Genomic DNA, 164863 nt, shown 5'->3' with positions numbered 1-164863 from the left:
CGCCGAGTACCGCCAACTCGGCTCAGCCGCAGGCTACTTCGACGACTTCCAGGACGGCCGCGACCCGGCCGGCATCTCCACCCAGGACGAGGAACTCGCCGTCCGCTGTCTGTACCGAAGGGTGCGGAGGGAGCCCTCGATGTGGTCGCCTCGTGGCCCGGTCCGGGGCGCAAGGGGTGGCAGGATGACGCGGTGTCCGACTCTCTGCGTGAACTCTGGCTGCGCGGCGTCGCCTTCAATCCGGCGGCGCCCTCCGACGTACTGATACGCCTGCTGGATCAAGCGGCCGGCGAGGTCGGCCTGCTGATGTGCAAGGATCGCGACCTGCCCGACGCCGTCATCGACGCAGCCCTGTGCCACCCGGAGTGGCGGATCCGCGGCGCGCTCGCCCGCAACCAGCACGTAGACCCTTCGCGACTCGCCCCCTTGGCAACGGACACCTCGGGACTCGTCCGCGCGCGGCTCGCCAACCCCCACCTCCGCCCCTGGCCCCTCTGGGTCCGACCGCTGCCGGACGACATCCTCCTCACCTTCCTGACCGCCCAGGACGGGGGCGAGGACGGCAAGGTCACCGCGCACGAGATCATCTCGGAGCTCGACTCGTCCCGGCAGATCCCGCTGTCCTTCTTCCGCTCCATGGCCGGGCACGAGGACCCCGCACTCCGCATACAGGCCACTTGGCGGTGGGAGTCGCTCACCCTGGCGCAGCGGGCGGGGCTGCTCGACGATCCGGACCCCGCGGTCCGTGAAGCGGCGAAGGACAGGAACTGGGAGCTGGACCCGGAACGGGTGGAGGCCAAGCTGCCGTCCATCCGTCCGCGCAGCAGGCCGTTCGTGCTCGGCAGATGCGCCCTGTCGCCCGCGCTCGTCGAGCAGTGCTTCGCGGACGACACGGTGCACCCCCTGGCCCGGAACCCCCACACTCCGGCCGACGCCGTCGCCCGGCTCGCCCGGCATCCCGAGGCGAAGGTCCGCGAGATGGTCGCCGCCCGGCCCGGCCTGGGACCGGACCTGGTGGCGGAGCTGAGGGAGGACTTGGACGAGGACGTGCGGATGCGCGCACGCCTCCACTCCTTCCCCCGCACCTGGGCCGAGTACGACGTGATCGACCGGGTCATCGCGCACGGTCCTGGCTGCATCTGCCCGATCACCGAGCCGGACCCCGACCCGGCCACCGTGCCGTCACCCGACTGGTTCGCCGCCTGCGCGGTGTCCGGGGAACCGGTGCTCCGACGGGTTGCGGCGAGCTGGACCCGCCTGCCCGCCGCACTTGTCGGGGCACTCGCGCATGACGACGACGAGGAGGTCCGGATCCGGCTGGCGTGCCGCCACCCGCTGGCTCCGCCGCACCTCCTCCTGGACGTCTTCGTCACCCGCCCGGACCACCGTTCGCACCTGCTGACGCTGCCCGGCTTCCCGCGCACCGGCCGGACCCACCTCATCGGTCACTCGGATCCCGAGGTACGCGCCCTGGCCGCAGCCGATCCCACCCTGCCCGAACCCCCGATCGAAGACCCCGACGAGGCGGTGCGCCGGGCAGCCGCCGCCAACCCGATCCTGACGCCCGAAGTCCTGGAGGCCCTCCTCGCGGACCCCCGCACCGCGGAGGGAGCCGCGGCCAACCCGTCCCTCGCCGTCCCCCGCATGCACGCGCTCCTCGATCGCTGCCTGAACGGCGCCGCCACCCCACCACCGACCAGCCGACGCCGAGAGACGGGGACTGCTGCATGAACTGGTGACAGCGGGGTTTATGCAGCCAGAGCCGCAGGTGGGGTCGTGATGGTCTCGTACCCGACGGGGGTCAATTGCTTGACCGCGTGTCTGGCCTGTTCCGCGACGCCTTACGCCGAGCTCCTCGCTCTTTGCGCGTTCGCACAATCGGTGCCCCGAAAAGCGCCTAGGGATGGTGCGTGAGCGGCTGCCCCGTGTGTGGCGACTGTGCAGCGATCCGGGTCAGCCGGTCACCGTGTTCGTTCGCACCGTCCTCCGGATCATGGCAGGGGTGTGCAACTGCATCGCCGGAGTAGTCGTTCCCCTGGACGTTCACGGCTACCCCACTCTGAACCGGACGAAGCGGCTTGCCGTTGCTTTGCCCACTCTCATGTTTGGCGCATGTCGCCGCTCAAGGGCACACCGGGCGATGCGCGCCACCGCGTACCAGCTGATCCCAGGGCCGTGCGCCTGATGATCTGCTTGGCGTCCCCGGTCACATACACCGCAGGGGGGCGCCTCACGGAGACCAGCGCGCCGATCGCCGCGTCCACCACCCCGCCGCGTTCGCATCCAAGCCGGTCCGCTCAGTTCCATGCGCGGGAGGGCGGTCGGACGGTGCCGAACGAACAGCTTCCGAAGGTTGTCACCACTACTGACGGATGGGATGTGCCCAGCTTGCTCACCGATCAGCGCAGGCGGTAGGGGCAAGTCCAATCGCCTGCGGCCGCTGCATCCGGAGGCGTATGGGCTTGGGCTTGCCAGCCGCTTTCACAGGCTCGACAGGGTGCGGTGACGTACGGGGTGGGTAGGAAGGCCGGGTGAGCCGGCGGACCATAAGAGTGATGAAGGTCCACGTAATGTGGGCCTCGCTATGGGAGATGAGCCGCTCGTAGTCGCGGACGTTTCTCCGGGCTCTCATAATCCACGAGATCGCCCGCTTGACACGCCACCGCTTGGCCAGCAGGGCGAATCCGTCCTGGTCCTTGCGGCAGGGCATCGTTTTGAGGGTGATGCCGAGGAAGAAGTGGGACCGGCCCACGAGGGTTCAGCCGTAGGCGGAGTCAGCCCGGCGACGGCGAGTTCGGGATGCGTCAGGCGCAGGCGGAACAGCTGGTCACGGGCGGGGATGCTGTCGTGCGGCGAGGCCTTGGTGACCATGACGTCCAGAGCCATCCCGCGCATGGCCGCGGCCAGGTGCCGCTTACGGCCGTTGATCAGCCTCCCGCCGTCGATTCCGCGGGTGGCTTGGCGCACGGTCTCGGCACCTTTGACGGACCGGGAGTCCTGGATCACCGCGACGATGCGGGGATCCAGGCCGTCGTGGACGCGGACTCGTTCGTGCAGCTCGGCATGGATGCGGGCCAGGTCCGCGCTCGCCCGCCATCGCTGGAAGAACCCGTAGACAGTGCGCCAAGGGATCCCGAAGTCGACAGGAACAGCCCTCCACTTGCACCCATTGTCGTTGACGTAGCGGTGGCATCGACGACGTTGCGGCGCGGGTGAGGACTTCCAGGGTGGCCTTGACGCCGCCGAGCTGGTCCAGGACCAGGCGGATCCATTAATCGCTGGCGGCCCTCTTGGCGTGCGGGGCGATGATCCCGGTGATGAAGTTGGTGACCCGGTGCAGCTCCGCCTGGAAAATCGCCCGCTCGGAGGAGATCCAGAACTCGCTCTCCTCCGACATCTGAAAGCCGTCCCGCCTGCTCTAGGTCACCGGCGACAGTCCCTCCTTGACCGCGACCTTCCGCAGGAACCTCAGGCCCGCCCGGACCTGCGACGGCGTGCGCTTGGTCGCCCGGCACAACTGCACGAGCGTCAGCCCCGCCGGCTTCGCTTCCTGCATACCGTCTGGCCGCGGACACGGGCGGGCAGACCCGCCCCCATGGCTACTGGCCCCGCAGCAGCTGGGCGAGCTGTTCATCAAGGTCGACCTGCCCGGTCGCGGCCGCGGTCGCGATCCAGTCGGCCGTCGCGCGGATCTTCTCCAAGTGGTTCTCCAACACCTTCGTCTGAGTGTCGGTGAACTCATGCCCGCGCAGCTTCGAGGCCCGCTTCCGGACGCACGAGCTGGCCGAGATCGTGGCCAGCATGCCCGGCATCGATCCGCCGCTGGGTGCCGGGTTCATCGCCGCGGTGGGCAACGACCTGGCGGACTCCACCAGCCCGGACGGGCTCGCAGCGTTCGCCAATCTGGCCCCGGTACCGCACGATTTCGGGAACCGGAACGGCAACCTGCACGGCCACACCACTGTCATCGGGGTCTCCAGCGCGTCCTCTCCATGTCCGCCCTGACGAGCGTGCGCCACGACCCCAACTCCATGACGTTTTACGACCGCAAGCGCGCCGAGGGCACACGGCATACCCAGGCCGTGACCGCCCTCGCCCGACGCAGACTCAACATCCCGTGGGCACTGATCCGCAGCGGCCGATTCCACGAGGTCGCACCACCCCGGCCCACCGGTTACTGATCATTTCGGGTTGTTGTCGGGTGCTGATCCCTGCGGTAGGCCGGTGGTATGCGGTACGCGCAGGGCGGCGGGTTGACCGCCGAGCGGCGACAGTTTCGTGAGCGGCTCCGATACGAGGCAGGCGAACGGTTCACACGCGGCGAGAGGACCGCGGTGATTGCGAGGGATCTGCGGGTGAGTGAGCGGTCGGTGGAACGCTAGCGGCGTGCCCGGCGGGAAGGCGGGATGGATGCCCTTGCCACCGCAGGGCCGCCGAAACTGCCCAAGCTGTCCGACGACCAGTTCGCAGAGTTGGAGAAGGAGTTGGCCCTCGGGCCCGCCGAGCACGCCTGGGAGGACCAGCGGTGGACCCTGGCACGGATCAGAGTCCTGATCGCCTTCAGGTTCCGGATCGACTGTTCGATGGCGGCGGTATGGCGGCTGCTGCACCGCCACGGCTGGTCCTGGCAGTCTCCCGCGCGCCGGGCCATGGAACGCGACGAGCATGCGGTCGAACTGTGGAAGAAGGATGTGTGGCCGCAGGCGGAATGACTGCGGCGGCGCTCGGGGCCCTTGTCGTCTTCGAGGACGAGGCCGGGTTCTCGACGACTCCGCCACGGGCCCGCACCTGGGGCCGGCGTGGGCATACGCCCGTGGTGCGGGTGCGGGTGCGGGTGCGGGGCCGGTCCTGGCGCCGCTGGTCGATCGCCGCCATGTGCTGTTACCGGCAGGGCGACGCGTCCCGGCTGATCTACCGGCCGTGCCGTCGCCGCAAGTACAAGGGAACCGGACGCGACAGCTTCGCCTGGCGCGACTACCGCGACCTGGTCGTCCGCGCCCACATCCAACTCGGCGCGCCCATCGTCTTGATCTGAGACAATCTCAATGTCCACCCGGCCGTCGGGATGCGTGAGTACGCGGCCGCGCATGACTGGCTCACCATCGTGCAACTACCCTCCTATGCACCGGACTTGCATCCGGTGGAGGGCATCTCATCGCTGTTACGGCGCGGCCCGCTGGCCAACACGGCCTTCACCGACGACGAGCATCTTGAACGCACTCTGCGCCGGGGCCTGCGTCATATCCAGCTCCGGCCCGACCTCATCTACGGCTGCCTTGTCGGCACCGGACTCACCCTCACCCAGCACCGGACAACAATCCGACGAGCTCAGTAGCTCCTGTGCCCCTCTCCTGTGCCCCGCACTCGTCCTCGCGATGCTCAAGAACATGGCCCGTGCGGAGGCACTTGGTCTGCCTCGCGAGAGGGAGCCGAGAGGGGCCGGCTACTCCCGGAGGAGGAGACCGACCCCTACGTCGAGCGGACGGGATCAGCTCAGGCCGAGGTCGGCCAGTGCGGTCGTCCAGTCGGTGACGATCGCGTCCTGGGCGTCGGCGAGGGTGACGGTGCCGGCGCAGACTGCCTTCTTGAGTTTGTTCTCGACGGTGTCCTTGTTGGCAGCGGTCTTGGTGCCGTACTCCGGCTCGGGCCAGAGGTTGAGTTCGCTCTTGGGGGCACCGCCGAGTTCGAGGGGGACGAAGTGGTCCTCCTCGTAGTCCGAGGTGCTGGTGTCGGTGTAGCCGTACTCGACGATCTGCGTCTTCTTCAGCGCGGTGGTGTACGAGCTGGAGGGCCGGACGGTCGCGGTCCACCCGGAGACGCAGATCGTGGAGTCGATGGTGGACTGGGTGACGTCCGGGTTGAAGGCACCGGGCTGGCAGGTGGGGTCGGGGAGGGGGAGGTAGTCCTGGCTGCAGCTCTGCGCGTGGGCGGTGCCGACTGCGACGGTGAGGCCGGCGCCAGCGAGGGCGAGGGAGGAGAGGGCGGTGACCAGGGAGCGGGATATTCGGGGCATGGGGGGATCTCCCGGAGCGGTGCCCGGCAGGAATTCCGGGCGGTCGTGAGCATGACAGCACCGGGATCATCTATGCGGGTAGAACCTTTGCCGGTCGCGAAGATCCCTTTGTTGAATGTTTCAGTAGGACAGGACCGACGGAGGGGAAGTCATGGCCCGGGCTTGGTTGGCGGCACCGCGCGCCGGGCCCGGTGACGGCCCCGGCCTAACGTGAGGCCCATGACCACGTTGGCGCTTCTGCATCCCGGCGCCACGGGCGCGAAAGTCGGCGGCCAGGCGCCCCGTTAGGGAGCCCGGGCGTTGTACGTCCCCACCGGCCGCGGCCACGCCAGCCTCCAACGGGCCCAGGAGGCAGACCTGGAGGCCGCCGGGCCCCTCGAATCCGCCCTGGCCGCAAGCGACTTCGTCCTGTCAGTCCGCCCGCCGCACGCGGCGGAGGACGTGGCGCACGAAGTCCTCACGCACCCCTTCCGAGGCGCGCACGTCGAGGTCAACGCATCGGCCCGGACCCGGCGCATCGCCGCCGCCTACGCCGAGCGTGACGTACTCATGCTCGTACCGCAACCACCGGCCTACCGCGGGGATCAGTACCCGACAACAGCCCGAAAAGATCAGTAGGCGTAGCCGGGGACGGGTCGGAATTTGTGTGGGACACACACGGAGGACGATCCGGCGCGGTCAGCGGTTGCCCCGGCGGCCGCGATCGGGGCCGCCAACTGGAACAACTTCCCGACTTCCTCGGAACTGCACATGGACCAGACGCACGCTGGCTGAACGACGGCCGCCATCCCGGAGGCTGCGCCCTGTGCTTGTGATCAGCTCAGGCAGCAGTACGACCCAACAGTGGGCGACGACCTGCGTGCCCAGATGCCACAGGTCCAGAGGACTCATAGGCTGATCGTGCTCGGGGTAGTCACGGAGGTCGTGCCATGCCCCGAACTATCTGGTCAGGTGCCATCAGCTTGGTTTGGTGACTTCTCTGAACTAGTCCCGGACTTCGCAGGTCACCGTTTCAGGTCTTGTGACTCAGCGCTTCATTCGCCCAACTCGTTCAAGACTACGAGCGAGTACTGGGACCCGACCACCCTCAAACCCTCAGCAGCCGCGAGAACCTCACCTACTGGCAAACTGTGAGCCCTGTCGAACGCGCCGCCCGGAGAACTCACCGACGCTGGTGGCAACGGAGCTGAGAGACGGTCGGCAAAGCCAGCCTCGGCTACGACGCCGCGAAGAATATCAACGCCCGCAAGCGCCACATCGTCGTCGACACCTGCGGCCTGGTCGTCGAGGAGGGCGTACCCGACCATCCGGCCATCGCGCGCGTAGAGAGGGGGTTGGTGTTGCGGCGCCCTGTCTTGCCGAGGGCCTGGCGGACCTAGTCGAGGTGTTCGGGGTCTTCCAGCCACACGACGTGTTCTTCGTGGGTGAGATCGCCCTCGGTCAGTAGTGATGTCACGGCCGTAGCCCCTCCTTCGTCTGCGGGGCCTGATGAGGGCCCGCCTTGTGGTGTAGTGAGCCGCCCGCTGCCGGATGTGGCCCTGCGACCCCATGGCAAGTCGGGCGGATGCGGGTGGGTAGGCACTGCCGCGCCCCTGGTGGCCTGACCGATGTGCGACAGTTCGCCGCAGTAGCACGGGAGTTGGGTCATGACGGGGCATCCAGCAGGGCGAGGTTGGGGTAGTACTTGCGGCCGTTCGATTTGATCACCTCGGCGGGTGACGCGAGGCCGACTTCCTGCCGGACGCCAGTCGTGAAAGCTCGGGTACGGGCCCTCGCCGGTGCTGCACCAGGACGCGTAGGCGGCGTGGAGCAGGCCCTGCTCGACGCGGAGGTCGACCTCGGCCCCTGCACCGAGACCCACACCATGGACAAGATCCTCAACATGCGCGAGGCACAGCGCGAACTCGCCGACCGCGGACGCACCACAGTGATCATGCGGCTGACAGAACACACCCGGCCGTACGCCACCTCGGAACCCAACAGCCGCAGTAAGCACCGGCGGCGGCCACAGCAGGAGGGGACCCGCGCGCCGGGCCGGCCCTCTTCCCGCTCGACCGTCGTCAGCTCTCCCGGCGCCGTCGAACTGCTGCCGGCCACCGGAACAGGCCGGCATCCGCAGGCACCAGTGGAGCGGGACGGCAGAACCGAACCCCGCAGTCTCAGTCCCATAGCGGATGGCCTACCCTCCCACTCCAAGACCACAGGGGGGGCATCATGCGGTTGAATCGCGGAAGTAGACGGCTGACAGCAGCCGTACTGACAGGCATACTCGGTGCGGCACTGGTGAGCTGCGGGTCCCGGCACCCGGTCGCCGCGCCCGACAGCGGGCAACCAACGGCGGCCAAGGCCGACTACCCCGGGCTGGGCGACGTGCCCGAGCAGGTGGAATCGGACGGCACCGGCATTCTGGTGGGCGACCCCCAGGCGCGGGTGACCGTGCACCTCTACGAAGACCCGCGCTGCCCGTACTGCGGGGAATTCGAGACCACGGGCGGCGGCCCGGTCCTGACCAAATGGGTCCTGCGGCACAAGGTCAAGGTCGAGTACACGATGGCATCATTCCTGGACCCGCGGCTGGGCGGAAACGGGTCGAAGAAGGCGGTCAACGCCCTGCGCGCGGCACTGGCGAGCGGGAAGTTCGCCGAGTACCACACCGTCCTCTACCAGAACCAGCCCTCCGAAGAGGTGGACGGCTTCACCACCGCGCGCCTGCTGCAACTGGCCAGCAAGGTGAAAGGGCTGCGGAACCCCTCCTTCGACAGCGCCGTGAAGTCCATGAAGTACCAGGCCTTCGTCGACTCCGCCGAAAAAGTATTCGCCGCCGCCGGGCACTACAACGGGCACGCCGGACCCGGCACACCCACCGCCGAAGTCAACGGATACCGGATCCCCGTCAAATACAGCGGACTCCTCTACAAGGCAGACCTCTTCGACCAGTACCTCGCAAAGGTGATCGACGCAGCGACGTGAGGGGCGATCTGCCGGAGCCTTCGGGTTCCGACCGAGCAGGCAAGGCGATAGACCGGCTGCCATGAGGGGGGCTGTCTTGAGTCGCGGTGGCGACGCCGACCTCCTTGGGAGCCTGTTCGATGGTGAGGGGTCTCCGCGTGCTGCCGCTGCTCGCCGGCAAGGGCGAACGAGATAGGACATCAAGAGCAGGTGATCAGGGGGCTGATGGGTCGAGCCTGATCAAGCTGTCGGGTACGGGAAGGTGCATCCAACCCTCCACGGCGGCGGCCCGGTCCTCACGTTCGCCCTGGGGCCCAGAGGTCAGACCCAGGGCTGCGGCCCGGGCCACAAGGGCGGCGATCAGCGCATCGAAGGCGTGTTTGTTCTTCTCGTATACCTGCCGGGCACCGGGTTCGAACCGCAGCCATGGCGCTGCCTCGAGCAGTGCCTCTGTGGAGCGCGTACCCCCCAGGCGCCATACGGCCCGGGCGCCGGCCGGATACACCTCTACCACCGGTCCTGCGCCGGTCCGGTCAACGGGGCGGCCTCCAAGGGCAAGTTGGTCGGCGAGGTAGGCCCAGCGCGCTGCGGTCGCCCCCAGTTTGTCCATCGACACGGAGAGCGGAACGCGCCCGACCAGGGGCCGGACCACCGCATCCGCGACCCGGTCAGTCGTCCGCAGCCGCAGCCGGGCGTAGTGCTCTGCCCGACCCGTCCGCCCCGGCCACGGCTGGTGACCCGCGTGCGCCGCCACGGCTTCGACAAACGCCGCCGGCCAGCCAAACGGGCAGTCAACCCCCGCGCGCTCGCCCGGCACGAGACCTGAAAACAGCTCCAGCAGATCCTCGTCCCCGCACCCGACCGTCGGAGTCATCGCTTCTGCCCCGTCCGGGCTCCAGCGGATCTCCGCAGTCGCTGTGGACCGCGCCCCCACCGCCAGATCGACACCGATGGTGCGCTCCACCTGTTCTTCCCCCTGTAGGCGCTGCAGATCCCTCGCCGAAGACATCCAGACTATGCCTGCAATAGACGCCCGCCTCGCCCGCCTCCCTCCGGCCGCACCCTCCGCCCCGCACACAGCGCAGATCTGCCCCAGCCACCCGGTACCCCTCGTCCACGGCAGAACAGCCAGTCGACGACAGACGTCGTCGGCGACGGCTGAAAAGTGGCTCTGTCCGCAGTTCCGTGAAGCTCAGTCGTTGGAGGCCATGAGGCCGGTTCGCTGCGCGTAGTTTTCCAGCGGCTCTCCTGAGTTCCACCAGGACCTGTAGTAGTCCCTGAAGGAATTGACGGCTTCAGCCGTCTCCAGGCTGGTCCGCTCATGAACGATCCGTCCGCGGTTAGCAACAGCAGAACCGCTGCGTCGTCGATGATCGCCATATTCACCGCGTCGACGCCGCTGTTGGTCGTCACCACGCGGGCGTGATAGTTGGCCAGGCCGTGCATCTCTTCATAGTGCTCTCGTAGCCACAGGCGCATGGCACTCATGCCGGGCTCCTGGGCCGGTACACCGATGATGCGGTGGAACGACGCGCCGGGGTTACGCCGTGTCCAATCGGCCGCGGTCCTGAAGTACTGCTGCGCCGCCGGGGATTGGAAGCTCGGCGGCGGTGTATTGCGCACGTAGCTTGTGTAGATATGGCGCTCAGCCGTGCGCACGAGACGTGCGAACGACAAGAAGAACTCGTCGCTGGTGCGGTAGTGCGTGGACACCGAAGGTGCCTGCCGATCGCGGATCTCAACAGCGATCGATAGCAGAACATAGAGGACCGCGTAGATGAGCGGTATCTGCCACTTCACGTCCCATGCAAAGAGGTTTGCGACGATCGACCCGCCAGTAACGAACAAGAGAGCGAGTAGCAGTAACTTCTGCTCAACGGTTCGCAGATTGACCACGCGCCGCATCCTCCACCCCCGTTGCGCTTGTGCACCGCGCCTGCGGTCAGGCAGGTGACATGCGCTTCGTGTCTACCCCTCAAGCTGAGTGAGGATGCGGGCCCGGAGGAGTTCGAACGAAGCTCGGCCGTACATTGCTCTCTTGGGTGTTTTCACCCGGTTCACGTGGCCTTCTACGCCGCCGGAGCTCCAGGGGAGGGTGAGGCCAGCGGTGACGGCGACGAGGTTTTGGCGGAGGGAGCCGGCGAAGCCCTTCGTGGGCTTCGGCGCGTCCTGTTCAGCCTGTCCCGCAAGCACCTCGCCGCCCTTCGCGCAGGCACAGCCGAACCGTCCGGGCCGATATTCCCAGCCCGCGCAAGATCACCTCCTGGATCATGCGGCCCCGCGAATCGGCTTCGTGGAGGAGTCCCTCGGAGAGTCCGGCGGCCCGATCGACGTGCATGGCGACAGTCCATCGGCGTTCTGCGGGAACATGCTCGTGCTTGCTGGAGCACCATCCGGTGTTGCAGCAGTCGGCGCGCCAGGCCACCGTGTCCGGCAGAAGGCGCAGCAGGATTTCCGCGTCTCCGATGCTGAGGGTGTGAAGGTCACGGCTGACCTCGCACCGCCTCCCGTCGGGCGCGAAACCTTCGGCTGGTTTTGGGCCGGGTCTCCAAGATCGATCTTTTGGATACCGACCCCATGGAAGAGTTCTCGCTTCCCGAGGACATCACCGCCCTCAACGACGAAGAGCTGGACGCCCTCCTTGACGGTGCGATCAACGCCTTCGACGCGATGTCGCGCAGTAGCACCGTCGCCACCGATGACCTGATCCAGCTCCGCGAGCTGGCCACCGGGGTCGAGAACCTCCGCGCCGAGAAGGTGAGGGCGCACAAGCCCGGGAACGCCTCCCACTCGCCGATCGTCTACAGTGCGACGAACGTCTACACCCTTGTAGTCACCCGTATTGGCCCGTTCACCTACGTCAGGTGGTCCAAGGGAAAGGGGCGCCGTCAGCAGATGGGCGCTCCCCCTGGGGCACGGCACCACGGTGACTCTGGCGCGCTCCACCCGGAGCGATGCCGCTGCGACTCGTCGCCGGCCGCCTCGCGGCGTGTCCGTCGGCCATGGCCCACTGGCCGCCCGAATCACTCATCTCGGACACGATCCGCCCGGCCGGAGCACCTAAGGGAGACCATGCGTCACAAGATATTGGTCGTTGAGGACGATCACGTGCTGCTGGACTTGCTGCGCCGTGGGCTGTACGAGGAGGGCTTCGAGCCCGTCCTCGCCGCCGACGGTGCCACCGCCCTGCGGCTGGCCACCGGCGACATCGCGGCGGTTGTCCTGGACATCGGGCTGCCCGACGCGGACGGTCGGGACGTATGCCAGGCGCTGCGCACCAACGGCTTCCTGGCCCCGGCCATCTTCCTGACCGCCCGGCAACAGCTCGCGGACCGGCTGTCGGGGTTCTCGGCAGGCGGTGACGACTACCTGGCCAAGCCCTTCCGTCTGGCCGAACTCACCGCCCGGCTGCGCGCGTCGGTGAAGCGGGTTACGCCGGCCGCGGCGATCGCGGTCGGGGACCTGACTCTGGACGCGGTCGGCCACCGCGTCACCGTGCACGGCACGGCCGTCGCCCTGTCCCCCACGGAGTTCCGGCTGCTGGCCGCACTCGTGGCCGCGGGCGGGAGCGTCGTTCGGCGCCGCGAACTGGTCGCGGCGGGCTGACCGGAGGATACCCAGGTCAGTGACAACACACTGGACCAGTACCTGACCCGGCTGCGGCGGAAGCTGCGTTAGGCCGACAGCGCGCTGACCATCGGCACGGCGCGCGGATCGGACACCGCCTTTCATGAAGCGCCTTGTCCTCGATCAGCTTGGAGGAACAGCGGGCGGCCGAAGCCGTTGAGACGCCGGCTTCGACCGCCCACGTGAGTCCGCGGACATGCCCGGGCTGACACAGGCAGCCGCCTGCACTGACCACAGCTCGGCGGCGGGTGCCGAGGCGGCGCGGTTCTCTGCGCGGCCCCGCACACTCGGCACGTCGCCGGGCCCAGGGGGTCTGTCAGCCCATGTCCGTCAGGAGGGCGTTCAGTTCCTTCTCCTGCTGCGCAGGCGGCATCGGCGGATTCGAGTGGTCGATGCCGAAGGTCCCCAGCACCTTGTCCATCTGGGCGTCGATGGAGGTCCAGCCGGTGTCATCCAGCGGCTGCAGCGATGCCTGGTCGGCGTCCCACAGGTCACGCAGCGACTGGGCGGCCGCGTGCGCTCCCTTCGCGTTCCCCGAGCGTGCGTCCTTGAGCGAGGTGGAGGCGAGGTTCTTCAGCGCGGCGACCTTGGCGGGCGGGAACTTCTTCACCGCCTGACCGGGAGCCATCTGGACGGCGGAGGTGTTGTCGGCCTCCGGCGCCGGGCCGGTGTGCGGCTGGCTGTGGGCCCAGATCAGCAGGCCCATGGTGGCGACGGCGAGCAGTCCGAAGCCGGCCAGACCGACGCGCTCCTTTCGCAGGTCGCCGGTGGCGTGGGTGGCATGGGCGGCCTCGTAGGTCTCGGTCACGTCCGAGCGTGTCACCGTCAGGTAGGCCACGGTGGCCAGGATCAGGCCGAGGAAGATCAGGCTGGTGGTGAAGGTGCCCAACGCGAGACCCGTCGGCTCGCCAGGCTGAGCGACCTTCGGGGAGGCGAGCCAGTCGCCGATGTTCGCGCCCAGCGGGCGGGTCAGGATGTAGGCGAGCCAGAAGGACAGCACCGGGTTCGCGCCGAACTTCCACAGCAGCGTGATCGCCGCGATGAGGCCGAGCGGCAGCATCACCGAGGCGCCCGGGCTCCAGCCGGTGAGCTCCAGGGTCCAGTCCCCGGTCGCGGTGCCGAGCGCGAAGGTGACGAGAACCGCGAGCCAGTAGAACGACTCACGCGGAAGCGTCGTGACCGAGTGGATCGAGAGGGTGCGCTCCCGCAGCCACCACACGCCGAAGACCACGGCGAGCAGAACCGAGAACACGGCGGAGCTGATCCACAGCGGCACATTGAGCTGGTCGGTGAGGATGTCGGTGTACAGGGTGCCCGTGACACTGACAACGACCACGGTCAGCCAGTACGGGAACGGCACATACCGCTTGAGCCGCATCTGGACGGCCAGGACCACGACGAACACCGCGGTGAAGATCCAGGCCGTGTTCACCAGGCCGACGCCCAGCTTCATGTTGATCCAGTCGGCGAAGCTCTCACCCACGGTGGTGCACAGGATCTTGATCACCCAGAACCAGACGGTGACCTCGGGGACCTTGTTGAGCATGAGGCGCCCGCTGCGTGGGCGTGCTTCCGTTGTCGTTGTCATGCAGGGAGCCTTACGGAGGGAACCTGCAAGCAACCTGACTACGTCGCCGCCTTCGCGGCCGGGAGTGTCACCTGGACGTGACCGCGGCCGTCCGCGATCGCCCGGACCTCCACACCGGCCGAGGCAGCGATACGCCGGACCACCGGCAGCCCCAGCCCGTACCCGCCGCCGCCGGTCACGCCCGCTTCGAAGACCCGGTCGACCTCAGCGGGATCGAACCCTGGGCCGTCGTCCAGGACATCTACCACGATGGCCTCGCCCTGGCTGCGCGCGGTGATCCACACACGGGACTTCGCATGCCGCAGGCTGTTCTCCAGCAGGGGTGACAGCAGCGACACAGCGACGTCGGGCGCCAAAGCCACCTCGACCTTCGCCGGGAAGGCGACCTCGACCGCGCGGCCGCCGATCGCCTGCCGCGTGGCGGAGCGCAGATCACACCGGGTCCCCTCGTCCGTCCGTGCGCGCGCTGCGCGCAAGAGCGTCGTGATCGCCGCATTGAGGCGGTCGACCTCGCTCAGCACCACCTCCGGCACCACCTGCTCGCCGGACAGCTGCGCCAGCTGCGCCTCGCCTCGCAGGACCGTGAGCGGTGTCCGCAGCTCGTGGGCGATCTCGTCGGTGAGCCGGCGCTCGTCCGCCAGCGCGTTGTCAACCCGCTCCAGGAGGCGATCCAGGGTCTGTCCCAGTTCCCCGAACTCGTCACGGGGGGCTCCGAGGTTGAAACGGCGCCCGGGCTCGTGATGGCCCCAGTCGTCGGCGAGGGCGGCCATCTCGTGCACGACGCGCAGCGCGCGGTGCACCACGAGGTGCGCGACACCGCCGGCGAGGAGGATCGTCAGGCCGCCAAGAATCAGCGACAACGTCAGGCTGCGCTGCTCGGACGTCTCGTAGGGCGTGAGGTCCACCCGGACGATCACCATGACGTGGTGGCCGCCGGTCGGAACCGGCCGCGCGAACAGGAGGTAGTCGCCGACGGTCGCGGTCTGCGATCGCCCCGAGTCCGCCAGCTCCTCGACGCGCCCGACCAGGCTCGGCGGCACGTCCCCGTCGACAAGACGGCCATCGGCATACACCCAGGCGACCTCGTCCAGCGCCTCGCTGCCGTTCTCCGTGAGCACGACACGGCCGCCCTTGACGCCGACGTTCGCCGCGACCGCCTCGGCGCGCGTACGGGCCAGATCATGCGCGTCGGCATCCGTCACCCTGCTCAGCAGCACGTGCGAAACCACCACCAGGATCGCGACCACGGCGGTGGCGATCAGCACGGTGAGCGCGACGACCCTTTGGCGAAATCCCGTCACTGCCATCGGTAGCCCACGCCGCGGACGGTCGCCAGACGCTCGGCCACACCCAGCGGACCGAGCTTGGTCCGCAGCCGGCGCACATAGGAGTCGAGGGTGTTGTCGCTGACCTGGGCCCCGTGCGGCCAGCCGGCGGCGACGAGGGCGTGGCGGCGTACCGCATCGCCCTGCGAGGCGATCAGGCGGCCCAGTAGCCGGAACTCGGTCGGGGTCAGGCTCATGCTCACCGCATCGTAGGTCACCACGTGCTTCGCCGGATCGAGGACGACCTCGTGCGGTGCGGACGCCACGGTGGCCCGGCGCAGCAGCGCCCTGACACGGACCAGCAGTTCCGGGATGTCGAAGGGTTTGGTCATGTAGTCGTCGGCGCCGGCCTCGAAGCCGCCCACCTTGTGATGCAGTCCGTCCAAGGCGGTGAGCATCAACACCGGCACGTCGACGCCGCGAGCCCGCAGGGCCAGGCAGACATCGCGACCGTCGGCGTCCGGCAACCCGAGATCCAGGACGACCAGCTGGGGCGCCGGTGCGAGCTGCCGCAGCAGGCTGTCGGCCGTGGCGGCGACGGAGACGGTGTGGCCGTCGTGCTCCAGGGCGCGCTTGAGGATGCCGCGGACCGCCGCGTCGTCTTCGCACACCATGATGAAAGCCACGTGCTGACCCTAGTGCCCATGGCGGGCACCAGGTCGGGACGGCGGATACGCGACCGAGCCGCCTGCGGCATGGCCGCTGCCGCATTCGCCGCCGTGGTGCTGCCCCTGGCCTCCGTCCTGTGGCTGGTGGTCGGGCACGGGGCCAAGCGCTTCGACAGCGTGTTCCTGAACAGAGGAAGGGCGTCGGCACGTCCGCGATCGACCTGGCCACCACGGACGGCGCCACGGCGGCGATGGGCGGCGCCTATCCCGCCGCCAGCGTGCTCGCCCGCACCGACTGGGTGAACGCGCACAAGGCCACGGTGCAGAAGGTCGTCGACGCACTCGTCGCCACCGTGCACTGGACCAGCACGCACAGCGCGGCCGACATCGCGAACAAGCTCCCGGGGTCGTTCGTGTCCAACCAGCTGGTGACCAAGGCCGACTGCATCACGGCCCTGAACGAGGGCAGGGGCCAGTTCCTCCCGGACGGTCTCATGCCGGCCGACGGCCCGAAGACCTCTCCGGCGACGGAGAAGCCGGTCGGCAACGTGAAGGGGACAGCGAACCTCAGCAGGACGTTCACCAACGACTTCGCCATCCAGGCCAACAAGACCGAGGGCTTCAAGACGACCACGACTCGGGCCGGACCGAACGGCTGAGCCCGCTCCATGCCCGAGGCCGCCCAGCTGATTGCCAGTTGGACGGCCATCCGGCTTTCCCGACCGAACGACTCAGCGGACCGGCAGTACCGCGGTGTGTTCCTCGCGTACGGCCTGCAGGGAGCGGGGGTCAAGACCGAGCAGGCTCAGGATCGTCGGTGCGATCTGCTTGGTCTGCACGCTCGCGGAGTCGCGCACGCCGTCCGGGACAGAGGCGCCGGACACGACGAGGGGAACGGCGAGGTCGTCGGAGTGGCCGCCGCCGTGCTCGGCGATCTTCTTGGTGCCGCCGGTGTAGACGACGCCGTACTGCGCGACTCCGAAGAGGTCAGGGACCCGGGCGTCGCCGGGCTTGACATGGAAGTAGTCGGCCGCGGCCTTGCCGGCGTAGACCTTGCTGAGCCCGCTGTGGGTGTAGTCCGTGGGCGCCTTGTTGATGTCGGTGCCGGTGCCGTTCTGCGCGAGCAGGTACTTCTTGGCGAACGCGGTGGCGGCCGCGGAGCGGTCGGAGAGCCACAGCAGCATGGCGTCGTCGTCCACGGCGTGTGTAACCAGGTCGGCGGCGCCGGGGTGGAGCTTCTTCCAGGCGGCGTTGAGGCCGTCAAGGAGCGGGCCGTCGTCGACGCGGGTGAGCGCGGCGGGGTCGGTGGGCGACTGGCCGTGCTTGGCGGAGAGGATGACGGTGGTGCTGCCGGAGAGGTGCCGCCTGGCGATCTCGGCGGTCAGGGCGCCGATCTCCGTGTTGACGAAGTCGAGGTTCTTCACCAGCAGCGGGCCCGGGACGTTCTTGGATGTGTAGCCGCCGGTGAGGCCGTCCGAGGCGGGCAGCTTCTGCGCGGTGGAGACCGACTGGAAGTTGAGGCCGAAGATCGCCGGGGTGCCGACCTTGTGGGTGCCGCTGTGGTCGTAGCCGTCGATCTCGTTGAGGACGGCCTTCACCTTGTAGCCGTCGTACTGCTCGGTGGCCTTGTTGTCCGTGGTCCAGTCGTTGCCGGCGGCGTAGCCGAGGGCGTCGCTGTTGATCTCCGGGGTGAACAGGTCCTGAACGCCGGTGCCGGAGGGGCCGTTGAGGATCTCGTAGGCGGCGTGCTTGTCCGACCATGCGGTGCGCAGACCGGCCTGGCGGGCCACCTCGAAGATCGTGTTCACCTTGAGGTAGGAGTGCGGGTAGACCGGCTTGCAGGTCTTCGGGTCGACGGGCAGCTTCGACGCGTTGATCAGGCTCTGCGGGTGGCCCGTCATCGACAGGATGCTGTCCGGCAACCCCGCGAGGCCCTGGCCGGCGTCGATGGAGGTCTGGTTCTTGTCGAGGTCCTCGGTGAGGTCCACCTCGACTCCGGGCTTGACGCCCTTGCAGCTGGTGGTGCCCGCCGGGAGGAGCGCGGCGTTGTAGGTGTCGTCGTAGTAGACGCCCGTGGTGCCGGGGCTGCCGCCGGTCGCCTGGGCGACCATGCCGGGGAAGGAGTCGGACGGCGTGGTGGTGCGGGCGTGGGTGTACTCCACGCCGCCGCCGACCAGCCGGGCCAGGGCGGAGTTCGGGTGCCGGGCGATGTACCAGACCAGGTCCGACTGGTGCAGCCCGTCGACGGAGACCAGCAGGACGTGTCGGGTGGCGGCCGGGTGGTGGGAGGCGGCGAACGCGGCGGGCTGGGCGGCGGTCACCCCGGTGAGAACTCCGGTCGCGGCGAGGAGGGCTGCGGGCCTGACATAGCGTCTGGACATCTGGTTTCTCCCGGGTGTTCGGGGCGGGCTACGGGTGCCGGGCTCATCAGAGGCCCGCCTTGTGTACCGGAAACGGCACATGTGTGAACACGCCCGGAATGAGCGGTCGGGTCTTCACCAAGCAGGCATGGGTTTCCCCAAGACGGAGAAACGCTCGCGGACCGGGAGAGCAAGCCCGGGTGGCGCAACGAAGCCCCTGAAGATCAAATCCGTGAGCGGGCCGGCACCCCTGAACACCGGACCAATTTCTTATGGCCCTCTCACCTCATCCGGACGAATTCAGAGCGCCAATCTTCCTTCTACATGATGTAGTAGATCAGTATGGAGAAGGTGGACATGGCCGCCCATACCGTCGACACCGGAGGCTGGCGGCGCTACGCACGCCCACCCGCCGCAGGCCGACCGCGGGCTTCCGACGGCGCGGACAGCCCCCAGCAGTGGCATCGGGGCATGGCGCTGATCGGCACGATCAGCCTGTTCATCGGCACCCGCTCGGCCTGGACCCAGGCGATGCTCTCCGATCCGCCCGTCGCCGCGGTCATCTCCGTCTGTTACGCCGGGATCCTCGTGTGCGGGGTACTCGCACTCGCCGTACGAGGCCGGCGCGCCCTGGTCCGGGTGGACGCCGGAGTTCTCGTCCTCGCGGTGGTCCTGGTGGTCTGCGGTTACTGGCTGAACCACGCCGGTACCGACGAGGGCGTACTGACCGCGCAGGCCGCGAACCAGATCGCGCACGGCCGCCCCGTCTACGGACAGCCCTGGCCATGGCTGTTCGGCACGTCCCATTCCGGCCTGACCAAGACGATGTCCGGCTCGGCCGACTACACCTACGGCTATCCACCGCTGACCGCCCTGCTCGCCGCACCGGTCCACGCCCTGCTGCACACCTCGGCAGCCGCCACCCTGGTCACCACGGGGGCGCTGATCGCCGGAACGGTCACCCTGTGGCTACTGCTGCCCGCCCCCTGGCGATCGGCGGCCACCGCCGTGTGCCTCGGCTTCGGCATCCTCCCCGGCTACGCCCGCTCCGGCTACCCGGCGATCGTCGCCCTGGCCCTGCTGATCCCGGTGACGGTCTACTGGCCGACCACCGGAGCAGGCGGACGCCTGGAACGGAGCGGGGTGCTGCGGGCCGTGTGCCTGGGTGCCGCCTGCGCCGCCCAGCAACTGGCCTGGTTCTTCGCCCCGTTCCTCCTGATCGGTCTCTACGCGGTACGGCGCGGCGAACTCGGGGCCCGTCCGACAGCTGCCGTGGTGGCCCGTTTCGCCGGAGTAGCGGCGCTGACGTGGGCAGGCGTCAACGCCTACTTCGCCGCCCAGGGCTTCTCCGCCTGGCTGCACGGACTGCTGCTGCCCCTCACCCAGAAGGCGATCCTGCACGGCCAGGGCCTGATGGGCATCTCCTACTACTTCACCGACGGCAGCAGCCGCCTCGACTACTACTCCTACGCCAGCGAACTGCTCCTCGTCGGCCTGCTCGCCGCGACCCTGCTGTTCGCCCGCCGTCTGGGAACGGCGCTGACCGTGCTGCCCTGGCTGTCCTTCTACCTCGCCACCCGTTCCCAGGACGGCTACTTCCTGATGATGACCCCGCTGTGGCTGGCCGCCGCCGCGACGGTCCCCTCCTCGGCCCTGGCCCATGCGTGGCAGCCCCGTATCCCCCGCCTCACCGGCCGCCCCGCGAAGGCCGCCGTCGCGATGGTGCTGGTGACCCCGGCACTGCTGTGCGCCTGCATCGCCGCCGCCAGCCCGCCGCCCCTGCGCATGACCCTCACCCCTCACCTCACCGGCCGGTCCCACCCCTCCGTCACCTCCGTCACGGTACGCGCGGCCAACACCACCGGCACCGCCCTCACCCCGCACTTCGCCAGCCGCCTCGGCCAGGGCGCCTCCAACTGGTGGACCATCACCTCGGGCCCCACCACCCTCGCCCCGCACAGCACGGCCGTGTACGTCGTACGACCGGCCGGCGGCCACCGCGCACTGCCAGGCGGACAGCGGCGCATATACCTCATCGCCGTGACCGGAACACCCATGACGATCAGCACCGCACGCATCGAGGCCACCACGAAGGCCGTCAACCGGTGAGGGGCAGCCGAACGGGAAACGCGGCTCCTGCCGGGGAAGCAGCGATCCGCAGACGGCTGCCGTGGGCGTTGACCGTGCGCACGATCGGCCCGCATGAGGGGCCGAAGACACGGTCGTCTCGCCCAACGTCTTAACAGACCTGACCCAGGTCCGGGACCGGCTCCGAGCCTTCGAAGACCGCTACAGCGCCACGGCACAGCCGTTCCAGTGGAAGTTCACCACCACCACCGACCTGGACGATCTGCTGGCCCGGCTCGGCCGAAACACGCAGATGATCCGGTCTGCGGCCGACTTCGAAATTCCGAACAGCGGAGCCGGCTGTCGCATCGTCAAGTTCGTGCGCCAGTACGCCGTCACCAGCAGAACACGGTCCTCCAGCGGCAGACTCCAGGGACGCCCGCGCCGTTGATCCGCAGCCTGCTCGCGTCGAACCTCGGCTACCAGCTTGGCGAAGCAGCGCGGGGTCAGACCCGTGAAGGGCTCTGTCCATGACGGCACCGACGCCGTGATCACATCAGCCACGCAGTGATGGCTGCATCTCCCAACGGCCGCCAAGAGGGTAGCCATAGAGTGAGGCGCCATGCGAAGCCTGGACCATCTGCCGAAGGCCCACCTCCATCTGCATCTCGAAGGTGCGATGCGTCCCGCCACGCTCGCGGAGCTGGCAGGCGCGCGTGGCGAACGACCGCCAGATGCAGGCGGCTTCACCTCGTTCGAGGACTTCGGTGCCTTGTACGGCGCCGCTGCCGGGATGGTGCGCGAGGGCCCGCGCAGGAATCTTCTGCGGCTGGTACGCGAGGTGGTCGAGGACGCCGCCGCGGACGGAGCGGTATGGATCGAGCCGCACCTGAACCCCCTGACCTATGAGGACGATCCGGACGCCGCGCTCGACGTCCTGGACGCGGTGATCGACGAGGGCCGCCGCGCGGGCGCGCAGCTGGGCGTCGGCTTCGGCATCCTGGTGTTCGCCCGGCGCAACGCGGACCCGTCGGAAGCGGTCGAGGCCGCCCGCCTGGCGGCTAGACGATCAGACAATGGGGTGGTCGGCTTCGGCCTGGCCGGAGATGAGGCCCGCCACCCCCCTGAGCCGTTCGCTGAGGCGTTCGCCATCGCCCGCGATGCCGGGCTGATTCCCGCCCCGCACGCAGGGGAATTCGCCGGTCCGGCCGGCGTGCGCGCCGCACTCGACGTCCTCGGCGCCCGACGGATCGCCCACGGCGTACGGGCAGTCGAAGACCCGGCACTTCTTGCCCGCCTGGCCGCGGAAGGCACAGTCCTCGACGTCTGCCCCACCTCCAACGTCGCCCTCGGGGTCGTCACATCCCTGGCTGCGCATCCCCTGGCGCGGCTCCTGCAAGCAGGCGTCCGGTGCACCCTCAACGCCGACGACCCTCTCCTGTTCGGTCCGGGTCTGCTGCAGGAGTACGAAACAGCCCGCACGGCGCTCGCCCTCACCGACCCCCAACTCGCCGCCGTGGCCCGTACCTCGCTCGAAGCCTCCGGCGCCCCGCGCGCCACCGTGGAAGACGCAGTCACCCGCATCGGCGCATGGCTGGACATCCCGGGCCAGGCAACTACGCCTCCCAACCCAACAAGCATGTCGGCCGCCGCACCATAAGGCGCCGTCTGGAACAACCAGCCAGAGATTGCGGGACAACCGTTACTGACCTTCAAAGCGTGGTGTCGTGAGGGCTGACAGCTGGTGTTCCCGGCGGTATGCCGTCTTCATGAGGTACGCGCAGGGTGGCGGGCTGACCGCTGAGCGTCGGGCGTTTCGGGAGCGGCTTCGGGCAGAGGCGGCCGAGCGATTCGCGTGCGGTGACGACACCGCCGTTGTCGCTCATGATCTGCGGGTCACTGTCCGCTCGGTGCAGCGCTGGCGCAGAGCGTGAGCCGAGGGTGGGACGCGGGCTCTCGCGTCGAAGGGGCCGGCGTCCCTGCCGCTGCTGAGCGATGAGCTGTTCGCGGTTCTGGAGCGGGAGTCGGACAAGGGCCCCCTCGCGCACGGCTGGCCCGACCAGACCTGGACTCTGGCACGGATCAAGACCCTGATCGGGCGACGGTTCCACAGGAGTTACACGGTCCAGGGCGTCGCGGCCCTGCTCAAACGGCACGGCTGGACCTGCCAGATTCCCGCCCGCCGGGCCCTGGAACGCGATGAGACAGCGGTGGCCGGCTGGGTGAAGGAGACCTGGCCGCACGTGGAATGACAGCGGCGGCGCTCGACGCCTGGCTGGTCTTCGAGGACGAGGCCGGCTTCTCGATGACGCCGCCGACCGCCCGCACCTGGTCCCGCCGCGGCCGCACTCCCGTCGTGCGCGTGCGGGGCCGCTCCCGCCGACGCTTATCCGTCGCCGCCCTGGCCTGCTACAAACCCGGCGAACGCTCCCGGCTGATCTACCGGCCCTGCCCGGACGCCCGCCCCGACGGACGCAAAAGCTTCTCCTGGCAGGACTACCGCGACCTGATCCAGACCGCGCACCAGCAGCTCGGCGGCCCGATCGTGCTGGTCTGGGACAACCTGAACACCCACCTGACGGCCGGGATGCGCCACTACATCGCCGAACGGGACTGGCTCACCGTCTACCAACTCCCGCCCTACGCACCCGACCTCAACCCGGTCGAGGGCATCTGGTCGGTACTGCGGCGCACCACCACGGCCAACCGCGCCTTCGCCGACCCGCACAACCTGATCAGCGCCGTCCGGCGCGGCTTACGCCAGCTCCAATACCGCCACGACGTCCTCGACGGCTGCCTCACCGGCACCGGACTGGCACCCGCCTCACCATGACGACATCACGCATTCAAGGTCAGTAGGCGCCGTGGGCAGCGTCAACGAGACTGCGCAACGATCGACGATCCAGCCCGGCGCCCTGAGGTACCGGCTCCCCCGCGCCCGGGAGCTGTTCAGCCTGGCCCCACCCGGACGACCCGCTGTCAGCCGGCTTCAACTCCGGCTTGGACGACTGCCGTTGGAGCCAGTCACCAGAACAGGTAAGCCGATCGCGGCCCCGAAGCGTTCAGGGGGTGTGAAGCAGCTGGAGTTCAGCGAGTTCTACGAGGCCAATCGGGACGTCTGCCTGCGGGCGGTGCTGGCCGGGGTGGGTGATCGGCAGTTGGCCGAGGACCTGGTCGCCGAGGCGTTCACCCGTGCCTGGACGTCGTGGCACGTGGTGCGCCGGCACCCCGCGCCCCGTGCCTGGGTGGTCCGGACCGCGTTCAACACCCGGGTGTCGTGGTGGCGCCGACGGCGGCGCGAGGTCGCCATCGACGTCGTCCCCGACACCCCGGAGGTCGCGGCCGGTGACCGCGGTCCGGACACAGGGCTGGACCCCGACCTGCTCGCCGCGCTGCGCGGCCTGCCGGAGCGGCAGCGCGAGGTGATCGCGTTCCGGGTCTTCCTCGACCTCGACACCAAGGCCACGGCCGCGGCTCTGGGGATAGCACCCGGCACGGTCACCGCCCATCTGGCCCGGGCCGTCGCGACCCTGCGCGGCCACTTCGTGAGCACGGACAATCTGGAGGTCAGGCCATGAGCCTGCACAGCATGAACGACGACACCACCGAGGCCGAGCAGGTGCTGGGCGCCCTGCGGCAGTCCATGGACGGCGTCACCATGGACGCCCCGGTCGAGCGGATCACCGCGGCAGGCCGGGCCCGGTCCCGGCGGCAGCGCCTCGCCAAGGTCTCCGTCGTCGCCGCGGCGGCGGCCGGGCTGGCGCTCGGCGTCAACAGCTACGGCAATCCGGCGACCGCGCCGCCCGCTGCCGGGAACAGCACCGGGGCGGGTTCCGTGCACATCCACACCGCCGCGTTCAGCGTGGACACCAAGACTGACGGCACGGTCCACGTCAGCTGGGACAAGGCGAAGTACTTCAGCGACCACGCCGGCCTCCAGGCGGCCCTGGCCAAGGCCGGGCTCCCGGTGATCATCAAGGTCGGCGAGTTCTGCCTGGGGCCCGGCGACGACGCCAGCCTGGACCACGGCCAGGGCCCCGGAGTCGCGCAGGTCGTGAAAGGCGAACGCAAGAGCAACGGCAGGGTGGACCTGGTGTTCACCCCCTCGGCGATGCCACAGGGCAAGCAGCTCTTCATCGGCTACCTCAACGCCGCCCAGCTGGCGGCCAGCGGGGGCCGACCCGGCTCCGTCGAGCGCCTGGTCCCGACCGGCGTCACCCTGAACTGCACCACCCAGGCGCCGACGCACGACTGACGACCGCACCCGCAAGTGATCTGTGGGTACGCGGGCCTGGTGGTTCGGCTGGTGGATGGTCAGCCGGACGTCTCGCGGGCGAGCACGAGTCCGGTGCTCGCCCGTGGCAGGTGGGTGGGTGGCTTGGCGGCGCGGTCAGAGATCAGGCCCGCGATTGCCCGGTGGGTCTGCGTGCAGGTCTCGCGACGTCCGGCGAATCTGCGGCCCGTGTCCCTTGCGGTGTCCTAGGCACGTCCGGCGAATCATGTGGCCGTGATGGCACCGAGTTAGTTCTCGGGGGCCGGACTGCGCACGGTTGCGAGGCGTTTCCGCCCCTCGGACATGGGCAGGACTGCCAGTGCGGTGTCTGCAATGTTCCGCAGCGTCTCCGGGGCCAGACCGGCCTTGCCTACCGCCTCGATACCGCGGACCACCGTCAACAGCAGTGCCGCCAGCCGCTCCGGATCCGCAGCGCTGTCGATGTCGCCGTGGCGCTGGGCGGCGCTGATCTCCGTCCGCAGCAGGGTCAGCAGTGCCGTCATGGTCTCGGCCGACCGTCCGGCGACCGTCGGATCGTGCTGGGCCAGTTCCGCCGCGCCCTTGGCCATCAGGCACCCGCGGCGCTCGGTGTCTGAGGCGGTGTTCTCCGCCATTAGGTGCACGTATCCCGACAGCCGGGCCAGGGCCTCTGCGTCCGGGCCACCTGCCAGCCGCTCTTCGGCCACCTCAACGACTGCGGTGCACCAATCACCAAACACACGGTGGAACAGCTTGCCCTTGTCGCCGAATGCGCCGTACAGGCTGCCCTTGCCCAGGCCGGTCGCCTGGGCGATGTCGTCCATCCGGGTTCCTGCATAGCCGGTCGCCCAGAACTGTTCCCGGGCCCGCTCCAGGACTTGGCGTTCGTCGAATGCGCGTGGTCTCGGCATGATCTCACCCTAACCATTCTTGACTCGATCGTCCATTACTGCCTACGTTATGGACGATCCATTCCACAACTGAAGGGGTTCGACATGCCAGGCGTGCTGCACGAGAAGGTGGCCGTGATCACCGGAGGGACCAGCGGGATCGGGCTGGCCATCGCCCACCGCTTCGTCCGGGAGGGCGCACGGGTCTTCGTGACCGGCCGGGACATCGCCCGCCTCGAAGCGGCAGTCAAGGAGATGGGCCCCGCGGCCACCGGCGTACGATCCGACGTCTCGGTCCTGGCCGACCTGGACGCGCTCTACGCGCGAGTCCGCGAGGAGACCGGACGCATCGACGTTCTGGTGGCCAACGCGGGAATCGTCGCGGACGCCGCGCTCGGCGCCCACACCGAGGCGAACGTCGATCTGACACTCGCCGTCAACGTCAAGGGCCCACTCTTCACCGTCCAGAAGGCGCTTCCGCTACTGGCGGAGAACGCCTCCATCCTGGTCATCGGCTCAAGCAACAGCATGCGCCCCAATGAGCATCTCGAGGTCTACAGCGCCTCGAAGGCAGCGTTGAGCAACCTCGTGCACAACTGGGCCCGGCAATCGCGAGAGCGTCGATTCCGGGTCAACGTCCTCAGCCCGGGACCCACGCGGACCCCTGCCCTGCTGCGCGCCGCGGGGCCGGACGCCGACCGGTTCGCCGAGGCCGTCGTGCCACTGGGGCGGCTGGCCGACGCCGAGGAAATTGCCCAGGCCGCCCTCTTCCTGGCTTCGGACGCCTCATCGTTCGTCACCGGCGCCGAACTCTTCGCCGACGGCGGCTACACCCGGGCCTGAACGCCGGGCGGTGGTGCGCAACGGGTCCCCTCGAAGCGACAGGGCCCACTCCCAGCCGCGCGCGTGCGTCGTACGAGGCCCAGTGCGCTCGAAGCAACGAGATCGTGGCCGCGGGCTCTTTGGCTGACGTCGGCCGCCACCCCGACTGCCGGTCCGGTAACGCCGACCTCCGCTGAATGCTCATCCATCTCGTCGAGGAGACCGGACGGCACGCAGGGCACACGGAGATCATGAGGGAGCTGCTTGACGGGGCGAAGGGGTACTACTAGGTCTCACCAGTGGGTCACGACCGGAGCCGAAGTCGGATCGAGGCAACGGTGACGGTGCCGTAGAAGACATAGGCGCGTTTGTCGAACCTCGTCGCGAAAGCCCGGAAGCCGGAAGCTCTTGAGGGCATTGATCGTCGGCTCCACCTCGGTCCTGCGTTTGTGGATCGTCCTGTCGAAGCCAGCGGGCCTACCGCCCTTGCTGCCTTTGTGCTGTCGGTTGGTCCGCTGGTTCTTCGGTTCGGGGATCGTATGTTTGATCTGGAGTCGCCGCAGGTGGCGGCGGTTACGGCGGGATGAGTAAGCCTCGTCTCCGCCGAGGTGGCCAGGCCGAGTCCGCGGTCGCCCGCCATCCCGGCGGGCGACACGGACACGCTCCATGACCGGGACGGGCTGCCGAGCGTCGCCCCACTGCCCCCGGGGTGATCAGCAAGGCGAGTGGGCGGCGTCCGCCCCCACCGGCAAGGTGGATCTTGCAGGTCAGGCCGCCTCGTGAGCGTCCCAGGCCCTCATCGGGGCGGTGCTGGAGGGGAGTGATCTTTTCCCGGAAGTCGCGGGGGGTCTTACGTGCTCCCGCAGCGTGTTGGTGGGCCCGGCAGGAGGTGGAGTCCACGCTCACCATGGACCAGTCGATTCGGCCTTCCGCGTCAGCATCGGCGAGGACAGCCGCGAAGAGCTTGCCCGCTGTGCCATCCGCTGACCAGTGCCGATGCCGCTCGTAGCAGGGCGTGCCCGTTCGGCTTTGCGGCCGGAAGACCTGCCCGCGGTCGAGCCGCCTCACAAGCCGTGGGTCACCGGGGCCGGTTCTGCCCCGGAGGCGGCGGAACGCCCGCGGCGCCGGAGGGCGGGCAGCGGTGGCGGGGTGAGGAATCCCTCGGCGCGGGCGCTGGCCAGGCCGATGCGGGGGATGTCGGCGCTCTTGGCGAACAGCAGGAAGCGGGGTTCCCACACGGGCCGGTACTTGGCGTTGGCGCGGTAGAGCGACTCGATCTGCCACCAGCGGGAGAAGAAGGTGAGCATCGAGCGCCACAGCCGCAGTACCGGGCCCGCGCCGAGGCGCGCGCCGCGTTCGAAGACCGAGCGGAACATGGCGAAGTTCAGCGACACCCTCGGTACGCCCAACTCCTCGGCACGCAGCAGCAGTTCAACGACCATGAACTCCATCAGGCCGTTCTCGCAGGCGCGTTCCCGGCGCATCAGGTCCAGGGAGAGTCCGTGCTCACCCCAGGGAACGAAGCTGAGCAGGGCACGCGGTTCACCGTCGGCGTCGCGGCATTCCAACATCACGCAGCGGCCGTCGCCGGGGTCGCCGAGCCGTCCCAGCGCCATGGAGAAGCCGCGTTCGGTCGGTCCGTCGCGCCAGTGGTCGGCCTTGTCGATCAGCAGCGCCATCTCGTCGTCCGCGATGTCCTCGTGGCGTCGGACGCGCACCGTGTATCCGGCCCGGCGCACCCGGTTGTGGGCCTGCCGCACCACTCGCATGGCGCGTCCTTCGAGGGTGAAGTCGGCGATCTCCACGATGGCCTCGTCGCCCAGTTCCAGGGCGTCCAGCCCATGCCGGGCGTAGATGGTGCCGGCCTCCTCGCTCGCGCCCATCACCGCCGGGGTCCAGGCGTGACGGCGGGCCTCCTCCAGCCACGCGTCGATGGCACCGGGCCATGCCTCGGGGTCGCCGATGGGGTCGCCGGAGGCCAGACTGACGCCGCCGACCACCCGGTAGGTGACAGCCGCCTTGCCGCTGGGCGAGAAGATGGCGGCCTTGTCGCGGCGCAGGGCGAAGTAGCCGAGGGAGTCCCGCTCACCGTGCCGGGCCAGCAGGTCACGCAGCCGCTGTTCGTCGTCCTCACCGAGCAGGGCGCGACCGCGCGGGGCACGGAAGCAGGCGTACAGGACGAGCAGGAAGGTCGCGGCGATCAGGATGTTGATGAGGACGTCGACCCAGCGCGGCGCGTGCACGGCGTCGACGCGGTCGGCGAGCGGGCCGACGCTGATGCCGCGCAGCAGGGTGTAGGCGATCTCGTCGGTCAGCGTGGCGCCGGGCAGCTTGTTGGTGGCGGCGACCAGCAGCGTGCCGATCGTGCCGCTGACGAGGAGACCGCCCGCTCCCGCGGCGAGGGCCAGCTTCGGGTTGGAGCGGTCCCCCACAGCCGTGAACTCCCCGCGCCCGAGGAGCAGCGCGGCCACGAACAGGCCGGTGAGCAGCAGGGAGCCCCAGTTGGTGATGTGCTCGCGGTAGGCATCCTGGGTCATGGCCAGCGTGTAGAGCGCGAAGAGCCCGCCGGCCAGCAGCAGGTTGAAGATCCACGCGGCCCGTTTGCGGCGCCGCATCACCATGGCGAGGAAGAGTGCCAGCGCCGCCGAGACGAGCCCGGCGGTGGCCAGATACGGGGTGAAGTACTCACCGACGTTGTGCTCTTGGACCTCGTCGCGGAACGACAGCGAGACCACCGCCGCCAGGTTGAGCACGGCGAGCAGCCGCAGGTACCAGACCGTGGCCGAGGCCGCGCCCCCGCGCAGCCGTGTACGTGGGCGCGGTGTCCCGGTCGGGGAGGGAACGCGGTCCGTGGGCGTGTGCTCTCGGAGGTTCGAGGGCGAGAGGTGTGCGGGCACCTTGGGAGTTCACCTCGGAAGGGTGGCCGGGGTCACCGGCGTGGACGGGGACGAAAGGGAAGCTGGGCCGGCGGGTTCGCGTACGCGGATCTGATGCATGACCTGGGTTCTTCACTCGGCGGCGCATCGTACGGCTTCCCGCGCGGCGAGGTCGTCTCCGATGGGCTGGACGGACCCAACCCGCGACGTCGCCGGAGGACGGCCCGCGGCAGGTCGACGGGGACACCGCCGCTGCGCACTCCTGGATATCGACCGGCGCCAGGCCCTGCCGGTGGCCCGCGGTGCGTCGAGGCAGTCGCGCTCAAGCCGTCCCGTTCGCCGAAGAGGCGTCACGCCGGACGGAGTCGCGGGCGCTGGAGCGGACACCGCAGCGGATCTCACCGCTTCTCCTCCCGCACACAGGCGATCGACACGTTGTCCGAGACCGTGCAGTACAGCTGCACCCGCATCCCGGCCGCATGCTGCGCCGGGCAGAGGAAGACGTTCCTCTCACCGTTGACGCCGTCCGGATGCCTGCCCAGCCGCAGCGGCGCTCCCTCCGTCCCCGCGTCCAGGTAGAGGTCCCAGACCCATTCCCGAGCGGTGCACGCGGTGGCGAGGGCGTCCAGCGGAAGCCGTACCTGGAACCGGCCGCCGCAACTCTCTGCGGGCAGCCACATCTCGGCTCGGCCTCCGTCGCGGGCCCGGAGCACGAGGGTGGCCTGGTCGGCGACAACTCCGACCAGGGACAGCCGCAGCACGATCCGTCCCAGGCGCGGCCGGACCTCGTCGACCTTCGCGGTGCGCTCCGAGGACGTGCGAGCTAGTTTGACCATGTTTAACCCGGCCCCTGCAGGTGACCCTACAGCCTGTAGGGTCATGACCACCCTACACACTGTCAGGGGCAAGGGACGGACGATGACCAGACCCGTGCACACCGTGACACTCGACCGCATCGGCGGCCGGGAGCCGCCGCTCGGCCCGGCCACGGGCTGGAGCCGCAGGGGCCAGTGGTGGCTGGCGGCGGTGGCGGGCGCCTTCGTCCTGGCCCAGTTGGTGGTCGTACGACCGGGGATGGGGCTGGGCTGGGACGAGTCGGTGTACGTCAGCCAGGTCAGCTCCCACGCCCCGGCATCGTTCTTCAGCGCCCCGCGCGCCCGCGGCATCTCGCTGCTGGTGGCACCGGTCGCCGCGTGGTCGTCGTCCACCCCGCTCCTGCGCGTCTACCTGGCACTGCTGGCGGGTCTCGGGCTGTTCCTGGCGCTGCGCGCCTGGCGCGGCCTGTTCCCGGTCCGGGTACTCGCGCTGGGCGGCGCCCTGTTCGCGAGCCTGTGGGTGACCGTCTTCTACGGCCCCCAGGCCATGCCCAACTACTGGGTGGCGGTCGGCGCCCTGGCAGGTGTCGGCTGCTTCCTCCAGGCCCAGACCCATCTCACCCGACGTGGTCCGGTGTGGGGGCTGGCGGCAAGTGCCCTGCTGATGGCGTGGATGCGGCCCACGGACGCGGTGTGGGTGACCTTGCCGCTGCTCTTCGCCCTGGTGGTTCTTCGCCGCTGGCGGCACCGGCGGCTGCTCATCGCTCTGGCGGCCGGCCTGGCGGCCGGGGCGGCCGAATGGGTGATCGAGGCGTACGTCCGCTTCGGGGGCCTCGGTCAGCGGCTGTCCGAGGGATCCGACATCCAGGGCGGTCTGGGCTGGCACGTGGCCATCGGTGACCAACTGCGCAGTCTGAGCGGGCGTTCGCTGTGCCGCCCGTGCACCGGCGCGATGCCGAACCCCGCGGTGACGGCCTGGTGGTTCGCCCTGCCGGTGCTGGCAGCCGTCGGGCTGGCAGTCGCTGTCCGGGGCCGGCGCACGCCGCCCACCGCACTGCCGTTGGCCTGCGCGGTGACGGCGACGATCCCCTATCTGTTCCTCATCGGATACGCCGCGCCCCGCTTCCTGCTGCCCACCTACGCGCTGCTGGCCATCCCGGTCGCCGACGCGCTCGTCCGGCTGGTCACCGCGCCGGGCAGAGCCTGGCGCCCGGTCACCGTGACGCTGGTGGCGATGGGCCTGGCCGGGCATCTGGCGGTGCAGTACGCGGTGCTGGCCCACACCGTTCAGCGCACCACGGCCGCCCACAAGGGCTGGGAGCGCACCGCCGCCGCGCTGCGCCGGGTCGGCGTACGCCCACCGTGTCTGCTCACCGGGCCGTCGACCCTCCCGATCGCCTTCTACGCCGGGTGCGGCTCCGCCAGTACCAGCGGCCCCAACGCCAACGCCGACGCCGCGACCATCACCCAGGCGGCCCAGCGGATGCCGGTCGCCGTCCTCACCACCGGCGCGACCCGTCCGCCGTCCTACGCCCGCGGTTGGAGGCTCGTCCGGCTGGAGGGTGCCGTGTACGCCTACATCGCCCCCGCCTCATGACCGCTCCTCGCAGGCGTCCGCCGCACGGGGCCGCTCTCAGCGCCGTACCCGGAACACCCAGGTGCGGTAGGACCAGAAGCGGAAAAGGGTCCCGCACACGATCCCCAGGACCTTGAAAAGGTTGCTCTGAAGGGCCGAGTCCCAGCCGAAGTCGTACGTCGCGACGTACAGCACTCCATTCTCGATGATCAGACCGACGACGCTGAAAAAACAGAAGAGAGCGAACTCCGCGGCACGGCCCTGCGGGTCACGGTGCCGATAGGCGAAGTACCGGAAACCCAGGTAGTTGAAGACTATGGCCACGATCGTCGCAATGACGCTGCATCGCACCACGGGCAGGGACGTCACCGCTCGGCTGAGGTTGAACACCGCGAGATTCACCCCGACGCCCAGCCCACCGACGGCACCGAACCTGGCGACCTCCCGAAGCAGCGCGGAACGATCCGTACGCTTCGTGTCCGATCCATCCATGGTTTTCAACGGACGCGCAGACCTCCAGACGTTCGGGCTTCGAAATCGCGTGCGGCATTCACTATAAATATCACCGATTCTCACGAAGTAAGAGATTTCCCGGACTTGGAACCCGGCCTCCCGTTCGCCCCCTCCTACAGGGCGGGAAAAGGAGGTCGAAATCGGTGACAGTCCCGTGAAGACGATCGGCGCGTTCACGCGGCGGTTCACGCCGATTCCCGATCCACGGCCCCAGCGGCGGGGGTGGCGTTCCGAGCTGGCGAAGGCATTGCCGGCACTGACGTCGTTCGCCGCCGTGCGGCTGACCGGCGTGGTCATGGCGACCTTGTGGTCACTGCACCTCGGAAGACACCCGCGCACCGTGTTCGGCCTGGAATGGGACGGCCGCTGGTACTGGCACATCTCCCAGTACGGCTACGGCCTGATCGTCCACGGCAAAGGGGGCCACAGCGTCTACAACGACCTGGCGTTCTTCCCCCTCTTCCCGGGTCTGATCCGCGCGGTGAGCACGGTGCTCCCGATCGGCCCGGTCAACGTCGCGCTGCTCATCGCATGGAGTGCCGCTCTGGTCGCGGCCTGGGGCGTCTACGCGATCGGCGAGCTGCTGCACGGACGACGCGTCGGCATCATCCTCGTGACGCTGTGGGCGCTGCTGCCGCACGCGATCATCCTGACGATGGCGTACACGGAACCCCTGATGACCGCCTTCGCCGCGTGGTCGCTCCACGCCGTGCTGACCCGCCGCTGGCTGACCGCAGGGACACTGGCGGCGTTGGCCGGGCTGTGCCGTCCCAACGGCCTCGCCGCGGCGGCCGCCGTCGTCACCGGCGCCGTCGCTCACCTCTGGCAGCTGCGCCGCACGGATGAGCCCACCGCTCCGCGCGCCTGGGCGGCTGCCGTCATGGCTCCTCTCGGATGGCTGGGCTACCTCGGCTGGGTGGGCCTCAGGACCCACAACCCGGCCGGCTACTTCCACGTGCAGAGCCTCTGGGGTTCACGCTTCGACTTCGGCCACTACACGGCCCACATGTTCAGGCATCTGATCGTCGGGCACGACACCCTCGTCGTCTACGCGACCGCCGCGATCATCCTGGGTTCCCTGCTGCTGTTCGTCTTCTGCGCACTGAACGGGCAGCCCCTTGCACTGCTCGCGTACTGCGCCGTCCTCATCGTGATGGCCGTGGGCGGTGCCCACTTCTTCACGAGCAAGCCGAGGTTCCTGCTACCGGCCTTCCCTCTGCTGCTCCCGCTCGCCGTGCATCTGGCGCGCAGCCACCTGCGCACCATCGTCGTCCTGCTCACCGCCTCGGCCGGCGTCTCCCTCTTCTACGGCACCTACCTGCTCACCGTCTCCCATCGGGCCCTGTGACAGGAGGCCCGCCCCCGTTCTCGTCCTGACGGACCGGTACCAGCACGGTGAAGGTGGTGGGGTGCCGGCCGGTCAGGGAGAGTCTGCCGCCGAGCGTGACGGTGAGGTCCCGGGCCAGCGCGAGGCCGATGCCCTCTCCCTCTCCGTCCCCGGTGTGTCCGCGTTCGAAGGGCCGGGGCGTCCCGATGGCGCCCTCGTCGGCGACGTCGAAGGCGAGGGCGTCGCCGAGGTCCCGGACCGTGAGGCGGACGGTGCCGCGGCCGTGCACGCGCGCGTTGTCCAGCAGGATGCCCAGGATCTCGGCGACCGGGGCACCAGGGACGCGGGCGTCGTCCGGCGTGTCACCCGACGTGCACAGCAGCCGCCTGCCGTCGCGGGCGAAAAGCCCATGCCAGTGCTCCTCGGTCTCCGCCAGCAGGCGTGCGACCGTCACGGAGGGGGCCCGAGTTCCGGGCAGGCCGGGGGAACGGGACAGCCGCAGCACCTCCTCCACCGTGCCGTGCAGACGGCGGGTGGTGGCCAGCGCCTCCTCCAGCGCCGGGCGCAGCAGGGCGTCGTCGTCCTGGGCGAGGCCCCCCTCCAGGGTGAGTTGCAGCCCGGTCAGCGGGGTGCGCAGCTGATGGGAGGCGTTGTCGGTGAAGTCCCGTTCATGGCGCAGGAGTTCGGTGAGGCTGTACAGCATCTCGTTGTGGCTGCGGGCGACCTGGTCGATCTCGGCGATGCTGCTGGGCGTGGCACGTGCGCTCAGGTCGCCGGCGGTGACGGCCCGGCTGTGTCGGGAGAGGTCCTCCAACGGGGCGGCCAGCACCCGCGCCTGACGGCGGGCGACCAGGACCGCCACGGTCAGAGCGAGGGCACAGGCGCAGGCGAGGACGGCCCACACGGCGAGGACCCGGTCGCGTACGGCGTCGGTGGGCGAGGAGGCGCGCACGACGCCGATGACCTGCTCGGCGTGCGACACCGGCACGGTGACGGTGAGGTCACCGCCCGAGTGACCACGCACCACCGTCGCCCCGAAGGCCCGCCGCACCGCCGCGTCACCGGTCCCGGGACCGCTGCCCGCCCGCAGGCGCAGGTGGGTGTCGTACAGGCCGAGGCGCCCCCCGGCCGGCGGTGCGGGCAGTTCGACGGGATCGCCGGTCGTGTAGTCCGGGCTGACCCGCACGGCACCGGACAGGGCCGCGCGCTCCAGGGTGTCGCGCTGGTCGGCGTACAGGGACGACCTGATGGCCAGGGCCAGCGGCACGGCGAGGAGGACCACGGCGACCAGAGCGGCGGTGAGGGCCACACGCACGACACGCTGTCTCATGCCCTCATCCTGCGGGTCGCCGGCCTGCCCGGAGCTGGTGCGCCACGCGCTTTTGCCGTCGTCTAACCCTGGGCGTTCCGGGCGTTAACCGGCTGCCTCCTAGCGTCGGTGCCATGACCGATCGCCGGTCGCAGGCTTCCGGGAGGGCAGTGGCCATGGCTCCTGTACGCACATCCGCCGCCGTAGGACTGGCGCTGGTCACGGCGGTGATCACCGGGTGTTCGGGCTCCGGCTCGCAGTCGGGGTCCGGCTCGCAGTCGGGGTCCGCTACGTCCGCTGCCCCGGCCGGCGCGGGCAACGCCGGGGCGACCCCCGCGCCCACCGAGTCGAATCCGCCCGGCGACATCCCCGACAACCAGGTGTACGTGGCCTACCGGCCCGCCGCCGGCTTCACCGGCTTCACCGTCAAGGTGCCCGAGGGCTGGGCCCGCACCGGGCAGGGCGCCACGACCGTGTTCACGGACAAGCTGAACACCGTCCGCGTCACGACGGCCACCGCCTCCGCCGCGCCCACGGTCGGATCCGTCACCAACACCGTCGTGCCCCAACTCAAGGCGCGGGTAGCGAAGTTCGCGGCACCGAAGGCAACCGCGGTGACCCGGCACACCGGCCCTGTCGTCCGGCTGACCTACCAGGGCGACTCCGCCAAGGACCCGGTCACCGGCAAGGTGGTACGGGACGCGTTCGAGCGGTACGCCTTCTACCGGCAGGGCCACGAGGTCGACCTGACGTTGTCCGGGCCGGTCAACGCCGACAACGTCGACCCCTGGCGGATCGTCAGCGACTCCTTCGCGTGGCGGTGACCGTCATGCCCACCCCGTCGTACGACGACGCGCTCACCGCCCGCGAGCTGTACCGCTTCTACCGCGCGGGCGAGGAGGAGACCCTGGCCCTGCGCGGGGTGTCGCTGACGGTGCGGCGCGGCGAGACGGTCGCCGTCGTCGGCCCCTCCGGAGCGGGCAAGTCCACCCTGCTGGCGTGCCTGGCCGGACTCGACGAGCCTTCCGGCGGTGACGTCCATGTGGACGGTGTCCGCATCAGCCACCGGCCGGAGACCGAGCGGGCCCGGCTGCGCGCCCGCCACATCGGCGTCCTGCTCCAGAGCCGCAACCTGCTGCCGCACCTGACCGTGCGGGACAACATCCGCCTGGCCCAGCAGGCCGTACGCGGCCGTCCCGCTGTCACGGCCGAGGCACTGCTGGAGCAGGTGGGACTCGGCCGGCGAACCCGCGCCCTGCCGCGGCAGCTGTCCGGCGGTGAACTGGCGCGCGCCGGGCTGGCCGTCGCCCTCGCCAACTCCCCCGCCGCGCTGCTGGCCGACGAACCGACCGGCGAACTCGACGGCGGTACTGAGCAGTTGGTGCTGCGGATGGTACGGGAGCGGGCCGCCGACGGCTGTGCGGTGCTGATCGTCACGCACAGCTCGGAGGCGGTCCGGATCGCCGACCGGGTGATCACCCTGGAAGACGGGCAGGCCCGGGAAACTCGGGAGGCGAGCGATGTCCGGCACTGACGTACTCATCGCCTGCCAAGACGGGGAACTGGACTTCGGACGCGGCACGACGGCGACGGCGGTCATCGTCGGGACCGACCAGCTCATCGCCCCGACCGACGGGCGAACGCGGGAGACACCGGAGGTGAGCGATGTCCGGCACTGACATCCTCGCCCTCTGCGAGGACGCGGCACTGACCTTCGGACACGGCGCGACGGCGGTGGTGGCCGTGCACGGGACCGACCTGAGCGTCCGGGTCGGCGACCGGCTGGCGATCGTAGGCCCGTCCGGGTCGGGCAAGTCGTCCCTGCTTCACCTGCTGGCCGGGCTCGAACGCCCCACCAGCGGCGCCGTCTCTTGGCCCGGGCTCGGCGGGGGCGCCGACATCGGGCTGGTGTTCCAGGCCGACAGCCTCGTCCCCGCGCTGGACGTCTCGGAGAACACCGCGCTTCCTCTCGTTCTCGCCGGGCGGTCGGAGGAGTGGACGCGTCGTCCGGTCGCCGAGGCCCTCGGTCTGGTCGGGGCGGCCGACCTCGCCGACCGGCTGCCCGAGGAGATCTCCGGCGGCCAGGCCCAGCGGGTCGCCGTGGCCCGTGTTCTGGCCCAGGAACCACGGCTGGTCCTCGCCGACGAGCCCACCGGCCGCCTCGACCACGCCACCGGCGCCCGCGTCCTGGACGCCCTGCTGGCGGCGGCGGACCGCACGGGCGCCGCCCTCGTCGTCACCACCCACGACCCCGCCGTCGCCGCCCGACTCACCGTCCGGCGGGCCATGCGCGACGGACGGCTGCTCGCACCGGAGGACACGCCATGATCACCTCGTGGACAAGGAGTCTGGCCCGCCATCGAGCCGGACGGCTGCTGGCGGCCATGACCGGCATCGCGCTCGCCGTCGCCCTGGTCGCCGCCCTCGGTTCCTTCCTCACCGCATCGAAGGCGACCATGACCCAGCGCGCCGTCCGCTCCGTCGCCGTGGACTGGCAGGTCGAGGTGCAACCCGGCGCGGACCCCAACTCCGTTCTGCGGCAGGTCCGCAGCGACCCCGGCACCCGGGCCGCCCTCCCTGTCGGATACGCCCGCACCACCGGCTTCACCGCCCAGGTGCAGGGCAGCACCCAGACCACGGGCCCGGGCATCGTCCTCGGCCTGCCACCCGGCTACCGGCACCTGTTCCCCGACGCAATCCGCACCCTCTCCGGCTCACCCACCGGCGTCCTGCTCGCCCAGCAGACCGCCGCCAACCTGCACGCCGCCCCCGGCGACACCGTCACCATCCAACTGCCGGGCACCGGACCGCACCCGGTGCGCGTGGACGGCGTCGTCGACCTGCCCCAGGCCGACTCCCTGTTCCAGAAGGTCGGCGCCCCCACCCAGTCCCAGCCGACCGCACCCCCCGACAACGTCATCCTCCTGCCCGCCGCCCGGTTCACCTCCCTCACCCACGGCGCCACCACCCTCACCACCCAGATCCACGTCGCCCGCGACGCCGGCCTGCCCGCCGACCCCGCCGCCGCCTTCAGCACCGTCACCGGCGCCGCCCACCACCTCGAAGCCAAGACCGCGGGCGGCGCCCTCGTCGGCGACAACCTCGGCGCCGCCCTCGACTCCGCCCGCCAGGACGCCCTCTACGCCCAGATCCTCTTCCTCTTCCTCGGCGTACCCGGCGCCGTCCTGGCCGCCGCACTGACCGCCGCGGTCACCTCGGCAGGCGGCCAACGCCGCCGCCAGGAACAGGGGTTGCTGCGGCTGCGCGGCCTGCGCCCCCGTCAGATCACCACGCTCGCGGGCCTCGAAGCCGCACTCGTGGGCGGCGTGGGCGGAGCCGCCGGTCTGGGCATCGCCGCACTGACCGGACGCCTCGCCTTCGGCGCCGCCTCCTTCGGCGCGAGCGCGGCCAGTTGGGTCATCTGGTACGGCATCGCCTTCGTCCTCGGCGCCGCCGTGGCCGCCTGCGCCGTCCTCGTCCCCGCCTTGCGCGACCTGCGCTCGGTGACCGTCACCGACACCCGCAAGGAGAACGCCGTCCGCGCCACCCGCTCCCCCTGGTGGATGCGCTACGGCCTCGACTTCGCGCTCCTCATCGGCTCCTGGCTCGTCTTCCGCGCCTCCTCCGGCAACCAGTACGCCCTCGTCCTGGCCCCCGAGGGCGTGCCCACCCTCTCCGTCTCCTACTGGGCCTTCCTCGGCCCGGCCCAGCTGTGGATCGGCGCCGCCCTGCTGCTGTGGCGCCTGACCCTGCTCGCCCTCACCCACGGCCGCCCGGCCCTGGCACGCCTCGCGCGCCCGCTGACCGCCACCCTCGCCGGCACCACGGCCGCCGTACTGTCCCGGCGCCGCCGCCCGCTGGCCCGCTCCGTGGTGCTGCTCGCCCTGGCGGTGTCCTTCGCCCTCTCCACCGCCGTCTTCAACGCCACTTACCACCAGCAGGCCGAGGCCGACGCCCGGCTCACCAACGGCGCCGACGTCACGGTCACCGAACCGCCCGGCGCCCGTGTCCCGCCCGGCGCCGCGAGCACGCTGAAGGTCTCCGGCGTACGACACGTCGAGCCCGTCCAGCACCGCTTCGCCTACGTCGGCTCCGACCTCCAGGACCTCTACGGCGTCCGCCCCGACACCATCGCCGGTGCCACCTCGCTCCAGGACGCCTACTTCTCCGGCGGCACCGCCCACCAACTCATGCGGCGTCTCGCCGGGCGCCCCGACAACCTCCTGGTCAGCGTGGAGACCGTCCACGACTTCCAGCTCTCCCCCGGCGACACCGTCAACCTCCGCATCCAGGACGCCCACACCAAGACGCTGCGCACCGTCCCCTTCCACTACGCGGGAATCGTCAAGGAGTTCCCCACCGCCCCCAAGGACAGCTTCTTCGTCGCCAACGCCGCCTACGTGGCCAAGGCAACCGGCAGCGACGCGGTCGGCGCGTTCCTGCTCGACACCGGCGGCAGCCACCAGCAGCAGATCGCCGCCCACCTGCGGACACAGCTCGGCACCAGCGCCACCGTCACCGACCTCACCCAGACCCGCGGCACCGTCGGCACCAGCCTCACCTCCGTCGACCTGGCCGGCCTGACCCGCATCGAACTCGCCTTCGCCGTCCTCCTGTCGGCGGGAGCGGGCGGACTCGTCCTCGCCCTCGGCCTGGCCGAACGCCGCCGCACCTTCGCCATCGCCACCGTGCTCGGCGCGAAACCCCGCCAACTGCGCGGCATGGTCCTCACCGAGGCCCTGCTGCTGACCTCCGGCGGACTGGCGGGCGGCGCGCTCATCGGCTGGACGCTGTCGGAGATGCTGGTGAAGGTCCTCACAGGCGTCTTCGACCCACCCCCGGCCAGCCTCTCCGTGCCCTCCGGCTACCTGCTCCTGACCGCGGGCGCCGCAGTGGCCGCCGTACTGGCCGCCGCCCTCAACGGCATCCGCAGCGCCGGACGCCCAGCCGTCGAGGAACTGCGCGACCTGTGACCGCGCCCTACCGGACCGGCGAGCCGCCCGCTTCTAGGCTGTCGCCCATGCGCATGCCCGCCACCGCCGACCACGGCCGACCGCGCGTCCTGGTCGTCGAGGACGACGACACCATCGGCCGCCACCTCCACACCGGCCTGCGCGGCAACGGCTACGCACCCACCTGGAACCGCACCGGCTCCGGCGCCCTGGCCGAGGCCGCGCGGTCCTCGTACGACGTCCTGCTCCTCGACCTGGGCCTGCCCGACATGGACGGCCTCGACATCGCCCGCGACCTACGCGCCCGCCGCCCCGACCTGCTGATCATCGTCCTCACCGCGCGCACCGACGACATCGACGTCATCGCCGGGCTGGACGCCGGAGCCGACGACTACCTCGTCAAACCCTTCAGCCTCTCCGTGCTGCTCGCCCGCCTCCGCGCCCACCTGCGCCGCCGCGCCGTCGCCTCGCCTCCACCGGAACCCGTCCGTCTGGCCGACCTCGTCCTCGACGTCTCCGCCCGCCGCTGCACCCTCCACGACGAGGAAGTCCCGCTCCGCCCCAAGGAGTTCGACCTGCTCGCCGTCCTCTCCCAGCACCCGGGCGAGGCCGTCTCCCGGGAGACCCTGATGGCCGAGGTCTGGGACGAGAACTGGTTCGGCTCCACCAAGACCCTCGACGTCACCATGGCCGGCCTGCGCCGCCACCTCACCGAGGCCGCCGATGCCTCGGCCAACTCCAGCAGCCTGCCCCGCATCACCACCCTGCGAGGGCACGGCTACCGCCTGGAGCTCTGACGGGCCCCGGTCGAGCGACGACCGGCGGGTCCCCGTCAACTGCGCGCGAAGGGCGGCTGATTGGCCGACCGCGGCGGCCCGCTCGGTGCTAAGCCGGGGCGGCAGAACTCCGGATCGGTCGCCGTCATGGGCGACGGTGTCGCGCATCTCCCTGGCGATACGGGCAAGTTCGGCCGCTACGGACCTACCCCTTTCGACTGCGAGTCAGGCCCGGCTTCGTTAAGCGTCTACAGATCTGTAGACTACGTGTGGCCGTACTGCTGTTCGTGGGCACCGTTGCTTGCGTGACGACGGTCATGCCGCTTTCAAGGCGCAGACAGGAGGACGCGGGGTCAGGGACGCTTCCGGACCGCACCACACCTCAGAACGAGGGCCGGAGCATCACCTTCTGAGCAGCTCTCCCGTGCAGCCGACTCAGCCCGAGCACGGTCGCAGCCAGGGCCCGACCCTTCCACGGTGATGCCATTGCTGACAGCCTCGGCCGCTCTGCTCCCGGTCAACGCGACTCTCGCCTGGGTCCTGGCCGTCCTTCTCGCCGCCGCCGTCGCCGTGGCCGCCCTCGCCAAGCTGACGCCCGATCAGGGCACCAGCCGGGCCAGGGAGATAGTGACCGCCGGCCTGCGCGCGGCCGTCCAGCTCGTGCTGGTCTCCGTGGTCATCGGCTGGGTCGCCCACTCCCCCACCGGGCTGCCCGTGTTCCTGGCGTTGATGTTCACGGTCGCCGTGCGTACGGCCGGCCGCCGCATCACCTCCGACAGCACATGGTGGTGGACGGCCGTGCCGATCGCGGCCGGAGTGGTCCCCGCTGTCTCACTGCTGCTGTCCACCGGCCTCGTGCCGCTGACCGGTATCACGATGATCCCGGTCACCGGCATCCTGATCGGCGGCGCGATGACGGCCACGGTCCTGGCCGGACGGCAGAGCCTGGCAGTGCTGCGGCTGCGTCACGGCGAGGTCGAAGCCGCGCTCGCACTGGGCATGATCGATCGCGACGCCCGGGTGGAGATCGCCCGTTCGGCCGCTTCAGAGGCGCTCGTGCCAGGACTCGACCAGACCCGAACGGTCGGGCTGGTCACACTGCCCGGCGCGTTCGTCGGCATGCTGCTCGGCGGAGCCGACCCCGTCACCGCAGGCGCGGTGCAGTTGTTCGTTCTCGTCGCTCTGATGGCCGTTCAGGCGGTCGCCGTCGCCACCACCTTGGAGCTGATCGCACGCGCCCGCATCACCGATCTGCCCCGCCAAGGGAAAGCACCCGACCCACGTCCCTCGCGGATCCCGTGGCTCACTCCTCGGCGGCGGACCGGACCCGAGCAGCCTGGCCGGACGCAAGCGCCATGAGAAGCGCCGCTCCCGGCGCAGGGGGCGCCTGGCCCAGTCGGCCGCGCCACGCGCACACCGGCAGAATGCAATCGCACTTGGAGAACGGCGTGTACGGAGCAGGAGAGGCCGGCGCCGAGACGGACCCAGCGGTCATGGCAGTCAGGGTCGTAGCGTGGCTGAGCACCCGCGACCAGGTCGAACTCGGCCTGGTCACCAGCCTCACGGCAACACCCGCGTGAACAGCGGCGGGCCGGTGAACACCGACGACCTGGCCGCCGTATCGGGAGAAGCTCCAGTCCCACAGCGTGAAATGCGCAGCACGAAAAGGAGCGCGCCGGTCGGTCGCCGGGCCGGACCGGTCATGGGCCCTCCTCGCCCTGGGCTATCTCCACCTGGTGATGAAAGGCGACTACGCCGGTTGTTCCGGCAGCGACGGACAGGACCGTGCAGGCCACGAGGAGGAACGCGGTCCAGCGTGTGGGGCGCGAGCGCCCCTCGGAGGATTCGAGGAGTGCGGTGACGCGTTGCGGAACCGGGCCGGTCGTCGCCGCAGGCGCGAAGTCCGGGCGGGCGGACTGCGCGGCGTGGCTGGCCAGAGCGGCGCGGGCGATGGCCGTGGCGATCAGGCGCCGGTCGCCGATGGCGCCGGCCGCGGCCTCGTCGGCGTCCCGCTCGGCGGCGAGCCGAATGGTGTCGCGGACGGCGCGCAGCGCGGGGTGACAGTGGGCGGAGAGTTCGGCGGCGGCCAGGAAGTAGTGGTGGCCGGCCCGGTTGTGGGCGCGTTCATGGGCGAAGAGGGCTTCGCGCTCGGCGGGTCCCAGGCTGCGCAGCATCGCGGTGGTGACGACGATCCGGTGGGGTCGCCCGGGCAACGCGTACGCGTCCGGATGTGGCGAATCGACGACGCACAGGTCGCCGGCGGCAGGGCGGCGGTCGGCCTGCGTTCGAGCGGTACGGAAGGCACGAGTCTGAAGGAAGGCCGAGCGCACAAGGGTCCATGCGCCGAGGGTGAGCACCCCGGTGGCCGCCGCGGCGGCGGGAAGGACGAGGTAGTCCGAGGGGGTGCGCAGGGGGTGAACGAGTTCACCGAGGGCGGCGAAAGCGGGGAACTTAAGCAGTCCCGTCAGAACCAGGGCCCCGAGAGCGGCGACGCAGGTTGCCGCCAGCGCCAAGGCCGAGGCGGTGAGGACCCACAGCGCGGTGGCGGGGGCCAGACGGTCGAAGGTTCGGCGGGCCAGTATCGGCGCGAGGAAGGGCAGCACCAACGGTACGAGCAGCAGAGCCGTCATCGCTCGTCACCCTCCAGAAGCCGGCGCAGGAACTCCTCGTCGCCGGGGTTGAGCTGGGCGACGAATCGGGCCAGGACCGTCTCCCGGTCGGCGTCCCGGTCGAGAACGGTGTGCATGCGCCGCGCGGTCAGACCGGGAGCGTCCTGCACGGGAGAGTAGGCGTATCCCCGGCCCTGCCGTTCACGGCTGACGACGCCTTTCTCATGCAGCCGGGTCAATATCGTCGTCACCGTCGTGCGGGCCAGTCCGAAGCCGAGCCCGGTCTGCACCCGCCCCGGCGTGAGCGGGGCACCGGCGGTCAACAGCACAGCCATGACGGCGGCTTCGAGCTCACCGGCCGGCCGCCTCTCGTCGGTCATGGGGACCAACCTCACCTCCGTCAACGTCTGCCGTTCAGCAGACCGTCTACAAAATTGTAGTCGTTACCTGGCGCCACCTATGGATGGGACGCGTGTCGGGCGGTGCGGGCCATCCCGCCCCGCCATCCTCGACGCATCCGGGCACAGCCCGTTGCTGGAGCAAGGAAGGCACACGCAGTCGCCGGTTGCGGCGGATCCGCGAGATCCCACCGTCACCATGGCCACCGGTTCAAGGATCGCGACGCACTCGACGTGGCGAGTCATCGAAGAGGTCAGAATGATGGCGGTTCACAAACCCGCGCCGCGACGGCGCGGGCGGCCGCAGCGCAAGGGGATCGGTCGATAGACGGCGGGCAGCGCAGCTCTCACGATGACCATCACCCTCCTGAGCATGACGAGTTCGGTGGCGGCCCCGCCCCTGGGAACTGCGGAGGCTCCGAAGAAGGCGACGGCGACGCAGGCGGCCGACATACCCTCGGCCCATGTCGCGGCCAAGTTTGTAGAAACTCATCGTCCATGTCTTACGGCGCGCTTGTGACCTGCGACTTCGCACGGTGTCTCACTGAGTGTCAACAGAGAGCCGTCCCATCGCGATGTCAATTCCTCGGGGATCCACCATCTCGAAAGTCAGCCGCGACCGACAGGGGGTGCGCCTCGCTCATCAGGCATTGTCTGTCAGTTTCCCTTCACTCGTCGCTGTTGCATTTGAGTTGTGCGTCGATCTATGTGGCGGTTCTGGCACCGTTGCGGGTCCAGTACTGCCCATCGGGTATATGTGCCGCCTTGGCCTTGGGGACGTTGAACACATTTCCGGTGCCTTCTTCGACCCCGGCGAAGATGACGGAGACGTCGAGGTTCGCCGGCAAGTTCGTCGGCTGGGTTCTTGGACTCGCCTTGTGGAAATCGTCTGGCTTCCACAAAGTGACCGAACCTCGTTTCCCCGCAGGGGTCTTCGGGCCGCTTGCCCGCCACAGCAGTTTCGCGGAATCGCTGTTGTACACCTCGACTGTTCCCACCGTGTCCGTTTGGCAGGTAGGCATCTTGACCGAGATGCGGGAGTCGTCGATCCGGATCCCGGCCAGGATGGTCGTGGTCGGGTCGGACCGTACACCCATGTGCCCACGGCCGCGAGGACAGCGAGTACGAGTACCGAGCCCCCCACCGCGAAGGGCCACACGGGTACTCTCCGGAGTTGGCTCAGCATGGCTGGCCGCCGTCCGTCCAGTTCGCGCGAGGCTCCCACTTGTTGTGGCATGGGTTGCCGCCAGCTCTGAGGTACATGTAGGCGAAGCGCCATCCGTACTTCATCCATTGCCTTTTGTGGGGGTTTTCGTGCCGGATCCGGACTCTGGAGGTGAAGGTGCTGTTGTTCCAGGTGAAGTACGTCGTACCGAGCGTGGCTCCGCCGCGGGCGTGGAGACCGTAGCCGCCGGTGCATACGCGCATACCGTAGCGGTACCGGCAGCGGGACCCGGCGTACGCGAAGCCGACGCCGACGATGCAGGTCTGCTGGCGGTTGTTCCACCGGTTGGCGGCACGGTAGAGGCGCTTTCCGGCCATGTCTGCGGTCGCGGATCGGATCGCCCAGGCCGTCGGCGACGCCCGGGCCCGGGCGGCTCGTCTGCTGGCCGAGACCGAGGCCACCGGCCAGTCCTGCACGCTCACCCCCGCTGAACTCGGCCTGGGCCAACCGCACTTCCCCGAGCCGTCCGTCGTCGGCGCCCACCGGCGAGCCCGGTTCGGCGATGCAGCTGCTGCGGCAATGGTGCGAAGCCGGAATCGTCCCTACCGCCGTACGGACCGGCAAAGTCGGAGGCGGCCACCGGCCCGTCCGGATCTCAGGGTTTCCAGGTACGCAGGAAGGAGGCGATCCGGTCGGCGGTACAGCGCGGGTTGTTCAACTCATGGGCGAGCGCGGTGAGTTGCTCGCGGGTGGGGTTGACGGGGATGTTGCTGGCTTCGAGGTACATGACGGCGACGGCGCAGGCGACTGTCAGGTTGGAGCGCTCCAGCCAGCGGCAGCGGCCCAGGGTGTGTACCAGGGCGGCGGCGCGGGCGTAAGGGCCGTCGTAGACGGGGGTGTCGAGGAGTTCCCCGTGGTGGCGGGCAACGGCGGCGATGGGCACGCCGTAGTCGTCAGGGGCAGGGTCACGGTGCCCGGTCCGTTCCGCCACTTCGAGGATCCAGGATTCGTCGACGTGCAGGATCACGCGGCAGCGCCCGACTGCGGATCGGCGTACGGCGCGTCGAACTGCTCTTCCAGATCATCGAGGAAGCCACCGTGCTCATCAATGAGCCGTTGGGCAGCCGTCATACCGGCAGCGCGGGCGCCGGTAGTGTCCTCGACGATGAGCCGCTCCACGTACTTGTTGAAGTCCAGGCGGCGGGCGCGCGCGGCTGCCTTGCCGGCCTCCAGCACGTTCCCATCCAGCCTGACCTGCGTCTGCTTCTTCTCGGAAGTCACACGCGAATGGTAGCAGGGTGGTAGCAGCAGGTGCTGGCGCCACACCTCGAAACCGGGATCCACAGCACGGCTTACTTCTCTTGAGGAATGCCCTCCTCGCGGGAGCGGCCCCGCCGAGCGTCAGCGGGGGCAGCGGAGGGTGCGCCCGGGGCAGTGGCGTTGACGGGCCTGCTGCTTTCCTACACCGGCTATATCGAGGAGTACATCGATGGCTGACGCTCTGTGGCTGCTGGCTGTACTGGGCCTGCTGGGCGGCTTCGACGCCGTCTGCTTTCACGAGATCCGCGGCCGACCGCCGACGCACCTGCCCGGCCTGCAACCGGAACTGAAACTGCACGCGGGACGCAGCTTCATCTACGTCGCGGTGTTCGGCACCCTGCCGTGGATCGCGTGGCGGGACGCATGGGCGATCGTCCTCGCCGCGCTGCTCCTCTGCGAGATCTCGATCGCCCTGGCCGACTTCATCATCAAGGACCAGGTGCGCAAACCGATGGGCGGACTACTGCCCGGCGAGCGCGTCACCCACACGATCATGGCGATCGTCTACGGAACGATGCTGGCCCATCTCATCCCGGTGATCCTGCACTGGCGGCACCTGCCCAGCAGGCTGGCCATCGACTTGGCCCCGGTGCCGTTGTGGTTGCGACTGGGCCTGTCGGCACTCGCTGTGGGTACCTTCGCCTCCGTGACACGCGACGCGTACGCCATCATCGGATTTCCGCGCCCGCTGGCGCGCTGGCCGTGGCAGGCGCCCGGGGTCGGCGCACGCCGGCCCGGGCCGCCGCAGAGCGGGGCCGCCGAGTGAAGTCCGTACGGCTGCACCGGACGACCTTCGTCGCGGCGGGGATATACAACATCGCATGGGGCTGCTACGCCGTGTACAACCCTCAGTGGTTTTTCCACCTGACCGGCATGGCCGCATCGAACACCCCGCAGATCTTCGCGACGCTGGGCATGGTCCTGGGACTGTACGGAATCCTGTATCTGGAGGTGGCCCGCGTTCCGGCCCGCGGCTGGCTCATCGCGGCGGTCGGGATGACCGGCAAGATCCTCGGCCCCGTCGGCCTGCTCTGGCTGATCGTCACGGGAAAGTGGCCGGTGGACTCGGTCGTCCTCGTATCGACCAACGACCTGATCTGGTGGATACCCTTCGGCCTCTACCTCAAAGACGCCTGGCCGTGGTTCCTCCGCGATCTCCAGACACCTGAGCGGGATTCCCCAGCAGCGTGACCCGCGTGGGCGGGATCGAACGTACGGGAAGGGGATCATTCTGGTAACGGGCTCGGTCGCTGCGGACGTATCGCGGGCCGCGGCCTGGGCCCGTCGACGACGGCGGTCCAGGCACCTACCGAAATCCTCGGAAGAGACACCCGCGTAACTCCCAAAAGATATCGATCGTTATCCGAGCGCACACCACCAACCTGGCCAGAAACAAGGGGACTTGTTCAATGCCGCACGGCAGCGCACTGCGCAGCGCGATCGCCACCGCCCGCACCACACCTTTGATCGGCGTGTACGACATGTACTCGGCATCGATCGCGGCCCAGCACTATGCCGGCTTTTTCGTCTCGGGATTCGGGTTCGCGGCGTCCCACTACGGTCTGCCGGACATCGGCTTCATCGCATGGCCGGACATCGTGGCCTTCACGGAACGGCTCCGCTGGGCCTTCCCCCGACACCACCTGCTGGTGGACATCGACGACGGCTACGGCGACCCGGAGGTGGCCTGTCACGTCGTACGACGTCTGGAACAGGCCGGTGCCTCGGGGGTGATCCTGGAGGACCAGAAGCGCCCCCGCCGGTGCGGCCACGTGGCGGGAAAGCAGCTCCTGCCGCTCGACGAGTACGTCGACAAACTCGAACGGGTGCTGGACTCGAGGACCGAGCTGACAGTGGTCGCACGGACCGACGCCACCGACGACGCCGAGATCCTCACGCGCGCCAAAGCACTCGCCGCCACCGACGCCGATGTCGTGCTGGTGGACGGCGTGCGTGACATCGAGGCGATCCGCCGGATCCGCGACACCATCGGCGACAAGCCCCTGCTGTTCAACCAGATCGCCGGCGGCCGCTCCCCCAGGTTGTCACTGAGCGAGTTGGCGGAACTCGGTGTGGACGTGGCGATCTACAGCACCCCCTGTCTCTTCGCCGCGCACGAGGCGATGGACAAGGCTCTGACCGACCTCAAGGCGACGGACGGACGGCTCCCGGCCGGAGGGGACGACGCGGTCGGCGTCCCCCAGTCCGTCGAACTGCTCACCCGAAACCTCCGGGGGACGCTGGGCACCCACCACGGCTGACATCACGGAGGCTCGGAGACGGGCCGGTGGTGATCCGGCTCGGCAACGCGACACGAGGTCGCGGTCATACCGATTCCCGGGAGGGAGAACCGAGGCTGCCGGCGCCGCATCGGCCACGTCGCCGGGGTGTTGGGCTCGTTCAGGGGGCGGGGGCTGTGTTCATGCGGTGGTGGTAGTGGCCGAGGACGCGTCCGCCCGGTCTCGGCTCGCCGATGTGCAGCGCGCAGCAGCGCTGCACCAGGCGGTCAAAGACGACCTCGTCCGCAATCCGTGGGTGGTGACAGCCAGCGGATGGCGGTCCTCGCGGTCAGGAAGAAGCGCCAGGAACTGGTCGCGAACCGGCTTTGAGCAGGCATGCTGGAACAGCAGGCACGGACACCCCGAAAGATCATGAAACGTAAGAACTCCGTGATCGGGAACCGTGCCTGCACCGCGTCACCCGTGTGCTGGCGGACGCCCCGACATGGAGGTTCAGGGGCGCCCGGCATGGGAGCGCGTCAGCTACGTGCTCGACCGGCATGCCGCCGGCAGACGGCTTCTACGTGTGGGGCTCATCAAGACCGACGACGTGACTCGGTCCGTCACTTGGCGGCAGGGGTGCAAGATCGAAGGGATGTGTCACCCGGCGCCGTGCGATGCGCCAAATCCCTTCCTCGCGGCGGTATTCGTCTTCGTAGGTGCCTCCTCCAAGACTCCACCGGTGGTCGGGAAGCTGGGCCATGACCACGACATCCGATCGCCCCGTCGCGCTGTCACCGTCGATGTCCACTGTGTGGTTGGCGGTGGCATGTTGCATGACCGGGAAGGTCCGCCACTGCTGCTCCACGGCGGCGCAGATAGCGTCGAATCCGATGAATATCCGGTCAGGGCCGGTTTCCCACACAGCGTCCGGTGCCCAGATCGCCTCCCAGCGGACACGGTCTCGATGATCGGCACCCACGCAGTAGTCGTGGGCCAGGCGGCGCAGTGCGAACTCGGCCTCGACCCGATCGAGGCGAGCCGTGAAATTGCCCAGCATCGTCATGCCGGGCAGGCTACTGAGAATCGATGGCCCGCGAGACTACAGCCAATCACTGCGACGCAGACTCCGGCGAACTCCGACACAGCACCGAACGACGGAAAGCCCAGATCGAGTTCTTCATCGCCCTGGCCTGGGTATTCGTCACCGTCCGCTACCTGTGCCACCCGGCCCGAACCCTCTACCGACGGGGCACACGACCCCGCACCCCGGCATCTGACAGATACTCATCTCTTTCACCCCGCCTTCGGCTATCCTCCGAGGGATTCGCCAGGGCTGTGCAACGCCCGCCGCAGCCGGCTTCGCCCCAGGGCCGGGCGGCAACTCGCCGGGCGGAGTCCCGTGTTCTCCTCGCTGTCCCCCGAAGTGCCCGACGGCCTTCCCGGATTCTCGAAGGAGCATGAAGTGCGTGTGAAGGTGCGTGTTCGACAGCGCCCGCAACTGACGGGGTTTCGCGCAGTAGCAACAGTCGCGGTGTCCGCGGCCCTCCTCTTGCCCCTCGCTGCGACCCCGTCGAGTGCCAACACGGTCCGCGAGAGTGCGGCCGTCGGCCAGCGGACGCTCTCGGCGGTCCGGCAGGACAGCACTGTGGAGACTCGCGCTCATCTGCGGGAGTTGGCGCGGAAGCTGGTGGAAGAAGGAGTGCCCGGGGTGACCGTGCGGGTGGACGACGGTCACGGCAGGCCCATCAAGATCTCCGAGCAGGCCGCCTGGACGAAGAAGGACCATCGGCTCACGGCGGACGACGAGGTGCGAGAAGCGTCCAACACCAAGACCGTGATGGCCACCCTCCTCCTGCAACTGGTCGCTGAGCACAGACTCGCCCTCACCGACCCGGTCGACAAGTGGCTGCCCGGCCAGGTGCGCAACGGCAGAGCGATCACCCTGCGCATGCTGCTCAACCACACCAGTGGGCTGTTCGACTACACCGACGACCCTGCCCTCGCACCGGCCCTCACCGGGCGGGACTCCCACGTATGGACGTCGACGGAAATCCTGAGCCTGGTGAGCAGACACCCGGCGCTGTTCGAGCCCGGCACCGCATGGTCGTACAGCAACACCAACTACATCGCGATCGGCGCTGTCCTGGAGAAGGCCACCGGCAAGAACCTGGCGGCACTGGTCCGCGACCGGATCACCGGACCCCTGGGGCTCCGGCACACCTTCTACGCCACCGGCTCCGCCTGGCACGACCGGCACGCTCACGGCTACGAACCCGACGCCGCCCACATGCCACCGGACGTCCCCGACGAGTTCAGGAACTACGCCGGACCGCAGCATGACGACCACGTGGACGTCACCGGCGACTACGTCACGGCCGACGGAGCGGATGCCGCGATCGTGTCCACCGCCGGTGACTGGTCCCGTTTCTACGGCGCGCTGATGTCCGGCCGCCTGCTGCCCGCCGCCCAACTGACAGAGATGCGCACCACCGTGCCGGAGAACGGGCCGGGAGACCCGGACGAACTCGGCTACGGGCTGGGCATCGAAACGGCGAAGACCGACTGCGGCACGGTCTGGGACCACGTCGGCATCGTCCCGGGCTACGCGACCTACAACGTCACCGACTCCACCGGCCAACGAACCGCCGCCTTCTTCTTCGCCACGTCCACTCTCACCAAACAGGCGCACCAGACCGGCGCGGCCGTGATGGACGCGGTCAACTGCGCCATCTTCGACTGACCAGCGCGTTTCCGTGGGAGCCGCTCCGAATCACGATGTGAAAGGCTTGACTGAGCGGTTTCAACTTGAGTGATCGGGCGGCGAGTTGGCGTGCGGGTGGTGTCCGTGAACAGGCGAAGCTCCTGGTAGACGGGTTGTCGACCAAGGTCAACCTGTCCGCCTGGATGTGGTCACCAGCGGCGGACGGATCGTACTGTCGTCTGCGGACCTGCGCGGTCTGGGACCCAGGCGTTCGAGGCTCTGTGCGTGATCGACCGTGAGCAAGGCTGCGCCGATGCCCTCGTCGCCGAGGGCATCGGACTGTTGTCGCTGCTGACGGCCGGAGATTTGCCGGCTGCTGCAACCTGACCGGCGGGTGGTCAGTCCGGAGCGTGGGTTTCGGTGATGGCGAGGCCGGCTGCTGCTCGATCCGAGACAGGGGCGCTGCGGCATCGTGGGAGTCGCGCGCCGCCTTCCAGGATCCGACAGCGGCAACAGCAGCGACCATCGCCACGGCCAGAGCCAAGGCCGCGATCGTGTCGGTGGTGGTCATCAAGCAGGACGGTATCCGTACCCCGACCATGCAGCTGGCTGCTCGCGGCGCCAGCCGCACGCCGGGCCCTGTTGTCGGCGTACACCCGTATCTGGCCAGGACCCCTTCGACGTGTACGCCGACACCTGTGGCCATTGCCGTCGCCGGCAACGAAGAAGTGCCGCCGTGCACCCCGAAGAAGGCAGGCGCACTCCGTGGACATGAGCGGAAACAGACCCGCAGGTCCGCCTCCGGGACCGACGTCGGACCACACGCCGTCCCCTGCCGTCCGTGCCTCATCCCTCCGCGGATGGATCAGTCACACCGCGGTCGCTCTCGGTGGACTGCTGATGGGAGTCCTGATCGGCATCGTCGGATCTGGAGGGGGCAAGGACTCTCCTTCCGCAACGGTGACCGTGACGGCCACCGCGACGGGCGCAGCCGTACAGGCGGGTTCCGCTTCCCCCAGCGCCACTGCCGGGCCGCAGCAGGAGGCCACGCCCAAGGGAGGGATTCCCGGCGATGGAACCTTCCTAGTGGGCAAAGACATCCGGGCCGGCACCTACCGCAGCGAGGGCAAGAACACTACGGCTGCTACTGGGCACGCTTGAGTGACACGACCGGCGAGGGCAGCGCCATCATCGCCAACGGCAACGCCCAGGGCCCAGCCATCGTCAAGATCGCCGCCTCGGTCAGCGGCGGCCGGTGGCCAAGATGACGAGGAACTGGCCGCCGCCCGCCTCGATGTCGGCGGTCACCGGCAGCCCCGGTACAAGTCGGGAGAACCGGTCCACGAGCCAATCCGCCGCCTCTTGGGCGTCCCGCCTGGTCGGGCAACGGCCGACCATCTCGCGGCCCCCCTTACGCTCCAGCCTCCCCGCAACGGTGATCAGCGGCGCGGGTTCGACCACGTACAGGCGGTCCGGCCAGGCGATGACCACCTTGACCGCGCCCTTACGGGTGTTGCACCCACGGTGCGCGAGCCGCTCGGCGACCTTGGCCTTCCGGTCGGCGGTCCGGCTGTCGACGCTGGGCCCCCGCGGGTCGTTCACCGACTCGTCAGGGTCGACCGCTTCGTCACACACCCAGCAGCGCCAGCCGTCACGCTCGGCCACATCATCAAGGAGACTCACCCGAGCAAACTAGCCTGCCCGGTCACCACCTCGCACACCAGGTGCTCAAGGAACAGGGCAACCTGCCGGCACCCGGCACCGGTACCACGCCCAGATCTCTCGGCTGCCCACTCCACGGCCCGGCCACCGACACGCCAACGCGGGCGGCCGGGCCGAGGCGGCCGTCGGCCCGTGGCTGCGCAGGAACCCCGGAACGCTCGGCGTGACCACCCAGATCGGTCACGACACCACCGGCCAGGACATGCCGCTCAGCCACCAGAACGTGCATGACCATGTACGGGCCTCGCTGGACAACCTCGGCGTCGAGGTCATCGACCTCCCGCTGTACCACTGCGACGATCCGGCCCGGCCCGTCACCGAACTCGCCGACACCCTCGTGAGCCTCGTCGAGGCCGCACACGTCCGCGGCGTCGGCGTCTCCAACTGGCGGGCGGAGCACCTGACTTCACTCGCGCACGAGCTGGCCGAACGGGGTCACACCCTCGTGGGCACCTACCAGTTCAGCCTGGCGGAACCCGATCCGGCGCTGCTGGAGGGCAGTCTCCACGCCGACGCCACCGTCCTCGGTGTCGTCCGCGAACACCGCCTGCCCCTGCTCGGCTGGTCCGCACAGGCCCGCGGGTTCTTCGCACGCACCGGGACGCAACGGGTCAACGGCCAGCCCGACCCGTACGACACCGCCGACGGGACTGTGCGCGCAGGCGCGACAGACACTGAGTTCGACCTGCCGCCGCGGCACCAACGCCCCGGCCGGCAGGGCGTCCGCGCCTCGAACGGCCCCCGCGCGGCCCTGGCCTCATCGGCACTACCTGCGAGCCTTGCATGCCCCTCGCCGCGCTCGTCGGCAACAGGCAGTTCACCGGGACGACCCGAGAGCGGACGGACATCCACGGCAGACACTCGCCTCAGCCGCCGGCGGGGGATGGCTCATGCGCGAACAGTGCCCCGTCTCCGTTCCTCAGACCGAGGTCGCGTCCTCCAGTTGTCGGCCCTTGGTCTCCTTGACCACCCTCAGCACGAACACCCCGGACACCAGCGCGAAGGCGGCGTAACAGGCGTACGTGGCCGACAGGTTCCAGTCCGCCATGCGCGGGAAGCTCTCCGTGACGGCCCAGTTGGCGAGCCAGTTGAAGGCCGTGGCCACGGACATGGCGGCGGCGCGGATGGGGAAGGGGAACATCTCGCCGACCATGACCCACAGGATGACGCCCCAGGAGACGGCGAAGAAGAAGACGAAGGTGTGGGCGGCGACGAGGGCCACCGTGCCCTGTGTGTCGGGGATGGAGATGCTGTCGCCCGAGCCGGTCTTGTACGAGAACGCCCAGGACGCCAGAGCCAACGACACGGCCATGCCCACCGAACCGATCAGTGCGAGGGGCCTGCGTCCGACGCGGTCGATGAACAGCATCGCCACCACCGTGCCGATGATGTTGACGATCGACGTGGAGAGACTGATCAAGAGTGAGCCGGACTGGTCGATGCCGACCGACTGCCACAGGATCGACGAGTAGTAGAAGATGACGTTGATGCCGACGAGTTGCTGGAAGACGGCGAGCCCGATGCCCGCCCAGACGATCGGCAGCAGACCGAAGGAACCCCCGAACAGGTCGCGTACGCGCGGCTTGTGGGCGTTGCGCAGGGCGTGCTCGATCTCGACGAGACGGGTGTCGGCGTCCGCTTCGGTGCCCTGGACCTCGGCCACCGCCTGCCGGGCCTCGTCGATACGGCCGCGGGCCACGAGGTAGTGCGGCGACTCCGGGATGCGGGACGTGAGCACGTAGTACAACACCGCCGGTACTACGGCGGCCAGCAGCATCCACTGCCAGGCGTCGAGCAGGCCGAGGGAGTTCTCGCTCCGGCCCCCAGCGCCTTTGGCTATGCCCCAGTTGACGAGTTGGGAGGCGGTGATGCCTAGGACGATGGCGCCCTGCTGGAACGAGGCGAGACGGCCCCGGTACGCGGCCGGTGCGATCTCGGCGATGTAGGTCGGGCCGATGACCGAGGACAGGCCGATGGCTATGCCGCCCAGCAACCGCCAGGCGCCCAGCTCCCAGACAGAGTGCGCGAGCGAGGAACCGACGGAACTGACCGCGAAGAGGGCGGCCGCCGTGTGCATCACCCGTAGTCGACCGAGGCGGTCGGCGAGCCGGCCCGCCATGGCGGCGCCCGCGGCGGAGCCGAGCAGTGCCGTGGCCACGACCGTGCCCGTCTCGGTGGAGGAGACGTCGAAGTGGTGCTGGATACCGATCACCGCGCCGTTGATGACGGCGCTGTCGTAGCCGAAGAGGAAGCCGCCGATGGCGGCCACCGCGGCGATGAAGACGCTGCGCCCGAGTTTGCCGGGTGCGGGGGCGGCCGGGTCGGCGGTCCGGTCTCGGTTCGTTCTGGTGCTCATGCTGGTGGCATTCCGTTCAGAGGACGATGCGGCAACCGTGCGGTGGGGCAAGCGCGTTGAGCAGGCTTCGAGCAGGCGACACCGAACCCCGCAGTCACGACGTTCGGTGCGCGGAGGGTGAACGATCAGCCCGCCGCGCGGGCAAGCGTCTTCTTGAGGTCCTCGACCGTGTCCAGGACGACATGCTCATCGGCGATCGAGGGGGTACGCGCAACGGCGACCGCCGCTTCGCCGACCTGGTCGGCGGTGAGCCAGTTCGGGTCGCCGCCCGGGCGGCTGCGGTTGATGACCGGGCCGAGGATCAGGTCGTTGATGCGCCGCTGCCCCTTCAGTTCGGCGCTGAACGCCTCGCGCATCATCAGCTGCGCGGCGCCCTGCATGCTGACGATCCCCGCGGCCGGGTAGGGCTTCTGCCCGGAGAAGCCGGCGATGCCGGTGTAGCTGCCGTCCTCCGCGAGCCGGGGGACGAAGGAGCGGGCCAGCGCCATGTGCGAGGTGGCGACGTCGACGAAGACCTTCTGCCAGTCCTCCTCGCTGATCTGCCAGAGGGCCTTGCCCATCCACCAGCCGCCCACGGCGGAGACCACGTGGTCGATGTGGCCAAGCTCCTCGACGAGCTTCGTGGCCAGCGCGTCCGTGTCGTCGAAGGTGCCGTAGCCGGCCTCGATGGTCTTGAGATTGCCGGTGAGTTCGGGGCCGATCAGCTTGGCCAGCGCGTCCAGACGGGACTGGCTGCGGCTGGGGACGACGACCGTGGCGCCCGCCGTGAGGAAGGCTCGGACGATGCCCTCGCCCACGTTGCCGGTGCCGCCGGGGACGACAACTACCTTGCCGTCAAGGGGTGTTGCAGTCGGAGTGCTCATGGTGCTGTTCCTTAGGGGGAGTTACTTGGCAGGCGGAAGCTGGTCGTCGGGGATGTCAGTCGCCGAGCATCGCCCGGGCCTCGGCCGGGCTCAGGTGGGACACCCGGGTGGTGTTGCGGGACGGGCCTTGGAGGAAATTCACGAAGACGGTGACGAACGCTTCCGGCAGGCCGGTCTCGTGGGCCGATTCGGTCATCAGCCGGATCCAGCGCAGCCGTTGCTCCTCGGTGATGCGCAGCCCCACGTGCTGTTTGAGCAGGAAGCGCAGGTCGCCGCGCTCGCGCAGGTAGTCGTCGGGACCGCCGAAGGTCATCACGAAGAAGTCCGCGATGTGCCCGGCGTGGTCGTCCAGTCCGGCGAACATCGCGCCGAGCAGGTCGTCGGCCTGGGCCTTGGCGAGGAAGGTCTTGGTCATCCGGTGGAAGGCCTCGCTGCCACCGGCCAGTTCGTGGAGGTTCATGGTGTCCGCGGTCCCGTTCAGCCGAGGTCGCCGGACCGCGCGGCACCGGTCAGCGTCCGGCGTACCTGGTCGGGGGTGCGCAGATGGATGGTCCGGCCGTGCACATGCGCCGCCTCCGGACCGGCGAGCCAGGCCAGGAACGCGCCGACCTCCTCGCCCTGCAGCGGCGAGCCGGGGCGGGTGCCGTTCGGGCCCAAGTAGGCCCACATCACCATGTCGTTGACGCGCAGGTCGCCGCCCGTCTCGTCGGCCATCGCGAGGACGAGACGGTTCTGGGCGGCGGTCGCCGCGGCGATCGGTCCGGTGGATGAGTGGACGGCCTCGGTGAAACCGACGGGACCATTGACGGTCGTGTACGAGCCGCCGGACTTCAGCACCGGCACCAGCGCCTCGGCGATCACGAAGTGCGGGTAGACCGTGGACTCGATCACCTCGCGGAACGCGTCGTAGCCACCGGCCAGAACGGGCGGCCCCGGGTGCCAACTGGCGACCGTGGACACCACGGCGTCCAGACCACCGAAGGTGCGGGCGCTCGCCTGCTCGGCGATCTCCTTGGCGCCTTCCGGGGTGCCGATGTCACCGGGCAGTCCGATCAGCCGGTCGCGGAGTTCCGGGTCGAGGCGAGAGCGCAACCGGTCGAACTTGGCGTTGCTGCGCGTCGGGACCAGCACGTCGGCGCCCGCGCGCAGCAGCGCGTCCACGGCGAAGAACCCGACGTTTCCGGTGCCGCCGGCGACGAGCGCGGTGGCCCCGTCGAGGGCCGGGAGCGGGAGCGGGGTGGTCATGACTGCACCTTCCTTGGAGGGTTCAGGTTACTAAATACAACCTGATTACTCCAGACAACCAGGGAAGCCAGGATTCTGTTCCCACCCCGCCACGCCCCGCCTTCCGATCAGTCGGCCAGCGCCGCCCGCACCCCCGGCACGACCTCCAGCGCGAACACGGTCAGCTGGCGCAGATGGTCGGCGTCAGGCCAGTAGACGAACCCGTTCATCCCGAACTCGCGCACGAGGGAGGCAAGTTGGTCGACCCACTGCCGCACGGTTCCCTGGAACGGCACGCTGGACTCGGCGGGACTGATCAGCCCGTTGAGGTTGTAGATCTTGCGCAGCGACGCCGGGTCGCGCCCGGCCTCCGCCGCACCCCCGTCGAGCCGCGCGACGGCCTCCCCCAGCCGGTCAAGACCGAGGAAGCCGTACGACGGCATCCAGCCGTCCGCCTTGCGGCCCGCGAGCGCCAGCATGCGGGGACCGTAGGCACCGAGCCAGATCCCGAGGCCCGGCGACGGAGCGGGGCCTGGGTGGACACCGGCGAGTGAGTAGTGCTCACCCTTGAAGCGCACGGAGCGTTCGCCGCTCCACATCAGCCGGGTGACCTCGATGGCCTCGTCGAGCGCGGCCACGGCCTCCTTGGGCTCCCTCCGCTGCCCGCCCATGGCCTCGATCGCATCCCAGAACGCCCCTGCGCCGAGGCCGAGTTGGATCCGCCCAGGGGCGAGCACGTCGAGGCTGGCCGCGGACTTCGCGAGCATCGCGGGCGGCCGCAGCGGGAGGTTGGCGACCGTGGGTACGAAGGTGACCTTCTCGGTGGCGCCCGCGAGGTAGCTGATCAGCGTCCAGGCGTCGTAGAACCTGGGCTGGTACGGATGGTCCTGGACCGTGACGAGGTCGAGGCCGGCCCGCTCCACCTGCCGGGTGACCCGCAGGGGCTCCCCCGGGTCCTCCCAGACGGGGTCGACGTTCGCTCCGAACAGCACGGGAAGGGACATGGGGGCTCCGCTCACTCGGTCATCACGGCCTACTCCTTACTCCGAAAGAGTATCCACTTACGGCTCATCACTCGACGTGGCGGCACCTGGTCGCCGCCACTTTCGCCCATTGGACACGCAAAGTGCATCCAGGACGAGACCTTCCTGCGCGACCCGGCCGTACGGCCGACGCCCCCGCGTCAGGGCTGAGCCGGAGCCGTGCCGAACAGTTCGCCGAAGCGGCCCGTCAGCAGGTCCGCGCCCTTGTACTGGGCGGCGATGTCGGCGCCGAGCACACCCTGGCCGGGGAGTTGGGCCGCTCCCCCGTTCGGTCCGAGCGGCAGCAGGATGGCGGCGGGGCCCGGGCGGTAGACGGCGAGTTCGCCGGACCCCTCGATGAGCGCCTTGACGTTGTCGGCGACGACCTGCGCGTGCCGTGACGCCGAGCCGGCGCGCTTGGACTCGCCGATGTCGGTGATGTCGCCGAGCGCGAACACCCGCTCCTGGCCCTTGACTTGGAGCGTGTCGGTGACGGCGACCTCGCCGTTCGCCAGCCGCACGTCCGCGAGGGCACCGGCGAGGTAGGCGGTGTGCGGGACGACGCCGAAGCAGCGGAACCAGATGTCGGAGGTGATGTCGATGTCGGCGGTGGTGCTGACGTGGAAGGTGCCGCGCTCGCCGGGCGCGGTGGCCGGGTTCTCCTTCAGGGGTGTGCCCAGGACGAGTTGGACGTCGAGTGCGGCGAGCTGGCGGCGGATCTCCTCGCGCAGGCCGGGCTCGTACTCGCTGAGGATGTCGGCCACCGGGTCGACAATGACGACCTTCTTCTCGGGCCATACGGCCTTGATCTCACCGGCGAACTCAAGACCGACCGGCCCGGCACCCAGCAGCAGTACATGCTCGGCCGCCAGCAGGTCGTCGTGTGCCTCCCGGTACTTGCGCTGAGCCTCGGCCGTGTCGTCGATGTCGACCTTGGCGGGGAAGGGGTAGCCGGAGCCGGACGCCAACACGATGTAATCGGCGGCGAGTTCGGCACCGGAGGCGAGGGTGACGCGGCCGGGCTCGACCCGTACCGCGCGGTCGCGCACCACGCGGCCGTTGGTGAGCAGCTTGTCGTAGGGGAAGAAGACCTTCGGCAGGAACTCCGGATCCACCACGGCACGCAGGGCGCCGACGGCGTGGAAGAACGCGTCCTTGGGGTCGACGAGGACGACGTCGGCGACGCCGTCGAGGGCCTTGGCCGCAGCGCTTCCGCCGTAACCGCCGCCGATGACCACTACGGTCGGGGACATGGGTGCTCCTTCAAATCGGGGGTGTGGCTGAGGTGTTGGCGTCACGGTGCGGTGAGCAGTCCGTGCATCTCGCCGGACTGGTAGCGCTCGACGGCCTCGGTGACGCGATCGCGGCTGGAGAGGCAGAAGCCGCCGTACATGTAGGCGGGGGTGCGCAGCGGTTTGCCCGCGCCGAACAGGAACTGGGCGCCTTGCTCCCCCGCCGCCAATTCCACTGCTCCTACGCCAGGTTCGAAGACAGCGAGGCCGACCGGGCCCAACTCGCCCCGACCGGCGGGGGTGGCGATCCGGCCGTCGCCCTCGACCGTCATCACGAAGCCCCGGAACTCGGGGTCGACGGGGATCTCGACGCGGGCGCCGGGCGCCAACACCAGGTCGTAGACATGGGAGTTGGCCGCCTCGCGCACCGGAGAGCGCATGCCGAACGCCTCGCCCGCGACCACGCGGATGCTGACGCCCTCGGCGAGTTCGCCGGAGGGCAACTCCTGTGGGGTGAAGTGCATGCCGTAGGGGTCGTTCTGCTCGGCGGTCTCCGGCAGGCGTACGAAGATCTGCGCGCCGTGGCCGATCCGGCCGATCTCCTCCACCACCTCGTCGTGCACGATGCCCGAGCCCGCGACCGTCCAGTGCAGCCCACCCGGTTCGATATGGCTCTTGTCGCCGAGGCTGTCGCGGTTGTGGAAGCGGGTGGTGGAGTCGTCGAAGAGGTAGGTGACGGCGGAGAAGCCGGCGTGCGGGTGCGGGGCGAAGACCGGTCCGGTCATCCGGAAGAGGTCCGTGTTGAGGAACGGGTCGAGGTCGACGGCGAAGCGGGCGCCGCGGGCGGAGAACAGGGTTCCCTGTTCGTGGGTGTCGAGTTCCGTGACGGTGGACAGGACGCGGGGTCCGGGTCCGTTCATGCGGTGTGCTCCTGCTTCTTCGCGTTGATGGCGAACAGGGTGATCAGCAGGCCTCCCACGAACAGGAAGCCCGCGACGGTGAAGGCCGTGGTGTAGCCGTGGGTCAGGGCCTCGCCCGCCTTGGCAACCGTGGTGAAGTCCTTCATGCCGATGGCCCGGTAGAAGGTGGCCGCCGCTTCCGGGACGCGGTCGTTCGCCGCCGACGTCGAGATCGTGGCGAGGACCGCCAGGCCGAGCGCGCCGCCGATCTGCTGGGCGGTGTTGAGGAGTGCGGAGGCGATGCCGGAGTCCTGGTCGCGCACTCCGCTGACCGCGCCGAGCGTCATCGGTACGAAGCTCATGCCGAGGCCGAGCGCGGTGACGAACATGGCGGGCATCAGGTGCGTGAAGTACGAGGAGCCGTGTTCCAGGGTGCTGAACCAGAACATCCCGCCCGCGCCGATGACCAGGCCGGGACCGGCGATCCGGCGGGGCGCCAGGCGGGCGACCAGCTTGGAGCTGATGCCGGCGGCGATGCCCATGCCGAAGCTGAACGGCAGATAGGCGAAGCCGGTCCTGACCGGGCTGTAGCCGAGGATCTGCTGCATGTAGAGCGTCAGGAAGTAGAAGGTGGCGAACATGCCCGCGCCCAGGAACAGCATGGTCGCGTATGCCCCCGCGCGGTTGCGGTCCCGGAACAGGCGCAGCGGCAACATCGGGTGTGTGGTGCGGAGTTGGAGGACGAGGAAGAGCGCCAGCAGGACGGCGGCCACGCCGAAAAACGTGAGGGTCAGGGGGTCGGTCCAGCCGTCCTGTCCGCCGCGCGTGATGCCGTAGACGAGGGAGATCAGGCCGCCGGTGCCGGTGATCGCACCGGGGACGTCGAGGCGTCCGGTGTTGCGCTCGCCCTCGGCGAGGATCCTCGTGCCGGCGAGGACGGCGATGCCGATCGGGATGTTGACGAAGAACACCCAGCGCCAGTCGAGGTAGTCGGTCAGGACGCCGCCGAGGAGGAGGCCGACCGTGGAGCCGAGGCCGGCCATGGCCGCGTAGACGCCCATCGCCTTGTTGCGGGGCTTGCCCTCGGGGAAGTTGGTGGCGATCAGGGAGAGCGCGGTGGGTGCGGAGATCGAGGCGCCGATGCCCTGGAGGACGCGGGCGCCGATGAGGAGTTCCTCGTTCGGGGCGAGGCCGCCGAGGATCGAGGCGAGGGTGAAGACCGTGATGCCGATACGGAACATCCGGCGGCGGCCGAAGAGGTCGCCGGCCCGGCCGCCTAGGAGGAGCAGTCCGCCGAAGGCGAGGGCGTAGGCGTTCACGATCCAGGAGAGGTTCGACGCCGAGACCTTGAGGTCGGTCTGGATGCTCGGCAGCGCGATGTTCGTGATCGTGCCGTCGAGCACGACCATCAGCTGCGCGGCGGCGATGACGACGAGGGCGAGGCCGAGGTGGCGGCCGGGCGGCACCTCACCCGGTTCTCCCGATGGGGCGGACTCCGGGTCCGCGGGGGTGGTCGTGCTGTCGGTGGGCATGACGGGACTCCTGGTTCGGCGATGGGCCGGAAGCGGCCGGACGCGGCATCTCAAAAAATATACAAGCGTTGAGATTTATTCCGCACCGGCCCCGACCCACCTGCCGTCAGGGATTCAGGAGGGCTTTTCCTCCTGGTTGAGGATGAAGTCGGCCGGGATCTCCGGACTCCAGACGGCCGGCGGACAGTCCCAGTCCCCCGCCGTCCAGTTGTCCGTGATGCAGTCCATGTCGCTGGAGTACTCGATCCAGCTGCCCCACGGGTCCTGGATGTAGTGGAAGAAGTTGGAGCCGAGCGTGTGGCGGCCGAGGCCCCAGCCGTGGCTGTGTCCGGCGGCGGACATGGTCCGCGCGCCCATCGCGATCTGGTCGATGTCGGCGACCTCCCAGCTGGAGTGGTGCAGGCCGGGGTGGGTGGCGGGCAGGAAACCGAAGACGTGGTGGTCGCCGGGCCCGGAGTTCATGAAGACCGCCATGCCCCGGATGCGGTCCGACAGGCGCAGGCCCAGGGTGCGGGCGTAGTACGCCTCGGACGCGTCCAGGTCGGTGCTGAAGATCAGCATGTGACCCAGGCGCCGGGGGCGGGGCTTCTCATCGGCGGTGAGCCAGCGGGCCTGGTCGACGCGGCGGACGCGGTCGCCGAAGTTGACCTCGTGGGCGTCCGTGGTGCCGAAGTCCCGCCAGGCGCCGAGCTGTTCGTCGCGCAGGTTCAGCAGGTTGCCCTCGTGGTCACGGAACCACAGGCCGCCGGGGAGCTGGGCGGGCGCATCGAGCAGCCGTACGCCGAGGCCTTCCAGGTGGTGCTGCCAGTCGGGCAGGGAGTCCGGTTCCACGGCGAACGCCACGTGGTGCAGTCGCTTGACCGGCCCTTCCAGCAGGATCGTCTGGTCCTGCTCGCGGCCGTCGCAGCGGACCACGAGGGCGTTGTCCCGCTCGGCCGTCCGCAGTCCGAAGGTGTCGTAGAAACTCTGGCCCGTGTCCAGGGAGGGGACCTGAAGTCCGTAGTGCAGCAGGCCTTTGACACGCAGCATCGCTCTCTCCTCACAGTTCCGGTGCGCCGCGTCCCGACGGCACGCACCTCTTCTAAGTGTGTACACCTTTTTCGGCGGGAGTCCAGCTCTCCCAGGAAGACGTGCCGAGATCCTCACCGCAGACCATGAGGGTCGCGTGGCCGACGTCGGGGGCGTCACGGCCGGGCGCGAGGTCGTCGATCACCCGGCGGGCGGTGCGCGCGAGGTGTCTCGTGATCAGCTGCGTGGCCCGCTCCGGAGCGCCCGCCATGACGGCCGCGAACAGGTCGTAGTGCTCCTGCCGGCGCTGCGGGAACACCCCGGGGTGGCGGTCCTGGAGCGCGCGGAGATAGCGCTCGCTGCGTTCGGCGTACGACGTGATCGTGCGCAGGACCGTGGGGGTGCAGCGGCAGACCAGCACTCGATGGAAGGCCCGGTGCGCCTCGTGCCACGCCGTCGCGTCGGCGGCCTCCTCGGCGCGGTCCATGTCGTGCAGGTGCGCCGACGCCTCCTGCACCTCCTGGCGGGTCAGGCGCCCGGCGGTGACCCGAACTCCCATGGCCTCCAGGGAGATCCGGGCCGCGTAGAGGCAGTCCAGGTCGGCCACGTCCAGGCCGGTGACCCGGCCCCGGTGGTTGATGTCGGCGTCGATCAGCCCCTCTTCCTGGAGCATCCGGAACGCCTCGCGCAGCGGGGTGCGGCTGACGTCGAAGACCCGGGCCAGCTCGGCCTGCTTCAGCTCGGTGCCGGGCGGCAGGAGGCCGTCCAGGATCAGCCATCTCAGGTGGTCGTGGATCTCGACGCTGGTGCGCCGGGGGTGGGAGATCACCGGCCGCGGCAGCCCGCCGAACAGCCCGAGCAGATCGCCTGCCGTCTCCGCCGCATCCGTCCGCGTCACCCGCACCGACCGCCTCTCCACTGCATCCGGCTGCCCGGGGCCTGGTCACCACATCTCCCGCAGCCTACCCTTTCCGGCGTAATGTGTATGCACTATGGTCTGTGCTCGCCCCCTGAGCAGACCCGCAGAGCCGCCGCTGGAGGAAGAGCCATGCAGTCACCCGACTGGTCGCTGGTGCAGTACCGCGCCGGAGACTCCGAGAAGACCGTCGTCGGTGTCCTGATCGACGGCGAGGTGGTGGAGGGGCCTCCGGAGACGGGCGGTCTGACGCTCCTGGAGGTGCTGCGCCGATGGGACGCGATCGAGCCCGGGCTGCGCACCTGGACGCCGTCCGCGTCCGCCGTCGTCACCGGCGCCCGGCTCGCCCCGCCCCTGACCTACCCGGGCAAGGTGCTGTGCGCCGGCGCCAACTACTGGGACCACATAGCCGAGATGGGCATCGAACGGCCCGACGCGCTGGGCGAGCCGTTCTTCTTCCTCAAGCCTCCGACCACGACGGTGACCGGCCCGGGCGATCCGGTGCCGCTGCCCGCCTACCCCGGCGCGCGCGTCGACTGGGAGGCCGAACTCGCCGTCGTCATCGGCCGCCCCGGCCGCAACCTCTCCCCCGACCAGGCCCTCGACCACGTGGCCGGCTACCTCGCAGCCAACGACATCTCCGCCCGGGACCGCCTCAAGTCCGCGCTGCCCGTGGCCGAGCCCTTCACCTTCGACTGGCTCGGGCACAAGGGCCAGGACGGCTTCTGCCCGCTCGGCCCCGGGCTCGTCCCCGGCTGGCAGGTGCCCGACCCGCAGAACCTGCGGATCCGGCTCAGCGTCAACGGCGTGGTCAAGCAGGACTCCTCCACCGCCCAGATGATGGTGCCCGTCCACGAGATCGTCGCCGCAGCCAGCCGCCTCACCCGCCTGGAGGCCGGGGACGTCATCCTCACCGGCACCCCGGCCGGCTGCGGCATCCCGCGCGGTGAGTTCCTCGCCGCAGGGGACGAGGTCGTCGTCGAGATCGAACGGGTCGGACGCCTGCACAACACGGTGGTGGCCACGGCGGTGCCATCATGAACGGCAGAACGACGCCCACGGCGGTGACCTCATGAACAGCACACTCTCCCGTACGGCCACGGACTGGCCCGAGCCGCTCCCCGTGCCCGAGTCCATGCGGGCCGTCGTCTTCCGCCGCTTCGGGCCGCCCCACGTGCTGGAACAGGCGGTGCTCGACACCCCCCGCCCCGGCCCCGGTGAGGTCCTGGTCCAGGTCGCCGCGGTGAGCATCGGCCGCCTGCTCGACCTCACAGCCCGCGCGGGCCGCCACCCGTACGCGGAGTTCCGGCTGCCGCACGTCCTGGGTGCCGACCACGCCGGGGTCGTCGCCGCGACCGGGGACGGCGTGGAGTCGTTCCAGGTGGGCGACCGGGTCGCCGTCTTCCCGGTGGTCACCTGCGGCACCTGCGCGAGCTGCGCGGAGGGCCGCGAGGAGGCCTGCACCTCCCTGTCGCTGATCGGTACGCACCGGCCGGGGGCGTACGCGCAGTACTGCGTGGCGCCCGCGCGCAACGTGCACCGGGTCCCGGACGGCATCACGCCCGGAGTGGCCGCGTCCCTCGCGCTGAACGGTGCGGTCGCCGCCAACCAGCTCACCCAGGCGGGACTGCGCCCCGGCGACTGGGTGCTCGTACAGGGCGCGGCCTCGGCGCTCGGGTCGGCCACGGCCGCGCTCGCCCGGCATCTTGGCGCGCGGATCATCGCCACCTCCCGTTCGCCGGAGAAACGCGGGGCCATGGCGGCGGCGGGCGCCGAGGTCGTCCTCGACGCCACCGCACCGGACTTCGCGGCACAGGTCCGGGAGGCGACGGGCGATCACGGCGCCGACATCGTCGTGGACAACCTCGGCGATCCCGCGGTGTGGGACGCGACGATGGACGCGCTCGCCCGCGGCGGCACGGTGGTCACCTCCGGCGCCTTCCTCGGCGGCACGGTGCAGCTGGACCTGCTGCGCCTCTACTCGAACTGCCAGCGCGTCATCGGCGTACGCACCGGGAACCCGGCCTCCGTCGACGCGCTGTGGTCGCATATCGGGCACGGGTTCCGGGCGGTCCTGGACCGGACGTTCCCCATCGCCCGGGCCGCCGAAGCGCATCGCTACCTGGAGGACGACAGCAATGTGGGGCGCGTCGCGCTGACCGTGGGACCGGAGGACTGGGAGGCCTGACCGGCGTTCATCAGCCCTGCGGCTCGGCCTTCTCGGGGTCGATGAGGCCGCGAAGCACCGGCACGACGAGGCGCAGGACGTCCTCGGTGTCGGCGGCGGCCAGGTCCGGCATGCGCAGCAGATAGCGCTGGCTGGCGACGCCCATCATCATCGCGCCGCACAACGCGGCCCGCAGCCGGGCGTCGGGGCTGTCGACCATGGCGGCCACCGGGTCGACGGCCTGGGCAGTGATGTGGCCGCGCAGGAGTTCGGCGGCCTCCTCGCTGGTCATGCTGGCGCGTACGAGGACGGCCATCGGGCTGTCCGGGTCCGCGGCCCACGCCCCGAGCATGCCCCGTACGAGGTTCTCGACGGTCTCGGCGGGGTCGTCGGCGGTCAGTTCGGCGACCGGGATGTCCCAGCGGACGGCCTCACGGAACAGTCCGTCCTTGGTGCCGAAGTACTGGATGACCGACGACTTGTCGACCTCGGCCTCGGCCGCGATCGCCCGGATCGTGGCCCGCTCGTAGCCGAGTTCGGCGAACTTCCGCCGGGCCGCCGCCAGAATGCGCAGCCTGGTGCGCTCGCCCTTGCGCGGGGAGTCACCCTCGCCCGTCTGCTTCCCCGGCCGTCCCCGGCCGGGTGCCGTCGCACGCGGCGCTTCGTCTCTCACCTCGGCGGCGCCCACGCTCCGGCCCCTTTCCTCACTCGCTCACTGCCTCAGATGCTACGGCGAGGAGGTACCGCACCCGATCGTCAGGCCTGCCCGCCGCTGACGATCCTGAGCGCCGAGCGTGTGGTCACGGGGTCGTACTCCGGGGCGACATCGGCCAGCACGCTCAGGGCGGTGCGCGCCAGGTGGCCGGCGACCACGCGGGCGGCCTCCGTCTCCTCGCCCGCCTTCAGCGCGTCCAACAGCGCCTCGTGCTCCTTGTGGGCCCGCGCCCGGGAGCCCGGTACGCCGAGCTGGGCCAGCCGGATGTAGCGCTCGCTGTGCTCTGCGTGCGAGGAGAGGGTGCGCCGCAGCTGTGCTCCGACGGCCCGGGTGGCCATGCCGTGGAACTCGCGGTGCGCTGCGTACCACTCGTCCGGCTTCTCGTCGTCGCTGAACTCCCGCATCCGCTCCAGGAGTTCGGCCATACGGTCGAAGTCCTCGCCGGTGAGCGTCTTCGCCGTGGTGGTGACGGCCAGCGCCTCCAGCATGATGCGGGCGCCGTACACACCGTCCAGGTCCTCGGGGTCGACTCCGCGCACGCGGGCCCGCTGGTCGGGGCGAGCGTCGATGAGGCCCTCTTCCTGGAGGAGCCGGAAGGCCTCGCGCATCGGGGTGCGGCTGACGCCGAGCTTGCGGGCCATCTCCGCCTGGAGGAGCGCCGATCCCGGGGGCAGTTCACCGCTGAGGATCATGGACCGCAGCCGGCCGTGCACGTCGAGAGCCATCCGGCGACCGCCGTTGGGCGCCTCGGGGCTCGCACCAAGCTCTTCCGACGAGTCGCTCGTATTCCTGCTCACGCCCGGAGTGTACCCAAGAGGTGTATCCAATAAGGACGCACACGAACCCGGACCCGGCGATGGCCCGCCGACAGGCCACCGCCCGGGTCCGGGCAGCTCGGGGAGTGTATCCACCTTTCGATACGTCGACAGCTCAACCGCCGACGGCTCAACTACTGGCGACTCAACTGCCGACGGTTCAGGCGAAGAGCGGAGCGAGGTCGAAGTAGACACGGAAGTCGTCGATCAGGCCGCTCTCGTCGACGTGCCACATGGTGACGGCGGGGACGGTGACGGTGTCCCCGGTCAGTCGGTAGTAGTCGACCAGCTCCTCGATGATGGCGTCGGGGCCGGTGTACCACTCGCGGACGACCCGGTGGCGCAGCCCCTTGATCGCGCCGAAGAAGCCGCTGACTCCCGCTTCTATCTCCTCGGGGCCGATCATCGGCTCGTTGTTCCCGAACCGCATGCTGCCCTTCGGGCTGAACAGCCGGCTGAAGCCGGCGGCGTCGGTCCCGTCGACCAGCGCGAACACCTTGGCGGCGAACTCTGTGGGCATGGCAGGCTCCTCAGGCCGAGATTCCGGTGGCGGTACCGGCGACCCGGTCCCGTACGGCCTTGAGCGTGGTCCGCACCGCGTCGAGGTAGTCGGCCTCCATGTGGGCGGCGAACTTCTTCTCCTGCGTGCTGCCCGGCTCGGTCCCGTCCAGGACGATGCGGAAGGCGAACGTGAGGGCCAGCTCGCCGGCCTCGTCGAAGCCGAGTTCGTTGTCGATGGTGCCCTTGGCCGTGCCGTGCGTCCGCACGAAGTGGACACGCTGCTTGGGGTAGAACGTGACGACCTCGCGCACCGGCTGACCCGCGTGCACGATCTCGCGCACCAGCCCGCCGTCGAAACGCTCGGTCACGGAGCACTCGCTCATGCTGGCGATGTACGGCAGCGGGTTCCGGGCCTTGTCGACCAGGCCCTCCCAGACCTCGTCCAGCCCGAGCGGCGGCTGTGTGCCGTCGTTCACGGAAAGAGTGCGGCTCACTTCGATCATGGTGTCCCTCCATGGGATTGAACTTCTCAAAGTGTGCACACTCTGCGTTCCGCAGTAAAGACTGAGGAGCGTTTATTCCGAACTGGACCTGGAGGACGAGGCATTAAATGTATGCAGTTGATCCAATCCGGTAACTAAAACGCACTCAGTGCGCCAAATACGGGCCCCGCCGTACCCTTGAAGCCATGACCGAGACCCGTCTGCCGCTGCACTCCTGCTCGTACACCGAGGACGTCTTCAACCTCCTCGGCAAGCGCTGGACGGGTCCCCTCATCGACCTTCTGCTCCAGCGCCCGGCCCGCTTCAGCGAACTGCACTCCGCACTCCCGGCCCTGTCCAAGCGGGTCCTGAGCGACCGCCTCTCCGAACTGCAGGAGATCGGCCTCGTCGAGCGCGAGGTCTCCCCCGGCCCCCCGGTCGCCGTCACCTACACCCTCACCGAACACGGCATGGGACTCGGCCCCGCCATGGACGCCCTGCGGATCTGGGCCGGCGCCCCCGTCGACGACCAAGGCCGCCTGCTTCCACACAGGGAGGGCGAGGAGCACGTGGCGAAACCGAACGGGGCCTGACACCGCCCGGCTGCCACTCGGCCAGTTGCTCGCGGGCCCCACCCGAGGCCCGCAGGTCTTCCGGCAGCACCTGACGCTGTGCCGCCATGGAAGCCGCGCCCGGGACCACGGATCCCGGACCGGATCACCAGGATCCTGGGCCGGATCGTCAGCGCGGCGGGCCGAGGAGGATCTGGCCGTACTTCTCGGCGGCTTCGGCCAGCCGGTCGGGCGTGAGGGCGAAGTCCTTCGGCCGAGGTGTGGTGATGTCGCGGCCGGCCTGCCGGAACATGCCCTCGATGCCGCCGGGCGTGGTGATCATGAGCAGGTCGGCGGTGTCCGACGTGATGCGGTAGCCGTGCGGGATGTTCCTGGGCAGGTAGACGATGCCGCCCTCGGACAGCTCCATCCGCTCCTCACCGAGCCAGAGCAGCGCCTCACCCTTGATGAGCATGAAGATCTCGTCCTCACGCGTGTGCATGTGGAAGGGCGGCGCCTCCCCCTTGGCGACGTCGAACCGCCCGACGGTGAGCTGCCCGTCCGTCGCCTCGCTGTCGAGGAGGACGGAGAACGTGCCGCCGTCCAGCCATTCGAGGGTCTGCTGCTGCTCCCGCTGGGCCAGGAAGGCCATGGACATGATGAAGATCCTTCGTGAGTCGTGTTCCGGTCAGGCCAGGAACGGGGTGAGTACGGCGAGCAGGGCTTCGGGGTGCTCGTCGGGGATGTAGTGACCGCTGCCGGCGATCACGGATTCCTGCACGTCGGGTACGACCGGACGCAGGGCCTGGGCCAGGTAGCCGCCGACGCTGTGCTCGCCGCCGACGGCCAGCACGGGCATCGTCAGCAGACCGCCGGCCTCGCCCCAGGCACGGTTGTCGCGGCCGTCCCGGAGCATCGTGCGGTAGTGCTCGAAGCCGCCGCGCAGGGCGTCCGGGCCGCTCAGGGACGCGGCGATGGTGTCGATCTCCGCCGCCGGGAAGGCCTCGGAGTTGGCGGCCATCTTCGCGAACCACCAGCGCAGGAAGGCCTTTTCGTTGCCCTGGAACAGCAGTTCCGGCACTTCGGGGGTCATGAAGAGCCCGAAGTGGAAGAGGCCGCCGGACGCCGGGTCCATGATCTCTTCGAGACCGTAGCCCGGGACGGCCAGGTCGACCAGGGCAAGCTTGTGGATCTGGTCGGGATAGAGGCGGGCGTAGGAAAAGGCGACCATGCCACCGATGTCGTGCCCAACCATGCGGACCGGACCGGTCAGCCCCAGGGCCTGGAGCAGTTCGCGCACGTCACGAGCCTGGTTGTCCTTGTCGTAGCCGGCCTCGGTGACCTCCGAGCCACCCGTACCGCGCAGGTCGGGGGCGATGACCGTGTACCCGAGGTCGGCGAGGGGCCGCAGCATGAACCGCCATTCCCGCCAGGTCTGCGGCCAGCCGTGCAGCAGGGCCAGGGGTTCGCCCGAACCGCCCACGACGGCGTGGATCCGGGTGCCGTTGACCTCTCGGACGACCTGGGTGAAGCCGTCGGGGAGGTCGTACGCGAACGTCGGTACGTTCGGCACTGTGGCCTGGGCCGGGATGTGCGGGGTGGTGGTGCTCGTCATGTCTTGATCTCCGGTGAGTTCTGGTGCGGGCGGGGCGGGCGCCGGGGGGGGGTGCGGTGCGGAGGGCGGAGTCCCTCACCCCACCAGCCATCGGTCCCGCACCCCGCCGGCCGTCGCTGCCGTCACTGCTGCGGCAGAAGCTCCATGACGATGTTGATGATCTTGCCGCCGTTCTCGGTGGTCCAGTTGCGGGCCAGTTCGGCGAGGAGCTGGTTGGTGGAGGTGATGGTCGCGCCCGCCTTGTCCATACGGCGGATCGCGATCTCGTCGGCGATCTTCGCCGGGGAGCCGCCGGCGTCGGCGACGACCTGGACCGGGTGGCCGTTCGCGAGGGCGGTGAGGGTGGGGAAGACGGTGCAGACGTCGTTGGTGACACCGGCGATGATCAGGTGGGTGCGGCCGGTGGCGGCGACGGCGTCGGCGAAGTTCTTGTCGTCGAAGGCGTTGACGACACCCTGGCGCTGGACGCGGGCGGCGAACTCGGCCGGTGCTATATCGGCCAGCTCGGCGAGCAGCGGGCCCTGGGCGTACTCCTCCATCGAGGAGGTCAGCACCAGCGGGATGTCGAGAGCCTTGGCGGCCTTGGCGAGGGCGAGGGCGTTGGCCTTCATCTCCTCGAAGGCGATGGAACCGACCCAGCCCATGGTGCCGACCTGGTGATCGATCAGGAGGATCGCGGTGTTGTCGGGGGTGAACGCCTCGGCGGTGGCCGTGGTGGGCTGCTGGGTCATGGTGGAACTTCTTCCGGGAGCTGGGTGGGTGTGCTGTGGGGTTGTGATGACCGATCGATTTACTTGGTCGGCCAATCATTAGTCGTCAGCGTACGCCATCCCGGATCTATTCCCCCACCGGTTCCGCGATTCGCACCTGGCCCAGCAGGTGACACCATCACTGCCAGGCGCCACCCAACTCGCATGCGACTGCTTTGGTCGGCCAACATGATGGGTCAATGCCACTCACAGCCAGCACGCGCAGCACGGTTGCTCGGGCAGTAAGCGCTATCTATGCTGACGGGCGTGGATCTGGAAGATGGCGTCGAGGACTCCTATTTCGACTACTGCCCCTGGGATTTCGGGCCCAAGGCCTCTGCCGCACAGCGCGTCGCCCAGAGCACGCACCAGGAGCGTCTGGCCGAGACCGGGGCGAGTCTCGGGCCGCGCTGCTACGTCTCCCCGGCCGCTGCCGTGTTCACCGATGTGCTGTGCCTGGGCGCCGACTCCTACATCGCCGGGTACGCCTACGTCACGGGTAAGGTGCGGGCCGGGAGTGACTGTTCGGTCAATCCGTACGCGACGGTGCGGGGGCGGGTGACGCTCGGGGACGGGGTACGGATCGGCGCGCACGCTTCCCTGCTCGGTTTCAATCACGGTTTCGCCCCGGACGAGCCCGTGCACCGGCAGCCGCTGACGAGCGAGGGCATCGTCGTCGGCGACGACGTGTGGATCGGCTCGAACGTCGTCGTCCTGGACGGGGTGACGATCGGCGATCACTGCGTGGTGGGGGCCGGGGCTGTCGTCACCAAGGACCTGGCGCCGTGGACGATCGCCGCCGGCAACCCGGCCCGCCCGCTGCGGGACCGTCGCGGGCGCGGCGGATCGGGGACCGCCGGTCCGGAGAGCCAACTGGGTGACGCCGTAGCCGAGTTCGCCGAGCGGGCCCAGGCACAGGCGGCCGATGTGTTGGCCCGCGGCTGGAGCGACGACACCGGCCGGTACAGCGATCGGCCGGGCGTCCCGGCGACCGTGCGCGCACACTGCGACGCCGTGGAGATCGCCGATCTGCTGCTGGGCGCTCCCCCGAAGCAACTGACCGCCACCGAACACACCGAGCGGCTGCGCGAGTTGCAGGATCCGGTGAGCGGACTGGTGCCCGAACTCGCTGCCGGAGGCGGCCCGGGCACGCTCCCCGCACCTGCCCGCGACGGATGGATCGAGGACGGCACTGCCGAGTACCACGTGCTCTCCGTGGGCTACGCGCTGGAGTTGCTGGGCTCCCGGTTCGCCCACCCGGTGCATGTCGTGGAGCGGATGACGGCCCGTCAACTGGTGGCGCGACTGGAGGAGTTGCCCTGGCGGACGCGGGCGTGGTCGGCGGGCGCGTGGGTGGACTGCTGGGCGACCGGCGCGCACCGAAATCGCGACGTGGCCGGTGAGTCGTCCGGCGGTTCCGGTGCGCTGGAGGCGCTGTTCGGCTGGCTGGCCACGCGGGTGGATCCGTGGACGGGCATGTGGGGTGCGGCGCCCTCTCCGACCGAGGGCAGGCTTCAACTGGTCAACGGTTATTACCGGTTGGCCCGTGGCTCGTACGCGCAGTTCGGGATTCCGGTGCCGTATCCGGAGCGGGTGGTGGACACCGTGCTGGCCCATGCGAGCGATCAGCGCTGGTTCGCGGCGGGCCGGCAGAACGCGTGCAACGTGCTGGACGTGGCTCATCCGTTGTGGCTCGCGGGACGTCAGACCCGTCACCGGGAGGGTGAGGTACGGGCGTGGGCGAGTGAGCAGTTGACGTCGGCGCTGGGTCGCTGGCGTGACGGAGCCGGCTTCGGCTTCGGCCCGGCCGGAGAGGGCGGCTCGGGTCCCGGCCGGGAGCCGGGTCTGCAGGGCACCGAGATGTGGCTGGCCATCATCTGGCTGCTGGCCGACCTGGTGGGGGTGTCGGACCGGCTGGGCTACCGCCCGCGGGGTGTGCACCGGCCGGAGCCGGCGCGCTCACCCATGTTCGCCGTGCCCTAGCTCGACTCTGCCGGGGATCTTGGTCACTGGGGCTCAGGTGCCCAGGGTTCGCCGGTCGAAGTCCTGGCGAACCCTGGGCAGTTGACCTCGACTGCGCCAAGATCCCCGACAGGGGCGGACTAGAAGAACCCGCCGTCCGCCTCGATCGTGCGGCCCGTGATGTACGAGGCGTCGTCGGAGACCAGGAAAGCGGTGATCGACGCGATCTCCTCCGGGCGGGCGAGGCGGCCGAGGGCGCCGTGCATCTTCTCCCAGGCGTCCAACGGGGCGTCGAGCAACGGGTGCTTGTAGCTGAGGGCGTGGGTGTTCGCCATGTCGGTGGCGGTGCCGCCGGGGGCGATGGCGTTGATGGTGATGCCGCGTGCGCCGAGTTCCGGCGACAGGTTGAGCACCATGCTGTTCACCGCGCCCTTGCTGGCCGCGTACAGGGTGTGGTGGAACACGGCGCGGGTGGCGCTGACCGACGAGGTGAGCACGATCCGGCCGCCCTCGGTGAGGTGCCGGGCCGCGTGCTGGACGGCGAAGAGCTGTCCGCGCGTGTTGACGGAGAAGACCCGGTCGAAGTCCTCCGGGGTGATCTCGTCGAGGCGGCCGAAGTGCTCGATCCCAGCGTTGCTCACCAGGATGTCCAACTGGCCGTACTTCTCGGCGACTTGGTCGACCAGTCGGCCGGTCTGTGCCGGGTCGGACACGTCCGCCTGGATCGCGATCGCGTCGGTGCCGTTCTTCGTCAGCTCCTCGACCAGCTGCTCGGCGTCGGCCGCGCTGCTGCGGTAGTTGACCGCGACCGTCGCGCCGTCCTGCGCGAGGCGTTCGGCGACGGCCCGGCCGATGCCGCGACCGGCTCCGGTAACGAGGGCGACCTTACCGGTGAGCTTTCCCATGACTGTTCCAATCCAGGTGTTGTGGGGGGGGTGGGGGGAATGCGTGAGCGAAGTCCGGCTCAGCGGTGCGCCGGCTCCGTCTGTGCCGTTCCGACCGCGGGCGCGGGCGACCTGCGTTCCAGCGCCGCCGCCAGTACGGCCAGGACCAGCGCCCCGGCGGCGAGCAGCGCGCCGACCACGGCCGGGGCCGTATAGCCGAGGCCCGCGGAGATAACGAGGCCGCCGAGCCAGGCGGCCAGCGCGTTGCCCAGGTTGAAGGCACCGACATTGACGGCCGACGCGAGGGTCGGGGCGCCGGAGGCGTGGTCCAGGACCCGCTTCTGGAGCGGCGGTACGGCGGCGAAGCCGAGCGCGCCGACCAGCGTGAGGGTGATCGCGGCGAGGACCTTGTGGTGCGCGGTGACGGTGAACACCGCGAGCACCGCGGCGAGGGCGCCGAGGGAGACGTAGAGGAGGGGCATGAGGGCGCGGTCGGCGAAGCGGCCGCCGATCAGGTTGCCCGCGACCATGCCGAGGCCGAACAGGACGAGGAGCCAGGTCACCGAGGTGTCCGCGTAGCCGGCGACGTCGGTCATCATCGGCGCGATGTAGGTGACGGCGGCGAAGACTCCGCCGAAGCCGAGCACGGTCATCGCCATGGCGAGCAGGACCTGGGTGTTCTTGAGGGCGGCCAACTCGTGGCGCAGGTGCGCGCCTTCGGGGCGCGGCAGGTCCGGGACCAGCCTGGCGACACCGGCAAGTCCTACGACTCCCAGCCCCGCGACGATCGCGAAGGTGATCCGCCAGCCGGCGGACTGGCCGATGAAGGTGCCGAGCGGGACGCCGACGACGTTGGCCACGGTCAGGCCCGTGAACATCAGGGCGATGGCGCGGGCCCGCTTGTCCGGGGCGACCAGTTCGGCCGCGGCCACCGTGCCGATGCCGAAGAAGGCTCCGTGGGCCATCGAGGCGACCACGCGGCCGATCAGCATCACGGCGAAGACGGGCGCCGCGGCGGAGATGAGATTGCCGACGACGAAGAGGCCCATGAGCAGCATCAGCATCCGCTTGCGCGGGACATGGGTGCCCAGGATGGTCATGAGCGGGGCGCCGACCATGACGCCGAGGGCGTAGCCGGTCACGAGGAAGCCGGCTGTGGGGATGGAGACTTCGAATTCGGACGCGACCTCGGGGAGCAGTCCCATGATGACGAATTCGGTGGTTCCGATCCCGAAGGCCCCGACCGCGAGGGCCAGGAGCGCGAGGGGCATGGCGTTCACCTCTCCGTTCAATGCGATTGCGCTGTACGGGAGTTCGGGCCCGGATCGCGCTCCGGGCCCGGTGCGGGACTACTGACCGAGGGTCGGGTAGTCCGTGTAGCCGCGCTCGTCGCCGCCGTAGAAGGTCGCCGGGTCGGGCGTGTTGAATGGGCCGGCCTGCTGGAGTCGCGCCGGCAGGTCGGGGTTGGCGAGGAAGAGGGCACCGAAGGCGACCGCGTCGGCGGTGCCGTCCTCGACCAGGCTCAGGGACTCGTGGCCGGTCGGGTTCGGGTGGGTGAAGGGGTTGAGGATGAAGGCGCCCTGCCACTGCTTGCGCAGTTGGAGCGTCAGTTCGCGGTCCGGGCCCTCCATGAGGTGGACGTAGGCCAGGCCGAGCGGGGAGAGCGCGGTCAGCAACTCGCCGTAGAGGCCCGACAGTTCGCTCTCGACGATGTCGTTGTACGGGTTGCCGGGCGAGATGCGGAAGCCGACGCGCTCGGCGCCGATCGCCGCGGTGACCGCCTTGGCGACCTCGACGCCGAAACGGATACGGCCCTGGATCGTGCCGCCCCACTCGTCGGTGCGGAGGTTGACGTTGTCGGAGAGGAACTGCTGGATCAGGTAGCCGTTGGCGCCGTGGATCTCAACCCCGTCGAAGCCCGCGGCGATCGCGTTGCGGGCGGCGGAGACGAAGTCGGCGATCGTCTGCTGGATCTCGGCGGGCGTGAGTTCCTTGGGCGCCACGCAGTCCTGCGGGCCTTCGGCGGTGAAGACCTGGGTCTTCGCGGCCACCGAGGAGGGCGCCACGGGGATCAGCCCGTCGGGCAGCAGGCTCGGGTGGCCGATACGACCCGTGTGCATGAGCTGGGCGAAGATCACGCCGCCCTTCTCGTGCACGGCGTCCGTCACCTTGCGCCAGGCCGCCACCTGCTCGTCGCTGTGCAGGCCGGGGGTGCTCGGGTAGCCCTGTCCGACCACGCTGGGCTGGATGCCCTCGGAGACGATCAGGCCGGCCGAGGCTCGCTGGGCGTAGTAGACGGCCGTCGAGTCGGTCGGCGACTGGCCGGGGCCGTCGGCGCGACTGCGGGTCATCGGCGACATCACGATGCGGTTGCTCAGCGTCTTGGCGCCGGCGAGGTCGAGGGAGTCGAACGCGGTGGTCATGGGTCCTCCAAATATGGTCGACCAATCAATCTCCTTCGACTATACATTGGTCGACCAATTACATTGTGGGGTGGGGGTGAATGTGGCTTGGGTTCGTCGTGGGGGCGGAGCGGGGGCCCGCGGGGGGGGCTCCCTACCGGTCCGGCTACGACCGGACGAGGCCGCCGTCGACGTACAGCGTCTGGCCCGTGATGAACGCCGCGTCGTCCGAGGCAAGGAACGACAGCATGCCGGTCAGGTCCTCGGGGACCTGGAGGCGCCGGATGGCCTGCATCTGCGGGACCGCCTCGAATAGGTCGGTCGGGCCGGCCTCCGTGGTCGCCGTCCGCACCATGCTCGGCGCGATCGCGTTGACGGTGATGCCCGCGTCGGCCAGGTCGGTGGCCAGTCCCCGGGTGAAGCCGATCGCGGCCATCTTGCTCGCCGCGTAGTGCGAGAAGCCGGGGATGACCATGGCGACGGAGTTCGAGGTCATGTTGACGATCCGGCCCCAACCGCGTTCACGCATGCTCGGAGTGAACGCCTTCACGGTGTGGAACAGCGCGTCGACGTTGAGCGTGAACACCGCACGCCACTGCTCGAACGTGATGGTGTCGAAGGGCTGGTTCGGGTAGATGCCCGCGTTGTTGACGAGGATGTCGGCCCCGCCGAAGTGTTCCGCTATCTCGGCCTGAGCGGCGACCACGCTAGCAGGGTCGGTCAGATCGGCCTGTACGGCGATGGCCCGGCCGCCCGCGTCGGCGATCTCCTTGATGACCGCCGCCCCGTCAGCCCGGTCCAGCACTGCCACGGCCGCACCCTCCGCGGCCAGGCGATGGGCGTAGGCGCGGCCGATTCCGGCGGCCGCCCCGGTGACGACAGCCGTGCGTCCCTCGTGACGCCGCTCGTTGATCCGGTCGGACATGGTGACTCCCTTGTCGGTTGGTGCGTCGACCGGGATGGGCAAGGCGGCCCATTGGTCGACCAATAAAGTACCTTCGACTATACATTGGTCGCCCAAGTAAATGATTTGGGAGTGCGCCTTAGTACCGGGCTGGCGTTGCTGCGGCCGCCAGGTCCGGGTGTGCCCAGCACGGCCGACCAGGATCGTCCGCCGGGCGAGCGGGCCTCAGGCGCAGCGACCCTGCGTCACGAAGCGGACGTGCCGTCCGTGGCGTCGGGCGCACTCGCGGACGCCTCCCCGGCGGACGGTGCCGTCGTGAGGTTCGCCTCGATCCGGGCCAGCACTCGCATGGCCTGGTCGTACTCCGCTTCCGTGAAGCCGGCTGCGGTGACCTTTTCGAGGTCGGACCACGCCTTCTTGACCTGGCTACGCAGGGCCTGGCCCGCGCGGGTGGCGCTCACGACGACGGCCCGGCGGTCGTCGGGGGACGGCTTGCGGGTGACGAAGCCGGACTGTTCCAGGCGCTGGAGCATCTTGGTGACCGTCGACGGATCCAGGCCGAGTGTCTTGATCAGATCCGCCTGACGCTGCTCGCCGCGCTCCCACAACTGCATCATCAGCAGTTCCTGGCCCGTGTACAGGCCTGTGTCGCGCAGCAGGCTCCCGGCCACGAGCCGGTGCACACGGGCCGCGCGGAAGAGGGCCTCGCTCATCGGGGCCTCGGCGACGGTGGGTACCGCGCCTTCTTCTCCCTCCTGTCCCGGACGTACGGAATCGGATTTCCGCGGCATGGCTGTCGATCCTCCTGGCGGACGGGTCACGTCCCTCGCGACGGCGGCCCGGCGAGGGACTCGGCTCGCTCCCAGTGTATTGGTCAGCCAACAGAACCGCGGTTCAGCGGTAACCCGCGGTCCAGCCGCCGTCCGCGGAGATGTTCTGGCCCGTCACCCAGCTCGATTCGTCGGAGGCGAGATACAGCGCGAGGGCGGCGATGTCGGGGCCTGTCCCGGCCCGCTGGATCAGATGCATGTCGAGCATGTACTGCCGACCGCTGTCGTCGACCGCCGCGTCGGTCGCCGGTGACGCGACGAAACCCGGGGAGATCGCGTTGGCCCGGATGCCGTCCGGCGCTCCTTCCGCGGCGAGCGTGCGGGTCAGGGCGATCACCCCGCCCTTGGCCGCGGAGTGCGCTGCCTGACCGAGACCGCCGATGCCCTGCAACCCCGATATCGAGGCCGTGTTGATGATCGCCCCGCCGCTGCGCCGGAGATGGGCCCAGGCGGGATGGGTGGTGTGGAAGACGATGTCCAACTCGACCCGCATCACATGCCGCCAGAGTTCGACGGTGAAGTCGGCGAAGGGCGCGAAGCCGAAGCCCGCCGCGTTGTTGTAGAGCACGTCGATGCCACCGAGGCCGGCAGCTGCCTCCTCCACCCAGGCGCGGGCCGCGTCGGGATCGGCGAGGTCGACGGTGTGGCCGTGGACGTCGTGCCCCTGTTCCGCGAGCTTCCGCGCGGTGGCCTCGGCCGCCCCCTGCGCCACGTCGCAGCCGACGATCCGGGCCCCCTCCCCCGCGAACAACTCCTGTGCTGCGGCGCCCTGTCCGCCTCCGGTACCGGTGATCAGGACCCTTTTGCCGGACAGGCGAGTCCCGGCGGCTACGTTCGTCTCCATGCTGTTTCTCCCTTGGAACAGGCATCGGAACAGGCGTTGGAACACGCCTTACAGGGGCATTCAGAGCACGCCGGCCCGGCGCCGCAGATGTGCCCACAACCGCTCCAGCAGCGGTGGCCCGGCCGCGCGCCACGCCGTGATCTCCTCCGGGCTCAGGGTCGTCACGGGACCGGCACCGTGCGCCGCGAGATGTACCCGGCACGCGGCAGCGAGCAGCCACATGCGGGTCACGGCGAGCCCGGGACCGGCCCCGGTGGTGAGGGCCCCGTTGCCGCGCAGCACGAGTGCGTCGGACGTGCCGAGTGTGTGGGCCGCGCGCTTTGCGAGTTCGGCGGTGCGCAGCAGTCGGGCGTCGTCGTGCACCGGGATCGAGGCGCCGAGCCAGGCGGCCTGTCCGTGCAGCGGGGTGATCCGGTCGGTGACGGCACCGGCGGCCAGTATGTCCTCGGGCTGGGCCCGCGCGATCGCCATGACGTCGGGCCGAGCCCGGTAGACCGCCAGATGCCCCCAGGCCTCGGGCGGCGCTCCAACAGGCAACTCCTGTGCGGCCAGGCGGATTTCGAGCAGCTCGCCCGGTTCGACCAGGTCGAGTTCCTTCGGCGGGGTGATGAGCACGGAGTCGCCGCGGCGCACCGACACATGCCCGAACGCCGTGACCAGGCCGAGGCGAGCCAGTACCCGAGCCGCCTCGACCAACTCGGTAGTGGTCGAGGAAGCCGTCTCCTCCACCGTCGTCATGACCGTACGAGCCCGCCGTCGACGTACAGCGTCTGGCCGGTGACGAACGCCGCGTCGTCGGAGACGAGGAACGACAGCATGCCCGTGAGATCTTCGGGGACCTGCACCCGGTGGATGGCCTGCAACTGCGGTACCGCGTCGAAGAATTCGGCGGGCCCTGCCTCCGCCGTGGCGGTCCGCACCAGGCTGGGGGCGATGGCGTTGACGGTGATGCCCGCGTCGGCCAGATCGGTGGCGAGCCCTCGGGTGAAGCCGATCACGCCCATCTTGCTGGCCACGTAGTGCGCGAAGCCGGGGATGACCAGGCCGATGGAGTTCGAGGTCATGTTGACGATCCGGCCCCACCCTCGCTCCCGCATCCCCGGCGTGAACGCCTTCGCCGTGTGGAACAGCGCGTCGACGTTGAGCGTGAACACCGCGCGCCAGTCCTCGAACGTCATGGTGTCGAAGGGCTGATTGGGATAGATGCCCGCGTTGTTGACGAGGACGTCGACCGGCCCGAACTGCTCCGCGATCTCTCCCTGAGCCGCGACCACGCTCGCGGGGTCGGTCAGATCGGCCTGCACGGCGATGGCCCGGCCACCCGCGTCGGCGATCTCCTTGACGACCGCCGTCCCGTCAGCCCGGTCCAGCACCGCCACGGCCGCACCCTCGGCGGCCAGGCGAAGGGCATACGCGCGGCCGATTCCGGCGGCCGCTCCGGTGATGACAGCCGTACGACCCTCATGGCGCCGCTCGTTGATCCGGTCGGACATGGTGACTCCTTGCCTGAAAAGTGTATGCAGATTGAGGGTTTCGCGGGGGCTCGACGGCCGCCTACGAAGGCAGCTGCGGCTGCGTCGAGGGACGCGACACCGGGCCCTGCCACATGTCGAGGGAGGCGGGCCGGGCGGAGTCGAAGGTGCGGACGACCCAGGTGGCGTCGTCGACCGGGAGGCCGCCGGTGGCGTACTCGTACGTGATGCCCTCGGGGCCGCGGAAGTAGAGGAACACCGAGCCGGAGGTGGGGTGTTTGCCGGGACCCATCACGATGTCGATCCCGTTGTCACGCAGGAAGTTCCAGTTGCGGAAGATGTCGTCGAGCGTGGCCGTCTGGAAGTTGACGTGGCACAGCCCGGGGCCGTCGCCGCGGAACACCGCGAGCTTGTGGTGGACCTTGTCGATGCGCATGAGGCACGCGTTGTCGCCGATCCAGTCGGAGACACGGGCGTTGAAGGTCGTGGACCAGAAGCGGTGGGCCTCGCGGACGTCCGGTGCGTCAAAGCACATGTGCCCGAACTCGCTGATCCCGGAGGAGGGACGGGCCAGCCGAACCGGCTCGGCCATGGTCTCCTGGCCCGTCACCAGCTCGACCCGGTTGCCGAAGGGGTCGTCGAAGCCGATGAACCGGGTGACGTGGCGCGAGCGGGCCGCGTCGGCGTCACCGCGCGTGACCCGGATCCCGCGCTGCTCCAACTCGGTCTCGGCGTGCGCGAGTTGATCGTCGTCGGCCACTGTGAAGGCGGAGGCGATGACGCCCGAGGGTCCCTCGACGAGGGCCAGGCTGTGGTGCCGGTGGTCGGCCCGCAGGTGTGCGACGCCGGGTTCGCCGGTGTCGACCTGTTGCAGGCCCACGATCTCGGTCGAGAAGCGCGTCGCCTTCTCCAGATCGGCGGCGCCGGAACGTACGTACGCGATGTCGGTGAGCGTGATCACGAGTGGGCCCTCTCCTCGTAGCCGTCATAACTGTCGTTGCCGTAGCCGAAGTAGCCGCGCTCGATCGTCTCGGCGGACCAGCTCTCGCACACCGCTCCGGTGAGCTGGGTGCGCAGGCAACGCGCGGTCGCGCACGAGCAGTTGTGTACGGCGCCGAGCGCGCCCTCGGACACCTTGTGCGGCCAGTCCGGGTCGGTGAACAGCGGTCGCGCCAGGGCGATCGCCGAGAGACTGCCCTGCTCCAGCGCCTGGACGGCGGCGTGCGGGTCACCGAGTCCGCCGCCCGCCATGACCGGGAGGCGGGAGGCGTGCGCGAGCGCCGTGTTGTCGGCGACCGCGTAGCCTCTGCGGCCCATCAGCCCGTCGTTGGCGGGCAGTCGCATGGTCTCGAAGGTGGTGGGGACGCCGAACAGGAAGTCCGCGCCCGCGGCTTCCAGTTGCGGGGCGAGGCGGACCGAGTCGTCCAACGTCCAGCCGCCGTCGGCCCGTTCGTCGCTCATCAGGTGGACGCCGACGACGAAGTCGGGTCCGGTACGGCGCACTACTTCACGCACGACCTCCAGTGCGAAGCGCACGCGGCCGTCGAAGTCGCCGCCCCATTGGTCAGTGCGCCGGTTGGTGCGCGGCGAGAGGAAGCCGGAGACGAGGAAGCCCTGCGCGGCGTGTACGTCGACGCCGTCGAAGCCCGCCTGTTCGCACAGTTCGGCGGCGCGGCCGAAGGCCTCGATCGTCTCCGCGATCTCCTCGGGGGTGATCACCTGCGGGGTGACCGTGCGGCCGGCCGTGAGCTCGAAGGGCACTGCCGACGGCGCCAGTCGGCGTCGGCTCTCGTAGACGTCCCAGGGGCCGGCGTAGCGGCCGGCGTGTACGAGCTGGACCATCGCGAGTGCGCCATGGCGGTGGATCTCGGCGGCCAACTCGCTTAGTCCGGGCAGGCGTTGGTCGCCGTCCACCATGTTCTGGAGCGGCATCTGCCGGCCGGAGACGTTGACGGCGAAGTTCTCGGTGATCACCGTGCCGGCACCGCCCTGCGCGCGGCGGGCGTAGTGCTCGACCTGGGGGCGGGTGACGAAGCCGTCGGCGTCGCCGTAACAGACGGACATCGGCGCGTGGACGATGCGGTTGCGTGCGGTCCGGTGGCCCAGCCGCAGGGGTGTGAACAGTGAGGCGAAGACCGTGTCGCTCTTCCGCAGCTCCGGGACACTCGTCATTTCGGCTCCTCCAGGTGCGGCACGTCCATGTGCGGCACATCGCGGTGGGACAGCCCCGCGCGGCCTGTGCGGCCGGTCGACGGGGAGTGTGCGGCGGGTCCGGCAGCGGGCCGGGCCCGCCCCGGCTTCGCTCGACCACCTGAGAGCCAGAGTGCATACACTTTACGGTGATGTCAACGCCTTGACGAGGCGATCCTGAAGTGTACACACTTTGAGAGAGGCGGAGCCGCCGACAGCGCGGCGCGCCCAGTGGCCGCAGCTAGCAACGAGGTGACTGATGGACACGGAAACACGGTCGGAGGCGGCGCGGGCCCTGCTCAGCGCCCACCGCACCGGCGAGCCGATCGACCCCCTGACCGAGTGTTTTCCGGGCCTGGACGTGGACGACGCCTACGCGATCCAGACGGCCCAGGTCGAGCAGTGGGTACGCGACGGGGCCGTGGTCAAGGGCCACAAGGTGGGTCTGACCGCACCGGCCATGCAGCGCCAACTCGGCGTAGATCAGCCGGACTTCGGCCATCTCATGGACACGATGTTCCACCTGGAGTCCCGGCCGATCGACCCGTCGGCGTTCCTGGCGCCGCGAGTGGAGCCCGAGATCGCGTTCGTGCTGGGGAAGCCACTGAGCGGCCCCGGGGTCACGGTGGCCGAGGCCGCGGCGGCCGTCGACTTCGTGCTGCCGGCGTTGGAGATCATCGACTCACGCGTACGGGACTGGAGGATCACCCTCGTCGACACGGTCGCGGACAACGCGTCCTCCGGCGGGGTCGTCCTCGGCAGCACCGCGCTGCCGCTGTCCCGGGTAGACGTACGCCGCGCGGGCGCCGTCCTGTACCGCAACGGCGAGATCGTCGGCACCGGCGCCTTGGGCGTGGTGTTGGGCTCCCCCTTGAACGCCCTGGTGTGGCTGGCCAACACCCTCGGCGCGCGCGGCGTGACACTCCAGCCGAGTCAGCTGGTGCTCCCCGGGTCGGTCACCGCAGCCGTGCCGGTGACCGCGGGTGACGTGGTGACGGCGACGTTCGCCGGGCTGGGCTCGGTGACCGCGCGGTTCGCGAAGCTGGCCACGGCGGTCTCCGAGAAGGGAACGACGACGTGACTCGGCCCACGAAGGAGAACAGCGACATGAGCGAGCAGCAGGGCGACTGGTCCGTGGAGCGGGCCGCGACGGTGCTCGCGAACGCCGAGGCCGACCGGACGGACCGCGGCCCTATCACCGACGAGTGGCCCGGACTGGACCTGGACACGGCGTACCAGGTGCAGGACGAGATCCTGCGCCGCAAGCTCGACGCCGGTGAGCACATCGTCGGCGTGAAGCTGGGCCTGACCTCGCGCGCGAAGCAACAACGCATGGGCATCGACTCACCGCTGACGGGATGGCTCACGGACGGCATGGTCCTCCCGGCCGGAGTGCCGCTGGCCACCGGCGAGTTGATCCATCCCCGCGTCGAACCGGAGATCGTGTTCGTCCTCGGCGAGCGGCTGAGCGGCCCGGCCGTGACGGCGGCCCGTGCGATGGAGGCCGTGTCGCACGTGTACGCCGGTCTCGAAGTGATCGACAGCCGGTACACCGACTTCCGCTTCAAGCTGCCCGACGTGGTGGCTGACAACGCCTCGTCCGCCCGGTTCGTGATCGGCTCGGTGGCGCGCAAGCCCGACGAGCTGGATCTGGCCCTGGAGGCCTGCCTGTTGGAGGTCGACGGCGAGGTGGTCGACTCCGCGACCGGCGCGGCCGTACAAGGACATCCCGCCGAGGCGCTCGCTCTCGCGGCGAACGCGCTGGCCGAGCGTGGACTGGCCCTGGAGGCAGGGTGGTTGGTGCTCACCGGAGGCATGACGGACGCGGTGTTCACCCGGCCCGGCGGCTCGGTCGGAGCCCATTTCACCAACCTGGGCTCGCTGCTGATCGGATGTGAGTGACATGCCGCTGGTGGAGATCACGCTGGCCGAGGGCCGCGCTCCGGAACAGATCAGGACCCTGCTGGCGGACGTCCACCAGGCCGTCCACAAAGCGCTCGACGTGCCGGAGGCCTCGATCCGGGTGGTGGTGCGCGAGGTGCCGCCCGCCCACTGGTCCGCAGGCGGCCAGACCCTCGCCGAGCGAGCCACGACGGCGAACCAGACCCAGAACAAGGGGAGTTGAACCGTGGAATCCTTCGGCCACGTCATCGACGGCAAGGAGATCGAGTCGGACTCCGGCTCGACGATGACCTCGACGGACCCCTACACCCGCGAGCCGTGGGCGGAGGTGGCGCTCGGCGACAGCACCGACGCCGACCGCGCGGTGGACGCGGCCCGCAAGGCGTTCGACTCGGGCCCCTGGCCCCGGATGGGACACAGCGAACGCGGGCGCATCCTGCACCGGTTGGCGGACCTGATCGAGCGGAACGCCGACGAACTGGGCATGGCCGACACCCGCGACATGGGCAAGCCGATCACCCAGTCACGCGGCAACGACGTACCGCGCGCGGCATCGAACTTCCGCTTCTTCGCCGACCACGCCCGCCTCTCCACGGCGGACACCCTGCCGATGGACTCCGGCCACCACGCCTACACGCGCTTCGAACCCGCCGGGGTCGTGACGGCCATCGCACCGTGGAACTTCCCCCTGATGCTGGAGACTTGGAAGATCGCCCCCGCCCTGGCCTGGGGCAACACGGTGATCCTCAAGCCCGCCGAGGACACCCCGGCCTCCGCGACGATCCTCGCCCGGCTGGCCCTGGAGGCGGGAATGCCGCCCGGCGTCCTCAACGTCGTCCACGGCTACGGCCCCGACTCCGCAGGCCAGGCCCTCACCGAAAACCCCGCCGTGGACCGCATCACCTTCACCGGCGAGTCCGGCACCGGCCGGATCATCGCCGCCGCCGGCGCCCGCAACCTCACCCCGGTGAGCCTGGAGCTGGGCGGCAAGGGCGCGAACGTGGTCTTCGCCGACGCGGACATGGACACCGCCGTCGAGTGGTCCATCAAGGCCATCTTCACCAACACCGGGCAGGTCTGCCTCGCCGGCTCCCGGATCTACGTACAGCGGCCGGTCTACGACACCTTCCTGCGCCGGTTCACGGCGGCGGCCGACGCGCTGCACATCGGCGACCCGAAGCAGACGTCGACCGAGATCGGGCCGCTGGCCTCGCAGGAGCACCACCAGAAGGTGCGCGGATACGTCGACAGTGTGGAGGCCGAGGGCGGCACCATCGTCACCGGCGGACCGGGCGAGGGCTGGACGGTCCGGCCGACGGTCGTCACGGGCCTCGGCCAGGAGTCGCGGCACGCGCGCGAGGAGATCTTCGGACCGTTGGTCGTGGTCATCCCCTTCGACACCGAGGAGGAGGTCATCACGCTGGCCAACGACAGCCGCTACGGCCTGAACGCGATGCTCTTCACCGAGAACCTGCACCAGGCCCACCGTGTCTCGGCGGCCGTGCGCGCCGGAACCGTCTGGGTCAACTGCTTCTTCATCCGCGACCTGCGCGCGCCGTTCGGCGGGGTCGGCGACTCCGGCATCGGACGCGAGGGCGGGAACTTCAGCCGCGAGTTCTTCACCGAGCCCAAGGCGGTCGTGATGCAGATCCGGCCGGACGAGAGGTAGCACACGAGGAGACGGGCAGCTGGTCGGCCAAGGATGAGGAATAGATCCGCCGTGACGTACGCTGAACCCATTGATTGGCCGACCAAGCAAATTGGGAAACCTGCCCGGAGGGCTCCATGCAGTTCGGAATTTTCAGCATCGGTGACGTCACCGCCGACCCCGTCGCGGGCCGGACCCGCAGCGAGCACGAGCGGCTCAAGGCGATGGTCGCAACCGCGGTCAAGGCCGAGGAGGTCGGCTTCGACGTCTTCGCGACCGGCGAGCACCACAACCCGCCCTTCGTCGCCTCCTCACCGACCACCCTGCTCAGCAACATCGCCGCCCGTACCGACCGGATCATCCTGTCGACGTCGACCACGCTGATCACCACCAACGACCCGGTGAAGATCGCCGAGGACTACGCGGTGCTCCAGCACCTCTCCGACGGCCGCGTGGACCTGATGATGGGCCGCGGCAACACCGGCCCGGTCTACCCCTGGTTCGGCAAGGACATCCGCCAGGGCATCCCGCTCGCCGTCGAGAACTACGCACTCCTCAACCAGCTGTGGCGCGAGGAAGTCGTCGACTGGGAGGGCAAGTTCCGCACCACGCTCCAGGGATTCACCTCAACTCCCCGCCCCCTGGACGGAGTTCCGCCCTTCGTCTGGCACGGCTCCGTGCGCAGCCCCGAGATCGCCGAACAAGCCGCCTACTACGGCGACGGCTTCTTCGTGAACAACCTCTTCGGGCCCATGAACCACTTCACGAAGCTGATCAACCTCTACCGGGAGCGCTACGCCCACTACGGCCACGGCACCCAGGAGCAGGCCATCGTCGGAGCCGGCGGCCATGTCTTCGTGCGCCCCAACTCGCAGGACGCGGTGCGCGAGTACCGCCCCTACTTCGACAACTCCCCCGTCTACGGCGGCGGTCCGTCGATGGAGCAATACATGGCGCAGACCTCGCTTACTGTCGGCAGCCCGCAGGAGGTCATCGACAAGACGCTGTCCTTCCGTGACCACTTCGGCCACTACCAGCGCCAGATGTTCAACATCGACATGGCCGGACTGCCGCTGAAGACCGTCCTCGAACAGCTCGACCTGCTCGGCGCGGAGGTACTCCCCACGCTGCGCAAGGAGTTCGAGGCGGGGCGCCCCGCGGATGTTCCGGAAGCACCCACCCACGCCTCGCTGCTCGCCGGGCGCACCACGCGGTCCGAGGAGGCGGCCAAGTGAGCACCGACACCCCCGAGCCGCTGCACCTCGCGGTCGTCTCGGCCGGCCTGAGCGTCCCCTCGTCCACGCGCCTGTTGGCCGACCGGTTGACCGAGTCGGTGCGCGCCCAACTGGCTGACGCGGACCGGGAAATCGAGATCCACGTCGTCGAACTGCGCGACCTGGCCGCCGACATCGCCAACAACCTGATCACCGGCTTCCCCTCCCCCGCCCTCGCCGAAGCCATCGAGACGGTCACCTCGGCGGACGGTCTGATCGCCGTCACCCCGATCTTCTCGGCGTCGTACAGCGGGCTGTTCAAGTCGTTCTTCGACGTCATCGACAACGACGCCCTCACCGGCAAGGCCGTACTGGCCGCCGCGACCGGCGGAACGGCCCGTCACTCGCTGGCCCTGGAGCACGCGCTGCGTCCGCTCTTCGCCTATCTGCGCGCGGTCGTCGTACCGACCGCGGTGTACGCGGCCTCCGAGGACTGGGGCAGGAACGGCGATCCCCTCACCGACACACTCCCCAACCGGATCGTGCGCGCGGGCGGCGAGTTGGCGGGGCTGATGCGGAGGCGTGCGGGTTCCGCCGCCCGGACAGCGGCCGACGACACCTCCGTCGTCCCGTTCGCACAGCAGCTGGAGGCGCTGCGACCCGCCTGACGCACATCACGGCAGGCCGGGATCCCGGGTGCCGGGTGACCGTCTCCGCACCGAACCACTACGCCGAGGAAGGGCCATGACGTCGGCCACGCCGTTCCATCACGACGCGTCCACGTCGACTCAAGTCCCTTCGCTGGATGGGACGTTGCCAGACGGACAGTCGGCACGAACCACCGTCCGGCCGATGCGCGCCGACGCCGTACGCAACCGTGCACGTCTGCTGCAGGCCGCGGCGCGGCTGGTGGCCGAGAACGGGGTCGAGCACGTCACCATGGACGCGGTCGCGCGTGCCGCGTCGGTGGGCAAGGGCACCGTCTTCCGGCACTTCGGCGAACGGTCCGGGCTCCTGCTGGCCCTGCTCGACCACGCCGAACAGGCCTACCAGGCTTCCTTCCTCACCGGCCCGCCGCCGCTCGGACCGGGCGCCCCCGCCCTCGATCGGCTGGAGGCCTTCGGCGTGGCCACCATCGGATACCTGCTGACGCACCGGGACCTCGTCCTCGCCGCCACCCCGCCGCCCGACCGACGGTTCTCCGCCCCGTCCGTCGGCGTCCGCCGCGCCCACATCGCCGGCCTGCTGCGGGAGACCGGCACGGAGGGCGACTTGGAACTGCTCACCGAATCACTGCTGGCCTACCTCGACCCGGCTCTCCTCGACCACCTCGTCCATCGGCGCGGAATGCCGCGGGGACGCGTGGAAGCCGGGTGGCGGAACCTGCTGGAGATCGCGACGAATGCGGCTGACGGCGTCACACGAGGGGCTAGGGGCGATCAGCATCCAGCGCACCCGACATGAGCCGGTAGACCACCTCGGTCAGCAGGTCGGTGCCCGCGCTGATGTCGTGGTCGTGGGTCGACTCGCCCTCGTTGTGGGAGATTCCCTCGATGCTGGGCACGAACAGCATGATCGAGGGTGCGACGTCCTTCATGTTGACCGAGTCGTGGCCGGCGATGGTCATCATGGTCTGGTGGCTGAGGCCCAGTTCGTCGGCGACACGGGCGGCGAGTTCGACGCCGGCTGCCGGGAAGGGGGCCACGCCCCAACCGTGCGTCTGTATCTGCTCGATGGAGACCGAGGCGCGTTCCTCGATGCCGGGGATCGACTCGGCCAGCTTCTTGGCCGCCGCGTCGAGGAGGGCTTCGTCGGGTGAGCGCAGGTCGACGTGCATGCGTACCTCGCGGGCCACCACGACAGGGGAGTTGGGCTCGACGGTCATCTCGCTGACCGAGGTGTGCAGGGGCAAGTCCGTGCTCTGCTCGGCGAGTTCGCGTACCGCGACGACGAGGAGGGAGGCGCCGAACAGGGCGTCGCGCCGGTCCGCCATCACGGTCGACCCGGTGTGCGACTGCTCACCGCGCACCACGACCTGGTACTTGCGGGCGGCCCAAGTGGCGTCCACCAGGCCGATGGTGAGCCCCTTGTTCTCCAGATCGCGACCCTGCTCGATGTGGATCTCGGCGTACGCGGCCACGTCCGGCCCGGGGTAGTCGCCGATCGTGCCGATCTCGCGGAGGGCGGTCTCGACGGTGGTGCCCGTGGGGTCGGTCGTCGCGAGGGCGGTGTCGGCGGGCAGCTTCCCGGTGAACACCGCGCTGCCCATCATGCTCGGCTTGAAGCGGGAGCCTTCCTCGTTGAACCAGTTGACCACCGCCACGTTGTACTTCGGTGCCGCGTCCGAGTCGCCGCCGTACTGCCGCACGGCCCGGTGCGCGGCGTGCGCCGAGGCCAGGACGCCGTACGCCCCGTCGTAACGGCCGCCCAGGGGCTGACTGTCGAGGTGGGAGCCGGTGAGGACGTACGGGGCGCCGGGTGTGACGGTGAAGAGGCCGAACTGGTTGCCGACGCCGTCGTAGCGGACCTCGGCGCCGCGGGCGGTCAGCCACTGGTGGAGCCATGCGCGCTGTTCCCCGTCCGCTGCGGTGGCGGCCTGGCGGTCGACTCCGCCGGCGGGGGTGGCACCGAAGGCGGAGAGGGTCGCGAAGTCCTTCAAGAGGGTGGCGTCGGGGGTGCTCATGTTCACGTCCTGTCGGGGGTTGCGGGAAGCGGGAGTCGGGGGCTCAGACGGCGGTCGCCGGGGCGCGGACCGCGGGGTCCTGGATCAGGTGCAGTACGGCCGGGAGTCCGCTCGCGCGGGCGCGGCGGAACGCCTCGCGGAAGTCGTGGTGCGAGGTCACGGTCTCGCCGTACGCGCCGTACGAGCGGGCCCAGGCGGCGAAGTCCGGGTTGGTGAGCCGGGTGCCCGAGGGGCGGCCGGGGTAGGCGCCCTCCTGGTGTTCGCGGATCGTGGCGTAGCAGCCGTTGTCGACGACCAGGGCGACGAAGACGGCGCCGTGGCCCACGGCGGTGGCCAGTTCCTGGCCGTTCATCAGGAAGCAGCCGTCGCCCGCGACCGACACGACCTCCCGTCCCGGGAAGACCAGCGAGGCGGCCACGGCGGCCGGTATGCCCATGCCCATCGCGCCGTTGCGGGGGGCGACGAGCGAGGCCGGGGTGCGGTGCGGAAGGTGGCGGGCCGGCCAGAGGGCGTGGTTCCCGGCGCCGTAGGTGATGACGGTGTCGGGGGTGAGTTCCTCGCGCAGCACACTCATGACCGCTGTGAGGTCGACGTAAGTGTCGTCGTCCGAGTTCGTCGGCTCGGGTGAGGGAGTGGAGAAGTGTGCTTGGGCCTCCCCGGCCGCCTTGAACCATGCGATGTCGGCGTCCGGTGACGCGGGCGTGGTGACCAGGTCGAGGACGAAGGACGGTGCGTGGGCCGAGACGAACTGGTCGATGCGGCCGCTGTGGCCCTGTGCGTCGCCGGGGAGGACGAGCACCGTCTCCGAATCCAGGCCACGGGTGTATCCGTCGCTGAGCACGTCGCCGCGCGGGGCGCCGAGGAAGACGGTGAGGTCGGCCTCGTCGAGCAGGCGGGCGGCGTGGTCGCCGCGGCCGTAGCCGAGTGATCCGGCGTAGGCGCCGGTGCCCTGGAGGTCGTGGGGGACGGCGTCGTAGGCGCGGAAGTCGGCGAGGACGGGGATCGAGTGGCGGGTCGCCCAGCGCATGAGTTCCTGGCCGCTCTCGGCGGTCCAGCCCTCGCCTCCTACGACGATCAGCGGGCGGCGCGCGTGCTCCAACCGCCGTACCAGTTCCTTGAGTTCGGCCTCGGCGGCGCGGGGCCGGGGCACCGCGAGCGGCTCGACCGAGCGGGCGGTGCCCGCGGGCAGGGTGAGGACGTCCTCGGGAAGGCCGATCACCACGGGACCCGGCCGACCGCTCCGCGCCACGTGGACGCTCTCCGCGACGACCCGGGCGGCCGAGGTGGGGTCATCCAGCATGACGACCTTCTTCGCCGTGCTGCCGAACCACCCCGTGAGGTCGAACTCCTGGAAGGACTCGCGGCCCCGGTCGGGTACCGGGACCAGGCCGACGAAGAGGAGCATCGGGGTCGCGTCCTGGTACGCGGTGTGGACGGCGATGAAGGCGTTCGCGGCGCCCGGACCCCGGGTGACCATCGCTACCCCGGGCAGGCCCGTCAGTCTGCCCTCGGCCAGTGCCATGAAGCCCGCGCCGCCCTCGTGCCGGGTCACGACGGTCGAGATCGGCGAGTCGTGCAGGCCGTCGAGGACGTCGAGGAAGGACTCGCCGGGAACGCCGTACACCCGCCGTACGCCTTCGCGCTCCAGCTGCGCGACGAGCAGATGGCCGGCGGACAGAAGACGCTCGGAGGGTTCGGGAGACTCGGGTGCGACGTTCGCCATCGGGGGTGTGTTCCTTCTCTTGAGGCCGCGGTTGCCCGGTCAGTGTTGCTTTCGGGGGCGGTCGTGGGCACGGGGCAAAGGACTCCGGATACGGGCGCCGCGATGTGCAGATGAACAGGGGTGGATGCGGGGGCCGGGTCCGTAACACGAAGTTTTCATCCAGTCTTCGTGGTGCGACGTGGCGCATTGGTCATGTGCACAGTCGACGGGCGGTGGCGGTGTGCTTCTGCTCCTTGTGGCCGGTGAAGGGGGCGATGCACGGTGGGCCGACCCGATGGCGCCCGCACAGCCCCCAGCCGCTTCCTCTGTTCAGACCGGAGTCCCCATGACCGCTCCCGCCTCCCCGCCGACCCCCGACAGCCGGCTCGACGCGACGAAGATGCGCAGGATCTCCCTCGCCAGCATGGTCGGCACCACGGTCGAGTGGTACGACCTGTTCCTGTTCGGCACCGCCTCCGCGCTGGTGTTCGGCAAGGTGTTCTTCCCCGAGTTCGACGGTGCCGTCGGCACGATCCTGTCGTTCCTGACCTTCGCCTCCGCCTATCTGGCGCGCATGGTGGGCGCCGTGCTCTTCGGTCACTTCGGGGACCGGCTCGGCCGCAAGTCCATGCTGCTGATCTCCCTGACGGCGATGGGCGTGGCCACCTTCGCCATCGGCCTCGTTCCCGGCTACGGCACTCTCGGCGTGGCCGCGCCCCTGCTGCTGCTCGGCCTCCGCGTGGTCCAGGGCCTCGCGCTCGGCGGCGAGTGGGGCGGTGCCGTACTGATGACCGTCGAGCACGCGCCGGCCGACCGACGCGGGTTCTTCGGGTCCATGGTCCAGATCGGCGTTCCGATCGGGACGCTGCTCGCCAACGGGGCGTTCCTGCTGGTGGCGTCCACCACGAGCGACGACGCGCTGTACTCGTGGGGCTGGCGGATCCCCTTCCTCGCTTCGGCGCTCCTTGTCGGCATCGGTGTGTACATCCGCCTCCACATCGAGGAGACGCCGTCCTTCAAGGCGGTCCGCGACGAGGGCGCCAAGGCGAAGATCCCGTTCGTCGCCCTGATGCGCCGGTACTGGCGCCAAGTGCTGCTCGGCGGTGTCGCCACCCTGTCCACGGGCTCGACCTTCACCCTCATGGTCGCCTCGGGCGTGAGCTACGGCACCAACGACCTCGGGCACTCCAAGAACCTGATGCTGTGGGCGGTCATGGTGTCCTGCGCCGTCGCGTTCGTGGCCATCCCGTACTTCGGCCGGCTGTCCGACCGGGTCGGCCGCAAGCCCGTCATCTACGCGGGCATCGCGGCGGAGGCCGTCCTCGCCTTCCCGTTCTTCTGGCTGCTGGACACCGGATCGGCGCCCCTTGTCTTCGTCGCCTACGCGCTGATGATGCTCGCCTTCTCCGCCAACTACGGCCCCATCGCGACCTTCCTCGCCGAACTCTTCGGCACCCACGTGCGCTACTCGGGCCTCTCCGTCGCCTACATGCTGTCGGGCCTGCTGGGCTCCGCCGCGACACCCGCCATCACCGCCTGGCTGCTGTCGGCCACCGGGAACAGCTCCTCGATCGCCTGGTACGTCCTCGGCGCGGCGACCCTCTCTCTGCTGGCCCTGTTCCTGCTCGCCGAGACCCGGTTCGGGGACATCGACGAGCCTGGCGTGGCATCCCGGTCCGCCGGCCGCCCGATCGGGGCCGTCGCATGAACAGCGGTACGACCACGGATACGAGCCTCGGCGGGATCACGCGCATCGACTCACCGCCGGGCGTCCCGGCCGCCGTAGGCCCCTATGTCCAGGCGACGTCCGCCCGCGGCTTCGTCTTCACCACCGGCCAGATACCCGCCGCCCCGGGACAGCCGACCGGCACCTTCGAGGACGACGTCCACGCGACCCTGCGCAACCTCGAAGCCGTCCTCCACGCGGCGGGCTCCGACCTCGACCACGTCGTCAAGGTCAACACCTACCTCAGCTCACCGGACCAACTCGCGCCCTACAACAAGGTCTACGAGACGTACTTCGCCGACCGCCGGGCGGCGCGGACGACGGTATGCGTGGGCCTGTGGGGCGTGACCCTGGAGATCGACTGCGTCGCGGTGGTCAAGTCGGAGGGGCAGCGGTGAACGTCACGGCCCCGGGTCAAGTAGCCCTCGCACAGGCGAAGTTGCTGCAGCGTCTCCAGCACGTCGACCTCCCCACCCTCGGCCATCTGCTGGAGGACGGCTTCGTCGATCCGGCGATACGGCGGCTGGGGCAGCCGCGTCGGATGGCCGGTACGGCCGCCACGCTCGCCCTCGACGCTCCGGACGCCACTGCGGTCAACCGCGCGCTCGTCGCGCTGCGCCCAGGTGAAGTGCTGGTCGTCGACATGCGCGGCGACCACACCCACGCGCCGATCGGCGCCGTCACGGTCGCGGCGGCGCGAGCGCGTGGCGCCGCGGGCATCCTCGTCGACGGCGTGGTGACCGACGTGGACGCGCTCGCGGATCCGCACTCCGGCCTGCCGGTCCACGCCCGGGGCAGCAGTTGCCTTACGACCAAGCGGCTGGACGGCAAAGGCGGGCGGCACCAAGTGCCCGTGGACATCGGCGGTGTCCGTGTCGCGCCGGGCGACATCGTCCTCGGCGACACCAACGGGGTGATCGCCCTGCCGCCGACCGCACTGGCCGCCGTAGTACGGCAGGCGGAGTTGTCGGACGCGGCCGAGCCGGAACTCCTCGCGCGGATCCGGGCGGGCGAGGACCTGCGGACGCTCCTCCACCTCGGCTGATCCACCTCGGCTCTGCGAAGGAAAGAAGACACACGTGACGGAATACAAGATCGTCGACCCGGCCACGAACAGGCTCGTGCGGCGGTATCCGACGTCGGACGACGCCACGGTCGACCGCGCGGTCGAGGCGGCGGCAGCGGAGTTCACCGACTGGCGGCGGCGCCCGGTCAAGGAACGCGCCGAACTCGTCCTCGGCGTGTCCCGGGAGTTCGGGAAGCGGCGCGAGGAACTGGCCGCGATCATCACCCGCGAGATGGGCAAGACCACCCGCGAGGCACTCGGTGAGGTGGACCTGTCGGCCGCGATCTTCGCGTACTACGCCGAGCACGGCCCCGACTTCGCCGCGGACCAACGGCTCGACATCCGCGGCGGCGACGACGTGGTCGTACGCTCCGAACCGCTCGGCGTGCTACTCGGCGTCATGCCGTGGAACTACCCGTACTACCAGGTGGCCCGTTTCGCGGCGCCCAACCTCGTCCTCGGCAACACGATCGTCCTCAAGCACGCCCCGAACTGCCCCGAGTCGGCGCAGGCGATCGAGGACATGATGCGGGCGGCCGGACTGCCGGCCGGCGCGTACGTCAACGTGTGCGCCACCAACGAGCAGGTCGCCCGCGTCATCGCGGACCCGCGGGTCCAGGGCGTGTCGCTCACCGGCTCGGAGCGCGCCGGGCGCGCGGTCGGCGAGGTCGCGGGCCGCCACCTCAAGAAGTACGTCCTCGAACTCGGCGGCTCCGACCCCTTCGTCGTCCTGCCCGACGCCGACCTGGAGGCCGCCGTCGGCGCGGCGGTCGAGGGCCGGATGGGCAACGCGGGCCAGGCGTGCACCGCCTCGAAGCGGTTCATCGTCGTCGACTCCGTCTACGACCGTTTCCTGGACGCCTTCACCGACGCGGTGCAGGCCCTTACCGTCGGGGACCCCACCGACGAGGGCGTCTCCTTCGGACCTCTCTCCTCCGAGGAGGCCGCCCGGACCGTGATCGCGCAGGTGGACGACGCGGTGGAGAAGGGCGCGACAGCGGTGGCCGGCGGCAGGCGGCTCGCCCGCGAGGGTGCCTTCGTCGAACCGACCGTCCTCACCGGCGTCACGCCCGGCATGCGCGCGTACCGGGAGGAGATCTTCGGCCCGGTCGCGGTCGTCCACCGCGTCCCCGACACCGCGACGGCGATCCGCCTCGCCAACGACACGCCGTACGGCCTGGGCAGTGTCGTGTTCGGCCGCGACCTCGACGCCGCGAAAGTCGTCGCCGACGCGCTCGACGTCGGCATGGTCTCGATCAACGGTCCCTCCGGCACCCAGGAGGACCTTCCCTTCGGCGGGGTCAAGCTCTCCGGCGTGGGGCGGGAACTGGGCGCGTACGGCATGAGCGAGTTCGTGAACCGGAAGGTCGTCCGCGTACGGGGCTGAACCCGTTGCTGCCGGGCGGGAAGGAGCAGGCCAGGATGGAGCACATGCACACTCCGACCTCGCCCTCGGCCCTGCCTCCGCCGGACCCGCATGTCGTCGCGCTGGCACGCCAGTGCCTGGAGGAGATCGACAGCCTGGTCGACGAATGGGCCGAGTACGTGGGACCGCTGCGTGCCTCCTATTCGGAGCTGGTCTCCCCGCAGGAGTTCCGCGACAGCGCCTGGCAGGCGTTCGAGGTGCTGCTGCGTACCGTGGCCCGACTGCCGGTGCCGGAACACATCGCCGGTGTCTCCGAGCGGGTCGGCGAACAGCGTGCCCGGCAGGGTGTTCCGCTGGACGCGCTGCTGCAGGCCGCCCGCGTGGACTTCCGGGTCGTGTGGGCCGCGCTGGTGCGGCGCGCGGGGGACGAGGGCAGGGCGCAACTCGTCAACTCCGCCTACTACGTGTGGGAGGCGGTCGAGCACCACGTCACCGGCATCATGACCGCCTACCAGCGCACCGTGCTGGAGATGGGGCGGCGGACGGAGGACGAGCGGCGGCTGTGGTTCAGCCGGCTCCTCGACAGCGACGGCCGCAACCCGACCGTGGTGCAGGATGCGGCGCGGGCGCTCGGGTTCCAGGTGTCCGGACGCTTCCTGTGCGCGGTCACCCCTGGAGGCGGCGAGGCGTCCCTGCGCGGCGTGGCGAACGCACTCCGTACGCTCGGTGCCCCGCTGCAACAGCAGGCGGTCGCCTCGGACATGGTCCTGGTCGTCCAGCTGAGCCCCAGACTGACCCGGGACGCGGTACTGGCACAGCTTCAGGGGACACCGTGCGGAGTCTCCCCAGAGGTGACCGGACTGACCGAACTGCCCCGCGCGGTCACTCTGGCGACCGCCACGGCCCGCGTCCTGCCGCCCGACGCCACCGAACCGCACCGCCTGGAGGACAGCTGGCTCGACGTCCTGGTCCACCGGGCCGGGGACCTCGGCCGGGATCTGGCGGCCGACGTGTTCGGCGGCCTGCACGCGGGAGCGCCCCCTGCGGAGGCGGACCGGCTCCTGGAGACCGTCCAGACGCACCTGTCGGGCAGCGGCTCCGTCGCCGACACGGCCGCCGCCCTGTACTGCCATCGCAACACCATCCAGCAACGCCTCAACCGCTTCGCCGAACTCACCGGCCGCGACCCCAGACGCCCCAAGGACGCGGCGCTGGTGGTACTGGCCCTCAGCGCGAATCGCCTGCGTCAGATGTGAGGCCGGAATGCGCCGGGCCTGGTAGTTGGGCCGGATCTCGCTTCTTGCCTCACTGGCGATGCCCGTCTGGGTCAGGGAGCCCGGACCCGATTCTGAGCGGCAAGCACTGGGTCGCCACGTGTACGCACTCGACGCCTCCGACAAGTACTTGCCGTTTGCATGGCGGCTATGACCCTGACCGTCGCACCCGCCGCCGCTGACGCCGCCACACGCCCCGACGGTCCCTCCGTATGGCGCTCACCGATTCTCCTGTCGACACATCGGCTCCCGATACACGCTTCCCGCATGCCTCCGCGGGACGCCCCGCAGCCATGCCCGTTCGGCCGCAAGTTCCGCCACCAAAATCCTTGTCGGAACGTCCTGACAAACCGATTGACATCCCTTGGGGTCGGTCTCATAGTTACGAGCTACTAGAGCGCGCTAATGACGCGCTCTAGTAGCTCACCACGAGCAGTCGCACCCATGACCGCCTCCCCAGCACACCGCCCCACCCGCGCAAGGCGCCCGGTCGGCCATCAGCCCGCCCCGCCTGGCACGAGCATGCTTTCACCACCGTCGCCAGGGGCCTCCCCGCCACGGCGTCGAAGCCGGGCCGCACCCCCGGGCCCCCGACACAACGGCACCGGCGGCCCCCTTTGAGATGAACCCCAACAAGCACAGTGAGGTGCAAGGGACATGCACGGACACCGCAGAGCCGCCGCCGCCCTGACCGCCACCGTCCTGGTCGGCGCCCTGTTCGCCGCCGGTTGCTCCAGCAGCTCCGGCGGCAAGAAATCCGCGGAAGAAGGGGGCGCCGCGTCCGCGGGCAAGGCCACCACCCCTCGGATGACCGTGGCCATGGTCACCCACGCCGCCCCCGGTGACACGTTCTGGGACCTGGTCCGCAAGGGCGCTCAGGCCGCCGCCGCCAAGGACAACGTCAGGCTCGTCTACTCCAGCGACCCCAGCGCCGGCAACCAGGCCAACCTCGTGCAGAACGCGATCGACCAGAAGGTCGACGGCATCGCGCTCACCGCAGCCAAGCCAGACGCCATGAAGGACGTGGTGGCCAAGGCGAAGTCGGCCGGCATCCCCGTGGTCGGCTTCAACTCCGGTGTGAGCGACTGGAAGAAGCTCGGCATGCTGGAGTACTTCGGCCAGGACGAGAACATCGCCGGCCAGGCCTTCGGCCAGCGCCTGAACCAACTCGGCACCAAGCACGCCCTCTGCGTCGTCCAGGAACAGGGCCAGGTCGCCCTTGAGGCCCGCTGCGCCGGCTTGAAGAAGGGCTTCAGCGGCAAGACCGACATCCTCTACGTCAACGGCACCGACATGCCGTCGGTGAAGTCGACGATCACCGCGAAGCTCAGCCAGGACTCCTCCATCGACCAGGTGGTCACCCTGGGCGCCCCGATCGCGCTGACGGCGATCCAGTCGCTGTCCGATTCGGGCAGCAAGGCCAAGGTCGCTACCTTCGACCTCAACCAGCAGCTGGTGAAGGCGGTCCAGGACGGGTCCGTGGAGTTCGCGGTCGACCAACAGCCCTATCTTCAGGGCTACTTGGCGGTCGACTCGCTGTGGCTGTACAAGACCAACGGCAACTTCAGCGGCGGCGGCACCGCGCCGGTGCTGACCGGCCCGGCCTTCATCACCAAGGACAACGTGGACGCCGTAGCCAAGTTCGCCGCGAACGGGACGCGGTAACCGCTCCCTCCCCGCTCGCCCCTGAACCGTACGTCCGTCTCTCAGGCCGGCGGTTCCGGGGCCGGCCCGCTGCTCCCCCGGACCACCAACTTCGGGTCCAACACCGCTTCCCTGGGCTCCAGTTCGGGCTTCTCCAGCCGCTCCACCGCGAAGCGCACCGCGTACTCCGCCATGAGCCCCGCGTCCTGACGCACGGTTGTCAGGCCGATCGGCATCAGGTGGGAGAGATGGCTGTCGTCGTAGCCGACGACGGACACATCACGCGGCACCTCGACACCGGCCCGGGTCAAGGTCATCAACAGGCCCATCGCGCAACGGTCGTTGCCGGCCAGGACCGCGGTCGGCAGGGGCTCCCCCCGGTCCCGTTCCGCAAGGAGCAGACGGCCCGTCTCGATGCCCGACTGCTCCGTGTGGTCACCGGGGATCACACGCACCTCGGACTCCAGCCTGTGGCGCCGCATCGTCGCCCGGTAGGCGCGGCGCCGGTCGGCCGAGCCGGGGCCGCTGCCACCGTCGATGTGCACGATCCGGCGGTGCCCCGATTCGACGAGGTGGTCCATGGCCTGCCGTACGCCCTTGCCCTCGGCGGAGTGCACGAAGTCGACGTGGGCGTGCGGCACTCGGCGGCTGACGGAGACGGCGACCGTACGGCGCCCGAGTTCGTCGAGGAAGGAGGGCTCCGCGAACGAGCCGAGCAGGATCAACGCTTCGCAGCGGTGGCTGAGCAGCGCCTCGACGGCCTTCTCCTCGCTGCGGCTCTGCGTGGCGCCGGACAGCAGGACCTCGTAGCCGAGGCGTTCGGCCTCGGGGTAGATGCCCTCGATGAGATCCGTGTGGAAGGGCTGCTGCACGGCGAACATCACGCCGAGCGTGCGGCTGTGGCCACGGGCGAGCAGCCTGGCCGCGCTGTCGGGGCGGTAGCCGATCTCGTCGGCGACGCGCAGCACCCGTTGCCGGGTCTCCTCGCTGGCTCCCGGCTGGTTGCGGAAGATGATCGAGACGAGCGCCCTGGAGACACCGGCCTTCTCGGCGACATCCGCCATCGTGGGCCGCTGCTTGCCCGATGCATCCACCTGTGAACCCACCCTTCGACGTGGTCCACCTTAGCCAGCGATCTCGAAATCTCCCGGCAACAGGCTATTGACATGACATTTGGACCAGGGTCATCGTACTCGTACTAGAGCGCGCTAGTAGAGCGCGACAGCAAACATCGCGAAACTCCCGATCTCGGGGTGAAGGGACATGTCATGGCAACGGCGCCAGGCCCACTCCGTACCATCGCCGGCAACCTCTGCCTGGGCTCCGCCCCCGACTCCTGGGGCATCTGGTTCCCCGAGGACGAGCAGCAGGTGCCGTACACCCGCTTCCTCGACGAGCTGGCCACGGCCGGCTACCAGTGGCTGGAGCTCGGCCCGTACGGCTATCTCCCCACCGACCAGCAGCGACTGAAGGAGGAGCTGGACGCCCGTGGGCTCCAGGTCTCCGGCGGCACCGCCTTCGGCGCCCTGCACCGGCCGGAGGCGTGGGACGAGATGCTCGCCCACGTCCGGCAGGTCGCCGCGCTGACGGCCGCCGCCGGCGCGAACCACCTCGTCCTCATCCCGCCGATGTACCGCGACGAGAAGACCGGCGCGTTCACCGAGTCGCCTGAGCTGACCACCGAGCAGTGGGCGGGCTTCGGCCGATCCGCCGACCGGCTCGGCAGGCTGCTGCTCGACGAGTACGACGTACGGCTCGTCATCCATCCGCACGCCGACAGCCACATCCAGACCCAGCCGGAGATCGAGCGGCTGCTCAACGAGTCGGACTCCCGCTACACCAACCTCTGCCTGGACACCGGGCACGTGGCCTACGGCAGCGGCGACAACCTCGACCTGATCCGCCGCTTCGGCGAGCGCGTGGGCTACGTCCACATCAAGCAAATGGACCCCGCGGTACTCGCCCAAGTCGCCGCGGAGGACCTGTCGTTCGGGGAGGCGGTCAAGCGCGGGGTGTGCGTGTCACCTCCCGCGGGCGTACCGAACCCGGCCGACGTGGTGGCCGAACTCGCGCGGCTCGACGCCGAGTTGTTCGTCATCGTCGAGCAGGACCTGTACCCGTGCGAGCCCGAGGTGCCCTTCCCCATCGCGGTCAACACCCGTGAGCACCTGGCCGACTGCGGCCTGACGGGCACCCGGCGCCCGCACCTCGACCGATAGGAGGCAACGGCTATGGACGTCAGGGACGACACGACCACAGCCCCGGCCACCGCGGTCGCGGACGACGCCACTCCGGCGGACTCCCGACGCCTGCGGCTCATCACCGTCATCGCCACCTTCGGCGGACTCCTCTTCGGCTACGACACCGGCGTCATCAACGGCGCACTGCCCTACATGACCGACGACCTGGGCCTGACCCCCTTCACCGAGGGCATGGTCACCAGCTCGCTGCTGCTCGGCGCGGCGGTGGGCGCGATCACCGGCGGCCGGTTCTCGGACGCGCGCGGGCGGCGGCGTACGATCCTCGTCCTCGCCGTGGTGTTCTTCGTCGGCGCACTCGGCTGCACGCTCGCGCCGAACACCGCCGTCATGGTGGTGGCCCGCTTCGTGCTCGGGCTCGCGGTCGGCGGCGCCTCGGTGACCGTGCCCGTCTACCTCGCCGAGATCTCCCCCGCCGAGAGGCGCGGGGCACTGGTCACCCGCAACGAACTCATGATCGTCAGCGGGCAGTTGCTCGCGTTCACCTCCAACGCGGTCATCGCGCGGGTGGGCGGTGAGTCCGGTGGTGTGTGGCGCTACATGCTCGTACTCGCCACGATCCCGGCCGTCGTGCTCTGGTTCGGCATGCTGGTCATGCCGGAGAGCCCGCGTTGGCTGGCCTCCAAGACCCGCTTCGCCGAAGCCCTGGACGTGCTCAAGCAGGTCCGGTCCCAGCAGCGGGCCGAGGCCGAGTTGCGCGAAGTGTCCGCGCTCGCCGTCAAGGAGGACCAGCAGAAGCTCGGCGGCTGGCAGGACATGAAGTCCACGCCGTGGCTGCGCAGGCTGATGTTCGTCGGCTTCGGCATCGCCATCGTGCAGCAGATCACCGGCGTCAACACGATCATGTACTACGGCACCCAGATCCTCACCGCCGCCGGCTTCACCGCCGACAGCGCCCTGACCGCCAACATCGCCAACGGCGTCATCTCGGTGCTCGCCACCTTCGTCGGCATCTGGCTGCTGGGCCGCGTCAACCGCCGCCCCATGCTGATGACCGGTCAGATCGGCACGACAGCAGCCCTGTTGCTCATCGGAGTCTTCTCTCTCCTGCTCCCGTCGGGTGACGGCCGGGCCTTCGCCGTGCTCGCCATGACGGTCACCTTCCTCGCCTTCCAGCAGGGGGCGATCTCGCCGGTGACCTGGCTGATGCTCTCGGAGATCTTCCCGATGCGGATGCGCGGATTCGGGATGGGTGTCGCGGCCGTGGTGCTGTGGCTGACCAACTTCGCGATCGGGCTGGTCTTCCCGTCCCTGGTCTCCGCCATCGGTGTCTCCAACACCTTCTTCCTCTTCGTGGTGGCGGGCGTCATCTCATTCACCTTCGTCAAGCTCTACGTCCCCGAGACCAAGGGCCGCACCCTCGAAACCCTCGAAGCCGAACTCCGGACGCGCTTCTCCTGAACACCCCTCATTCCTGAAGGAATTGACCATGACCATACGTGTAGGCGTCATCGGCGCCGGCTGGATCGGCAAGCAACACATCCAACGCCTCACCCACACCGTCACAGGCGCCCGCGTCACCGCGGTCACCGACATCGACCCCGCCCGTGCCGAGGAGGCCGCGGCGCCGGTCGGTGCCCAGGTGCTGCCCGACGGCGCGGCCGTGATCGCGGCGGACGACGTCGACGCCGTGCTCGTGACGTCCTGGGGTCCGACCCACGCCGAGCACGTGCTGACCGCGATAGCCGCCGGAAAGCCGGTATTCTGCGAGAAGCCGCTGGCGACCACCGCCGAGGACTGCCTGCGGATCATCGAGGCCGAGACAGCACACGGCCGCCGCCTGGTCCAGGTCGGCTTCATGCGCCGATACGACGCCGGATACCGGCAGTTGAAGCAGGCCATCGACTCCGGCCGCATCGGCGAGCCGCTGATCGTGCACTGCGCCCACCGCAACCCGACCGTCCCGGAGTCGTACACCTCCGACATGGCCGCCCTGGACACAGCCGTGCACGAGGTGGACGTACTGCGCTGGCTGCTCGACGACGAGATCGTCTCCACCCAGGTGGCCACCCCGCGCGCCACGAGCAAGCGGTTCGCCCACCTCAAGGACCCGCAGATCATGCTCTTCGAGACCGCCAAAGGTGTTCGCATCGACCTGGAGGTCTTCGTCAACTGCCAGTACGGCTACGACATCCAGTGCGAAGCGGTCGGCGAGGAAGGGCTCGTCCGGCTGCCCGACCCGGCCGCCGTCGGCGTGCGCACCGCGGGGCAGCACAGCACGGAGGTGCTCACCGACTGGGTGGGCCGCTTCGCGGACGCCTTCAACACCGAGTTCCGCGAGTGGATCGCGGGCATCGCCGCCGGCACCGAACCCACCGGGCCCTCGGCCTGGGACGGCTACGCGGCCAGCATCATCACCAGCGCCACCGTCGAGGCCCTGGAGTCGGGCCACGTCATCGCCACTGACCTCAAGCCCCGACCCGCCTTCTACGGAGGTGCCGCGTGAAGATCGCCCTCGACCCTTACATGTTCCGCGCCCTGCCCATCGACGACATGGTGCGCACCGTCGCCGAACTCGGCTACAAATACATCGAGTTGTCGCCCCGCGACGACTTCATGCCGTTCTTCCTCCACCCGCGCGCCGACGACGACCGCGTGGCCGAGCTGAAGAACTCCCTGCGCACACACGAGGTGAAACTGTCCTCCGTGCTCCCGCTGTACAAGTGGTCCTCCCCCGGCGAGACCGAGCGACAGACCGCCGTCCGCTACTGGAAGCGGATGATCGAGATCACCGCCGAGCTCGAATGTCCGCTGATGAACTCGGAGTTCAACGGCCGCCCCGAGCGCGCCGCCGAGAGCGAGGCCGCCTTCTGGCGCTCGCTGGAGGAACTGCTCCCGGTCTTCGAGCGGGAGGGCATCGCCCTCAACCTGGAGGCCCACCCGGACGACTTCTGCGAGGAGAACGCCCCCGCCGTCGACCTCGTCCGCGCCATCAACAAGCCCTGGGTGAACTACCTCTACTGCGCCCCACACTCCTTCCACCTCTCGGGCTCCGACCCGACGGCGGACATCGCCGCGATGATGCGCTACGCCGGCGACAAGCTCCAGCACGTGCACATCGCCGACTCCTTCAACCACAAGGGGTCCAGCGGCCTGCGGTACATCCTCAACCCGCCGGGCACCACCGCCCGTATCCACCAGCACCTCGACATCGACCAGGGCGAGGTCGACTGGAACGCCTTCTTCGGCACCCTCCGCGAACTCGGCTTCGACGGCGTGGCCACCGCCTGCGTCTTCGCCTGGGAAGAACGCGCCCGCGAGTCGTCGGCCTTCATGCTCGACCGGATCACCAAGGAACTCACCGTGTGAACGACCAACTCATCAGGCCGACTTGAGATGCGCTCCGGGTGTCCGGGGGCTGGGTGCCTTCACCGACCGGCTTCGCAGGTGACGGGGCAGCGTTGACTCCGCCTGGGTGACCTCCTGCTCGCGTCGGACCCAAGTGATGCGACCGGAGACGAGAAGCAGTTGCAAGCCGTTCTCGATCCGTGCGCGGACCCGGCTGGGGAAGTCCTCGTCGCACCACAACCTGTCCAGCTGGTCTCGCACCCACATCGCCGTCGTACAAGCCGGGTTGCTCGCCTGCTCACCTGACCGGGGACGGAGCGACAACTGACATCTCAACAACTGCATCGATCGTCGAAACAGCCCCGAGCATGCCTACTGATCATGCCGGCCCACCGAGACACTCCAAGATCCCGGACTGTCACTCACTGAATCTCCTGTGCCTCGCGGGTCAGGTCGAGGCGGGGCCGGGCGGCAGCTGAACCGTCATGATCAGGTTGCAGGTCTCAGTGCCGGAGCCGCGGTAGATGTGCGCGGTGTCACCGTCGAAAGTGGCTGTTTGCCCTGCTTCCACGACGTGTTCAGCGCCGTCGACGATCAGGGTCATCCGACCGGAGGTGACGCTGACGGTTTCCACGACTCCGGCCTGGTGGGGATGACTGGGGTATTCCTCGTCCGGTTCCAGTCGCCACCGCCACACCTCGACAGGAGCCGGACCTGAGGTCGTCAGCATGAGCCGGGCCTCGCTGCCCAGTTCTCCGGTCCACAGGGGCACCACGGTGTCTGCGGCCACGATGCGGACGCGGCCTTCGGGAGGTCCCTGCATCAGGGCGGACACCGAGATGCCGAGGGTGTCGGCCAGCCGGACAAGGGTGGCCAGGTTGGGGTTGCCCTGGGCCTTCTCCAGCGCCACCAGGGCGCCTTTGCTGACTTGGGAGCGTCGGCTGAGTTCCTCCAGCGTCAGGCCCGCACGGGTGCGGGCCGCCCGGACGTTGTGCGCGATGGTCCGCAGGGCTGCGGCTGTCTCGGCCATCTGATCTCCATCCTCGCCACCGTTCATCACAATGCACCGCGCGGTCGTTTGGTTGACACGGGCCGGTCGTTACGTTGTACGGTGTAGTCGTTCTAATGATAGTAAGGGATGAACCGTGATCGTTCTGCTGCTGGCCCTGGGCAGCTCACTCGCCTACGGATGCGCCGACTTCCTCGGCGGCCTCGGCGCCCGCAAAGCTCATGTGCTGCGTACCGTGATGATCGCCGCCCCGGCCTCGTTCATGGTTGAGCTGTTGCTGTGGCCGGTGCTCGGCGCCTCGTTCAGCACCGGCGCCCTTGGCTGGGGTGCCGCGTCCGGCGTCGCCTCCGCCGCCGCGTTCGTCCTGCTCTACCGGACGCTGGCGATCGGTCCCATGAACGTGCTGTCGCCCGTGACCGCACTGGTGTCCGCCATGCTGCCGGTCGGGGTGGGCCTGTTGCAGGGTGAGCACCTGGCCGTCGCCGGACTGGTCGGTCTGCCGCTCGCACTGGTGGCGGTCGTACTGGTCAGCGCCGGACACGGCGGCGGGTCGACGCGCCCTTCCCGTACGGCGCTGCTGTTGGCCTTCGGCGCGGGCGCCGCCATCGCCCTCCAACTGATCTTCCTGCACCAGGCGCCCTCCGACAGCGGCGTGGCGCCGCTGATCACGGGAAGGGCGATCTCCTCGGCCATCACCCTGGCCGCAGCCGGGGCGATGTACCGGAGGCTGGGCTCGAAGCGGCCCGCGTACGCGATGTCCGCAGCCGCGGGCATCCTGGACTCCGTGGCGAACCTGCTGTTCCTGCTCGCCTCCCGCAGCGGGGACCTCGCCGTCGTAGCCGTGATCGTCGCCCTCTACCCGGCCGGCACCGTTCTGCTCGCCCGCACCGTGCTCGCCGAACGCATCCACCGCGGACAGATCGTCGGCCTGGGCACCGCCGCCGTCGCCGTCGGCCTCCTCGCCCTGACCTGAGTGCCCCTGAAGGCCACCCCGCAGCCGACGATGCAAGGAGACCAGCATGTTCATCCAGCCCTGGGACGCCAACCTCGACGAAGCCGAATGGCAGACCTGGCTCGGAGAAGGCCACGACTTCGGACAGCTCAACGTCAACGACCTGCCCGGCCACCCGCCCGTCGCCGTGCCCACCCACTTCACCAGCGACGGGAACCATCTCCTGATCCACCTCGCCCGGCCCAACCCGGTCTGGAAGGCGATCGAGCAGGACCCGAACGTCCTCTTCACCGTCTTCGGTGACTACGCCTTCATCCCCGGTCCCTGGCGTGCCAAGCCCGGTGCTCCCCCTGCCGACGGAGTCCCCACCAGCTACTACACAGCCGTCCAGTTCGCCTGCCGTGCCCAGGTCGTCGACGACCCCGAGGCCAAGGCAGAGCTGCTGCGCCGCCAGCTCGCCCACTTCCAGCCCGACGGTGATCATGGCCCCGTGGCCGTCGACCAGCCGCCCTACGGCCGAATGCTGCCCGGCATCCGCGGCCTGCGCCTGGAGGTCACCGATGTCCTGGCCAAGTTCAAGTACGACGACCACAAGACCGTCGAGTACCGCACCGCCGTCGCCCATCGCCTCACTGAACGCGGCCAGGGCCTGGACGTGCCCACCGCGCGCCAGCAGCTCCGCCGCCTGGACCGCGTCGGCCCATGGAAACCCTGACATCCGTACCCACCATCCCCGTACGCACGCAGGAAACGGAAACCCGCCCATGCCCGCCTTCCGCATCGCTCCCGACGTCGCAGTGTCCTTCCCCGACACTCTCATCGCCCTGGTCACCGCCACCGGCCTGCGCGGCCACGAACCCTGGCCCGACACAGCCGCCGCCCTGGAAGAGCTGGAGCAGCAGTTGGCCGACGGCACCTGGCACCCCGCCGACGAGACCGACCCCCGTATCGAGGCCTGGCACACCGCCTACCGCTCCTTCGGCACCAACCCCCGCCGCATCCGCCCCAGCGTCGACGCACTCGGCCGCCGTCTCGCCAAGAAGGGAACGCTGCCGCGCATCAACCCGGCTGTCGACTCCTACAACTCCGTCTCCGTCCGGCACGGCCTTCCCTCCGGCGCCTTCGACCTGGACCACGTCACCGGCGACGTCGACATCCGGTACGCGGACGGCAGCGAAGAGTTCACCCCGCTCGGCGAACCCGACACCGTCGAGAACCCCGAACCCCGCGAAATCATCTACGCGGACACCACCGGCGTCCTGACCCGCCACTGGAACCACCGTGACGCTCACCGCACCCGAGTCACCGAGGACTCCACGCACGTCGCCTTCGTCCTCGAAACCCTGCACGCCACCCGTGACGGCGACCTCCTCAAGGTCGCGGCGGAGGAACTGCAAGGCCTGCTCGCCGCGCACACGGCACAGACCGCCGTGCACTACCTCAGCCCGGAACAGCCCCAGGCCACGACCTGAGATCACCGTCCCTTCGCCTGGTCGAGACGATCCACCGCGTGCGAGCGATCCACCACGGCCAGCCGCGGGGACCAGGCAGCGCTCCCCGAGCCCGTTCGCCTGGGCGGGCTGGAGCTTGTCGCGGGGCCCGTCGAACGGCGACAGCCGGGCCGCTCCACCCAACTGCCGGGGCGCAGATCGCCCACAGTGATTCCAGGGAGTCCCATGCCTAACCCAAGCATTCCGCCCTCCCGGCCCGACAAGCACGATCCGGCGACGCTCGACCTCCAGACCCAGGCGGTGCACTGCGGGAATCAGGCTGACGCCGGCACGGGCGCGATCCGTACACCGATCATCATGGCGAACTCCTACACCCTGCCGGATGACCCGTTCACGCTCGACCCGAACAATCCCGACCTGCTCGTCTACACACGCGAGTCCGGCGCGAACCAGCTCGGGCTCCAGGTGACCGCCGACCGTACGATCCGCAGATCGACCGACCCGGCATTCACGACGACCGACAAGGGTGACCTGCACTGGAACAACGGCCAGTGGGGCCGCTTCCTCGTCAAGGGCAAGGGCGCGCGCGGGTCGGGTCCGCGGGAGCGCGAGGCGTTCGTGTTCACGGAGGGCCCGCTACCTCGGCACCCAGCGCGGCCGGCAGCCGCTCGGAAGGAAACAGCGGAGCGTGCGGATCCAGCGCATCGTCCGGGAACGGACCCTGGACCTCCTCGATGTACCACCACAGCAGTTCGCGGCCGCGACCTGGAACGTAGCGGTGATGAGGGTCCCAGTAGTTCTCGCGGAAAAACAGCCCTACGCCGTGCGGCAGCCCATTGTTCCGAGCTCGACCCCCGATCGAGTGCGGCTGGGTGTGGCGTTGACCCTCACGGCTAACGTGACTAGTCTATGGCTAATCACGTTAGCCATTTTGATGGAGGACGGCATGACCGAGCACCTGAGAATCGGCAAGAACACCATCGCCTTCGACGTGACCGGGGAAGGCCCCCTCGTCGTGCTGGCGCACGGTATCGGCGACAGCCGGCATTCCTACCGCTTCCTCGTTCCCGGCCTGGTAGCCGCCGGTTACCGGGTCGCGAACGTCGACATCCGAGGGTGCGGTGAGTCCAGCCTCGGCTGGGACGGTTACAGCCGCACCGACATCGCCGGAGATCTGGTCGCCGTCGTGCGTCACCTCGGCGGGCCGGCCGTGATCATCGGGCAGTCGATCAGCGGCGGCGCCGCGACCATCGCGGCCGCCAGCGCGCCCGACGTGATCAGCGGAGTGATCGAGCTGGCTCCGTTCACCCGTGCGCAGCCGGTCGATCTGGGCGGGCTGATCCGGGTCAGGCGCTTCCGGACCGGGTACATGCGGATGGCGCTGGTCATCGTCCGGGGACGCCTGGCGGACTGGAAGAAGTACCTCGACGTGGCCTACCCGGCCAAGCCCGCCGACTGGAACAGCGAACTGGCCCGCATAGAGGCCACGCTGAGTGAGCCCGGCCGGATGAAGGCCCTGCAGGACATGTGCAAGTCCAAGCCCACCGACGCCGGCACCCAACTCGCCCACGTCACCTGCCCGGTCCTGATCGTCGAAGGCAGCCTGGACCCCGACTGGGCCGACCCCCGCGCCGAAGGGGCGAAGATCATCGCCGACCTGCCCGCCGGCCTCGGCGAGCTCGCGGTGATCGACGGCGCCGGTCACTACCCGCACGCCCAGACCCCCGACCAGGTCCTCGCGCTGGCCCTGCCGTTCCTGGCCAAGGCGGCCGGCCGTGCCTAGGGCCGGACTCACCGCCGCGGCGGTCACCGAAGCCGCCGCCGCCCTGGTCGACGAGGTCGGGTTCGACCAGCTTGGCATGGGCCTGGTCGCCGAACGGCTCGGGGTCAAGACCCCCTCGCTGTACAAGCACGTCACCGGCCAGACCGACCTCGCCCACCGGATCGCCATCCTGGCCATGAACCAGTGCGCCGACGCCATCCGCGACGCCATCCAGGGGCGGTCCGGCACCGAAGCCCTGGCCCGCGGCGCGCAGGCGATGCGGACGTTCGTCAAGGACCACCACGGCCGGTACGCCGCAGCCAACGCCGCCCGCCCGACCGGACCCGACGACCCCCTCATCGACGCCCTCAACCGGGTGGTCGACTCCTGGGCGGCCATGCTGCACGGCTACCGGATCGACCCCGACCAGCAGATCCACGCGCTGCGGATGCTGCGCACCGTCCTGCACGGATACGCATCCCTGGAAGCAGCCGGTGGGTTCCAGTTCGCCACCGACATCGACGACAGCTTCACCTGGATGATCGACTTCATCGACCACGGCCTGCAGGAGACCACGGCCACCAGCACCCACAGCGCCCCCTCCCTCAGGGCCGCGCCGGGCGTGACGCTCTGACCCGCCGTGGACCACGCCCCACGCCGTTCCCCGGCCCCACCGGCCACCGGTGGACCACCCGCTCGCCGAGCCCCCGCCCCTGTCCTCCCGCACCAGCCAGAAGTGGAAACCACCATGAAGCCGGTCCTCACCGCGGTCATCGACATCGACGCCACCCCGCAAGCGGTGTGGGACGTCCTCACCGACTTCGCCGCCTACGGTGAGTGGAGCACCTTCTCCGCAGCCGAAGGAACCGCTCGAGTGGGAAGCCGGCTCACGATGCGCATGCCGGGCATGACCTTCAGGCCCACGGTCACCGTCGCGACGCCCGGCCAGGAACTGCGGTGGGTCGGCACGCTCGGCATCAAGCAGCTGTTCCACGGCCGGCACTCCTTCGTCCTTTCCCCCAACCACGACGGCACCACCCGCCTGACCAACCACGAGGAATTCTCCGGCGCCCTGGTCACCCTGATCCGGCCCTTCCTCAGAACACCCAAAAAGGACGGGTACGCCGCCTTCAACACCGGCCTCAAGCAGCGGGTGGAAGCCCGCACCGGACTCGGGCCGGGCGCGTGAGGTGCCGGTGGCCCGAGTGGTCGCGGGGATCAGGAAGGCAAGAGTTCCGAACCCTGGCCGCTGACAGCCGACCGAGGGCGGTGGCTGGAAGTGACGGATGATCCTTCCGTCGGCGTGTGCGTCACGCGACCGCGACGGTCTCCTCGATGACCGGCACGACCTTCACCGGGTCGGCTCACCGTTCGGTGTTGTCTCCTCGCCGCCCGTGTGGACCAGCCTGCCGACGGCCGCTCAAGACGTCGGCAGGCTGGAGAGCTGGGTCCGGATGGTGGTGTGCGGGGTTCCGTCCCATCACCGGTCGGTTGTCTACGGCTCGATCGACAGTGCCGCCAGGGGCTGGACCGTGGAGTCGGGAAGCAGCGAAGCGTCCCAGACAGTGGTCACCTTGGTGATCTTGGGCGTCCGGACGTCGGGGTGCTTGTAGTCGCCGGCCCGGTCGAGCTGAAGTGCGGTGATCCCGTTGGGTACGCGCTCGTCGTGTGTGACCCATTCATAGCCACCCCCCCTGCTTACTGCCCAGGACGTGGGGCAATTCGGAACCCGGACCATAGGGGAGCTTGGGCAGCGCCCGGGTCAGGTAGCGGCCGATCGCCGGTCGTCCGACGATGGTCGTCCGCGTGGTCATGTCCTCGAAGAGAGCGTCGTCCGAGAACAGTGCCTCGGCGCTGTCGACGTCACCGGCTGCCAGAGCCGAGCCAAGGTGGCGAGCGAACGTCTTGATGGCCGGGTCGGCGCTCACCCTCACGATCTCCGTGCCGAGGGTCCGGGGGTTATCGGTGTTCGGAGGCCGGTTCTTGAGAGCCTCGTCGTTGCGTCGCCCGTCCCAGTAGTCGACCACCCGGACGATCTTGCCGTGCTCAAAGGTGAAGGAAGAGATGATGCGGACTTCGTTGCCGAACAGCTCTGCGGTGTTACGGATGAGGACGACGGCGCTGGTTGCGTCACCGATGACGCGCAGCGGGTACGACTTCCCGCCGGTTTTCGACCACCCCTCCAGCGTCGGACCCATGATCTGGTCACGGAACACGTCACGGGTGGGGAACACGCCGCCGATGTGGACCGGCGAGTCGAAGTAGGCCATCTGCCCCGGGGTGAAGAAATCGATGAAGGCATCGATGTCATAGCGGGACTTGGCGGTGTAGTAGGCGTGGTTCGGCGCCGCCGTCTCTCTGGAGGCGTGACTGGTCTCCAGGACGTTCGGGACGACAACGGCGTGAGGATACTTTCCGGCCCCCCCCGTTTGCGACGCCTCGGTCGATGCCGAAGCGGGCGACGCCAGTACTGGAAGCACGGCCAGCGGCACAGCAGCAGCCGCGGCAGATGAGCCGTCTCGCCCGGGACTTGACCCGGTGGCGAGATCACATTCGTAGCTTCGCCAAGCCGGAACGGATCAGGCCATGACGGAATCCGCTGAATCCATGCACCTTTCCGGAGGCGGCGCGGAGCGGGATGTCTCGGAGGTGCTCAGCCATCTGGGCAGTGGCGCCGAGATCAACCTCGCAGTCCTCGAGGGCGCGTTGAACGCCTCCGGTTCGCCCGACGCGGAGTTCAACCAGTCCGTGTGGGGCCGCTGGGACGACAAGTCACCCGTTGAGCGGGCTGAGGACTTCGGGACGGCGAACGAAGCGCTGGTCAGCCGCTTTGAGAGTCTCGACGCGCAGACACGCAAGGAACTGACGGTTGCCCTCGCTTTCCTGCCGATGGCGGTCGATGTCGCCCCGGTGGCCGGCGTGCGGCTCACGGAATTCGTCCACCACACCTGGGACGTGGAGGTCGCCTTCGATCACGAGGCGCCTCTGCCCTCCGCCGCAACGGGACTGCTCCTCGACCAAGCCGCACATTCCTGAACTCCCTCGGCAGGGCGGATGCCTTGGACGCTCGCCCGGTCCGTATAGCCGTCCACACCACCGCACCCGGGCGGACCTTCGGGCTGGAGGTGGGGAACGTAGTCACGCTCACCGATGGGCCGGACCGGCCCGACGCCGTCCTGAACGCACCGGCCGAGTGGTGGCTGCGCCTCACCAGCGGGCGCCACGCGCCCGCTCACACTCCGAGCGAGGTGTCTCTGCGAGCGCCTCCCTCACCCTCGACGACCTGCGACGGGGCTTCCCCGGCTTCGAGCCCGACGCCGCCCGGCACCGCCGAACGCGGGCGGCTGCCCAGCCTTGCGGAATTCCCTGATCGCTGTAGGAAACGCGCGTCCCCTTCGCCCTCCCGTTCTCTCACGCGGGCGCGGGGACCTGCTCCCGTAGGGCCGGGAAGACCACGTCGACGCGCAGGCCCTGTCGTGCGTGTTGTCGAGTTCGATACGCACCTGATGGACCTCGGCGATGGCAGCTCGGCTGCCGATCTTGTGCGCCCGGTGGAAGCGGTCGAAGACGTGGGTCACCGCATCCGAGTCGATGCCCGGACCCTCGTCCTGGACGCGAAGCGTCACGTCGTGAGCGCTCATACCCAGGGTCACGGTGCAGCTGGCGGTGGCGTGCATGTGGCCGTTGCCCAGCAGGTCGGCCAGCAGACCGTGCAGTTGTGCTTCGTCACCCAGCACGAGTGCGTCAGTCAGGTCACCTGGCGTTGAAGCGGTACGACCCTGCCCGGGCCCGGTAGACCTTGTAGGCGCCTCCGGAGGTGTCGTCACGGACGAAGGCGACTCCTCGGGGAGCGCGGACGGACTTGCCCTGGGTGGGGACCCAGATCTCGGCCTCGGTGTTGTAAGGGACAGTGACCGCCAGGTCGATCCTGCCGTCTGAGCGGCGGTGCCATTCCGAGGACACCTTGCCGCGCACGGTGTCGATGGAAGCGCTGACGTGGTCCAGGGTCGCCGGTGCCAGGTCGGAGTCCTCGGTGTTCTTCGGGACCCGACTGTTGACCACGGCCGAGGGGATGTAAGGGCGGATGCGCAGCGTCTCGTAGGCGGTCGAGGTCGGCCTGAGGCCGGCCAGGCTCTGGTAGAACCAGGTGGCCACGTTGGAACGGTAGTGGTGGTTGACCGAGAGCCGGTCGGTCCACTGCTCCCACAGCGAGGTGGCGCCCTTGGCGATCTGGTAGACGTAGCCGGGGATTCCGGTCTGGGTGACGGCCTTGAGGGCGATGTCCGTGTAGCCGTATTCGCTGAGGATGTTGAACTCGTAGCGCGAGCCGTACATGTCGTTCTGGATGTGCTGGTCCGCGGCCACGATCCGGTCGGCCAGCAGCTTCGCGAGGGTCTTCTTGTTCTCCGCCAGCTTCTTCGTTCCTGCCAGGTAGCGGGGGTCGTCGGACTTCAGGTCCGAACCGGGGACCAGGTCGAAGGCGATGGCGAGTGCGTTCTCGCTGGAGACGCTGCCCTGGGTGAAGCAGCCCAGGGAGACGTCCCAGTAGTTCCTGATGAACGCCTTGCGGAGCGTGTGCGCCGACTTCGCGTAGTGAGCGGCGCGTTCGGTGCGGCCCAGCTTGCGGCCCACCTCGTCCATGTAGTCGCAGAAGTGGATGTAGAACGCGAGGCTGATCACGGCGTTGCTGCCGGGTGCCTCGGCTCCTGAATAGGCGCCGAGAGACGCCTCGAACCTGTAGTCGTTGTCGGCGGTGAACAGCGTCTCGTAGTACTTCAGAAGCGTGTCCTGGTGCTCGTACAGCTCGGCGAAGAGGCTGCTGTTGCCGTAGTAGGTGTACAGCTCCCTCGGAATGACGAAGTACGCCGAGTCCCAGGCGGGCACTGCCTTCCACGCGGCGTTCCAGCCGGGGGTGTGGTCGTAGCCGTAGCCGCCTTTGGCAATGGGGACGAACATGGGGAGCTGGCCGGTGGAGATCTGTGTGTCGGGGAAGTGGCGCAGATAGTTGGTGAGTACGGCGTTGACGTCCCAGGTCAACGACTCGGACTCCGAGCTGGCCATGGCGTCGCCGGTCCAGCCGTTCTTCTCCCGGGAGGGGGTGTCGGTGGGCTTCTGGACGAGGTTGTTCTGTTCGGCCCACTCCAGGTTGCGGTGGAGGCGGTTGAGGAGGGCGTTGTCGGTGGTGAAGGTGCCGGTGCGGGCGAAGCCGGTGCGGGCGACGTCGACGGTCAGTACGTTCGCGTCGCGGGTGAGGTCGGGGGCTCGGCCGAGGACGGCCTCAAGACTCATCACTTCCAGGTAGCGGAAACCGAAGTGGCTGAACTGCTGTTCCCAGGTCTGCGTCGACCGTCTGCCGAGGGTGTAGTAGTGCGTCTGAAGGTTGGCGTCGTGCTGGAAGTTCTCCTCCTCGACCGAGAGAGGGGAGCCTGTCGTGCCGTCACCGCTGGCGATGCGGTTGCCGCCGCGGATGCGCAGGGTGAGGCCCTCGTCGTCGGGACGTATGCCGGTGAGCTGTAGGCGGACGAGACCCGTCAGGATCTGGCCGTAGTCCAGGACCCAGGTCCCCGAGCCGGGCGCCGTCTCGGTAATCGAGACCGGGCGCAGCGTCTGGTTGACCAGCACAGGCTCCGCCTCGTGGGCGCGCAGGACAGCGGGCTTGAAGCCGTCCGGGATGGTCGTGGCGGGGAGCGCGCCGTGATACTTGGGCGAAGGGCCGGAGCAACTGCCGGGCGGGATCAGGACGGTGGCCGGGCGCCAGTCGCGACCGGTGCGGTAGCCGGGCGAGCGCCACTCCCCCAGCTGGTCCGCTCGCCGGGCGTCGTACTTCTCGCCCGAGTAGACGGAGTCGAACGTCGTGGGCCCGTCCGTGCTGAGCCAGTCCCGGTCGGTGACGAGTGTGGTGTGGGAGCCGTCGGTGTGAGTGACGACGAGTTTCACGCGCAGGCGGGGCTGGCCGGCGTAGGGGGCGAGCTGCCAGTACCACTCCTGGGGTGTGGTGACGCCGTACCAGCCGCGTCCCAGTTCGGCGGCGAGTACGTTCTGCCCGCCGGCCTCCAGCAGGGCGGTGACGTCGAAGGTGTCGTAGAGGACCGTTCGGTCGTAGGTGCTTTGGTCGGTCAGCAGGCGGGGCACGTTGCTGCGGTCCCGGGCCGCCTGCTTGCCGTCGACGGTGATCGGGGCGCCGTTGACGGTGAAGGTCACGTTGCCGGCAGCACTCAGGTGCAGACGGGCCTTCGCGATACGGCGGCCTCGGGGCAGGGTGAACGCGCGGCGCAGCACCGGGGCCGGGTTGGCGATCGGCAGCACGCTGTTCTTGGACGGGATGTAGGGGTTCTTCGGCGGGAAGGTCAGACCGGCAAGGGTGCCGATGCCGTTCTCGAACGGGTTGGCGCCCGTGGTCAGGTCGACGGAGAAGTCGCGGGCACCGGTGCCGGTCACCTCGACGTTGCGGACGGTGGCGGAGGTGCCGCCGCCGAAGCCGAAGCTTCCGTGGCGGCGGATCTGGTCCCCGGTGAGCGTGCGGCTGTCGACTTCGACGCCGTTGACGGTGGTGGTCACGGTGAGCCCGCAGACGGCCACCACCACCGTGTGGTCGCGGGTGGCCCAACTGTCCTTGGTCAGCCCGGTTGAGGCGGGGAGGGCGACCGTGCCGACCGGGACGCTGCGGGTGCCCGCGGTGGTGGGGTTGGTCTCGCTCTGCGGGTCGTAGTGGTCGACGCCCCAGTTCGGCTCGGAGGTGCCGTCGTCCACCCAGGTGTTGCCGGCGTAGTGGCTGGTCTTCATGACCAGCTGCATGTCGTCGCCGCTCTGCCGGATGGTCCAGTTGAGGCCCTCGCCCCAGGTCTTGCCGATGGGCTCGGCGCGCAGGAGCAGGGACAGGCCGCCCGCGGCGTCGGTCCCGCCGCGGAAGGCGACGGTCGCTGTCAGGTCCTTCCAGTCGTGGTCCTGCGCCTCACGGCCGCCGATCCACCGCGCGCCCGCCCAGTCCTTCTCTCCCTTCAGCAAGCCGGTCTCCCATGTCGCCGGTTCGCTCCAGGGGCCGGGTGCGCCCTTCTCGTCCCAGGTCCGCACCTGCCAGAAGTACGCCTTCTCCGACCGCAACGCGCCGCCCCCGTAGGCCACTTCGGTGGTGTTCGAACTCGCAACCTTGCCGCTGCGCCAGACGTCCGCCTGGCCCGGCCCCGTGCCGACCTGGATCTCGTACGCGGTCTGCCTGGCCACCTGGGGCCGCCAGCTGAACGTCGGCGCGGTCTCCGTACCCAGGGGCTGAGCCCGGGAGTTGACCTGCAGCTTCGCGGATGCGGCGCCGTGTCCGCCGGACGCCCAGGCGTCCGGCGTAGTGGTCAGCGGGAGCGAGGCCCCGGCTGCCGCGGCCGTCATGATGCCGAGCATGTGTCGGCGGCTCAACGCACTTCTGTTCTCCTCGGCCACGGCTCAGATCCCTTTCGTAGGCGCCCCGCGCTGGTGCAACAGGGGTGTCCCTCCCCTGTTGGGTATTGAAACGTTTCAATACCTTCCAGATGGAAAGCTTATGGACAACCTCGACCGGAGCACAATGGTCTGATTCGGTGCCTCATGCAGCGATGCCGCCGTCGGTCAGGTCATCGAAGATCGCGACTTCGCGGGTGACGAGGAAGAAGGACAGCGAGGGCTGCAGAAGTGCCCCGTGCTTCTCCACGTGGTCGGCCAGGGCCTGCTGCCAGGCGCGGAAGCCGGTCAGGGCGTCCGCCTCGTCGAACCAGAGGGCGGAGTAGGCGTCGTACGCGGGCTGTTCCGATGTGCTCCCGAAGTACGCGGCCATGCCGTCTCCGGGGAGAGGCGTGTTCCACTGGTGGCCGCGCAGGTACCGGGCGGGCCCGGACGAGTCGGCGAGCACCTCCTCGTAAGCCCGGCGCAGGCCCTTTCGGAAGACTTCCGGAGTGATCCCGTCGGCGGCCTTGAGGAAGTGGAGGATCTTCGCCCTGCCGTCTCCGGGTCGGGGCACCTCTGCCTCGCTCTCTTCGACGAGCAGGCTGAGCGCGGACGGCTGGTCGCTGAAGTTGACCGCATCGGGGCCGACGACCTCGCGCGCGTACGGGTCCGCGAAGGTCCGTCCCATGGCGGCGAGGTCGCCGAAGTACAGCTCGGTCACGGAGTCACGGGGCAGCGTCACCTGGTAGCCCGGGTCCCCGAGCGCGCCGTAGGCGCCGTCGAGGACGTGGTTCTGGATGTACTTGCGCACGGTCAGCTTGTTGGCGAGAGCTATCCCGCCGTGCACCTTCTCGATGTACTCGGTGTACTCGGAGTGCGTCATGCCAGGGCGTCGCCGGACGGCGGCCACCAACTTGATCATTTCCTTCTCCTGGCGTAGGTGATGTGGGGAACGGGTCCATCCGGTTCCCGGTCAGGGCGCGAGGGTTCCCTTCAGGGCATCCGTGAGGAGGGCGCGGAGGGCCAGGGCGGTGACCGGTCGTGGATTGGCGTAGGGCACGGTCTGTGCCTGGGCGATGATCTCGTCGAAGTCGCGCTCGGTGAGGCCGAGTTCGGCGAGGGAACGGGGAGCACCGAGTTCGGCGGATGCTCGTGCGAGGCACTTCGGTACGTCGTCCGTGGCCAGCGCACGGCGCAGGGCCCGTCCTGCGGCCGGTGCCGCGGGAAGGTTGAAGGCGACGGCGTACGGGAGGACGACCGTGTGTACAGCGGCGTGCGGGAGGTCGAAGGTGCCGCCGATGATGTGGCACAGCTTGTGGTGCAGCGACATGGTCGTCGCCCCCAGGCACGCCCCGCACAGCCAGGCTCCGAGCAGCGCGTCGGTGCGGGCCCCCATGTCGGCGGGGTCGGTGGCGATGACCGGCAGGGCGGTGGCCAGCGAGCGCACCCCCTCCTCCGCCATGAGGGACACGATCGGCGAGGCGTCGGGCGCGTACAGGGCTTCCACGGCATGGGCGATGGCGTTGAACCCGCTGGTCACCGACACGTCGACGGGGAGGCCGACGGTGAGTTCGGGGTCGTAGACCACGCTGCGGGGCAGGACGGCCCGGTCACGACCGGTGTGTTTGCGCCCGTTCTCGGTGAGCCCCCACACGGTGGTCATCTCCGAGCCCGAGTAGGTCGTCGGCACGCTGATCACGGGCAGACCGGACTCCAGGGAGACTGCCTTGCCCAGACCGACGGTGGAGCCGCCACCGATGGCCAGGCAGCCGTCCGCGCGGGCATCGCCCACGGCCGCGCGGGCCGCTTCGGCAATCTCGACCGGTACGTGCATCCGGGCTTCGGTGAAGAGGCCTGCACACGCGTCGCCCAACAGGGTGGCCGCGTGCTCGGCGAGAACGCGCTGACCGGGGGTGGACAGCACCAGCAGCCTCCGTAGGGCCAACCGCTCTGCCTCCAGGGGTAGTTGGCGCAGGCTTCCGGCGCCGAAGACCACCCGCATCGGCAGGGCCTCGTAGGCGAAGGTCATCCCGTCGTCTCCGCTTCCGGAGCCAGGATGATGTCGAACTCGGCGTGGGTGAAAGGCACGGTCACGCCGAAGCGTTCGGCGTCGCGCGCGTCGTACGACTCGGTGAAGTCGGTGATCAGGCCCCGTTTGACCGCGAAGACGGCGTCCGAATCGACGTAGGGGCTGCCCGCGACGAACGCGTGTGCGGTGACCGGACGGTGGTGCTCGGCGTTCGCGATGAAGTGGACGTGGGCAGGCCGGTAGGGGTGCCGGCCGGTGGCTTCGAGGAGGCGGCCGACGGGGCCGTCTGTTGGGATCGGGTAATGGGAGGGGACCACGGTACGAAACCAGTAGCGGCCGTCGCCGTCCGTGTGGAACAGCCCGCGTCCGTTGCCCGGCGGTTGTACGTCGGGCTGTTGCACATCGTAGAAACCGTCCTCCGAGCACTGCCACACGTCGAGTTCGGTGTACGGCAGTGGCGTGCCGTCGGCGGCCGACACTCGTCCGGAGACAACGCAGGGGCGGCCGGTGCCGACGAGGTCGATGGAGTCGCCGAGTTCGCGACGGGGCGACTCGGTCATGTGGAAGGGACCGAGGACGGTGCTCTCGGTCCCTTCCACAGACCCGTTCAGGGTCTCGACGAGCATCGAGACGCCCAGAACGTCGGAGAGCAGAACGAACTCCTGCCGGGTGTCGTCGCACGTGTGGCCGACGGCGGTGAGGAAACCGATCGCGGACTCCCACTCCTCCATCGTGGGTTCGATGTCCCGCACGAAGTCGTGCAGGTGACGGGTCAGGCTTTCCATGACCTGCCGCAGTCGCCGGTCCTTGGTCTCCCGGAAGCTCTCCACCACCGCGTCGGCGGCGGTCTCGACCGTGAAGTCCACTTGGTCTCCTTACCTGTTCGGGTTGGCCTGGCCGGCGAGGTGGTCGGTGAACCAGTCACCGGTCAGCGCGTCGCGTTCGGCGGCGTGGTTGTAGAGGGTGTGCTCACCGTCGGGCCAGATCCGCACCGTGGCGGTCGCCGGGTCGGCCGCGTGGAGGAACGGCTCCTGATCCTCGTAGGTCGCGAGGGGGTCGCGGCCCCCGTGCAGCAGGAGCAGCGGGCAGCGGATGCGGTCCTTGTCCGGATCGAAGCGCAGACCGTCCATGACCTCGGCCACCCGGCCCAGGTCGTCCGTACCGACCACGGCGGCCATCTGCTCGCGGGCGGTGCGGAATCCAGGGACGGCCGGAACCGCCGGAGCACCGTTGACGACCACCGCGGCGACCCGCGGATCCGTGGCGGCCAGATGGGCGGCGAACAGGCCACCGAAGCTGACGCCCTGGATGCCGATGGCGCCGCCGAGGCGGGGATCGGCCTCGACCAGGTCGACGAAGCGGGCGAAGCCGTCGGTGACGCGTTCGTCGACGTACAACCCGTGGCGCAGCCGTGACTCGCCCTGACCGGGCCCTTCCGCAAGCAGACAGGCCAGGCCGCGCGCGATGTACGCGTCGGCGACCGGCAGATACGCGGCACCCCAGCCGCTGAGCCCGCCCCACACGATCACGGTGGCACGGGGCGGGCCGGCCGGCAGGCACAGCCACCCACCGAGGACGCCGTCGCGGTGCGGGATCTCCACGCGCTCCACGTCGGGCACGAGGGCGGCGGTCACGGCCGTGTGCCGGGCGTAGAGCTCCCGCTTTTCCGTGGTGTCGGTCTGGTACGCCATCTGCGCGAACATCAAGGCCGCGGCTGCGAATCGGCGCGCCTGTCGGGCGGTGACGTCGTGGCCGTTCATCTCGGCGAGGCGGGCACGCTCCAGTTGGGTGTCGGCGAGTACCGCTGCCGCGTCCTGCCACGGGAGTCCGACGCCGGCGCCGGCGAGCAGCCGGCGGGCGTCCGCATGGTCCATGCCACAGTCGATGAGCCGAGTGAAGGGCATGGCCCTGTGCTGAGCCGCTGTCAGCGGAGGCAGCGCGTCCCCCGCCCCGGGATCTCCGGTCGTCATACGGCGGCTCCGACCGTTCCGGAGAGCGCGGCGTCGAGATCGTCGACCAGCGAGGCGAGGTCCGTGCGGTCGGTCGCCGTACCGAACAGCACGAAGTCGGGGCGCGCCAAGTAGGCGACGGCCCCGAGCAGTTGGAGGTACTCCCGGTGCCGGCCGTCGAGGTCGTCGACCGTGTCGAGGGCGACCACGGCGCAGCCCAGGCGCTCCAGCCGGACGAGCCGCTCGGGGCCGAGGGCAGTGGCGGGGTCCTCGGCGGCGACCAGGGTGAAGCCGTATCCGGTCAGGTCGTCGAACCGTCCGGTGCGCCCGTCGGCCAGACGGATGCGGCCCTGCGGGGTGAGGGTGCCGACCGGTGCGTCCGTTCCCTGGCGCAGCACTCCATGGGTAAGGGGCGGGAACGGGGGCGGCGGAGGCACCTTGCCCGCGAAGAACGCCGCGTCCCGGGCGGCCGCGGCCTCCGCGTCGTGCGTGTTGGCGACCTTGCCGAGGCCGATCGCCGCGTGCGTGATGGCGGTGACGTGTGGCCGGCGCTCGCTCTCGTAGGTGTCCAGCAGGGCGTCGGACGCACGGCCGCCGAGCACGAGGTGCAGCTTCCAGGCGAGGTTGGTGGCGTCGCGCAGGCCGCTGCACGCGCCCTGGCCTAGGTAGGGAGGCATGGTGTGGGCGGCGTGGCCCGTGAGGAAGACGCGGCCGGTGCGCCAGCGGGTGGCGATGCGCGCCTCGAAGCCGTAGACCAGCTGACGGGTGATCCGTATGTCGTCCGGGCCCAGGTCGTGGTATTCGCGCAGGAGCCGCCAAGCGGTCTCCGGGGTGGTCATCTCCTCACGGCTCTCGCCGGGCAGCAGGGCGAACTCGAAGCGCTGGCGGGTGGTGCCGATGTTGATGGTCATGTGCCCGCGCTCGGGGTCGCAGTACTGAGTGCCGTAGGCGAACTCCGGGGGCTGGGGACGCAGCCACTCGGTGTCGATGTTGACCCAGGGCTCGTTGAAGCCGAGGCCCTGGCGCTCCACGCCGAGCAGTTCGCGGATCCCGCTGCGGCTGCCGTCCGCGGCGATGACATAGCGGGCCCGGACATCGTCGTGCGGTCCGTCCGCACAGGCTCCGTCGCTGTTCCAGCCGCGCAGGCGCAGCGTGACGGCGTCGGCGTCCTGGTGCAGGCCGGTGACCGCCCAGCCTTGACGGACGTCGACGGTGCCGTAGCCGCGCAGCCGCTTGTCGATCGCGCTCTCCACGTCCGGCTGGTACATGGAGATGTGGTCCGGATAGCCCATCGGGCCCTGGGGGTTGGCGGGGATGCGTACAAGGGTCTCGCCCTTGCCGTTGAGCCACACGTACTGGCACAGCGACGAGTCGCGCAGCGCCTCGTCCACGTCGCCGGCTGCCTGGACGGTCCGGGCCGTCTCGTCGTCGATGTGGGTCAGTCTGGGCAGCCCGTACAGACCGGGCCAGCGCTCGCAGACCACCACCCGGTGGCCGAGTCGGCCGAGCAGGGACGCGGCGGTGAGGCCGGTCGGTCCGTAGCCGACGACCGCGACGTCAAAGAGGGGAGCCATGAGACACCTCCGGGAACACTCCCGCGCCGTTGCGAGGAGTGAGGTGAGAAGGAGAGGCGCGGGACTCGACCGCGTATGCCGAGATCCGCATGTGAATCAGAGTTCACATTTAATGTGAGTCGAGATTCACATACCAGCGACACGAACGTCAAGAGCCCGGTCGATAAGATGCGCGAGTGACCGAGTCCACGACCGACAGGCCCGCCGCCGTCCAGGAACGCAGCCGCCGTTCACAGCAGGACATCCTTGAGGCCGGGTACGCGCTGCTGGAGGAGGGCGGCGTGGACGCGCTCACCGTGGCCGCTGTCGCCGAGCGGGCCGGCATGGCGGTGGGCAGCATCTACCGCCGGTTCGGTGACAAGGAAGGGCTTCTGCTGGCCATCCAGCACTCCTTCACCGAGAACCTCCAGGCCGAGATCACGCAGCGGATGTCCGTGGAGCGGTTGCCTCTCCTGCACGATCCGGCCGTGACAATCGCCGAGGCCGTCGGCGCGCTCACCGACGCCTTCCAGGCGCACGAGGCCCTGCTGCGCGTCTTCCTGCTGCTCGGCACCGGGCACGAAGCGGTGCGCGCCGAGGGCTCCCGCGTCAGCATCGAGGGCAACCGCCACTTCGCCGACGCACTGCGCCACACACCCGTCGCACATCCGGACCCGGAGGCCGCGCTGGACTTCGCCTTCCGCCTGGTCTACGCCGCGATCGCGCACCGCATCACCCAGGGCGAATTCCTTGAGTCCGAGCGGCCACTGCCCTGGAGCGAGTTGCGCAGCCACCTTCAGTCCGCGGTCGTCCGCTACCTGCTCGACACCCCGGTAGACCGCTGAGCGCCCCGCTCGCCGCTACGCACAAGCGCGTACGCGGTTCTTGACGAGTGGTGGGCCATATGTGAACGCTCCTCACATCGGCAGCGCTGCCAGCCCACCGGGCCGACGGCTGGATGATCACGACCTGACCGCACGCATGCACCCCGAACGAGCAGGGGGGAGAGGGTCTGGGACATCGTCATGGGCTGCCCCGCACATGGCCAGGAGGCATGGCCGTCGAGTCGGCGCCCGCGTCGCAGCCCGCCGCAGGCACGATGGCGCCATGGGGACCTCGGCGACCCACAATGGGAGCCTGCCGATCAGAATCGCAAGCGGCAGAATCACCAAGCAGGGCAAGGCCGCCGTCGAAGATTCCCTGCACTGGTGGACTGGACCACACGTCGCGAGAACAGCCGGAATGACGATCGGTATCCGAACACCAACAGGCCCCAGCCGTAGGCAGGTCCGTGACTGCGCCGATCGGACGGCGGGTGGCGCCTCGGCTGGTCAGCCGGGCATGGTCGCCCACGCCTTCTCGACCGCGTCCGCCAGGGCCTCCCCCTTCGCGAAGCCGTAGTACGCGGCGAACTGCAGCACGATCTCGTCCATCTCCTCCTTGGTGAGGTCGCCGGAGTGGAGCGCGGCCCTGACGTGCGTCTGCAAGGGGACGGGCGAGTCGTCGAGGGCGACGCTGGCGACGGTGATGATCCGGCGTTCGCGCCGGGTCAGTCCGGGGCGCTGCCAGACGTGCCCGAAGACGAAGCCCAGGATGCCGGCGTGTCGGTACGGCGAGTTCGCGGGCGGTGCGGGTGTGAGGTTGACGTCGATGAACTCCTCGACGCCGCGCTTGAGTCGCTCGTCCCACGCGCCGGGACCGAGCGTGTCGTTGGTCAACTGCGGCCAGGGCGGGGCCTGTTCGCCGCGTTCACGGTGGATGCGGTCCCACTGGCGGGCGATGGCCCCCTCCAGGTGGGACGCCTTGGGCCAGCCGCAGTACACCGCGAAGTGCAGGACGAGCTCCAGCATGGCGTCCAGGCCGATGTCACCGCTCGCGAGCGCCGCGTGGACGTGGTCCTCGATGGGCTGCGGGGAGTCGGCGGCCGCCACACATGTCAGCGTGACCCAGCGGCGGTCCCGGCGGCTCAGTCCGGGGCGCGACCAGACCTCCCCGTAGAGGAAGTCACGTGCGGCGCGGCCGAACGGCGTGGCCGGCGAGGGTGGTTCATGGGTGGGTAGAACTTCTGCCAGCGTGCGGACCGCCGGGGTGTCGTCCATGAGGCCTCCTGGGACGGGGGTGGGGCGCCTGCTCATGCGCGGATGAAGACGTTCTTGGTCTGGAGGAACTCGTAGAGGCCCTCCTTGCCGCCTTCGCGGCCGTAGCCGCTCTGCTTGTAGCCGCCGAAGGGGGCGCCCGGCGGCTGGCCCGAGGCGCCGTTGACGAGCACGGTGCCCGACTGAAGCTGCGGGACGAGGCGTTGGACCCTGGACACGTCGTGGGTGTGCACGACGCTTCCGAGGCCGTAGGGGGTGGAGTTGGCCAGCTCGACCGCCTCGTCCTCGCTCTCGAAGGGGATCAGGGACAGCACGGGGCCGAAGACCTCGTGCGTGCCCACCTCGCTGGGCGGGTCGACGTCGGCGAGGACCGTCGGGTCGATGAAGTAGCCGTCGCGGTTGTCAGGGGGCAGCGTCGAGGAGTCGGTCGCGTGGCCGCCGACGACCAACCGGCTGTCCTTGGCCGCGCGTTCGATCATCCCCAGGATGCGTTCGTGGGCCGCCCTGCCGACGACCGGGCCGAGGGCGGTTGCCTGGTCGAAGGGGTCTCCGACGCGCAGCGCGGCGGCCGCCTCGCCGGTTGCGGCGACCACTCTGTCGTACACCTCGCGGTGGATCAGCATGCGGGTCGTGAGGTTGCAGCCCTGGCCGGAGAGCGTGTAGCAGGAGCGGACGGTCTCGGCGACGGCCTCGTCGAGGTCGGCGTCGGGGAAGACGATGTCGGCTGTCTTGCCGCCCAGTTCGAGCAGAACCGGTGTGAGGGTGTGGCGTGCCGCGCCAAGGACCTTCTTGGCGGTGGGGATGCCACCGGTGAAGGAGATCTTCGCGATGTCGGGATGGCTGACCAGCCGCTCGCCGGCCGACGGTCCGCCGGGCAGGACGTGCAGCACGCCCGGGGGCAGCCCGGCCTCCAGGGCGATCTCGGCGAACCGGGCCACGGTGAACGGGGCCAGGTCGGGTGACTTGACGACGACACAGTTCCCGGCGGCGAGCGCGGGGGCGATCTTCATGCCCACCGACATGATCGGGCCGTTCCAGGTGAGGATGACGCCGATCACGCCGTACGGCTCGGGGACGGTGTAGTCGAGGCCCGGCACCATGCGCGGGCTGAGCGGGATGGTGGCGCCCTCCAGTTTGTCGGCCCAGCCGGCGTAGTAGCCGAACCAGCCTGCGGACAGGTGGGCCAGCCCCGCCGACGTACGGAAGGGGACGCCGAGTTCGAGGGTGTTCAGCCGGGCGAGTTCGGGCACGCGCTCCAGCATGAGTTCCTCCACGCGTTGGAGGATGCGGCGGCGCTGGTCCGGGGACATCGCCCGCCACTCGGGGAAGGCCTTCTTCGCCGCGGAAACGGCCGCGTCGACCTCCAGGGGTCCGCTCAGCAGGACGGTGCCGTTGGCGCGGGCGGTCGCGGGGTTGATGTGGTCCGCCTGGCCGACGGAGGTGCGGTCGAGCCAGGTGCCGTCGACGAGGGGGCCGGTGGAGCCGAGGTCGTGGGACAGGGACGTGGTCATGTCGGTGCCGCCTTGGGGTCGTCCGGGTGGGGAGGTGGTCAGGGCGCCGAACTCCGGCCCAGCGTCGAAAGGGTGTGCGCGGTGAGGTCCGCGAGCGTCCGGGGCCGGGGAGCCCGGGCCCTGTCGGCGACGTCTAGAAGGAGGCCGACGTCCTTGCGCAGCAGCGGCAGGGCCCGGCGCAGCCCGTCGGCGTTGAAGCCGGAAGCGGCGAGGACGGCCGCGGCGCGGCTGCCGCCGGTGCCATGCGCGAGTACCTGTGCGACCGCGCTGCGGTCCATGCCGAGCCCGTCGGCGAGGGAGTAGGTGTCCAGTGCCAGGCCGACCTGGGCGGTGAACACGAAGTTGTTGAGCAGCTTGGCGAGTTGGCCGCTGCCCAGCGGTCCGAGGTGGATGACCGGGTCGGCGAAGGTGTCGAACACCGGACGGCAGCGGGCGACGTCCGCCTCCTGTCCGCCGGCCATGACCAGGAGTCTGCGTTCGGCGGCTGCCGCGCCTCCGCCGCTGACCGGCGCGTCCACCACCGCGATCTGCCGCTCGGCGGCCTCCTCGGCGACGCGCCGGCAGGTGTCGGGATGGATGGTGGAGTGGAGGGCGACGATCCCGCCGGGAGCCATCCCGGTCAGTACGCCGTCGGGGCGCAGGAGTACGTCCTCGACGTCCGCGTCCGCGACGACGCAGAGGCACACGATGTCGCTGGCTGCCCCCAGTTCGGCCGGTGTGGCCGCCACGGTGGCGGCCGTATCGGCGAAGGCGTCCGTGGACGTACGGCGACGCGCCCACAGCGTCAGGGGGAACGGCTCCTTGGCGATGCGGCGGGCCATCGGCGCGCCCTGGCTGCCCAGTCCGATGAAGCCGACCCGTGTCCCGGTGCCGGTCACAGCCGGGTGACCCAGCCGCCGTCGACGCTGATGGCCTGGCCGTTGATCCACTCGCCGGCCGGGGAGGCGAGCAGCAGCAATGTGCCGAGCAGGTCTTCGGCGGGCGCGGATTTCTTGCCCGGGATGGCGGCCGTGAGGGCGGCGCGTGCGGGGTGGTCGGCGGGGAGGCTGCGCAGGCCTGGTTCGTTCTCGACCAGGCCCGGGGCGATGGCGTTGACGTTGATGCCGAGTGGGCCGAGTGAGCGGGCGAGGCCGACGGTGATGTTCACCAGGGCGAGTTTGCTGACGCCGTAGATGCCGCCGCCCATGAAGGCACCTGCGGAGACCTGGTTGATGATGCGACCGCCGCCGCGCTCGACCATGGAGGCCTTGACCGCGCCCGCGCAGATCACGGCGCCGAGGACGTTGACGCGCATGACCCGGTCGAACCAGTCGTTGGGCAGGTCCAGGATGTCGACCTGGGGGATCTCGGCCATCAACGCGGCGTTGTTCACCAGGATGTCGATGCCGCCGAAGGCCGCGGTGGTCTTCGCGGCCATGTCGGCGGCGGAGGCGCGGTCGGTGATGTCGGCCCGCACGCCGAGGGCGCGCAGGCCGTCCGCGGCCAGCGTCCCGGCGGCCCGCTCGGCGCCTTCGCCGTCGAGGTCCGCGAGGACGACGGAGGCGCCGGCCTCGGCCAGTGCCCGGCCGTAGACCTGGCCGATGGCGCCGGCCCCGCCGGTGACGACGGCGACCTTGCCGTCCAGGCGGAGCCTGTCGAGTGTGCTGCTCATGAGGCGTCCTTCGTCAGACGGGACAGGTAGGCGTCGACATCGGCACCGTGCTCGCGCAGTTCGTCGGCTGCCTGGGGTGCGGTGAGGATGAGGAAGCGGTCGTGGGTGACTCCCTCGGCGACGAGTTCACCGACCGAGTCGGCGTCCAGGACGGGGAAGTCGGGGCCTTGGGGCGGTGCCGGTTTCCCGTAGAAGCTGATCTGCTCGACGATGTTGGTGGCGACGCCCGCCGGGCACAGGCAGGAGACGCCGATGCCGCGTGGGCGCAGGTAGAGCGCGAGCGCCTCGGACAGGCCTACGACCGCGTGCTTGGTCGCGGTGTACGGCAGGCGGTCGAATCCGTAGGGCAACAGACCTGCCGTGGAAGCGGTGTTGACGACATGGCCCGACCCCTGCTCCAACAGGTGTGGCAGGAACACGAGGTTGCTGCGTACGACACCCAACAGGTTGACGTCCACGACGCGTTGCCACGCGTCCAGCGGGATGTCCTCGACGGGGCCGACGGCCAGGATGCCGACGTTGTTCATGACCAGGTCGAGGCGGCCGAAGCGGTCGAGAGCCAGCTTCCGCACCGCTCGCAGGTCGTCCAGGCTGGTCACGTCGCATTCCGCGGCGATGCCCCGGGCGCCGAGTTCACTGGCGACGGTGTGCGCCCGCTCGCCGACGAGGTCGGTGACCACGACACGTGCGCCGCGCCGGGCGAAGGCGTGGGCGGCCGCGCGGCCGATCCCGCTGCCGGCGCCGGTGACCACGGCCACGGCGTTGTGCAGATCGATACTCATCGCGGCGTCGTTCCTCCGCTCACGGATGGAAGGGCGGCTGTTCAGGGGTGAAACGGCAGGACCGGTTCACTCGGTCCCGTCTCGCCGAGCACGGACGCGGTCGTCGGGGACACGGGGGCCTGGAGGAAGCCGACCAGGCCGTCCAGCAGGTCGCCGACGTGGACGGCGAAGGGCAGCACGTGCCCGCCGCGGGTCCGGGTGCGCTCGCGTTCGGACGCGGCGTGCACGCCGAAGGCCAGGGCCTGCGCGATGCGGTGCCCGCGCAACGGCTCGGGAATGTGCGGCAGCAGTGTGCCGATCCGCTCGACGAAGTCGGTGGTGGGCCTGCTCAGTTCGACTGAAAGGCGTTCGAAGACGTCCCGGCGGCCGTACTGCTGGAGCATCGCGACAAAGCTCAGATAGTGGCTGCCCTCCTGCTCGCCCTGTTCCAGGACGGGCAGGAGGTGGCACTCCACCCATGATCTGAGATCGTCCGGGCGCCGACGCGCGACCAGCAGCCCGCGCCGTTCGTTCAGCTCCGGCAGGCGGTACTCGAAGATCTCCTGGACAAGGTGTTCCTTCGTGCCGAAGTGGTACTGCACCGCCGTGTTGTTGCCGTTCCCGGCCGCCGTGCTGATCTGGCGCAGAGACACCCCGTCGAGGCCGTGCTCGGCGAAGAGCCGCTCGGCGGCCAGGACGATCTGTTCCTTCACGGACGGTTGAACCACGACACCAGACTCCTTGGAGAGCAGTGTTGCGCAGATTCGAGAACATCATTTCCGCATGACAGGAATCTAGTTTTGTCGTGGCGTGAAGTCAACTGCCTTAGCAGTCAGTCAGTTGAAGAAATGTTCAGGCGCCCGACGGCGGGAAGACCCGCTCGCCTGTGTCCGCGTCCCTGATGCCGATGGCCTCGATCGGGCACGACTCGGCCACCTCCAGCACCTCTTCGGACGCCGGAAGGACAGCGGACCTCGCGTGCCCCTGGCCGTTCTCGTCGAGCTCGAACCGCTCGGGCGCGGAGGCGGCGCACAGCCCGGTGCGGACGCACAGCCGCGTGTCGACGGTGACGTTCCACCCCTCGGTCGTCATCGGGCTCCTTCGATGACCAGCGGCAGCGTCTTCCAGCCGCGGACGGTCGAGGTCTGCGCCAGCTCGGCGTGGTCCCAGTCCACGTCCCAGCCGGGGAACCGCTTGAGGATCTCCTCGGCCGCGATCCTGCCCTCCAGCCGGGCCAGGGCCGCGCCCAGGCAGTAGTGGGCGCCGACACCGAAGCTCATGTGCTGGGTGACCCGGTGGATGTCGAAGCGGTCCGGGTCCTCGAAGCGCCGGGGGTCGCGGTTGGCGGCGGCCTGGATGAAGAGGATGGCGCTGCCGGCCGGCACCGTGCGGCCGTACAACTCGACGTCCTTGGTGACGTGGCGCCCGGTGAACGGTCCGGTGGGCTCGAAGCGCAGGACCTCCTCGATGGCGTTGGGGATGAGGCTCGGGTCGGCCGCCAACTCCCGTCGTGCCGCCGGGTATCGGGCCATAAGGGCGCCGAACCAGCCGATGAGTCGTCCCGTCGTCTCGTTGCCGGCTCCGGCGACCACGGAGCAGTAGGTCAGGACCTCCTCGACGGTGAGCGTGCGGGTGACGCCCCTCTCGTCCTCGAACTCGGCCGTCATCAGCTCGGTCATGAGGTCGTCGGAGGGGTGCTGCTTGCGCCACTCGATGTATTCCTTGAAGGCGTCCGTACTGAGGATGTCCTCGTGGTTGATCTTTCCGCCGCCCTCGGTGCCCAGCGTCTCGTCGGTCAGGTCGCGGATGGCGGGCTGGTCGGCCTCCGGGATGCCCAGGAGCATCCCGATCACCCGCATCGGCATCTCGACGCCGACGGCCTCCACGAGGTCGAACCGCTCGGCGCCGGTGACCGGTTCGAGCGCGCGCCGGCAGAACGCCCGCACTCGCGGCTCCAGGGTGGCGATACGGCGAGGGGTGAACACCCGGGCGAGCAGGCGGCGGTGGATGTCGTGGACGGGCGGGTCCTCGAAGATGAGGGTGCCGGGCGGGAGTTCGATGTCCGCCTGGATGATCTCAAGGATGTCGCCGCGGGACGAGGAGTAGGTCTGCCAGTCGGCGAGACCGCGCTGGACATCGGCGTGGCGGCTGACGGCGTAGAAGTCGTGCCGGTCGTTGTGGTAGAGCGGCGCCTCCTCGCGCATGCGCGCGTAGAGGGGATAGGGGTCGCGGGCGAGGGCCGGGTCGTAGGGGTCCCAGTAGATGGTGTCGGCAGTGGTCACGGACGCACCTCCCTGTGGTGTGCGGCTCACTTGAGCAGGGCTCCGGCGTCGATCGGCAGCGTCACGCCGGTGACGAAACGGGACTCGTCGGAGGCGAGGAAGAGCACGGCGTTGCTGATGTCCAGCGACTCGACCCAGGGCGTGGGCAGCATGTGCATGCTCTGCGACACCGCGGCGAAGTCGTCGGCGGTGGGGTTCTCCAGGTCGGGGCGGAACATGCGGTAGGTGCCCTCGTGCATCACCATCGGGGTGTTGACCTGGGTGGGGTGCAGCGTGTTGACGCGAATGTTGTGGGATCCCAACTCGCCCGCCAGCGTGCGCATCAGGCCCACCACGCCGTGTTTGGCGGCGATGTAGTGGCCGATGTTGGCGTAGCCCTTCAGGCCGCCGACGGAGCTGGTCAGGATGATGGAGCCGCCTCGTCCGCCCGCGATGATGTGCGGGATCGCGACCTTGGCGGACAGCCAGACGCCCGTCAGGTTGACGTCGATCATGTCGCGCCAGGTCTTCTCCTCCATCACGTCGAGCGTGGCACCGTCGCTGCCCAGACCCGCGTTGGCGGCCACGATGTCCAAGCGGCCGAACTCGGCGACGCCGTCGTCCACGGCGGCCTTGAGGGCGTCGTGGTCACGGACGTCCGCCTGCACGGCGTGGATACGGCGGCCCAGCTTCTGGACCTGGTTGACCGTCTCGTCCAGATCTTCGGGGGTCGACATCGGGAAGGTGACGCCGTCGAGCTGCTTGCACACGTCGACGGCGATGATGTCGGCGCCCTCTTCCGCCAGCCGTACGGCATGGCTGCGGCCCTGGCCGCGGGCGGCACCGGTGATGAAGGCGACCTTGCCTTCCACTCGTCCGGGCATGAGTGACCTCTTTTCCTGGGACGTTGAGTTGGTCGCGGTGACGGCGGCGGGGAGGCCTGGTCACCGGTCGGTGTGTAGGAGGCTCTGCACGAGGAGCGTGAGGAGCAGCACGGCGAGCGCGGTGGGCGCCGGTGCGATGCGTTCGAGGGCGCCCACGCCGACGGCGTCGATGAGGTCGGCGGGTTCGGCGACAACGGGGGTTGGGGTGGGTACGGCAGCGGGAGCCGGGGTGGGTACGGGGAGTTCGGCAGCGAGGTTCTCGGCGAACCGTCCGATGAGGGCGCCCGCGACCTCGGCGAGGGTGCCGCGCCCGAATGGGGCCGGCTTGCACTCCAGCGCGGCGGACAGCTCGGCGGCGGCGAGTATCACGCGCATGTCCTCGCGCTGCGACAGCACCTTCTGCCCGAACCCGCCACCGGTGTCGCGCATCACCAGGCGTATCCGGTGCTCGTCGACGCCGAGCAGCCGGGCGCGGAAGGAACGGACCTCGTGCGGGGACTGCGTCGCCGCCCAGATCACCATCTCCCCCGCGGGTGCGGACCATTCGGCGACGATGCCCCAGGTCCCCATCCGCACCGGGCAGTACGCCTGTTGACGGACGGTCACGCCGACCACCTGCGGCGCGGCTTCGAAGACCGGCGCGAGGTCCTCCATCAGGCGTCCGGTGCGTTCACCGACCAGGTCGCCGGGACGGGACGCGTGGACGGAGTGGGCGAACTCCAGGGCGTTGGCGTAGTCGGTGACCGGAGGCAGTTCGTCGTACTCGACGACGACCCGTTCCGCCGCGTCCTCGGCCGACGGCGGGCGCAGTGTGTCGGGGTCGTCGCGCCCGTTCCGGGTGTACCGCTGCTCCCGCACGCCGGGGTTGATGTCCCGTGCGCCGAACACAGCGTGCACACGGTCCAGTTGGAGTGCCGCCGACACGTTGATCGCGGTGATGCGGGCCCGTGCCACGGGGCTGCGCACGAAGCAGACGTGCAGAATGCCGGGCCGTACGACGTCCTCGACGCGCAGGGCGCGGGTGCCCGTGCAGCGGTGGTCCGGTGTCGCCTCGCCTGTGGTCCGCGCCATCGGCCCGGCCCTCCGTTCACGCGTTGAACGAGTGTTTAACACGAGTGCTGAACAACTGTTTAACACCGCGCCCCGGCACCGTCAAGGACGACGTCGACGACAATGAGGCGCATGACTGCGCCTCGCCGTATGGGCACCGAGAACTCCAAGACGCGCCAGGTCCTTCTCGACGTCACCGAGCGGCTGATGCTCAAGGAGGGATACGCCTCCGTCGGCGTCCGCCGGGTGGCTCGCGAGGCCGAAGTCGCCCCGGCGCTGGTGCTGTACTACTTCCGTACGCTCGACGACCTGTTCCTTGCCGTGCTGCGGCGACGCGGCGACGAGGAGTTGGAACGGGTGGCCCGCAGGTTGGACGGCCCGCAGCCGCTTCACGCTCTGTGGCAGCTCACCAGCCACCCGGGAAACGCGCTGACCACGGAGTTCACCGCACTGGCCAATCACCGCAAGACGATCCGCGCCGAACTCGCCGCCCGCGCCGAGAGCTACCGCGAGGCGCAGTTGGAGGCACTCACCCGCCGCCTCGCGGAGACCGGCGCACAACTGCCGCCCGAGGTGTCGCCGGCCGTGCTGCTCATGCTGATGAACGCGCTGGGCCGGATCATCATGATGGAGGACACGATGGGCATGACGACCCGGCACGCGGAGGCCCTCGCGTTCGTGGAGCAGTTCCTCCAGCATTACGAGGGCTCCCCCACCGACGACTGAAACGGACGGCCAACTCCGCCTGCCGACAGTGGGGTTGCCGCCCTCCGCACGGCACGGCGGCATGACCCCGCACCGGAACAACCCGGAGACGGTTGAGCCATCGTCGGCTCCCCTGCTCGATTAGTGGACCCATCCGGACGCCGGCGCCCGTAAGGCCGACCGCCGAACGCCGCCGCTCCGCGCACCACCACCCATGAGCACGCCCGCCTCCGGCGACCCCGGAGGAGCGACGGCACCAACTCTTACCATCCGGTTAATTTCTGATTGGACGTTAGGTTCCGCACGACAGGCACGGGAAGAGTGCGGTCAGCCTTCGTAACCAGAGCGTTATCCGCCGAACGTCCATCGCCCGAGGTGAAGAGGGCAAGACAAATCCCAACCGGTGGTAAGTTTTGAGGGCTTAGCTGCTGCGTTGAACCGTCCCGGACCGGCTTCGCCGAGGAGAGTGAGCACACCGTGGGCCAGGCCAAAGCGCGTGGACCGTACGCCAAGACACCAGCCCGCAAGGCGGAGATCGTACGAGCGGCACGTGACAGTTTCGCGGAGAACGGCTACGCCAAAGCCTCCCTGCGCGACATCGCGGAACGAGCGGGCATCACCCACGCCGGCCTCCTGCACCACTTCCGCAACAAGGACGAACTGCTCGCCGAGGTGCTCGCGGACCGCGACGCGGAGGAATGGCAGCAAGGCCTGGAGGCGGTGGACAGCCCGAGCCGGCTCGCCCCCTACCTGGGCGAGCTCATCCACCACCACCAGAAGGCGCCCGAACTGATGCGCCTGTGGATCGAGCTCGCCGCCGCGGCCTCTCGGCCGGATCATCCCGCCCACGCCTACTTCCTCGAGCGCTACGAGCGCGGGCGCACCCAGTTCGCCGACGGATTCCGCGACGAGGCCGCTCGCAGCAGGCTGCGCGCAGACGTCAGCCCGGAGAGCGCGGCAGTCCTCTTCCATGCCGTGCTCAACGGGCTCCAGTTGCAGTGGGTGCTGGACCAGGAGCTCGACATCGTCGGGCCCGTCACCGACTTCGTACGACTGCTCTTCGACCACGGCAGCGCCAACGACTGAAACTGCCGCCGCCCCCTTCGGAGCGGTGCCGCTCACGGATGAATGCGCACCGCTTCGGTCCGCCCCGCCCAGGCCGACGGCGGCCCTCGACGACCGGGAACCGACGGCGACCAGCACGGCCCGAACGGTCACGCGAAGCCGTGCCACGGCGGGCTGCCGCCGCCCTCGAACTCCATCGAACGGGCGGCCTGCCCCCCACCCCGCCCTGAAGCCAACGATCCATCTCCACCAGACCGGCGCCATTCATCGATCCGGCTGCCGACGACGCCACCTCGGGCTTGGCACCGCGCGGTAGGCCACGCCCCACCGGCACTCCGGATGCGCCCCGTGGCGACCAAAGGGCTGCCGCAACACGGGCCGATCTCGCCCCTGTCGGCCACAAGCGCCAAGCAGTACGCAACCTTCCCGCCGCATTGCCGCAGTAGGCCCTCGTGGGGTGCAACCTCCGCATGCGGGCTGCCGGTGCCAGACCTGCTGACAGCGCACCCGCTGCCCCACCGGCCGAGACACCGCCACATAACGTTCTGATCACGAAGCCGAGCGGCAGGCTTCCCGCCTTTGGTCATCCCGGTCTACCGTCCCAACGAAAACTAACCACACGGTAGGGGTTGGACATCGCGCGTCGCTCACATGCGATCTGCGCTCGGCCCGTTCGTCACCCACCGCGTGCGTGAAGGTCCGCATCGAGTCCGTCGCCGACCACGCCCGAACCGCCGGATCTTGACGCAAGCGCCGCGAGGCGCACACATCACGGACACTCAGGAAAGCAGTCGATGATGACCGAATTCCCGCCCGGGTTCCTCTGGGGAGCCTCCACCGCACCGCACCAGATCGAAGGCAACAACCTCAACAGCGACTTCTGGGCGAACGAGGGGCGCATCCCCGGCATGGAGCGCAGCGGCGACGCCTGCGACAGCTACCACCGCTACCGCGAGGACATGCGTCTGCTGGCCGACGCCGGGCTCAACGCCTACCGCTTCGGGATCGAGTGGGCACGGATCGAGCCGATCCCCGGCATGGTCTCGCGCGCCGAACTCGCCCACTACCGGCGCATGATCGAAACGGCCTTCGAACTCGGCCTGACACCGGTCGTCACCCTGCACCACTTCACCAGTCCGCTCTGGTTCGCGCAGGAAGGTGGCTGGCTGGGCGAGCGTGCGGTGAACCGGTTCCGGTCGTATGTCGAGACGGTCGCGCCGATCCTCGAAGGCGTGGAGTGGGTCGTCACCATGAACGAGCCGAACATGCTGGCCATCATGGTCGGCATGGCCCGGGCCTTCCAGAACCCGCAGGTCGCCGAGGAGTGGCAGAGCCCCACTGTCGACAACGAGGGCCCGCGCCCGCCGCTGCCCGCCCCCGACGTGGTGATCGGCGAACGGCTCGTCGAGGCACACCAGGCCGCGCGGAAGGTACTGCACGAGCGGACCGACGCCAAAGTCGGCTGGACGGTCGCCAACCGCGCCTTCGTGGCCCGTCCCGGAGCGGAGAACAACAAGCGGGATCTGGAATACGTCTGGGAGGACCTCTACCTGGCCGGGTCGCGCGGCGACGATTTCGTGGGCGTGCAGTCGTACTCCAGCCAGTGGGTCGACCTGGACGGCATCGAGCCCCACCCGCCGCACCCGGACAACACGCTCGTGGGCACCGCCTACCGGCCCGACGCCCTGAGCATCGCGGTACGGCACACCGCCGAGGTCACCGACGGTCTGCCGATCCTGGTCACCGAGAACGGCATCGCCATCGGCGACGACACCCGCCGTATCGCCTACACGGGCGAAGCCCTTGAGCACCTCGGCAAGACGATCGCCGACGGCGTGGACGTACGCGGCTACCTGCACTGGAGCCTGCTCGACAACTACGAGTGGGGCCACTGGGCACCGACGTTCGGCCTGGTCGCGGTCGACCGCGAGACGTTCGAGCGCCGTCCCAAGCCCTCTCTGGCATGGCTGGGCGAGACCGCCCGGCGCGGCCGGATCTGACCACGTCTTCGCGCGGAGGATTCACTGTGCAGACATCTGTACCCGACGTCTCGTCCAAGTCCCTGGCCGAACTCGTGTCGCTCTCCGGGCGGCGTGCCGTCGTGACCGGTGCGGGCCGAGGCCTCGGTCGGGCCGTCGCCGAGCGGCTGGCCGAAGCGGGAGCGGACGTGCTCGTCGCGGACATCCGGGACGAGCTCACCACCGCCGTCGCCGCGGACCTCGGCGCCCGAGGTCCTGGCCGCGTCCTCGCCGCCCATCTGGACGTCACCGACCCCGACAGCATCGTGGCCGCGGCCGACCTCGCGGTCCGGGAACTCGGCGGGGTCGACATCTGGGTGAACAACGCCGGGGTCTTCCCCGACGCGCCCGCGCTGGAGATGTCCGGCGAGGCCTTCGACAGGGTGTTCGCCGTGAACACTCGCGGGGTCTTCCTCGGCTCACGGGAGGCCGCACGCCGAATGAGCGCGGCCGGACACGGCGGTGTCATCGTCAACGTCGTCTCCACGGCCGGGTTCCGGGGCACGGCGCCCGGTCTCGCCGCGTATGTCGCCTCCAAGCACGCGGCCCGCGGCCTCACCCGGCAACTCGCCCTGGAATTCGCCCCGTTCGGCATTCGTGTACTGGGCGTCGCACCGACGTTCGTGCCCACGGAAGGGAACCTGGAGGCAGCAGCCGCGGCCGGGGTGTCGCTGGACTCCGAAGCACTCCTGTCCGTGATGCGGCCCGGTCCGCTCGGCAGGCTCGGCGTGCCCGACGACATCGCCCGGGTGGTGCTGTTCTGCGCCAGCGACCTCTCGGCCTTCATGACAGGCAGCACGCTCCTCGCGGACGCCGGTGAAACGGCCTGATGCGCGCCGCCACGACCGCCCCGACCACCCCGAACACCCGGTAGGAACCTCATGCTGTCGCCCCGTACCACCCCCACCCGCGATGTCGTCGGCCTGGACGGCCTGTGGCGGTTCGCTCTCGACACCCGGGCCGGCGTCGCCCCCTGGGCCTCGCGGCTCGTCCCACCCCTCGAAGTCCCGGTGCCCGCCAGCTACAACGACCTGTTCGTGGACCCGGAGATCCGTGACCACGTCGGAGTCGTCTGGTACCAGCGTGACGTACGTGTGCCGCGCGGCTGGACCGACGAACGCGTGATCCTGCGCTTCGGTTCCGTGACCCACGCAGCGCAGGTCTACGTGGACGAGCGGCTCGTGGCCGAGCACACCGGCGGCTACACACCGTTCGAGGCGGACCTCACCGGCGTTGTCGAACCCGGCGACGAGTTCCGGCTGACGGTCGGCGTCGACAACCGGCTGACGAATGTGACCATCCCGCCCGGCACCGTCTCGACCGGCCCCGACGGCCGCGAACGTCAGTCGTATCTGCACGACTTCTACAACTACGCGGGCATCGCACGCCCGGTCCGCCTCTACAGCACGCCGAAGACCTTCGTCGACGATGTCACCGTCGTCAGCGGGCGGGACGGCACGACCGGCACCGTCGGCTACCGCGTGCAAGTCGCTGGCCCCCATGGCGACACGGCTGCCGTGCGGGTGCGCGCGGTCGACGAAGCCGGCCGGACCGTGGCCGAGGGACACGGCGCCGAGGGCGTCCTGCACATCGCGGACGTCACCCTCTGGCAGCCGAGCGCGGCCTATCTCTACGGCCTCGTGGTGGAGCCGGAAGTCGACGGCGTGACCGTGGACAGCTACACCCAGTCCTTCGGCGTCCGTACCGTCGAGGTGCGGGGCACCGAGTTCCTCATCAACGGCGAGCCGTTCTACTTCACCGGCTTCGGCAAGCACGAGGACACTCCCGTGCGAGGGAAGGGCCACGACGACGCCTACCTCGTCCACGACTTCCAGCTCATGGACTGGACGGGCGCCAACTCCTTCCGCACCTCCCACTACCCCTACGCCGAGGAGGTGCTCGATTTCGCCGACCGTCACGGCATCGTCGTCATCGACGAGACCGCCGCTGTCGGCCTCAACCTGGGAGTCCAGGGCGGCCTCACCGGCATTCCGCCCACCCCCACCTTCGCCCCGGAGAACTTCGGTGGGCCCACGAAGGACGTACACGCCCAGCATCTGCGGGAGTTGATCGAGCGGGACAAGAACCACCCGAGCGTGGTGATGTGGTGCCTCGCCAACGAGCCCGCGTCCAACGAGGACGGCGCACGCGAGTACTTCGAGCCGTTGGTCGAGCTGGCCCGCAAACTCGATCCGACCCGCCCCCTCACCTACGCCGCCGTCATGTTCGCGACACCGCAGAACGACCAGATCGGCGACCTCTTCGACGTCCTGAGCATCAACCGGTACTACGGCTGGTACATCTTCACGGGCGACCTCGCGACCGCCGAGGGGTACCTGGAGCAGGACCTGCGCGGGTGGGTCCAGCGCTTCGGCAAACCGGTCATGATGTCCGAGTACGGCGCCGACACCCAGCCCGGCCTGCACTCCGTCTGGGACGCTCCATGGAGCGAGGAGTACCAGAACGACTTCCTCGCCATGTACCACCGGGTCTTCGACCGCATACCCGAGTTCGTCGGCGAGCACGTGTGGAACTTCGCCGACTTCCAGACCAGCCACGGCATCCATCGCGTCGACGGCAACAAAAAGGGTGTGTTCACCCGCGAACGCAAACCCAAGTCGGCCGCGTTCGCCCTGCGCGGTCGCTGGCACGGACTGGACGGCCGCAAGCCCGGCGCCACCCCCGCCGACTGACGCCGAGGGCACTCCGGGCCCCCGCTCTCCTCCTTACGTTCCGCGGCATCGAAGTGATGCCGGACCCGCACCGGACCCGTGGTGTCCGCCGCGGCCCGGGCAGTCCCCCGCCGGCGCACCCTGACGGGCGCCACGGGGGACTGCCGGGGTCGCGGCGGACACCACGGCATCCCCGTGCACTTGATCGGCGACCTCGCAGCAGCCGGTTCTCCTCCCCCACAACAGGTCCCGGCACCGCCGTCCCCACAACACACCGACATCCCGCGATCTCACACGCTCATGCGACAAAGGAGTCCTGATGCCTCACGATGACCGGGACGCCAGGGCAGTCGTACCCCGTCCGACAACGTCACCGCAGAAGGCGGACAGGAGTCCCACCCAGCCACCCGCCGTTCCAGCGACAGAGTCACCGCCGATGCAGGAGGTCGGCAGGAACTACCTGCTCTGGCTGATGATCGCCAGTTTCGGCGGCTCCCTGGCCCTGATGGTCCCCCTCTCCTACTCGCTGGCCGTGCGGATCGCGGACCTCGCCCCCGGGCACGAGGAACAACTCGGTTACGTCACTGGATCCGCCCAGTTCGTCTACCTGGTACTCAGCCCGCTGATCGGTCTCTGGAGCGACCGGACCCGTTCCCGTCTGGGCCGCCGGACCCCCTTCATGATCGGCGGCACTCTGCTCGGCACCGTCGCGCTCGTCGGGGTCGCGCTCGCTCCGTCCGTCCTTCTACTGGGCCTGGCGTGGGCGGTCGGCATGGTCGGCTGGTCGACGACCGGTCAGGCCATTCAGAACGTTCAGGCGGACCGCGTGCCCGAGGAACAGCGCGGCCGGGTCTCGGCGCTGACCGGCGTCATGACCCAGATCGCCCCGGTGATCGGCATCGGCCTGGCGTACACGGTCGCCTCCAGCCCGTTCCTGGTATTCCTCGTACCCGGCGTCCTGGGCGGTGCGCTGGTGGTGCTGTTCCCGGTGTTCAAGCCCGAGGGCGATTCCCGCTCGCTCGTGCGCACCGGCGGCGTGACCCTGAGGAGCATGGTCGCCGGCTACGGCTTCAGCCCGCGCAGGTACCCGGACTTCGGCTGGAACTGGCTCGGCCGCTTCGTCTTCTTCATGGGCCTGTATCTCAGCACCACCTTCGGCACCTTCTTCTTCGCGCAGCGGCTCGACCTGCCGGTCAAGGAGGTCGCCGGAATCGTGGCGGTCATCGGAACCATCGGCGTGGTGGCCGCGGCCGGCGGCGCCATCGGGGGCGGCTTCCTCTCCGACAAGCTCGGTCGGCGCAAGCTGTTCGCCCTGATCGGCTCCACGGTGTTCGTCGCCGGGGCCGTCACCGAGGCGTTCGCCCACTCGCTGCCCCAACTGGTCGTCGGCGCGGTGCTGATGCAGTTCGGCATCGCGGTGTTCAGCGCCGTCGACCAGGCGATCGTCTTCGCCGTCCTGCCGGACCGAACCGAGGCGGGCCGCTACCTCGCGGTCATCGGCTTCGCACAGAAGATCCCCAGCGCCGTCGCCCCGCTGATCGCCCCGCTTGTCATCACCCTCGGCGTCAGCGGCGGCGGTGAGAAGAACTACACCCAGCTCTACCTGCTCGGCGCGGTCCTGGCACTGGCCGGTGGCCTCGTCGTCAAGCTCAAGATCAAGTCGGTCCGGTAGCGCCGCCTCCCGTTCGGCGGCCTCCCGAGAAGCCTCACATTCCACCGAGTTCCGAGAAGGCACAGCATGCGCAACGCGCCGTACGACCTGGGCATCGACAGCGGCGGGGACGCCTTCCCCGTGTCGGGGCCCACGCCCCGGCTCTCGTGGAAGCCACCGTCGGACGCGGCACGCCCGGTGACGTACGAGGTGGAGTGCACCATCGACGGCGAGGCGCGACCCGCCGTGACCACCGCCGAGGGCGGGCACCGGTTCGCCCCCTGGCCGTGGGCGGCACTGGACAGCGGACGGCAGGTGGCCTGGCGGGTCCGAGCGCTGGGCACGAACGGCGACGACTCGCCCTGGTCGCGGTGGCACGCGTTCGAGTCCGGTCTGCTCGCCGCCGACTGGCGGGCGCGCTGGATCAGTCCGCCCGATTCCAGTGATCCCGGATACGGCAGACGGCCCGCGTACGTCCTGTCGACGCGATTCGAGGCAGGGGCCGGGGTGCGATCGGCGCGGCTGTACGCGACGGCGCTCGGGGTGTACGAGGCGTACGTCAACGGCGAACGGGCCGGCACCGCCGAACTCTCGCCGGGGTCCACCTCCTACGACCGCACGCTCTACGCTCAGGCCGCCGATGTCACGGCAGCCGTCGAGACGGGCGAGAACCGGTTCGCGATCGTGCTGTCCGACGGCTGGTACCGAGGTCAGGTGGGCGCCTTCCGGCTCCCGGCCGGCTGGGGCACCGTGACCGGCGCGCGGGCCGAACTGCACATCACCTACGAGGACGGCGCACGCCAGGTGGTACGCACCGACGGGACGTGGACGAGCGAGGAATCGGCGATCACCCGGGCCGACCTCATGGCCGGTCAGACCACCGACTTCCGCCTGCGGCCCGGTGCCGGACGGCCCGTTCTCGTCGACCAGGTGGAAGCGCCCGCGGTCGACTGGTCGCCGGCGCCGCCAGTACGCGTGGTCGAGTCACGCCCGGCACAGTCCGTGGCACAGCTCTCGGACGGCGTATGGATCGCCGACTTCGGCCAGAACGCCTCCGGCTGGATCGCCCTGGGCGACCTCGGCCCAGCCGGCACCCGCACGCTCATCGACCACGGCGAGCACCTCGGACCCGGCGGCGACCTGACCACCGCCCACCTGGACTCCGTACGCCCCGGCCAGGCCCCGATCCCCTTCGTCCAGCGCGACGAGGTCGTCTCGGGGGGCGATGGCGGGACGTTCGAGCCGCGCCACACCGTGCACGGTTTCCGGTACGCCCGTCTCCACCGCGACGGCGCCCCGCTCGACCCGGCGAGCCTCGTCATGCGGGTCGTTCATTCCGACCTGCGCCGCACCGGCACCTTCGCGAGCGGCCACGACGATCTCAACCGCCTCCACGAGATAGCCGAGTGGAGTTTTCGCGGCAACGCCGTCGACGTGCCCACCGACTGCCCAACCCGTGAACGTCTCGCCTGGACCGGCGACTACCAGGTTTTCGCCCCCACCGCCACCCGTCTCTACGACGTCCTGGGCTTCAGCCGCAAGTGGCTGCGTTCGGTCCGCGACGACCAGCTGCCCGACGGGCGGATCGCCAACTTCTCGCCCGACGGACGCCGTATCAAGCACCACCTGGACGACCAGTTCGCCATGATGACGGGCTCGGCCGGCTGGGGAGACGCCGTCGTCGCCGTCCCGTGGGAGCTGTACGAGTCGTACGGCGACCGGGAGGTCCTCGCCGAGAACTGGGCGGCGATGGTCCGCTGGGTGGAGTGGACGTTGACGGCCGCCCGCACCCTCCGCCACCAGTCCCGCGTCGAGCGCTCGGCCGAGCCGCTGCCGCACGAGCAGTACGTGTGGGACGGCACCTTCCACTGGGGCGAGTGGACCGAACCGAAGGAGAAGGCTGCCGACGGCACCCCCATCGACCCGGTCAAGGACAACCCCGTCGCCTGGTTCACAGCCGACAAGGGCGAGATCGGCACGGCCTTCCTGTACCGCTCGACGGCGACCCTGGCCCGCGTCGCGCGGGTCCTGGACCGCGCCGAGGACGCGGCCCGCTACACCGTGCTCGCCGAGCGGATCCGCGACGCCTGGCGCACCGAGTTCCTCTCCGCAGACGGACGTACCACCGGCGACACCCAGGCCGCTTATGTGCGCGCGCTGTCCCTGGGACTCGTACCCGGCGCACTGCGCGAGGCCGCCGCCGCACGCCTCGTCGAGCTGATCCGCGCGGCCGGCACCCACCTCGGCACCGGTTTTCTCGCGACCGGCGACCTGCTCCCCGTCCTCGCCGACGCCGGCCACGCAGACGTCGCCTACGAGCTGCTCCTCCAGCGCACCGCACCGTCGTGGCGGTACATGCTCGACCGCGGCGCGACCACCGTCTGGGAGGACTGGGAAGGCGTCGACGACACCGGCACCGCCCACGAGTCCCTGAACCACTACAGCAAAGGCGCGGTGATCCGCTTCCTGCACACCCACACCCTGGGCCTGCGCCAGACGTCGGGGTCGATCGCCTGGGAGTCCTTCGAGGTCGCGCCCGTCCCGCACCCCTGCGTGCCCTGGGCCCGGGGCACGCACGAGTCCCCGCAGGGAACCATCGCCGTCGAGTGGCGGACGGTCGGCGACGAACTCATCGTGACGGTCGACGTCCCACCGGCCACCACCGCACGCGTCGTCTTCCCCGACGGCACCACCGTCCAGCATCTCCCTGCCGGCACATTCAGCGCCACCCGGCGCGTGGGGAAGGTGGGTTGAGACGACCGCAGGGGGCCGTCGACGGTGCCACCGCGGGCGGTTCGCACCGGTCGGCGCTTGGCGTACGGGACGTCTCGGCGGCTCCTACCGCGCACCGGTCCATGACCGCCGTGGGATGCGGGGCCCGCCACGACAAGCTGCTGCGCGCAGGCCACGGGTCGCGGGGCGGCGTCCGGGTCCCGCCGGCACATCGAACGCCATAAGCCGACACGATCCGCTCCGAACTCGGTTCAGCACGCGTCGTGCGACGGCCGCCTCGTGTCCTCGGAGGACAACGGCTTGCTGACCGGGTGTCAGGGCGCGGTCAGGCCACCCTCCAGGAGCGCTTGCCGGTTGGCGGCCAGGAGTTCGAAACGGTCGGCTTCGGTCCGGTCGATCTCCGTGATGTGCCAGCGCAGATGGGTTCCCGCGCGCAACGCGGCCGGAATGTCGACGTCACCGGTGCCGATGGGCGTCTGCGGTGCGTCGGGTTTGGCGGGGCCGTCCTTGAGGTGGGCCGCCACGGCGCGTTCTCCGAGGCGCTCCAGGACCTCGGCCGGGTCCTGGCCGGCCACGGCGGCCCAGTAGACGTCGACCTCGGCGAGGATCTCGGGGTCGAGCAGCTCCCAGAGCACGTCGAAGGCGCGGGCACCGTCCGGCAGCCGCACCCATTCGAAGTGGTGGTTGTGGTAGCCGAGCCTGATCCCCGCCCTGGCCAGTTCCCGCGCCGCCGCGTTGAGACGGTCGGCAAGGGCGCGTACGCCGTCGTGGGTCTCCAGGGCCCGTTCGTCGAAGCCGTCGACGAGCCACGGAATCGGCACGAACGCGGTGTCCGTGCCGAGGATGCGGCAGGTCTCGATCGCGGATGCCTGGCTGTCGGCCGAGACGGCGATGTGCACGGAGCCGACGCCGAGGCCGGCCTCGTCCAGGTCCGCGCGCAACGCGCGTGCGGAAGCGGCCAGTTCGTCGGGGTGCGTGTTCCACAGACCCAGAGCGAACGGCTCCACATGGCGGAAGCCGAGCGCTGCGAGGCGCGCGAACGTGCCGGGACGGTCGGCCTGCAACGCGTCGATCACGCTGTACAGCTGGACGGCGAGGGTGCCTGTTCTCATTCTTCGTCCTCCGGTTGTACGGCCTGCGGGAAGGTCATGCGCATAAAGGCCTGGACCGGCCCGACGATGTCGAGATCCTGGTCGAGGAGCCATTGCAGCTGCAGGCCGTTGAGCATGGCCTGCAGCAGGGTGGCGGCGTGTTCGGGGGTGAGCGCCTCGTGCAGTTCACCGCGCTGTGCCTTGCCGCGCATGCCTCGCGCGAACTGGTCGCTTCCCCATGTGTAGCGATGCACGAAGTAGCCGTGCGCGGGATGCTCGGGACGTGAGGCGGCCACCGCGAGCTCGATCCACAGGCGCATCAGCTCGGGCGACTTCTGGTGGTGGCGCAGCAGGTCGCCGAGGTACGGCGCCAGGTGATCCATGTCCGGGACCCTCGACTCGGCGTACCGCCGCTCCTCGGTGTCGCGTTCGGCGAGCACGGCGGCGAGGAGGTCGTCCTTGTCGCGGAAGTGGTGCAGCAGTCCGGCGTGAGTGATGCCGGCCCGTTCGGCGATGTCCCGCAGCGAGGCCATCGTGAACCCGTGTTCCGCGAAGCTCTCACGCGCCGCCCGGACGATCTCCGCCCGCCTGGCCCGAGTCTTGGTGTACGGGCCGCGAGCCCTCGCCTGGGTCACAATGCGCTTCCTCTTTCCGGGTCCCGTCTCACGACTCCAAAAACCTTCCAAGGCTTTAAATTTCGCAGCCTGACCGGATTCTGAGTCGCGACCACGGGGAGCGCAAGAGGCGCGACGCGACGATTTCACGCCAGATAACGCTCTGGTTACGAACGCGGCCTCCACTCTTCCCGCACATCCCGCCGGGGGCTTACCTTCCGATTGAAATTCGACCACGTGGTAACTGTTCGAGTGACGGGACGCACCGGCGGATCCGCAACCGCCGCCAGGACCCCGCCCACCACCGCACGCCTGTCTCGCTCAGGGCTGCGCCGCACGCCCCACCCGTGCGTCGGCCCACGCGTGCACCCGTGCATGTCCGCACAGACGCGCCGACGAAGGCCTCGGCTCTCCAGGTTCCAGGACGAAGGAATCCACCCATGCGCATCGGCTTCTCACATTCCCGGCCCACGCCACGGCCGCGGCAGCGCTCACAGACCCTGGCCGCCGTCGCCGCCACAGCCGTGCTGGCGGCGGCCACGGCGGCGTGCGACAGCGCCCCCGCCACGTCGGGTTCCGGCGCCGGCGCGACCCTGGCGATGTCCATTCTCAGCACCCCCAACTCGTTCGACCCCGCCCAGCTCATCGAGGGCCAGTCGACCTACGTCTGGGACTCGATCTTCGACACCCTCGTGCTCCAGGACAACAAGGGCGAACTCCACCCCGGCGCCGCGCGGAGCTGGTCGTACTCCAAGGACGGCCGCACCCTGACGCTGAAGATCCGCCAGGGCATGAAGTTCAGTTCGGGGGACCCGGTGGACGCGAACGCGGTCAAGGCCACCCTGGACCGGATCCGCTCGACGCCCGGCCAGAGCCAGCTGTCCCTGGCCTCCGTCTCCTCGGTCGAGACCCCCGACGCGTCGACGGTCGTCATCAACCTCAAACAGCCGGACGCCACGCTGCTGGCCTCGCTGGCGACGTCCCCCGGAGTGATCGGCGACCCGAAGACGATGGCGGCCAAGTCCGTCACCCTGAACCCGGTCGGCTCCGGCCCTTATACCCTCGACACAAAGGCCACGGTCAACGGCTCGGTGTACGTCCTCAACCGGCGCGACGACTACTGGAACAAGAAGGCGTACCCCTTCAAGACGGTCAAGATCCGCGTGATCACCGACCCCACCGCGGCGGCCAACGCTCTCAAGGCGGGCGAGACCAACGCCGGCACCCTCGACCCCTCGCAGGTCTCCGCGATCAGGGCGGCGGGCTTCCAGATCACGCATGTGCAGGCGACCGCGGGCGCCTACCTCGTCCTCGGCGACCGCACGGGCAGCAAGCTGAAGCCGCTCGGTGACCTGCGCGTCCGCAAGGCGATCAACATGGCCTTCGACCGGCAGAAGATCGTCACACAGATCCTGCGCGGCTCCGGCAAGGCCACCGACCAGCTCTTCAACCCGAAGGGGAAGGCCTACGACGAGACGCTCAACGCCAAGTACCCCTATGACGTCGCCGGCGCCAAGAAGCTGCTCGCCGAGGCGGGTTACCCCAAGGGCTTCTCGGTCACGATGCCGAGCCTCGTCTTCACCAAGAGTTTCGAGCCGATCTTCACCCAGGCACTCGCGGACATCGGCGTCAAGGTGACCTGGGAGCCGGTGCCCGCGCAACAGACCACCACTGCCGTGGCCTCGGGCAAGTACCCGATGTTCCTGCTCGTGGAGGGTCTCGCCTCCGACCCGGTCATGACCCGCAGCTTCTACACCCCGACCGGTTTCCGCAACGTCTTCCGCTCCACCGACCCGAAGCTGACCAAGCTCCTCAGCCAGGCCTCGGGCGAACTCGACCCGGCCAAGGCCGCGGGAATCTACCGGGAGATCAACGAGTTCGGCGTCGAGAACGCCTGGCTGGCACCCGTCTTCTACATCGGCACCGACTGGGCCACCAAGAAGGGCATCACCTACCTCGGCGACGGCACCTCCACGATGGCCACCATCCGGCAGTTCGGCGAGGCCGGATCGTCGCAGCAGTCCGGAAGGTGAGCAGCCACCCATGACGGTCTTCGTGCTGCGTCGCCTGACCGCGGGCCTCGTGCTCGCGGTCCTGGTGACCCTGATCACCTACCTGTTGCTCAGCACGTCCTTCGACGACGTGGCGAGCAGCGTCCTCGGCAACGGCGCCACGCCTCAGCAGATCGCCGCCCAGAAGGTCCAGATGGGCCTCGACCGGCCCGTCGCGGTCCAGTACGCGGACTGGCTCTCGCACGCCGTCCGCGGTGACCTCGGCGCCTCGTACTTCACCAGCGAACCGGTCCGCTCCGCCATCACCGCCCGGCTCGGCGTCACCCTGTCGATCGTCGTCGTCGCGCTGCTCGCCACCTCGGTCATCAGCGTCGCCCTCGGTGTGGCCGCCGCCGCGCGCGGCGGCGCCGTCGACCGGTTCGCGCAGGGCGCCGCGATGATCGGCTACCTCGTCCCGAGCCTGCTGGTCGCCATCGCACTGGTCTACGTGCTCGCCATCAAGCTGCACGTGTTCCCGGCCACCGGCTACACGGACTTCAGCGAGAGCCCGGCCCGCTGGGCCAGTTCCATCGCCATCCCCGTGATCGCCCTGATGATGGGCGGCGTCGCCAGCCTGACCTCACAGATCCGCGGCGCCATGATCGGCGAACTGCGCAAGGACTATGTGCGCACCCTGCGCACCCGGGGCATCCCCACCCGCTCCATCGTGCTGCGGCACGCCCTGCGCAACGCCGCGGGACCGGCCCTGACGGTGCTCTCCCTGGAGTTCATCCAGATGCTCGGCGGTGCGCTGATCATCGAGCAGATCTTCGCCCTGCCCGGCTTCGGCCAGTACGCGTTCAACGCCTCCCTCCAGGGCGACGTGCCGATCATCATGGGCATCAGCCTGTTCGGCGTGCTGCTCGTCGTGGCCGTCAACCTCGTCGTCGACCTCCTGGGCGGCTGGCTCAACCCGAAGGCGAGGATGGTCAGTTGACCACAACAGGTGCGGAGATGCGCCGCAGGTCGACCCTGCGTCGCCTGCTCGCCGACCCTCAGGCCGTCGTCAGCGCGAGCCTGCTCATCGTCATCGTCCTGCTCGGCCTGCTCGCCCCCGTCCTCACCGACCACGGCGCCAACCAGACGAACCTCGACGCGGTCAACGCCGCCCCGGGCGACCACGGTTACCTGCTCGGCGGGGACAAGAACGGTCGCGACATCTACGCCAGGCTCCTCTTCTCCATCAACACGAGCACGGTGTCGGCGCTCATCGGCGCGAGCATCGCCCTGGCGATCGGGATCACGTCCGGGCTGATCGGCGGGTACTTCGGGCGCCGCGTACGCGGAGTCACCGAGTGGCTGTTCAGCCTGATCATGACGTTCCCCGGGCTGCTGCTGCTCATCGTCCTGATGCCGGTGACCAAGGGCGACTACAAGGCCACCATGCTGATCTTCGGGGTACTGCTCTCCCCCGGCATCTACCGCCTCGTACGCAACCTCGTCCTCGGCGTGAAGAACGAACTGTTCGTGGATGCCGCCCGGGTCTCGGGCCTCCCCGACCGTCGCATCATGCGCCGGCACGTGTTCACCGTGGTGCGCGGACCGGTGATCATCGCCACCGCGTTCCTCGCCGGGTCGTCCATCGCCGTCCAGTCCGGCCTCGCCTTCCTCGGCGTGGGCTCCAGCACGGTGCCCAGCTTCGGCGCGATGATCTCCGACGGCTTCACCAACCTGTACGAGGAGCCGCTGCAGTTCCTCTGGCCCAGCCTCGCACTCGGAATCATCACCGCCTCACTCGTGCTCCTCGGCAACGCGCTGCGGGACGCCCTGGAAGGCGGGCGTCCGAAGCCGTCCCGGATCGTCACAGCCACCTCGTACCGGCCGCCGCCCGCCGCCGAGCAGGCCGCGTCCGCGCTTCTCACCGTCGAGGACCTGGCGATCGCCTACCCGACACCGACCGGCGAACTGAAGGAGGTCGTCAGCGGCGTCACCCTGAGCGTCGCCGCCGGGGAGACCCTGGGCCTGGTCGGCGAGTCCGGCTCCGGCAAGACACAGACCGCGTTCGCCGCGCTCGGAGTACTGCCCTCGGAGGCCGTCGTCACACGCGGTTCGATCCGGCTCGACGGCCGCGAGTTGCTCGGCCTCAGCGAGCGCGAACTGCGGGCGGTGCGGGGAACGTCCATCGCCTACGTCCCCCAGGAGCCGATGTCCAACCTGGACCCGTCCTCCACAGTGGGCGCCCAGCTCCTCGAAGGCATACGCGCGGCAACACCCATGCCACGCGGCGAAGCCCGCGAGCAGGTCCTCGCACTCCTGGGCAGGGTCGGCATCCCCGACCCCGAGCGCACCTTCCGCTCCTACCCGCACCAGATCTCCGGCGGCATGGCACAACGTGTCCTCATCGCGGGCGCCGTCGCCGGCAAACCCCTGCTGCTGATCGCCGACGAACCGACCACCGCCCTCGACGTCACCGTCCAGGCGGAGATCCTCGACCTGTTGCGCGACCTCCAGAAGGACCTGAACATGGCGGTCCTGCTCGTGACCCACAACTTCGGCGTGGTCGCGGACATCTGCGGCCGTGTGTCCGTCATGCGGGACGGAACCGTGGTCGAGACCGGCCCGACGGACGAGTTGTTCGCCGCGCCCCAGCACCCGTACACACGCAAGCTCCTGGACTCGATCCTCGACGACACCACGCTGCGCACCGACCCGCCGGGCATCCCCGCGGGCGCGCTCGAAACGGAGATCCGATGACGACACTGCTGGAGGTGAGCGACCTGCGCATCACCTACCCCGGGCGGGGCTTCCGCGCCCGCCCCCACGAAGTGCTCCACGGCGTGTCCCTCACCGTGGGAGAAGGCGAGACCCTGGGCGTCGTCGGCGAATCGGGTTCCGGCAAGACCACCATCGGCCGGTCCGTACTCGGCCTCGTCCCACCCAGCGCCGGCGCGGTCCGCTTCCAGGGCAACGACATCACCCACGCCGGTCGCAAACAGCGCCGCGCCCTGGCCCGGGACATCCAGGTCGTCTTCCAGGACCCCTACTCCTCCCTCAACCCGGCCCTCACCATCGGCGACACCCTCAGCGAACCACTGGTCGTGCAGGGCACCGCGCCCGGTGAGGCCCGCCACCGGGTCGCGGAACTGCTCGACCAGGTGGGACTGCCCAAGGACGCGTCGCAGCGGCTGCCGCGGGAATTCAGCGGCGGCCAGCGGCAACGCGTCGCCATCGCCCGCGCCCTCGCGCCGGCCCCACGGCTCATCGTCTGCGACGAACCCGTCTCCGCACTCGATCTCACCACCCAGGCCCGCGTCCTCGACCTCCTCGTCGACATCCAGCGGCGCACCGGCGTCGCCTACCTGTTCATCTCCCACGACCTCGCGGTCATCCGGCACGTCAGCCACCGCGTGAGTGTGATCCACCGCGGCGACATCGTCGAGACCGGACCGGCGGGCGCTGTCACCACGGCCCCCGAACACCCCTACACGCAAAGGCTGTTGCTCGCAGCGCCAGTCGCAGACCCGGCAGAACAACGCCGACGGCGCGAGGCGCGGCAACGCCTGTGACCATCTCGCCGCACCGCATCGCCGAGTTCCGGAAGACCTGAGATGAAATGAGAAACGGGCCCGCACGCCGAAGCCTCGCTCCACATCGCTCGCCATGCATCACCGGGTGGGCGCCGTGGTCGGCGAGCGCATCTGGAACTTCGCAGCGTTGGCCACCCGGCCCTCGATCATCCGGGCCGACGGCAACGAGGGCCGAGGGGGACCATCCCTGATTCCCGGAAAACCACCCTCGAAAGAATCGCGCCCCCCGTGACCACTCCCGACCGCACGATACGCAACCCGCCCTACATTCCCTACCGTTACCAGGACATTCGCTTCTCCAGCATGGTCAGGGGCATCAAGATAAGCGAACCGCGACGCAGCGTGCACCGCGAGGCCGCGGATCCGTCGGTCGTGCGATACCGCAACCGCTACTACATGTTCGTCTCGATGTCCGCAGGGTTTTGGCACTCGGCGGAACTCGTGCGGTGGGAGAACCTCGCGACATCCAAGCTGCCGGCCCTCGACTACGCGCCGGGTGTCCGGGAGATCGACGGAGCGCTCCACATCAGCGCGTCCCGCAAGGATTTTGGGACTTCACCCCTGATGGGAATCATGTCCGAGTCGGAGGATCGCAAGGATCACTTACTCAAACAATCAACGATATTCATTCGCCTAAAGGACATACAAAGGGGAAGGGTAGGTGCCGACCTGCATGAATCCCCTGCTCGACCGCGCGTCTGGCCTGTTCCGGGACGTCTTACGCTGAGCCCATCGCACTTTCCGCATTCGCACAATCGGTGCCCCCGGAAAGCGCCGAGAGGCGGTGCGTGAGCGGCTGCCCCGTGTTTGGCGACTGCGCAGCGATCCGGGTCAGTCAGTCACCGCTTCGTTCGCACCGTCCTCCGGGTCATGGCAGGGGTGTGCGACTGCATCGCCGGAGTAGTCGCTCCCCTGGACGTTCACGGCTACCCCACCCTGAACCGGACGAAGCAGCATGAAGATCGACAGTGACGTTGCGTACGCGACCACAAGAAGTGGACCAGAACCCACAGCCAGGGAGACCGCAAGCAGCGGTCGGTTGCCCGTGCTCCGTACGGGGGACGGACGGCGGCCCGGCCGGAGTCCTGCGCCGGGAGCACCCTGCCGCCGACGTGCGGCTCCAGATACGCCGACCGGAACCGACCACCCGGGCCCCGCAGTTGGGCGACGTACTCGGATCGGCTAGCTTTTGATCAGCAGTCATGGTTCCGATGCACCGCTCGACCAGCAGTCGCAGGACCAGGGCGATCACCTCCACCCCCAGGGGTGCGCGACCGATGCGCATCCCGTCCTCGACCAGGGAGCAGCATGGCTACCGGAACCGTGAAGTGGTTCAACTCGGAAAAGGGCTTCGGCTTCATCGAGCAGGACGGCGGCGGCGCCGACGTCTTCGCCCACTACTCGAACATCGCGTCCTCGGGATTCCGTGAGCTCACCGAGGGCCAGAAGGTCGAGTTCGACGTCACCCAGGGCCAGAAGGGCCCGCAGGCCGAGAACATCAGGACCATCTGACCCAGCGCACCACAGGGCGCTCCGTACCGCACCGGTACGGAGCGCCTTGCCGTCCGGCCGACGTCCGGGGCCGCGGCAAGTACCCCCGCCTACGCGCCCGGCCGGATGGCCCCGGGCGCGCAGCTGAGTGCCCGATCAGGCAGACAGACCGAGAGGGCCCGGGGACGGTCACCGCGCCGGGTCTGTGTCGCCGCCCGTCGCCGGTCGGCGCATCGGGTCCCCACCTCTCCGGGCTCTGGCCCGGTCCGCGGGGCGCAGCCGCCCTGCCGTATCCGACCGGGCAGGGGCGCTAGGTGTGGCCAGTGTGAGGGCTGCCGTGGGCGATCGGCGGCGTGCTCGATGACGCACACCCCCGAGCGTGGGACACAAGTCTGGTCCGAGACGACACGCCGGGGCCGGTTGCCCCCGCCGCCGGTGGATGACGACCAACTGTCAGTGAGAAGCGGCCGCTGTCCAGTTCGTGCCATCGAACCCTGACTCACCAAGTCAGCGCCTCTGTCCGACAGTTCACCCGATGGAAGGCATCTCCGGCCTTCACTCGGCATCGCCGGGTGGGCGCCCATACAGTCTGCGTGCTGTCCGGATGGGGCGGCGTCTGTCGCTGACACATGGAGTGGGACGTGAGGTCTTCAGGGCGTATGGCTGTCTCGGCAATGGCCGTGGCCATGGCGGCTGTGGGAGTGGGAAGTGGTGCCCCCGCATCCGCCGCCCCCGCGGCGACGCCGTCGTGCAGCGGGGCGGAGTGCGGCAGCCTGAAGCCGACCAGGCTCACGGCCAGCCAGGCCAGTCTGAACGTGACCCAGATGCAGTTGGAGAACATCAACGCGATGGCGTCCGACGCGGTGACCGGGGAGCCCCTTCGCGGCGCGAAGATCGTGTTCGCCACCATGGGCGGCAGAACCCTGGGGACGGCCTACACCGACTACGACGGCATCGCCGCGATCGCCGCTCCGGAGAACCTGGGCCCCGGAACCCTCCAGGAACTGCTGGGCGGCTACGAAGCCGCCATGATCGGCGACGGCGTTCACGCCCCGGCCGGAGCCCACGGAGCGATCACGATCGGCACCGACCAGGGCCCCGGTCTGCCGGGCAACCCATGCGCCGTCTGCAGCGACCGCGCGCTCAAGCAGGACGTGGTCCCGGTCGACTGGAGCCGGTAGCGGTGCGTATCTTCCGCCGGCGGTCCCGGGCGGCCGACCCCGCCGTCCCGGCACGGGTTCGGGCCGGGACGGGAGAGCGCAGCGGTGTGGCGCCGGTCGGCCCGGTCAACGGCTACGCGGTCCTGGAGACGGTGGCCGCGCTGCCCATCAGTACCTGGCGCTACCTGTGGGAACCCGAAGACGTGCGTCATCTGGGGCCGATGGCCCAGGACTGGCAGGCCGCTTTCGGCTTCAACCAGGACGACACCACCATCCCGGTCGTCGACAGCCTCGGTGTCGCCCTGGTGTGCATCCAGGCACTGCACCGCCGGGTGGAAGAGCTCACGGATGAAGTGGATCGTCTGCGAGAAGCGGCGAGCGTGTTCACGTCTGGGACTGCGTGACGACGCCGGACGGTCTGCTCTGCCACTCCAGCACGCGGCCGGGGAAGGCGGTCCCCGCCGCCCCCTCGTCGCGATCCAGAAGGCACAACCCCATGACAAGGCAGGACACCGTGGCACGACACGACACTGTGACGGCACCTTCCCAGGCAACGGATCCCCCGTCACCGGTGTGCACGGACGCGGTCTGGCGGCTTCCGGTGACGGTCTGCCGCATCACCCAGTTCCTGGGCGAACAGGCAGCCGGCGCCTTGCTGGAGCGCGCGATCGCCTCCGCCGACGACACATTGAAGCCCTCCATGATCCGCGACCACGAGGTGGTCCCCGACTTCCGCCGGTCCCGCTCGCGCCACGACTTCGGCGCGCCTGAGCTGCTGGCGGCCATCGACGAGGTGCTGGAGGCGGTCGAGCACACGCTCGGAGTCTCCTGCCGGCACACCGAACCCAGCTACAGCCTCAACGCGCACAACGACGGCGACTTCTACCGGCCGCACCAGGACACCAGCGTCGAGTTCACCCCCCGGCGTCTGCTCACCTTCGTGTACTACCTGCATCGCACCCCCCGGCCCTTCGACGGGGGCGAGTTGCGCGTGTTCGACGCGGCTCTGCCGCTGCACACCGAGACAGCCGGGAGATGGCAGGAACGCACCTGGCGGGACTGGGAGCCCGAACACGACAGCATCGTGTTCTTCCTCCCCACCGCCTGGCACGAGGTACGGCCGGTCAGCTGCCCCAGCAAGCAGCACGCGGACAGCCGTTTCGCCATCAACGGCTGGCTGTGCAGCCCCGACCCCGCCAACCGCGAGACTGACACGAGCCCGTGAGACGCATCGTCGCCGAGCCCAGCTGACAGGTATGCCTGGTCGCCGGGTCGGCGGTCGCGGCGGACAAGACTCCGCGGCCGCCAGTGCGAGCGGGTGATCTCCAAACCACCGACCGCCTGACCGCCTTCGTCCGCGTAGCCCCCGAGCCCCGGGAATCCGGGAAGATCAGTGGGAACCCGCGGCGCCCACCACGCTGCAACCACCGTCTCCAACACGGCTACTACGTTTCGGAGTTGCTCGGCATCGGGCACTGCGAGGAGCCACGCCAGTCCTATGAATGCAAACGGGCCGAGGGCAAGCGTCACACCCGGGCCGCCCTCACCTTCGCCCGCCGCTGCGTGAACGTCCTGTGGGCATTCCCCAGGTACGGGCGGCACTACGAGCCACCACCTCCTACCGCTCGTACGGCTTGTGGCTCTGCGTAGCCCGGCTGACCAGTGAAGACATCCTCGGCGTCCCCCAAACCGATGAGGGGCGTTTCCGGACCCCGCGCCGACAGTGCTATGAGTCGCGGCTTCCGAATTATCCGCAGAGTCCGCCGCCCGCCCCTACCACGCCCGCGAAGGCCACCTCCATGTCCCCCGCACACACACCGAAACGATCAAGCTGGGCGGAGCCGGCGACAGCGGCCAGGAGACGGTCGTCAGACCCGGCGCCTGGATCGACAACACCCGCCGCTGCGGCCAGGCGGAGCGCTGAACGCCGCGCCGCGTGGGACGAGTTGGGCATGCGCTGCTGAGCGCGGCCTCGCGGGGCTTGCAAGTCGTTGTGCGGGGCGCGCATCTGATGCCCGTTCCCCTGCGGACTTCCGCCACCCCGCAGGTCCCGCTGATCACGTGGTCCGCTGCTGGAAGCGACAGCCGTGTGTGAGCGGGGGCTGTTGAGGACGTTTCGATGGTGTTCGAAAGGGTGGATGGCGTCCACGGGCGACACCTACGGTGTGACGCACATTCGACAGCTTTACGGGGGAACGCATGACGACCGAGGCGGTCTTAGACCGAAACAGCAGACGGGACGGAGGGGGCAGACGGCGTCTGTGGGCACTCGTGCTGGCCCTTCTGTCTGCCTCCGCGCTGGCCATGAACCTGGGCAGCGCACCGGCGGCACACGCCGACTACCCGGGCCCCAATCCGCCGCAGGCGCCCGCGGACTGCGCCAAACCGTGGGTGATCCTTTCCGCGTACGGGACAGGCGAGAGCACGGACGACGGGCACCCCAACGGCACCGTGGGCGTCAACAGCACCTACATCACGGCCCTGAAGAACTCACTGTCCAAGGCCGGTGTCGCAGACGGCGACATCGCCGTACGGAATCTGTACTACCCGGCGTCCGCGGTGGACTGGCCCTGGGCTTACGGCCCTGACGACTACTGGACGTCCATGGGCAAAGGCCGGGACAAACTCGTCCAGGAGATTGCGTTCTACGCCTCCTGCCCGAGCCGCCCGACACTGATCCTGCTCGGCTACTCGCAGGGCGCCCAGGTGATCAAGAACACGATCGCGCAGGACGCGGTCAAGGGGAACAAAACCAATTCCGACGAGGTCGGCGCCATCGTCAACATCGGTGACGCCTCGCGCTACAACGGCCAGATCGGGATGGGGCAGAACGGGCAGATGCTCACCCTCAACCCCGACTACTCGGACGGCTCGGCCGAGGCGGCGCGCGGAGGGCTGATGCAGCGTCTGGCGGTGCCCGACGTGTTCGCGGGATTCCTCGGCGACGGGCGGTACTTCGACGTGTGCCGGACCGACGACGCGGTCTGCAACGAACAGGCCTATCCGGGCTCCGACGAGTGGCTGGACCGCTGGGTGGGAGACTTCGGCGACAGCGCGATCGGGAGCAACGCCCCGCACGTGATGTACCGGAACAACGGCCTGGACCAGAGCCCGGCGGACAAGGTGAAGGCCACGGCCGTGGCGGCCCGGGTCGCCGACCGGGCGGTCAGCGCCGCGGTGGCGCAGCGCAACGTGGTGCATCCGCCGCCGGACACCCCCGAGCACGTGTGGGCCACCAACGTCAATGTCCGCGCCGAGCCGACAACGGAGTCCGGCATCGTCACCGTGATCCCGGCGCCGACCACCGTGTATGTGCACTGCCAGAAACACGGGCAGTCAGTGACCTACGGCGGCATCACCAACGACGCCTGGTCGTATCTGCCGCAGCAACAGGGCTGGATCAGCAACATCTTCCTGTCCGGGCCGGCCTGGATGCCCGGCGTGCCGGAGTGCCACTGAGTTGTGTACCCGTAACCGCCGGTCCCCGCCGCAGTGTGCGGCGGGGACCGGCGTGTCGAGCGCAGCGAAGCTTACTGACGGCGACGGCAGCAAGAAGGCGTCTGGGAGCAGATGTTGACGGCACTGCACGAGCCCGAGCAGGCGCAGTCCGGCCGTGATCCCACTCGCAGTGCCGCCATCGTGGACAGCCAGAGTGTTCGGACCAGTGAACGCGGTGGCCTGCATGACCACGGCGGCTGCGAGGAGGCCAGCGGCATCAAGCAACACCTGCTCATCGGCACCCGTGGCACCGTCCTGGTCACCTGCGTGGGCCCGGCCGACGTCGGCGACCGCGATGGCGCTCCGGTGCTGTTCTCCCGAGCCGCCGATGCCTCCACCGTGAAGCCATGACCTGCGAGCATCGTGCGGAAAGCGCGCCGTACCACAAGGAGAAGCTCCTGCTCGGACTGCCCACCGATGACGGACCCGATGAACCACTCTGCCGCAGCACCGGCGCCAACTCCGCATGCACCTGGCCGTCCTGATGACGGAGGCACACGATCCGATGACCCCGCGCCCGCACCGGGACCGCGCCGCCACACAGGCCGACCAGGTCGTCGCGGTCATCGAACAACACGAGACGTCGCAACGCACTGACCCAGCGCCACCTCGACGTCAAGACCGACTTCTACGCGCAGGTCAGGGCCCGCGGACAGATGCCGGACTCCGAGATCCGCCTGCGCAAGCAGTTCGTCAAGCCGAAGGAACTCCATGCCAAGGACGCCACACAGTTAACGCAGATGCGGGCGGACGTCGATCACCTCGCGCGCGCCGTCAACCAACTGACCGTAGAGAACCGGCAGCTGCGCGGTGCGCTGTGACAGCCCAGCTCCCCCAGTGGCCGATCTTCGATTGTCCGTCCGCACGAGCAGGACTCGCAGCGTTACGTTCGCCTCCTTCCTCGCCCTGGTCAGCGGCTTGGTGCGCGCGACCACGAACTCGTGGTCCGAGCCGTCCGCCGCTCCTGCTACTCGTTGCGTGCTGTTTCAGGTCCCGTGATCCGCCTGAGCAGCGGCATCGTGGACGCGATGACCGCCAGCGAGGCGACGAGTCCGGCGAGCACGATCACGTAGTACTGGATTCCGGGTGCCCGGATCGAGTAGTTGAACTGTGCCTGTACGAAGAGTTGGGCGGCCAGGAAGCCCATTCCGATCGCGACGACCGCGACGGCCAGGAGTGGGACCGCGCTCTCCAGCAATACCACCCGCCGCAGCACCCCGAGTTGTGTACCGGTCAGCCGCAGCAGGCTGAAGGGGCGCTTGCGGTCCCGCAGGCCCCCGGCCACGCTCACCGCCAGGCTGCATCCGGCGATGGGGAAGCTGACCAGGATGACCACGTTGGCCAATTGTTGGTATCCGGCGAGCTGCGCGCCGCTTTGGGCATGGTCCTCGCGGACGGTCCAGGGGACGTCCTGGCCGGGATACGTGGTCGCCAGGATGGTGCGCGCACGTTCGATCGTCGAGGTCGATCCGTCGGTGGCCACGACGATCTCGTGGGCCGGCAGGCGGGCGAGTCGCTGGGCGGAGATGCCGGCGGCGGGCCATGCCGTGGGCCAGTGCTCCCAGGAGTAGGTGCCGAAGGTGCCGTAGTCCCGGCTGACCGACGCCGCTTCGGCTCCGGGGGCGCAGGCGCTGTGGGCCGGCATCTTCGCGAGCTCGGCGCAGGAGGCCAGGCCGGCCACCGGCGGTTTTCCGGAGCCCTGGGGGCCAGCCCAGGCTGGGTCTGCGGTGCCAAGCGGGTTCGTGTGGATCGTCAGCACGCCTTTGACACCCGGTACGGAGTGCAGGTCACTCAGGACGGCCGGCGAAAGCGGGGGCACGCCGGCTTCGCCCTCCTGGACGTAGTCGGCGACCAGGGCGCCGGCGATCGCCGGGGTGCCCTTCGGGATGCCGCGCTCGGCGTCCAATGAGCCGATGATCCCGACGGCGGTGCTGGTGACGCACAGGGCGAGGACGAGTCCGCTGACCGCGCGGAAGCCGGCCCTCGGGTCGTCCGCGAGTCGTCGGCCCGCGACGAGCAGTGCTGGCCGGCTGGTGCGCCGGGCCAGGACACGGGCTCCGGCCATGGTCAGCCAGGGTCCGGCAATGACGAGTCCGGTGAGGACCAGGAGGATTCCCCCGACGAAGACCCAGATCTGGCCGTTGGTGCTCCTGGGAACCCGGCCGATGACGTACGAGAGTTCGGCGATGCCGGCGGCCAGCGGGATCAGCCGGTAGACCCGTGGCGGGCGTGGTGTGACGCGGCGGGTGACCCCGAGCGGGGAGACGTGCACCCGGCGCAGGGCGATCCGTGCCGCGATCGCGGCCCCCACCGGGACGGCGAGGGAGACGAGCAGGATGTCGCCGGTCCGGAGCGTGAGGTCGCTGGTGAAGTACGGCGTACGCGTGAGGTTGACGGCCGCCAGCTGTGTACGGAACAGGTAGAAGAGGCCGAAGCCGACGGCGGTGCCGATGACCGCGGCGACTGTCGATTCAACGGCTGAGATCAACGAGATCTGCCCCGGGGTGGCGCCCACCAGGCGCATCGCTGCGAAGCGCTGCTCGCGGCGGGCGGCCGCCAGCCGGGTGGCCGTGCCGATGAGGATGAGCACCGGGAAGATCAGGGCAGTGCCCGCGACGGAGAGGATGAGCTTGATCCCCTTGCTGTCGATGCCCGCCCTGACCGTGCAGTTGGTGCCGTTGCAGTTGCTGGGAGTGACGGTGGTGATCGAGGTGACCCGGGTGGCGTCGTGCTGCTGCGCGAGCTGGTCGGGGCTGTGGCCGACGATGATGACCAGGGAGTCGGGGCCAGGAAGCGCCGCCTTGCCGACCGTGCCGACCTCGTGGCCGGGGTACCGGTCGGCGAGTTCGGCGGCCGGGGTGGCGTGGAGGAGTTCACTGAGGGCCGGTGAGGCGTAGTACTCCCCCGGTCCGGGCAGCTGCGAAAGGCCCGGTGGGAGCGGGGAGTTCGGGCCGGTGGCGGCGATGTCGACGCGACCGATGATCTTGCCGTCGAAATGGTCCGCCCTCAGCAGCCACCACAGCGGGTCCGTGTCCGCCTTCGCTTCCGACCTGCTCGATGCGCCCGTGCCGGAACCGGTGTTGAGCCAGGCGTTGCGGCTGTTCTGGATGGCGGTGGCGTTGATGGCCGCCAGGATGCTCAGCAGCAGGCCGACGCCGAGGGCGACGGCGGCCGCGATGACCGCGAGGCGGGCGGCTGCCTCCCTGCCGCCGCTCAGGGTCAGGCGCAGACCGAGGCGGATCACGGAGTGAGCCGTTCGACGAACAGCGGCGTCACCTTGCCGTCGCGGACGATGACTTCGCGGTTCGCGAAGGCGGCCACCCGCGGCTCGTGGGTGACGAGGACGACGGTGGTGCCCTCCTCCCGTACGGAGGTGACCAACAGGTCCATCACGTGCTCACCGGTGAGCGAGTCGAGCGACCCGGTCGGCTCGTCGGCGAACAGCACCCTGGGCCGCGAGACCAGGGCTCGGGCCAGCGCGACACGCTGCGCCTGCCCGCCGGAGAGTTCGCCGGACCGGCGCCCCTCAAGACCGTCCAGGCCCAGCCGCCCGAACCACGGCCGGGCCTCGGCCAGCGCGCTCGGCCTGCGGGACTTCGCGAGCAGCAGCGGCAGGGCGACGTTCTCCTCTGCGGTCAGCTCGGGGACGAGCTGGCCGAACTGGAAGACGAAACCGAAGTGATCCCGGCGCAGCGCGCTGCGCTCGGGCTCGCGCTGGCTGTCGACGCGGCGGCCGTCGAACCAGATCTCGCCCGAGTCGGGTACGAGGATCCCTGCCAGGCAGTGCAACAGCGTCGACTTGCCGGAGCCGCTGGGGCCGGTGACGGCCAGGATCTCGCCGGCACGGGCGCACAGGTTCGCGCCCTGCAACGCGGGCGTCTGCCCGAACGACAGGACAGCCTCTCGCGCTTCTACGAGGAAGCCGTCGTCCGCACTCATGAGCGCACCTCCGCTGTCAGGGCGTCGAGCCGCGCCACGGTCTGTTCCATCCATCGCAGATCGGCCTCCAGGTGGAACACGCCGTGATCGGCCAGCAGTGAGTCGATCGTGCTGCCGGTACGGCGCAGTTCGGTCAGCTCACGCATCCGCTCCATGTGGGCAGCGCGCTGGATGTCGAGGTAGACGCGGGGGTCGCGCTCCAGCAGCAGCGCCAGTACGACCTTGGTGAACAGCACCGTCTGCAGGTGCGGTTCACCGTCGACCGGCTCGGTCAGCCAGTTCTCGACCTGCGTGACCCCCAGCTCGGTGATCACATAGCGCTTGCGATCCGGCCCCGAACCGGGCCCGGTATCGCCGACCTCGACCTTTCCGTCACGGGCCAGGCGCCCCAGGGTCGAGTAGACCTGCCCGGCGGGCAGCGGCCTGCCCCGGCCGAAATAGGTGTCGTAGTCGCGCTTGAGGTCGTAACCGTGGCTCGACTCCCGTTCGAGGAGTCCGAGGAGTGCCAGAGGGACAGTCATACCTCAGTATCTACACTCAGTATCTAGTGGCGTCAATGGACGCCATGACCCGATACCAGGCTGGGATTACCGAAGACACCGACGGTCGGCCGGCGGATGCGACCCCTGGAAGCACACGACCGCCAGGGTGGGCAGGCCGGTGCGATCACCTCTGGACGCAGCTCTCACCGAGCGTTCTCGTGCTGCGGCTGCTGATCACGGGAGCGGCCATAGCCAAGGCCAACCGTGGACGGGAGGGAAAGAAAGGAGCCGCGGTAGGTCTCATTAGGGAACGCGCAGCAGATCGGGACTCGCCGCGGTGAGGTTGTCTTCCGCGAGGACGTCCCGGGGCAGACTGCCGGGTGCGCTCATCGTGCTGATCTCCTTCGAGGCGTCGGCACTTCGAAGATCAGCCGGTGGCCGTTCATCCATGCGGGCAACTTCCCAATGCGGGAGCAAACCCCTGGACCAGGTCGGACCCGTACACCACTTCCTTGGACGCAACCACGACGGCGGTGATGCGGAACAGACCTCACGCTGTCCGCCCCGCCTCGTCCAAACAGTGGGGCGAACAACACGCAGGCGCGGGCGAGTTACGGAATGATCGCGCCCTCCGGACCGAGCGTCGGCACCGTACAGGGCGGCCTTGCCCGACCTCAACTGGTTGACCTCTGCGGTGGACGCGCGTCTGGCGCCGCGCCGGGCGACCGGCAGCAAGCGTCGCTTCGCGTTCCCCACTCGGATTCCGGCCCCTGCGGCGGGTTCTCCCAATGTATTCCGGTGAGCAGCACAGAGAAGATCCCGCGGCTCTCCCTGACACAATCCACGGCGACGTACGCACCCAGGACCGAACACTGCACCGTTCACCCAACACTCAAGCAGCCTGCGCCTGCCCATGCCCTCTGACCAGAGAGGCGCTTGACCGGTACGAAAGCAGTGAGGGCGAGATCCCCACCTGGCGCTCGACATCCGCGGCAAGTGACCAAGTACCTTACCTCACTGCCCTGTTGATGCCCTTTGGGGCGCAACTCGTGGGCGCGCAAGGCCCGTTGTCAGTGGATGCCGGTACGTTTTGCAGGCGTCGCGGGCCGCAAGGCCGCACCACGCACATCTCGACCGGTAACCCCGGTACACCCCGTACGACGTAGGGACACGCATGGAACCCGTATTCGCCGACTTCTCCACCAACCCGGCCCAGCTCTCGAACGCAGTGGTCACCCACCACCGCTGCGGCATCGCTTCCTCACACCTCGCGCTGGGTGCCGGCGGCCACATCAAGGTGGACTTCACGGTCGACGGACGGGAGGAGAACGACGAGGCCGTCGTCACGGTGACCGTGCTCGGAACGAGCGCTCCCATGGACGTCCTGCTCAACGGCAAGACCCTCGCGGAGCAGTTGGCGATACCGGCGGACGGGGCGTACAACGACCCGCAGGACATGGTCCTCCGTGCGCCGGGGGAACTCCTGGCCACCGGTGCCAACGTTCTGGAGGTACGCAGCCCGGAGGGCTCGGACGCACTGCTGCGGCTGCGCGCCGTCACAGTGACCGCCGCGCACGAAAGAGACCAGGCGGAGCGTGCCATGGCGGCCCGGGCGGCCAACCGGTCCGTCATCACCTTCAACGCCGAAGTCCGTGCCCCCGGCGCCACCGCCTGGCAGCCCGCGCCCCGGCTGCTCGTCCACATCGACATGGGCGAGCGTGCCATGCCCGCGCACCTCGCCTGGCGCGGGGCGGACGGCTCGGAGGCGGCGATCGGGCTGCGCGCGGACCTGACCGGTTTCCTAGGACACCGCACGACCGCCGACGGCGCGGTCACCGAGTACCGCGGCTCCCTCGCCAACCGCTGGACCTACCCCGAGGGCACGACCGCGGCCCGGCTGCACCGGTTCTCCACCGAGGAGGGGCAGGACCGCACATGGTCCCCCTCCGGCGAGCTGCGGTTGCTGCTCGACGACGGAGGGGCGCCCGTGGAGCGCGCGTCCTGGACCGACCGGCGAGGCACCACCGCCTCGGTCGTTCTGAGCTCCGCCGACAGGCCCGACGTGCGGAAACCCACCGGTGAACTGCGGGACATCACGCGTACGGTCGTCGGCATCGAAGCGAGCGACGAGTTCGACGCGGCGGGCGAGGTCGCGGAGAATCTGCTGAGCAAGTCGCGGAGCAAGTGGCTGGGGGACGGTGACTCCGCCGTTCTGGACTTCGCCCTTGAGAACCCTGCCGCCGTCGCCGTTTACCGGCTGACCTCGGCGAACGACGCCCCTGAGCGGGATCCGGAGGAGTGGGAACTCCAGGGATCGCACGACGGCGGTCACTGGACGACCGTGGACTCCCGCACCCGCGAGCACTTCAGGCAGCGATACGAGACGAAGGAGTACTCCGTCGTCTCCCCCGCGCCCTACGCCCACTACCGTCTGAGCATCACCGACAACCACGGCTCCGAGCAGACCCAGCTTTCCCGGGTCCAGTTCCTGGCCGCCGAGTCCACCGCCGGGCCGGCACACGGCGCCGCCGACTTCACCGGCTACCGCACTTCGGTCGGGGGCGACCCCGTTGGATACCGGGGTACGGCCGTCCCCGGCCCCTGGTCCGACACCCCCAGCGGGCAGGAGGACCAGGAAACAGGGCAAGCCTTGCAGAGGCTCCTCGCCGGTGACCTGGGCGAGACGGCCCGCGGCCTGGACGAGGCCGCCCGGCTCATCGGCAAGCTGGCGGCATACCTACAGAATTCCTGAAGCCCCGGCACCGCACCGGCGCGTTCGAGGAATCGTCGCCGTCACCGTGACCGATTGATCAGGCCGCGGGCAGTGTGGACAGACACTCGGCCGAGGCTGCCCGGCCGAGCGTGCTGCACACACAGGGCAAAAAGTGCCACTCCGTGCCCCGACCCAGCCCAGTACCGAAACGTCGTCCACCGCGAACCGCCCACGGCTGTAGGTGATGGCACTCTTGCCACTAGAATTGACACCATGACTGCCATCACCCTGCGGATCCCCGACGCCATGGACAAACAACTGCGCGACGCCGCCGCCGGCGCCCCCTCCCTCAACGACTACATCGTGCGAGCCGTACGACGACAGATGACCCTCGATGCCGCGCGCAAACTCGCCACCATCACCCCCCTCGACCTGG

154 protein-coding genes and 10 pseudogenes are annotated in these 164863 nt (G+C 69.6%); 80 read left to right on the top strand and 84 right to left on the bottom strand.

The window, feature by feature from the left end:
• Positions 1–192: 192 nt before the first annotated feature.
• Positions 193–1731, top strand: coding sequence for a hypothetical protein (locus tag OO69_RS28280; RefSeq protein WP_033283643.1), 1539 nt, complete (start codon positions 193–195; stop codon positions 1729–1731).
• A gap of 897 nt (positions 1732–2628) precedes the next feature.
• Here the strand turns inward: OO69_RS28280 and OO69_RS53925 are convergent.
• From OO69_RS53925 to OO69_RS49570, 4 genes are all read right to left on the bottom strand, one after another.
• Positions 2629–3132, bottom strand: a complete 504-nt coding sequence (locus OO69_RS53925) for a transposase (protein ID WP_420707913.1) — start codon at positions 3130–3132, stop codon at positions 2629–2631.
• 139 nt (positions 3133–3271) lie between these two features.
• Positions 3272–3397, bottom strand: coding sequence for a hypothetical protein (locus OO69_RS53575; protein WP_267885216.1), 126 nt, complete (start codon positions 3395–3397; stop codon positions 3272–3274).
• Between the two features lie 21 nt (positions 3398–3418).
• Positions 3419–3556 carry a hypothetical protein gene (locus OO69_RS52035; RefSeq protein ID WP_158713432.1) on the bottom strand — a complete coding sequence of 46 codons (138 nt, stop codon included), beginning with the start codon at positions 3554–3556 and terminating at the stop codon, positions 3419–3421.
• 43 nt (positions 3557–3599) lie between these two features.
• Complete coding sequence (locus OO69_RS49570) at positions 3600–3803, bottom strand: DUF6192 family protein (RefSeq protein WP_051801252.1); 204 nt, start codon at positions 3801–3803, stop codon at positions 3600–3602.
• Between OO69_RS49570 and OO69_RS53920 the strand changes: the two genes are divergently transcribed.
• From OO69_RS53920 to OO69_RS53915, 3 genes and pseudogenes are all read left to right on the top strand, one after another.
• Positions 3802–4005 carry a transposase gene (locus OO69_RS53920; RefSeq protein ID WP_051801251.1) on the top strand — a complete coding sequence of 68 codons (204 nt, stop codon included), beginning with the start codon at positions 3802–3804 and terminating at the stop codon, positions 4003–4005. The two genes, OO69_RS49570 and OO69_RS53920, sit on opposite strands and share 2 nt — an antisense overlap.
• Positions 4006–4031: 26 nt before the next feature.
• Positions 4032–4181, top strand: coding sequence for a hypothetical protein (locus OO69_RS49560; protein WP_158713431.1), 150 nt, complete (start codon positions 4032–4034; stop codon positions 4179–4181).
• Positions 4182–4229: 48 nt separating this feature from the next.
• A pseudogene (locus tag OO69_RS53915) lies at positions 4230–5335 on the top strand (IS630 family transposase).
• Between the two features lie 153 nt (positions 5336–5488).
• Here the strand turns inward: OO69_RS53915 and OO69_RS28250 are convergent.
• Positions 5489–6013 carry a hypothetical protein gene (locus OO69_RS28250; RefSeq protein ID WP_033283602.1) on the bottom strand — a complete coding sequence of 175 codons (525 nt, stop codon included), beginning with the start codon at positions 6011–6013 and terminating at the stop codon, positions 5489–5491.
• 300 nt (positions 6014–6313) lie between these two features.
• On the opposite strand from OO69_RS28250, the gene OO69_RS48950 reads away from it, so the two are divergent.
• On the top strand, positions 6314–6631 hold the full coding sequence (locus tag OO69_RS48950; RefSeq protein WP_051801249.1) for a hypothetical protein: 318 nt from the start codon (positions 6314–6316) through the stop codon (positions 6629–6631).
• Positions 6632–7047: 416 nt separating this feature from the next.
• On the opposite strand, the gene OO69_RS53910 is transcribed toward OO69_RS48950, so the two are convergent.
• Together OO69_RS53910 and OO69_RS53110 are read right to left on the bottom strand one after the other, a co-directional pair.
• On the bottom strand, positions 7048–7320 hold the full coding sequence (locus OO69_RS53910) for a hypothetical protein (protein WP_078652596.1): 273 nt from the start codon (positions 7318–7320) through the stop codon (positions 7048–7050).
• A gap of 337 nt (positions 7321–7657) precedes the next feature.
• A pseudogene (locus tag OO69_RS53110) lies at positions 7658–7847 on the bottom strand (DNA primase); the annotation flags it as partial.
• Here OO69_RS53110 and OO69_RS52025 point away from each other — a divergent pair.
• On the top strand, positions 7818–8237 hold the full coding sequence (locus tag OO69_RS52025) for a hypothetical protein (protein ID WP_033283601.1): 420 nt from the start codon (positions 7818–7820) through the stop codon (positions 8235–8237). The pseudogene OO69_RS53110 and the gene OO69_RS52025 overlap by 30 nt on opposite strands.
• A complete protein-coding gene (locus OO69_RS28230; RefSeq protein ID WP_033283600.1) occupies positions 8228–8983 on the top strand; it encodes a DsbA family protein in 756 nt (251 codons plus the stop codon). The genes OO69_RS52025 and OO69_RS28230 overlap by 10 nt, the downstream gene beginning before the upstream one ends.
• Positions 8984–9176: 193 nt before the next feature.
• On the opposite strand, the gene OO69_RS28225 is transcribed toward OO69_RS28230, so the two are convergent.
• Together OO69_RS28225 and OO69_RS52020 are read right to left on the bottom strand one after the other, a co-directional pair.
• A complete protein-coding gene (locus tag OO69_RS28225; RefSeq protein WP_033283599.1) occupies positions 9177–9926 on the bottom strand; it encodes a DUF429 domain-containing protein in 750 nt (249 codons plus the stop codon).
• 50 nt (positions 9927–9976) lie between these two features.
• Positions 9977–10858, bottom strand: coding sequence for a hypothetical protein (locus OO69_RS52020; RefSeq protein WP_158713429.1), 882 nt, complete (start codon positions 10856–10858; stop codon positions 9977–9979).
• Between the two features lie 1176 nt (positions 10859–12034).
• Here OO69_RS52020 and OO69_RS48940 point away from each other — a divergent pair.
• Positions 12035–12640: pseudogene (locus tag OO69_RS48940) on the top strand (response regulator transcription factor).
• Between the two features lie 265 nt (positions 12641–12905).
• Here the strand turns inward: OO69_RS48940 and OO69_RS28215 are convergent.
• From OO69_RS28215 to OO69_RS28205, 3 genes are read right to left on the bottom strand one after another with little or no spacing between them, the layout of a single operon-like run.
• Positions 12906–14177, bottom strand: a complete 1272-nt coding sequence (locus OO69_RS28215; protein ID WP_033283598.1) for a hypothetical protein — start codon at positions 14175–14177, stop codon at positions 12906–12908.
• A gap of 38 nt (positions 14178–14215) precedes the next feature.
• Positions 14216–15484 (bottom strand): sensor histidine kinase, encoded by a 1269-nt coding sequence (locus OO69_RS28210; RefSeq protein WP_033283597.1) that lies wholly within the window; start codon positions 15482–15484, stop codon positions 14216–14218.
• Positions 15475–16128 carry a response regulator transcription factor gene (locus OO69_RS28205; protein WP_019065258.1) on the bottom strand — a complete coding sequence of 218 codons (654 nt, stop codon included), beginning with the start codon at positions 16126–16128 and terminating at the stop codon, positions 15475–15477. The genes OO69_RS28210 and OO69_RS28205 overlap by 10 nt, the downstream gene beginning before the upstream one ends.
• A 119-nt stretch (positions 16129–16247) precedes the next feature.
• Between OO69_RS28205 and OO69_RS28200 the strand changes: the two genes are divergently transcribed.
• Complete coding sequence (locus OO69_RS28200; RefSeq protein WP_158713428.1) at positions 16248–16769, top strand: hypothetical protein; 522 nt, start codon at positions 16248–16250, stop codon at positions 16767–16769.
• A 72-nt stretch (positions 16770–16841) separates the two neighbouring features.
• Here the strand turns inward: OO69_RS28200 and OO69_RS28195 are convergent, their stop codons facing one another.
• Entirely contained in the window at positions 16842–18491 is a 1650-nt protein-coding gene (locus OO69_RS28195) for an alkaline phosphatase family protein (protein WP_033283596.1), read from the bottom strand.
• Positions 18492–18827: 336 nt separating this feature from the next.
• Between OO69_RS28195 and OO69_RS28190 the strand changes: the two genes are divergently transcribed.
• The gene (locus tag OO69_RS28190; protein WP_234444552.1) at positions 18828–20579 is read left to right on the top strand and encodes a hypothetical protein; all 1752 of its coding nucleotides are present in this window, start codon (positions 18828–18830) and stop codon (positions 20577–20579) included.
• Positions 20580–20849: 270 nt separating this feature from the next.
• Here the strand turns inward: OO69_RS28190 and OO69_RS28185 are convergent.
• Positions 20850–21101, bottom strand: a pseudogene (locus tag OO69_RS28185) (helix-turn-helix domain-containing protein); the annotation flags it as partial.
• A gap of 58 nt (positions 21102–21159) precedes the next feature.
• Between OO69_RS28185 and add the strand changes: the two are divergent.
• The 4 genes and pseudogenes from add to OO69_RS28165 all read left to right on the top strand — a co-directional run bounded on the left by add (position 21160) and on the right by OO69_RS28165 (position 24792).
• On the top strand, positions 21160–22197 hold the full coding sequence (add, locus tag OO69_RS28180) for an adenosine deaminase (protein ID WP_033283594.1): 1038 nt from the start codon (positions 21160–21162) through the stop codon (positions 22195–22197).
• 109 nt (positions 22198–22306) lie between these two features.
• Positions 22307–23370, top strand: a pseudogene (locus OO69_RS53905) (IS630 family transposase).
• A 238-nt stretch (positions 23371–23608) separates the two neighbouring features.
• The gene (locus tag OO69_RS28170) at positions 23609–24115 is read left to right on the top strand and encodes a sigma-70 family RNA polymerase sigma factor (protein WP_199811045.1); all 507 of its coding nucleotides are present in this window, start codon (positions 23609–23611) and stop codon (positions 24113–24115) included.
• Complete coding sequence (locus OO69_RS28165) at positions 24112–24792, top strand: hypothetical protein (RefSeq protein WP_033283593.1); 681 nt, start codon at positions 24112–24114, stop codon at positions 24790–24792. Before OO69_RS28170 ends, OO69_RS28165 begins: the two co-directional genes overlap by 4 nt.
• A 266-nt stretch (positions 24793–25058) precedes the next feature.
• Here the strand turns inward: OO69_RS28165 and OO69_RS28160 are convergent, their stop codons facing one another.
• Positions 25059–25700 (bottom strand): TetR/AcrR family transcriptional regulator, encoded by a 642-nt coding sequence (locus tag OO69_RS28160; RefSeq protein ID WP_033283592.1) that lies wholly within the window; start codon positions 25698–25700, stop codon positions 25059–25061.
• Between the two features lie 84 nt (positions 25701–25784).
• Between OO69_RS28160 and OO69_RS28155 the strand changes: the two genes are divergently transcribed.
• Positions 25785–26522, top strand: coding sequence for an SDR family NAD(P)-dependent oxidoreductase (locus OO69_RS28155; RefSeq protein WP_033283591.1), 738 nt, complete (start codon positions 25785–25787; stop codon positions 26520–26522).
• 65 nt (positions 26523–26587) lie between these two features.
• Positions 26588–26791: pseudogene (locus tag OO69_RS51430) on the top strand (DUF664 domain-containing protein); the annotation flags it as partial.
• A 14-nt stretch (positions 26792–26805) separates the two neighbouring features.
• Here OO69_RS51430 and OO69_RS50405 read toward each other — a convergent pair.
• From OO69_RS50405 to OO69_RS28140, 3 genes and pseudogenes are all read right to left on the bottom strand, one after another.
• A pseudogene (locus OO69_RS50405) lies at positions 26806–27659 on the bottom strand (IS5 family transposase).
• Complete coding sequence (locus OO69_RS28145) at positions 27566–29398, bottom strand: phosphatidylglycerol lysyltransferase domain-containing protein (protein ID WP_078652593.1); 1833 nt, start codon at positions 29396–29398, stop codon at positions 27566–27568. The pseudogene OO69_RS50405 and the gene OO69_RS28145 overlap by 94 nt, the downstream one beginning before the upstream one ends.
• Before the next feature lie 377 nt (positions 29399–29775).
• Entirely contained in the window at positions 29776–30213 is a 438-nt protein-coding gene (locus OO69_RS28140; RefSeq protein WP_033283590.1) for a hypothetical protein, read from the bottom strand.
• 82 nt (positions 30214–30295) lie between these two features.
• On the opposite strand from OO69_RS28140, the gene OO69_RS28135 reads away from it, so the two are divergent.
• Positions 30296–31789, top strand: coding sequence for a hypothetical protein (locus OO69_RS28135; RefSeq protein ID WP_234444551.1), 1494 nt, complete (start codon positions 30296–30298; stop codon positions 31787–31789).
• 48 nt (positions 31790–31837) lie between these two features.
• Here the strand turns inward: OO69_RS28135 and OO69_RS28130 are convergent.
• Positions 31838–32260, bottom strand: a pseudogene (locus tag OO69_RS28130) (GtrA family protein); the annotation flags it as partial.
• 316 nt (positions 32261–32576) lie between these two features.
• On the opposite strand from OO69_RS28130, the gene OO69_RS28125 reads away from it, so the two are divergent.
• The gene (locus tag OO69_RS28125) at positions 32577–33629 is read left to right on the top strand and encodes a hypothetical protein (RefSeq protein WP_234444550.1); all 1053 of its coding nucleotides are present in this window, start codon (positions 32577–32579) and stop codon (positions 33627–33629) included.
• Here OO69_RS28125 and OO69_RS28120 read toward each other — a convergent pair.
• Entirely contained in the window at positions 33604–34938 is a 1335-nt protein-coding gene (locus OO69_RS28120; RefSeq protein WP_033283589.1) for a sensor histidine kinase, read from the bottom strand. The genes OO69_RS28125 and OO69_RS28120 overlap by 26 nt on opposite strands.
• Positions 34939–35093: 155 nt before the next feature.
• On the opposite strand from OO69_RS28120, the gene OO69_RS28115 reads away from it, so the two are divergent.
• The 8 genes from OO69_RS28115 (at position 35094) to OO69_RS53570 (ending at position 42225) form a co-directional block, all read left to right on the top strand.
• Positions 35094–35741: a hypothetical protein gene (locus OO69_RS28115; RefSeq protein WP_033283588.1), complete on the top strand. Its 648-nt coding sequence runs from the start codon at positions 35094–35096 to the stop codon at positions 35739–35741.
• A gap of 5 nt (positions 35742–35746) precedes the next feature.
• Entirely contained in the window at positions 35747–36451 is a 705-nt protein-coding gene (locus OO69_RS28110; protein ID WP_033283633.1) for an ABC transporter ATP-binding protein, read from the top strand.
• Positions 36438–36596 carry a hypothetical protein gene (locus OO69_RS52015; RefSeq protein WP_158713427.1) on the top strand — a complete coding sequence of 53 codons (159 nt, stop codon included), beginning with the start codon at positions 36438–36440 and terminating at the stop codon, positions 36594–36596. Before OO69_RS28110 ends, OO69_RS52015 begins: the two co-directional genes overlap by 14 nt.
• Positions 36583–37245 carry an ABC transporter ATP-binding protein gene (locus OO69_RS28105; RefSeq protein WP_033283587.1) on the top strand — a complete coding sequence of 221 codons (663 nt, stop codon included), beginning with the start codon at positions 36583–36585 and terminating at the stop codon, positions 37243–37245. Before OO69_RS52015 ends, OO69_RS28105 begins: the two co-directional genes overlap by 14 nt.
• Positions 37242–39890 carry an FtsX-like permease family protein gene (locus tag OO69_RS28100; protein WP_033283586.1) on the top strand — a complete coding sequence of 883 codons (2649 nt, stop codon included), beginning with the start codon at positions 37242–37244 and terminating at the stop codon, positions 39888–39890. Before OO69_RS28105 ends, OO69_RS28100 begins: the two co-directional genes overlap by 4 nt.
• A gap of 47 nt (positions 39891–39937) precedes the next feature.
• On the top strand, positions 39938–40666 hold the full coding sequence (locus tag OO69_RS28095; protein WP_051801246.1) for a response regulator transcription factor: 729 nt from the start codon (positions 39938–39940) through the stop codon (positions 40664–40666).
• A gap of 459 nt (positions 40667–41125) precedes the next feature.
• Positions 41126–42004, top strand: coding sequence for an ABC transporter permease (locus tag OO69_RS28090; protein ID WP_158713426.1), 879 nt, complete (start codon positions 41126–41128; stop codon positions 42002–42004).
• 89 nt (positions 42005–42093) lie between these two features.
• Positions 42094–42225, top strand: coding sequence for a hypothetical protein (locus OO69_RS53570; RefSeq protein WP_267885215.1), 132 nt, complete (start codon positions 42094–42096; stop codon positions 42223–42225).
• Positions 42226–42345: 120 nt separating this feature from the next.
• Here OO69_RS53570 and OO69_RS28085 read toward each other — a convergent pair whose 3' ends face one another.
• The 6 genes from OO69_RS28085 to OO69_RS28060 all read right to left on the bottom strand — a co-directional run bounded on the left by OO69_RS28085 (position 42346) and on the right by OO69_RS28060 (position 46098).
• Positions 42346–43275 (bottom strand): M48 family metalloprotease, encoded by a 930-nt coding sequence (locus OO69_RS28085; RefSeq protein ID WP_033283585.1) that lies wholly within the window; start codon positions 43273–43275, stop codon positions 42346–42348.
• Positions 43272–43634: a BlaI/MecI/CopY family transcriptional regulator gene (locus OO69_RS28080; protein ID WP_033283584.1), complete on the bottom strand. Its 363-nt coding sequence runs from the start codon at positions 43632–43634 to the stop codon at positions 43272–43274. The genes OO69_RS28085 and OO69_RS28080 overlap by 4 nt, the downstream gene beginning before the upstream one ends.
• A gap of 722 nt (positions 43635–44356) precedes the next feature.
• Entirely contained in the window at positions 44357–44749 is a 393-nt protein-coding gene (locus OO69_RS48930; RefSeq protein WP_051801245.1) for a hypothetical protein, read from the bottom strand.
• A gap of 82 nt (positions 44750–44831) precedes the next feature.
• On the bottom strand, positions 44832–45293 hold the full coding sequence (locus OO69_RS49555; protein WP_158713425.1) for a hypothetical protein: 462 nt from the start codon (positions 45291–45293) through the stop codon (positions 44832–44834).
• A 179-nt stretch (positions 45294–45472) separates the two neighbouring features.
• Entirely contained in the window at positions 45473–45844 is a 372-nt protein-coding gene (locus tag OO69_RS28065) for a hypothetical protein (RefSeq protein ID WP_033283583.1), read from the bottom strand.
• The gene (locus OO69_RS28060; protein ID WP_234444549.1) at positions 45841–46098 is read right to left on the bottom strand and encodes a hypothetical protein; all 258 of its coding nucleotides are present in this window, start codon (positions 46096–46098) and stop codon (positions 45841–45843) included. The genes OO69_RS28065 and OO69_RS28060 overlap by 4 nt, the downstream gene beginning before the upstream one ends.
• A 208-nt stretch (positions 46099–46306) precedes the next feature.
• Here OO69_RS28060 and OO69_RS28055 point away from each other — a divergent pair, with 208 nt between their 5' ends.
• From OO69_RS28055 to OO69_RS28045, 3 genes are all read left to right on the top strand, one after another.
• A complete protein-coding gene (locus OO69_RS28055) occupies positions 46307–46903 on the top strand; it encodes a hypothetical protein (protein ID WP_033283582.1) in 597 nt (198 codons plus the stop codon).
• Complete coding sequence (locus tag OO69_RS28050) at positions 46900–47328, top strand: hypothetical protein (RefSeq protein ID WP_051801243.1); 429 nt, start codon at positions 46900–46902, stop codon at positions 47326–47328. The genes OO69_RS28055 and OO69_RS28050 overlap by 4 nt, the downstream gene beginning before the upstream one ends.
• Before the next feature lie 218 nt (positions 47329–47546).
• A complete protein-coding gene (locus OO69_RS28045) occupies positions 47547–48398 on the top strand; it encodes an isocitrate lyase/PEP mutase family protein (protein ID WP_033283581.1) in 852 nt (283 codons plus the stop codon).
• Positions 48399–48630: 232 nt separating this feature from the next.
• Here OO69_RS28045 and OO69_RS51425 read toward each other — a convergent pair.
• Positions 48631–48771: pseudogene (locus tag OO69_RS51425) on the bottom strand (IS5/IS1182 family transposase); the annotation flags it as partial.
• 165 nt (positions 48772–48936) lie between these two features.
• Entirely contained in the window at positions 48937–49422 is a 486-nt protein-coding gene (locus OO69_RS28040) for a nuclear transport factor 2 family protein (RefSeq protein ID WP_051801242.1), read from the bottom strand.
• A 582-nt stretch (positions 49423–50004) separates the two neighbouring features.
• Here OO69_RS28040 and OO69_RS52565 point away from each other — a divergent pair.
• Positions 50005–51099: a serine hydrolase domain-containing protein gene (locus OO69_RS52565; RefSeq protein ID WP_199811044.1), complete on the top strand. Its 1095-nt coding sequence runs from the start codon at positions 50005–50007 to the stop codon at positions 51097–51099.
• A gap of 1203 nt (positions 51100–52302) precedes the next feature.
• Here OO69_RS52565 and OO69_RS28030 read toward each other — a convergent pair.
• The gene (locus OO69_RS28030; protein WP_033283580.1) at positions 52303–52743 is read right to left on the bottom strand and encodes a hypothetical protein; all 441 of its coding nucleotides are present in this window, start codon (positions 52741–52743) and stop codon (positions 52303–52305) included.
• 202 nt (positions 52744–52945) lie between these two features.
• Here OO69_RS28030 and OO69_RS53900 point away from each other — a divergent pair.
• A pseudogene (locus OO69_RS53900) lies at positions 52946–53332 on the top strand (aldo/keto reductase); the annotation flags it as partial.
• 369 nt (positions 53333–53701) lie between these two features.
• Here the strand turns inward: OO69_RS53900 and OO69_RS28020 are convergent.
• The 10 genes from OO69_RS28020 to OO69_RS27975 all read right to left on the bottom strand — a co-directional run bounded on the left by OO69_RS28020 (position 53702) and on the right by OO69_RS27975 (position 63816).
• Entirely contained in the window at positions 53702–55189 is a 1488-nt protein-coding gene (locus OO69_RS28020) for a sugar porter family MFS transporter (RefSeq protein ID WP_267885214.1), read from the bottom strand.
• Positions 55190–55263: 74 nt separating this feature from the next.
• Entirely contained in the window at positions 55264–56001 is a 738-nt protein-coding gene (locus tag OO69_RS28015; protein WP_051801240.1) for an SDR family NAD(P)-dependent oxidoreductase, read from the bottom strand.
• 55 nt (positions 56002–56056) lie between these two features.
• Positions 56057–56461, bottom strand: a complete 405-nt coding sequence (locus tag OO69_RS28010; RefSeq protein WP_033283577.1) for a globin — start codon at positions 56459–56461, stop codon at positions 56057–56059.
• 17 nt (positions 56462–56478) lie between these two features.
• Positions 56479–57246 (bottom strand): SDR family NAD(P)-dependent oxidoreductase, encoded by a 768-nt coding sequence (locus tag OO69_RS49550; protein WP_051801239.1) that lies wholly within the window; start codon positions 57244–57246, stop codon positions 56479–56481.
• Positions 57247–57353: 107 nt separating this feature from the next.
• Positions 57354–58229 (bottom strand): LLM class flavin-dependent oxidoreductase, encoded by an 876-nt coding sequence (locus OO69_RS28000; RefSeq protein ID WP_033283576.1) that lies wholly within the window; start codon positions 58227–58229, stop codon positions 57354–57356.
• Positions 58230–58408: 179 nt separating this feature from the next.
• Positions 58409–59500 (bottom strand): FAD-dependent oxidoreductase, encoded by a 1092-nt coding sequence (locus OO69_RS27995; RefSeq protein WP_033283575.1) that lies wholly within the window; start codon positions 59498–59500, stop codon positions 58409–58411.
• 41 nt (positions 59501–59541) lie between these two features.
• The gene (locus OO69_RS27990) at positions 59542–60399 is read right to left on the bottom strand and encodes a pirin family protein (RefSeq protein ID WP_033283574.1); all 858 of its coding nucleotides are present in this window, start codon (positions 60397–60399) and stop codon (positions 59542–59544) included.
• A complete protein-coding gene (locus OO69_RS27985) occupies positions 60396–61910 on the bottom strand; it encodes an MFS transporter (protein ID WP_033283573.1) in 1515 nt (504 codons plus the stop codon). The genes OO69_RS27990 and OO69_RS27985 overlap by 4 nt, the downstream gene beginning before the upstream one ends.
• 114 nt (positions 61911–62024) lie before the next feature.
• On the bottom strand, positions 62025–62939 hold the full coding sequence (locus OO69_RS27980; RefSeq protein WP_033283572.1) for a VOC family protein: 915 nt from the start codon (positions 62937–62939) through the stop codon (positions 62025–62027).
• A gap of 52 nt (positions 62940–62991) precedes the next feature.
• On the bottom strand, positions 62992–63816 hold the full coding sequence (locus tag OO69_RS27975; RefSeq protein ID WP_158713424.1) for a GntR family transcriptional regulator: 825 nt from the start codon (positions 63814–63816) through the stop codon (positions 62992–62994).
• Between the two features lie 150 nt (positions 63817–63966).
• Between OO69_RS27975 and OO69_RS27970 the strand changes: the two genes are divergently transcribed.
• Both OO69_RS27970 and OO69_RS27965 read left to right on the top strand, forming a co-directional pair.
• Positions 63967–64875, top strand: a complete 909-nt coding sequence (locus OO69_RS27970) for a fumarylacetoacetate hydrolase family protein (protein ID WP_033283571.1) — start codon at positions 63967–63969, stop codon at positions 64873–64875.
• A 31-nt stretch (positions 64876–64906) separates the two neighbouring features.
• Complete coding sequence (locus tag OO69_RS27965; RefSeq protein WP_033283570.1) at positions 64907–66022, top strand: alcohol dehydrogenase catalytic domain-containing protein; 1116 nt, start codon at positions 64907–64909, stop codon at positions 66020–66022.
• Between the two features lie 10 nt (positions 66023–66032).
• On the opposite strand, the gene OO69_RS27960 is transcribed toward OO69_RS27965, so the two are convergent.
• The 4 genes from OO69_RS27960 to OO69_RS27945 all read right to left on the bottom strand — a co-directional run bounded on the left by OO69_RS27960 (position 66033) and on the right by OO69_RS27945 (position 68535).
• The gene (locus OO69_RS27960) at positions 66033–66689 is read right to left on the bottom strand and encodes a TetR/AcrR family transcriptional regulator (RefSeq protein ID WP_199811043.1); all 657 of its coding nucleotides are present in this window, start codon (positions 66687–66689) and stop codon (positions 66033–66035) included.
• Positions 66690–66757: 68 nt separating this feature from the next.
• Positions 66758–67513 carry a GntR family transcriptional regulator gene (locus OO69_RS27955; RefSeq protein WP_234444547.1) on the bottom strand — a complete coding sequence of 252 codons (756 nt, stop codon included), beginning with the start codon at positions 67511–67513 and terminating at the stop codon, positions 66758–66760.
• Positions 67514–67691: 178 nt separating this feature from the next.
• The gene (locus OO69_RS27950) at positions 67692–68051 is read right to left on the bottom strand and encodes a nuclear transport factor 2 family protein (RefSeq protein WP_033283568.1); all 360 of its coding nucleotides are present in this window, start codon (positions 68049–68051) and stop codon (positions 67692–67694) included.
• 10 nt (positions 68052–68061) lie between these two features.
• Positions 68062–68535: an SRPBCC family protein gene (locus OO69_RS27945; protein ID WP_033283567.1), complete on the bottom strand. Its 474-nt coding sequence runs from the start codon at positions 68533–68535 to the stop codon at positions 68062–68064.
• 185 nt (positions 68536–68720) lie between these two features.
• Between OO69_RS27945 and OO69_RS27940 the strand changes: the two genes are divergently transcribed.
• A complete protein-coding gene (locus OO69_RS27940) occupies positions 68721–69107 on the top strand; it encodes a winged helix-turn-helix transcriptional regulator (protein WP_051801237.1) in 387 nt (128 codons plus the stop codon).
• Positions 69108–69255: 148 nt separating this feature from the next.
• On the opposite strand, the gene OO69_RS27935 is transcribed toward OO69_RS27940, so the two are convergent.
• From OO69_RS27935 to OO69_RS27925, 3 genes are all read right to left on the bottom strand, one after another.
• Positions 69256–69723: a cupin domain-containing protein gene (locus tag OO69_RS27935; RefSeq protein WP_033283566.1), complete on the bottom strand. Its 468-nt coding sequence runs from the start codon at positions 69721–69723 to the stop codon at positions 69256–69258.
• A gap of 30 nt (positions 69724–69753) precedes the next feature.
• Positions 69754–70680 carry an alpha/beta fold hydrolase gene (locus OO69_RS27930; protein ID WP_051801236.1) on the bottom strand — a complete coding sequence of 309 codons (927 nt, stop codon included), beginning with the start codon at positions 70678–70680 and terminating at the stop codon, positions 69754–69756.
• 122 nt (positions 70681–70802) lie between these two features.
• Complete coding sequence (locus tag OO69_RS27925) at positions 70803–71411, bottom strand: isochorismatase family protein (RefSeq protein ID WP_033283565.1); 609 nt, start codon at positions 71409–71411, stop codon at positions 70803–70805.
• A gap of 273 nt (positions 71412–71684) precedes the next feature.
• Between OO69_RS27925 and OO69_RS27920 the strand changes: the two genes are divergently transcribed.
• Positions 71685–73412, top strand: a complete 1728-nt coding sequence (locus OO69_RS27920) for an acyltransferase (protein WP_051801235.1) — start codon at positions 71685–71687, stop codon at positions 73410–73412.
• A gap of 119 nt (positions 73413–73531) precedes the next feature.
• Here OO69_RS27920 and OO69_RS27915 read toward each other — a convergent pair whose 3' ends face one another.
• The 10 genes from OO69_RS27915 to OO69_RS27870 all read right to left on the bottom strand — a co-directional run bounded on the left by OO69_RS27915 (position 73532) and on the right by OO69_RS27870 (position 82899).
• A complete protein-coding gene (locus OO69_RS27915; RefSeq protein WP_033283564.1) occupies positions 73532–74296 on the bottom strand; it encodes an SDR family NAD(P)-dependent oxidoreductase in 765 nt (254 codons plus the stop codon).
• A 59-nt stretch (positions 74297–74355) separates the two neighbouring features.
• Positions 74356–75546, bottom strand: a complete 1191-nt coding sequence (locus tag OO69_RS27910; protein ID WP_033283618.1) for an MFS transporter — start codon at positions 75544–75546, stop codon at positions 74356–74358.
• 78 nt (positions 75547–75624) lie between these two features.
• Complete coding sequence (locus OO69_RS27905; RefSeq protein ID WP_033283563.1) at positions 75625–76698, bottom strand: alkene reductase; 1074 nt, start codon at positions 76696–76698, stop codon at positions 75625–75627.
• Between the two features lie 145 nt (positions 76699–76843).
• A complete protein-coding gene (locus OO69_RS27900) occupies positions 76844–77602 on the bottom strand; it encodes an SDR family NAD(P)-dependent oxidoreductase (protein WP_033283617.1) in 759 nt (252 codons plus the stop codon).
• A gap of 224 nt (positions 77603–77826) precedes the next feature.
• Positions 77827–78372: a MarR family winged helix-turn-helix transcriptional regulator gene (locus tag OO69_RS27895; protein ID WP_033283562.1), complete on the bottom strand. Its 546-nt coding sequence runs from the start codon at positions 78370–78372 to the stop codon at positions 77827–77829.
• Positions 78373–78475: 103 nt separating this feature from the next.
• The gene (locus tag OO69_RS27890; RefSeq protein ID WP_033283561.1) at positions 78476–79255 is read right to left on the bottom strand and encodes an SDR family NAD(P)-dependent oxidoreductase; all 780 of its coding nucleotides are present in this window, start codon (positions 79253–79255) and stop codon (positions 78476–78478) included.
• A 60-nt stretch (positions 79256–79315) separates the two neighbouring features.
• Positions 79316–79993 carry a class II aldolase/adducin family protein gene (locus tag OO69_RS27885; RefSeq protein ID WP_051801234.1) on the bottom strand — a complete coding sequence of 226 codons (678 nt, stop codon included), beginning with the start codon at positions 79991–79993 and terminating at the stop codon, positions 79316–79318.
• Positions 79990–80748: an SDR family NAD(P)-dependent oxidoreductase gene (locus OO69_RS27880; protein ID WP_033283560.1), complete on the bottom strand. Its 759-nt coding sequence runs from the start codon at positions 80746–80748 to the stop codon at positions 79990–79992. The genes OO69_RS27885 and OO69_RS27880 overlap by 4 nt, the downstream gene beginning before the upstream one ends.
• Positions 80749–80809: 61 nt before the next feature.
• A complete protein-coding gene (locus tag OO69_RS27875; protein WP_033283559.1) occupies positions 80810–81688 on the bottom strand; it encodes a VOC family protein in 879 nt (292 codons plus the stop codon).
• Positions 81685–82899 (bottom strand): NADH:flavin oxidoreductase, encoded by a 1215-nt coding sequence (locus tag OO69_RS27870; protein WP_051801233.1) that lies wholly within the window; start codon positions 82897–82899, stop codon positions 81685–81687. The genes OO69_RS27875 and OO69_RS27870 overlap by 4 nt, the downstream gene beginning before the upstream one ends.
• 277 nt (positions 82900–83176) lie before the next feature.
• Here OO69_RS27870 and OO69_RS27865 point away from each other — a divergent pair, with 277 nt between their 5' ends.
• From OO69_RS27865 to OO69_RS27835, 7 genes are all read left to right on the top strand, one after another.
• The gene (locus OO69_RS27865; protein ID WP_033283558.1) at positions 83177–83998 is read left to right on the top strand and encodes a 2-keto-4-pentenoate hydratase; all 822 of its coding nucleotides are present in this window, start codon (positions 83177–83179) and stop codon (positions 83996–83998) included.
• Positions 83999–84024: 26 nt separating this feature from the next.
• Positions 84025–84819, top strand: a complete 795-nt coding sequence (locus OO69_RS27860) for a 2-keto-4-pentenoate hydratase (protein WP_033283557.1) — start codon at positions 84025–84027, stop codon at positions 84817–84819.
• Position 84820: 1 nt separating this feature from the next.
• Positions 84821–85042: a tautomerase family protein gene (locus OO69_RS27855; RefSeq protein ID WP_033283556.1), complete on the top strand. Its 222-nt coding sequence runs from the start codon at positions 84821–84823 to the stop codon at positions 85040–85042.
• Positions 85043–85045: 3 nt separating this feature from the next.
• Positions 85046–86488 carry an aldehyde dehydrogenase gene (locus tag OO69_RS27850; protein ID WP_033283555.1) on the top strand — a complete coding sequence of 481 codons (1443 nt, stop codon included), beginning with the start codon at positions 85046–85048 and terminating at the stop codon, positions 86486–86488.
• Between the two features lie 116 nt (positions 86489–86604).
• Entirely contained in the window at positions 86605–87702 is a 1098-nt protein-coding gene (locus tag OO69_RS27845) for an LLM class flavin-dependent oxidoreductase (protein WP_033283554.1), read from the top strand.
• Positions 87699–88349 carry an FMN reductase gene (locus tag OO69_RS27840; protein WP_033283553.1) on the top strand — a complete coding sequence of 217 codons (651 nt, stop codon included), beginning with the start codon at positions 87699–87701 and terminating at the stop codon, positions 88347–88349. The genes OO69_RS27845 and OO69_RS27840 overlap by 4 nt, the downstream gene beginning before the upstream one ends.
• A 184-nt stretch (positions 88350–88533) precedes the next feature.
• Complete coding sequence (locus tag OO69_RS27835; RefSeq protein ID WP_063744467.1) at positions 88534–89145, top strand: TetR/AcrR family transcriptional regulator; 612 nt, start codon at positions 88534–88536, stop codon at positions 89143–89145.
• On the opposite strand, the gene OO69_RS27830 is transcribed toward OO69_RS27835, so the two are convergent.
• Positions 89111–90364, bottom strand: coding sequence for a M20 family metallo-hydrolase (locus tag OO69_RS27830; RefSeq protein WP_033283552.1), 1254 nt, complete (start codon positions 90362–90364; stop codon positions 89111–89113). The genes OO69_RS27835 and OO69_RS27830 overlap by 35 nt on opposite strands.
• A gap of 43 nt (positions 90365–90407) precedes the next feature.
• Positions 90408–92087: a thiamine pyrophosphate-dependent enzyme gene (locus tag OO69_RS27825; protein ID WP_051801232.1), complete on the bottom strand. Its 1680-nt coding sequence runs from the start codon at positions 92085–92087 to the stop codon at positions 90408–90410.
• 325 nt (positions 92088–92412) lie between these two features.
• Between OO69_RS27825 and OO69_RS27820 the strand changes: the two genes are divergently transcribed.
• The 6 genes from OO69_RS27820 to OO69_RS27795 all read left to right on the top strand — a co-directional run bounded on the left by OO69_RS27820 (position 92413) and on the right by OO69_RS27795 (position 99163).
• Positions 92413–93774 carry an MFS transporter gene (locus OO69_RS27820; RefSeq protein ID WP_033283551.1) on the top strand — a complete coding sequence of 454 codons (1362 nt, stop codon included), beginning with the start codon at positions 92413–92415 and terminating at the stop codon, positions 93772–93774.
• Positions 93771–94190, top strand: coding sequence for a RidA family protein (locus tag OO69_RS27815; protein WP_078652588.1), 420 nt, complete (start codon positions 93771–93773; stop codon positions 94188–94190). Before OO69_RS27820 ends, OO69_RS27815 begins: the two co-directional genes overlap by 4 nt.
• Complete coding sequence (locus tag OO69_RS27810) at positions 94187–94837, top strand: RraA family protein (protein WP_051801231.1); 651 nt, start codon at positions 94187–94189, stop codon at positions 94835–94837. Before OO69_RS27815 ends, OO69_RS27810 begins: the two co-directional genes overlap by 4 nt.
• A gap of 34 nt (positions 94838–94871) precedes the next feature.
• A complete protein-coding gene (locus OO69_RS27805; RefSeq protein ID WP_033283550.1) occupies positions 94872–96245 on the top strand; it encodes an NAD-dependent succinate-semialdehyde dehydrogenase in 1374 nt (457 codons plus the stop codon).
• Positions 96246–96280: 35 nt separating this feature from the next.
• Positions 96281–97480 carry a PucR family transcriptional regulator gene (locus OO69_RS27800; protein ID WP_199811042.1) on the top strand — a complete coding sequence of 400 codons (1200 nt, stop codon included), beginning with the start codon at positions 96281–96283 and terminating at the stop codon, positions 97478–97480.
• Between the two features lie 675 nt (positions 97481–98155).
• The gene (locus tag OO69_RS27795; protein WP_033283549.1) at positions 98156–99163 is read left to right on the top strand and encodes a sugar ABC transporter substrate-binding protein; all 1008 of its coding nucleotides are present in this window, start codon (positions 98156–98158) and stop codon (positions 99161–99163) included.
• A 41-nt stretch (positions 99164–99204) separates the two neighbouring features.
• Here OO69_RS27795 and OO69_RS27790 read toward each other — a convergent pair whose 3' ends face one another.
• The gene (locus OO69_RS27790; RefSeq protein WP_033283548.1) at positions 99205–100206 is read right to left on the bottom strand and encodes a LacI family DNA-binding transcriptional regulator; all 1002 of its coding nucleotides are present in this window, start codon (positions 100204–100206) and stop codon (positions 99205–99207) included.
• Positions 100207–100410: 204 nt separating this feature from the next.
• On the opposite strand from OO69_RS27790, the gene OO69_RS27785 reads away from it, so the two are divergent.
• Genes OO69_RS27785 through OO69_RS27770 form a run of 4 tightly spaced genes read left to right on the top strand, consistent with a single transcriptional unit; the run spans position 100411 to position 104709 of the window.
• A complete protein-coding gene (locus OO69_RS27785; RefSeq protein ID WP_033283547.1) occupies positions 100411–101361 on the top strand; it encodes a TIM barrel protein in 951 nt (316 codons plus the stop codon).
• 12 nt (positions 101362–101373) lie between these two features.
• Positions 101374–102801, top strand: a complete 1428-nt coding sequence (locus OO69_RS27780; RefSeq protein ID WP_033283546.1) for a sugar porter family MFS transporter — start codon at positions 101374–101376, stop codon at positions 102799–102801.
• Between the two features lie 28 nt (positions 102802–102829).
• Positions 102830–103846 (top strand): Gfo/Idh/MocA family oxidoreductase, encoded by a 1017-nt coding sequence (locus OO69_RS27775; RefSeq protein ID WP_033283545.1) that lies wholly within the window; start codon positions 102830–102832, stop codon positions 103844–103846.
• The gene (locus tag OO69_RS27770) at positions 103843–104709 is read left to right on the top strand and encodes a sugar phosphate isomerase/epimerase family protein (protein ID WP_033283544.1); all 867 of its coding nucleotides are present in this window, start codon (positions 103843–103845) and stop codon (positions 104707–104709) included. Before OO69_RS27775 ends, OO69_RS27770 begins: the two co-directional genes overlap by 4 nt.
• Before the next feature lie 427 nt (positions 104710–105136).
• On the opposite strand, the gene OO69_RS27760 is transcribed toward OO69_RS27770, so the two are convergent.
• Positions 105137–105718 (bottom strand): helix-turn-helix domain-containing protein, encoded by a 582-nt coding sequence (locus tag OO69_RS27760; RefSeq protein ID WP_033283542.1) that lies wholly within the window; start codon positions 105716–105718, stop codon positions 105137–105139.
• Positions 105719–105833: 115 nt separating this feature from the next.
• Between OO69_RS27760 and OO69_RS27755 the strand changes: the two genes are divergently transcribed.
• The 6 genes from OO69_RS27755 to OO69_RS27730 all read left to right on the top strand — a co-directional run bounded on the left by OO69_RS27755 (position 105834) and on the right by OO69_RS27730 (position 111051).
• A complete protein-coding gene (locus tag OO69_RS27755; protein ID WP_033283541.1) occupies positions 105834–106670 on the top strand; it encodes a DMT family transporter in 837 nt (278 codons plus the stop codon).
• Between the two features lie 46 nt (positions 106671–106716).
• On the top strand, positions 106717–107364 hold the full coding sequence (locus OO69_RS27750; protein ID WP_033283540.1) for an FMN-binding negative transcriptional regulator: 648 nt from the start codon (positions 106717–106719) through the stop codon (positions 107362–107364).
• A 49-nt stretch (positions 107365–107413) separates the two neighbouring features.
• On the top strand, positions 107414–108121 hold the full coding sequence (locus OO69_RS27745) for a B3/4 domain-containing protein (protein WP_033283539.1): 708 nt from the start codon (positions 107414–107416) through the stop codon (positions 108119–108121).
• Between the two features lie 925 nt (positions 108122–109046).
• Positions 109047–109883 carry an alpha/beta fold hydrolase gene (locus tag OO69_RS27740; protein ID WP_033283538.1) on the top strand — a complete coding sequence of 279 codons (837 nt, stop codon included), beginning with the start codon at positions 109047–109049 and terminating at the stop codon, positions 109881–109883.
• Positions 109876–110496, top strand: coding sequence for a TetR-like C-terminal domain-containing protein (locus tag OO69_RS27735; RefSeq protein WP_033283537.1), 621 nt, complete (start codon positions 109876–109878; stop codon positions 110494–110496). The genes OO69_RS27740 and OO69_RS27735 overlap by 8 nt, the downstream gene beginning before the upstream one ends.
• A 114-nt stretch (positions 110497–110610) precedes the next feature.
• On the top strand, positions 110611–111051 hold the full coding sequence (locus OO69_RS27730; protein WP_033283536.1) for an SRPBCC domain-containing protein: 441 nt from the start codon (positions 110611–110613) through the stop codon (positions 111049–111051).
• Positions 111052–111541: 490 nt separating this feature from the next.
• Here OO69_RS27730 and OO69_RS48925 read toward each other — a convergent pair whose 3' ends face one another.
• Entirely contained in the window at positions 111542–112354 is an 813-nt protein-coding gene (locus OO69_RS48925) for a nuclear transport factor 2 family protein (protein ID WP_051801229.1), read from the bottom strand.
• A 115-nt stretch (positions 112355–112469) separates the two neighbouring features.
• Between OO69_RS48925 and OO69_RS49540 the strand changes: the two genes are divergently transcribed.
• Positions 112470–112898 carry a maleylpyruvate isomerase N-terminal domain-containing protein gene (locus OO69_RS49540; protein ID WP_051801228.1) on the top strand — a complete coding sequence of 143 codons (429 nt, stop codon included), beginning with the start codon at positions 112470–112472 and terminating at the stop codon, positions 112896–112898.
• Between the two features lie 233 nt (positions 112899–113131).
• Here the strand turns inward: OO69_RS49540 and OO69_RS53895 are convergent, their stop codons facing one another.
• From OO69_RS53895 to OO69_RS27685, 7 genes are all read right to left on the bottom strand, one after another.
• Entirely contained in the window at positions 113132–113539 is a 408-nt protein-coding gene (locus OO69_RS53895; RefSeq protein ID WP_420707912.1) for an ATP-binding protein, read from the bottom strand.
• A 76-nt stretch (positions 113540–113615) separates the two neighbouring features.
• Positions 113616–117242 carry a family 78 glycoside hydrolase catalytic domain gene (locus tag OO69_RS27710; protein ID WP_234444546.1) on the bottom strand — a complete coding sequence of 1209 codons (3627 nt, stop codon included), beginning with the start codon at positions 117240–117242 and terminating at the stop codon, positions 113616–113618.
• 193 nt (positions 117243–117435) lie between these two features.
• Entirely contained in the window at positions 117436–118194 is a 759-nt protein-coding gene (locus tag OO69_RS27705; protein WP_033283533.1) for an EthD domain-containing protein, read from the bottom strand.
• A gap of 51 nt (positions 118195–118245) precedes the next feature.
• Positions 118246–119301 (bottom strand): maleylacetate reductase, encoded by a 1056-nt coding sequence (locus OO69_RS27700; RefSeq protein WP_033283532.1) that lies wholly within the window; start codon positions 119299–119301, stop codon positions 118246–118248.
• Positions 119298–120167: a dioxygenase gene (locus OO69_RS27695; RefSeq protein WP_033283531.1), complete on the bottom strand. Its 870-nt coding sequence runs from the start codon at positions 120165–120167 to the stop codon at positions 119298–119300. Before OO69_RS27695 ends, OO69_RS27700 begins: the two co-directional genes overlap by 4 nt.
• A 9-nt stretch (positions 120168–120176) precedes the next feature.
• On the bottom strand, positions 120177–121175 hold the full coding sequence (locus OO69_RS27690; RefSeq protein WP_234444545.1) for an alpha/beta hydrolase family protein: 999 nt from the start codon (positions 121173–121175) through the stop codon (positions 120177–120179).
• A gap of 92 nt (positions 121176–121267) precedes the next feature.
• Positions 121268–122824, bottom strand: a complete 1557-nt coding sequence (locus tag OO69_RS27685; protein ID WP_033283529.1) for a bifunctional 3-(3-hydroxy-phenyl)propionate/3-hydroxycinnamic acid hydroxylase — start codon at positions 122822–122824, stop codon at positions 121268–121270.
• A gap of 176 nt (positions 122825–123000) precedes the next feature.
• On the opposite strand from OO69_RS27685, the gene OO69_RS27680 reads away from it, so the two are divergent.
• Positions 123001–123648 carry a TetR/AcrR family transcriptional regulator gene (locus tag OO69_RS27680; RefSeq protein ID WP_033283528.1) on the top strand — a complete coding sequence of 216 codons (648 nt, stop codon included), beginning with the start codon at positions 123001–123003 and terminating at the stop codon, positions 123646–123648.
• A 486-nt stretch (positions 123649–124134) separates the two neighbouring features.
• Here the strand turns inward: OO69_RS27680 and OO69_RS27675 are convergent, their stop codons facing one another.
• The 10 genes from OO69_RS27675 to OO69_RS48915 form a co-directional block, all read right to left on the bottom strand.
• A complete protein-coding gene (locus OO69_RS27675; RefSeq protein ID WP_051801227.1) occupies positions 124135–124902 on the bottom strand; it encodes a carboxymuconolactone decarboxylase family protein in 768 nt (255 codons plus the stop codon).
• A gap of 32 nt (positions 124903–124934) precedes the next feature.
• Entirely contained in the window at positions 124935–126410 is a 1476-nt protein-coding gene (locus OO69_RS27670; protein WP_033283527.1) for an aldehyde dehydrogenase family protein, read from the bottom strand.
• Positions 126411–126448: 38 nt separating this feature from the next.
• Positions 126449–127288 carry an NAD(P)-dependent oxidoreductase gene (locus OO69_RS27665; RefSeq protein WP_033283526.1) on the bottom strand — a complete coding sequence of 280 codons (840 nt, stop codon included), beginning with the start codon at positions 127286–127288 and terminating at the stop codon, positions 126449–126451.
• On the bottom strand, positions 127285–128061 hold the full coding sequence (locus OO69_RS27660; RefSeq protein WP_033283525.1) for an SDR family oxidoreductase: 777 nt from the start codon (positions 128059–128061) through the stop codon (positions 127285–127287). Before OO69_RS27660 ends, OO69_RS27665 begins: the two co-directional genes overlap by 4 nt.
• Complete coding sequence (locus OO69_RS27655; protein WP_033283524.1) at positions 128058–128843, bottom strand: SDR family oxidoreductase; 786 nt, start codon at positions 128841–128843, stop codon at positions 128058–128060. The genes OO69_RS27660 and OO69_RS27655 overlap by 4 nt, the downstream gene beginning before the upstream one ends.
• Before the next feature lie 41 nt (positions 128844–128884).
• Positions 128885–129550 carry a TetR/AcrR family transcriptional regulator gene (locus OO69_RS27650; protein WP_033283523.1) on the bottom strand — a complete coding sequence of 222 codons (666 nt, stop codon included), beginning with the start codon at positions 129548–129550 and terminating at the stop codon, positions 128885–128887.
• 124 nt (positions 129551–129674) lie between these two features.
• Positions 129675–129914 carry a ferredoxin gene (locus OO69_RS27645; protein ID WP_033283522.1) on the bottom strand — a complete coding sequence of 80 codons (240 nt, stop codon included), beginning with the start codon at positions 129912–129914 and terminating at the stop codon, positions 129675–129677.
• Positions 129911–131104 carry a cytochrome P450 gene (locus tag OO69_RS27640; RefSeq protein WP_033283521.1) on the bottom strand — a complete coding sequence of 398 codons (1194 nt, stop codon included), beginning with the start codon at positions 131102–131104 and terminating at the stop codon, positions 129911–129913. The genes OO69_RS27645 and OO69_RS27640 overlap by 4 nt, the downstream gene beginning before the upstream one ends.
• 26 nt (positions 131105–131130) lie before the next feature.
• Positions 131131–131967, bottom strand: coding sequence for a mycofactocin-coupled SDR family oxidoreductase (locus tag OO69_RS27635; protein WP_033283520.1), 837 nt, complete (start codon positions 131965–131967; stop codon positions 131131–131133).
• A 60-nt stretch (positions 131968–132027) separates the two neighbouring features.
• On the bottom strand, positions 132028–133038 hold the full coding sequence (locus OO69_RS48915) for a molybdopterin cofactor-binding domain-containing protein (RefSeq protein ID WP_051801226.1): 1011 nt from the start codon (positions 133036–133038) through the stop codon (positions 132028–132030).
• Positions 133039–133149: 111 nt separating this feature from the next.
• Here OO69_RS48915 and OO69_RS27625 point away from each other — a divergent pair, with 111 nt between their 5' ends.
• The 7 genes from OO69_RS27625 (at position 133150) to OO69_RS27595 (ending at position 143882) form a co-directional block, all read left to right on the top strand.
• The gene (locus tag OO69_RS27625; RefSeq protein ID WP_033283519.1) at positions 133150–133743 is read left to right on the top strand and encodes a TetR/AcrR family transcriptional regulator; all 594 of its coding nucleotides are present in this window, start codon (positions 133150–133152) and stop codon (positions 133741–133743) included.
• Positions 133744–134199: 456 nt separating this feature from the next.
• Positions 134200–134808: a TetR/AcrR family transcriptional regulator gene (locus tag OO69_RS27620; RefSeq protein WP_033283518.1), complete on the top strand. Its 609-nt coding sequence runs from the start codon at positions 134200–134202 to the stop codon at positions 134806–134808.
• A 776-nt stretch (positions 134809–135584) separates the two neighbouring features.
• On the top strand, positions 135585–136787 hold the full coding sequence (locus OO69_RS27615; RefSeq protein ID WP_033283607.1) for a glycoside hydrolase family 1 protein: 1203 nt from the start codon (positions 135585–135587) through the stop codon (positions 136785–136787).
• Between the two features lie 26 nt (positions 136788–136813).
• Entirely contained in the window at positions 136814–137635 is an 822-nt protein-coding gene (locus OO69_RS27610; RefSeq protein ID WP_033283517.1) for an SDR family NAD(P)-dependent oxidoreductase, read from the top strand.
• A 51-nt stretch (positions 137636–137686) separates the two neighbouring features.
• Positions 137687–139498 carry a beta-glucuronidase gene (uidA, locus tag OO69_RS27605; RefSeq protein ID WP_033283516.1) on the top strand — a complete coding sequence of 604 codons (1812 nt, stop codon included), beginning with the start codon at positions 137687–137689 and terminating at the stop codon, positions 139496–139498.
• A gap of 415 nt (positions 139499–139913) precedes the next feature.
• Positions 139914–141149 (top strand): MFS transporter, encoded by a 1236-nt coding sequence (locus OO69_RS27600; RefSeq protein WP_234444544.1) that lies wholly within the window; start codon positions 139914–139916, stop codon positions 141147–141149.
• A 66-nt stretch (positions 141150–141215) separates the two neighbouring features.
• Positions 141216–143882 (top strand): family 78 glycoside hydrolase catalytic domain, encoded by a 2667-nt coding sequence (locus OO69_RS27595; RefSeq protein WP_033283514.1) that lies wholly within the window; start codon positions 141216–141218, stop codon positions 143880–143882.
• Between the two features lie 293 nt (positions 143883–144175).
• On the opposite strand, the gene OO69_RS27590 is transcribed toward OO69_RS27595, so the two are convergent.
• A complete protein-coding gene (locus OO69_RS27590; RefSeq protein WP_033283513.1) occupies positions 144176–144973 on the bottom strand; it encodes a sugar phosphate isomerase/epimerase family protein in 798 nt (265 codons plus the stop codon).
• Positions 144970–145587, bottom strand: a complete 618-nt coding sequence (locus tag OO69_RS27585) for a TetR/AcrR family transcriptional regulator (protein ID WP_033283512.1) — start codon at positions 145585–145587, stop codon at positions 144970–144972. Before OO69_RS27585 ends, OO69_RS27590 begins: the two co-directional genes overlap by 4 nt.
• 419 nt (positions 145588–146006) lie before the next feature.
• Here OO69_RS27585 and OO69_RS27580 point away from each other — a divergent pair, with 419 nt between their 5' ends.
• From OO69_RS27580 to OO69_RS52005, 12 genes are all read left to right on the top strand, one after another.
• A complete protein-coding gene (locus tag OO69_RS27580; RefSeq protein ID WP_033283511.1) occupies positions 146007–147599 on the top strand; it encodes an ABC transporter substrate-binding protein in 1593 nt (530 codons plus the stop codon).
• Positions 147600–147609: 10 nt separating this feature from the next.
• Positions 147610–148554, top strand: a complete 945-nt coding sequence (locus tag OO69_RS27575; protein WP_033283510.1) for an ABC transporter permease — start codon at positions 147610–147612, stop codon at positions 148552–148554.
• Complete coding sequence (locus OO69_RS27570) at positions 148551–150311, top strand: dipeptide/oligopeptide/nickel ABC transporter permease/ATP-binding protein (RefSeq protein ID WP_078652582.1); 1761 nt, start codon at positions 148551–148553, stop codon at positions 150309–150311. Before OO69_RS27575 ends, OO69_RS27570 begins: the two co-directional genes overlap by 4 nt.
• The gene (locus OO69_RS27565; RefSeq protein WP_033283509.1) at positions 150308–151123 is read left to right on the top strand and encodes an ATP-binding cassette domain-containing protein; all 816 of its coding nucleotides are present in this window, start codon (positions 150308–150310) and stop codon (positions 151121–151123) included. The genes OO69_RS27570 and OO69_RS27565 overlap by 4 nt, the downstream gene beginning before the upstream one ends.
• A 249-nt stretch (positions 151124–151372) precedes the next feature.
• Positions 151373–151936, top strand: coding sequence for a hypothetical protein (locus tag OO69_RS52010; RefSeq protein ID WP_158713422.1), 564 nt, complete (start codon positions 151373–151375; stop codon positions 151934–151936).
• A gap of 516 nt (positions 151937–152452) precedes the next feature.
• On the top strand, positions 152453–152656 hold the full coding sequence (locus tag OO69_RS27560) for a cold-shock protein (RefSeq protein ID WP_033283508.1): 204 nt from the start codon (positions 152453–152455) through the stop codon (positions 152654–152656).
• 638 nt (positions 152657–153294) lie between these two features.
• Complete coding sequence (locus OO69_RS27555) at positions 153295–153816, top strand: hypothetical protein (RefSeq protein WP_033283507.1); 522 nt, start codon at positions 153295–153297, stop codon at positions 153814–153816.
• A 2-nt stretch (positions 153817–153818) separates the two neighbouring features.
• On the top strand, positions 153819–154199 hold the full coding sequence (locus OO69_RS27550; RefSeq protein ID WP_033283506.1) for a tail fiber domain-containing protein: 381 nt from the start codon (positions 153819–153821) through the stop codon (positions 154197–154199).
• 167 nt (positions 154200–154366) lie between these two features.
• Positions 154367–155020: a 2OG-Fe(II) oxygenase gene (locus tag OO69_RS27545; RefSeq protein WP_033283505.1), complete on the top strand. Its 654-nt coding sequence runs from the start codon at positions 154367–154369 to the stop codon at positions 155018–155020.
• A gap of 1079 nt (positions 155021–156099) precedes the next feature.
• The gene (locus tag OO69_RS49535; RefSeq protein WP_158713421.1) at positions 156100–157254 is read left to right on the top strand and encodes a cutinase family protein; all 1155 of its coding nucleotides are present in this window, start codon (positions 156100–156102) and stop codon (positions 157252–157254) included.
• A gap of 111 nt (positions 157255–157365) precedes the next feature.
• Complete coding sequence (locus OO69_RS27535; RefSeq protein ID WP_051801223.1) at positions 157366–157644, top strand: transposase; 279 nt, start codon at positions 157366–157368, stop codon at positions 157642–157644.
• A 305-nt stretch (positions 157645–157949) separates the two neighbouring features.
• Complete coding sequence (locus tag OO69_RS52005) at positions 157950–158114, top strand: hypothetical protein (protein WP_158713420.1); 165 nt, start codon at positions 157950–157952, stop codon at positions 158112–158114.
• A gap of 146 nt (positions 158115–158260) precedes the next feature.
• On the opposite strand, the gene OO69_RS27525 is transcribed toward OO69_RS52005, so the two are convergent.
• From OO69_RS27525 to OO69_RS52000, 4 genes are all read right to left on the bottom strand, one after another.
• A complete protein-coding gene (locus OO69_RS27525; protein WP_033283504.1) occupies positions 158261–160537 on the bottom strand; it encodes an FtsX-like permease family protein in 2277 nt (758 codons plus the stop codon).
• Positions 160534–161232 (bottom strand): ABC transporter ATP-binding protein, encoded by a 699-nt coding sequence (locus OO69_RS27520; RefSeq protein WP_033283503.1) that lies wholly within the window; start codon positions 161230–161232, stop codon positions 160534–160536. Before OO69_RS27520 ends, OO69_RS27525 begins: the two co-directional genes overlap by 4 nt.
• Positions 161229–161753: a PadR family transcriptional regulator gene (locus OO69_RS27515; protein ID WP_033283502.1), complete on the bottom strand. Its 525-nt coding sequence runs from the start codon at positions 161751–161753 to the stop codon at positions 161229–161231. The genes OO69_RS27520 and OO69_RS27515 overlap by 4 nt, the downstream gene beginning before the upstream one ends.
• Before the next feature lie 264 nt (positions 161754–162017).
• Positions 162018–162164, bottom strand: a complete 147-nt coding sequence (locus OO69_RS52000; protein ID WP_158713419.1) for a hypothetical protein — start codon at positions 162162–162164, stop codon at positions 162018–162020.
• A 724-nt stretch (positions 162165–162888) separates the two neighbouring features.
• On the opposite strand from OO69_RS52000, the gene OO69_RS27510 reads away from it, so the two are divergent.
• Complete coding sequence (locus tag OO69_RS27510) at positions 162889–164466, top strand: hypothetical protein (protein ID WP_033283501.1); 1578 nt, start codon at positions 162889–162891, stop codon at positions 164464–164466.
• Positions 164467–164863 lie beyond the last annotated feature (397 nt).

The sequence above is a fragment of the Streptomyces sp. NRRL F-525 genome, assembly GCF_000716605.1.
GTDB lineage: Bacteria > Actinomycetota > Actinomycetes > Streptomycetales > Streptomycetaceae > Streptomyces.
The sequence above is the reverse complement of the archived record's forward strand: the minus strand, read 5'-3'. Positions and strand labels throughout refer to the sequence as shown.

Bases quoted from the DNA above. Each gene is read 5' to 3' on its own strand.
- OO69_RS53920 (WP_051801251.1), top strand. From the start codon at position 3,802: ATGCCCGGCATCGATCCGCCGCTGGGTGCCGGGTTCATCGCCGCGGTG.
- OO69_RS27750 (WP_033283540.1), top strand. From the start codon at position 106,717: ATGTTCATCCAGCCCTGGGACGCCAACCTCGACGAAGCCGAATGGCAG.
- OO69_RS49550 (WP_051801239.1), bottom strand. From the start codon at position 57,246: ATGACCACCCCGCTCCCGCTCCCGGCCCTCGACGGGGCCACCGCGCTC.
- OO69_RS27625 (WP_033283519.1), top strand. From the start codon at position 133,150: ATGACTGCGCCTCGCCGTATGGGCACCGAGAACTCCAAGACGCGCCAG.
- OO69_RS27520 (WP_033283503.1), bottom strand. From the start codon at position 161,232: ATGAGTGCGGACGACGGCTTCCTCGTAGAAGCGCGAGAGGCTGTCCTG.
- OO69_RS28160 (WP_033283592.1), bottom strand. From the start codon at position 25,700: ATGCCGAGACCACGCGCATTCGACGAACGCCAAGTCCTGGAGCGGGCC.
- OO69_RS53575 (WP_267885216.1), bottom strand. From the start codon at position 3,397: ATGTCGGAGGAGAGCGAGTTCTGGATCTCCTCCGAGCGGGCGATTTTC.
- OO69_RS27560 (WP_033283508.1), top strand. From the start codon at position 152,453: ATGGCTACCGGAACCGTGAAGTGGTTCAACTCGGAAAAGGGCTTCGGC.
- OO69_RS27890 (WP_033283561.1), bottom strand. From the start codon at position 79,255: ATGGAGACGAACGTAGCCGCCGGGACTCGCCTGTCCGGCAAAAGGGTC.
- OO69_RS27745 (WP_033283539.1), top strand. From the start codon at position 107,414: ATGCCCGCCTTCCGCATCGCTCCCGACGTCGCAGTGTCCTTCCCCGAC.
- OO69_RS27815 (WP_078652588.1), top strand. From the start codon at position 93,771: ATGAACAGCGGTACGACCACGGATACGAGCCTCGGCGGGATCACGCGC.
- OO69_RS27825 (WP_051801232.1), bottom strand. From the start codon at position 92,087: ATGGCGAACGTCGCACCCGAGTCTCCCGAACCCTCCGAGCGTCTTCTG.
- OO69_RS27705 (WP_033283533.1), bottom strand. From the start codon at position 118,194: ATGATCAAGTTGGTGGCCGCCGTCCGGCGACGCCCTGGCATGACGCAC.
- OO69_RS27920 (WP_051801235.1), top strand. From the start codon at position 71,685: ATGCTGACGGGCGTGGATCTGGAAGATGGCGTCGAGGACTCCTATTTC.
- OO69_RS27575 (WP_033283510.1), top strand. From the start codon at position 147,610: ATGACGGTCTTCGTGCTGCGTCGCCTGACCGCGGGCCTCGTGCTCGCG.
- OO69_RS27915 (WP_033283564.1), bottom strand. From the start codon at position 74,296: ATGGGAAAGCTCACCGGTAAGGTCGCCCTCGTTACCGGAGCCGGTCGC.
- OO69_RS27590 (WP_033283513.1), bottom strand. From the start codon at position 144,973: ATGAGAACAGGCACCCTCGCCGTCCAGCTGTACAGCGTGATCGACGCG.
- OO69_RS48930 (WP_051801245.1), bottom strand. From the start codon at position 44,749: ATGGGTGTACGGTCCGACCCGACCACGACCATCCTGGCCGGGATCCGG.
- OO69_RS49540 (WP_051801228.1), top strand. From the start codon at position 112,470: ATGCACCTTTCCGGAGGCGGCGCGGAGCGGGATGTCTCGGAGGTGCTC.
- OO69_RS27860 (WP_033283557.1), top strand. From the start codon at position 84,025: ATGAGCGAGCAGCAGGGCGACTGGTCCGTGGAGCGGGCCGCGACGGTG.
- OO69_RS28080 (WP_033283584.1), bottom strand. From the start codon at position 43,634: ATGACCGACGAGAGGCGGCCGGCCGGTGAGCTCGAAGCCGCCGTCATG.
- OO69_RS27995 (WP_033283575.1), bottom strand. From the start codon at position 59,500: ATGTCCCCGACCGTAGTGGTCATCGGCGGCGGTTACGGCGGAAGCGCT.
- OO69_RS27940 (WP_051801237.1), top strand. From the start codon at position 68,721: ATGACCGAGACCCGTCTGCCGCTGCACTCCTGCTCGTACACCGAGGAC.
- OO69_RS28115 (WP_033283588.1), top strand. From the start codon at position 35,094: ATGGCTCCTGTACGCACATCCGCCGCCGTAGGACTGGCGCTGGTCACG.
- OO69_RS27675 (WP_051801227.1), bottom strand. From the start codon at position 124,902: ATGGACGACACCCCGGCGGTCCGCACGCTGGCAGAAGTTCTACCCACC.
- OO69_RS27730 (WP_033283536.1), top strand. From the start codon at position 110,611: ATGAAGCCGGTCCTCACCGCGGTCATCGACATCGACGCCACCCCGCAA.
- OO69_RS27950 (WP_033283568.1), bottom strand. From the start codon at position 68,051: ATGCCCACAGAGTTCGCCGCCAAGGTGTTCGCGCTGGTCGACGGGACC.
- OO69_RS27660 (WP_033283525.1), bottom strand. From the start codon at position 128,061: ATGAGCAGCACACTCGACAGGCTCCGCCTGGACGGCAAGGTCGCCGTC.
- OO69_RS27880 (WP_033283560.1), bottom strand. From the start codon at position 80,748: ATGTCCGACCGGATCAACGAGCGGCGCCATGAGGGTCGTACGGCTGTC.
- OO69_RS27670 (WP_033283527.1), bottom strand. From the start codon at position 126,410: ATGACCACGTCCCTGTCCCACGACCTCGGCTCCACCGGCCCCCTCGTC.
- OO69_RS28165 (WP_033283593.1), top strand. From the start codon at position 24,112: ATGAGCCTGCACAGCATGAACGACGACACCACCGAGGCCGAGCAGGTG.
- OO69_RS27780 (WP_033283546.1), top strand. From the start codon at position 101,374: ATGGACGTCAGGGACGACACGACCACAGCCCCGGCCACCGCGGTCGCG.
- OO69_RS28015 (WP_051801240.1), bottom strand. From the start codon at position 56,001: ATGAGCACTCCGACTGCAACACCCCTTGACGGCAAGGTAGTTGTCGTC.
- OO69_RS27600 (WP_234444544.1), top strand. From the start codon at position 139,914: ATGCAGGAGGTCGGCAGGAACTACCTGCTCTGGCTGATGATCGCCAGT.
- OO69_RS27830 (WP_033283552.1), bottom strand. From the start codon at position 90,364: ATGAGCACCCCCGACGCCACCCTCTTGAAGGACTTCGCGACCCTCTCC.
- OO69_RS27905 (WP_033283563.1), bottom strand. From the start codon at position 76,698: ATGACCACCGCGTTCGACTCCCTCGACCTCGCCGGCGCCAAGACGCTG.
- OO69_RS27515 (WP_033283502.1), bottom strand. From the start codon at position 161,753: ATGACTGTCCCTCTGGCACTCCTCGGACTCCTCGAACGGGAGTCGAGC.
- OO69_RS27710 (WP_234444546.1), bottom strand. From the start codon at position 117,242: ATGACGGCCGCGGCAGCCGGGGCCTCGCTCCCGCTGACCACTACGCCG.
- OO69_RS27795 (WP_033283549.1), top strand. From the start codon at position 98,156: ATGCACGGACACCGCAGAGCCGCCGCCGCCCTGACCGCCACCGTCCTG.
- OO69_RS27760 (WP_033283542.1), bottom strand. From the start codon at position 105,718: ATGGCCGAGACAGCCGCAGCCCTGCGGACCATCGCGCACAACGTCCGG.
- OO69_RS28215 (WP_033283598.1), bottom strand. From the start codon at position 14,177: ATGACAACGACAACGGAAGCACGCCCACGCAGCGGGCGCCTCATGCTC.
- OO69_RS27800 (WP_199811042.1), top strand. From the start codon at position 96,281: ATGGAGCACATGCACACTCCGACCTCGCCCTCGGCCCTGCCTCCGCCG.
- OO69_RS27965 (WP_033283570.1), top strand. From the start codon at position 64,907: ATGAACAGCACACTCTCCCGTACGGCCACGGACTGGCCCGAGCCGCTC.
- OO69_RS27985 (WP_033283573.1), bottom strand. From the start codon at position 61,910: ATGCCCACCGACAGCACGACCACCCCCGCGGACCCGGAGTCCGCCCCA.
- OO69_RS28250 (WP_033283602.1), bottom strand. From the start codon at position 6,013: ATGCCCCGAATATCCCGCTCCCTGGTCACCGCCCTCTCCTCCCTCGCC.
- OO69_RS49535 (WP_158713421.1), top strand. From the start codon at position 156,100: ATGAACCTGGGCAGCGCACCGGCGGCACACGCCGACTACCCGGGCCCC.
- OO69_RS27930 (WP_051801236.1), bottom strand. From the start codon at position 70,680: ATGACGAGCACCACCACCCCGCACATCCCGGCCCAGGCCACAGTGCCG.
- OO69_RS27790 (WP_033283548.1), bottom strand. From the start codon at position 100,206: ATGGCGGATGTCGCCGAGAAGGCCGGTGTCTCCAGGGCGCTCGTCTCG.
- OO69_RS28095 (WP_051801246.1), top strand. From the start codon at position 39,938: ATGCGCATGCCCGCCACCGCCGACCACGGCCGACCGCGCGTCCTGGTC.
- OO69_RS27900 (WP_033283617.1), bottom strand. From the start codon at position 77,602: ATGTCCGACCGGATCAACGAGCGGCGTCACGAGGGACGCACGGCTGTC.
- OO69_RS28090 (WP_158713426.1), top strand. From the start codon at position 41,126: ATGCCATTGCTGACAGCCTCGGCCGCTCTGCTCCCGGTCAACGCGACT.
- OO69_RS52005 (WP_158713420.1), top strand. From the start codon at position 157,950: ATGCCGGACTCCGAGATCCGCCTGCGCAAGCAGTTCGTCAAGCCGAAG.
- OO69_RS52035 (WP_158713432.1), bottom strand. From the start codon at position 3,556: ATGCAGGAAGCGAAGCCGGCGGGGCTGACGCTCGTGCAGTTGTGCCGG.
- OO69_RS27945 (WP_033283567.1), bottom strand. From the start codon at position 68,535: ATGATCGAAGTGAGCCGCACTCTTTCCGTGAACGACGGCACACAGCCG.
- OO69_RS27865 (WP_033283558.1), top strand. From the start codon at position 83,177: ATGGACACGGAAACACGGTCGGAGGCGGCGCGGGCCCTGCTCAGCGCC.
- OO69_RS49560 (WP_158713431.1), top strand. From the start codon at position 4,032: ATGACGTTTTACGACCGCAAGCGCGCCGAGGGCACACGGCATACCCAG.
- OO69_RS53895 (WP_420707912.1), bottom strand. From the start codon at position 113,539: ATGCACGCCACCGCCAGCTGCACCGTGACCCTGGGTATGAGCGCTCAC.
- OO69_RS49570 (WP_051801252.1), bottom strand. From the start codon at position 3,803: ATGCTGGCCACGATCTCGGCCAGCTCGTGCGTCCGGAAGCGGGCCTCG.
- OO69_RS27885 (WP_051801234.1), bottom strand. From the start codon at position 79,993: ATGACGACGGTGGAGGAGACGGCTTCCTCGACCACTACCGAGTTGGTC.
- OO69_RS27580 (WP_033283511.1), top strand. From the start codon at position 146,007: ATGCGCATCGGCTTCTCACATTCCCGGCCCACGCCACGGCCGCGGCAG.
- OO69_RS28120 (WP_033283589.1), bottom strand. From the start codon at position 34,938: ATGAGACAGCGTGTCGTGCGTGTGGCCCTCACCGCCGCTCTGGTCGCC.
- OO69_RS28100 (WP_033283586.1), top strand. From the start codon at position 37,242: ATGATCACCTCGTGGACAAGGAGTCTGGCCCGCCATCGAGCCGGACGG.
- OO69_RS27535 (WP_051801223.1), top strand. From the start codon at position 157,366: ATGTTGACGGCACTGCACGAGCCCGAGCAGGCGCAGTCCGGCCGTGAT.
- OO69_RS28105 (WP_033283587.1), top strand. From the start codon at position 36,583: ATGTCCGGCACTGACATCCTCGCCCTCTGCGAGGACGCGGCACTGACC.
- OO69_RS28040 (WP_051801242.1), bottom strand. From the start codon at position 49,422: ATGACGATGCTGGGCAATTTCACGGCTCGCCTCGATCGGGTCGAGGCC.
- OO69_RS28195 (WP_033283596.1), bottom strand. From the start codon at position 18,491: ATGTCCAGACGCTATGTCAGGCCCGCAGCCCTCCTCGCCGCGACCGGA.
- OO69_RS27510 (WP_033283501.1), top strand. From the start codon at position 162,889: ATGGAACCCGTATTCGCCGACTTCTCCACCAACCCGGCCCAGCTCTCG.
- OO69_RS28190 (WP_234444552.1), top strand. From the start codon at position 18,828: ATGGCCGCCCATACCGTCGACACCGGAGGCTGGCGGCGCTACGCACGC.
- uidA (WP_033283516.1), top strand. From the start codon at position 137,687: ATGCTGTCGCCCCGTACCACCCCCACCCGCGATGTCGTCGGCCTGGAC.
- OO69_RS27615 (WP_033283607.1), top strand. From the start codon at position 135,585: ATGACCGAATTCCCGCCCGGGTTCCTCTGGGGAGCCTCCACCGCACCG.
- OO69_RS27690 (WP_234444545.1), bottom strand. From the start codon at position 121,175: ATGGACCATGCGGACGCCCGCCGGCTGCTCGCCGGCGCCGGCGTCGGA.
- OO69_RS27700 (WP_033283532.1), bottom strand. From the start codon at position 119,301: ATGACCTTCGCCTACGAGGCCCTGCCGATGCGGGTGGTCTTCGGCGCC.
- OO69_RS27595 (WP_033283514.1), top strand. From the start codon at position 141,216: ATGCGCAACGCGCCGTACGACCTGGGCATCGACAGCGGCGGGGACGCC.
- OO69_RS27740 (WP_033283538.1), top strand. From the start codon at position 109,047: ATGACCGAGCACCTGAGAATCGGCAAGAACACCATCGCCTTCGACGTG.
- OO69_RS27645 (WP_033283522.1), bottom strand. From the start codon at position 129,914: ATGACGACCGAGGGGTGGAACGTCACCGTCGACACGCGGCTGTGCGTC.
- OO69_RS52000 (WP_158713419.1), bottom strand. From the start codon at position 162,164: ATGGATGAACGGCCACCGGCTGATCTTCGAAGTGCCGACGCCTCGAAG.
- OO69_RS52015 (WP_158713427.1), top strand. From the start codon at position 36,438: ATGTCCGGCACTGACGTACTCATCGCCTGCCAAGACGGGGAACTGGAC.
- OO69_RS28135 (WP_234444551.1), top strand. From the start codon at position 30,296: ATGACCAGACCCGTGCACACCGTGACACTCGACCGCATCGGCGGCCGG.
- OO69_RS27870 (WP_051801233.1), bottom strand. From the start codon at position 82,899: ATGACGAGTGTCCCGGAGCTGCGGAAGAGCGACACGGTCTTCGCCTCA.
- OO69_RS27835 (WP_063744467.1), top strand. From the start codon at position 88,534: ATGCGCGCCGACGCCGTACGCAACCGTGCACGTCTGCTGCAGGCCGCG.
- OO69_RS28210 (WP_033283597.1), bottom strand. From the start codon at position 15,484: ATGGCAGTGACGGGATTTCGCCAAAGGGTCGTCGCGCTCACCGTGCTG.
- OO69_RS27775 (WP_033283545.1), top strand. From the start codon at position 102,830: ATGACCATACGTGTAGGCGTCATCGGCGCCGGCTGGATCGGCAAGCAA.
- OO69_RS28230 (WP_033283600.1), top strand. From the start codon at position 8,228: ATGCGGTTGAATCGCGGAAGTAGACGGCTGACAGCAGCCGTACTGACA.
- OO69_RS28085 (WP_033283585.1), bottom strand. From the start codon at position 43,275: ATGACGGCTCTGCTGCTCGTACCGTTGGTGCTGCCCTTCCTCGCGCCG.
- OO69_RS27555 (WP_033283507.1), top strand. From the start codon at position 153,295: ATGGCTGTCTCGGCAATGGCCGTGGCCATGGCGGCTGTGGGAGTGGGA.
- OO69_RS27970 (WP_033283571.1), top strand. From the start codon at position 63,967: ATGCAGTCACCCGACTGGTCGCTGGTGCAGTACCGCGCCGGAGACTCC.
- OO69_RS27565 (WP_033283509.1), top strand. From the start codon at position 150,308: ATGACGACACTGCTGGAGGTGAGCGACCTGCGCATCACCTACCCCGGG.
- OO69_RS27895 (WP_033283562.1), bottom strand. From the start codon at position 78,372: ATGCCGCGGAAATCCGATTCCGTACGTCCGGGACAGGAGGGAGAAGAA.
- OO69_RS27935 (WP_033283566.1), bottom strand. From the start codon at position 69,723: ATGTCCATGGCCTTCCTGGCCCAGCGGGAGCAGCAGCAGACCCTCGAA.
- OO69_RS27820 (WP_033283551.1), top strand. From the start codon at position 92,413: ATGACCGCTCCCGCCTCCCCGCCGACCCCCGACAGCCGGCTCGACGCG.
- OO69_RS27855 (WP_033283556.1), top strand. From the start codon at position 84,821: ATGCCGCTGGTGGAGATCACGCTGGCCGAGGGCCGCGCTCCGGAACAG.
- OO69_RS27785 (WP_033283547.1), top strand. From the start codon at position 100,411: ATGGCAACGGCGCCAGGCCCACTCCGTACCATCGCCGGCAACCTCTGC.
- add (WP_033283594.1), top strand. From the start codon at position 21,160: ATGCGAAGCCTGGACCATCTGCCGAAGGCCCACCTCCATCTGCATCTC.
- OO69_RS27980 (WP_033283572.1), bottom strand. From the start codon at position 62,939: ATGCTGCGTGTCAAAGGCCTGCTGCACTACGGACTTCAGGTCCCCTCC.
- OO69_RS28110 (WP_033283633.1), top strand. From the start codon at position 35,747: ATGCCCACCCCGTCGTACGACGACGCGCTCACCGCCCGCGAGCTGTAC.
- OO69_RS28140 (WP_033283590.1), bottom strand. From the start codon at position 30,213: ATGGTCAAACTAGCTCGCACGTCCTCGGAGCGCACCGCGAAGGTCGAC.
- OO69_RS27925 (WP_033283565.1), bottom strand. From the start codon at position 71,411: ATGACCCAGCAGCCCACCACGGCCACCGCCGAGGCGTTCACCCCCGAC.
- OO69_RS28000 (WP_033283576.1), bottom strand. From the start codon at position 58,229: ATGTCCCTTCCCGTGCTGTTCGGAGCGAACGTCGACCCCGTCTGGGAG.
- OO69_RS28045 (WP_033283581.1), top strand. From the start codon at position 47,547: ATGCCGCACGGCAGCGCACTGCGCAGCGCGATCGCCACCGCCCGCACC.
- OO69_RS27845 (WP_033283554.1), top strand. From the start codon at position 86,605: ATGCAGTTCGGAATTTTCAGCATCGGTGACGTCACCGCCGACCCCGTC.
- OO69_RS28055 (WP_033283582.1), top strand. From the start codon at position 46,307: ATGGCTGACGCTCTGTGGCTGCTGGCTGTACTGGGCCTGCTGGGCGGC.
- OO69_RS28125 (WP_234444550.1), top strand. From the start codon at position 32,577: ATGGCGACCTTGTGGTCACTGCACCTCGGAAGACACCCGCGCACCGTG.
- OO69_RS48915 (WP_051801226.1), bottom strand. From the start codon at position 133,038: ATGGCGCGGACCACAGGCGAGGCGACACCGGACCACCGCTGCACGGGC.
- OO69_RS27685 (WP_033283529.1), bottom strand. From the start codon at position 122,824: ATGGCTCCCCTCTTTGACGTCGCGGTCGTCGGCTACGGACCGACCGGC.
- OO69_RS28155 (WP_033283591.1), top strand. From the start codon at position 25,785: ATGCCAGGCGTGCTGCACGAGAAGGTGGCCGTGATCACCGGAGGGACC.
- OO69_RS28010 (WP_033283577.1), bottom strand. From the start codon at position 56,461: ATGAACCTCCACGAACTGGCCGGTGGCAGCGAGGCCTTCCACCGGATG.
- OO69_RS27635 (WP_033283520.1), bottom strand. From the start codon at position 131,967: ATGCCCGGACGAGTGGAAGGCAAGGTCGCCTTCATCACCGGTGCCGCC.
- OO69_RS27910 (WP_033283618.1), bottom strand. From the start codon at position 75,546: ATGCCCCTCGCGCTCCTGGCCCTCGCGGTCGGGGCCTTCGGGATCGGA.
- OO69_RS27990 (WP_033283574.1), bottom strand. From the start codon at position 60,399: ATGAACGGACCCGGACCCCGCGTCCTGTCCACCGTCACGGAACTCGAC.
- OO69_RS27655 (WP_033283524.1), bottom strand. From the start codon at position 128,843: ATGAGTATCGATCTGCACAACGCCGTGGCCGTGGTCACCGGCGCCGGC.
- OO69_RS53910 (WP_078652596.1), bottom strand. From the start codon at position 7,320: ATGGTCGGGTACGCCCTCCTCGACGACCAGGCCGCAGGTGTCGACGAC.